This is a genomic window from Sinorhizobium sp. FG01, assembly GCF_002531875.1.
Taxonomy (GTDB): domain Bacteria; phylum Pseudomonadota; class Alphaproteobacteria; order Rhizobiales; family Rhizobiaceae; genus Sinorhizobium; species Sinorhizobium fredii_C.
In genome coordinates this window covers 1-227,739 of sequence record NZ_NWTB01000006.1, presented here as the reverse complement: position 1 = coordinate 227,739, position 227,739 = coordinate 1, and the positions used below count along the sequence as shown (strand labels likewise).

General features: G+C 62.8%; 210 protein-coding genes and 9 pseudogenes (1 of these 219 only partly in view). 116 read left to right on the top strand and 103 right to left on the bottom strand.

The features are described from left to right. Window positions 1–230: the end of an efflux RND transporter permease subunit gene (locus tag CO656_RS11395; RefSeq protein ID WP_097525834.1), read on the top strand. Its footprint begins 2,884 nt before the window's first position; the window shows 230 of its 3,114 coding nt (coding positions 2,885–3,114); its start codon lies beyond the left edge, outside the window; the stop codon is at window positions 228–230. Here CO656_RS11395 and uxuA read toward each other — a convergent pair whose 3' ends face one another. From uxuA to CO656_RS11365, 6 genes are all read right to left on the bottom strand, one after another. Continuing rightward, window positions 231–1,427 carry a mannonate dehydratase gene (gene uxuA / locus CO656_RS11390; protein ID WP_097525833.1) on the bottom strand — a complete coding sequence of 399 codons (1,197 nt, stop codon included), beginning with the start codon at window positions 1,425–1,427 and terminating at the stop codon, window positions 231–233. Window positions 1,428–1,473: 46 nt separating this feature from the next. After that, window positions 1,474–2,535, bottom strand: a complete 1,062-nt coding sequence (locus CO656_RS11385; RefSeq protein ID WP_179864750.1) for an L-idonate 5-dehydrogenase — start codon at window positions 2,533–2,535, stop codon at window positions 1,474–1,476. Then, window positions 2,532–3,938: a TRAP transporter large permease gene (locus CO656_RS11380; RefSeq protein WP_097525832.1), complete on the bottom strand. Its 1,407-nt coding sequence runs from the start codon at window positions 3,936–3,938 to the stop codon at window positions 2,532–2,534. The genes CO656_RS11385 and CO656_RS11380 overlap by 4 nt, the downstream gene beginning before the upstream one ends. Before the next feature lie 3 nt (window positions 3,939–3,941). Then, window positions 3,942–4,514, bottom strand: coding sequence for a TRAP transporter small permease (locus CO656_RS11375; RefSeq protein WP_037419220.1), 573 nt, complete (start codon window positions 4,512–4,514; stop codon window positions 3,942–3,944). A gap of 65 nt (window positions 4,515–4,579) precedes the next feature. After that, on the bottom strand, window positions 4,580–5,554 hold the full coding sequence (locus CO656_RS11370; protein WP_097525831.1) for a sialic acid TRAP transporter substrate-binding protein SiaP: 975 nt from the start codon (window positions 5,552–5,554) through the stop codon (window positions 4,580–4,582). A 36-nt stretch (window positions 5,555–5,590) separates the two neighbouring features. Then, on the bottom strand, window positions 5,591–6,334 hold the full coding sequence (locus tag CO656_RS11365; protein WP_097525830.1) for a FadR/GntR family transcriptional regulator: 744 nt from the start codon (window positions 6,332–6,334) through the stop codon (window positions 5,591–5,593). 282 nt (window positions 6,335–6,616) lie between these two features. On the opposite strand from CO656_RS11365, the gene CO656_RS11360 reads away from it, so the two are divergent. The 4 genes from CO656_RS11360 (at window position 6,617) to CO656_RS11345 (ending at window position 9,450) form a co-directional block, all read left to right on the top strand. After that, on the top strand, window positions 6,617–7,027 hold the full coding sequence (locus tag CO656_RS11360; RefSeq protein WP_037419165.1) for a hypothetical protein: 411 nt from the start codon (window positions 6,617–6,619) through the stop codon (window positions 7,025–7,027). 147 nt (window positions 7,028–7,174) lie between these two features. Further along, a complete protein-coding gene (locus tag CO656_RS11355) occupies window positions 7,175–7,657 on the top strand; it encodes a VOC family protein (RefSeq protein WP_097525829.1) in 483 nt (160 codons plus the stop codon). 184 nt (window positions 7,658–7,841) lie between these two features. Further along, entirely contained in the window at window positions 7,842–8,759 is a 918-nt protein-coding gene (locus CO656_RS11350; RefSeq protein WP_097525828.1) for an aldo/keto reductase, read from the top strand. 34 nt (window positions 8,760–8,793) lie between these two features. Next, window positions 8,794–9,450 (top strand): DUF6064 family protein, encoded by a 657-nt coding sequence (locus tag CO656_RS11345; protein ID WP_097525827.1) that lies wholly within the window; start codon window positions 8,794–8,796, stop codon window positions 9,448–9,450. Between the two features lie 12 nt (window positions 9,451–9,462). Here the strand turns inward: CO656_RS11345 and CO656_RS11340 are convergent, their stop codons facing one another. From CO656_RS11340 to CO656_RS11310, 7 genes are all read right to left on the bottom strand, one after another. Beyond that, window positions 9,463–10,362 (bottom strand): carbohydrate ABC transporter permease, encoded by a 900-nt coding sequence (locus tag CO656_RS11340; protein WP_037419151.1) that lies wholly within the window; start codon window positions 10,360–10,362, stop codon window positions 9,463–9,465. A 10-nt stretch (window positions 10,363–10,372) separates the two neighbouring features. Continuing rightward, complete coding sequence (locus CO656_RS11335) at window positions 10,373–11,305, bottom strand: sugar ABC transporter permease (RefSeq protein WP_037419148.1); 933 nt, start codon at window positions 11,303–11,305, stop codon at window positions 10,373–10,375. A gap of 98 nt (window positions 11,306–11,403) precedes the next feature. Further along, the gene (locus CO656_RS11330; protein ID WP_097525974.1) at window positions 11,404–12,720 is read right to left on the bottom strand and encodes an ABC transporter substrate-binding protein; all 1,317 of its coding nucleotides are present in this window, start codon (window positions 12,718–12,720) and stop codon (window positions 11,404–11,406) included. A 148-nt stretch (window positions 12,721–12,868) separates the two neighbouring features. Next, window positions 12,869–13,936: a sn-glycerol-3-phosphate ABC transporter ATP-binding protein UgpC gene (gene ugpC, locus CO656_RS11325; protein ID WP_097525826.1), complete on the bottom strand. Its 1,068-nt coding sequence runs from the start codon at window positions 13,934–13,936 to the stop codon at window positions 12,869–12,871. A gap of 70 nt (window positions 13,937–14,006) precedes the next feature. Continuing rightward, window positions 14,007–14,783 carry an SDR family oxidoreductase gene (locus CO656_RS11320; protein WP_097525825.1) on the bottom strand — a complete coding sequence of 259 codons (777 nt, stop codon included), beginning with the start codon at window positions 14,781–14,783 and terminating at the stop codon, window positions 14,007–14,009. 1 nt (window position 14,784) lies between these two features. Next, entirely contained in the window at window positions 14,785–15,768 is a 984-nt protein-coding gene (gene denD / locus CO656_RS11315) for a D-erythronate dehydrogenase (RefSeq protein WP_037419141.1), read from the bottom strand. A gap of 33 nt (window positions 15,769–15,801) precedes the next feature. Further along, entirely contained in the window at window positions 15,802–16,578 is a 777-nt protein-coding gene (locus CO656_RS11310; RefSeq protein WP_037419138.1) for a FadR/GntR family transcriptional regulator, read from the bottom strand. A 262-nt stretch (window positions 16,579–16,840) separates the two neighbouring features. On the opposite strand from CO656_RS11310, the gene CO656_RS11305 reads away from it, so the two are divergent. Further along, complete coding sequence (locus CO656_RS11305; RefSeq protein WP_234819751.1) at window positions 16,841–17,776, top strand: DUF817 domain-containing protein; 936 nt, start codon at window positions 16,841–16,843, stop codon at window positions 17,774–17,776. A 102-nt stretch (window positions 17,777–17,878) separates the two neighbouring features. Here the strand turns inward: CO656_RS11305 and CO656_RS11300 are convergent, their stop codons facing one another. Together CO656_RS11300 and CO656_RS11295 are read right to left on the bottom strand one after the other, a co-directional pair. Next, window positions 17,879–18,556: an aldolase gene (locus CO656_RS11300; RefSeq protein ID WP_097525824.1), complete on the bottom strand. Its 678-nt coding sequence runs from the start codon at window positions 18,554–18,556 to the stop codon at window positions 17,879–17,881. 18 nt (window positions 18,557–18,574) lie between these two features. Further along, window positions 18,575–19,576, bottom strand: coding sequence for a LacI family DNA-binding transcriptional regulator (locus CO656_RS11295; RefSeq protein WP_097525823.1), 1,002 nt, complete (start codon window positions 19,574–19,576; stop codon window positions 18,575–18,577). A 223-nt stretch (window positions 19,577–19,799) separates the two neighbouring features. Here CO656_RS11295 and CO656_RS11290 point away from each other — a divergent pair, with 223 nt between their 5' ends. From CO656_RS11290 to otnK, 4 genes are all read left to right on the top strand, one after another. Next, window positions 19,800–21,116: an MFS transporter gene (locus CO656_RS11290; RefSeq protein WP_097525822.1), complete on the top strand. Its 1,317-nt coding sequence runs from the start codon at window positions 19,800–19,802 to the stop codon at window positions 21,114–21,116. Between the two features lie 69 nt (window positions 21,117–21,185). Beyond that, window positions 21,186–22,115: an L-threonate dehydrogenase gene (gene ltnD / locus CO656_RS11285; RefSeq protein WP_097525821.1), complete on the top strand. Its 930-nt coding sequence runs from the start codon at window positions 21,186–21,188 to the stop codon at window positions 22,113–22,115. A gap of 12 nt (window positions 22,116–22,127) precedes the next feature. Then, complete coding sequence (otnI, locus tag CO656_RS11280; protein WP_097525820.1) at window positions 22,128–22,904, top strand: 2-oxo-tetronate isomerase; 777 nt, start codon at window positions 22,128–22,130, stop codon at window positions 22,902–22,904. A gap of 3 nt (window positions 22,905–22,907) precedes the next feature. Then, a complete protein-coding gene (gene otnK, locus CO656_RS11275) occupies window positions 22,908–24,188 on the top strand; it encodes a 3-oxo-tetronate kinase (protein WP_097525819.1) in 1,281 nt (426 codons plus the stop codon). Between the two features lie 147 nt (window positions 24,189–24,335). On the opposite strand, the gene CO656_RS11270 is transcribed toward otnK, so the two are convergent. From CO656_RS11270 to gcl, 6 genes are all read right to left on the bottom strand, one after another. Then, a complete protein-coding gene (locus tag CO656_RS11270; RefSeq protein WP_234820253.1) occupies window positions 24,336–25,253 on the bottom strand; it encodes a DUF930 domain-containing protein in 918 nt (305 codons plus the stop codon). Between the two features lie 101 nt (window positions 25,254–25,354). Further along, window positions 25,355–25,846: an ureidoglycolate lyase gene (locus tag CO656_RS11265; RefSeq protein WP_097525817.1), complete on the bottom strand. Its 492-nt coding sequence runs from the start codon at window positions 25,844–25,846 to the stop codon at window positions 25,355–25,357. 41 nt (window positions 25,847–25,887) lie between these two features. Then, window positions 25,888–27,156: a glycerate kinase gene (locus CO656_RS11260; RefSeq protein ID WP_097525816.1), complete on the bottom strand. Its 1,269-nt coding sequence runs from the start codon at window positions 27,154–27,156 to the stop codon at window positions 25,888–25,890. A gap of 244 nt (window positions 27,157–27,400) precedes the next feature. Next, the gene (locus tag CO656_RS11255; RefSeq protein WP_037419094.1) at window positions 27,401–28,285 is read right to left on the bottom strand and encodes a 2-hydroxy-3-oxopropionate reductase; all 885 of its coding nucleotides are present in this window, start codon (window positions 28,283–28,285) and stop codon (window positions 27,401–27,403) included. 6 nt (window positions 28,286–28,291) lie between these two features. Beyond that, complete coding sequence (gene hyi, locus CO656_RS11250) at window positions 28,292–29,107, bottom strand: hydroxypyruvate isomerase (RefSeq protein WP_097525815.1); 816 nt, start codon at window positions 29,105–29,107, stop codon at window positions 28,292–28,294. Window positions 29,108–29,176: 69 nt separating this feature from the next. Beyond that, window positions 29,177–30,961, bottom strand: a complete 1,785-nt coding sequence (gene gcl, locus CO656_RS11245) for a glyoxylate carboligase (protein ID WP_037419090.1) — start codon at window positions 30,959–30,961, stop codon at window positions 29,177–29,179. A 166-nt stretch (window positions 30,962–31,127) separates the two neighbouring features. On the opposite strand from gcl, the gene CO656_RS11240 reads away from it, so the two are divergent. From CO656_RS11240 to CO656_RS30205, 13 genes are all read left to right on the top strand, one after another. Beyond that, window positions 31,128–31,949, top strand: a complete 822-nt coding sequence (locus tag CO656_RS11240; RefSeq protein WP_097525814.1) for an IclR family transcriptional regulator — start codon at window positions 31,128–31,130, stop codon at window positions 31,947–31,949. A 98-nt stretch (window positions 31,950–32,047) separates the two neighbouring features. Continuing rightward, entirely contained in the window at window positions 32,048–32,884 is an 837-nt protein-coding gene (locus CO656_RS11235; RefSeq protein WP_097525813.1) for a bifunctional allantoicase/(S)-ureidoglycine aminohydrolase, read from the top strand. Between the two features lie 85 nt (window positions 32,885–32,969). Further along, on the top strand, window positions 32,970–35,432 hold the full coding sequence (gene ligD / locus CO656_RS11230; protein ID WP_097525812.1) for a DNA ligase D: 2,463 nt from the start codon (window positions 32,970–32,972) through the stop codon (window positions 35,430–35,432). Window positions 35,433–35,457: 25 nt separating this feature from the next. Continuing rightward, window positions 35,458–36,342, top strand: coding sequence for a Ku protein (locus CO656_RS11225; protein WP_097525811.1), 885 nt, complete (start codon window positions 35,458–35,460; stop codon window positions 36,340–36,342). Then, the gene (locus CO656_RS11220) at window positions 36,342–37,430 is read left to right on the top strand and encodes a tetratricopeptide repeat protein (RefSeq protein ID WP_097525810.1); all 1,089 of its coding nucleotides are present in this window, start codon (window positions 36,342–36,344) and stop codon (window positions 37,428–37,430) included. Before CO656_RS11225 ends, CO656_RS11220 begins: the two co-directional genes overlap by 1 nt. A 90-nt stretch (window positions 37,431–37,520) precedes the next feature. Further along, window positions 37,521–38,159, top strand: a complete 639-nt coding sequence (locus tag CO656_RS11215) for an alpha/beta fold hydrolase (RefSeq protein ID WP_037419076.1) — start codon at window positions 37,521–37,523, stop codon at window positions 38,157–38,159. A gap of 6 nt (window positions 38,160–38,165) precedes the next feature. After that, window positions 38,166–38,939 carry an exodeoxyribonuclease III gene (gene xth / locus CO656_RS11210; RefSeq protein ID WP_097525809.1) on the top strand — a complete coding sequence of 258 codons (774 nt, stop codon included), beginning with the start codon at window positions 38,166–38,168 and terminating at the stop codon, window positions 38,937–38,939. A 78-nt stretch (window positions 38,940–39,017) separates the two neighbouring features. After that, complete coding sequence (locus CO656_RS11205; protein WP_097525808.1) at window positions 39,018–39,905, top strand: NAD(P)-dependent oxidoreductase; 888 nt, start codon at window positions 39,018–39,020, stop codon at window positions 39,903–39,905. 252 nt (window positions 39,906–40,157) lie between these two features. After that, window positions 40,158–40,967, top strand: coding sequence for a TIM barrel protein (locus CO656_RS11200; protein ID WP_097525807.1), 810 nt, complete (start codon window positions 40,158–40,160; stop codon window positions 40,965–40,967). 236 nt (window positions 40,968–41,203) lie between these two features. Then, entirely contained in the window at window positions 41,204–42,133 is a 930-nt protein-coding gene (locus CO656_RS11195) for a sugar ABC transporter substrate-binding protein (protein ID WP_097525806.1), read from the top strand. 143 nt (window positions 42,134–42,276) lie between these two features. Then, window positions 42,277–43,818, top strand: coding sequence for a sugar ABC transporter ATP-binding protein (locus tag CO656_RS11190; RefSeq protein WP_097525972.1), 1,542 nt, complete (start codon window positions 42,277–42,279; stop codon window positions 43,816–43,818). 30 nt (window positions 43,819–43,848) lie between these two features. After that, window positions 43,849–44,874, top strand: a complete 1,026-nt coding sequence (locus tag CO656_RS11185) for an ABC transporter permease (RefSeq protein WP_097525805.1) — start codon at window positions 43,849–43,851, stop codon at window positions 44,872–44,874. 200 nt (window positions 44,875–45,074) lie between these two features. Continuing rightward, a complete protein-coding gene (locus CO656_RS30205; protein WP_162843166.1) occupies window positions 45,075–45,218 on the top strand; it encodes a hypothetical protein in 144 nt (47 codons plus the stop codon). A 21-nt stretch (window positions 45,219–45,239) separates the two neighbouring features. Here the strand turns inward: CO656_RS30205 and CO656_RS11180 are convergent, their stop codons facing one another. Together CO656_RS11180 and CO656_RS11175 are read right to left on the bottom strand one after the other, a co-directional pair. Next, complete coding sequence (locus CO656_RS11180; RefSeq protein WP_097525804.1) at window positions 45,240–46,619, bottom strand: sensor histidine kinase; 1,380 nt, start codon at window positions 46,617–46,619, stop codon at window positions 45,240–45,242. Beyond that, on the bottom strand, window positions 46,616–47,293 hold the full coding sequence (locus CO656_RS11175; RefSeq protein ID WP_097525803.1) for a response regulator transcription factor: 678 nt from the start codon (window positions 47,291–47,293) through the stop codon (window positions 46,616–46,618). The genes CO656_RS11180 and CO656_RS11175 overlap by 4 nt, the downstream gene beginning before the upstream one ends. Window positions 47,294–47,371: 78 nt before the next feature. On the opposite strand from CO656_RS11175, the gene CO656_RS11170 reads away from it, so the two are divergent. The 5 genes from CO656_RS11170 to CO656_RS11150 all read left to right on the top strand — a co-directional run bounded on the left by CO656_RS11170 (window position 47,372) and on the right by CO656_RS11150 (window position 51,984). Next, on the top strand, window positions 47,372–48,439 hold the full coding sequence (locus CO656_RS11170; RefSeq protein ID WP_097525802.1) for an ABC transporter substrate-binding protein: 1,068 nt from the start codon (window positions 47,372–47,374) through the stop codon (window positions 48,437–48,439). Window positions 48,440–48,692: 253 nt separating this feature from the next. Then, a complete protein-coding gene (locus tag CO656_RS11165) occupies window positions 48,693–49,637 on the top strand; it encodes a tripartite tricarboxylate transporter substrate binding protein (RefSeq protein WP_097525971.1) in 945 nt (314 codons plus the stop codon). Next, complete coding sequence (locus CO656_RS11160; RefSeq protein ID WP_037383908.1) at window positions 49,634–50,125, top strand: tripartite tricarboxylate transporter TctB family protein; 492 nt, start codon at window positions 49,634–49,636, stop codon at window positions 50,123–50,125. The genes CO656_RS11165 and CO656_RS11160 overlap by 4 nt, the downstream gene beginning before the upstream one ends. Window positions 50,126–50,139: 14 nt before the next feature. After that, complete coding sequence (locus tag CO656_RS11155) at window positions 50,140–51,657, top strand: tripartite tricarboxylate transporter permease (RefSeq protein ID WP_037383905.1); 1,518 nt, start codon at window positions 50,140–50,142, stop codon at window positions 51,655–51,657. A gap of 162 nt (window positions 51,658–51,819) precedes the next feature. Further along, window positions 51,820–51,984, top strand: coding sequence for a hypothetical protein (locus CO656_RS11150; RefSeq protein WP_097525801.1), 165 nt, complete (start codon window positions 51,820–51,822; stop codon window positions 51,982–51,984). Between the two features lie 56 nt (window positions 51,985–52,040). Here CO656_RS11150 and CO656_RS11145 read toward each other — a convergent pair whose 3' ends face one another. After that, window positions 52,041–55,631 (bottom strand): FecR domain-containing protein, encoded by a 3,591-nt coding sequence (locus CO656_RS11145; RefSeq protein ID WP_097525800.1) that lies wholly within the window; start codon window positions 55,629–55,631, stop codon window positions 52,041–52,043. A gap of 212 nt (window positions 55,632–55,843) precedes the next feature. Between CO656_RS11145 and CO656_RS11140 the strand changes: the two genes are divergently transcribed. Continuing rightward, on the top strand, window positions 55,844–56,623 hold the full coding sequence (locus CO656_RS11140; protein WP_097525799.1) for a TIGR01458 family HAD-type hydrolase: 780 nt from the start codon (window positions 55,844–55,846) through the stop codon (window positions 56,621–56,623). A gap of 68 nt (window positions 56,624–56,691) precedes the next feature. Here CO656_RS11140 and CO656_RS11135 read toward each other — a convergent pair whose 3' ends face one another. Continuing rightward, window positions 56,692–57,726: a glutamine synthetase beta-grasp domain-containing protein gene (locus CO656_RS11135; RefSeq protein ID WP_037383900.1), complete on the bottom strand. Its 1,035-nt coding sequence runs from the start codon at window positions 57,724–57,726 to the stop codon at window positions 56,692–56,694. 508 nt (window positions 57,727–58,234) lie between these two features. Between CO656_RS11135 and CO656_RS11130 the strand changes: the two genes are divergently transcribed. Then, window positions 58,235–58,429: a DUF2735 domain-containing protein gene (locus tag CO656_RS11130; protein ID WP_037383898.1), complete on the top strand. Its 195-nt coding sequence runs from the start codon at window positions 58,235–58,237 to the stop codon at window positions 58,427–58,429. Window positions 58,430–58,443: 14 nt separating this feature from the next. Here the strand turns inward: CO656_RS11130 and CO656_RS11125 are convergent, their stop codons facing one another. From CO656_RS11125 to CO656_RS11085, 9 genes are all read right to left on the bottom strand, one after another. Further along, complete coding sequence (locus CO656_RS11125; RefSeq protein WP_097525798.1) at window positions 58,444–59,118, bottom strand: HAD family hydrolase; 675 nt, start codon at window positions 59,116–59,118, stop codon at window positions 58,444–58,446. 77 nt (window positions 59,119–59,195) lie between these two features. Continuing rightward, window positions 59,196–60,191, bottom strand: coding sequence for a ScyD/ScyE family protein (locus CO656_RS11120; RefSeq protein WP_097525797.1), 996 nt, complete (start codon window positions 60,189–60,191; stop codon window positions 59,196–59,198). After that, window positions 60,170–61,009, bottom strand: a complete 840-nt coding sequence (locus CO656_RS11115) for an SUMF1/EgtB/PvdO family nonheme iron enzyme (RefSeq protein WP_179864749.1) — start codon at window positions 61,007–61,009, stop codon at window positions 60,170–60,172. Before CO656_RS11115 ends, CO656_RS11120 begins: the two co-directional genes overlap by 22 nt. A gap of 163 nt (window positions 61,010–61,172) precedes the next feature. After that, window positions 61,173–62,234 carry a sn-glycerol-3-phosphate ABC transporter ATP-binding protein UgpC gene (gene ugpC / locus CO656_RS11110; protein WP_097525796.1) on the bottom strand — a complete coding sequence of 354 codons (1,062 nt, stop codon included), beginning with the start codon at window positions 62,232–62,234 and terminating at the stop codon, window positions 61,173–61,175. Between the two features lie 5 nt (window positions 62,235–62,239). Beyond that, window positions 62,240–63,100, bottom strand: a complete 861-nt coding sequence (locus CO656_RS11105; RefSeq protein WP_097525795.1) for a carbohydrate ABC transporter permease — start codon at window positions 63,098–63,100, stop codon at window positions 62,240–62,242. Between the two features lie 4 nt (window positions 63,101–63,104). Continuing rightward, the gene (locus tag CO656_RS11100; protein WP_097525794.1) at window positions 63,105–64,019 is read right to left on the bottom strand and encodes a sugar ABC transporter permease; all 915 of its coding nucleotides are present in this window, start codon (window positions 64,017–64,019) and stop codon (window positions 63,105–63,107) included. Between the two features lie 115 nt (window positions 64,020–64,134). Next, entirely contained in the window at window positions 64,135–65,394 is a 1,260-nt protein-coding gene (locus CO656_RS11095) for an ABC transporter substrate-binding protein (RefSeq protein WP_097525793.1), read from the bottom strand. Between the two features lie 237 nt (window positions 65,395–65,631). Beyond that, entirely contained in the window at window positions 65,632–66,696 is a 1,065-nt protein-coding gene (locus tag CO656_RS11090; RefSeq protein WP_097525792.1) for a glycosyltransferase, read from the bottom strand. A gap of 235 nt (window positions 66,697–66,931) precedes the next feature. Next, window positions 66,932–67,645, bottom strand: coding sequence for a GntR family transcriptional regulator (locus tag CO656_RS11085; protein WP_037419018.1), 714 nt, complete (start codon window positions 67,643–67,645; stop codon window positions 66,932–66,934). 68 nt (window positions 67,646–67,713) lie between these two features. On the opposite strand from CO656_RS11085, the gene CO656_RS11080 reads away from it, so the two are divergent. The 4 genes from CO656_RS11080 to CO656_RS11065 all read left to right on the top strand — a co-directional run bounded on the left by CO656_RS11080 (window position 67,714) and on the right by CO656_RS11065 (window position 72,532). Continuing rightward, the gene (locus tag CO656_RS11080) at window positions 67,714–69,174 is read left to right on the top strand and encodes a mannitol dehydrogenase family protein (protein ID WP_097525791.1); all 1,461 of its coding nucleotides are present in this window, start codon (window positions 67,714–67,716) and stop codon (window positions 69,172–69,174) included. A gap of 393 nt (window positions 69,175–69,567) precedes the next feature. Continuing rightward, window positions 69,568–70,245 carry a L,D-transpeptidase gene (locus CO656_RS11075; protein ID WP_037419011.1) on the top strand — a complete coding sequence of 226 codons (678 nt, stop codon included), beginning with the start codon at window positions 69,568–69,570 and terminating at the stop codon, window positions 70,243–70,245. Continuing rightward, window positions 70,242–70,796, top strand: coding sequence for an OmpA family protein (locus CO656_RS11070; RefSeq protein WP_097525790.1), 555 nt, complete (start codon window positions 70,242–70,244; stop codon window positions 70,794–70,796). The genes CO656_RS11075 and CO656_RS11070 overlap by 4 nt, the downstream gene beginning before the upstream one ends. A gap of 341 nt (window positions 70,797–71,137) precedes the next feature. Continuing rightward, window positions 71,138–72,532: a sulfite oxidase gene (locus CO656_RS11065; protein ID WP_179864748.1), complete on the top strand. Its 1,395-nt coding sequence runs from the start codon at window positions 71,138–71,140 to the stop codon at window positions 72,530–72,532. Window positions 72,533–72,562: 30 nt separating this feature from the next. Here the strand turns inward: CO656_RS11065 and CO656_RS11060 are convergent, their stop codons facing one another. From CO656_RS11060 to CO656_RS11050, 3 genes are all read right to left on the bottom strand, one after another. Then, window positions 72,563–73,351 carry an ATP-binding cassette domain-containing protein gene (locus tag CO656_RS11060; protein WP_037419001.1) on the bottom strand — a complete coding sequence of 263 codons (789 nt, stop codon included), beginning with the start codon at window positions 73,349–73,351 and terminating at the stop codon, window positions 72,563–72,565. Further along, window positions 73,344–75,599: a sugar ABC transporter permease gene (locus tag CO656_RS11055; RefSeq protein ID WP_097525789.1), complete on the bottom strand. Its 2,256-nt coding sequence runs from the start codon at window positions 75,597–75,599 to the stop codon at window positions 73,344–73,346. Before CO656_RS11055 ends, CO656_RS11060 begins: the two co-directional genes overlap by 8 nt. Window positions 75,600–75,842: 243 nt before the next feature. Continuing rightward, the gene (locus tag CO656_RS11050; protein ID WP_097525788.1) at window positions 75,843–76,925 is read right to left on the bottom strand and encodes a substrate-binding domain-containing protein; all 1,083 of its coding nucleotides are present in this window, start codon (window positions 76,923–76,925) and stop codon (window positions 75,843–75,845) included. Window positions 76,926–77,357: 432 nt separating this feature from the next. On the opposite strand from CO656_RS11050, the gene CO656_RS11045 reads away from it, so the two are divergent. Both CO656_RS11045 and CO656_RS11040 read left to right on the top strand, forming a co-directional pair. Then, complete coding sequence (locus tag CO656_RS11045; RefSeq protein ID WP_097525787.1) at window positions 77,358–78,107, top strand: carbonic anhydrase; 750 nt, start codon at window positions 77,358–77,360, stop codon at window positions 78,105–78,107. 186 nt (window positions 78,108–78,293) lie between these two features. Next, window positions 78,294–79,043: an SDR family oxidoreductase gene (locus CO656_RS11040; protein ID WP_097525786.1), complete on the top strand. Its 750-nt coding sequence runs from the start codon at window positions 78,294–78,296 to the stop codon at window positions 79,041–79,043. 261 nt (window positions 79,044–79,304) lie between these two features. Here CO656_RS11040 and mmsB read toward each other — a convergent pair whose 3' ends face one another. The 4 genes from mmsB to CO656_RS11020 all read right to left on the bottom strand — a co-directional run bounded on the left by mmsB (window position 79,305) and on the right by CO656_RS11020 (window position 84,027). Then, window positions 79,305–80,201, bottom strand: a complete 897-nt coding sequence (gene mmsB / locus CO656_RS11035) for a 3-hydroxyisobutyrate dehydrogenase (RefSeq protein WP_037418965.1) — start codon at window positions 80,199–80,201, stop codon at window positions 79,305–79,307. Between the two features lie 57 nt (window positions 80,202–80,258). Then, the gene (locus tag CO656_RS11030) at window positions 80,259–81,326 is read right to left on the bottom strand and encodes an enoyl-CoA hydratase/isomerase family protein (protein WP_097525785.1); all 1,068 of its coding nucleotides are present in this window, start codon (window positions 81,324–81,326) and stop codon (window positions 80,259–80,261) included. A gap of 12 nt (window positions 81,327–81,338) precedes the next feature. Next, a complete protein-coding gene (locus CO656_RS11025) occupies window positions 81,339–82,481 on the bottom strand; it encodes an isobutyryl-CoA dehydrogenase (RefSeq protein ID WP_179864747.1) in 1,143 nt (380 codons plus the stop codon). A gap of 127 nt (window positions 82,482–82,608) precedes the next feature. After that, window positions 82,609–84,027 (bottom strand): XRE family transcriptional regulator, encoded by a 1,419-nt coding sequence (locus CO656_RS11020; RefSeq protein ID WP_097525783.1) that lies wholly within the window; start codon window positions 84,025–84,027, stop codon window positions 82,609–82,611. A gap of 240 nt (window positions 84,028–84,267) precedes the next feature. Between CO656_RS11020 and CO656_RS11015 the strand changes: the two genes are divergently transcribed. From CO656_RS11015 to CO656_RS10980, 8 genes are all read left to right on the top strand, one after another. Further along, entirely contained in the window at window positions 84,268–85,800 is a 1,533-nt protein-coding gene (locus CO656_RS11015; protein WP_097525782.1) for an acyl-CoA carboxylase subunit beta, read from the top strand. Between the two features lie 8 nt (window positions 85,801–85,808). Then, window positions 85,809–86,093 (top strand): hypothetical protein, encoded by a 285-nt coding sequence (locus CO656_RS11010; protein WP_037418984.1) that lies wholly within the window; start codon window positions 85,809–85,811, stop codon window positions 86,091–86,093. 29 nt (window positions 86,094–86,122) lie between these two features. After that, entirely contained in the window at window positions 86,123–88,126 is a 2,004-nt protein-coding gene (locus CO656_RS11005) for an acetyl/propionyl/methylcrotonyl-CoA carboxylase subunit alpha (protein WP_179864746.1), read from the top strand. A gap of 251 nt (window positions 88,127–88,377) precedes the next feature. Continuing rightward, on the top strand, window positions 88,378–90,516 hold the full coding sequence (gene scpA, locus CO656_RS11000) for a methylmalonyl-CoA mutase (RefSeq protein WP_097525968.1): 2,139 nt from the start codon (window positions 88,378–88,380) through the stop codon (window positions 90,514–90,516). A gap of 171 nt (window positions 90,517–90,687) precedes the next feature. After that, on the top strand, window positions 90,688–91,479 hold the full coding sequence (locus CO656_RS10995; protein WP_097525780.1) for a citryl-CoA lyase: 792 nt from the start codon (window positions 90,688–90,690) through the stop codon (window positions 91,477–91,479). A gap of 2 nt (window positions 91,480–91,481) precedes the next feature. Next, on the top strand, window positions 91,482–92,789 hold the full coding sequence (locus CO656_RS10990) for an AMP-binding protein (RefSeq protein ID WP_179864745.1): 1,308 nt from the start codon (window positions 91,482–91,484) through the stop codon (window positions 92,787–92,789). A gap of 51 nt (window positions 92,790–92,840) precedes the next feature. After that, window positions 92,841–93,431, top strand: coding sequence for a VOC family protein (locus CO656_RS10985; RefSeq protein ID WP_037418943.1), 591 nt, complete (start codon window positions 92,841–92,843; stop codon window positions 93,429–93,431). 22 nt (window positions 93,432–93,453) lie between these two features. Continuing rightward, entirely contained in the window at window positions 93,454–94,140 is a 687-nt protein-coding gene (locus tag CO656_RS10980) for a glutathione S-transferase family protein (protein ID WP_037418940.1), read from the top strand. A 12-nt stretch (window positions 94,141–94,152) separates the two neighbouring features. Here the strand turns inward: CO656_RS10980 and CO656_RS10975 are convergent, their stop codons facing one another. Further along, window positions 94,153–94,779, bottom strand: a complete 627-nt coding sequence (locus CO656_RS10975; protein WP_097525778.1) for a hypothetical protein — start codon at window positions 94,777–94,779, stop codon at window positions 94,153–94,155. 29 nt (window positions 94,780–94,808) lie between these two features. Then, window positions 94,809–96,203: a selenium-binding family protein gene (locus tag CO656_RS10970; protein WP_097525777.1), complete on the bottom strand. Its 1,395-nt coding sequence runs from the start codon at window positions 96,201–96,203 to the stop codon at window positions 94,809–94,811. Between the two features lie 132 nt (window positions 96,204–96,335). Here CO656_RS10970 and CO656_RS10965 point away from each other — a divergent pair, with 132 nt between their 5' ends. Continuing rightward, on the top strand, window positions 96,336–96,647 hold the full coding sequence (locus tag CO656_RS10965; protein ID WP_097525776.1) for a DUF1905 domain-containing protein: 312 nt from the start codon (window positions 96,336–96,338) through the stop codon (window positions 96,645–96,647). Here the strand turns inward: CO656_RS10965 and phnF are convergent. Next, window positions 96,631–97,377, bottom strand: coding sequence for a phosphonate metabolism transcriptional regulator PhnF (gene phnF, locus CO656_RS10960; RefSeq protein ID WP_097525967.1), 747 nt, complete (start codon window positions 97,375–97,377; stop codon window positions 96,631–96,633). The genes CO656_RS10965 and phnF overlap by 17 nt on opposite strands. A gap of 85 nt (window positions 97,378–97,462) precedes the next feature. Here phnF and phnG point away from each other — a divergent pair, with 85 nt between their 5' ends. From phnG to CO656_RS10925, 7 genes are read left to right on the top strand one after another with little or no spacing between them, the layout of a single operon-like run. Continuing rightward, window positions 97,463–97,930, top strand: a complete 468-nt coding sequence (phnG, locus tag CO656_RS10955; RefSeq protein ID WP_097525775.1) for a phosphonate C-P lyase system protein PhnG — start codon at window positions 97,463–97,465, stop codon at window positions 97,928–97,930. Then, window positions 97,930–98,538, top strand: a complete 609-nt coding sequence (phnH, locus tag CO656_RS10950) for a phosphonate C-P lyase system protein PhnH (RefSeq protein ID WP_097525774.1) — start codon at window positions 97,930–97,932, stop codon at window positions 98,536–98,538. The genes phnG and phnH overlap by 1 nt, the downstream gene beginning before the upstream one ends. A 3-nt stretch (window positions 98,539–98,541) precedes the next feature. Next, on the top strand, window positions 98,542–99,648 hold the full coding sequence (locus CO656_RS10945; protein WP_097525773.1) for a carbon-phosphorus lyase complex subunit PhnI: 1,107 nt from the start codon (window positions 98,542–98,544) through the stop codon (window positions 99,646–99,648). After that, window positions 99,645–100,538, top strand: coding sequence for an alpha-D-ribose 1-methylphosphonate 5-phosphate C-P-lyase PhnJ (locus CO656_RS10940; protein ID WP_097525772.1), 894 nt, complete (start codon window positions 99,645–99,647; stop codon window positions 100,536–100,538). The genes CO656_RS10945 and CO656_RS10940 overlap by 4 nt, the downstream gene beginning before the upstream one ends. Next, window positions 100,535–101,311 (top strand): phosphonate C-P lyase system protein PhnK, encoded by a 777-nt coding sequence (gene phnK, locus CO656_RS10935; RefSeq protein ID WP_095678063.1) that lies wholly within the window; start codon window positions 100,535–100,537, stop codon window positions 101,309–101,311. The genes CO656_RS10940 and phnK overlap by 4 nt, the downstream gene beginning before the upstream one ends. Before the next feature lie 3 nt (window positions 101,312–101,314). Beyond that, window positions 101,315–102,022 (top strand): phosphonate C-P lyase system protein PhnL, encoded by a 708-nt coding sequence (gene phnL / locus CO656_RS10930; RefSeq protein WP_097525771.1) that lies wholly within the window; start codon window positions 101,315–101,317, stop codon window positions 102,020–102,022. After that, entirely contained in the window at window positions 102,019–102,633 is a 615-nt protein-coding gene (locus CO656_RS10925; protein ID WP_097525770.1) for a DapH/DapD/GlmU-related protein, read from the top strand. The genes phnL and CO656_RS10925 overlap by 4 nt, the downstream gene beginning before the upstream one ends. Window positions 102,634–102,789: 156 nt before the next feature. Here the strand turns inward: CO656_RS10925 and CO656_RS10920 are convergent, their stop codons facing one another. The 6 genes from CO656_RS10920 to CO656_RS10895 form a co-directional block, all read right to left on the bottom strand. After that, window positions 102,790–104,508, bottom strand: coding sequence for a dihydroxyacetone kinase family protein (locus tag CO656_RS10920; RefSeq protein ID WP_095678062.1), 1,719 nt, complete (start codon window positions 104,506–104,508; stop codon window positions 102,790–102,792). Between the two features lie 4 nt (window positions 104,509–104,512). Then, window positions 104,513–105,454: a sugar phosphate isomerase/epimerase family protein gene (locus CO656_RS10915; RefSeq protein WP_097525769.1), complete on the bottom strand. Its 942-nt coding sequence runs from the start codon at window positions 105,452–105,454 to the stop codon at window positions 104,513–104,515. Window positions 105,455–105,508: 54 nt separating this feature from the next. Beyond that, on the bottom strand, window positions 105,509–107,044 hold the full coding sequence (locus CO656_RS10910; RefSeq protein ID WP_097525768.1) for a tripartite tricarboxylate transporter permease: 1,536 nt from the start codon (window positions 107,042–107,044) through the stop codon (window positions 105,509–105,511). A 34-nt stretch (window positions 107,045–107,078) separates the two neighbouring features. Further along, the gene (locus CO656_RS10905; RefSeq protein ID WP_097525966.1) at window positions 107,079–107,579 is read right to left on the bottom strand and encodes a tripartite tricarboxylate transporter TctB family protein; all 501 of its coding nucleotides are present in this window, start codon (window positions 107,577–107,579) and stop codon (window positions 107,079–107,081) included. Between the two features lie 77 nt (window positions 107,580–107,656). Continuing rightward, entirely contained in the window at window positions 107,657–108,643 is a 987-nt protein-coding gene (locus tag CO656_RS10900; protein WP_097525767.1) for a tripartite tricarboxylate transporter substrate binding protein, read from the bottom strand. 74 nt (window positions 108,644–108,717) lie between these two features. Then, the gene (locus CO656_RS10895; RefSeq protein WP_097525766.1) at window positions 108,718–109,764 is read right to left on the bottom strand and encodes a 4-hydroxythreonine-4-phosphate dehydrogenase PdxA; all 1,047 of its coding nucleotides are present in this window, start codon (window positions 109,762–109,764) and stop codon (window positions 108,718–108,720) included. A 201-nt stretch (window positions 109,765–109,965) separates the two neighbouring features. Between CO656_RS10895 and CO656_RS10890 the strand changes: the two genes are divergently transcribed. Continuing rightward, entirely contained in the window at window positions 109,966–110,652 is a 687-nt protein-coding gene (locus CO656_RS10890; RefSeq protein ID WP_097525765.1) for a GntR family transcriptional regulator, read from the top strand. 62 nt (window positions 110,653–110,714) lie between these two features. Here CO656_RS10890 and CO656_RS10885 read toward each other — a convergent pair whose 3' ends face one another. Next, on the bottom strand, window positions 110,715–111,260 hold the full coding sequence (locus CO656_RS10885; RefSeq protein ID WP_097525764.1) for a Pycsar system effector family protein: 546 nt from the start codon (window positions 111,258–111,260) through the stop codon (window positions 110,715–110,717). A gap of 130 nt (window positions 111,261–111,390) precedes the next feature. Here CO656_RS10885 and CO656_RS10880 point away from each other — a divergent pair, with 130 nt between their 5' ends. The 3 genes from CO656_RS10880 (at window position 111,391) to CO656_RS10870 (ending at window position 118,137) form a co-directional block, all read left to right on the top strand. Beyond that, a complete protein-coding gene (locus CO656_RS10880; protein ID WP_097525763.1) occupies window positions 111,391–114,987 on the top strand; it encodes a FecR domain-containing protein in 3,597 nt (1,198 codons plus the stop codon). Beyond that, a complete protein-coding gene (locus CO656_RS10875; RefSeq protein ID WP_097525762.1) occupies window positions 114,987–116,960 on the top strand; it encodes an adenylate/guanylate cyclase domain-containing protein in 1,974 nt (657 codons plus the stop codon). The genes CO656_RS10880 and CO656_RS10875 overlap by 1 nt, the downstream gene beginning before the upstream one ends. A 730-nt stretch (window positions 116,961–117,690) precedes the next feature. Further along, window positions 117,691–118,137 carry a hypothetical protein gene (locus CO656_RS10870; RefSeq protein ID WP_097525761.1) on the top strand — a complete coding sequence of 149 codons (447 nt, stop codon included), beginning with the start codon at window positions 117,691–117,693 and terminating at the stop codon, window positions 118,135–118,137. 75 nt (window positions 118,138–118,212) lie between these two features. Here the strand turns inward: CO656_RS10870 and CO656_RS10865 are convergent, their stop codons facing one another. The 5 genes from CO656_RS10865 to pcaD form a co-directional block, all read right to left on the bottom strand. Then, entirely contained in the window at window positions 118,213–119,268 is a 1,056-nt protein-coding gene (locus CO656_RS10865) for a 3-carboxy-cis,cis-muconate cycloisomerase (protein ID WP_097525760.1), read from the bottom strand. Between the two features lie 79 nt (window positions 119,269–119,347). After that, complete coding sequence (pcaG, locus tag CO656_RS10860; RefSeq protein WP_097525759.1) at window positions 119,348–119,962, bottom strand: protocatechuate 3,4-dioxygenase subunit alpha; 615 nt, start codon at window positions 119,960–119,962, stop codon at window positions 119,348–119,350. A gap of 11 nt (window positions 119,963–119,973) precedes the next feature. Continuing rightward, complete coding sequence (pcaH, locus tag CO656_RS10855) at window positions 119,974–120,723, bottom strand: protocatechuate 3,4-dioxygenase subunit beta (protein WP_097525758.1); 750 nt, start codon at window positions 120,721–120,723, stop codon at window positions 119,974–119,976. Window positions 120,724–120,725: 2 nt separating this feature from the next. Further along, on the bottom strand, window positions 120,726–121,133 hold the full coding sequence (gene pcaC / locus CO656_RS10850; protein WP_097525757.1) for a 4-carboxymuconolactone decarboxylase: 408 nt from the start codon (window positions 121,131–121,133) through the stop codon (window positions 120,726–120,728). Beyond that, window positions 121,130–121,948, bottom strand: a complete 819-nt coding sequence (gene pcaD / locus CO656_RS10845; protein WP_097525756.1) for a 3-oxoadipate enol-lactonase — start codon at window positions 121,946–121,948, stop codon at window positions 121,130–121,132. The genes pcaC and pcaD overlap by 4 nt, the downstream gene beginning before the upstream one ends. A 92-nt stretch (window positions 121,949–122,040) precedes the next feature. Between pcaD and pcaQ the strand changes: the two genes are divergently transcribed. Further along, window positions 122,041–122,967 (top strand): pca operon transcription factor PcaQ, encoded by a 927-nt coding sequence (gene pcaQ, locus CO656_RS10840; protein WP_097525755.1) that lies wholly within the window; start codon window positions 122,041–122,043, stop codon window positions 122,965–122,967. Window positions 122,968–123,408: 441 nt separating this feature from the next. Here the strand turns inward: pcaQ and ggt are convergent, their stop codons facing one another. Together ggt and CO656_RS10830 are read right to left on the bottom strand one after the other, a co-directional pair. Beyond that, on the bottom strand, window positions 123,409–125,151 hold the full coding sequence (ggt, locus tag CO656_RS10835; protein WP_097525754.1) for a gamma-glutamyltransferase: 1,743 nt from the start codon (window positions 125,149–125,151) through the stop codon (window positions 123,409–123,411). Window positions 125,152–125,233: 82 nt separating this feature from the next. Beyond that, entirely contained in the window at window positions 125,234–125,896 is a 663-nt protein-coding gene (locus tag CO656_RS10830; RefSeq protein ID WP_037418822.1) for a sulfite oxidase-like oxidoreductase, read from the bottom strand. Window positions 125,897–126,328: 432 nt separating this feature from the next. Between CO656_RS10830 and CO656_RS10825 the strand changes: the two genes are divergently transcribed. From CO656_RS10825 to CO656_RS10815, 3 genes are read left to right on the top strand one after another with little or no spacing between them, the layout of a single operon-like run. After that, window positions 126,329–127,414: a glycosyltransferase gene (locus CO656_RS10825; RefSeq protein WP_037418819.1), complete on the top strand. Its 1,086-nt coding sequence runs from the start codon at window positions 126,329–126,331 to the stop codon at window positions 127,412–127,414. Window positions 127,415–127,425: 11 nt separating this feature from the next. Next, window positions 127,426–128,607: a glycosyltransferase gene (locus CO656_RS10820; protein ID WP_097525753.1), complete on the top strand. Its 1,182-nt coding sequence runs from the start codon at window positions 127,426–127,428 to the stop codon at window positions 128,605–128,607. Continuing rightward, on the top strand, window positions 128,604–130,067 hold the full coding sequence (locus tag CO656_RS10815; RefSeq protein ID WP_097525752.1) for a lipopolysaccharide biosynthesis protein: 1,464 nt from the start codon (window positions 128,604–128,606) through the stop codon (window positions 130,065–130,067). The genes CO656_RS10820 and CO656_RS10815 overlap by 4 nt, the downstream gene beginning before the upstream one ends. Here CO656_RS10815 and CO656_RS10810 read toward each other — a convergent pair. Further along, window positions 130,002–131,345, bottom strand: a complete 1,344-nt coding sequence (locus CO656_RS10810) for a polysaccharide pyruvyl transferase family protein (RefSeq protein WP_037418810.1) — start codon at window positions 131,343–131,345, stop codon at window positions 130,002–130,004. The genes CO656_RS10815 and CO656_RS10810 overlap by 66 nt on opposite strands. Window positions 131,346–131,691: 346 nt before the next feature. Between CO656_RS10810 and CO656_RS10805 the strand changes: the two genes are divergently transcribed. Next, complete coding sequence (locus CO656_RS10805) at window positions 131,692–131,925, top strand: hypothetical protein (RefSeq protein ID WP_103452603.1); 234 nt, start codon at window positions 131,692–131,694, stop codon at window positions 131,923–131,925. A 95-nt stretch (window positions 131,926–132,020) separates the two neighbouring features. On the opposite strand, the gene CO656_RS10800 is transcribed toward CO656_RS10805, so the two are convergent. Continuing rightward, entirely contained in the window at window positions 132,021–132,776 is a 756-nt protein-coding gene (locus tag CO656_RS10800; protein ID WP_097525750.1) for an IclR family transcriptional regulator, read from the bottom strand. Window positions 132,777–132,956: 180 nt separating this feature from the next. Here CO656_RS10800 and CO656_RS10795 point away from each other — a divergent pair, with 180 nt between their 5' ends. From CO656_RS10795 to pcaF, 3 genes are read left to right on the top strand one after another with little or no spacing between them, the layout of a single operon-like run. After that, window positions 132,957–133,817 carry a CoA transferase subunit A gene (locus CO656_RS10795; RefSeq protein WP_037418804.1) on the top strand — a complete coding sequence of 287 codons (861 nt, stop codon included), beginning with the start codon at window positions 132,957–132,959 and terminating at the stop codon, window positions 133,815–133,817. Between the two features lie 10 nt (window positions 133,818–133,827). Next, complete coding sequence (locus tag CO656_RS10790; protein ID WP_097525749.1) at window positions 133,828–134,619, top strand: CoA-transferase subunit beta; 792 nt, start codon at window positions 133,828–133,830, stop codon at window positions 134,617–134,619. After that, a complete protein-coding gene (gene pcaF, locus CO656_RS10785) occupies window positions 134,619–135,821 on the top strand; it encodes a 3-oxoadipyl-CoA thiolase (protein WP_097525748.1) in 1,203 nt (400 codons plus the stop codon). Before CO656_RS10790 ends, pcaF begins: the two co-directional genes overlap by 1 nt. Before the next feature lie 90 nt (window positions 135,822–135,911). Here the strand turns inward: pcaF and CO656_RS10780 are convergent, their stop codons facing one another. Beyond that, window positions 135,912–136,196 carry an acylphosphatase gene (locus tag CO656_RS10780; RefSeq protein WP_179864743.1) on the bottom strand — a complete coding sequence of 95 codons (285 nt, stop codon included), beginning with the start codon at window positions 136,194–136,196 and terminating at the stop codon, window positions 135,912–135,914. A gap of 453 nt (window positions 136,197–136,649) precedes the next feature. Between CO656_RS10780 and CO656_RS10775 the strand changes: the two genes are divergently transcribed. The 3 genes from CO656_RS10775 (at window position 136,650) to CO656_RS10765 (ending at window position 138,248) form a co-directional block, all read left to right on the top strand. Then, window positions 136,650–137,330, top strand: coding sequence for an RNA polymerase sigma factor (locus tag CO656_RS10775; protein WP_097525747.1), 681 nt, complete (start codon window positions 136,650–136,652; stop codon window positions 137,328–137,330). A 79-nt stretch (window positions 137,331–137,409) separates the two neighbouring features. Next, window positions 137,410–137,934 (top strand): DUF4142 domain-containing protein, encoded by a 525-nt coding sequence (locus tag CO656_RS10770; RefSeq protein ID WP_097525746.1) that lies wholly within the window; start codon window positions 137,410–137,412, stop codon window positions 137,932–137,934. Next, window positions 137,931–138,248: a cupredoxin family copper-binding protein gene (locus tag CO656_RS10765; protein ID WP_097525745.1), complete on the top strand. Its 318-nt coding sequence runs from the start codon at window positions 137,931–137,933 to the stop codon at window positions 138,246–138,248. Before CO656_RS10770 ends, CO656_RS10765 begins: the two co-directional genes overlap by 4 nt. A 15-nt stretch (window positions 138,249–138,263) precedes the next feature. On the opposite strand, the gene CO656_RS10760 is transcribed toward CO656_RS10765, so the two are convergent. The 5 genes from CO656_RS10760 to CO656_RS10740 form a co-directional block, all read right to left on the bottom strand. Then, window positions 138,264–138,989 (bottom strand): amino acid ABC transporter ATP-binding protein, encoded by a 726-nt coding sequence (locus tag CO656_RS10760; RefSeq protein WP_097525744.1) that lies wholly within the window; start codon window positions 138,987–138,989, stop codon window positions 138,264–138,266. Further along, window positions 138,967–139,626 (bottom strand): amino acid ABC transporter permease, encoded by a 660-nt coding sequence (locus CO656_RS10755; protein ID WP_097525743.1) that lies wholly within the window; start codon window positions 139,624–139,626, stop codon window positions 138,967–138,969. The genes CO656_RS10760 and CO656_RS10755 overlap by 23 nt, the downstream gene beginning before the upstream one ends. Further along, window positions 139,623–140,294 (bottom strand): amino acid ABC transporter permease, encoded by a 672-nt coding sequence (locus CO656_RS10750; protein ID WP_097525742.1) that lies wholly within the window; start codon window positions 140,292–140,294, stop codon window positions 139,623–139,625. The genes CO656_RS10755 and CO656_RS10750 overlap by 4 nt, the downstream gene beginning before the upstream one ends. Before the next feature lie 64 nt (window positions 140,295–140,358). Beyond that, window positions 140,359–141,144, bottom strand: coding sequence for a transporter substrate-binding domain-containing protein (locus CO656_RS10745; protein WP_097525741.1), 786 nt, complete (start codon window positions 141,142–141,144; stop codon window positions 140,359–140,361). Between the two features lie 4 nt (window positions 141,145–141,148). Then, complete coding sequence (locus CO656_RS10740; RefSeq protein ID WP_037418773.1) at window positions 141,149–141,904, bottom strand: GntR family transcriptional regulator; 756 nt, start codon at window positions 141,902–141,904, stop codon at window positions 141,149–141,151. A gap of 510 nt (window positions 141,905–142,414) precedes the next feature. Here CO656_RS10740 and CO656_RS10735 point away from each other — a divergent pair. The 10 genes and pseudogenes from CO656_RS10735 to CO656_RS10690 all read left to right on the top strand — a co-directional run bounded on the left by CO656_RS10735 (window position 142,415) and on the right by CO656_RS10690 (window position 151,469). After that, window positions 142,415–143,911, top strand: coding sequence for an NAD-dependent succinate-semialdehyde dehydrogenase (locus tag CO656_RS10735; RefSeq protein ID WP_097525740.1), 1,497 nt, complete (start codon window positions 142,415–142,417; stop codon window positions 143,909–143,911). Between the two features lie 23 nt (window positions 143,912–143,934). Beyond that, window positions 143,935–145,311 carry an aspartate aminotransferase family protein gene (locus CO656_RS10730; RefSeq protein WP_097525739.1) on the top strand — a complete coding sequence of 459 codons (1,377 nt, stop codon included), beginning with the start codon at window positions 143,935–143,937 and terminating at the stop codon, window positions 145,309–145,311. Between the two features lie 12 nt (window positions 145,312–145,323). Further along, a complete protein-coding gene (locus CO656_RS10725; RefSeq protein ID WP_097525738.1) occupies window positions 145,324–146,397 on the top strand; it encodes an alcohol dehydrogenase family protein in 1,074 nt (357 codons plus the stop codon). 132 nt (window positions 146,398–146,529) lie between these two features. Further along, window positions 146,530–148,089 (top strand): S8 family serine peptidase, encoded by a 1,560-nt coding sequence (locus CO656_RS10720; protein ID WP_097525737.1) that lies wholly within the window; start codon window positions 146,530–146,532, stop codon window positions 148,087–148,089. Beyond that, entirely contained in the window at window positions 148,086–148,349 is a 264-nt protein-coding gene (locus CO656_RS10715) for a hypothetical protein (RefSeq protein WP_037418762.1), read from the top strand. Before CO656_RS10720 ends, CO656_RS10715 begins: the two co-directional genes overlap by 4 nt. A gap of 102 nt (window positions 148,350–148,451) precedes the next feature. Next, complete coding sequence (locus tag CO656_RS10710) at window positions 148,452–149,759, top strand: hypothetical protein (protein ID WP_097525736.1); 1,308 nt, start codon at window positions 148,452–148,454, stop codon at window positions 149,757–149,759. Then, window positions 149,746–150,537: an ATP-dependent Clp protease proteolytic subunit gene (locus tag CO656_RS10705; protein WP_097525735.1), complete on the top strand. Its 792-nt coding sequence runs from the start codon at window positions 149,746–149,748 to the stop codon at window positions 150,535–150,537. Before CO656_RS10710 ends, CO656_RS10705 begins: the two co-directional genes overlap by 14 nt. Before the next feature lie 79 nt (window positions 150,538–150,616). Further along, window positions 150,617–150,873 (top strand): annotated as a pseudogene (locus CO656_RS10700) (type II toxin-antitoxin system ParD family antitoxin). Window positions 150,874–150,975: 102 nt separating this feature from the next. Further along, window positions 150,976–151,158 (top strand): hypothetical protein, encoded by a 183-nt coding sequence (locus CO656_RS10695; RefSeq protein ID WP_037418750.1) that lies wholly within the window; start codon window positions 150,976–150,978, stop codon window positions 151,156–151,158. 59 nt (window positions 151,159–151,217) lie between these two features. Next, window positions 151,218–151,469, top strand: a complete 252-nt coding sequence (locus tag CO656_RS10690; protein WP_097525733.1) for a hypothetical protein — start codon at window positions 151,218–151,220, stop codon at window positions 151,467–151,469. A 90-nt stretch (window positions 151,470–151,559) separates the two neighbouring features. On the opposite strand, the gene CO656_RS10685 is transcribed toward CO656_RS10690, so the two are convergent. From CO656_RS10685 to CO656_RS10675, 3 genes are all read right to left on the bottom strand, one after another. Then, window positions 151,560–153,041: a Do family serine endopeptidase gene (locus CO656_RS10685; RefSeq protein WP_097525732.1), complete on the bottom strand. Its 1,482-nt coding sequence runs from the start codon at window positions 153,039–153,041 to the stop codon at window positions 151,560–151,562. A gap of 333 nt (window positions 153,042–153,374) precedes the next feature. Next, complete coding sequence (locus tag CO656_RS10680) at window positions 153,375–153,809, bottom strand: OsmC family protein (RefSeq protein WP_097525731.1); 435 nt, start codon at window positions 153,807–153,809, stop codon at window positions 153,375–153,377. A 151-nt stretch (window positions 153,810–153,960) separates the two neighbouring features. Next, window positions 153,961–155,184 (bottom strand): MFS transporter, encoded by a 1,224-nt coding sequence (locus CO656_RS10675; protein ID WP_097525730.1) that lies wholly within the window; start codon window positions 155,182–155,184, stop codon window positions 153,961–153,963. Between the two features lie 117 nt (window positions 155,185–155,301). Between CO656_RS10675 and CO656_RS10670 the strand changes: the two genes are divergently transcribed. After that, on the top strand, window positions 155,302–155,895 hold the full coding sequence (locus CO656_RS10670; RefSeq protein WP_097525729.1) for a TetR/AcrR family transcriptional regulator: 594 nt from the start codon (window positions 155,302–155,304) through the stop codon (window positions 155,893–155,895). 63 nt (window positions 155,896–155,958) lie between these two features. Here CO656_RS10670 and CO656_RS10665 read toward each other — a convergent pair whose 3' ends face one another. Then, complete coding sequence (locus CO656_RS10665; protein WP_037418722.1) at window positions 155,959–156,267, bottom strand: PilZ domain-containing protein; 309 nt, start codon at window positions 156,265–156,267, stop codon at window positions 155,959–155,961. Between the two features lie 232 nt (window positions 156,268–156,499). Next, on the bottom strand, window positions 156,500–157,573 hold the full coding sequence (locus tag CO656_RS10660) for a diguanylate cyclase (RefSeq protein WP_097525728.1): 1,074 nt from the start codon (window positions 157,571–157,573) through the stop codon (window positions 156,500–156,502). Between the two features lie 230 nt (window positions 157,574–157,803). On the opposite strand from CO656_RS10660, the gene CO656_RS30200 reads away from it, so the two are divergent. Further along, window positions 157,804–158,091 carry a hypothetical protein gene (locus tag CO656_RS30200; RefSeq protein WP_162109105.1) on the top strand — a complete coding sequence of 96 codons (288 nt, stop codon included), beginning with the start codon at window positions 157,804–157,806 and terminating at the stop codon, window positions 158,089–158,091. A 99-nt stretch (window positions 158,092–158,190) separates the two neighbouring features. On the opposite strand, the gene CO656_RS10650 is transcribed toward CO656_RS30200, so the two are convergent. Together CO656_RS10650 and CO656_RS10645 are read right to left on the bottom strand one after the other, a co-directional pair. Then, window positions 158,191–158,547 carry a hypothetical protein gene (locus tag CO656_RS10650; protein WP_097525727.1) on the bottom strand — a complete coding sequence of 119 codons (357 nt, stop codon included), beginning with the start codon at window positions 158,545–158,547 and terminating at the stop codon, window positions 158,191–158,193. A 233-nt stretch (window positions 158,548–158,780) separates the two neighbouring features. Beyond that, on the bottom strand, window positions 158,781–160,901 hold the full coding sequence (locus CO656_RS10645) for a hypothetical protein (RefSeq protein ID WP_179864742.1): 2,121 nt from the start codon (window positions 160,899–160,901) through the stop codon (window positions 158,781–158,783). Between the two features lie 323 nt (window positions 160,902–161,224). Between CO656_RS10645 and kdgD the strand changes: the two genes are divergently transcribed. Beyond that, window positions 161,225–162,130, top strand: a complete 906-nt coding sequence (kdgD, locus tag CO656_RS10640; RefSeq protein ID WP_097525726.1) for a 5-dehydro-4-deoxyglucarate dehydratase — start codon at window positions 161,225–161,227, stop codon at window positions 162,128–162,130. A gap of 410 nt (window positions 162,131–162,540) precedes the next feature. Continuing rightward, window positions 162,541–162,846 carry a hypothetical protein gene (locus tag CO656_RS30795; protein WP_234819761.1) on the top strand — a complete coding sequence of 102 codons (306 nt, stop codon included), beginning with the start codon at window positions 162,541–162,543 and terminating at the stop codon, window positions 162,844–162,846. On the opposite strand, the gene CO656_RS30790 is transcribed toward CO656_RS30795, so the two are convergent. Further along, window positions 162,821–162,940, bottom strand: a complete 120-nt coding sequence (locus CO656_RS30790; RefSeq protein WP_234819750.1) for a hypothetical protein — start codon at window positions 162,938–162,940, stop codon at window positions 162,821–162,823. The two genes, CO656_RS30795 and CO656_RS30790, sit on opposite strands and share 26 nt — an antisense overlap. 368 nt (window positions 162,941–163,308) lie before the next feature. On the opposite strand from CO656_RS30790, the gene otsB reads away from it, so the two are divergent. The 3 genes from otsB (at window position 163,309) to CO656_RS30785 (ending at window position 166,220) form a co-directional block, all read left to right on the top strand. Then, complete coding sequence (gene otsB, locus CO656_RS10630; protein ID WP_097525725.1) at window positions 163,309–164,097, top strand: trehalose-phosphatase; 789 nt, start codon at window positions 163,309–163,311, stop codon at window positions 164,095–164,097. 46 nt (window positions 164,098–164,143) lie between these two features. After that, the gene (gene otsA / locus CO656_RS10625) at window positions 164,144–165,532 is read left to right on the top strand and encodes an alpha,alpha-trehalose-phosphate synthase (UDP-forming) (protein ID WP_037418705.1); all 1,389 of its coding nucleotides are present in this window, start codon (window positions 164,144–164,146) and stop codon (window positions 165,530–165,532) included. 178 nt (window positions 165,533–165,710) lie between these two features. Then, window positions 165,711–166,220 carry a DUF2267 domain-containing protein gene (locus CO656_RS30785; protein WP_234819749.1) on the top strand — a complete coding sequence of 170 codons (510 nt, stop codon included), beginning with the start codon at window positions 165,711–165,713 and terminating at the stop codon, window positions 166,218–166,220. A 472-nt stretch (window positions 166,221–166,692) separates the two neighbouring features. Here the strand turns inward: CO656_RS30785 and CO656_RS10605 are convergent, their stop codons facing one another. After that, entirely contained in the window at window positions 166,693–166,869 is a 177-nt protein-coding gene (locus CO656_RS10605; protein WP_097525724.1) for a hypothetical protein, read from the bottom strand. Window positions 166,870–167,152: 283 nt separating this feature from the next. On the opposite strand from CO656_RS10605, the pseudogene CO656_RS30780 reads away from it, so the two are divergent. Together CO656_RS30780 and ligD (CO656_RS10595) are read left to right on the top strand one after the other, a co-directional pair. Further along, window positions 167,153–167,305 (top strand): annotated as a pseudogene (locus CO656_RS30780) (Ku protein); the annotation flags it as partial. Continuing rightward, entirely contained in the window at window positions 167,302–168,339 is a 1,038-nt protein-coding gene (ligD, locus tag CO656_RS10595; protein WP_097525723.1) for a non-homologous end-joining DNA ligase, read from the top strand. The pseudogene CO656_RS30780 and the gene ligD (CO656_RS10595), both read left to right, overlap by 4 nt. Window positions 168,340–168,372: 33 nt before the next feature. Here ligD (CO656_RS10595) and CO656_RS10590 read toward each other — a convergent pair whose 3' ends face one another. The 4 genes from CO656_RS10590 to ligD (CO656_RS10575) all read right to left on the bottom strand — a co-directional run bounded on the left by CO656_RS10590 (window position 168,373) and on the right by ligD (CO656_RS10575) (window position 172,868). Then, window positions 168,373–168,585, bottom strand: a complete 213-nt coding sequence (locus CO656_RS10590; protein WP_037418696.1) for a DUF768 domain-containing protein — start codon at window positions 168,583–168,585, stop codon at window positions 168,373–168,375. 218 nt (window positions 168,586–168,803) lie between these two features. After that, window positions 168,804–169,322: a DUF4334 domain-containing protein gene (locus CO656_RS10585; RefSeq protein WP_097525722.1), complete on the bottom strand. Its 519-nt coding sequence runs from the start codon at window positions 169,320–169,322 to the stop codon at window positions 168,804–168,806. Next, a complete protein-coding gene (locus tag CO656_RS10580; protein WP_097525721.1) occupies window positions 169,310–170,203 on the bottom strand; it encodes a hypothetical protein in 894 nt (297 codons plus the stop codon). Before CO656_RS10580 ends, CO656_RS10585 begins: the two co-directional genes overlap by 13 nt. A gap of 28 nt (window positions 170,204–170,231) precedes the next feature. Then, on the bottom strand, window positions 170,232–172,868 hold the full coding sequence (ligD, locus tag CO656_RS10575) for a DNA ligase D (RefSeq protein ID WP_097525720.1): 2,637 nt from the start codon (window positions 172,866–172,868) through the stop codon (window positions 170,232–170,234). A gap of 228 nt (window positions 172,869–173,096) precedes the next feature. Here ligD (CO656_RS10575) and dinB point away from each other — a divergent pair, with 228 nt between their 5' ends. Further along, window positions 173,097–174,194: a DNA polymerase IV gene (gene dinB, locus CO656_RS10570; RefSeq protein ID WP_097525719.1), complete on the top strand. Its 1,098-nt coding sequence runs from the start codon at window positions 173,097–173,099 to the stop codon at window positions 174,192–174,194. A 285-nt stretch (window positions 174,195–174,479) separates the two neighbouring features. On the opposite strand, the pseudogene CO656_RS10565 reads toward dinB, so the two are convergent. Continuing rightward, window positions 174,480–175,439: pseudogene (locus CO656_RS10565) on the bottom strand (3'-5' exonuclease); the annotation flags it as partial. 269 nt (window positions 175,440–175,708) lie between these two features. On the opposite strand from CO656_RS10565, the gene CO656_RS10560 reads away from it, so the two are divergent. Beyond that, a complete protein-coding gene (locus CO656_RS10560) occupies window positions 175,709–176,305 on the top strand; it encodes a DJ-1/PfpI family protein (protein ID WP_097525718.1) in 597 nt (198 codons plus the stop codon). A gap of 62 nt (window positions 176,306–176,367) precedes the next feature. On the opposite strand, the gene CO656_RS10555 is transcribed toward CO656_RS10560, so the two are convergent. The 4 genes from CO656_RS10555 to CO656_RS10540 are packed head-to-tail and all read right to left on the bottom strand — an operon-like array spanning window position 176,368 to window position 180,081. Further along, on the bottom strand, window positions 176,368–177,555 hold the full coding sequence (locus CO656_RS10555) for a Xaa-Pro peptidase family protein (RefSeq protein WP_097525717.1): 1,188 nt from the start codon (window positions 177,553–177,555) through the stop codon (window positions 176,368–176,370). A 31-nt stretch (window positions 177,556–177,586) separates the two neighbouring features. Next, complete coding sequence (locus CO656_RS10550; RefSeq protein ID WP_097525716.1) at window positions 177,587–178,000, bottom strand: cupin domain-containing protein; 414 nt, start codon at window positions 177,998–178,000, stop codon at window positions 177,587–177,589. Between the two features lie 30 nt (window positions 178,001–178,030). After that, a complete protein-coding gene (locus tag CO656_RS10545; protein WP_097525715.1) occupies window positions 178,031–178,873 on the bottom strand; it encodes a phosphoenolpyruvate hydrolase family protein in 843 nt (280 codons plus the stop codon). An 11-nt stretch (window positions 178,874–178,884) separates the two neighbouring features. Further along, entirely contained in the window at window positions 178,885–180,081 is a 1,197-nt protein-coding gene (locus tag CO656_RS10540) for a Tm-1-like ATP-binding domain-containing protein (protein WP_097525714.1), read from the bottom strand. 101 nt (window positions 180,082–180,182) lie between these two features. Between CO656_RS10540 and CO656_RS10535 the strand changes: the two genes are divergently transcribed. The 7 genes from CO656_RS10535 (at window position 180,183) to CO656_RS10505 (ending at window position 186,858) form a co-directional block, all read left to right on the top strand. After that, window positions 180,183–180,824, top strand: coding sequence for a TetR/AcrR family transcriptional regulator (locus tag CO656_RS10535; protein ID WP_179864741.1), 642 nt, complete (start codon window positions 180,183–180,185; stop codon window positions 180,822–180,824). Window positions 180,825–181,150: 326 nt separating this feature from the next. Further along, window positions 181,151–182,458, top strand: a complete 1,308-nt coding sequence (locus CO656_RS10530) for an extracellular solute-binding protein (RefSeq protein WP_097525712.1) — start codon at window positions 181,151–181,153, stop codon at window positions 182,456–182,458. Window positions 182,459–182,609: 151 nt separating this feature from the next. Beyond that, complete coding sequence (locus CO656_RS10525; RefSeq protein WP_097525711.1) at window positions 182,610–183,515, top strand: sugar ABC transporter permease; 906 nt, start codon at window positions 182,610–182,612, stop codon at window positions 183,513–183,515. Between the two features lies 1 nt (window position 183,516). After that, window positions 183,517–184,476, top strand: a complete 960-nt coding sequence (locus tag CO656_RS10520) for a carbohydrate ABC transporter permease (RefSeq protein WP_097525710.1) — start codon at window positions 183,517–183,519, stop codon at window positions 184,474–184,476. Further along, entirely contained in the window at window positions 184,473–184,676 is a 204-nt protein-coding gene (locus CO656_RS10515) for a hypothetical protein (RefSeq protein WP_097525709.1), read from the top strand. The genes CO656_RS10520 and CO656_RS10515 overlap by 4 nt, the downstream gene beginning before the upstream one ends. Further along, a complete protein-coding gene (locus CO656_RS10510) occupies window positions 184,673–185,782 on the top strand; it encodes an ABC transporter ATP-binding protein (protein ID WP_097525708.1) in 1,110 nt (369 codons plus the stop codon). Before CO656_RS10515 ends, CO656_RS10510 begins: the two co-directional genes overlap by 4 nt. Next, window positions 185,782–186,858: an ABC transporter ATP-binding protein gene (locus CO656_RS10505; protein WP_097525707.1), complete on the top strand. Its 1,077-nt coding sequence runs from the start codon at window positions 185,782–185,784 to the stop codon at window positions 186,856–186,858. The genes CO656_RS10510 and CO656_RS10505 overlap by 1 nt, the downstream gene beginning before the upstream one ends. 117 nt (window positions 186,859–186,975) lie before the next feature. On the opposite strand, the gene CO656_RS10500 is transcribed toward CO656_RS10505, so the two are convergent. From CO656_RS10500 to CO656_RS10485, 4 genes are read right to left on the bottom strand one after another with little or no spacing between them, the layout of a single operon-like run. Further along, window positions 186,976–187,950, bottom strand: coding sequence for an NAD(P)-dependent oxidoreductase (locus tag CO656_RS10500; RefSeq protein WP_097525706.1), 975 nt, complete (start codon window positions 187,948–187,950; stop codon window positions 186,976–186,978). Between the two features lie 25 nt (window positions 187,951–187,975). Next, complete coding sequence (locus CO656_RS10495; protein WP_097525705.1) at window positions 187,976–188,668, bottom strand: FadR/GntR family transcriptional regulator; 693 nt, start codon at window positions 188,666–188,668, stop codon at window positions 187,976–187,978. 2 nt (window positions 188,669–188,670) lie between these two features. After that, window positions 188,671–189,840 (bottom strand): mandelate racemase/muconate lactonizing enzyme family protein, encoded by a 1,170-nt coding sequence (locus CO656_RS10490; protein WP_097525704.1) that lies wholly within the window; start codon window positions 189,838–189,840, stop codon window positions 188,671–188,673. Window positions 189,841–189,894: 54 nt separating this feature from the next. Beyond that, entirely contained in the window at window positions 189,895–190,782 is an 888-nt protein-coding gene (locus CO656_RS10485; protein ID WP_097525703.1) for a sugar phosphate isomerase/epimerase, read from the bottom strand. A gap of 301 nt (window positions 190,783–191,083) precedes the next feature. Here CO656_RS10485 and CO656_RS10480 point away from each other — a divergent pair, with 301 nt between their 5' ends. Further along, window positions 191,084–191,935, top strand: a complete 852-nt coding sequence (locus CO656_RS10480; RefSeq protein WP_097525702.1) for a sugar phosphate isomerase/epimerase — start codon at window positions 191,084–191,086, stop codon at window positions 191,933–191,935. 124 nt (window positions 191,936–192,059) lie between these two features. On the opposite strand, the pseudogene CO656_RS30480 reads toward CO656_RS10480, so the two are convergent. Next, a pseudogene (locus tag CO656_RS30480) lies at window positions 192,060–193,320 on the bottom strand (transposase). Between the two features lie 537 nt (window positions 193,321–193,857). Here CO656_RS30480 and CO656_RS10470 point away from each other — a divergent pair. Continuing rightward, the gene (locus CO656_RS10470; protein ID WP_097525701.1) at window positions 193,858–194,763 is read left to right on the top strand and encodes a transglutaminase-like domain-containing protein; all 906 of its coding nucleotides are present in this window, start codon (window positions 193,858–193,860) and stop codon (window positions 194,761–194,763) included. Between the two features lie 774 nt (window positions 194,764–195,537). Here CO656_RS10470 and CO656_RS10465 read toward each other — a convergent pair. Further along, window positions 195,538–195,909: pseudogene (locus tag CO656_RS10465) on the bottom strand (transposase); the annotation flags it as partial. A 410-nt stretch (window positions 195,910–196,319) separates the two neighbouring features. On the opposite strand from CO656_RS10465, the gene CO656_RS10460 reads away from it, so the two are divergent. From CO656_RS10460 to CO656_RS10450, 3 genes are read left to right on the top strand one after another with little or no spacing between them, the layout of a single operon-like run. Continuing rightward, window positions 196,320–197,336: an ABC transporter substrate-binding protein gene (locus tag CO656_RS10460; protein WP_337441788.1), complete on the top strand. Its 1,017-nt coding sequence runs from the start codon at window positions 196,320–196,322 to the stop codon at window positions 197,334–197,336. Then, the gene (locus tag CO656_RS10455; protein WP_097525700.1) at window positions 197,336–198,373 is read left to right on the top strand and encodes an iron chelate uptake ABC transporter family permease subunit; all 1,038 of its coding nucleotides are present in this window, start codon (window positions 197,336–197,338) and stop codon (window positions 198,371–198,373) included. Before CO656_RS10460 ends, CO656_RS10455 begins: the two co-directional genes overlap by 1 nt. Then, on the top strand, window positions 198,370–199,131 hold the full coding sequence (locus CO656_RS10450) for an ABC transporter ATP-binding protein (protein WP_097525699.1): 762 nt from the start codon (window positions 198,370–198,372) through the stop codon (window positions 199,129–199,131). Before CO656_RS10455 ends, CO656_RS10450 begins: the two co-directional genes overlap by 4 nt. A gap of 556 nt (window positions 199,132–199,687) precedes the next feature. On the opposite strand, the gene CO656_RS10440 is transcribed toward CO656_RS10450, so the two are convergent. Next, window positions 199,688–200,122, bottom strand: a complete 435-nt coding sequence (locus tag CO656_RS10440) for a VOC family protein (protein ID WP_097525698.1) — start codon at window positions 200,120–200,122, stop codon at window positions 199,688–199,690. 338 nt (window positions 200,123–200,460) lie between these two features. Between CO656_RS10440 and CO656_RS10435 the strand changes: the two genes are divergently transcribed. From CO656_RS10435 to CO656_RS10410, 7 genes and pseudogenes are all read left to right on the top strand, one after another. Further along, complete coding sequence (locus CO656_RS10435; protein ID WP_097525697.1) at window positions 200,461–201,207, top strand: ABC transporter substrate-binding protein; 747 nt, start codon at window positions 200,461–200,463, stop codon at window positions 201,205–201,207. Window positions 201,208–201,228: 21 nt separating this feature from the next. Continuing rightward, the gene (locus tag CO656_RS10430) at window positions 201,229–201,885 is read left to right on the top strand and encodes an amino acid ABC transporter permease (protein WP_097525962.1); all 657 of its coding nucleotides are present in this window, start codon (window positions 201,229–201,231) and stop codon (window positions 201,883–201,885) included. Window positions 201,886–201,887: 2 nt separating this feature from the next. After that, complete coding sequence (locus CO656_RS10425) at window positions 201,888–202,610, top strand: amino acid ABC transporter ATP-binding protein (RefSeq protein WP_097525961.1); 723 nt, start codon at window positions 201,888–201,890, stop codon at window positions 202,608–202,610. A 16-nt stretch (window positions 202,611–202,626) separates the two neighbouring features. Then, window positions 202,627–203,937, top strand: a complete 1,311-nt coding sequence (locus CO656_RS10420) for an FAD-binding oxidoreductase (RefSeq protein WP_097525696.1) — start codon at window positions 202,627–202,629, stop codon at window positions 203,935–203,937. A gap of 286 nt (window positions 203,938–204,223) precedes the next feature. Continuing rightward, window positions 204,224–204,700 (top strand): Lrp/AsnC family transcriptional regulator, encoded by a 477-nt coding sequence (locus CO656_RS10415; RefSeq protein ID WP_097525695.1) that lies wholly within the window; start codon window positions 204,224–204,226, stop codon window positions 204,698–204,700. Between the two features lie 277 nt (window positions 204,701–204,977). Next, window positions 204,978–205,151 (top strand): annotated as a pseudogene (locus CO656_RS31390) (LysR family transcriptional regulator); the annotation flags it as partial. Between the two features lie 78 nt (window positions 205,152–205,229). Next, on the top strand, window positions 205,230–205,883 hold the full coding sequence (locus CO656_RS10410) for a LysR substrate-binding domain-containing protein (RefSeq protein ID WP_337441789.1): 654 nt from the start codon (window positions 205,230–205,232) through the stop codon (window positions 205,881–205,883). Window positions 205,884–205,910: 27 nt separating this feature from the next. On the opposite strand, the gene CO656_RS10405 is transcribed toward CO656_RS10410, so the two are convergent. Genes CO656_RS10405 through CO656_RS10390 form a run of 4 tightly spaced genes read right to left on the bottom strand, consistent with a single transcriptional unit; the run spans window position 205,911 to window position 211,665 of the window. Next, window positions 205,911–207,284, bottom strand: a complete 1,374-nt coding sequence (locus CO656_RS10405) for an FAD/NAD(P)-binding oxidoreductase (RefSeq protein WP_097525693.1) — start codon at window positions 207,282–207,284, stop codon at window positions 205,911–205,913. Beyond that, window positions 207,272–207,589, bottom strand: a complete 318-nt coding sequence (locus CO656_RS10400; RefSeq protein WP_097525692.1) for a (2Fe-2S)-binding protein — start codon at window positions 207,587–207,589, stop codon at window positions 207,272–207,274. The genes CO656_RS10405 and CO656_RS10400 overlap by 13 nt, the downstream gene beginning before the upstream one ends. Continuing rightward, window positions 207,586–209,574 carry a hydantoinase B/oxoprolinase family protein gene (locus CO656_RS10395; protein WP_097525691.1) on the bottom strand — a complete coding sequence of 663 codons (1,989 nt, stop codon included), beginning with the start codon at window positions 209,572–209,574 and terminating at the stop codon, window positions 207,586–207,588. Before CO656_RS10395 ends, CO656_RS10400 begins: the two co-directional genes overlap by 4 nt. A 6-nt stretch (window positions 209,575–209,580) precedes the next feature. Further along, a complete protein-coding gene (locus CO656_RS10390; RefSeq protein ID WP_097525690.1) occupies window positions 209,581–211,665 on the bottom strand; it encodes a hydantoinase/oxoprolinase family protein in 2,085 nt (694 codons plus the stop codon). 214 nt (window positions 211,666–211,879) lie between these two features. Here CO656_RS10390 and CO656_RS10385 point away from each other — a divergent pair, with 214 nt between their 5' ends. The 7 genes from CO656_RS10385 to CO656_RS10360 all read left to right on the top strand — a co-directional run bounded on the left by CO656_RS10385 (window position 211,880) and on the right by CO656_RS10360 (window position 219,634). Next, window positions 211,880–213,031 carry an FAD-binding oxidoreductase gene (locus CO656_RS10385; protein ID WP_097525689.1) on the top strand — a complete coding sequence of 384 codons (1,152 nt, stop codon included), beginning with the start codon at window positions 211,880–211,882 and terminating at the stop codon, window positions 213,029–213,031. A 146-nt stretch (window positions 213,032–213,177) separates the two neighbouring features. After that, a complete protein-coding gene (locus tag CO656_RS10380; RefSeq protein ID WP_097525688.1) occupies window positions 213,178–214,788 on the top strand; it encodes an ABC transporter substrate-binding protein in 1,611 nt (536 codons plus the stop codon). 83 nt (window positions 214,789–214,871) lie between these two features. Next, window positions 214,872–215,090: a hypothetical protein gene (locus tag CO656_RS30470; protein WP_202862282.1), complete on the top strand. Its 219-nt coding sequence runs from the start codon at window positions 214,872–214,874 to the stop codon at window positions 215,088–215,090. A 475-nt stretch (window positions 215,091–215,565) separates the two neighbouring features. Beyond that, window positions 215,566–216,192 carry a LysE family translocator gene (locus CO656_RS10375; RefSeq protein ID WP_097525687.1) on the top strand — a complete coding sequence of 209 codons (627 nt, stop codon included), beginning with the start codon at window positions 215,566–215,568 and terminating at the stop codon, window positions 216,190–216,192. A 425-nt stretch (window positions 216,193–216,617) separates the two neighbouring features. After that, window positions 216,618–217,076: a (2Fe-2S)-binding protein gene (locus CO656_RS10370; RefSeq protein WP_097525686.1), complete on the top strand. Its 459-nt coding sequence runs from the start codon at window positions 216,618–216,620 to the stop codon at window positions 217,074–217,076. A 14-nt stretch (window positions 217,077–217,090) separates the two neighbouring features. Beyond that, the gene (locus CO656_RS10365) at window positions 217,091–219,253 is read left to right on the top strand and encodes a molybdopterin cofactor-binding domain-containing protein (RefSeq protein ID WP_097525685.1); all 2,163 of its coding nucleotides are present in this window, start codon (window positions 217,091–217,093) and stop codon (window positions 219,251–219,253) included. A 6-nt stretch (window positions 219,254–219,259) separates the two neighbouring features. Further along, on the top strand, window positions 219,260–219,634 hold the full coding sequence (locus CO656_RS10360; protein WP_097525684.1) for a cytochrome c family protein: 375 nt from the start codon (window positions 219,260–219,262) through the stop codon (window positions 219,632–219,634). Window positions 219,635–219,660: 26 nt separating this feature from the next. On the opposite strand, the gene CO656_RS10355 is transcribed toward CO656_RS10360, so the two are convergent. The 8 genes and pseudogenes from CO656_RS10355 to CO656_RS30775 all read right to left on the bottom strand — a co-directional run. After that, entirely contained in the window at window positions 219,661–220,605 is a 945-nt protein-coding gene (locus CO656_RS10355; RefSeq protein ID WP_097525683.1) for a LysR family transcriptional regulator, read from the bottom strand. Between the two features lie 262 nt (window positions 220,606–220,867). Further along, the gene (locus CO656_RS31235) at window positions 220,868–221,002 is read right to left on the bottom strand and encodes a hypothetical protein (RefSeq protein ID WP_272938895.1); all 135 of its coding nucleotides are present in this window, start codon (window positions 221,000–221,002) and stop codon (window positions 220,868–220,870) included. 44 nt (window positions 221,003–221,046) lie between these two features. Further along, complete coding sequence (locus tag CO656_RS10350) at window positions 221,047–222,159, bottom strand: gluconeogenesis factor YvcK family protein (protein ID WP_097525682.1); 1,113 nt, start codon at window positions 222,157–222,159, stop codon at window positions 221,047–221,049. 330 nt (window positions 222,160–222,489) lie between these two features. After that, complete coding sequence (locus CO656_RS10345) at window positions 222,490–223,284, bottom strand: inositol monophosphatase family protein (RefSeq protein WP_097525681.1); 795 nt, start codon at window positions 223,282–223,284, stop codon at window positions 222,490–222,492. 28 nt (window positions 223,285–223,312) lie between these two features. Beyond that, window positions 223,313–224,374, bottom strand: coding sequence for an ABC transporter ATP-binding protein (locus tag CO656_RS10340; RefSeq protein WP_097525680.1), 1,062 nt, complete (start codon window positions 224,372–224,374; stop codon window positions 223,313–223,315). Continuing rightward, window positions 224,371–224,655, bottom strand: a pseudogene (locus CO656_RS10335) (iron ABC transporter permease); the annotation flags it as partial. The gene CO656_RS10340 and the pseudogene CO656_RS10335, both read right to left, overlap by 4 nt. 288 nt (window positions 224,656–224,943) lie before the next feature. Then, window positions 224,944–225,824 (bottom strand): annotated as a pseudogene (locus tag CO656_RS10330) (AraC family transcriptional regulator). A gap of 322 nt (window positions 225,825–226,146) precedes the next feature. Continuing rightward, window positions 226,147–226,269 (bottom strand): annotated as a pseudogene (locus CO656_RS30775) (short-chain dehydrogenase/reductase); the annotation flags it as partial. Between the two features lie 475 nt (window positions 226,270–226,744). On the opposite strand from CO656_RS30775, the gene CO656_RS30465 reads away from it, so the two are divergent. Then, the gene (locus CO656_RS30465; protein WP_097525679.1) at window positions 226,745–226,924 is read left to right on the top strand and encodes a hypothetical protein; all 180 of its coding nucleotides are present in this window, start codon (window positions 226,745–226,747) and stop codon (window positions 226,922–226,924) included. A 187-nt stretch (window positions 226,925–227,111) separates the two neighbouring features. Beyond that, complete coding sequence (locus tag CO656_RS10315) at window positions 227,112–227,384, top strand: hypothetical protein (protein WP_037418625.1); 273 nt, start codon at window positions 227,112–227,114, stop codon at window positions 227,382–227,384. The last annotated feature ends 355 nt before the right edge of the window (window positions 227,385–227,739 follow it).

Here is a 227,739-nt window from a genome sequence, read left to right as displayed (position 1 = left end):
TGATGACGTCGTTGGCCGCGCTCATGGGCACGCTGCCGATCGCGCTCGGCAGCGGCGCCAGCGCCGAATTGCGCCAGCCGCTGGGCGTTGCCGTCGTCGGCGGCCTGCTCGTCTCGCAGCCGCTGACGCTGTTCGTGACGCCGGTGATCTACCTCTACATGGAGGCTCTTGCCGCAGGTATCAAACGGCTGTTCGCCAGGCAGCCGCCGACCCAGACTGCCATTTCCTGATCATGACAGCCCATAGGTGGCGTGCGACAGGGCCCGTTCGATGCCGCGCAGTTCCGCGAGCCCCTTCAGCCGGCCGATCGCCGGGTAGCCCGGCTGGGCGCCGCGGGTGATGTCGTCGAGAATCTCCTGGCCGTGATCCGGCCGCATCGGGATCTGGTGATCCGCCCGTCCGGCGGCGCGACGGCGTTTCTCCTCGGTGAGCAGTTCGGCGATCACCGCCACCATGTCGGTGTGGCCTTCCAGATGCTCGTCCTCGTAGAAGGAGCACGGCGTCCGCTCCTCCTCCCGGCGAACATTGCGGAGATGAATGAAATGGATGCGCGGAGCGAACTGGCTCACCATGGCCGGCAGGTCGTTGGCGGCGCGAGCCCCGAGCGAGCCGGTGCAGAAGGTGACACCGTTCGCCGGGCTGTCGACCTCCTTGAGCATGAAGGCATAGTCCTCGGCGGTCGAGAGAATGCGCGGCAGGCCGAGCAGCGGCCACGGCGGATCGTCCGGATGGGCGCAGATATTGATGCCGACCCGCTCGGCGACCGGCGTCACTTCGGCAAGGAATTCGACGAGGTGGCGCTGCAGCTTGTCGCGGCCGATACCGGCATAGGTCTGCAAGTGCTCGCGAAGCTGAGGCAGGCTGTAGCCGTCGGCTGAGCCCGGAAGCCCCGCGCCGATGTTGCGGGAGAGGCCAAGCCGGCGCTCCTCGGTCATCGCGCGAAAGCGCCGTTCCGCCGCCTCGCGCGTCTCCGCGTCGTAGTCTTCGGCAGCCCCCGGCCGCTGTAGCAGATAGAGGTCGAAGGCAACGAAGTCGATCCGGTCAAAGCGCATGGCCTTGGCGCCGTGACGGGCGGTCCAGCGCAGATCGGTCCGCGTCCAATCGAGCACCGGCATGAAATTGTAGCAGACGGTCCGGATGCCTGCCGCCGAAAGGCGGCGCAGTGTCTCCTGCCAGTTGGCGAGATGATCGCGCCAGGGCCCCGTCTGCGTCTTGATGCTTTCGGATACCGGAACGCTCTCCACCACCTCCCATTCGAGGCCGCCGTTGCGAACCTCCTGCTGGCGCTTCTGGATCTCGCCCACCGGCCAGACATCCCCGGTCGGGATGTGATGCAGCGCGGTGACAATCCCTTGCGCGCCTGCCTGCGCCGCGTCCTGGACGCTCACCCGGTCCACCGGCCCGAACCAACGCCATGTATGTCGCATTTCCAACTCCTTCCGAGCGGTCTTCCGCCCGCTTCCCGTATTCAATTCAGACCATGAATGTCAGCTGCACCTTGCAGGCGGACGATCGGTCGCCGGCCTGTTCGAAGGCCTGCACCGCCTGATCGACCGGAAAGGCATGCGAGATGATTGGCCGAACATCGATCCTGCGCTCGGCGATGAGCGCGACGGCCCGGGCGAATTCATCGTCGAACCGCTGCGACCCGATCCACCGCAGCTCCTTGCCGACCAGCGCGTTGAGCGGCAGGGTGATGTCGCCGGTCACCCCGACCTGCACGATCAGCCCACGCGGCCTGACCGCAGCGATCGCGCCGCGCAGCGCCGGCTCGGCGGCCGAGCACTCGAAGACGACGTCGAACTGGCCCTTGTCGGTCTCGTACTCGGCCAGACCCGCCGGATCGCGACGAATGTTGACAACCCGCGTCGCGCCCATAGCTTCGGCCCGCGCGAGTGCCGCATCGGCGAGGTCGGTGACTACGATCGTTTCCGCCCCCGAATGACGGGCGGCCGCGGCGACAAGCGCACCGATCGGCCCGGCCCCGGTGACGAGCACCTGCTTGCCGGTGAGATCTCCGGCCTGCCTCACCGCGTGCAGGGAGACCGCCAGCGGCTCGGCACAGGCGGCTTCGCCGGGGCTGACCAGCCTGCCGGCCGGAAAACACTGGCCGGCAGGGACAATGAGCCAGTCGCGAAACATGCCCTGCGCGTGAGGCAAGCGCATGGCGCTGCCCATGAAATGCATGTTCAGGCAATGGATCGCGAGTCCTTCGCGGCAGAAGCGGCAGGTGCCGCATGGCTTACTCGGGTTCACCGCCACCAGTTCGCCTACTGCAAGTCCTGAGATCCCTGCACCGCGCGCCGCGACATGGCCCGACGCCTCGTGCCCGGGAATGATCGGCTCCTGCACCCGGACGGGGCCGAAGCCGCCGTCCTGATAGTAGTGAAGGTCAGAACCGCAAATACCGCCGGCCGCCATCTTCAGGAGGACCTCGCCTTCGCCGGGCTCGGCAACCTCCGCCGTCTCCACCCGAATATCGCGCCGGCCATAAAGCCGGGCGGCTCGCGCATGGCGCACTCCTCCCGCCATCATCGGATCAGTCCGACCGCGCCCGGCAGCCATAGCGTAACCGCCGGGACGAAGGTGATCAGGATGAGCGCGATGAAGAGCGGCAGGAGCCACGGCAGGATCGCCATCGTCGTCCGCTCGACCGAAAGCTTGGCCACCCGAGAGAGCACGAAAAGCACCATGCCGAGCGGTGGATGAAGCAGGCCGATCATCAGGTTGAGGGTCATGATCAGACCGAAATGCACCGGATCGATGCCGAACTGGGCCGTCAGCGGCAAGAGGATCGGCACCAGGATGGTGATCGCCGCGATCGTATCCAGGAAGCAGCCGACGAACAGCATCAGGAGGTTCACGAGGATCAGGAACACCCACTTGTTGTCGGTGATCGTCAGGATCGCGCCCGAGAGCAGTTGGGCCGCCTGGCTGACCGTCAGGAGCCAGGCGAAGATCGAAGCCGCCGTGACGATGAACAGCACCGAAGCGGTCGTCTCGATAGTATCGAATGTCGCCCGCGCCAGCGTCGACATCGTCATCGTCCGGTAGCGGACCAGGCCCAGGAACAGCGACCAGAGGACAGCGGCGACCGCCGCTTCCGTGGGGGTGAACCAGCCCATCGTCATGCCGCCGATCAGGATCACCGGCGTCATCAGCGCCATGACTGCCGAGAAATCGAAATACCAGTCGAGCGCCAGAAGCACGAGAAGCGCCAGGCCGACGGCGACGTTCATCGACAAGCCCACCGACATCAGGAGATAGATGACGATCGGCACCGAAAGCACGACGAGCACTTCGACCGAAGCAGAAAGCAGCCGTCTGATCTCGAAGGGCGTGTCCGATCCCCAGCCGCGCCGATAGGCGAAAACCGCGACCGTCAGCATCATCAGCACCGTCATCACCACGCCCGGCACGATGCCGGCCATGAACAGAGCGCCGATCGAGACATTGGCCATCATGCCGTAGATGACGAAGGGGAGCGACGGCGGGAAAATGGGCCCGAGCGTCGCCGATGCGGCGGTAACACCGACGGCGGTTTCCACCGGATAGCCGTGATCCTTCATCGCCTTGATCTCGATCGTGCCGATGCCGGCGGCATCGGCGAGCGCCGTGCCGGACATGCCCGAAAAGATCACCGAGCCGATGATGTTGACCTGCGCCAGCCCGCCCTTCATCCAGCCCACGAGCGCGACGGCGAAGGAATAGATGCGGCCGGTGACGCCGGCGGAATTCATCAGGTTGCCGGCAAGGATGAAGAACGGCACCGCCAAGAGGGGAAAGCTCTCGACGCCGGCGATCATGCGCTGCGCTGCGATGATGTCGGGCGCGACGTTGTAGAAGACAAGATAGAGGACCGACGCCACGGCCATGGAGATGGCAACCGGGACGCCGACCACCATCAAGACCAGAAACGAACCGACGAGCAGGAGCATGGATCAGTCCTCGACCTTCTGGAATTCCTCGGGCTTCTCGAGAACCGAATAGCCGCGGCGTTGATTGGCGATGAACACCTGAACCGAGCGGACGAACATCATCACGAAGCCGGCCATGACGCTGTAGAAGACGATGTTGCGCGGCAGATCGACGGTCACCATGCGCTCATGGGCGACGATCGCCACATAGCGCCACATCAGCCAGCAGGCATAGGCAAAGAAACCGATGCGCACCAGATCGACGAAGATCGCCATCGCCCGCGCCAGCGGCCGCGGGAAATAGTGGTAGAGCACGTCGACCTGGATGTGGCGGGAGACGCGCACGCACATGACGGAGCCGAGAAACACCACGGCGATCAGGCAGTTTGTGGCGATCTCCTCCGTCCAGGCATAGGAATCGTTGAGGACGTAGCGCGTGAAAAACTGCAGGAACACGCATCCCGTCATTACCCAGAAGACGGCGAGCGTCACCCAGTCCTCGAAGGCATAGCTGGAAATATCCGCGGCGGGCGGAGCCTCGTCGAAGGAATGGGCGATTTCCTCCGGGGTCACTTGCAGATGGACTTCCTGTGACATGGCGATCATCCGACGTTTAAGAAACGGAATGTCGGCCCGCCATGCAGCGAGCCGACAAAGGCGGTTCACTTGACGGCGCGGATGGCCTCCCAGTCCTCCTTCTTGTAGCCGAAGTCCTCAAGCGCGACCTTTTCCATGACGGTCGACTCGAAATCGGCCTTGTCGACTTCGGCCACGTCGAGACCACGCTCCTTGAAGGTCGAGACGAGCGCCTTCTCACGCTCCTCGATGATCTTGGTGGCGCGCTCCGCAGCCTCCTGCATCACCTCGGTGAAAATCTGCTTGTCGGCATCGGAGAGCTGCGACCACAGGTTCTTCGAAACAACTGTGTTCAGATGATCGACGATATGGCCGGTCAGCACGATATGCTTCTGCACTTCGAAGAACTTCTTCGCTTCGATGGTCGTCAGCGGGTTCTCCTGGGCCTCGACCGTGCCATTCTGCAGAGCGAGATAGACCTCGGCGAAGGCGATCGGTGTCGTGTTGGCGCCGCAGGCGCGCGGCATGGCGAGATAAGCCGGGACGTCGGGGACGCGCATCTTCAACCCCTGCATGTCGGCGCATTTGGCGATCGGCTTGTTCGACGTGGTGTGGCGCGTACCGTAATAGGTGACGGCGGTGATGTGGTTGCCGGAGGCTTCCTCATAGCCCGCCGCCAGGCGCTTGAAGACGTCGCTTTTGGTATAGGCGATCAGATGGGCGGGGTCGCGGAACGTGTAGGGGAAATAGGTGACGCCGATCGGCGCATATTCGCGCGCCGCGAAGCTCGAGCCGGAAATAATGATATCGACCGTGCCGAGTTTCAGACCCTGGTTGATATCCGCTTCCTTGCCGAGTTGCGAGGCCGGGAAGACGTCGATCTTGTAGCGTCCCTCGGTGCGCTTGCCGATCTCCTCGGCCGCCCAGACGGATTCAGTGTGAAACGGCTCCGAGGTCTCGTAGACATGCGCCCATTTGAGCGCCGTCTGGGCCTGCGCTCCCAAGGCCGAACCCAGGATGGCCGCGGTTGCGCCGAGTAGCGTTAACAGTCTGACTTTCATCTTCTTACTCCTCCCAAAGTGAAGTCACTGCCTGCTTTACTGTCCTTCGGCACGCCTCCAGGCGGCCGGTATCGTGCTGTCGGACTGCTCCTCGACGAAGCTTGCCGACAGGCGAAGCTGAGATTGATCGAGATGGGCGCGCATCGCGGCCCGTGCGGCGGCCGGATCGCCAGCGGCGATCGCATCGCGAATGACCCGATGCTCCTCCATCGCCGCCCGCCAGGTGTCGGTGTTTTCGAAATAGCTGGCGAGCTTCTCGAAATAGGGCGTCATGCGCATGTCGTGGATACTGCCGACAAAGCGGTTGAGCGTCTGGTTGGCGATGATGCTCGAGACGATCACATGGAACTCGCGATCGATCGCCAGCGCCTCACGCCGGTCCTCGAGGGCGGCGGCCATGCGCGCCAGATTGTCGTCGAGGATTTCTATATGTTCGGGCCGGGCCAGCCGCGCCGCCTCCTCGGCGATCGCGCATTCGACGACCGCCCGGGCCCTCAGCAATTCGAATGGTCCTTCGAAATCTTCAGGCGGCACATCGGCCGCCGGCGCCTTGCGCGCCGTGACGTAGATGCCGGACCCCATGCGGATATCGATGAATCCTTCGACCTCGAGCACGATCAGGGCTTCGCGCACCGTCGGGCGCGAGACGCCCAGCTTCTGCGCGAGCTCCCGCTCGGCCGGAAGCCGCGAGCCCGGGGCCAATTCGCCCCGCTCGATCAGTCCTCGCATCTGGTCCGCCACCTGCCTGTACAGGCGGCGCGATTCCACGGCAGAGAACATCAATATCCTCGCACTGCAAACCCACGCGATCGCTCGCGGCTGGTGGCCAAGTGGTCATACCAATTCGCGTAGAATACGCAACGCCTTTCCGATGTCAACTGCTGTTCGAATTACCCGGCGCTGCGCCCGGGCCGGGCAGCCGCGATTGACCGTTTGCACGTCAAGCCGGCAATAGCCGGCCTCCGCTGCATGCCTGTCGCCTGCCGATCCAAGGAACTCCAACGGCCCGCCGCCGTTTCCTCTGGGGACCACTTGACGGTCCGGATATGGAGGATCAGCAAAATGGCACAAGAAAAACCAATCGGTTCGGCTGTCCCGCGCGGCGTCGTCGATACTAAGTCCGGCACGGTTGGCGTTCCGAACCAAAAGAGCATGGAGGAGGAAGTCCGCTGGCTTCGTGAGCAGGTCAACGCATTGAAAGACACCCTCACCGATCTCGGCATTCCCTCGGGTCGGGCCGTGGCCAACACCGTCAGGGACACCGGCCGCAGGGCCGGAGAGATGGCGAGGGAGCATCCGGCCTGGACCGCCATTGCGCTCGTCGGCCTCGTCGGCCTGATCCTGGCAAGTACCAGCCGCCCATCCTGGTCCATGCGGCGCACTTCACGCGTAGAGGACGTCATTTCCGACATCGAGGATCGCCTGAGCGAATTGAAGGAGCGCTATTGGTCGAGCGGCTGGCGGCCCTGGTAGCAGGGCTCTCCACGCCCATTGACCGCGGAACCGGAGCTTGCCGGCGGAGGCAACGGGCGATCAGACGAAGATTCTTGCGCTCAGTCTGTCGGCTTCCGGCAAACCAGAACGTCCTTCGGCAATCGAACATCTCGAGGAGCTTATTCGATGGCCAAGATCGTCTCACATCTCTGGTTTGCCAAGGAAGCCCGCGACGCCGTCGACTTTTACGTTTCGACAATCCCGAACTCCACCATTTCGGGCGAGACAGCCGTGCCGGCGGAGACCACGAGCGGCCCTCCCGGCAGCCTCAAGGTGATCGAGTTCACGCTGGAGGACCAGAATTTCATCGCGCTCGAAGCCGGGCCGCTCGATCCCTTCAACCACGCCTTCTCGATCCTGGTCGAGTGCGACAGCCAGGATGAAATCGACCGCATCTGGGACGCTTTTCTCGCCAATGGCGGCGAAGCCGAACAATGCGGCTGGCTGAAGGACCGATGGGGCCTTTCCTGGCAGATCGCACCGCGCGTCCTGGGAGAGATGATGTCCAGTCCCGACCGCGACCGGGCCAAACGCGCAACCGAGGCCATGCTCGGCATGGTGAAGCTCGACATCGCCGCGCTCGAACGCGCCTTCAGCGGAAGCGCCTGAGCGTCGGCTCTCTGCACCGATCACGACTTCGTGGCTTCAGCGCCGTGGCAAGCGGGTTCATTATGCGCCCGATGCTACAGTGCCGCGTCTTATCAGCGCACCTTGAATGGCTGCATGCTTTTGTCCTCAAATCGGCTACGATCTAGGGAAGCATGCAGGAGTAGGCTTTGCGAAGGGGCGACCGATGAAGATCACTCGGCGCGCGACCATTCAGGGGCTTGGCATCGGCGCATTGCTGCCGTTCGCGCCGCGACTGGCGGTTGGCCAGCCGGCCGGCATTCTCACGAGGCCGATTCCGTCAAGCGGAGAACCGATCCCGGTGGTCGGTCTCGGCACCTGGATCACCTTCAATGTCGGCGACGACCCGGTGCTCATGGAGGAATGCGCCGCGGTGATGGCCGCCTTCTTCGAGGGCGGCGGCCGCATGATCGATTCCTCGCCGATGTACAGTTCCTCGCAGCCGACGATCGGTTACGGTCTCCGTAAGCTCGGCCATCCGGAGCGCCTGTTTTCCGCCGAGAAGGTCTGGATATCGGATGCGGGACAGGGAAGCGCGCAGATCGCGGCGTCGCGCGCCTATTGGGGCGTCGACAAGTTTGACCTCATGCAGGTGCACAATCTCGTCTCCTGGGAAGACCACCTGCCGGCTCTCCTTGAAATGAAGGCGGCAGGGCAGTTGCGCTATGTCGGCATCACGACATCGGAAGGGCGCAGACACCGCGAGATCGAGAAGGTCATGGCGAGCCAGCCAATCGACTTCGTCCAGGCGACCTACAATATCCTCGATCGCGAGCTCGAGCAGCGCATCCTGCCTCTGGCCCGGGAAAAAGGCCTCGCCGTCATTGCCAACCGGCCGTTCCGGGAGGGTAATTTGATCCGCCAGATCGAGGACGAGCCGCTGCCGGAATGGCTCGCAGAGACGGGCGCACGCAACTGGGCGCAGTTCCTCTTGAAATTCATCATCTCCCATCCGGCGGTCACCTGCGTCATCCCGGCGACCACCCGGATCGATCACGTGCGGGAAAACCTCGAGGCCGCAGGCGGCGTCCTGCCGGACGAGAAGCTGCGCCGGCGCATGATCGACTATGTGGAAGCGCTGTGAGCGGCCGCTCGGCTCCTGACGGGAAGCGTGGCTGATGTCCGAATGGGGGACCTACACGCTCGCCGACTTCCTGATGTTCTCGCCGCGCGTCTATTTCCGCCTCATCGAACGCTACAATCAGGAATTCTGGCCGCTTCAGCTTGTCTTCATCGCAGGCGCGCTCGCCCTGCTCGTTCCGGCAGCCCTGCAGGCGTCCCGCGCCCGGATTGCGGTTCTCCCGCTCTTCGCCCTGGCATGGGCCTTCTGCGCCTGGCAGTTCCTGTGGACGCGCTATGCCAGCATCAACTGGGCGATGTCCTATGCTGCCGCTGCCTTTTTTCTCCAGTCAGGATTGCTGGTTCTGGCCGCCCTCCTGCCGCGCTCGCCCACCAACTCAGGCGGCCTGCGTCATCACGGCGGCATCGCCCTCGCCGTTTGCGGCCTGCTCGCCTATCCCTTCATCGCCCTTGTCGCAGGCCGTCCGCCCGCCACGGCGGAAACCTTCGGGATGATGCCGGATCCGACGGTTGCAACGACCTTCGGCGCCATGCTGATGGTCGGGCAAAAGAAGCTGTGGCTGCTTCTGCCCATCCCGATCCTGTGGTGTCTCTATAGCGGGCTCACCCTTTGGGCCATGGAGGACCTGGGCGCCCTGGCGCCGTTTGCCGCGGTCCTCGCCATCCTTGTCTTCCTCGTTGCGGGCAAGCGATGATAGGTGAGACCGTCACTCCTTGACCGCGCCGGTCATCGACGAGACGTAATAGTCGACGAAGAACGAATAGAGGATGACCACCGGCAGCGAGCCGAACAGCGCGCCGGCCATCAGCGCGCCCCATTCGAACACGTCGCCGCGCACCAGTTCCGTCAGCACGCCGACCGGCACGGTCTTGTTCTCCGACGATTGGATGAATGTCAGCGCATAGATGAACTCGTTCCAGGACAGCGTGAAGGCGAAGATGCCGGCCGATATCAGGCCCGGCACGGCAAGCGGCAGGATGATCCTGACGAGGATCTGCCAGCGCGTCGCCCCGTCCACCAGCGCGCTTTCCTCGAGCTCGAAGGGGATCGAGCGGAAATAGCCCATCAGCAGCCAGGTGCAGAACGGGATGAGGAAGGTCGGATAGGTGAAGATCAGCGCCAGCTTGGAATCATAGATGCCGAACTTGAAGACGATGAAGGCGAGCGGAATAAACAGGATCGACGGCGGCACCAGATAGGCGAGGAAGATCATCAGCCCGACCGGCCGCGAGCCGGTGAAGCGCACCCGCTCGATCGCATAGGCCGCGAAGATCGACGCCGCCAGCGAAAGGATCGTCGAGCCGACGGCGACCAGCATCGTGTTCCATAGCCAGCCGGGATAGGAGGTCTCGAACAGCAGGTATTTGATGTGGTCGAGCGTCGGGCCGACGACCCAGAAGGGACTGTAATTGTTGTAGTCGGTGAGCTGTGAATTCGGTTTCACCGCCGTGATCGCCATCCAGTAGAACGGGAACAGCAGCACGAAGACGAAGACCGCCATCGGCAGGTAGAGAGTAACGATCCGGCGCGGCAGACGGTTGAGATAGCTCATCCCCTCGGCGGTATCGGTGAGGACCTCGTCCGGTATTCTCGTGGTCGTGTTCATCTTTTCCTCCTCAGTCCTGTCCGCCCTGCTGCCACTTGCGACGCTGCAGGCCGAAGAAGCTGAACATGATGGCGGCGAGCAGGAATGGCACCATGGCGACGGCGATCGCCGCGCCCTCGCCGAGCTGGCCGCCCGGAATGCCACGCTGGAAGGAGAGCGTCGCCATAAGATGGGTGGCGTTCACCGGCCCGCCCTTGGTCAGCACGTAGATGAGCTGGAAATCCGTAAAGGTGAAGAGCACCGAGAAGGTCATCACCACGGCGATGATCGGGGTCAGCATCGGCAGCGTGACGTAGCGGAAGCGCTGCCAGCTGGTGGCGCCATCGAGCGAGGCGGCCTCCTGCAGCGAGGCGGGGATTGTCTGCAGCCCGGCAAGCAGCGAGATCGCCACGAAGGGAATGCCGCGCCAGACATTGGCGGCGATGACCGAGGCGCGCGCATTGGTCGGATCGCCGAGGAAGTTGATCGGCCCGTCGATCAACCCGAGCTGCATCAGCGACCAGGAAATGATCGAGAACTGCGAATCGTAGATCCACCAGAAGGCGAGCGCCGAAAGCACCGTCGGCACCACCCAGGGAAGAAGGACGATGGCGCGGAAGAAGGATTTGAACGGCAGGTTTTCGTTGAGCAGCAGCGCCAGCCACAGGCCGAGCGCGAACTTGAGGATCGACGCCACGAAAGTATAGAGCAGCGTATTGAAGACCGAGAGCCAGAAGACCGAATCCCGTGCCAGGAACGCGTAGTTCTCTAGGCCGATGAAGATGCCATCGCGGCCGATGCGGGTGTCGGTGAAGCCGAGCCAGACGCCGAGCCCCAGCGGATAGGTGAGGAAGCAGATGAGAAAGACGGCGGCCGGCAACATGAACAGCAGGCCGAGCACATTGTTGTTCTGCATCAGCGAAGCCATGGCAGATGGCGCCTTTCCGGACGACGTGATGGACATCGAATTTCTCCGACCAGGAAATGGGTTCAGAAGCAGAGCCGGCGGCCTCGCCGCCGGCGTCATCGGTGGTCGCGGCGGCCGACAGCCGCCACGAGGGATCAGACGCGATAGTAGCGGTTCGCCCGTCGTTCGGCCTCGACAACGGCGTCCTCGGGCGTCATTTGGCCGGTCACTGCGGCTGCGAACATGTCGACCAGGACGTAATCCGCCATAACGCCTGCCGAGGCATAGCCGAGCGGACCGGCATAGCCGTTCGGCCGAAGGGTCTCGGAGGCCTTGGCATAGGGCGCATGGATCGGGTCGGAGGTCCAGACCGGGTTGTTGGCGAAGGCCTTCAGCGGCTGGCAGCAATAGGCACTCGAGCCCTGTATCCAGGCATTCATCTGGTCGGCCTCCATCATGAACTTGATATAGGCCTTGGCCGCTTCCGGATATTGGCTGTGGCTGAAGAGCAGGATCGAGCTCGTCTGGTGAAGCTCGACGCTCTGGCCGACCGGGCCGATCGGGAAGTTGGTGGTGCGGATATCCGCCGCCAAGTCGGCGAGCGCCGCGTCCTTCTTGGCAGCATAGTAGAGCGAGACGCCGTTCGCCGTCAGCGATACCTGGCCGGCGAGGAAGGCGCGGTTGTTGTTGATGTCGAGCCAGCTTTCCGTGCCCGGAATGAAGGTCTCGTAGAGCTGCTTGGCGTAGTTGATCGCCGCCAGCGTCTCGGGGCTGTTGATGGTGACCTTGCCGCCTTCGTCGACCATCTTGCCGCCGTGGCTCCAGAGCAGCCAGTGGGCGTAGTTGTTGCCGTCGCCGACCGCCTTACCGTGCGGGAAGCCGGCCGGCGTGCCCTTGGCCTTCATCGCCTTGCAGAGCTCGAGGAAGCCTGCCGTGTCCTTGGGGAATTCACTGAAGCCCGCCGCTTTCATATGACTGTCGCGGTAGCAGACGGCGTTGCCGATCGCCGTCAGCGGCATGGCGATGAACTTGTCGTCACGAGTCGCATAGCCCTTCACGCCGTCGTACCAGCCGCCATATTTGTTGCCGAGGTAATTGGCGAGTTCGGTGACGTCGACGAGCTTGTCCGGATATTGATGCGCATCGTCGAACCAGCACATCACCATGTCCGGGCCGGAGCCGACATTCGCGGCGACGGCCGCCTTCGGGCGAATGTCTTCCCAGCTTTCCTTGTCAATGCGGACCTCGACGCCGGTTGCCTCGGTGAACTTCTTGGTGTTGGCAAGCCAGGCGTCCTCGTCGCCCTTGACGAAGGGCGTCCACCTCAGAAGCCTGAGGCTTGCGCCTTCTTCCGGCTTGTAGCTCGGCTCGGCGGCTTGCGCGAAGGATGGGCGGATCCCGAGCGGCGAAAGCCCCGTTATACCGGCAATCGCCGCGGAACCTGCGAGAAAGTCACGTCTCTTTATCGGCATTTGGTACTCCTCCTTAAAACAGCGGGAGCATTTCTTCCGCCATTCGCCGTCCCGCTTGGCGAATGCGGCGACCCCGATGCCTGGCATTGCCTGGCATCACCCGCGCGGCATCGAGGAAGGCTCCTCCCCTTCCCCGTCCGCTCGGGCATCAGTCGAATAGTCGCCGTCCGGTTTCGGCGTCGAACAGGTGAACATGGGCGCCATCGATCGCCAGGCGGATCGTTTCGCCGGGCTTGGCAGTCACCCGCTCACGAAACACACAGGTCACCTCGTGGCCGCCGAGCCTGGCGATCATCTGAGTTTCGTAACCGGTCGGCTCGATCACCACGACCTCGGCCGGAAGACCGTTCGGGTCGAGCGACATGTATTCGGGCCTAAGGCCATAAACGAGATCGCGGCCGCGGGCGGCCGCAGCAGGCCGGGCGACGGGAAGCGCCGTGCCGTCGGCGGTCATGAAGGCCGTCGGGTCTTCGGAGTGAAGCCGGCCGCGAATCATGTTCATTGCCGGCGAACCGATGAAGCCGGCGACGAAGAGATTGGCCGGATGGTCGTAGAGCTCGAGCGGTGCGCCGATCTGCTCGACGATGCCGTCATGCATGACCACGATCTTGTCGGCCATGGTCATCGCCTCGATCTGGTCATGGGTGACATAGACCGTCGTCGTCTTCAGCCGCTGGTGCAATTCCTTGATCTCGGCGCGCATGGCGACGCGCAGCTTCGCGTCGAGGTTCGAGAGCGGTTCATCGAACAGGAACACCTGCGGATCGCGCACGATCGCCCGGCCCATGGCGACGCGCTGACGCTGGCCGCCGGAAAGCTGGCGCGGAAAGCGGTCGAGCAACTTCGAGAGGCCTAGAATATCCGCCGCCACGCCGACCCGCTTGTCGATCTCGGCCTTCGGCCTGCTTGCCAGCATCAGCGAGAAGGCCATGTTGTCGGCGACCGTCATGTGCGGATAGAGCGCGTAGTTCTGGAACACCATGGCGATGTCGCGATCTTTCGGCGGCAGCCGGTTGACGACGCGGTCGCCGATGCGGATTTCGCCGGCAGTGATGTTCTCGAGGCCCGCCAACATCCGGAGCAAGGTCGATTTTCCGCAGCCGGACGGGCCGACGAGAATGACGAATTCGCCGTCCTCGATCTCGATGTTGACGCCCTTGATGACCGGAAACTGCCCGAAGGATTTCCGGACATCGACAAAATCCACGCCTGCCATTCGCGTTCCTCCCAGAACTCATTCCTGGCTTCGCCACCATCCCTCCTCGTGGACGGGCGAAGGCTTTGATCTATCCGCGGCCGACCAGCGGCATCTTCGTCGCCATCACCGTCATCGTCAGCACGTTTGCCAAAAGCGGCAGGCTCGCCATGTAGACGACCGCATCGGCGACATGTTCAACGGGAATCGTCGGCTCCGCCGCGATCTCGCCATTGGCCTGCAACACGCCGCTGCTCATCTTCTGCGTCATGTCGGTTGCGGCATTGCCGATGTCGATCTGGCCGCAGGCGATGTCGAAGGGCCGCCCATCGAGCGCCGTCGACTTGGTAAGCCCGGTGATGGCGTGCTTCGTCGCTGTATAGGGCGCAGAATTGGGCCGGGGGGTCGTCGCCGAAATCGAGCCGTTGTTGATGATCCGGCCGCCGCGCGGCTCCTGCGCCTTCATCAGCCGGAAAGCCTGCTGGGTGCAGAGGAAGGCGCCGGTGAGGTTCGCGGCAAGAATTCCGCTCCACTGCTCGAAGGTGACCTCCTCGAGCGGCACCGGCGGCACGCTCGAACCGGCATTGTTGACGAGCAGGTCGAGCCGGCCGAACTCGGCCCGGATCGCGTCGAACAGTGCCGCAACCTGACCGGGGTCGCCGACATCGCAGGCGATTGCCCGGACAACGCCGCCGCTTTCCGCGGCGATTTCGGCAGCCGCTTTCTCCAATACGTCCGGACGGCGTCCGGTGATAACGAGGCGATAGCCTTCGCCACTCAGCCGCCGGGCAATACCGAGGCCGATGCCGGACCCTCCGCCCGTCACCAGCGCAATCTTTCCCTCGCCCGATCTGTTGCCTTGTGCCATGTCAGATCTTCCCTCCGAGTTCATCCTCGACATGGATCCTGATGATCTCGTCGAAGCTGCTTTCGGCCGTGAAGCCCAGCTCGCGCGCGCGTCGCGCGTCGAAATTCGTCGGCCAGCCGGCGACGATCGCGGCGGTGACCGGATCCGGTTCGCGGCGGATGAGCCCCGCGGCCTTCGGGCCGGCAATGCGCTTCAGCGCCTCGATCTCCTCGCCGACCAGCGCCGACAATCCCGGCATGGTCAGGTTGCGCCGCGGCCCGATCCGGCTCGTATCGATTCGACCGGCATGGACGAAGAAACCGACCGCCGAGCGCGGGCTTGCGAACCAGTGCCGGACGCTTTCGTCGACCGGCAGAACGGCCTCCTGCCCGGCGAGCGGCTCGCGCAGGATGTTGGAGAAGAAGCCGGAGGCCGCCTTGTTCGGCTTGCCCGGCCGGACGCAGATGGTCGGCAGGCGGATGCCGATGCCGTCGAAGAGGCCGCGGCGCGAATAATCGGCAAGCAGCAATTCGCAGATCGCCTTCTGCGTGCCGTAGCTCGTCAGCGGTGTCGTGAAGAACTCGTCGCCGATCCTCTCCGGGAAGGGCCGGCCGAAGACGGCGATCGAGGAAGCAAAGATAACGCGCGGGACATAGCGCTCGCGCTGACCTTCGCTGCGGATCGCCTCGAAGAGCCCCCGCGTCCCGTCGAGATTGACGCGGTAGCCCTTGTCAAAATCCGCCTCCGCCTCGCCCGAAACGATCGCCGCGAGATGAAAGATAACGTCCGGCCGGGTCGCGACGAGCTGCCCGGCGCAGCCTTCCGTCGAGAGATCGAGCGCCAGCGCCGTCGAGATCGCGGAATAGGCCGCGGGGACCGGCGGCTCGATCACGTCGACCAGGGTCAGCCGGCCAATCTCATAGCCGAGGGCGTCCGGCTCCGCCGCGAGTTTCTCGACAAGTTTCCGGCCGATCATGCCGGCCGCACCGATGATCATGACATGCATTCGCGGCGAACCTCCTCGTTCGGCCACATCCGGTCACTCCGGATTGCGCGTACCCTTCTGTTTCTGTTTCCTGCCGTTTCCGTCGACGAGCAGTTCCTTCGTCGTCCGATAAATGCGCATGAGGTGCTGGTGAAAGGCCGCGACGACCGCTTCGCGGTCGTGCCGCCGCAGCGCCTCGACGATTTCGCTGTGATCCTTGTAGCTGGCCTCGATCGCGCCCGGGCGCGACATGGCGCTGCGCCGGTAGTCCATCATGTAAGTATAAAGGTCCGTCACAAAATCCGAGAGCAGCGGATTGCCGCAGGCCCTGTAGATCGCCACGTGGAACTCGCGGTCGCAGATTAGGAAGCGCATCGCATCGTCGCCGCAGAGTTTTTGTGCCTCGAGCAGGGTTTCGAGCTTCTTCAGCGCCTCTTCGTCGATGTTTTCCGCGGCGTCGCCCACCACCTTCAGCTCGATATGCTGGCGGGCGGCATGGACGTCCTCGAGATCATAGCTGTCGATGGCGTTGGGTGAAGCGATCGTCACGGTGACGTCGCTGAGATCGACATCGGCGACGCGGCTGCGGCTTCCCTGGGAGACCTCGATGATGCCGCGGGCCGCGAGCGTCTGAATGGCACCGCGCACCGTCTCACGGCTGACATGTAGGACGTTGGCAAGTTCCCGCTCGCCCGGCAGTTCGTCACCCGGGCGGAGCATGTTCGTCGCCACCAGCACCATCAGCTTGTCGGCAATCATCTCGCGCGCCGTGCGGCGGTCGAGGCTGCGCCCCACTTTCGGCATCTGCGTGAGTATCGGACTGCCAGTCATCGGCGCCACTCCTCGACTGATCCACTGGTTGGTCCACCGGATCAGTCATATGAATAGAGGCGGGAAGAGAGCGGCGGTCAAGGCCAGTTCGTTGCGGCGACGCATCAAAAGAATAGGTTGCTGTTGTGCAATGCGAAATTGAACAGGCGCCAGAGGGCCCCGAGATGGGGTCTTTAGAAATAGGCGTCCGCTAGCCTCTTGGACACAAAAAAGCGCAAAACTCTCCTCATCGGTTGTAGCGTAGTTCCAGCAACTAGCACGCATGACAGATCAGCCCAAATTCGAACGCTTCGACGATCTCGGCCATGGTCCGACACCGTCCTTGGACGTAGCGCCCGCACGCCGCTTCACTTCGCTTGAGGCGCAGATAGATGCGGCCGCTCACCGAATACTCGACGCCCTGCCCGCGCACGGCTTCGCAGGTGCCTTGGTTGAATTCACCGTCTTCGGGTTGAAGCAGGCATGGGCGTGCCTGTTCGGCGGACTGCTGCTCGCCCTGATCATCGCCTCTCATCAGTTCTGGCCCGAAGATGCTCTCCTGGCCCGCTATGACTTTCTCTTTCTGGCGGCGCTCGGCATCCAATTTGCAATGCTGGCAGCGAGGCTTGAAACCTCGTCCGAGGCGAAGGTCATTCTGATCTTCCACGTCGTCGGCACGGTCATGGAGGTCTTCAAGACCGCGGCAGGCTCATGGATGTATCCTGAGGAAAGCATCTTCCGGATCGGCGCGGTGCCGCTTTTCTCCGGTTTCATGTATGCGGCTGTCGGCTCCTATCTCGCCCGCATCAGCCGCATCTTCGACATGCGCTACACCCATTATCCGCCGGTCTGGTCGACCGCGCTTCTGGCAGTCGCGATCTATGTCAACTTCTTCAGCCACCACTTCACCATAGACGTTCGCTACGGGCTGTTCGCGGCGACTGCGATAATTTATCTGCGCACTGTGGTGCACTATCGCGTCTTCCGCTTTCGCCACCGCATGCCCTTGATGCTCGGCTTCCTGCTGGTGGCGCTGTTCATCTGGTTCGCAGAGAACATTGCCACATGGTCACGTGCGTGGATCTATCCGTCGCAATCGCACGGCTGGACGCCCGTATCCATCAACAAGCTCGGCGCCTGGTACCTGTTGATGATCATTTCCTTCGTGCTCGTCACGCTGGTACATCGGCCACGCAAACTGGACGAGACGCATCGATAAACCCGGGGGCTGCTCAGACGAGCATCGGCGCACTTGCTCGTAGGCGGCAATGGCAGTTTTCGTGTTTCCTACCGACATTCACCGACGTTGGCAGGCGCAAGCTCAGCCGTGGTCATGCCCTTCGTGATCATGGAGGGACGGAAGATCGAGACCGAAGGTCTTGGCGAGGTCGGTCACCTGGTCCGGGCTAAGATAACGCGGGTTGAGGTTGCGCAGCAGCAGATAGAGCTTCGCCGTCTCCTCAAGTTCTTCGGTGGCGAAGACCGCCGCTTCGAGGCTGTCGCCGGCGACGACCGGGCCGTGATTGGCGAGCAGCACGGAGGAATACTTGCCGGCAAGGCCGCGGATCGCGTCGGCGACCGCCGGATCGCCGGGACGGTAGTAGGGCACCAGCGCCGTTTCGCCGGCGCGCATGAGGTAGTAAGGGGTCATCGGCGGCAGCGCGGCGCGCGGATCGATCTCCGGCAGCATGGTGAGCGCAACCGCGTGGGTCGAATGGAGATGGACGATCGCGCGGGCGCTGCTGCGCGACTCGTAGAGGGCCGTATGGAGCGGTATCTCCTTCGTCGGCTTGTCGCCGGAGACGAGCCTACCCTCGGGATCGAGCCGCGAGATGCGGGCCGGGTCGAGAAAGCCGAGCGAGGCGTTGGTGGGCGTCACCAGCCAGCCGCCATCGTCGAGCCTCAGCGAGATATTGCCGGAGGAGCCAGGCGTCAGCCCGCGCTCGAACAGCGATCGCCCGTAACGGCAGATTTCCTCGCGCAGGCGGCTCTCGGACATGGGGCAGATCCTTTCAATTTAGGCGGTTGCGCCTTCGACCAGCTCGAAGCCGAGATCGACCACCTGGGGTGGCGCGTTGGCAACGACAAGCTCGGCCGCCAACTGCCCCGTCCGGACACGGGGCGTGCGAATGGTCGAGAGCGGCTGCGGCGTCACCCTTCCGATATCGAGGCCGTTATAGCCGAAGATCGCCAGTTGCGAAGGAATCGCGATGCCGCGCGCCAGGCAATGGAAGTAGCCGCCGAGCGCCATGTCGTCGTTCGAAAAATAGACGGCATCGAGATCGGCGTGCCGGGCGAGCAGCCGCTCCAGGCCCAGCCGTCCGCTCTCCACCGACGACGCACCCGAACAGATTTCCCGCCCGACCAGCGGCGTGCCGGAAGAGGCGAGCTTTTCGCAGAAGGCGGCGAAGCGCTTGCCGGCGCGGGTATCGCGTTCGAGGTCATGGCCGACATAGCCGATGCGGCGATAGCCCCGCTTCAGCAGGAATTCGGCACTGGCGCACCCCGCTGCACGATTGGAAAAGCCGACTGCCAGATCGACGGCCGTGCCGTCGACATCGAGCACTTCGGCCACCCGGCAGCCGCTGGCGCGCAGCATCTTCAGCGTCCCTTCCGAATGTTCGAAGCCAGCGAGCATCACTGCCGTCGGTCGCCAGGCGAGCATGGCGGCGACAAGCCCCTCCTCGCGCTGCGGATCGTAGTCGGTCACCGAAAAAACGGCCTGATGCCGGTTCGCCTCCAAGACGCCGCTTGCCCCGCGCAGCACGTCGGGGAAGACGATGTTGGAGAGCGACGGAATGACGAAGGCGACGAGCCGCGATCCGGCGGAAGCAAGCGTTCCGGCAATCCGGTTCGGCACATAGCCGAGCCGCTCGACGGCCTCCATCACGCGCTCCCTCGCCTTGCGCGAAAACGAACCCTCGTTTCTGAGGACGCGCGAAACCGTGCTTTCGCCTACGCCGGCGGCCGCGGCGACCTCGGCAAGCGTGACCGTGCTGTGCTTGAAATCGAAATCCACGTCCGACTCCACTCTCCCGCTGCGGCCGCCCCATCGCTCCTCATCGCTGACGGACCGCCTTGTCTTTTTCAGATACGCCATTTGTTTTGGCAGCGCTACCATTTTTAATTTGGCAGCGCTGCCAAATTGCGCTAGGGAAAAGTGGCAGCGCTGCCAATCCTTGGCGCCGTATCGTCGGATTGCCTAGGGGAGGCGCCGGCGAAACTACTGGAGGAGGAAAATCATGACCCTGGAAACCCAGGCGCCGATCGACGGCGCCTATGCAGCTCGATCGGTGGAGGACCGCGCCTATAGCAAGGTCTTTTGGCGCATCATCCCTTTCCTCATGCTCTGCTACGTGGTCGCCTATCTCGATCGCGTCAATGTCGGCTTCGCGAAACTGCAGATGTCGAGCGAGCTCGGCCTTTCGGAAGCGGCCTACGGCATCGGTGCCGGTATCTTCTTCATCGGCTATTTCCTGTTCGAGGTGCCGAGCAACGTCATCCTCAACAGGGTCGGCGCCCGGGTCTGGATCGCCCGCATCATGATCACCTGGGGCGTCATCTCCGCTGCCTTCATATTCACCACCTCGGAAACCGTGTTCTACATCCTGCGCTTCCTGCTGGGTGTCGCCGAAGCAGGGTTTTTCCCTGGGATCATTCTCTACCTGACGACCTGGTATCCGGCGCATCGGCGCGCCAAAATCATCACCACCTTCATGTCGGCGATCCCGATATCCTCCATCTTCGGTAATCCCCTTTCCGGCCTGCTGATGGACAGTTTCCACGGAACGCACGGCCTTTCCGGCTGGCAGTGGATGTTCCTGATCGAGGCCATTCCTGCGGTCGTTTTCGGTGTCGCCACGTTCTTCTATCTCGATGACGCCATCGGCCACGCCAAGTGGCTGACGAAGGAAGAGAAGAAGGTGCTGAGCGCCAATATCGACGCCGAGAACCGGACCAAATTGTCGAGCCCACACAGCATCGCCGGCACGCTGACCGACCGCCGCGTCTGGCTGATGTGCCTCATCTATTTTTGCTTCGTGCTCGGACAATACGGCCTAAATTTCTGGATGCCGACGCTCGTCAAGGCTACCGGCGTCACCGGAAACCTGAACATCGGCCTGATATCCGCCATCCCCTATATCTGCACCTTCATCGCCATGCTGGCGCTCGGGCGCTCGTCCGACCGGTTGCGCGAACGGCGCTGGCACCTCGTCGTTCCGGCCCTCATCGCCGCCGGCGGGTTCGTCGCGGCGACGACGGCGACGAGCACCACGCTCGCGATCGTCTGCCTGTCGCTGGCTGCAGCCGGTGCCATCAGCTGCGCACCGCTTTTCTGGTCCCTGCCGACGGCATTTCTCGCCGGCACCGGAGCAGCGGCCGGCATCGCCTGGATCAACTCGGTCGGCAATCTCGCCGGTTTCCTCGGGCCATTCCTGGTCGGCTATCTCAAGGACTTCACCGGCAGCAACAGCGCCGGCATGTATCTCCTTGCCGCGGCGCTGGTCATCGGTTCGCTGGCTGTGCTGGCGGTTCCCGCAAAGACCGTGAACCGGTAAGCTCCAACCGCGCCGCCGGATTCGGTCCGGCGGTGCCCGCCTGCCACATCAGGGATGGAGAGTCTATTCATGTCATCGCATGCTGAAAGTCCCGAACGCGTCACCGCGGCGGTGATCGGTCTCGGATCGATGGGCTTCGGAATGGCCCAGTCCATGAAGCGCGCCGGCCTCGATGTCGTCGGCTACGACATTGCTGCGGCAGCGGTCGAGCGCTTCGCCGCCAAAGGCGGCCGCGGTGCGAATACGCTGCGCGAAACCGTGGCCGATGCCGATATTGTCGTTTCGGTGGTCGTGAATGCCGCCCAGACCGAGGCCGTCCTGTTCGGCGCAGACGGCATCGCCGCGGCCATGAAGCCCGGCGCGGTCTTCGTCTCGTCGGCGACCATGGATCCGGCAATTGCACGCCGCCTGGCGGAGCAGCTCGAAGCGCTCGGCTTGCACTATCTCGATGCGCCGATCTCCGGCGGCGCCGCCCGCGCCGCGAAGGGCGAGCTGACGATCATGGCGTCGGGCTCGCCGCAAGCCTTCGCTGCAGCCCGCCCCGCGCTCGACGCAATGGCCGCCAAGGTCTACGAGTTGGGAGACGCTGCGGGTACCGGCGCGGCCTTCAAGATGATCAACCAGCTTCTGGCCGGCGTGCATATCGCAGCCGCCTGCGAAGCCATCACCTTTGCCGCCAAGCAGGGCCTCGACCTCGACAAGGTCTACGAGGTGATCACCGCCTCGGCCGGCAATTCCTGGATGTTCGAGAACCGCGTCTCGCATGTGCTCGCCGGCGACTACACGCCGCTCAGCGCCATCGAGATCTTCGTCAAGGACCTCGGCATCGTCCAGGACATGGCGCGCGCCGAGCGCTACCCGGTGCCGCTGGTGGCGGCCGCCCTGCAAATGTATCTCGCCGCTTCCGGCGCCGGCATGGGGCGCGACGACGATTCCTCGCTTGCGCGGCTCTACGCCCAGCTTTCCGGCGCCAAGCTGCCCGGCATGGACAAGGGATAAAGGACGTTCGACATGCCCGTTTTCGCCGCCAATCTGACGATGATGTTCAACGAGTGGTCGTTCCTAGACCGCTTCGACGCCGCCGCGGAAGCGGGTTTTACTGCCGTCGAATATCTCTTCCCCTACGAGGCACCGCCGGAGGCGATCGCCGAACGGTTGACTCGCAACAAGCTTGAGCAGGCACTCTTCAACCTGCCGCCCGGCGACTGGGCGGCGGGCGAGCGCGGCATCGCCGCCCTTCTCGGCCGCTTCGAGGCGCTGAAAGTCGATGTCGAGCGCGCACTCGACTATGCGGCAGCGACGGGCGTCAAGCGGCTGCATCTGATGGCGGGTCTCGCAGATCCCTCCGACGAGGAGGCCGTAGCCTGCTATCAGCGTTCCGTGATCTACGCCGCCGAGCGCCTCGCTGAGAAAGATCTCGACCTGCTGCTCGAACCGATTAACGGCCGCAACATGCCCGGCTATTTCCTCAACGACTTCGGCGCCGCCGAACGGTTGATCACCGAGCTGAACCTCGCCAACCTGAAGCTCCAGTTCGACATCTACCATCGCCAGATCATCCATGGCGATGTCGCGATGGCGCTCCGACGTCTCATACCGATCACCGGCCACATCCAGATCGCCAGCGTGCCGTCGCGGCAGGAGCCGGACGACGAAGAGCTGAACTACCCCTATCTCTTCGCCGAGATCGACCGGCTCGGCTACACCGGCTTCGTCGGCTGCGAATACACCCCGCGCGGCGGAACGCTCGACGGCCTTGCCTGGTTCAAACCCTTTGCACGGAGCTGACCAATGACAATCCTTTTGGGATCGATCGCCGACGACTACACGGGCGCCTCCGACCTCGCCAATACGTTGACGAAGAACGGCCTGCGCACGGTGCAGACGGTCGGCATTCCCGATCCGGCGCTCGCCCTGCCCGACGTCGACGCAGTGGTCGTCTCGCTGAAGATCCGCTCTGTTGCCGCCGACGAGGCTGTCGCTGCGGCAAGCAGGGCGGAACGGTGGCTGCGCGACCGCGGCGCCGCCCATGTTCTCTACAAGATCTGCTCGACCTTCGATTCCACCGATGAGGGCAATATCGGCCCGGTGACCGAGGCGCTGGCGAAAGCCGCGGGCGGCGGCATCGCGCTCGTCACCCCGGCCTTTCCGGAAACCGGCCGGACCGTCTATCTCGGCCATCTTTTCGTCAACGGACAGCCGCTCGACGAAAGCCCCCTCAAGGACCATCCGCTCAATCCGATGCATGACGCCAATCTGGTTCGCGTCATGGGCCGGCAGTCTCAGGGCAAGATCGGCCTCGTCGACCTGGCGACGATCATGGCCGGCCCCGCCGCCGTAACGGCCCGGCTCGATGCCCTGGGCGCGGAAGGAACTTCCGCCGCCCTTGCCGACGCGATCTCGGAGCGCGACCTCGAAACGCTCGGCGAGGTGGCGCTGCGGACGCCCGTATCGACCGGCGCCTCCGGCCTTGGGCTCGGCCTCGCCCGCGCCATCGTGCGCTCCGGTCGCGCTTCTTCGGCAGGCACAGCCACGACGGATGCCGTGCGCCCCGTCGGGGGACTTGCCGCCATTGTCGCCGGCAGCTGCTCGGCAGCAACGCTGCGGCAGCTCGAGATTGCCGAACGCTCCATGCCGGTGCTGCGGCTCGACACGGAGAAGCTGCTCAGAGGGTCCGATGAAATTTCCGCGGCGATCGCCTGGGCCGGCGAGCGGATTTCCGCAGGCCCGATTGTCATTGCCGCAAGCGCCTCGCCCGATGTGGTCTCACGCCTGCAAGCGCATTATGGGCGCGAAGCGTCCGGCCACGCGATCGAAACCGCAACTGCAACCGTCGCCAGCGAACTGGTGGCGCGCGGCGTCAAGCGCCTCGTCGTCGCCGGCGGCGAGACCTCCGGCGCAACGGTCGACAGGCTGGCCATCCCCGCCTTCCTGATGGGCCCCGAGATCGCTCCCGGCGTGCCGGTTCTTCGCACCGTCGGCAATGCCCAGGGCGACATGCTGCTGGCGCTGAAGTCCGGCAATTTCGGCGGCGACGACTTCTTCGCCACGGCGCTGGCGATGATGCGCTGAGGCCCGCAACCACCCGGCAGGCCTTCCTCGATCCTCATTCCTGTGCTCGTCACAGGAATCCTGTGTGTATGATCTGTGGTAGATGGGTGCGGGTGGAAGGAATCCGTCAAGCTCATTTCGCCATTATCTGAAAGACGCACCGCGCTCTCACTCCTTCGGCAGCTGGCGCGTGCTCCACTCGCCCCTGGGAATCGCCTTACCGATCGCAAAGCTGAAGGAGGCGACCGACGTCGTCTCCGAGTTGACCTCGCATTTGAAGTCGATCGTGTACCATTTTCCCCGGCTGCGGAAGGCGCCGCCGCTGGCATTGAGACCCGAAGCCGAAACCATACCGCCGATCGGTCCAAACGGGACAAGCATGTCCGGAAAGGCATCAGGTCTCTCTCGGCGCACCTGTTCGAGCGCCTCGATGGTGCAAAGCTGCACGATCCGCCTCTTCGGCGGCAGCCGTCCCATCGCCTGTTTGACGCGGGGGTCCGACAGGGCATCCTTGGAATAGATTTCCTTCGCCTCGACCAGATTGCTCGACTGGCGCTCGGAGGCGGTCTCTGCCGGCTTTTGCGCCGCATCCGCCTTCGCTTCTTCCGGCAGCGGCTTCTCGCTGAGAACAGGCGCTCCTTGACGCGCTGGAGCAGCCTCGTCCGACTTGTTTACCGCGTCCTTGGCTTCGACGCGCAACTCAGCCAATGCCGTTCTAGTTTCGGATGGCTTGTCGGCGTTGTCCTTCCTGGCAGAGGGAGCACTTGCCTGCTCAGCCGGTGTCTTGGGCCTCTCGATCCTGCTTGGCGCGGTGGGCGGCAATTGCGGCTGCGGCGGCTTTTCCTTGTCAACCTCAGACGAAGCGGATTCGAATACCTGTGGCTGCGCCCGGGATGACTGAGGCCTTGGCTGGTTCGATTTTTCCTGTGGCTTTTCCTCAGGCTTCGGCGGCGGAACAAGCTCGACATTGATGCTTTGCTCTTTTGCAGGCGGCGCATGCTCCGGCAGCCGAACGAGAAGCAGGAAGGCCAGCGCCAGATGCAGGGCGACCGAGGTCGGAATGCCCCACCCGGTTTCTCCCCACATTGTTCTGGCCGTCTGCAGCATTGCTCAATGGATCACGGACTCGATCGCCCGAACCTAAGAGCTTGATGGCCCCGCAACAAGGGCGCAGGCGACAATGTCCGTCACGCGTACTCGACCCGATAGGGCGTATCGAAGAAATGCTCCTCCAGATTGCAACCTTCGCCGCCGCGGTCGACGACGACGAAATCGGAGACGCCGTAGAGCGGCGTCAGAATGCCGTGCCAGACGTTGCGGGCGATGTTGACGCCCTGGCCGGACGCCGTCTCGAAAGCGATTGGTTCGCCCGGCCTGCCTCCCTCATCCGGAGCGACCACGACAAGAAAGGCGTTCTCCGTCAGCGGCACGAAGGCCTGGCTGCCAAGGGGGTGGCGCTCCACCATCCTGAGCGGCAGCGGAATCTCGTAAGGCTCGCCGCGCAGCAGGCTGATCAGGGCGCGCGCCTCCGGGCCGGTCGTCTCGACCGTTGCGAGATCGTGGTAGCGGATGCATTTGCCCGCATTGATGGGGAAGCTCTTTGCCTCGTCGACTTCGATCACGTCGCCGAAGGGGGCGAATTCGGCCCGCGACAGGGGCCGGATCGGCAGGGATTTCATCGCATTTCCTCCCGTTTGTTGTCGTTTGCTCCCGGCCGCGCTCATTGGATCAGCATCGCCCGAAAGTCGTTGATGTTGGTGCCGGTCGGCCCGGGCTTGAAGAGGTCGCCGAGCGCATCGAAGGCCGACCAGCTGTCGTTGCGCTGAAGCAACGCCGCCGCATCGATCCGCTGCTGAAACAGCCGGGCGATCGTCGTGGCGTCGGCGAAAGCGCCGGCATTGTCCTCCGAGCCATCGATCCCGTCGGTGTCGGCCGCCAGCGCCGAAATGCCGCCGACGCCGTCAATGCCGAGAGAGAGCGACAGCAGGAACTCGCTGTTGCGACCGCCTCGGCCGGCGCCTCTCACCGTCACGGTGGTTTCGCCGCCGGAGAGCAGGACAACCGGCTTTTCGAAGGGACGGCTGCGGGTCGCCACCTCGCGCGCAATCGCCGCATGCACCAGCCCGACATCACGGGCCTCGCCCTCGATCGAATCCGAAAGAATAATTGCCTCGACGCCTGAGGCACGCGCTTGGGTCACGGCCGCCTCCAACGAGACGCCGGCCGAGGCGATCAGCCGAACCTCGTTTCGGGCAAAACGCGGATCGTCAGGCCTTGGTGCATCCGCCGCTTCACCCGCCAGCCATGTGTGAACGCGTTCCGGCAGCGCCAAGCGGTAGCGCTCGATGATTTTCAACGCATCGGCACGCGTACTGTTGTCGGCGATCGTCGGACCGGAGGCCACCAATGCCGGATCGTCGCCGGGTATGTCGGAGACGACGAGCGATACGACCCGCGCGGGGTAAGCGGCAGCGGCCAGCCGCCCGCCCTTGATCACCGAGACGTGCTTGCGCACGGCATTCATCGCCCGGATCGGCGCGCCCGAAGCCAGCAAGGCGCGGTTGACGGCAATTTCGTCCTCGAGCGAGAGCCCTGGCGGCGGCAGCGGCAGCAGCGCCGAACCGCCGCCGCAGATCAGCGCCACGACGAGGTCGTCCTTCGTCAGGCCGCCGACCTCGGAAAGCAGTCGTTTCGAGGCCTGGAGCCCGCTTTCATCCGGCAAGGGGTGCGAGGCTTCGAGCACGTCGATGTGTCTGCAAGGAACACCGAAACCGTAGCGCGTTACGACGGCGCCGCTGAACGGCCCTTGCCACAGTGCCTCGAAGGCCTGCGCCATCTGTGCAGCACCCTTTCCGGCGCCAATGACCACGGTGCGGCCCCTAGGCCGTTGCGGCAGATTGGCCGCAAGAACGCGCGCCGGATCGGCGGCGGCGACCGCCGAAGCGAACAACGATTCCAGGAATTGACGCGGATCGGCGATGACGGCCATTTTTCCTCCTGTTCGCAAATGCCCGGGCGGCGGCTCCTCCTTCCGCCGCCCGGATGCATGATTGCCGCAGTGGATGGGGACGCCCGCCGGGCCGATCATGCGCGATTCTAAAGCATGGAGCGGGGTGCGGGCGGAAAACCGCACACACTTTCCTCATCCCGCTCCAGCGCAGCGCCCGAAATCGGCATCGATTTTCGGAAAGCACGATGCCTAGATTCAACGTGTTACAGCGCCGCGCTGTAGTTCAGGCGACCTCGTGGTTCGCCATGCGCTCAAGCGCCCGAACCAGACCCGAATGGTCGAGGCCGCTGTCGCCATTGGCGGCGCAGTTGTTGAAGAGCTCCTGCGTCGCCGCCGTGTTCGGCAGCGAGATGCCAAGGCTCTTCGCCCCCTGCAGCGCCAGGTTCAGATCCTTCTGGTGCAGCGAGATGCGGAAGCCCGGCTCGAAGGTCCGCTTAATCATCCGATCGCCGTGAACCTCGAGAATCCGCGAAGAGGCAAAGCCGCCCATCAACGCCTCGCGGACGCGGGCCGGGTCGGCGCCCGCCTTGGAGGCGAAGACCAGCGCCTCGGAAACCGCCTCGATTGTCAGCGCGACGATGATCTGGTTGGCAACCTTGGTGACCTGGCCGTCCCCGCAATCGCCGACGAGGGTGATGTTCTTGCCCATCAGCTTGAACAGCGGCAAGGCGCGCTCGAAGGAGTCCGGCGTGCCGCCGGCCATGATGCTGAGCGTAGCATTCTTGGCACCGACCTCACCGCCCGAAACCGGCGCGTCTATATATTCCGCCCCGGTTTCGCGGATCCGCCTGGCGAACTCCTTCGTCTCGATCGGCGAAATCGAGCTCATGTCGATGACCAGCTTGCCCTTGCCGAGGCCATAGGAAACGCCGTTCTCGCCGAAGAGAACATCCTTCACTTCCGGCGTGTCCGGCAGCATCAGGATGATCGTGTCGACGGTTTCGGCGAGCGCCTTCGGCGTTTCGGCGAACTGTAGGCCATGATCAAGCAGTTCCTGACGCGGCGGGATCGCGAATTTCGACGTGATGATGGTGTGGCCTGCATCCTGCAGGTGGCGCGCCATCGGCGTGCCCATGATGCCCAGTCCGATAAAGCCGATAGATGCCATTTTTGCTTAGCTCCTGATCTTGATGATGTCTGCGGATCGGTTGCGCTTGCGCTCGGCCCCGAGCCAGCCGAGCCCCTCCGTCGTGGTCGTGCGCGGCTTGTATTCGCAACCGATCCAGCCCTCGTAGCCGGCGGCTTCCAGCGCATCGAAAACGAAGGGGTAGTTAATCTCGCCGGTGCCCGGCTCGTTGCGGCCCGGATTGTCGGCGAGCTGGACATGCGCAATCCGGTCCGAATAGCGCTTATAGGTGCCGATCAGTTCGCCCTCGGTCCGCTGCTGGTGGTAAAGGTCGCACTGTATGAACAGGTTATCGCTGCCGACCTCCTCGATGATCGCGGCCGCCTGCCCAACCGTATTGAGATAAAAGCCGGGAATGTCGAAGCGGTTGATCGGTTCGATCAGCAGGCGGATGCCATGCTTGCCGAGTTCGCTCGCCGCGAGCCTCAGATTGGCAACAAGGGTCGTGCGCAGCACGCGGTCCGGCACTCCGTCCGGCGCGATGCCGACGAGGCAATTGACCTGCTTGCAATCGAGCGCCATCGCATAATCGATGGCGGTTGCGACACCCCTGCGGAATTCGTCGATCCGATCCGGCAGGATGGCGATGCCGCGTTCGCCGCGCGCCCAGTCGCCGGCGGGAAGGTTGTGAAGAACCTGCGTCAGTCCGTAGCGTTCGAGAGCGCTGCGCAAGGCTATTTTCTCGAATTCATAGGGAAACAGATATTCCACGCCTTCGAAGCCAGCCTTGGCGGCAAGTGCGAAGCGGTCGAGGAACGGCGCCTCATTGAACAGCATGGTCAGGTTTGCCGCAAATCTCGGCATGCGGTTACTCCTCTGGAAGGGGAAGCAGGATGCGGCCGGAAGACCTCCCTCATCCTGCTGTTGATGGTTTCAATCGAGCAGGGCGGCGATTGCGGTCGGCGCGTCCTCGCCGCGTTCGGCAAGCTCCTCGAACTCGACGACCGCATTGATGTCGGCGCCCATGGCGATGTTGGTGACGCGCTCGAGGATGAATTCGATGACGACCGGCACCTGGTGTTCCTCCATCAGCGCCTGCGCCCGTTCGAAGGCATCGGCGAACTCATTGGGGTTCCTGACGCGGATCGCCTTGCAGCCGAGGCCTTCGGCGACGGCCACGTGATCGACGCCGTAACCCTTCTCGGCGTCGCCGTTGGCATTGATGTTGTCGAAGGCGAGGCTTACCTCGAAGTCCATGTCGAAGCCGCGCTGGGCCTGACGGATCAGGCCGAGATAGGAGTTGTTGACGACGACATGCAGGTAGGGGAGCTTGTGCTGCGCCCCGACCGCGAGTTCCTCGATCAGAAACTGGAAATCGTAGTCGCCCGAAAGCGCGACGATCGGGCGGTTTGGGTCCGCGGCGCGGACGCCGAGCGCTGCCGGCAGCGTCCAGCCGAGCGGACCCGCCTGACCGCAGTTGATCCAATTGCGCGGTCTGTAGACATGCAGGAACTGCGCCCCGGCGATCTGGCTCAAGCCGATGGTCGAGACGTAGCAGGTGTTACGGCCGAAGGCCTTGTTCATCTCCTCGTAGACGCGCTGGGGCTTCAGTGGCGTCTGGTCGTAATGGGTCTTGCGCAGCATGGTGCGCTTGCGTTCGCGGCATTCGGCCGCCCAGGCAGACCAGTCTCGCAACTTGCCGGCAGTCTTCCATTCGGTCGCAACGTCGAGGAAGAGTTTGAGGGCGGCGCCTGCATCCGAGACGATGCCGAAATCCGGCGCGAAGACGCGGCCGATCTGCGTCGGCTCGATATCGACATGGATAAACTTGCGTCCTTCCGTATAGATCGGGACGTTACCGGTGTGGCGGTTGGCCCAGCGGTTGCCAATGCCGAAGACGAAATCCGAGGCAAGCAGCGTCGCGTTGCCGTAGCGATGCGAGGTCTGCAGACCGCACATGCCGGCCATCAACGGGTGGTCGTCGGGGATCGCGCCCCAACCCATCAGCGTCGGGATGACCGGAACGCCGGTGATCTCGGCAAATTCGGTGAGGAGGTCCGACGCATCCGCATTGATGATGCCGCCGCCGGCGACGATCAGCGGCCGTTCCGCCGCGTTCAGCATGGCAAGCGCTTTTTCGGCCTGGACGCGCGTCGCGGCCGGCTTGTAGGGCGCGAGCGGCTCATAGGTCTCCGGATCGAACTCGATCTCGGCAAGCTGGACGTCGACCGGCAGGTCGATCAGAACCGGACCGGGACGGCCGGAGCGCATCAGATGGAACGCCTTCTGGAAGACGAAGGGAACGAGCGCCGGCTCCATGACCGTGACCGCCCACTTGGCGACGGGCGCCGCGATCTTGGCGATGTCGACTGCCTGGAAATCCTCCTTGTCGAGACGCGCCCGCGGCGCCTGTCCCGTGATGCAGAGGATCGGGATCGAATCGGCCGAGGCCGAGTAGAGGCCGGTAATCATGTCGGTGCCGGCCGGGCCGGACGTGCCAATGCAGACGCCGATATTGCCGTGCTTTGCCCGCGTGTAGCCCTCGGCCATGTGGGAGGCGCCTTCGACGTGACGGGCGAGAATATGGCGGATCGATCCGCGCGCTTTGAGCGCCGAATAGAGCGGATTGATCGCCGCCCCCGGGACCCCGAAGGCACAATCGATCCCCTCCTTTTCCAGAACATGAACCGCTGCATCGACAGCACGCATCTTGGCCATGGGAACTCCTCCTGTTGAGTGGGATGCTAACCCATATGCCGCGGCGATCAACAAATTTATGGAAATCATTCCCATCATGTGGAAATAAACATCTTCAACAAATATGAGAAAATCAGACGCAATCGCGATAGAGCATGATGATGAGAAGCGATTTGGAGTCGGACTGATGGAGTCGACAGTCAAAGGCAAGCGCGGGCGCAAGGCGGCAGAGAATGCCGCCCCCTCCTCCGTCCAGGTTCTGGACCGGAGCCTGTCGCTGCTTGCCATCGTCGCCGAGGGTGACGGCTCGACCCTGACTTCTCTCTCGGAGCGGACCGGCATGGCGCCCTCGACGGTGCACCGGCTGCTCAGTTCGCTTGCCAGTCACGGCATGGTGACGAACGACGGCGACACCGGCACCTGGACCGTCGGCGTCAAGGCCTTCGAGATCGGCAATGCTTTCCTGCGCTTCCGCAAGCTCGGCACGATCAGCCGGCCCTTCCTGAAGCAACTGATGGAGAAGAGCGGCGAGACGGCCAATATCGGCATCGAGGACGACGGCGACGTGGTTTTCATATCCCAGGTCGAGAGCCACGCGCCGATGCGCGCCTTCTTCCGCCCCGGCCGCCGCGGGCCGATCCATGCATCCGGTATCGGCAAGGCGATCCTCGCCACATGGTCGGACACCGAGATCGCCAAGGCACTTAACGGCAGAACGCTTGCGCACTTCACCGAGCGCACACTCGATACGCTCCCGGCGCTCCTCGCCGATATCACGGAGATCCGCTTTCGCGGCTGGTCGATCGACGACGAGGAGCATACGCTTGGCATGCGCTGCATCGCGGCGCCCGTCTTCAACGAATATGGCGAGGCGATCGGCGGCATCTCGATCTCCGGCCCCACGGTCCGCATCGACGACGCCAAGCTCACGATCATCGGGCCTGTCGTCCGCCGGACAGCCGACGCGTTGACGCACGCCATCGGCGGGCACAGACCGGAGGAGCGCTAGTAAAACCCCCTGGCCTGCCGACAAACGGCGCCACAGCGATTTACCACCGCCGGGATCGGCAGAGCCCGGCTCACCAGCCACCCCGATAGGCGAGAAAGATGAAGAGCAACTACTATTTCCCCGAAGGCGGGCATCCGCCGCAAACGAACCTGCTGACGGATCGGGCGGTGTTCACCGAAGCCTATGCGATCATTCCGAAGGGGGTGATGCGCGACATCGTCACCAGCTACCTGCCGCATTGGACGAATACCCGTCTGTGGGTCCTCTCGCGTCCTCTGTCAGGCTTCGCCGAAACATTCTCGCAATACATCATGGAGGTCGGGCCTTCTGGGGGAAGCGACCAACCTGAAAGCGATCCGCGCGCAGAAGCCGTGTTGTTCGTGGTCGACGGCGAGTTCCGGCTGACGATCGGCGGTGAGACCCACCGGATGCAGCCCGGCGGCTACGCCTTCATCCCGCCCGGCGCCGACTGGAGCCTCCACAATGACGGTTCCACGCCGGCCCGATTCCACTGGTTCCGCAAAGCCTACGAAAAGGTCGATGGAATCCCTCTCCCCGAACCGATCGTCACCAACGAACGTGAAATCACCCCGACGCCGATGCCCGATACGGACGGCCGCTGGGCGACGACCCGCTTCGTCGATCCGTCCGACATGCGCCACGACATGCATGTGACGATCGTCACTTTCGAGCCGGGCGGCGTCATTCCCTTCATGGAGACCCATGTGATGGAACACGGCCTCTACGTTCTCGAGGGCAAGGCGGTCTACCGCCTCAACGCCGATTGGGTCGAGGTCGAAGCCGGCGACTATATGTGGCTCAGGGCCTTCTGCCCGCAGGCCTGCTATGCCGGCGGTCCGGGCAAGTTCCGTTATCTGCTCTACAAGGACGTCAACCGCCATATGGCGCTCGGCACGCCGGGTCGGTGCGCTTGAGCTGAGCCACGCGAGCCGGGGCACTTCGTTGCGGCTCGCGTCAGCCGATATTGCGGGTTCGATGGATAAGCCATAGCTTGGTCGCATGGCGACGTCGAAGCTTGAGGCCTACCGCAAGAAGCGCGATTTTTCGAAGACGCCGGAGCCGGCCGGGCGCCCGGCCGGCGGCGGCAACCGTTTCGTCGTGCACAAGCATCATGCGACTGCAGACCATTACGATCTGAGGCTCGAAGTCGGCGGCGTGCTGAAGAGCTGGGCGGTCCCCAAGGGCCCCTCGCTCAACCCGGCCGACAAGCGCCTGGCGGTCGAGACCGAGGACCATCCGATTGACTATATCGACTTCGAAGGCGTCATTCCGGAGGGCCAATATGGCGCCGGGCCGATGATCGTCTGGGACACCGGTGTGTGGGCGCCGATGGACGATGTCGAGGAGAGCCTGCGCAAGGGCGCTTTCAAGTTTCGCCTGGCCGGCGAAAAGCTCAACGGCGGCTGGATGCTGACGCGGCTGAAGGCGAGGCCCGGCGAAGAGGACGATCGCAACTGGCTTCTCTTCAAGGAACGCGATCCGGCCGCCGATCCCTCCATCGATATTCTTGCCGCCCGGCCGGAAAGCGTCAAATCGGGGCGGCGGATCGAGGAGCTCGTTGAAAAGCCGACGCCAGCCGCCAAGACGGTGAAGCTCAAGCCGGGCGTTCTTCCCGGCGCGACGAAGGCGCCGATGCCGACACGCATCGAACCGCAACTCGCAATACCAACCGCCGCACCGCCGGACAGTGCCCCCGGGCGCGAGGTATGGCTGCATGAGATCAAGTTCGACGGCTACCGCACGATGGCGCACTTATCCAGCGGCGAGGTGCGCCTCATCACCCGCGGCGGCCTCGACTGGACGCGACGCTACGGCGATCTGCCCGAGGCGTTTCGCCGGCTGCCATGCCCCGAAGCCGTCATCGATGGCGAAATCGTCGTGCTCGACGAGGAGGGCATCAGCCGTTTTGCGCTCCTTCAGGAGGCGCTCTCCGCCGGCGCAGGCAACCGGCTGGTGTTCTATGCCTTCGATCTTCTGCATCTCGACGGCTGGAACCTCGCCGCTGTCCCGCTCGAGAAGCGCAAGGCTCTGCTCAAGCAGGTGCTCGCGGCGCAACTGTCGAGCCGCTCCGCCATCCAGTTGAGCGATCACGTCATCGGCGACGGGCGCGCCTTTTACCAGCAGGCCTCGGAACTGGGGCTCGAGGGGGTCATTTCCAAACGCGCCTCGGCGCCCTACCAGAGCGGCCGCTCCAAGACCTGGACCAAGACCAAGGCGCTGAAGGCGGAAGATTTCGTCATCGCCGGCTATACCATGTCGGAAGCCGCCGAAGGCCTTGCCGCGCTCGCGCTCGGCGAATGGGTCGACGGCGAACTGCAATATCGCGGCAAGGTCGGAACCGGCTTTGACGCCGAAACGCTGAAACAATTGCTGGCGCGGCTGGAGCCGCTGAGGGCAGGTGCGGCGAAGCTCGAGGGTGCTCCGAAGGAGATCATCTGGGTCCGACCGGTATTGAGGGCGCGCATTCACTACGGGAATCGAACAGCCGACAATATTCTGCGCCATGCGGTGTTCCGGGGCCTCCGTGACGTCGACCTCTCGACGCCAGTTTCACCGCGGCAAAAACGGCTGATTTCCGACGCGGACCTGGCCAGCATCTCGATCACCAATCCGACCCGGCGCCTGTTCGGCAAGTCCGGCCCGACCAAGCTCGACCTCGCCGTCTACTACGCCATGATCGGCGATTTCATGCTGCCGCACATCCTCGGCCGACCCGTCTCTCTGGTGCGCTGCCCGACGGGAAAAACGGCGGACTGCTTCTTTCAGCGCCACCCCTTCACCGGCATGCCGCCTTCGGTCGCGACCTTCCAAACCGCCAACTCGGACGGCGAAACCAAAACTTATCTTTCCGTCGAGGATGCGAAATCCTATCTGGCGCTGGCGCAGTTCGGCGTCGTCGAATTCCACAATTGGGGTACGACGCGCATGCTGCTCGACAAGCCCGATCGCATGGTCTTCGACCTCGACCCCGGCGAAGGTGTCGCCTGGCGGGTAGTGGTCGAAGCGGCCATTCACATCAAGGCCGAACTCGAGGCGGTCGGCCTCGTCCCCTTCGTCAAGACCTCGGGCGGCAACGGCCTCCATGTCGTCCTGCCGGTCAGACCGAAGTTTAACTGGAAGAAGTTCCACCAGGCGGCAAGCGCGATCGCCGCCCGCCTGGCGGCGACCGCGCCGGAGACCTTCACCACCACCATGGGCAAGGGCAATCGCGTAAGGCGCATCTTCATCGACTTCCACCGCAATGCGCGCAGCCATACCTGGGCCGCACCCTATTCGCTGCGCGCCCGTACCAACCTGCCGGCCTCGACGCCGCTCAGTTGGTCCGATCTCGAAGCTATCGACGCTCCGGGGGATTTGAACTATTCTTCGCTGCCAGGCCTTCTGGCCACATCCGGCGATCCCTGGGCCGACATCGGCGACTTCGCCAGGGAACTGCCGCCTCAGTCCGGGACGGAAAAGTAATCGTAGTGCCGCGTAGGAGACCACCATGGCACCCAGGGCAAGTTGGAAGGGATATCTCAGACTCAGTCTCGTGAGCTGCCCGGTTAGGCTTTATCCGGCCACCAGCAGCAGCGAACGCATTACATTCAATCAGTTGCACAAGGATACCCACAACCGGATCAACATGAAGCCGGTCGATCCGGAGCTTGGCCTTGTCGAACGATCCGACCTGGTGAAGGGCTACGAATACGAGGACAAGAAATACATCGTCATCGACGAGGCCGACCTCGACAGCGTCAGGATCGAATCGAACCACACGATGAACATCGAGGCCTTCGTCGAGGAAGGCTCCGTCGACGTGATCTACCAGGATGCGCCCTATTATCTGGCGCCGGACGGGGCGATGGCCGAGGAGACCTTCATCGTCCTGCGGGAGGCCCTGCGGCGGAGCGGCAAGCTCGCCATCGCCCGCCTGGTACTCTCGAGCCGTGAACGAGTGATCACTATCGGCCCACGCGAGACCGGCATGTTCGTCTGCACGCTCAGGAACCCGAACGAGGTGCGCGGCACGGCCGAATATTTCGGCAACATTCCGGTCGGCAGTCCCGACCCGGAAATGCTGCAGCTCGCCGAGGCGCTCATCCAGCAAAAGACCACGACCTTCGATCCGAAGAACTACGAGGATCGCTACGAGATCGCGCTGATGCAGATGATCCGCGAAAAATTGAAGGGCCATAAGCCGATTATCGCGGCGCCGCCTGACCGCGGCAACGTCATCAACCTGATGGATGCGTTGAAGGCGAGCCTGTCGCAGACGAAGCCGCCGGCCAAAAGCAAGAGCAAAATCGAACCAGCTGCCAAGCCCGCATCCAAGAGCGCTGCTGCCAAACCCGCCGCGGCAAAGAAGACGACCACACAGAAGAAGGCCTGATGGCGGTCGCCGGCAAGACATTCGGCATCGTCGGGCCGCTCGCCGCTTATCCGCGGCGGCTGATCGCACGGGAGGTCGAACGCCAGGGCGGACATCTGCGACGCGGCGTCACCCGGCAAACTACCCATGTGGTTTTCGGCCGCGGCTTACTCCTGAAGGCAACCGATGCGGAAATCGAGGCGCGTTTCGAACGGGAGGCCGTCTTCGGACGGCGCCTGCTCAGCGAGAACGGTTTCCTTCGGCTCCTGGGCCTGGCGACCGCGCCGGAAACGTCGGCGCTGCCCCGGCAATCGTTGATCGACCAGGCGAAGATCGCGCCTCGCCTCTTCGACCTGCTGTCGTTGTTCGACGCCTTCGAACACGACAGCGAACCCTACTCGTTCCGCGACGTGATCCTCGCCCGCAAGTATGCCGGACTGATCTCGAGCGGCGCTGGCTGGGGGGCGATCGCGCGCTCCGTCCAGCGCTCCGGCCATGTCGCTTCGCTGACGGCGCTGTCGCTCCATCACGAAGGCCCGAGGACGATCTATGCCCGGCGGGCCGAGGGCCTGAGCGAACTCGATGGGCAGTTGCTGCTCGACCTCGGCGCCGTCGAGGAGGCGGAACTCGAGGAGCTCTTCGCGCAAGCCGAGGCGGCCGAGCACGAAGGCGAATATGACGAAGCAGCCTCCATCTATCAGCGTTACCTCGCCATCGACCGTACCGACTCCGTCGCCGCCTTCAACCGCGCCAACTGCCTTCGGGCTGCCGGCCGCGAACTGGATGCCGCGCATGACTACGCCCGGGCGCTTAAGCTCGACCCCTCCTTTGCCGAGGCATGGTTCAACCTCGCCGGGCTCATGGGCGAGCGCGGCCGCATCGACACCGCCCGCAGATACCTTCAAAAGGCGATCGACGTCGGCGGCAATTACGCTGATGCGATCTTCAACCTGGCTAAACTCGAATTCGATGCCGGCGATCTCGGCGAGGCACGCCGTTGGTGGAAGCGTTATCTCGAATTCGACAGGGATTCCGAATGGGCGCGAACCGCCGAGCGCGGCGTGCAGTTCGTGAACCTTCACCTTCTCCCGACGGCGCCCAGCGCCTGAACAGGTGCGGCCTGTGGCGCTTTGGATCGCCGCATGATCTTATCCTGAGATCGCCTGATAAACGGAATCATCCAGAGGACGGCTGCCTGAATGGTCGGAAAGTTCCTGTTCGACGGACCGGAGGACGCGCCGGTCACAATTCTTCTTGCCCATGGCGCCGGCGCGCCGATGGATTCGGCCTCGATGAGCGCCACGGCCAGGGCGCTCGCGGAGGCAGGCTTCCGCGTCGTCCGGTTCGAATTCGGCTATATGGCGGCGCGGCGCACCGGCGAGCGCAAGCCCCCGCCCCGCGCCGAAACGCTCAATCCGGAATATCGCGCCGCGGTCGCCGAACTCGGCGCGAAGGGCCCGCTAATCATCGGCGGCAAGTCGATGGGCGGACGCGTCGCCAGCATGGTCGCCGACGAGCTTCATGCCGGGGGTAAAGTCGCCGGGCTCATCTGCCTCGGCTATCCTTTCCACCCGCCGGCCAAACCCGAGCAGCTCCGCACCAGGCATCTCGCCGGGCTCCAGACGCCGACGCTGATCTGCCAGGGAACCCGCGACGAGTTCGGCACGCGCGAAGAGGTTCGGGGCTATACGCTGTCCGACCAGATCGAAGTTCTCTGGCTGGAGGACGGCGACCATGACCTGAAACCGCGCAAGAGCATCTCCGGCTTCTCCGCGGCCGATCATCTGAAAACGCTCGCTGACGCTGTCACGCGCTGGGCCGGCGACTTGGTCCGCTGAGCCCGCATGAAGATTGCCACCTTCAACATCAACGGCGTCAACAAGCGGCTGGACAACCTGCTGGCTTGGCTCGCAGCGGCCGAGCCGGATGTCGTCTGCCTGCAGGAGCTCAAGGCAACGGACGGGCAGTTTCCGAAGCAGGCGATCGAGGCCGCCGGCTATGGCGCCGTGTGGCGAGGCCAATCGGCTTGGAACGGCGTGGCAATCCTTGCCCGTGACGGCGAACCGGTCCTGACACGCACGGACCTGCCCGGGGATCGATCCGACACGCAGAGCCGCTATATCGAGGCGGCCGTGAACGGCATCCTGATCGCCTCGCTCTACGCCCCGAACGGCAATCCGCAGCCGGGGCCGAAATTCGACTACAAGCTCGCCTGGCACCAGCGCCTCGCCAGCCACGCCGCCGAGCTGTTCGAGACCGGCCTGCCGGTCGTGCTTGCCGGCGACTACAATGTCGTCCCGGAACCGCGCGACATCTATCCGACCCGCTCCTACGACGACAACGCCCTCGTCCAGCCGCAAAGCCGCGCCGCCTTTCGGCAATTGCTCGAGCAGGGGTGGCTCGATGCGCTGCGCAAGATCTACCCGGACGAGCAGCTTTTCACCTTCTGGGACTATCGCCGCAATCGTTGGCAGCGAAACGCCGGCCTGCGGCTCGATCACATCCTGCTCAGTCGAAAACTCAGGCGCCGGCTGACCGGCGCCGGCATCGACCGGGATGTGCGCGCGTGGGAAAATGCCAGCGACCACGCGCCGGTGTGGGTCACCTTGAGAGATTAGCAGGCGGAGCGGCCAGAATTTCGGTCTGGCGATCCCGCGCCAATCGTGCACCATGGCGTCAGCACCATGGAGGCGAACATGACAAAGGCGAATGTGGGTTTCATCGGGCTCGGGCTGATGGGCCAGGGCATGGCCGCCAACATCCTGAAAAAGGGCTGGCCGCTCTCGGTCATGGCGCACCGCAACCGCGCGCCGGTCGAGACGCTCGTTGCAGAAGGCGCGAAGGAGGTGAGGACGCCGCGCGAGATGGCGGAGCACTGCGAAGTCATCGTGCTCTGTGTGACCGGCTCGCCTGAAGTGCTGGCCGTCGTCGAAGGCGCGGACGGCATTGCCGCCGCCGGGAGGCCGCTGACGATCGTCGATTGCTCGACCTCCGATCCTTCGGTGACGACGAAGCTCGCTGCGGACCTGGCCCCGAGGCGCATTACGCTCGTCGATGCGCCGCTGAGCCGCACCCCGGCGGACGCCGCCGCCGGCACGCTCGATATCATGGTCGGCGGGGCGGACGAAGACGTGCGTCGCGTCTGGCCGGTGCTTGAGTGCTTTGCGGGCCGCATCATTCACACCGGCCCGACGGGGACCGGCCACACGATGAAGCTGCTCAACAACTTCCTGTCGATGGGCTATGCGGCGCTCTATTCCGAAGCGCTGATGCTCGGGCGAAAGGCCGGCCTCGAACCGGAGATCTTCGACAGCGTGATCCGCGGCGGCCGCATGGATTGCCCCTTCTACCAGACCTTCTTCCGCTGGGTGCTGGAGCGCGACCCGAATGCCCACAAGTTCGCCATCCGCAACGGCTTCAAGGACATGAGCTATCTCGCCGCCTTCGCCAATGCCGCCGGCGTCGCCAATCCGATCGGCGCGGCCGTCAGGAACGCCTTCGCCCAGGCAGTCGGGGCCGGGCGGGGCGAGGACTATGTGCCGATGCTCTCGGATTTCGTTGCCGAGGCCAACGGGGTCAAGTGAACCCACGCGGGCGGAATTTGCCTGGTTCGATCTAGGCTTGACTGTCGAATCCTGAAACCGATCGCCGGCGCATCGCTCCGGCGCTTTGACAGATTCCTCTCATCGCCGCGGCGCAATCTTGCAGGAATGCAATGCCGCTGCACGACTAGGACTTTGACTGGACGCGTCTTCACGGTGAATGTGGTCGCCGAAATGGAACAAACGTTCCGAACAACGGCGACAGCCATTCCAAACATTCCTGGAGGACATCCATTGACCGCCCTTCCCTTCGCCCTCAACCATATGGCCGCTCCGGCGCTGCCGCTCGATGCCTTTTTCGCGCTGGCGAGATCGCTCGGAGTCTCGGCGGTGGAAATTCGCAACGACCTTTCGGGCAATGCCATTCTCGACGGCACGACGCCCTCTAAGGTGAAGGCGCTTGCGGAAAGAGACGGACTGACGATCATTTCGATCAACGCCCTGCAGCGCTTCAACGAATGGAACGAGGCACGGGAGGCGGAGGCGCGCGAGCTCATTTCCTATGCGCGCGATTGCGGCGCCGAGGCTCTGGTGCTGGTGCCTGTCAATGACGGCAGCGGCCAGGAGGACGGCGAGCGCCAGGCCAATCTTCGTAGGGCTTTGCGAGCCCTGAAGCCGCTGCTCGATGCGGCCGGCGTCATCGGCCTTGTCGAGCCGCTCGGCTTCGAAATCTGCTCGCTGCGCTCCAAGACCGAGGCCGCAGAGGCGATTCGGGAAATCGGCGGCGAGACCTTCCGGCTCGTCCACGATACCTTCCACCATCACCTCGCCGGCGAGGACGCTTTCTTCCCGGAACTGACCGGCCTCGTCCACATTTCCGGTGTCAGCGACGAGGCTGTTGCGGTCTCCGAAATGCGCGACCCGCACAGGATTCTGGTCGACGCTGCAGACCGGCTGGACAATGCGGGACAGATCCGTCGGCTTCGCGCCGAAGGCTACGAAGGTCCCTTCTCGTTCGAGCCCTTCGCGCCTTCCGTCCATGCCTTGAGCGAGCCGGCCACGGCCGTTCGTAAGAGCATGGATTACCTGCAATCCCGCGCCTGATCGCTTGACGGGAGAGAGGGCGCGGAAATTGGCCCCGGCGCCGCAAGATGCACTTGACGGCGTCCGGATAAAATGGAATACATATTCCGTCTTTGCGAACCACTGGTTTGTTTGTTCCGTTTTCATCAGAAGCGCAACGGGAGTGTTGCTTCTGACAGGAGATGAGCTCGATCAACGAGAATCGAGTTTCCGGCAAGAAAAGGTGTGGCCGGCACCAAAGTGGAGGAGAAGTAGACATGAAGAAATTCATTCTGGGCACTGCGATGGCTGTTATGCTGTCGACGGCTGCGCATGCGGAGACGATCGGCGTCTCGATGGCGCTGTTCGACGACAACTTCCTGACGGTTCTGCGCAACGGCATGCAGGACTATGCCAAGACGCTGAACGGCGTCGAGCTGCAGATCGAAGACGCGCAGAACGACGTCGCCAAGCAGCAGAGCCAGATCCAGAACTTCATCGCTGCCGGCGTCGACGCGATCATCGTCAACCCGGTCGACACGGATGCAACCGCCGCCATGTCGAAGATCGCCGCAGACGCCGGCATTCCGCTCGTCTACGTCAACCGCGAGCCGGTGAACATCGACTCGCTCCCGGAAAAGCAGGCCTTCGTCGCATCGAACGAAGTCGAATCCGGCACGCTGGAGACGCAGGAAGTCTGCAAGATGCTCGGCGGCAAGGGCAAGGCCGTCGTCATGATGGGCGAACTCTCCAACCAGGCCGCCCGCATGCGCACCAAGGACGTTCACGACGTTCTCGCCACCGACGCCTGCAAGGGGATCGAGATCGTCGAAGAGCAGACCGCCAACTGGTCGCGCACCCAGGGCGCCGACCTGATGACCAACTGGCTTTCCGCCGGCGTTGAGTTCGATGCCGTGATTGCCAATAACGACGAAATGGCGATCGGTGCCATCCAGGCGTTGAAAGCTGCCGGCCGGTCGATGGACTCGGTCGTGATCGGCGGCGTCGACGCCACCCAGGACGCGCTCGCCGCCATGGCTGCCGGCGACCTCGACGTGACCGTATTCCAGAACGCCGCCGGCCAGGGCCAGGGCTCGGTCGATGCCGCGCTGAAGCTCGCCAAGGGCGAACCGGTCGAGAAGAAGGTCTACATCCCCTTCGAGCTCGTCACCAAGGAAAACCTAGCCAAGTACCAGGCCAAGAACTGATCGTTCCTCGTGGGGAGCGCGGCTTCAGCCGCGCTCCCACTCTAAGCGAGTCCAGCCTGAAGCCCGCTTGGGCCTAAGAGAGGGCTGTTCCGCCCGCCGCGTGGACGTTCCGGCCGGGGCCGGAGGATCGGGAGGCAATGACCATGACGCTCAGTCCCACAACGATGGCAGCCGTGCGCGCCAGCGGTGCCGTACCCAATGCCGAATATCTCCTGGCCGCCGAAGGCGTGCGCAAGGAATTCCCGGGCGTCGTCGCGCTCGACGACGTTCAGTTCAAGCTGAAGCGCGGCACCGTGCACGCGCTGATGGGCGAGAACGGTGCCGGCAAGTCGACGCTGATGAAGATCCTCGCCGGCATCTATCACCCAGACCGCGGCGAGGTGAAGCTCCGCGGCGCCGACGTCCAGCTGAAATCGCCGCTCGACGCGCTCGAAAACGGCATCGCCATGATCCATCAGGAACTGAACCTGATGCCGTTCATGACGGTCGCCGAGAACATCTGGATCCGCCGCGAGCCGAAGAACCGCTTCGGCTTCGTCGACCACGGCGAAATGCGCCGCATGACTGCCAAGCTCTTCGAGCGGCTGAAGATCGACATCGATCCGGAAATCGAAGTCCGCCACTTGTCGGTCGCCAACCGGCAGATGGTCGAGATCGCCAAGGCGGTCTCCTACGAATCCGACGTCTTGATCATGGACGAGCCGACCTCCGCACTCACAGAACGCGAGGTGGCGCATCTTTTCGAAATCATCCGGGATCTCCGCTCGCAAGGCATCGGCATCGTCTACATCACCCACAAGATGAACGAGCTGTTCGAGATCGCGGATGAATTCTCGGTTTTCCGCGACGGCAAATATATCGGCACGCACGCCTCCAGCCAGGTCACCCGTGACGACATCATCCGCATGATGGTCGGCCGCGAGATCACCCAGATGTTCCCGAAGGAAGAGGTGCCGATCGGCGACGTCGTGCTGTCGGTCAAGAACCTGACGCTCAACGGCGTCTTCCACGACGTCTCCTTCGACGTGCGCGCCGGCGAAATCCTCGGCGTTGCCGGCCTTGTCGGCTCGGGCCGATCGAATGTCGCCGAGACGTTGTTCGGCGTCACCCCGGCAAGCTCGGGCACGATATCGATCGACGGCAAGGACGTGGTGATCGACAGCCCGAATACGGCGATCAAGAACCGCATGGCGTTCCTGACCGAGGACCGCAAGGACACCGGGTGCCTGCTGATCCTCGACATTCTCGAGAACATGCAGATCGCCGTGCTGCAGGACAAGTTCGTCAAGCGCGGCTTCGTCTCCGAGAAGGAAGTCACCGCCGCCTGCGAGGAGATGAGTCGCAAGCTGCGCGTCAAGACGCCGAACCTGCAGGAGCGCATCGAGAACCTCTCGGGCGGCAACCAGCAGAAGGTGCTGATCGGCCGCTGGCTGCTCACCAATCCGCATATTCTGATCCTGGACGAGCCGACCCGCGGCATCGACGTCGGCGCCAAGGCCGAGATTCACCGCCTGGTGACCGAACTCGCCCGCAACGGTGTCGCCGTCATCATGATCTCGTCGGAAATGCCCGAGGTGCTCGGCATGAGCGACCGGATCATGGTCATGCATGAGGGCCGCGTCACCGGCTTCCTCGACAGGGCAGAAGCCACCCAAATCAAGGTCATGGAACTTGCCGCGCGCTAGCGCAGATGCCGACCGCAGGGAGGAAAGACAATGGAAACCAATATCGCTGCACAGGGCGCGGGTTCGCCGCTTGCCGGATCGAGACGGCGCCTACCGCCCGAGTTCAACATCTTCCTGGTGCTGATCGGCATAGCGCTCGTCTATGAAGTTCTCGGCTGGCTGCTCGTCGGCCAGAGCTTCCTGATGAATCCCCAGCGCCTGACGATCATGATCCTGCAGGTATCGGTGATCGGCATCATCGCCGTCGGCGTGACGCAGGTCATCATCACCGGCGGCATCGACCTTTCTTCAGGCTCCGTCGTCGGCATGACGGCGATGATTTCGGCGAGCGTCGCGCAAGCCTCTACCTGGCCGCGAGCGCTCTATCCCTCACTGACCGACCTGCCGGCCATCGTGCCGATCGGACTTGGCGTCGGCATCGGCCTTATCGCCGGCTATATCAACGGGCAATTGATCGCCAAGACCAAGATCCCGCCCTTTATCGCCACCCTCGGCATGATGGTGTCGGCACGCGGCATCTCCAAGTGGTACACGAAGGGCCAGCCGGTCTCCGGGCTCACTGAGCAGTTCAACTTCATCGGCACGGGCATCTGGCCGGTCATCGTCTTTCTCGTGGTCGCGCTGATCTTCCATATTGCGCTTCGCTACACCCGCTACGGCAAGTTCACCTATGCGATCGGCGCCAACGTCCAGGCCGCACGCGTCTCCGGCATTAATGTCGAAGCGCATCTGATCAAGGTCTACGCCATCGCCGGCATGCTGGCCGGCCTTGCGGGCGTCGTCACCGCAGCCCGGGCACAGACCGCCCAGGCCGGCATGGGCGTCATGTACGAACTCGACGCGATCGCCGCGACGGTCATCGGCGGCACGTCGCTGACCGGCGGCGTCGGCCGCATCACCGGCACCGTTATCGGCACGATCATCCTCGGCGTCATGACCTCCGGCTTCACCTTTCTGCGGGTCGACGCGTACTACCAGGAGATCGTCAAGGGCGTGATCATCGTTGCCGCCGTGGTCGTCGACGTCTATCGCCAGAAAGGCCGGAAAAAGACGTAAAGAAACTGCCTCCCAGTGCAGCCGCTCGCCGGGATGAAGAAATTCATCCCGGCATTTTTGTTGTCTGCTACGCGGATCTATCGATATTCTTGCTACTCGACATATGCTTCCCTTGCAAAGCAGCTCGGTAGACTCTGCCGTGGCCATCGGCTCGTCGATAGACTATATGAACGGCATTCCAAACCTATCGGAGATTTGTCATGTCATCGCAGCGCAAGCCTGCGAACCAGGTTCAATCGCGTTTCGCTCGCCAGCTCTGGAACGAGCTGCTGCGGGTTCAAACCCGCGACGCCGCATCTCTTCTCGAAGCCCGCGACCGCGAGGAAAGCGAAGAGCGCTCGTAACGGCTTCGCGGCTGCGGCTCTTCACCCTGCCGGAAAAGTCACGACCACCTTCAGACCGCGACCGCCCTCGCCGTCCTCGAGGCGCATCGTTCCGGCATAAAGCGTGGCGATTTCCTCGACGATCGGCAGGCCGAGCCCGGTGCCGGGCGCCTCATTGCCGCCGCGCCGGAAGCGCTTCAGCACCGCCTCGCGCAGCTCCGGCCTGATACCCGGCCCGTTGTCTTCCACCTCAAGCGCAATCTCGTCATCCGACCTTGAGACGCGCACCGTCACCTCCGCCCCGCGCCCGGCATAGAGCAGCGCATTGCCGATGAGGTTCTTCAGGAGCTCTCCGACAAGCAGCGGTTCGGCGCGGATCCAATGCTCCCCCTCGCCGGCAAAACCGAGATCGATGCCCACCTCGCCGGCCGCCGGCACGTGCTCGGCGGTGACGCTGCGTGCCAGCCGAGCAAGTTCGATCCGCTCCGATCCGCGCGCCTCCTCCTTGGCCGCCGCATCGATCTTCGCCATCAGCAGCAACTGCGCCAGGATGCGCTCGGCGTTCGCAACCGCCTCGTCCGCCTTCGCGGCGGCCGAGAGAGCCTCGTTGACGGTCGCCGCCCGGCGGGCGAGCGCCAGCTGTGTGCGGATAATCGCGAGCGGTGTGCGCAACTGATGGCTGGCATTGCCGGTGAAATGGCGAAGCGCATCGAGCGCCGACTGCAGCCGCACCATGAAGGAATTGACCGTGTCGACCAGCCCCTGCACCTCGCTCGGCACACGCTCGCCGATCGGATGGAGATCGTCTGGACTGCGCTCGGCGATCGCGTCGCCGAGCCGGTAGAGCGGCCGTAAGGAAAAGGTCACCGCCACCCAGACGATCAGGGCGGCACCGGCGATCATCAAGCCGAGGCGGAGCGCCGAGTGCAGCAGGATCGTCTGCGTCAGCTGGCGTCTCGCAATCGTCGTCTCGGCGACGGTGACGACGAAGGGAACGGAATTGACGCCGGTGGAGGCGGAGCGGCGAAGCACCGCCAGCCGTATGGGCTCGCCGCGGAAGACCGCATCGGCAAAGCTCGTCGACTGGCCGGCGGCCTCGGGAAGCGACGGCAGCGTCTGGTAGCCGGTGATGAACTCCCCCGGAGGGCCATCCACCCGGTAAAAGACGCGGTCCTGCGCGGCCGAGGTCAGCATTTCCAGCGCCACATAGGGTATGTCGACCTGAAGCGTGCCGTCCTCGGCGACGACCACACGCTCGGCGATCGCCAGCGCCGAGCCTGCGAGCACGCGGTCCGAAACGACATTCGCCGTCTTGACCGCTTCCCGATAGGTATCCATCAAGGCGATGACCCCGATCACCGCGGTCGAGATCAGCAGCCAGCCGAGCAGCCTTCTTCTCAGCGAATAGACGGCCGTCCTCATTCGGGGCCCGTTGCCTTGTCGAGGTAGTAACCGATGCCGCGGGCCGTGCGCACCGTCAGCCCGTAGGGCGCCAGGCGCTTGCGCAGCCGGCTGACATATTGCTCGATCGCATTGGGGCTGAGATCGTCATCGAGGCCGGTCAGCGACTGAACGATCGCGTCCTTGGCGACCACCTTGCCGGCGCGCATGAAGAGAAGCTCGAGCAGCCCGAGCTCGCGCGCCGGAATCTCGATCGGCACGCCGCCGGCGGAAAAACTGCGGGCGTTCAGATCCAGCGAGACATTGCCGTAGCTGACGATCGAGCTGCGCAGGCCGGCCTGACGGCGGAGCAGGACCCGCACGCGCGCCTCGAACTCGCCGATGTCGAAAGGCTTGATCAGGTAGTCGTCAGCGCCAAGATCGAGGCCCTTGATCCTTTCTTCGGGCGAGCCGCGGGCCGTCAGGATCAGGACGGCCGCCCGGTTCTGCCGGGCCCGCATGGCGCGCAGCACGTCGAGCCCGTCCATCTCCGGCAGGTTCAGGTCCAGGATCACCAGATCGAAGCTCTCGGCGGCGGCGACGGCATGCGCCGAGGCGCCGTCGTTCACCACGTCGACGGCATAGCCGCTGCCGCGCAAAAGCGCCGAGAGACCCTCTGCCAGGGCCTGATTGTCTTCAACAAGCAAGATACGCAAATCGTCACTCTCCCCCGCTTCACCTTATCGGCCGCGACCTTGCTTGTGAACGGCGTGCGGGTGAGGCATTGTGAAATTATGCAGTTCTTGATTTCCTTCGCTTTTTGGTTGTTTTTCGTCGGGTTCGCCTGCGCCGCGCCGGTGCTCTTCCCGGCCTTTTCCGGCGATGCGGCGGCGCCCGTTCTCGTCGTCTATTCCTCGCTCGACGAGCCGCTGGCGCGCCCGATGATCGTCGGCTTCCAGAAGGCCAATCCGGATGTCGCGGTCCGCTACGAGGACATGCTGACCGGCGAGATCTACGACCGGATCGTCAAGGAGACCGATGCCGGCCAGAGGACGGCCGATTTCGCCTTCTCCTCCGCGATGGACCTGCAGGTGAAGCTCAGCAATGACGGTTATGCCCAGCGCAGCGACCTGCCGATGAGCGGCCGCTGGCCGGCCTGGGCGAACTGGCGCAACACGGCCTATGCGCTAACCTTCGAGCCGGCCGTGTTCGTCTATCACAAACCGAGTTTTTCAAAAGAAAAGCCGCCGGCGACGCGCGCCGAATTCGTCGACTATCTGAAGCGTCAGGGAAGCGAGATCTTCGGCCGGATCGGCACCTATGATATCGAGCGATCCGGCGTCGGCTTCCTGTTCATGGCGCGCGACCAGGAACAGTTCGGCGACATCTGGAGCGTCATCCAGGCAATGGGTGCTGCGGGCGTCAAGCTCTATTCGACCAGCCAGGCGATCCTCGAGCGGGTGGCGGACGGGCGCTTCGTGCTCGGCTACAATATCCTCGGCTCCTATGCCGCCGACTGGGCCTCCAGGCATCCGGATGTCGGCATCGTGCTGCCGAAGGACTATACCGTGGTGATGTCGCGAATCGGCCTGGTTCCGCAGGCCGCCGCCTCTCCAGATCTCGGCCGCCGCTATCTCGAATTCTTCATGTCGAAGGAAGGTCAGACGATCATGGCGCGCGAGCTTGAGATCCCGGCCGTGAGTCCCGAGGTCGCCGGCGAGAACACCGCCAACACCATGCAGGAAATGCTCGGCGGCCAGTTGAAGCCGGTGCCGGTCAGTCCGGGACTCATGGTCTATCTCGACCAAGTCAAACGCGCCCGGCTGATCGCCCGCTGGAACGAGGTGCTCAGACTCCAGTGAATATTCTTCCTCCAGTGATATTTGTGGAGCCGAAACAAACCGTTTACGAGCCAGCCGGTTGATGTCAGGTTAATGTCAGCTTTCTATGTTGGTTTAGGGCCGCTGGCGACCCGTGGAGGCGGAATGCCAGCAGCGCATCGGGAGGAAATTGCCAATCCGGTCGGAGGCTGCCGCTTTCAAGGTCAGCCGCCCGTTTCTCCCGTTCGCGACAACGATCAACGCGCGGACGAACCGCGCCTACGGAGGACCGACCTTGAAACACTTCTTCCTCGCATCCATTCTCGCCGGCGCGCTGGCGCTTCCGGCCTATGCCGCCGACTACACGATCATCGCGCCGGCCAATCCCGGCGGCGGCTGGGATCAGACCGCCCGTTCGCTGCAGACCGTCATGCAGCAGGAAGGCATCTCCGGCAATGTCCAGGTGCAGAACGTACCCGGCGCCGGCGGCACGATCGGCCTCGCCCAGTTCGCCAGCCAGCAGAAGGGCAACCCGAACGCGCTGCTCGTCGGCGGTTATGTCATGGTCGGCGCCATCCTCACCAACAACTCGCCGGTCACCCTCAAGGACGTCACGCCGATCGCTCGCCTGACGGGCGAATACGAGGCGATCGTCGTTCCGGCCGCTTCCGAGATCAAGACGATGGCTGATCTCGTCGAAGCCCTGAAGAAGGATCCGGGCGCCGTATCCTGGGGCGGCGGCTCGGCCGGCGGTACCGACCACATCGCCGTAGGCCTCATCGCCAAGGCGGCCGGCGTCGATCCGACCAAGATCAACTACATCGCCTATTCCGGCGGTGGCGAGGCGCTTGCCGCGATCCTCGGCAACCAGGTGACGGCCGGCATCTCCGGCTATGGTGAATTCGAGTCGCAGGTCAAGGCCGGCACGCTCCGCCTCCTCGCGGTGACGAGCGCCGAGCGCATCCCCGGCATCGATGCCCCGACGCTGAAGGAATCCGGCCTCGACGTCGTCGTCGAGAACTGGCGCATGGTCGCCGCCGCTCCGGGCCTCACCGACGAGCAGAAGGCTGCCGTCTCCGCCGATATCGAGAAGCTCGCCAAGTCCGCCGGCTGGCAGGAAGTGCTGAAGACCAAGGGCTGGCAGGACACCTATCTCGCCGGCGACGCCTTCAACGAGCAGCTCGCCAAGGACGTCGCGGCCACGGAAGCCGTCCTCAAGGACATCGGACTGGTCAAATGAGCAGGGGAGATAGTCCTTCCGTCGAAACGCGCCGCCCTGATCGGGCGGCGCTGATCATCGCCGTAGTGCTGGCTGCCATTGCCGGCGTGATCTTCTGGGACGTTTCCCGGCTTACCGGGCTTGCCGGCTACTCGCAGGTCGGCCCGACCACGGTGCCTTATGCGATCGCCTGCTGTCTGATCGTGCTTGCCATCTGGACGGCCGTCGAGGGTTTCAGGGGCGACTTTGCCGAGCGTGAACCGCAGCAGTTCGGACCGGTCGCCTGGGTCGTCGGCGGGCTTGCGGCGCAGATGCTGCTGCTCAACACGCTCGGCTTTTCGATTGCCACCGGCATCCTCTTCGCCATGACGGCGCGCGGCTTCGGGAAACGGCAACTTTGGCTGACAATTCCCTTCGGCATCGTCGCCAGTTTCCTCGTCTGGACGATTTTCGCCAAAGTCCTGCAATTGTCGCTGCCGGCAGGACCGCTTGAACGCCTGCTCTTCTAGAAAGGCCGACAATTATGGGTACTCTTGACTTCCTTTTGCAGGGGCTGCTGGTTGCTGCGCAACCGATGAACCTGCTCTACGCGCTGATCGGCGTCACCCTCGGCACGGCCGTCGGCGTGCTGCCGGGCATCGGCCCGGCGCTCACCGTCGCGCTCCTTTTGCCGGTGACCTATCAGCTCGACCCCGGCGGCTCGCTGATCATGTTCGCCGGCATCTATTACGGCGGCATGTATGGTGGCTCGACGACGTCCATCCTGCTGAACACGCCCGGCGAGAGCTCCTCGATCGTCACCGCGCTCGAAGGTAACAAGATGGCGCGCGCCGGCCGCGGCGGCCCCGCTCTGGCAACGGCAGCGATCGGCTCCTTCGTCGCCGGCCTTATCGCGACCCTCGGGCTCGCCTTCGTCGCCCCCTATATCGTCAAGCTGGCCCTCGTCTTCGGGCCGCGCGAATATTTCGCGCTGATGGTGCTCGCCTTCGTGACCGTCTCCTCCGCCTTCGGCGACTCGACGCTGCGCGGCCTTACCTCGCTCTTCGTTGGCCTGACGCTTGCCTGCATCGGCATCGACCAGCTGACCGGCCAGGCGCGGCTTTCCTTCGGCGTCCCGGACCTGCTCGACGGCATCGAGGTGACGACGCTTGCGGTCGCCATGTTCGCGATCGGCGAGACGCTCTACATCGCCGCCCAGGGCGACAAGGGTCCCGACAAGGTCGAGGCGGTGCGCGGTTCGGTCTGGATGAGCGCCTCGGATTGGGCGCGCTCCTGGAAGGCGTGGCTGCGCGGCACCTTCATCGGCTTCCCGATCGGCGCGATGCCGGCCGGCGGCGCCGAAATCGGCACCTTCCTCTCCTATGCGACCGAAAAGCGGCTGAGCAAGCATCCGGAAGAATTCGGCAATGGCGCGATCGAGGGCGTCGCCGGCCCGGAGGCCGCCAACAACGCCTCGGCAGCCGGTACGCTCGTGCCGCTGCTGACGCTCGGCCTGCCGACGTCGGCAACGGCGGCGATCATGTTGGCCGGCTTCCAGCAATATGGCCTGCAGCCGGGGCCGTTGCTGTTCGCCACCAACCCGCAGCTCGTCTGGGGCCTGATCGCCAGCCTGCTGATCGCCAACTTCATGCTGCTCGTCCTGAACCTGCCCCTGGTCGGCCTCTGGGTGAAGCTGCTGACGATCCCGAAACCCTGGCTCTATGCCGGCATCCTGCTGTTCGCGACGCTCGGCACCATCGGCGCCAACCCCTCGGTGTTCGAACTCGGCATGCTCCTCGCCTTCGGCCTGCTCGGCTACGTCATGCGCGTCTTCGGCTATCCGATCGCGCCTGTCGTCGTCGGCCTGATCCTCGGGCCGCTCGCCGAACAGCAGCTGCGCCGGGCGCTGTCGATCAGCCAAGGTGACGTGACCGTGCTCTTCACCTCGCCGATCGCCGCTGTGCTGCTGGTGATTGCGGCGCTGGCCTTCATCGTGCCGCTGATCCTCAGAGCCCGCGGCCGCGGCGAGGTACTCGCCCAGCTTGCTGCCAGCGAAGATTGATCGCTTTCGCCTCCCAAGGCGCTTTGGCGCGGGCCCGGTTGGCAGACCGCCAGCCGGGCCTGCTTGCGTTGCATGGCTGGGGTGAGGATTTGTGCATTGCAAAAAAGCCCGACGGGCCCCATCTTTTGCTCATCGAATTGAGAAAGAAAGTGAGCAAAGACAATGACTAGCAAGAACCGCATGGGCTTCATCGGTCGCGCCTTCGCCGTCCTCGGCGCAGCGACCGCCGCAGCCGCGGCAGTCGAAGGTCACCGCCGCCCGAACGCCCGCGACCTCCACACCCTCGGCATCAACCCGGCCAGCTTCCCGGACACCCGCCGCGGCTGATGACGCCGAACTACGCTTGATCGACACGCCGTGCGTGACTCCGGGTGATCGAGTCGCTAAAACTTCGCCCTGACGGTGCCCAGGACAGTGCGGCCTGGGCCGGGAATGCCAAAAGCCAGATCGAAGTCGTCATCGAACACATTTAGCAATTGCAGACCGAGTTCCAGGTGTCCGCCCGGCGACTCCCAACTAATCGCAGCATCGCTTGTCGTGTATGATGACAGCTCGATGCCAAAGGGCGCGCCAACCCGTTCCCCGACGAAGGTCTGAGCTATAGTGGCCTTGACGCGCGAAGGGTGAACGATCGTCAGCCCGACCTGCGCCCGATAATCCGGCACAAGTGGCACGCCGAACTCCCCGCCGCTACCGGGCGTCAAGTCGACGCTGTGGTTCCAGGTGAACGATCCGAAGGCACCGAGACCTTCGCCGATCCAGTAGTTGCCGCTGATATTGATGCGGTCGATCTCGCCGGTCGTCGTGTCGAAGCTGCCGAGCAACTCGGGGACATCCAACGAAAGCCCGTCGAAACGCTGGTGCTGGTACTCGACCGACGTGAAGAGCCGCTCCGACCACTCCGCCTCCCAACGCAGCGCCGCTGTCCTTGCGCTGCCGCCGATGAACAACGGCAGTTCCAGTGGCGTCAACCCGACGGTCGACACCGGGGCGAGGGTGTAATTCGATGAAGACTGCGTATCTTCGCGATAAAATGCGCGCAGCCAGTGATTTTCTACCGGCGACCAGGCGACGCCGACACGCGGATCGACGCAGGGACAATCATCGGTTACGTCGTCCAACCAATTGAGGTAAACACCGCCCTGGAATGTGAGATCCTCGGAAATTTCCCAAATGGCGTCGCCATAGCCGCGCGTTGCATTGCCCTTCTCGGAAAGTCGATCGACGAAGAACACGCCTCCCGTGAGCAGATCCGTATAGATTGCGGAGTCGCGCGTATGGAACCGGCCGGTTTCGACGCCGTATCGCAGCGTGACGGGTCCGATCCCGTACAGATGGCTGACGCCGATCGTTGCGGTCTCCTTTTCCGTTTCTTGCTCAACGCGGTATGGTCCGATATCGTCGACCAGATCGATACTCTGGTCCACATGCGTGTCGCCGAGGACGGCGAACGCCTGCAGCAGATTGCGATTGCCGAAGGTATGACTCCACGCGATCCCAAGGTCGGAAAATCGAGTTTCTCTGATGTCGAAGGGCGTCGGAAACCAAGTCTGCCCGGGAAACCCCGTTTCGAGATCGACGAAACCGCCGAACAGGTAAACATTGTCCTCCAAGGTCGGATGTATGCCGACAGAGAAATTTGCGCCGGTGATATCATCGCGATCGTTCGCGCGCGGGCTATCCGGCCGCAGTGCCTCCGCCTGCAGATAATAGCTTATCGGCAGTGGTGCAAAGGTCGTACCTTGGACGAGCATGTCGCTCTTCCAGCCAAGCTCGCCATCCTGCAAGATCAGGCCGCCCCCAATGGCCGTTTCAAAAAAGCTGGTTCGTTCGAGTGAGTTGCGGGTGGTGGCGGACGCCACCGCAAGAGGATCGAGCAATAGCGCCTGCAAGTTCGACGAAGCGCTTGAACTGCCTGCCTCGGTCCGCTGGCTCGGAGAAAGCAGAGGGGAAAATCCCTCAAAAGGACTGATCCGGCCGGACGCTGCCTCGTCGAGATAAGTGGTCGATCTGAAAGGATCATAGGAGCGGTCCGCGTAATACTGGCTCCATTCGTTAAGACTGACATTGTCGAGGGCGATGCCGAGGAAGGACGAGACCTGGCGATTGGCATCGTAACCGCCGTAGTACCCGCCGCGAGCCTGGCGGCGCCGCAGTGCCTCGCGCGCCTCGACGATCGCATCGTCGGCGCGATACTGGTCGAGGGCGATGCCGGAGCGGATCAAGGGAATTGACGGGTTTTCCGGATCAAACCGGTCGGCATTGTCGAGCGCCTGGGCGGCCTCCTCCTCCGCCCCCAGTTGATAGCTGCCGATCGCCAGACCGATGAGGCTGTCCCCGTAGGTCGGGTTGACGGCGGAGGCTTCGAGTAGCGTTTTCTCGCCCTCCTCGGTTTTTCCTATTCGCAAGAGATATCGGCCTTTGGCCGCCAAAACCGCATAGGATTGCGGGTCAAGCGCCTCCGCCCTTTCGACCTCCGCCTTTGCCGCTGCGACCTGATCGTTGTCCATCAGGAAGCGCGCATAGTTTGCGTGCAAGGCGGCATTTTCCGGGTTCAGTTCGACCGCGCGCCGATGGGCGGCATCGGCCTCCACCATAGCATTGCGATCGCTTAGGACGATGCCGCGTTCGTTCCAGATGGCATCGTTGCCAGGAGCGATCTTCGCGGCGTGTTTCAGGTCCCGAAGTGCGCCATCGAGGTCGCTGGAAATGCTTGCGCGGAAGCGCGCATTGGCGAGCAGATAGGCCGGCTCGTTGGGATCGATAGCGCTCGCGCGGGCGAGCGCGTCTTTCACTTCGTCGCGGCGGTCGAGCTGGAAGGCAAGATCCGCACGCATTGCCGGCAGGCGTGCGTCATTCGGAAAACGGCGCTCCGCCGCCTTCAATATATCGATCGCTTCGGCCGCGCCGAGCACATGGGAAGCAGTTGCAGCCCGCATCAGCGCCGACGTCGGATCGTCGCTATAGGCGTTGTCCGGCGGCGGTGGTCGCTCGCGGTCCGGTTCAGCCAAGGATTCCGCGAACCAGCGACCGTAAATCGCAGATGCTCTGCGATTGCGCGGCAGCGCCGGCAAGGCGGCGGCGAACAGCCGGGTTGCATCGCCGTAGCGTTGCTCCAGTCCGGCGATCATCGCCTCGACGAGGTTGGCACGCGCCTCCAACTGGGCCGGCAAGGGCCGCCTCAGTCCAACTAGAGCCTCTCTGGCAGCTGCCCGGCCGTCATGCGATAGCGAGGCCTCGGCAAGTGAGACCCAATCCTCGCTGCTCCGTCGAGCAGGAGGAATGGCCAGAACGCGCGCCCGCTCGGCACGAGTCTGGCGGCCGCTCATCCCGCTTGTCGGCAAACCTGCGAAGACGCCACGCAGCTCCGAATAGAGAAGTACCTGTTCGCGCTCCTTGAGATTGACGAGGACATATTTGCGGGGCGCTTGTCCGATTGCCGCAAACGCGCCCTCCCCCTGATTTACGACGACCGATCCTTGCGCGTTCTTGAGTTCGACGCTTCCCTCAAGCACCGAGAGAGTGGTAGCGCCGTTCTCACCTATGCTAAGCGTCCAATCCGTCCCGCGGATCGCGGCGGCAGCTGAGGGTGTGTCGACGGTGAGGCCGCTGCCCCCACGCTTGGCTCGCGCCCACACGGTCCCGGACTTGAGTTCAAGTTCGCTGTCGGAGCCCTGACCGATTTTCTTGACGAGAAGCGTCGTATTGCGCCCCATACGCATCTGCGTGTCATCGGAGAACAACAGAGCAAGGCTACCGGCGGCGTTCGTGCGCAGTATGTCGCCCGCAAGAAGGTCCTGACTGACCTCCACGCTGCGCCAGCCTTCGATGTCGATGAAGCTAATTTCCTCACCGGACTTGCGGGAAATGACGGAACCCTCGGCAGACGCCGCGCGCGGCAATAGCTCGGCCGCAGTTGGCAGCCCGCTTGCCAGCAACACAAGTGCTGCAACCGCTAGTCTCAGTTTGTGCATTGATGAAGTGTCTGATGAATCCCCGCCGCTAAAATGCTGGGAGATTGGGACGAATGTCAATGTCTCGGTGAGTTGAGGCTCGGAGAAACACAACCAATTTCAGGCGGAAGCAGTCGTCCGGCTGTCACGGCAACTTTCTGGAGCACCGGGACCGTCGCTGGCGGCAAGCCACCAGAGCTTGACCCGCAGCGCACCCATGTCATCCTCATCGGATGATCAGCGCTGTGCTCCTGGATCTTGCCGGCGTCATCTATGATGGCGAAGAGGCCGTGCCTGGCGCCGCCGAGGCCGTCGCCCGGCTGCGCGCGGCCGGGCTCCCCATTCGCTTCGTCAGCAACACGACCCGCTCGAGCAAGCCGGCGATCCTTGCCCGGCTCGCAAAACTTGGACTTCCGGTAACGGGCAGCGAGCTCTTCACGCCGGCCGAGGCTGCCTGCGACTGGCTTCGCAGGCACGAGCGTGCCGTCCATCTTCTCGTCCATCCCGACCTAACGTCCGAATTCCGGGACCTACCGGTGAACGGCCGCATGGCTGTCGTTGTCGGCGATGCCGGCGACGCCTTTGACTATGTGGCCCTCAATGCGGCCTTCCGGCAACTGATCGACGGCGCCGAATTGGTGGCGCTCGCGCCGAACCGCTCCTTCCGGGACGCCGACGGCAGGTTGAGCCTCGATGCTGGCCCATTCGTTACCGCGCTGGAATTCGCCAGCCAGAAGCATGCCATCGTCCTCGGCAAGCCAGCACCCGGCTTTTTCCACGCAGCCCTTGCCACCATACCCTGCGCGGCGACGCAAGCGGTGATGGTCGGGGACGATGCGGAAACAGACGTCGCCGGTGCATTGAGCGCCGGTCTCGCTCACGCGCTGCTCGTGCGTACGGGAAAATATCGCGAGGGCGACGAGACGCGCTTCGCGCCGGCGCCGAGCGCCACGGTGCCCGACGTTGCGGCGGCGGTGGACTGGATCCTTGCGAGGCGCGGCGGAACCGAATGAATCTATCATAGCCAAACGAAAAAAGGCGCCGACCGAGGTCGGCGCCCAAGGTCTTGGGAGTCTTACGCTTAAGCTACTTTCGAGACTTGCGCCGGAACGGACGCTATCGTCTTCAGCACGCGCGAAGCGATCTGGTAGGGGTCGCCCTGGGAGTTCGGGCGGCGATCTTCGAGATAGCCCTTGTAGCCGTTGTTAACGAAGCTGTGCGGAACCCGGATCGACGCGCCGCGGTCGGCAACGCCGTAGCTGAACTTGTTCCACGGCGCCGTCTCATGCTTGCCGGTGAGGCGCAAGTGGTTGTCCGGGCCGTAGACCTCGATGTGTTCCATCAGGTTCTTCTCGAAGGCGGCCATCAGCGCCTCGAAATAGTCCTTGCCGCCAACTTCGCGCATGTAGGCGGTCGAGAAGTTGCAGTGCATGCCCGAGCCGTTCCAGTCGGTGTCGCCAAGCGGCTTGCAGTGGTACTCGACGTCGATGCCGTACTTTTCCGTCAGGCGCTGCAGCAGGTAACGAGCCATCCAGACTTCGTCGGCAGCCTTCTTGGAGCCCTTGCCGAAGACCTGGAATTCCCACTGGCCCTTGGCCACTTCGGCGTTGATGCCTTCATGGTTGATGCCGGCGGCCAGGCAGATGTCGAGGTGTTCTTCGACGATCTGGCGCGCGATGTTGCCGACGTTCTTGTAGCCGACGCCGGTGTAGTACGGGCCCTGCGGTGCCGGGTAGCCCTGCTCCGGGAAGCCGAGCGGACGGCCGTCCTTGTAGAAGAAGTATTCCTGCTCGAAACCGAACCAGGCGCCTTCGTCGTCGAGGATGGTGGCGCGGTTGTTCGACGGATGCGGCGTCTTGCCGTCCGGCATCATGACCTCGCACATGACCAGCACGCCATTGGTGCGGACCGGATCCGGGTAGACGGCGACCGGCTTCAGCACGCAATCGGAGCTGCGGCCCTCGGCCTGGTTCGTCGAGCTGCCGTCGAAGCCCCAGAGCGGCAGTTGCTCGAGCGTCGGGAACGCGTCGAATTCCTTGATCTGCGTCTTGCCGCGGAGATTTGGTACGGGCGTGTAGCCATCGAGCCAGATGTACTCGAGCTTATACTTGGTCATTAGCGAATCTCTCTAACGTGGTGCTGCGAGGTTTGAGCAATTCCTGGCGCGGCCTTGCACGGAAAACGTGCCAGACCACCAGGGATCGACTCCTTCAAGCATCAAGCGTGCCAACTCGGTGGTGGGTGCGAATCTTTTTTTGACCCGCAGGGGACTCAAACTGGATTCCAAGTGGCTGCCGGTCAGGGTCGCGGCGAACGGCAAATCGACCCCCGAGGCGCTGACTTCGTTCCACCGCCTTGATTTTGCTGGATATCCCGCGCCTCTCCTGCGCTTGACGTTCAAGGGTCCGCCATGAGCGGCGAAGGATCACCTGCTCCAAAATGCGTCAGTTGCGCGCAGCTGCCTAAAAAATCGCACTGAATACGCTCCCTCAAGCGCAATGAGGGTGCTGTGCTTGCGATTCCGGCATTCAATTGAACGATTTTTCGGCAATTCGCGTAAATGATGTGCAATTTCTGCCGCGGCGTACTATCTTTTCTCGACAGGACTCACCGGAGACCAGAGCATGGCCACGAGTTTCCACGGCAAGAGTGCGACGATCTATCAGTTCCCGACACGCATCTCGCGCAAGGCCGAAGATCGTCGTTCCGAAGCACAGCGCCAAGCGGATCTCGCTTCGTCGGACGTGTGCGCGGCTGCCATTGACGGCTGCTGGTACCACGAGGAAGCGGTTCGCGAGGAAACGACCACCAAACACTGAGCTCCAGGCGTCGATCACCGACGCCCGCCGACCTCGTCGATATGAATGAGCATGTCGGCGGGATCCTCATAGATGCGGAACGCGCCGGCGTGCCGCAACTCTTCAAGTCCATAGCCGCCGCTCAATAGCCCGACGCCCAAGGCGCGGCAGCGAACCGCCGCCAGCATGTCCCAGATGCTGTCGCCGACGACGACCGCCGTCTCGATCGGGGCGCTGAGCCGCTCGGCGGCCGCAACGAAGAGATCCGGATCGGGCTTGGCGTATTTGACCAGGTCCCGGGTCACAACCGGCACGACGGCCGGGTCGACGCCGAGAGCAGCGAGATTGACGGCAGCCGTCTCCATCCGGCCGCTAGTGGCGATCGCCCAGGGAATCTTTGTGTCAGTGAGCCATTGCAAAAGAGAGAGCGCGCCCGGCAGCGGCCGGATGCGATCCGCCTGCCGCTTGTATGCCTCGGCATGGCGTTGTCGCAGACGCGCCACCCGTTCCGGGCTGATCTCCACGCCCGTCTCGCGCAGCAGTTGGTTGGTGAAGAGGCCGCCGCTCATGCCGATCTTGCGGTGGATGCGCCAGACCGAGAGGTCGATGTCCTCGCCCTCGAGCGCTTCCTTCCAGGCAAGCACATGTTGGTAGACGCTGTCGACGAGCGTGCCGTCGAGATCGAACAGGAAGGCCGGTTCAATGCGCATGTCTTCTCTCCTGCTTTCCTGTGGTGCCGCTGGAGATATGGAGCAGCATCGGGGGGAAGAACAGGGCTGTCGGCGCGCTACTGACGCGCCAGAACGTGCAGGTTGCCGGCAAGATCGGAAACGATAACTTGCCGCTCGTCCAAGACGAGCACCGAGACCGGCCGTGTCAAGCCGTCGAAGATGGTGCTTCTGCTCTTCGTTTCAGCATCGATCCTCAGCAGTCGGCCGCTGCCTTTTGCGAAGCCTTGCTTCTGATCGTAGGTCCCGTGTTCGAGCACGAGCATGCCTCCGTCACCCGCAAAGGCAATCGCCACCGGCGCGTTCAGTCCGTCGGCCTCGAGGCGCGGTTCGGAGGCGCCCACGGTGGGGATCGAAACGACCTTCCCTGCCCCGGCAAGGAAGGGAAAGCCGCCGAAGAGCGCGACATAGAGGCGCCCTCTGTGAAGCGTTATGCCGGTCGGTACGGCATCGACCTCGTAGCCGCTGCCCGCCGCGAATTCCGTCGGCGAAAGGCTCTGCAAGGCTCCTGCCGCCTGAGGCAATCGGCGGAAACTGATAAGCGTCCTCCTTCGACCATCGCGTCTTACATGCTCGACGCTGTTGCGCGCCGCGTCGACGACGTAGAAGCCTTGGTCGACGGCGACGAAATCGAACGGGTTCCAGAAATCATTGCTGATGACCCGCGTCTTGCCTGCGTCATCGATCGCGACCAGGCTGTGATCGAGCGGGTTCTGATCGGCGTTGGTCGGCGTCCATCCCTGGGCCACGATGAACTCGCCACCGACACGAACGGCACGATAGGGCCCCGTCGGGTCGCCTACCACGTCGGGGCCATGGGGAAAGACGGGACCGAAGGCGACAAGGTACCCGTTCGCATCGCGGCGATAAAGGCGGCCCTTCGCAAGATCGGTGACGAGCAACGTATCGCCGTCGCGCGCAAGACCGGCAAAGGCGGCGCCGGGGACATGAACCGTCGCGAAGCGGTAGCCCGCTGCCGCCACAGGCTCGGCACCCGCGCTATGTGCCAGAAGCAGGACCCCGGCAGCGATGATCAGGGCGAGGAGCGGACGCATCGGAAGCCGCCATTGGCTGCGAAACGGAAGTCGGGATCATAGGCGAGCCGGTAAGTGGTTGTCAGGTGGCGTGCGTCGCTGTTCCAGGATCCGCCACGAAGCACGCGATGGCGACCCTCGGCGGTAGTCGATACGCCTACGTAAGGCGCATAAACGTCGCTCGTCCATTCCCAGACATTGCCGACGAGGTTGAGCACGCCTTCCCGGCTGGCGCCCGCGGCGAAGGACTCTGCCGGCGCCGTCATCGGATAGCCATCCCTTTCATCACCGGAGCAGCAGACATCGGCACCGACATTGGCCCGCGCCTCGTCGCGAGGCCCCTCCTGCCAGGGAAAGGCATCACCTTCCACGCCCCGCGCCGCTCTCTCATATTGTTGCTCCGACGGCAGAGCGAGGCCGTAGTGGCGGCAGAAGGCAATCGCATCGCCCCAGCTGACGCCGACGACCGGCCGATCGGGAAGTCCCAGGAGCGGGTGATCGGCATAAAAGGCGCGACGGTGGCCGCTCGCCGCCACGAAGGCTTCATATTGCCGGTTGGTGATCTCGGTGCGGTTGATCGCGAATGGCCGTCCCTGCACCACGCGCCGCGGGCGTTCGTTGTCAGGGCCGTCGTCGCGGCCGAAGACGAAGGGACCAGCCGAAACCGCGATGAGCGGGTTGCCGACGATGGGACCGACGTCGGCGCCAAGCGCGCCGGATGCCAGGAGAGCGATTGCGGCTATCGTTGCACGAGGAGGGTATCCGGGTGTCGGGGCGCACCCCCCTCTGCCCTGCCGGGCATCTCCCCCACAAGGAGGGAGATTCGCAAGGGGCGCCACCTCCGCATCCGTCTCATCTCCTGCTGTTCGGCTGGCGCGGCCGGGGGGCAGTACAGAGTGTACCTCTTGCCGATCTCCCCCCTTGTGGGGGAGATGCCCGGCAGGGCAGAGGGGCGTATCGACACCCGCATTGCGGTGTCGGTACGCTAACTCAACCAATCGGCTATAAGTCGACACGTCGCTCCGTCTCCGCATCGAACAGGAACATCCGGTCCGTCTCGATCCTGGCGCCGACCCGCTGGTCGATCTGGCCGGCGAAGTTTTTGTCGGCGCGCACGGTCATGAGCCGGCCGCCGAGTTGCAGGCTGACAAGCGTGTTTTCGCCGGTGAGTTCCACCGAATAGATCGGCGCTACCAGGTTTGCACCAGGGTCTTCCGGGTTCACCACATGGACATCCTCCGGACGCACCCCGAGCACGGCGCGCGGAATGCTGACGTTTCCAGCACCCCCTACCCGGAGACCCGCACTGGCAAACACGCCGTCCTTCACCTCGCCGGAGATGAGGTTCATCGCCGGCGAGCCGATGAAGCCGGCGACGAAGAGCGTGCGCGGGTCGTTATAGATGTCCCGCGGCGTTCCGAGCTGCTCGATGACGCCGCGGTTCATCACCGCGACGCGTTGGGCGAGCGTCATCGCCTCGATCTGGTCGTGGGTCACGTAGATCGTCGTGACCTGCAGCTCGTGCTGCAGGTGTTTCAGCTCGGCGCGCATCTGGGTGCGGAGCTTCGCATCGAGGTTCGACAGCGGCTCGTCCATGAGGAAGACGCGCGGCGTGCGCACGATGGCGCGGGCGAGCGCCACGCGCTGGCGCTGGCCGCCCGATAGCTCCTTGGGCAGTCGCTTGAGCATCGTATCGAGCTCGACCCGCCGCGCCACCTCGCCGATGCGGCGCTTATATTCCTCCGGCGGCACTTTGCGGATCTTCAACGGATAGCCGATATTGTCCTCGACGGAGAGATGAGGATAGAGCGCATAGGACTGGAAGACCATCGCGACGTCGCGATATTTCGGCAGCACGTCGTTGATCCGGTCCGAGTTGATGTAGATATCCCCGGTTGTCGCCTCCTCGAGGCCCGCGACCATCCGCATCGTCGTCGTCTTGCCGCAGCCCGAGGGTCCGAGCAGCACGAGAAATTCCTTGTCGCGGATCTCGAGGTTGAAATCGTGGACGGCGACGAACTCGCCGAACTTCTTTGTGACATTGTCGAACCGGACGGAGGCCACAGGTCTCAACCCTTGACGGCGCCGAGGGAAAGTCCCCGGACGAGGTGCTTCTGGACGACGAAGGCGAAGATGACGATCGGTACGCAGGCCATGAAGCCCGCGGCGCTGATCTCGCCCCAATAGGTGCTGTACTGCGTCACCCGGCCGGCAATGCCGATCGGCAGCGTCTGTGATTGCTCTGTCAGCGTGATGACGAGTGACAGCAGGAACTCGTTCCACGAGATGATCAGGCAGAAGATAGCAGTCGCCGCAAGTCCGGGCCGGGCGAGCGGCAGGGCGACATGCAGGAAGGCGCCCCAGCGCGTGTCGCCGTCGACGATCGCCGCTTCCTCCAGCTCGACCGGAAGATCCTGGAAATAGCTCTTCATCATCCAGGTCGCAAACGGCAGGTTGAAGGCGGTATAGGCGATGACGAGTGCCGACTTGGTGTTGAGCATGTCGAAATAGTTGAAGAACAGGTAGAGCGGAATGATGCTGACGATCGGCGGCATCATGCGCGTCGAAAGTATCCAGAAGGAAATCTGCTTGCGCCACTGCCAGGGATAGCTGAACCGCGCCAGCGCATAGCCGGCCATGGTGCCAAAGGTCACCGAAATCACGGTCGTGCCTATCGCGACGAGGAAGCTGTTCAGGGCATAGCGCAGGAAGGGGCGTTGGACGAAAGCTTCGTCATAGTGCTTCAGGGTCGGGTTGCGCGGCACCCATTCCGGCGGCACGGCGAAGATGTCGATGTCGAACTTGAAGGAGTTCGCTGCGATCCAGTAGACCGGAAACAGCGTCAGGATTAGCGCGACGAGAATCGCCAGATAGGCCGACAGGCGAAGAAGCATCTCCCGGGTGCGGCTGCGTGTTCTGATCGTCGCCATCCTCTCACTCCGCCAGCCGCATGCGCTTCATGAACCAGGTGCTGAGCACGATAGTGACGAACAGCACGAAGAGCGACATCGCCGCCGCGTAGCCGGGGTCGGCGAAGCGGTAGGCGACCTGGTAGATGTAGAGACTCAGGACCTTGGTGCGGTCTGCCGGGCCGCCCCCCGTCAGGATGAAGACGAGGTCGAAAAGGCGCAGCGCATCCATGACGCGCAGGAGCAGCGCAATGGCGATGACCGGCTTGAGGAACGGCAACGTCAGATCCCAGAACTGCCGCCAGGACGAGGCGCCGTCGAGCGCGGCCGCCTCATAGGGTTCAACCGGCAGGCTTGCGAGCCCCGCCAGCATCAGAAGAAAGATGAACGGCGTCCATTGCCAGACATCCGCGACGATGATCGAGAACATGGCGAGGTTTACGTCGCCGGCCCAGGCCTGAACGGGCAGGCCGAGCAGGAACATGACCTCGTTCAGAACGCCGAACTGCGGCTCGTAGATGAGCTTCCAGGTGATCGCGACCGCGATCGGCGGCAGCATCATCGGGATCATCAGCACCGTTTTCAAGAAGCTGAGCCGGCGGATGAATCTATCGAGAAGGAGAGCGAGCCCGAGGCCGAGAAGGAATTCGAGCGTCACGGCAACAATGGTGAACACTGCGGTGTTGCGGAGCGCCACGTGAAACTGCGGATCGGAAATGAGCCGCGCGAAATTGCCGATGCCGACGAATTCCCAGGGGAGGTCGGGATTGGGGCTGATCCGGTGGACCGCCGCATAGAACATGTAGACGCTCGGAAAGATCGTCAGGGCCAGCAGGATGAGCACCGTCGGCGCGAGCATCAGGTAGCGCAGATGGCGCTCCGTCCATTGCTCCAGCGGCCCTCTCCGTCGAACCGACGCGCTTTTGCCGGTTTGCAACATCGGTCCCTCCGCAGACCTTCTCCCTGCATACCTCGACACCGGCCGCCGCAGCGGTTCTTTTTGCGGCCGCGAGAGCGGGACCGGCGCGAGGCCCCGCTCGATGCAGGCAAACCACCTATTTGAGGCCGGTGATCTGCTCGACCGCCGCCTGCGAGTTCTTCAGCGCCTCCTCCGGCGTGATCGTGCCGGCGACGGCCTTCGAAAGCTCGATGCCGAAGGCATTCTCGATCTCCGGCCATTTCGGGTGGCGCGGCCGCGGCGTCGAGGCCTGGATCGCCTCCATCAGCACCGGGTAATGGCGGAACTTCTCCTGCTTGGTGAGTTCCGGATCGGTGAAGACCGAGGTGCGAACCGGCGGATTGCCGCGTTCGGCGGAGATCTTGATCTGCTCGGCCGTGGTCGCCCACATCATGAAGTCGAAGGCCTCCTGCTTGTTCTTGGACGCCGCCATGATGCCCATCGTCCAGTGGCCGATCTCCGAGCTGCCCGGTTTGGTGCCGGCTGGGATCGGGCTAAAGGAGATCTTGCCGACCATCTTCGACTGGCTCGGGTCCTCGAAGGTCGCTACCCAGTTGGGCCAGTTGATCGACGAGGCGGCAGTGCCGGCCGCAAGGGCCGTGCCGACCTCGTTGGCGTTATAACTCTCAACGCCCTTCGGCGAGACGTCGCGCAGCGCCATGAACATCTTCATGGCGGCGGCGCCCTCGGGCGTGTCGATCGTCACCTTGGTGCGATCCGCATTGAACATGTCGGCACCGTAGGACCAGAAGATCGGCATGAAGTCGGCAACGACGGGATTACCCTGGCCGCCGCGGAAGACATAGCCGAAATAGCGGCCGCCGCCCTGCTCGGTCAGCGCCTTCGCAGCCTTCAGCACATCGTCCCAGGTCTTCGGGGCTTCGACGCCCGCTTCCTTGAATTTGGCGGCGTCATAGAAGAACATCTGGGCGTTGCCCACATAAGGCAGGCACACATAGGGCCCTGAATTATAGGGATTGCGGCAGATCGCCAGCGACTTCGAGAGGAAGTCACTGTCCGGCCCCTCCACCCCGGCGCCCTTGAAATAGGACGTCAAATCTTCGAGATGGCCGTTCTCGGCGAAGAACGGGATCCACGGATCGTCCATCAGGACGATGTCGAAAACGCCGGACTTGGTTGCCCCGGCATTGGCACCCTGTTCGAACACATTGGCATAGGGCGCCTGCACCGTCTCAACCTTCGTATTCTTCATTTTCGCGTAGTCGGCGGCTGCGGCTCTGAGGCCGTCACCCTCGCTGCCGGAAGGCACGAGGATCGTGATGTCGGCCCAGGCTGACGCGCTGATCGCGAGTGCCGATGCCGTGACGGCGAAGGCCAGACAGAATTTGCGCACCATTGAACACCTCCCAATCCGAGCTCTTGACGAGTCCTCCTCATGGAGGTCCCGCCCGATCGGCTGGCGGAGAGGCTGATGCAACGTGCATGAGCTCGGGCAGGCCCGGCGTCATCGGGCTTCTCCACAAGCCGACGTTGCTCCCAGCGCAATCTACCACATTGCGCTCGATTAAGAGAGGGTTGTATTAGCTACTGCTTTTGTTGCAAATCCAGCCTGCGCTCCGCGCTGGGGACCGAACTATCCCATCACATTGCGAATGGTTTTCGACAACCGGGTGAGAAAAGCGGGCCTCGAAGAGGCGACAAGCTTCCAGGAGAGCACCGCCTGCGCCATGCGTCGCGGCAGGAGCCCGACCGACAGGAACCAGGCCGCCAGCATGGCGCGGCGGCGGAGCGAGACATTCATTTCCATGCTGGCGGCGGCACCGGCCGCGGCAAGCGAAAGCCGCGAATCCTCCGCCACCGGATGGCGCCGATGGTCCACGCAGAGCGACGCCAGACGTTCCTCGATGTGCGTCGGATCGCGCAGATTGGCGTCCGGCGGGACTTCCAGGCCAACCTCCTCGGCCTGGTGCGAAAGAGCATGCAAGCGGTGAAAGTCGTGCTGGACGCGCCACCGGGCCCTCTGGCCCAGCTTCTCGGCGAAGGCCGAATGATTGCTTCCATGCATGCGGTAGGCACCAAGGCAGGTATCGATCGACCCGACCTTGCCGTGAAGGGGTGCCAACGTGACCAGGTAGCCGTCCGCACCCTGGCGGAATTCCTGTTCCGGTACCGGCATGATGTTGTCGAGCGCCGACCGGGTGAAGGCCAGTCCGCTGGTCACCGTGGTCTGGTAGCGGGCCCGGCGCAAGAGTTGCGGGGTGACGTCGCCGGAATCGAAGGGCACTTCGGGCGGCGGAAAAACGTCCTGGACGCGCTGCCGCTCGTCGACGATGTGCAGGCGGAACTGCATTTGCACCACGTCGCCATCAAATTGGCCGATGATTTCCGAGACGGCGTTCGGGTAGAGATAGTCGTCCGCATCGAGGAACAGAACGATCGCCCCGCGACTTGCCGCAAAGCCCGTGTTGAACGCTGCGGCGTGACCGCCGTTCGCCTCTCTCAAGCATGCCTTGATGCGGGGGCCGTAAGAAGCGATGACCTCGGCGGAATTGTCGGTGGACGCGTCATCGACGATGATCACCTCCACCTCGCCGTAGTCTTGGCCGAGCGCGCTCTCGATCGCGTGCCGCAGGAAACGGGCATAGTTGTAATTGGCGATGATGATGGAGACTGGAAGACGGTCTTGGATGGAATGCATCGCATAAACCTCGCAGATCTGCTTTGGTCGCGGCGAACCTTCTCATTCAGGTCCTTGGAAAATGCCCGTTCCGAAAGTGCAACCAATATCGGCGCGGCGGAGCGATCGGCGTATTTTGCCAACGGGCGGCTAAGATCGTTCTCGATCCGGTTCCGAGGGTCCCCAGTTTTGTGGCATTTGCATGACCCCAACTGCGCCGCACGTCTCTGCCGGTTCCTCCGCACACTCGGAAATCTTATGCGAAATAGTCCGGATGGTGCTGCCGAAGGGCCGTGACGTCGGGAATGACGGCGCCGAGGTGGCGCATCATCGCCTCGCAGGCGCATTCAACGTCATGCGCCGCGATCGCGTCGCGGATGGCCGCATGTTCCTCAATGGCCGTCTTCATGCGACCGGGCACGGGCAATGTCAGCCGGCGGGCGCGATCGATCTGCAGCTTGACCGTTTTGATGAGAGTCCAGATGCCGGGATAGCCGGCGATTGCGGAAATCGCCTCGTGGAAAGCCTCGTCCTCTGCGTAGAAGAGTGAAGCGTCGTTGAGCATTGCATGAGCCTGCTGGCGGGCAATAATCGCATCGAGGCGTGCGATATCGTCGGCCGCGGCGACCTGCACCGCACGCTCGACGGTCGTGCGCTCCAAGGATTTGCGTATGATCACCGCCTCGGGGATGGCCGACAGCGGAATGCGCGAGACGAAGGTGCCTGATTGCGGGAAAATCTCGACGAGGCCTGCTTCGGCAAGCCGCAGGAGCGCCTCGCGCACCGGCGTCCGGCTGACGCCGAATTCCTCGGCAAGGACCTTTTCCTGCAGCGGCATTCCCGGCGGCAAGTCAAGCGACAGGATTGCAGCATGGAGCTGCTGGTAAATAGCAGCCGCCGTCGTCACCCGGCGCAGCCTTATGCCGCTCGTCCGATCTGAAGGTTGATGCCGCAAGACCCGTGCCGCCATGTTTGACAGTGTTTGTAATACTAGTATATCAATTTCCGTGCACTGCCAATCAACGCGGGAGGAAGGCCATGCGGCTTTCAAGAATGACGCTCGACCGTCTGCCGGAAGCCGTGAAGAAGCCGGGCTACGATCCGGCAAAAATTTCCGTAGGCATCGTCCATCTCGGCATCGGCGCCTTTCACCGCGCCCACCAGGCGGCCTTTACCGACGCAATCCTGGCGGAGGATCCTTCCTGGGGCATCTCTGGCGTCTCGCTCCGCAGCCCCGATACGCGGGACGCCCTTGAGCCTCAGGACGGGCTTTACACGCTCAGGATACAGGACGGCGAAGGCGAGCGGCTGCAGGTCGTCGGCAGCGTCGTCGAGCTACTCTGCGCACCGGAGGATCCGGAAGCCGTTCTCCGCCGGATGGCCGGTCCCGACACCCGGATCGTTTCGCTGACGATCACCGAGAAGGGCTATTGCCACAACCCCGCGACCGGGACGCTGGACGAAGCCCACCCCGATGTCGTCCACGATCTTGCAAATTCGCAGCGGCCACGCTCCGCAATCGGCTTCATCGTCGAGGCGCTTGCCAGACGGGAGGCGGCCGGCATTGCTCCGTTCACCCTACTTTGCTGCGACAACCTTCCGTCCAACGGCCATGTGCTGAAACGCGTGGTCACACGCTTTGCGGAACTCCGCGATCCGGTCCTTGCGGCTCTCGCGCGCCGTCTCTCCTGCCCTTCCACCATGGTCGACCGGATCGTGCCGGCCACCACGGACAGCGATCGGGAGGCCATCGCGACGGCGCTGGGGCTCGAGGACGCCTGGCCGATCATGACCGAACCCTTCCAGCAATGGGTGATCGAGGACGACTTTCCGCTCGGCCGTCCGGCCTGGGAGGATGCGGGCGCCGTCTTCGTCGACGATGTCGCCGTGTTCGAGATGATGAAGCTCCGGCTGCTCAACGGCAGCCATTCGACCCTTGCCTATCTCGGCTATCTGGCGGGCGCCGAAACGGTGGCCGAGGCCATGGCCCTTCCCGGGATGGAGGTGCTCATCGAGGGCTTAATGCGCGAAGAAGCGACGCCGACCTTGCCGCCGCTTCCCGGATTCGACCTCTCCGCCTATCGCGCCGACCTCCTCCGGCGGTTCCGTAATCCACGGCTCCGGCACCGGACCTGGCAGATCGCCATGGACGGCTCGCAGAAACTGCCGCAACGGCTGCTCGGCACCATCCGCGACCGCCTGCAAGCCGGAGCCGGCTACGAGCGCCTGGCGCTCGGCGTCGCTGCCTGGATGCGCTACGCGCGTGGGCTCGACGAACATGGCCGGGAGATCGACGTCCGCGACCCGCATGCCGCCCGGATTGCCGCACTCGTCCGCGACATAGTCGAGCCTGAGCAGATCGTCGACGCCTATCTGACGATGCGGGATGTGTTCGATGCGGATCTCGCCGGGAGTGTTCCGTTCCGCCTTGCCCTTGTCAAGGCTTTGACGAGGCTCTTCGTAGAGGGCTCGGCGGCAACGCTGCGCGCCCATGCGTGAGTCGATACGCCCCTCATCGGCTGCTGCACCTTCTCCCTGACAGACAGAGGGAACGGATGATACCGCACTCTCCGTCCAGCCTATATATGGTGACAGAGTGAACCTGATACATGGTTGCGAAGTGTAGTCGTCGACCTTCATCTCTCGCCGAGTCGTCGTGAAGATCGCACTCGCCCGACACGGCAAGAGGCGCTCGGCGCGGCGCAAATGAGGAAATCCGCGCCATAGGTTCGCGAACATGGAGGCGCGCGAGGGTTGGGCGGGAGCGCATCGGAACCCACGAGAGACCAAAACGCCGTTCTACTTGGAAATCCGGCGAAATTTTATGTTGTGGCAGGTGAAAAATCTGATTTACTGCCACTTCGCTACTTGGCTTTACGGGGGATATTGCCGATGGGGTGGACGCGCAGGGATATTGTGCTTGGCGGTTTAGCGTCATTTGGCACCGTGGCGGTACAGAAACCCACATTGGCAGCGGCGACTTCCTATTTTTCCGGCACCGCCGTCGACGATGGTGTGACATTCCGAAGCACCAACTTTGCCAAGATCGACAAGAAGTGGCGCCGCCAGGTTGTCAGATATTTCAGCAGCGAGCCGATTGGCACCGTCGTTGTCGATACAAGGCACCATTTTCTCTACCTGATCATGGAGAACAAGACTGCCATTCGCTATGGCGTCGGTGTCGGCCGAGAGGGCTTCAAATGGTATGGTCGCGCCACGATCGACCGGAAATCGCACTGGCCACGCTGGACGCCGCCGCCGGAAATGCGTGAGCGCCACCCCGAACTGCCTGAATCGGTCGAGGGAGGTTCGCCAAAGAACCCGCTCGGCCCGCGCGCCATGTACCTGCTTCGCGATGGGGTCGATACCGGCTATCGTTTGCACGGTACGCTGGAGCCGGGCAGCATCGGCAAGGATGCCTCCAGCGGCTGCATCCGCATGTTCAACGAAGACGCAATCGATCTTTATCAGCGTTGCCCCATCGGCACCGCGGTGCAAGTCCTGCCGCATATTGCCGACCAGGCTGAAAGTGCCGCCGCTCAGGTCAGCCAAGCAAGCCCGGTCGAATGAGGAATATCACCCTGATGTCTGCTTTGACCGGATATACGAGGCTGCTTGTTGGCGTGGCCATGCTGCTGACGCTCGCCGCCTGCAACACGACTGAAATCGCGGCGTTGGAAGAGCCGACTGCGTCACCGATGATCGGACAGACCAATGATCCGGCGCCCGGCTTCGAGAATGTCGTGACCGGCAGCGAAGAGGACTTCATCCTGAATGTCGGCCGACGGACCTACTTCACGGAGGACTCGGCCACGCTCGACTCCGTCGCCATGGCAACGTTGGACAAGCAGGCGATCTGGCTCAACAGCAATCCGCGTTGGCTGGTCAAGCTGCAGGGATTTGCAGACGATTCCGGGTCCGGGGCAAATATGGCAACGCTGTCGCAGAGACGCGCCGACGCGGCGATGGCCTATCTCGTCTCGAAGGGCGTAGATGCCAACCGCATGTGGGCCAAGGGTTACGGCAACGAGCGCGAGGTCCGTGACTGCACGGACCGCTCCTGCAAGGTGCAGAACCGGCGCGTCGTCTCCAACTTGCGCACCGAGCGCGACTCCCTCTGATCCAGGATGACTTGCGGATAGGTCCGTCCTGCGTCCAGTCAAGACAGCAGACGACTCGGCCCGTCGGGAGAGATCGCGAAGACGGATCCCTGCCCGCCGGGCCGATGAGGTCGGCCGCATCGGCCACCGTCCGAGAGTAGGCGTTCAACAGCTCGACATCCGGTGCGCGACTGAATGGAATTATCGATATAGCCCGTGACCGGCGTGGAACTGCGTGCCCCGGCTGCGGACAGGCTTCCTCCAAAAGGAGCTTTTCAGCGATACCCGGCGAAAGCGAAGATGCCGCATGATATATTGCCGCGAATGCTCGTCCGGTCTTGCCGAAAGGCGTGGGGGTCCCGATGCCTCTGTTCATTGTGCGACATCAGCACTCGCCCGAAGCCTGCCCCGCGCGCGATCCGGCCATGGGCGGGATGTTGCTGAACCATCTGAGCAGGCCAAGCGCCGCGCGCCACGGGGTCGTTATCAAGGGCGAGGCCGTCGTTCGCGGTGCACACACGCTGTTCTTCATCGCCGAAGCGGCGGATGAGGCCGCCCTCCAGGCGTTCTTAACGCCGTTCCGGCAAGTCGGCGAGGTGGAATTGATGGCCGCGTCGACCTGCGCGGAGGTAGTCGCGAGTGGCGGCTGCGATGCGCCCCCGGCAGACATTTCGGCGGCGCTGCTCGCTCCGGCCAACGCTTGCCAGGAAGCCATCGAGGCGGGACTTCTCGTCCACCGGGCCTACCCGTTGAACGGCGAGACGTCGGTGCCGGACCTCGCCGGCGGGGCCGTCATGCCCAACGGTAGGTTCTACCTGCGCAACCATTTCGATATCCCGCACCTCGATGGCGAGCGCTACCGCCTCTCGGTCGGCGGGTTGGTCGAAAAACCCCTGAGCCTGAGCATGCGGGACCTTCGCAATCTTCATGCCGAGAGCCTTGTGGTCACCCTCGAATGTGCCGGTAACGGCCGCAGCCTGTTCGATCCGGCGGTGCCCGGCGAGGCCTGGGGCATGGGCGCCGTCAGCACCGCCGAATGGACCGGCGTGCCCCTGGTCGAGGTGGTCGAACGGGCCGGGCTGCAACCCGGCGCAACGCAACTCACCTTCCGCGGCGCCGACGGCGGGCTCGTCGAGGGTCACGATGCGCCGATCAGTTTCGAGCGGGGCCTTACCGTCGACCAGATCCGCGAAGCGGGCGCGCTGCTCGCCTACGAGATGAACGGCGAGCCGCTGCCGCCGCCGCACGGCTACCCGTTGCGGCTGGTCGTGCCCGGCTGGTACGCTGTGGCGTCCGTGAAATGGCTGACCGAGATCATCGTCACCGACAAGCCCTGCGAGGCACACTATCAGGTGGAAAAGTACTGGTACGAGTGGATACGCAACGGCCACGACGAGCGCGCGCCGGTGACGCTGATGAATGTGAGGGCGCTGATCGCAACGCCCGCTCAAGGCGAGAGCCTGCCGCGTGGCGAGACGGCGATCCGCGGTGTCGCATGGTCGGGCGCCGGCAGCATAGCGAGGGTCGACGTCAGCCTGGACGGTGGGCCGTGGCGCGAGGCGCGGCTCGTCGGCGAACGGCGGCGCTCTGCGTGGCAATGGTGGGAACTGATCACCCGCCTCGACGAGACGGGGCCGCTCATCGTGCGGGCGCGCGCCACCGACATGGCGGGCCGGACCCAGCCTGAGCACGCCGAGTGGAACCGCCTGGGCTACGGCAACAACTCGATCCACTGCGTGACCGCACAATTGATCTGAAGCCTGGAGCGGTTTCCGTTGTGGTCCATGCTATGACCGGCGGTCTCTTGCCTGGTCTGCCGTCAGCGCCGTGTCCTGGGTGCCGGACACGATGATCTCCAGCACCTCGTGCTCGTCAGTGTTCCTGATAAAGCGGTCGCCGACATATTCGCCGCGCTTCAGCACCATGACGCGATCGCCGACGGCGAAGATGTCGATGAGCCGGTGCGAGATGATGATCTGGGCAACGCCTTGCCTCTTCAGTTCGAGCATGGTCTCGAGCAGCCGCTCAGTCGCCATCACCGACAGATTGGCGGTCGGTTCGTCGAGGATCACTACCCGCGGCTCGAAGGAGATGGCGCGGGCGATCGCCACCGATTGCTGACGACCGCCCGAGAGGCTTTCGACCTTCTGGTAGACCGAGTTGACGTCGACCTTGAGCCGCTTCAGAACGCGATCGGCTTCCGCATACATCGCCCGCCGGTCGACGAAGGGACCTTTCAGCGGCCACCGGCCGAGAAAGATGTTCTGGCCGACATCCATGTTTCCGCAGAGCGCGAAGTCCTGGTAGATCATCTCGATGCCGGCGTCGCGGCTCTCGTGCGGGCTCCTGAACTGCACCGGCTGACCGGCAACGAGGATTTCGCCGGCATCGCGCTGATAGGCCCCGGTGAGGATTTTCATCAACGTCGACTTGCCGGCCGAGTTGTCGCCGACGAGGCCGAGAATTTCTCCGGGATAGAGGACGAGATCGACCTTGCGAAGCGCCTGTACGGCGCCGAAGGCCTTTTCGATGCCGCGCATCTCGACGATCGGCCGGGGCGATTGCGTATCAACCATGACTGCCCGCTCCTGTTGGCGCTCGCCTCGCGAAGCGCGCCCGCAGCGTTCCGAGAATGTTGGCCTGACGCACCCATATGTCGATCAGCACCGCGACGATCAGGATGACGCCGATGAAGACGTTGATCCAGTGCTGCGGCATCGTAAAGCCCTGGACGTTCAGCTGCAGCAGCGCCCGAATCAGCGTGATGACGGCCGCCCCGGCGAGCGCGCCGATCATCGTCCCGTGGCCGCCGAAGATCGACCCTCCGCCGATGATCACCGAAGCGATGGCGTCGAGCTCGCGGAACTGCCCGGCGACCGGATTGAAGCTGCGGAAATAGGCGACGTTGATCAGCCCGGCCATGGTCGCGCAGAGCGCAGCCAGCATCAACGAGAGGAAGCGTATGCGGTTGGTGTTGATGCCGGCGTAGGCGGCGGCCCGCTGATTGCCGCCGGTCGCGCAGACCTTCAGGCCAAACGGTGTATAGGCGAGCACGATGCCGGCGACGATAGCGACGAGGAACATCCAGACGGTCTGGACGCTGACGACCTCCGCGACGGTCCGGATGATGCCCGGTTGCAGCGAGACGCCGAAGTAGAGGAGCACGTCGCTAACCTTGCGGCCGATCAGATTGTAGGCCTCCGTCCAGCCGGTCAATTGCTGCCCAGCGACGAACCAGGCGGCGAGACCACGGGCGATGTAGAACATGCCAAGCGTGGCGATGAAGGAGGGCAGTTTGAGACCGACGGTCAAGGTGGCGTTGACGAGCCCGGCGGCCATGCCGGCGACGAGCCCCATGGCGATCGCCGTCATTGGATCGGCGCCGAGCACCTTCAGGAAATAGGCGGCCGTACTGCCGGCAAGGGCGAGGACCGCGCCGACCGAGAGGTCGATGTCCCCGGCGGCGATCACATAGGTGAGCCCGATGGTGATCAGCGCCAGCTCCGTATAATTGAGCAGGATGGCGAATGTGTTGGAGAGATTCCACCAATAGTCGGGCCGGAGCGCCAGCCCCGTCAGCCACAAGACAGCTGCAAGTATGATGGCGAGCGCATCGCGACGCGCCAGGAACTTGCCGAACCCGATCGCCGACAGCGCCATGTCCCCCGCCATCGCTCCCTTGGTCTGTACGCCTTCGAGCGCGACGCCGCCAATCTCCATGGCCGCGGGCGGCGGCCGTCGGCGCAGCCAGGCCCAGAAGCGGGCAAGCACCTGGCGGCGAATGAGATAGGGTTCGATGAGCACGGCGGCGACGAGTAGCAGGCCGAGAAAGACCAGCACCGCGCCCGCTGGCAGCGTATAGCGGGCGCTGACCGCAATGCTTTCGCCGTCGATGACAACGGTACGGGTGATCGGCCAGCCTTCGCGTAGCACCTTGTCGATGAGCACGACGAGGGCAGCGCCGAGGCAGGAGCCGACGACCCGGCCGCGGCCGCCGAGGATCGAGGCGCCGCCGATGATCACCGAGGCGATCACGGTCAGTTCCCAGCTGACGCCATAGAGCGGCGTGACGCCCTTGTCCTGCGCGGCCGCCAACAGAGCGGCGACGGTCGCCGAGAGCGACGAGATCAGATAGGCGCGAATCCGCACCCAATTCGCCGGGATACCGGCATAGACGGCAGCCTGTTCGTTGCCGCCGGTGGCGAAGGTCTCGTATCCCCACCGCGTTTTGCCAAGCACGATCGCCCCCACCGTTGCGGCGATGGCGAAGATGGCGATCTGGTTGTTGAAGCCAAAACCATTCGTCTCGCCCAGATGAAAGAAAGTCGGATATTCCCTCGCCTTGCCCGAATAGTAAATCGCCTGGCCATGCGTCAGCGCCAGCACGAAGCCGCGGCCGATGAACAGCATCGTCAGCGTGGCGATGAAGGCCGGGACTTTGAGGAGTGTGACGAGCACGCCGTTGAGAAGGCCGATCGCGGCGCCAAGGAGCAGGCAGAGGACGATGGCCGCGACGATGCCGAGATCGAGAAAGCTCGACGCGAAGAGCCTCGCGAAGACGACGGCGATCAGCCCGTAGATCGAGCCGACGGAGAGGTCGAGATCCTTGTTGACGATGACGAAGGTCATCCCGACGGCGATGATCCCGACGCGGGAGGTGTCGCGAAGAAGCGCATGGAGGCCCTCGGTCGAACCGAAAAATGCGGGGTTGACGGCCGCTCCGGCAAGATAGAGCAGTGCGATGAAGATCAGCAGCCCACCCTCCCAGCTACCCGCGAGTTGGGAGGGTGCGCGGCCGAGCGATGTCGTTGCGGTCGGTATCATGGCGGCTTCTTCCGCGTGCTCCTCGCATGCGGGTCAGGCCGCCGCAACCGACGGTCCCCAAGGGGGGAGATCGACTCGCGGCGAGTCAGCCGCACAAACGGCACGGTGCGGCATGGACGGCCCTCTGATGGCGGCACCGGGCGTGCCTCAGGCGTTCTCACCCCTTGTGGGGGAGATGGCCGGCAGGTGAGAGGGGGGTGCAGCGCCGCCATCATCCGCTCTTCATCGCGCCGGACTTCGCGCTCAGTTCTCGAATCGCTTGCCGACCTTGGCGACATTCTCCTTCGTCACGAGCTGGGCGCGCGTGTCGAGATTGGCGGCCGAGATGCCGCGGTCGATCTGCAGATAGAGCTGCATGACCGGCCAGAAGCCCTGGAGGAAGGGCTGCTGGCCGAGCGAGCCGGTCAGGTTGCCGGCGGCGATGCCTTCCTGCTGTGCCGGGCCGAGGTCGAAGCCGAAGGCGCAAAACTTGCTCGTCCAGCCCATCTGCTCCACCGCCTTGACGAGCGGCGGCGTGAAGACGTTGTTGGCTGTGAAGGTGCCGACGACGTCGCCGCGGGATTCGAAGAGCGTCACCAGTGCATTGACCGGATCGTTCGGGTTCGTGTCGATGCCGACATTCTCCGGCCCGGCATCGACCTTGAAGGCCTCGAGCTTGCCGGCGTCCTTCAGCGTCTTGACGATCGCGTTGAAGGCGGCGGTGACGCGGTTGTTCACCTCGATATTGCCCATGGCGGTCGATGACGGCAGCAGGATCGAGCCGCTGGTCTTGCCGCTGTCGAGCACGCATTTGGCAAGCGCCTCGCCGCCGATCGCCGCCGCCGAGGCATCCTGGCCGGTGTGGCTGATGCCGCTGCGGTTGAGGAGCGTTCCATCGAACGAATTGGTGGTGGCGACCGGAATGCCGGCCGCCTCGGCCGCCTTGACGATGTCGTTATAGGCGCCGACCTGCGGCGTCGTCATAATAATGCCGTCGATTTTCGGATCACGGACGATCTGATTAAGAATCTCGATTTCGCGGGCCGGGTCGTCCACCGGCGATTCGGAGCCGAGCAGCAGGATATCGGCGCCGATCATGTTGCCGGCCACCTTTGCACCGACATAGACCGGATCGAAAAAGCCGTTGCCGGCCGTGTGCGTGACGATCGCAAAGGTCAGACGACCGTCGGCGGAATGGAAGTCCTTGGTTTCCGGCGCTTCCTTGGCGGCGTCATCGAAATTGTAGCCGCCGACGGCCTTTTCCACGCTGCCCGATTGCGCGAATGCAGACGTGACGCCAACTGATAACGCCGCGGCCGAGACCGCGGAGAGCAAAACTCGCCTCATGGCTTTCCTCCCTTGGATCACGCCTCGGGCCGGTCTTCGCAACCGAAGCCTGCGTGATCATTTCCCAGTGGCTAGAGCGGGATACAGGTGGAAAACCGCGTACGTTTTGCCCCTTCCCCCTCCATGTGTCAGCGGGCGAAAGCGGTTCGGGCGCGGTTTGCGAGAGGCGCGTCGAAGGCTCCCTCCCATCCGTCTATTTTCTGCGCAGTTGGAGCACAAGTAAATGGCGAACTTTTCGAAGAGTGTCGGCCTGGGCGGCCGCCGGCGGAATGCCAGATCCTCCCCCTCGAACAGGCGAATCCCGCAGGCGATATCCGTTTCGCGCAGCCATTTTGAGCTGCGGCGTTTCGGACAGTTGTTGGACAGGTTTGCAAGCACAACATCCCGTCCCCGCGGGCGCATCCGCTCGCGAATATTCGAAAGGGAATAAGAATGGAAAGGCGTGAATTCCTCCGGGGCCTGGCCTTGCTTGCCGCTTGCCCGCTCTGCGTCAAGACGGCCTACGCCGCCGAAGGCGTGCATTGGGGCTATGAAGGCGAAGAGGGCCCGGAGCATTGGGGCTCCCTGGGCAAGGACAACAGTGCCTGCTCGGCCGGCTCGCAGCAATCGCCGATCGACATCACGGGCGCGATCAAGGCCGATATCCCGGACCTCGCGACCGACTGGAAGAGCGGCGGCACGATCCTCAACAACGGCCATACGATCCAGGTGAAGGCGGCCGGCGGCACGCTCAAGCGCGGCGACAAGACCTACGATCTGGTGCAGTACCACTTCCACGCGCCGAGCGAGCATCTCGTCGACGGCAAGGGCTTCCCGATGGAAGTGCATTTCGTCCACAAGCACGCCGAGACCGGCGAACTCGGTGTCCTAGGCGTGTTCATGGTTCCCGGCGCCCGCAACGAGACCTTCGCCAGCGTCGCCGCCAAATTCCCGCAGAAGGCCGGCGAAGAGGTAGCGCTCGACGCCGTCGACCCGAAGGGCTTACTGCCCACTTCGCTCAAATACTGGGCCTATGAGGGATCGCTCACCACCCCGCCCTGCAGCGAGATCGTCGACTGGATGGTGGCGATGGAACCGATCGAGGTCGATTCGGCCGACATCAAGAAGTTCACGGCGCTCTACTCGATGAATGCGCGGCCGGCGGTTGCCGGCAACCGCCGCTATGTTCTGGGCTCCAGCTGATTGGTGCTTTCGGCAGCGTTTGCTTCTCCTGAGGGCTGACACATCCGGCAAGGCATCGCCTTGCCGGATGTGTGTCGCGACGCGTTCACGGCAACACTTGCGTAAAGAACCCTTCGCTGCAAATGTCCCTCGGGACGAAGGAGCCACCCCATGGATCGATGGCTCCACGAGCGACGAGGGCAAGCGATGTTCGATCTCACCGGCAAGACAGCGCTTGTCACAGGCGGCGGCCGCGGGCTCGGGCTGGAAATGGCGAAAGCGCTGGCAAGGGCGGGCGCCTGGACGGTGATCAACGGCCGCAGCCGGCAAAACCTCGAAGAGGTGTGCGAGCGGCTTGCCGGCGAAGGCATTGCGATCGGTATCGCGCCAGGCGATATCACGCGCAATGTCGGACCCATCCTCGCCCAGGCGATCGCCAAGACCGGCCAGCTTGATATCCTCATTCATGCGGTCGGCGAGCGCGACAGGCGCGGCACCGAGGCAATGGAACCGGAGGACTTTGCGCAGCTCCTGAACACCGACCTCACTGCGGCCTATGCCGTCGCAAGAGCAGCCCTTCCGCTCCTCAAGCGTTCCACGGCCGGCCGGCTGATCTTCGTCACCTCGATCGCCGCCTTTGCCGCCCGCGCCGGCGACCCGGCCTATACGGCGGCAAAGGGCGGGCTTTCGGCGCTCACCCGATCACTTGCGGTCGAGCACGGTCCCGACAATCTCACCGTCAATGCGATCGCGCCGGGCTGGTTCTCGACCGAGACCAATGCCCATCTCGCCGCCGATCCGGCGCTTCAGGCCTTTGTCGAAGTGCGCATTCCGTTGAAACGCTGGGGCCGGCCGGAAGAAATTGCGCCCGCCGCCGTCTTCCTCGCCTCGCCCGCAGCAAGCTTCGTCAACGGCATCACGCTGACGGTCGACGGCGGCATGACGGTGCAGATGTAAAGCCGGCGAAGCGACAGCGACCTTGACTGGATCCACTGGGGAATCTCCCCGCGAAGTAAAGCTCTGAGTCGAGGGCGATACCCCTCTGCCCTGCCGGGCATCTCCCCCAAAAGGGTGGAGATCGGCAAGGATCTGCGCTTTCGCCCGTCGGCCACTCCGCAGATTGGGCAAGGGCTTAAAGTGCCGCCTCTCTCCACGCTAATGCCCGGCAGTGCAGAGGGGGCAACAGCCACCTGTGTGCTCCTAAATGCGTGAGCATTACTACCCGCTCTTCGCCTCCTCCGTCCCACGCAACATGCGGATCAGCCCGGAGAAATCCTCGGCCCCATGGCCGAGCTTCTCGAACAGGCTGTAGAGCTGCGCCGCCTGGGCGCCCAACGGCGTCGTCGCGCCGCTCGCGCTCGCCGCCTGCTGGGCCAGCATCAGGTCTTTCAGCATCAGGCTCGCCATGAAGCCGGGCTTATAGTCGTTGTTGGCCGGCGAGGCCGGCACGGGTCCGGGCACCGGGCAATAGCTGGTCAGGGACCAGCACTGGCCGGAGGAGGTGGAGGCGACGTCGAAGAGCGCCTGGTGCGACAGGCCGAGCCGCTCGGCGAGCACGAAGGCTTCGCAGACCGCCGCCATCGAGACGCCGAGGATCATGTTGTTGCAGATCTTGGCGGCCTGGCCGGCACCGGCATCGCCGCAATGGACGATCTTCTTGCCCATCGCTTCGAGAAGGTGCTTGCCGCGGGAAAAGGCCCCGTCGCTGCCGCCGACCATGAACGTCAGCGTTCCGGCGGCCGCACCGGCGGTGCCGCCGGAAACCGGCGCATCGAGCGATGGGCAACCGGCCTTGTCGGCAAAACCGTGGACCTTGCGGGCGCTTTCGACGTCGATCGTCGAACTGTCGATGATCAGCGTGCCCGGATCGACGAAGCCGAGCAGCTCGTCCCAGACATAGATGACATGCGATCCGGCCGGCAGCATGGTGATGACGCATTCGGTTTCGCGCACCGCCTGGGAGATCGATCCGCCCACGGAAACGCCCGACTTGGCGGCCGCGTTGCGCGAGGCCTCCGACAGGTCGAAGCCGGTGACGGCGTGTCCCGCCTTCACCAGGTTGGCGGCCATCGGGCCGCCCATATTGCCAAGCCCGATAAAGGCGATCTTGGTCATCTTGTCTCTCCTCCTCCTCAACTCACGTCCCATGGCCCAGCGATTGGCGCGGCCGCGTCAGCCACCGGCAAAAAGCGGCGCGCCGTTATAGTTCCCGAAGCGCGCAAGCATCTGCGGCGTGGCCTCCTTGAGCCCGACCGACCACTTCGGATTGCGGTCCTTGTCGATCACCGCGGCGCGCACGCCTTCGTAGAAATCCGGGTTCGACAGCATGGCGACACAGCCCGCATATTCCCGCTCGAGGCAGTCGTTCAGCGTCACGCTCTCGCGGCCGGCCCGCAGCAGCGAAAGGGTGAGTTTCAGGCTGATCGCCGAGCGCGTCTTCAGGAGGGCAAGCGTCTCGCGGGCGAAGTCCGAACCGTCCTTTTCCAGTGCCGCCAAGATTTCCTCGACCGTGTCAAAGGCGAAGCAGCGGTCGATGAGGGCAATGTGCGCGAGCAGCGCCGAGGCTGGCGCCTCGCTTGACACGGCGCGGATCGCGGCCGAAACATCCTCGGCAGTGGCGGACGGCGAAAGCCCGACGAGAGAGCCAATCAGCTGATCGAGCTTCTCCGACGAAACGAAACTGTCGGCAAGCCGCGCGTAGATCGCCGCCGCAGCCCCAACGTCGCGGCCGGTGAGACCGAGATAGGTGCCGAATTCGCCCGGCGCCCGCGGCAGGAGCCATGTCGCCCCGACATCGGTGAAATAGCCGATGCCGGTCTCGGGCATGGCGAAGCGCGTTTTCTCGGTGACGATGCGGTGGCTGCCATGGGAGGAGATGCCGACCCCGCCGCCCATGACGATGCCGTCCATGATGGCGACATAGGGCTTGCCATAGGCGGCAATGCGGCTGTTGACGATGAACTCCTCGCGCCAGAATTGCGCTCCCTCCTGCGGGCGTTCGCGGCCGCTCTCGTAGATCATGCGGATATCGCCGCCAGCACAAAGCCCGCGCTCGCCCTCGCCGGTGACGAGAACGGCGGCGATGGCCGGATCATCCTCGAATTCGGTGAGCGCCGCGTCGATCGCCCGGATCATCGCCAGGTTGAGGCTGTTCAGCGCGCGCGGCCGGTTGAGCCGGAGCCTGCCGATCGCGCCTTGACGTTCGACGATGACCTCCGGTTGAGCGGTCTGCATCTCCATGAAGTGTCCTTCCTATTTCCGTCCCATGACGGCGCGCGACACGATCAGCCGCATGATCTCGTTCGTTCCTTCGAGTATCTGGTGCACCCTTAGGTCCCTGACAATCTTCTCGACGCCGTAATCGGCGAGATAGCCGTAGCCGCCGTGCAGCTGCAGCGCTTCGTTGGCGACAGCAAAGCAGCGATCCGTGACGAAACGTTTGGCCATGGCGCAGAGCTTGGTCGCCTCCGGGTCACCCGAATCGAGGGCCGAGGCCGCACGCCAGAGGAAGGTGCGGGCGATTTCCAGATCGGTCGCCATGTCGGCGAGGCGAAACTGCAGCGCCTGGAATTCGCCGATCGCTCTTCCGAAGGCGCGGCGCTCCTGGACATAGGCGAGCGCCTTGTCGAAGGCGGCCTGTGCACCTCCGAGCGAGGCGGCGGCGATGTTGAGGCGACCGCCATCGAGCCCTGCCATGGCGATCCTGAAGCCCTGGCCCTCGGCGCCCAGGCGGTTCTCGGCCGGAACGCGGACGTTGTCGAGCATCACCGCCCGCGTCGGCTGGGCGTGCCAGCCCATCTTCTTCTCGTTGGCGCCAAAGGTCAGACCGGGCGTCTCCTTGTCGACGACGAAGGCGGAAATGCCCTTCGGCCCCTCTTCGCCGGTGCGCGCCATGACGATGTAGAAGCCGGATTCGCCGGCCCCGGAAATGAACTGCTTCTGCCCGGTGAGCAGGTAGGCGTCGCCGTCACGCACGGCCTTGGTCTTCAGCGCCGCCGCGTCCGAGCCGGAACCGGGCTCGGTCAGGCAATAGCTCGCCAGGATTTCCATGGTGAGCAGCCGCGGCAGCAGCCGCTGACGCTGCTCCTCGGTCCCGTAGCGATCAATCATGCCGGCGCACATATTGTGGATCGATACGAAGGAGGCGATCGCCGGGCAGCCGGTCGCCAGCGCCTCAATGATCATCGCGGCGTCGAGGCGCGTGAGCCCCGTGCCGCCGACGTCGTCGCGGACATAGATGCCCGCCATGCCGAGGGCGGCGGCGGCGCGCAGCGTCTCCACCGGAAAATGCTTCTGCTGGTCCCAGTCGATCGCGTGGGGCGCGAGCTCGTCGCAGGCGAAATCGAGCGCCATCGCGCGGATGGCTTCCTGCTCCTCCGACAGGCGAAAATCCATATGCATGTCCTCCCTGACCGGCATATTGACGATATGGCGCTGTAGTTACATCAAATCTCGCACAGGCACAGACGCAAATTCTCACAGCATCTGTTCAAAATCGAACAGACCTTCGAGACGAGGCAGATCAGCTCTCACTCAAACGATACGGCAGAGAGCCGCGCATGTCATGGTCAACGATCAACTTGCGCTTCAGCGGAGGGACGGCGCGGCTCGCGCATTTGGTGCGGTCGCAGATGCGGCAGGAGATGCCGATCGGATCGAAGGCGGCACGGTTGCCGAGATCGAGGTCGTCCGCATAGACGAAGGCGTCGGCATAGGAGATCTCGCAGCCGAGCGCCAGCGCATAGCGCGGATGGGCGGCGCGGTAGCCGCCGCCGCCCTTGGTGATCTGGGTGGCGAGACACAGGTAGCGCACGCCGTCGGGCGTCTCGGCGAGCTGGCGGATGATCCGGCCGGGCGCCTCAAAGGCCTGATGGACGTTCCAGAGCGGGCAGGCCGCACCGAAACGGGCGAATTGCAGCTTGGCGGCGCTGTGGCGCTTGGTGATGTTGCCGGCCCGGTCGATGCGGGCGAAGAAGATCGGAATGCCCTTCTGGCCCGGCCGCTGCAAGGTCGACAGCCGGTGGCAGACCTGTTCCAGCGAGGCGCCGAACCGGGCGGCGATGAGTTCGATATCATGGCGCAGCTCGCGCGCCGCCTTGAGGAATGTCTGGTAGGGCAGGATCAGCGCGCCTGCGAAATAATTCTGCAGGCCGATGCGACAGATTTCATGGGCCTCCTCGGTGCGGAAGCCGGCGCTTCCCGCCACCCGATCGATCTCCTCGCGGGCGTGAAGCTGGGCGATCTGCAGCGCCAGCTGGAAGTCGCGCGTCGGCGGCGGGGCGTAGGGATTCAAGGTCAGAATACGGGCGCGCGGATCGAAGCGGCGGATCGCCTCGTCGCCGGCGGCGCCCCGCACGACGCGCACGCCGTGCCGCTGTTCGAGATAGCTTGTGAGCGCGGCGTGACTGTCGCCCTCTCCCAGGCGGAGTTCGCCCGCCAGGCGCTCGGCCAGAGTGTCGATCTCGTGGATGTAGTTGTCGACGAAATGGAAGAAGTCGCGCACTTCCTCGTAGGGGGTGGTCTCGACGAAGGAAGCGTTGCGGCCGATCGTGTCGTCGATGCTGGCGAGCTGTTCGCTGTTGCGGCGATAGGCCTGGTGGCACTTGATCAGCGCATGCGCTAGTCCCGGCGCGTTCTGGCTGATCAGCTTGAGTTCCTGGAGGCTCGGCGCATAGGTCTCGAACAGCGGGTCGCTGAGCGCTTCCGTAAGCGCCGATAGCAGCCGGTCACCCTCGCCGGTGGAGAGTTCGGCGATATCGATCTGGAATTTCTCCGCCAGCGCCAGGAGCACCGCCGCCGAGACCGGGCGCTGATTGTTCTCGATCTGGTTGAGGTAGCTCGTCGAGATGCCGATCCGCTCGGCGAACTGGCCCTGGGTGGCGCGGTTTGCTTCCCTGACTTCCCTGACCTTGCGGCCGATATAGAGCTTGCCGATCGCCATTTCGCAACTTCGCAATTTGCGGTTTACAATTTTCTATATTCCACCTTTGCACATCATCGGCCGTTTTACCATCCGACCTTCGGCGCTATTGCCATCCTGCAGCGCCGCGCGTCCGATCAGACGCGTAAGCGTCGCCATAGCACTTTTGAATTGCTGCATGTTTCTTTAAATCCGCTAGGATTTGAGTTGATATGCAGGAGCGAAGCCTCTGCACAATCAGCAAAAAACAGGAGGAGAGCGATGCGCGCCATACTTGAACAGGTCGAGGCCCGGCGGGCCGAGGCACGCGCCGGCGGCGGCGAGAAGCGCATTGCCGCTCAGCACGGCAAGGGCAAGCTGACGGCGCGCGAGCGCATCGACGTGCTGCTCGACGAAGACTCCTTCGAAGAGTACGACATGTATGTGACGCATCGTTGCGTCGATTTCGGCATGGCCAACCAGAAGGTCGCCGGCGACGGCGTCGTCACCGGCTGGGGCACGATCAACGGCCGCCAGGTCTATGTGTTTTCCCAGGACTTCACCGTGCTCGGCGGCTCGCTCTCCGAGACCCACGCCCAGAAGATCTGCAAGGTCATGGACATGGCGGCTCGCAACGGCGCCCCGGTGATCGGTCTCAACGACAGCGGCGGCGCCCGCATCCAGGAAGGCGTCTCCTCGCTCGCCGGCTATGCCGAGGTGTTCCGCCGAAATGCCGAGGTCTCCGGCGTCGTCCCGCAGATCTCGGTGATCATGGGGCCCTGCGCCGGCGGCGCCGTCTATTCGCCGGCGATGACCGACTTCATCTTCATGGTGCGCGACTCATCCTACATGTTCGTGACCGGGCCGGATGTGGTGAAGACGGTGACGAACGAGATCGTCACGGCGGAGGAACTCGGCGGTGCCCGTACCCACACGACCAAATCCTCGGTCGCCGACGGCGCCTATGAGAACGACATCGAGGCGCTCGAACAGGTACGGCTGCTGTTCGATTTCCTGCCATTGAACAACCGCGAGAAGCCGCCGGTGCGGCCCTTCCATGACGACCCTGCACGCCTCGAGATGCGGCTCGACAGCCTCATTCCGGAAAGCGCCGCCAAGCCCTACGACATGAAGGAGCTGATCCTCGCCGTTGCCGACGAGGGTGACTTCTTCGAGCTGCAGGCGGATTTCGCCCGCAACATCATCACCGGCTTCATCCGCCTGGAAGGCCAGACAGTCGGTGTCGTCGCCAACCAGCCGATGGTGCTCGCCGGCTGCCTCGACATCGATTCCTCGCGGAAAGCCGCGCGCTTCGTGCGCTTCTGCGACGCCTTCTCGATCCCGATCCTGACGCTCGTCGACGTGCCCGGCTTCTTGCCCGGCACCGCCCAGGAATATGGCGGCGTCATCAAGCACGGCGCCAAGCTCCTGTTCGCCTACAGCCAGGCGACGGTGCCGATGGTGACGCTGATCACTCGCAAGGCCTATGGCGGCGCCTATGACGTCATGGCCTCGAAGCATATCGGCGCCGACGTCAACTATGCCTGGCCGACGGCCGAGATCGCCGTGATGGGCGCCAAGGGCGCGACCGAGATCCTCTATCGCTCCGAACTCGGCGATTCGGAGAAGATCGCGGCGCGCACGAAGGAGTACGAGGAGCGCTTCGCCAATCCCTTTGTCGCCGCAGAGCGCGGCTTTATCGACGAGGTGATCATGCCGCACTCCTCGCGCCGCCGCATCGCCCGCGCCTTCGCCTCGCTTCGCAACAAGCAGGTGGAGACCCGCTGGCGCAAGCACGATACGATTCCGCTTTGATGGACACCATGGGGCAGAAACTGCAGGTTCGGATGACGCCCAACGCCGCCGGCCGCGGTCACCGCCGCTTGCTGCGGCATCTGGCGATGAGCACCCTCTCCGGGCTCGTCGCCGGGGCGGTCGCTGTCGGCACGCTGATGATGCTCGACATCGGCTCGATCGGCACGCTGGTGGCGCGCTCCACCGACCCGTTGCTTGCCGCAGCGACGGTGCTTGCGCCCTTCGCCCTTGTCGGCGCCGCCGCGGGTGCCGCGATCGGCTTGCTGCCCTATTTCAGAAAATTCAGGCGATGACGCGACCGAAAGAGTTCAAAGGGAAACGGATGTTCAAGAAAATCCTCATCGCCAATCGCGGCGAAATCGCCTGCCGCGTCATCAAGACCGCCAGGAAGCTCGGGATTGCGACCGTCGCCGTCTATTCCGACGCCGACCGCGACGCCATGCATGTGCGCCTGGCGGACGAGGCCGTCCATATCGGCCCGTCCCCGTCGAGCCAGTCCTACATCGTCATCGACAAGATCCTTGAGGCGATCCGCAAGACCGGTGCCGACGCCGTCCATCCAGGCTACGGCTTCCTGTCCGAAAACGCCGCCTTCGCCGAGGCGTTGGAAAAGGAGGGCGTCGCCTTCATCGGCCCGCCGGTCAAGGCGATCGAGGCGATGGGCGACAAGATCACCTCGAAGAAGATCGCGGCCAAGGCCGGCGTTTCCACCGTTCCCGGCCATATGGGCCTGATCGAGGACGCCGACGAGGCGGCGCGGATTGCTTCGTCGATCGGCTTTCCGGTGATGATCAAGGCCTCGGCCGGCGGCGGCGGCAAGGGGATGCGCATTGCCTGGAACGAGCGCGAGGCGCGCGAAGGCTTCCAGTCGTCGAAGAACGAGGCGAAAAGCTCGTTTGGCGACGACCGCATCTTCATCGAGAAATTCGTGACCGAACCGCGCCACATCGAGATCCAGGTGCTCGGCGACAAGCACGGCAACACGCTCTATCTCGGCGAGCGGGAATGCTCGATCCAGCGGCGGAACCAGAAGGTCATCGAGGAGGCCCCCTCGCCATTCCTTGACGAAACGACCCGCCGTGCCATGGGCGAGCAGGCGGTGGCGCTCGCCAGGGCCGTCGGCTATCACTCGGCCGGCACGGTCGAATTCATCGTCGACGGCGAGCGCAACTTCTATTTCCTCGAGATGAACACCCGCCTGCAGGTCGAGCATCCGGTGACGGAGCTCGTCACCGGCCTCGATCTCGTCGAGCAGATGATCCGCGTCGCCGCCGGCGAGAAGCTCGCCTTCGGCCAAGGCGACGTGAAGCTCGAAGGCTGGGCGATCGAGAGCCGGCTCTATGCCGAGGACCCCTATCGCAACTTCCTGCCCTCGATCGGCCGGCTGACGCGCTACCGGCCGCCGGCAGAGGGCCGGCAGGACGATGGCACGGTCATCCGCAACGACACCGGCGTCTTCGAGGGCGGCGAGATCTCGATGTACTACGACCCTATGATCGCCAAGCTCTGCACCTGGGGGCCGGATCGTGCAGCGTCAGTCGCGGCGATGGCGGAGGCGCTCGACGCCTTCGAGGTCGAAGGCATCGGCCACAACCTGCCGTTCCTTTCCGCCGTGATGCAGCAGGACCGCTTCCGCGAGGGACGGCTGACGACCGCCTATATCGCCGAGGAATTCGCCGATGGCTTCCACGGCGTCGTGCCGGACGAGGCATCGGCGATGAAACTCGCCGCCATCGCCGTCACCATCAATCAGGCGCTGCAGGAGCGCGCCAGCCGGGTTTCCGGGACGATCGGCAACCCCCGCCGGGTCGTCGGCCATGAGTGGATGGTGAACCTTGCCGAGCGCGAATTCCAGGCGACTGCGGATCTTTCGGCCGACGGCGGCTACATCCGTTTCGCCGATGGACCGGCCATTTCGGTCGCCAGCGACTGGCTTCCCGGCCGCACGCTCGCCACCTTCGAGCTCGACAATCGGCCGATCAATGTGAAGGTCGACCTCGCCGGCACCGGCTTAAGACTGCGCTGGCGCGGCATCGATGTCGTCGCCCGGGTCAGAAGCCCGCGCGTCGCCGAACTCGCCCGGCTGATGCCGAAGAAGCCGCCGCCGGACACCTCGAAGATGCTGCTCTGCCCGATGCCCGGCGTCGTCACCTCGATTGCAGTGAAGGCCGGCGATGCGGTCGAGGCCGGCCAATCGCTCGCCGTCGTCGAGGCGATGAAGATGGAAAACATCCTGCGGGCCGAAAAGCGCGCGACGGTGAAGCGCGTTGCGATCGCCGCCGGCGCTAGCCTGGCGGTGGATGAGCTGATCATGGAGTTCGAGTGATGGGGATCGTCGCGACGTGGGTACAGGTACCCCCTCTGCCCTGCCGGGCATCTCCCCCTCAAGGGGGGGAGATCGGCAAGACGCGAGCTCGCCACTCACCTCTTCGATGGCCTTAACTGCGCATCACCAGTTGGAGTGGTGCGCAACGGTCCCTCCTCTATCTTCCCCCTTGAGGGGGAGATGCCCGGCAGGGCAGAGGGGGGGGGTGTCCTCAAATGCGGCGAAATACGCATATGCACGGAGTGGCGTCGATGCCTGACAAAAACCTCAAAGACTGGGAAGCCCTCGCCGAGAAGGAGCTGAAGGCCTCCCCCGAAAGCCTCACTTGGCATACGCCGGAGGGCATCGAGGTCAAACCGCTCTACACGCGCGACGACCTCGCGGACATCGGCGTGCTCGACTCGCTCCCAGGCTTCGAGCCCTTCCTGCGCGGCCCGCGTGCCACCATGTATGCCGGCCGCCCCTGGACGATCCGGCAATATGCCGGCTTCTCCACGGCGGAAGCCTCGAACGCCTTCTATCGCAAGGCGCTTGCCGCCGGCCAGCAGGGCGTCTCGGTCGCCTTCGACCTCGCCACCCATCGTGGCTATGACAGCGACCACCCCCGCGTCGTCGGCGACGTCGGCAAGGCGGGGGTGGCAATCGACTCGGTCGAGGACATGAAGATCCTGTTCGACGGCATCCCGCTCGAGAAAATCTCAGTCTCGATGACCATGAACGGCGCGGTGATCCCGATCCTCGCCTCCTTCATCGTTGCCGGCGAGGAACAGGGCGTGTCGCGTGAGAACCTCTCCGGGACCATCCAGAACGACATTCTCAAGGAGTTCATGGTTCGCAACACTTACATCTACCCGCCGGAACCCTCGATGCGGATCGTCGCCGACATCATCGAATATACGGCGAAGGAGATGCCGAAATTCAACTCGATCTCGATCTCCGGCTATCATATGCAGGAGGCCGGCGCGACGCTGGTGCAGGAGCTTGCCTTCACGCTGGCCGACGGGCGCGAATATGTGCGCGCGGCTCTCGCGAAGGGGCTGAACGTCGACGACTTCGCCGGCCGGCTCTCCTTCTTCTTCGCGATCGGTATGAACTTCTTCATGGAGGCCGCGAAGCTGCGCGCCGCGCGCCTTCTCTGGACGCGGATCATGAAGGAGTTCGAGCCGACGAAGGCATCTTCGCTGATGCTCCGGACCCATTGCCAGACCTCCGGCGTCTCGCTCGCCGAGCAGGATCCCTATAACAACATCATCCGCACGGCCTTCGAGGCGATGTCGGCCGTGCTTGGCGGCACGCAGTCGCTGCATACCAATTCCTTCGACGAGGCGATTGCGCTGCCGACCGAGTTTTCCGCCCGTATCGCCCGCAACACGCAACTGATCCTGCAGCACGAGACGGGCGTGACGAAAGTCGTCGACCCGCTCGCCGGCTCCTACTACGTCGAGAGTCTCACGAACGAGCTTGCCGAAAAGGCCTGGGCGCTGATCGAGGAAGTGGAAGCGCTCGGCGGCATGACCAAGGCGGTCAATGCGGGCCTGCCGAAGCGGCTGATCGAAGAGGCGGCAACCCGCCGCCAGGCGGCGGTCGACCGGGGCGACGAGGTCATCGTCGGCGTCAACAAATATCGACTCGAGAACGAAGAACCAATCGACATTCTCCAGATCGACAACGCCGCCGTCCGGACGGCCCAGATCAAACGGATCGAGGAAACCAGGCGGCGCCGCGACTCGCAGAAGGTGAAGCAGATGCTGGAAACGCTGGCCGAAGTGGCAAGAAGCGGCAAGGGCAATCTGCTTGGCGCTGCGGTCGAGGCGGCACGGGCGCGCGCCACCGTCGGCGAAATCTCCGACGCGATGCGGCAGGCCTTCGGCGACCATGCAGCCATTCCCGAGGTCGTCACCGACATCTACGGCAAGGCCTATGAGGGCGACCCGGAGCTCGGCGTGCTGTCCGGACGGCTCGGGGAGGTCACAAAACGGCTTGGTCATAAGCCGAAGATCATGGTCGCCAAGCTCGGCCAGGACGGCCACGACCGCGGCGCCAAGGTGATCGCCTCGGCCTTCGGCGACATCGGCTTCGATGTCGTCGCCGGCCCCTTGTTCCAGACGCCGGACGAGGCGGCCGAACTGGCGCTTGCCGAGGAGGTCACCGTCGTCGGCGTTTCCTCGCTCGCCGCCGGCCACAGGACGCTGATGCCGCAACTCGCCGAAGCGCTGAAGAAGCGCGGCGGAAAGGACATCATCGTCGTCTGCGGCGGCGTCATCCCGCGACAGGACTATCAGTATCTGATTGAGAACGGCGTCTCCGCCGTCTTCGGGCCAGGCACGCATGTGCTCGATGCGGCGCGCGCGGTGCTCGACCTGATCGAAGGCAAGCGGCGCAACGTCTGAAGACCATCGGCAAGGATGCCATTCCGAGGATGGCTCGCGAGGCGAGCCGTCCTTTGCACGCGCCGAGCGCGCAACGTGCGCCGCTTTACCTCGGCTTTTTTTGAACTACTATCATCGCTGTAGCGCGCCCCGCGGACAACAGCGTCCGCAGACACCGCCAGAGGGAACCGCATGCAGATCGGCAAACCTCACGAGGCGATCACCCGCATTTGCCAGGCAAGTGCGGACAGCGTTGAGGTGCGCGGCCGCGATCTCTGCCGCGATCTCATGGGACGGCTGAGCTTTACCGAGTATTTCTACCTGCTGCTGACCGGGCGGGAGCCGACGGATAACCAGCGCTACTTTCTCGACCTGCTGCTCATTGGCATCGCCGAGCACGGCATGATGCCGACGGTACAGGCGGCGCGCATGACGCTCGCCGCCGACCCGGATTCCCTACAGGGCGCCTTGGCGGCGGGTCTTCTCGGCTGCGGCCCTGTGCTGGTCGGAACAGCGGAGCGATGCGGCAAGTTTCTGGCCGAGGCGCAGGCCCGGGTCGCAGCCGGCGAGGAGGCGAAGCTGGTCGCCGTCGCAATGCTGCAGGACGTCCGTAGGGCCGGCGGAAAGCTGCCGGGATTCGGCCACCCGGTGCATCGCCCGACCGATCCCCGCGCCGAACGGATCCTCGAACTCGCGGACGCGCGCGGCGTCAGCGGACCGCATGTCCGCATGGCGCGAAACTTCCGCGCCGCTGCGGCCGAGGCCTGGGGCAAGCCCCTGGTGATGAACGTTTCCATGCCGATCGCCGCCGTGCTTCTCGATCTCGATTTTCCGGTTGCGATGATCAAGGCGGTGCCGCTGCTGGCCCGCGCCGGCGGCCTGCTTGCCCATCTCGCCGAGGAGCAGCAACGCCCGATCGGTTTCACCTTGGCAGCGCATGCGGAAGCGGCTGTCACCTACCAGAACGACAAGGGCGACGGCTGATCATGTTCGAGCCCGATGTCGAGACGCTGCCCTGGCGCGACCAGATCCGGTTGGATGACGCGCTCTACCGAAAGCAGATCGCATACCTGCTGGCGCGTTCGCGTTTTTATCAGCGCAAGCTCGGCGAGGCGGGTTTCGACACAGCCGAAATGATCGGCGGGCTCGATGCGATCGCCGATCTGCCGCTGACCGAGAAGAGCGATATCCGGGCGAGTTGCAGTGACGCAGAGCCGATGGGTGCGCATGTCGCCGCACCTATGGACCAGATTGTCCGCATCTATTCCACCAGCGGGACGACCGGGACGCCGAGCTATATTCCGCTGACGGCGCAGGATCTTGACAATTGGGTGACGGCGTCGGCGCGCAGCTATTCCGCCTCGGGGATCAGGCAAGGCGAGGCGATCGTTTCGACCTACAACGCCGGACCCTTCGCTGCTGGCGCCGCACTCGGCGCCTTCGACCGGCTAGGCATGTGCCACATCCCGGTCGGCACCGGCAACACCGAACGCCTGATGGCCGCCATTCGCCTTTTAAGGCCCTCGGCGGCGGTGATGACGCCGTCCTACGCGGCCCACCTTTGCGAATGGGCCGCCGACCGCGGCTTCGATCTCAAAGGCTCCAGCGTCCGCCGGTTACTCGTCGCCGGCGAACCGGGGGGCGGCGAACCTAAATTTAGGGCGCGCCTTGAGGAGGCCTGGGGCGCAAAGGTCACCGAGGCCATGGGCATCGGTGACATCGGCGTGTCGCTGTGGGGCGAATGCGAGGAACAATGCGGTATGCATCTCGGTGCCCGCGGCTTCGTCCACGCCGAGCTGATCGATCCCGATTCGGCAGCGCCGATAGCCCTTGCCGACGGCGCGAAAGGCGAGCTGGTGCTCACCCATCTTCGCCATCAGGCGGCACCGATGCTGAGGTTCCGCACGCGTGACCATGTGGAGATGTGGACGTCTCCCTGCCGCTGCGGACGGACGGCGCCGCGGCTGCGCTGCATCGGCCGGACAGACGACCTTTTGATCGTCCGCGGCGTCAACGTGTTTCCCTCGGCTATCCGCGACGTCGTGAACGAATTTGCCCCGGCCGTCAGCGGCGCCATCCTGATAACACCGGTGGCCGCGGGTGCCCGGCAGCAGCCGCCCTTGCCGGTTTCGGTGGAACTCGCCAGGGACAGCGAAGGCATCGCGAATCTGGCCGAGAGGATCCAGAAGCGTATTCGTGAGGTGCTCGTCGTTTCAACAAGAATAAAAATGGTGCCCTGGGGCACTCTCCAGCGCAGCGAATACAAGTCGAAACTGGTGCATCAAACGGCATGAGGAAAGCGGCTTTCCGCGCTCACCCGCGGAAGAAGATTAGGGAGGACGGCAATGCGGAAGCTTCAATCGCAGGGGGTCCATCACATAACGCTGGTCGGAGCCGACCGGCAGACGTCGATCGACTTCTGGGAGGGCATTCTCGGCATGCCCTTCATCTTCGAGCAGCCGAATCTCGACCGGGCCTCGGAAAGCCATCTCTATTTCGATCCCGGCGACGGGCGGCTGATCACCGTCTTCACCGACGAGACCCGCAAGCCCGATCCGAAACGGACGTCGACGGATATCGGCTGCGTGCATCACATCGCCTTCGCCGTCTCGCGGGCGACATTCCAGCAGGCGGTCGAGCGCCTCGATGAGCGCAACATCCGCCACAGCGGCGTCAAGGATCGCGGCTTCATGGACTCGATCTATTTCGAAGACCCGCTCGGCCTCCTGGTCGAGCTCGCCTCCTACCGCTTCGAGCCGCCGGCCGGCCACACCCATGCCGACGTGCTGATGGAGGCGCACAACATCCGGCTGGCGCGCGGCGACTACGCCATCGCCGAGGTGCATCTCGCCGATGCGATCGAGGCACTGATCGAAAGTGTACGGCCGACGCTCTCGGCTGACCGCGCGCCGAAGGACCCATATGGATCAATTTAGGGAAGCAGAGGGAGGAAGGCAGATGGCAACGATAAAGCTCAACGTGATCAAGCCCAGCGTCAACAACATGACGGTGCGCGTGTTTCTAAGGGCGGCAAATCTCGATTTTGCCGAGCATGACGTCTACGGACAAACCCGCTCCGCCGAATATCTGGCTCGCGCCCCGTCGCATCTGACGCCGATGATCGAAACGGCGGACCTGCCCAGGGGCGCGCTCTGGGAAAGCTGCGCGATCATGCAGTATCTCTGCAACAAGCATGGACTCGATCGGTTCTATCCGAAGGACCCGGAAGCGCGCGCAATGATCGATAGCGCCATGTTCTACCTGATCGGCACCTTCTATCCTTATCTGGCCCGCGCCACCTACCCGGCTCTCAATTTCCCGCAATATCCGGGCGAAGTCGGCTTCAGCGAGGCGGATGCGGAAACCAAGGAGCGGGCCCGCCAGGCCGCCGCTGAGGCGCTTGCCGAACCGCTCGAGGTCTTCCGCCTTTTCTACATAGGCGACAAGCCGTTCATCGGCGGCGACAGCCCGTCGATCGCGGATATCAGGCTTGCCGCGACACTCGAATTCCTAGCGGCGATCGACTATTCCCTGCCGGACTGGGCCAAGACCTATGTCGCGGCCATGGAGACGTCGCTTGGCGACGCCTATAACGAGCCGGCCGCCGATGTCCGCGGCTACATCGATTATGTGAAGTCGTTGTAGGCAGAATGCGCTTTACCAGACGAGGAGGATGATGCCGGTTGCGCCGAGTGCGGCGATCCAGAGCCGATCGAAATTGATCCATGCGGATCGCAATCCGGCAAGGCCAAGCCAGGTAAAGACCATCAGGGCAATCGCGGCGATCACCGCGAGCATCGCGCCGGTATGGACGGCAATTGCAGCAAGGGAAACCGAGAGCGAGTCGGTGGTGCCGGCCACCCCCGCCTGATCGGAAAGGCAGAGGCTAAGCACCGCGGGCACGAGCATCAGTCCGGCGCCATGGCTCGTGGCCATCAGGAAGGACCAGGCCGCAAGCCCCGCCATGCCGGCTTGCATGCCGACCCTGACGCGATGACGGTGTCCGTAGATGGCAAGATAGCCGGTAAGGCCCAGGATGAAGACGGCGGTAACGAGCTGCAGGCCGCGCAGGTCCATGACCGCCCCGAAGGCGACCATCGCGGCGAGCACGGTCCCAATGGAAACGGCATGCCCGAGGGCGATCGGGACAAGCGAGAGCCAGACGGTGCGGGCGCTTTGCCGATGCAGCCCGAGCGCCACGGCGAAAAGCCAGCCCATCGCCGGATTGGCGCCGTGAAAGGCGCCGAGACCGGCAAGCGAGAGCCAGGGCCAGAAATCCATTATCCGCTCCGGCGAGCATCGTTCTGCTCACTTCAAGAATAGCAATAGGAATCCGACGAACAGTCGCCACCCTCGAGCCGAACCTGATGCGGCCGGTGGCCCTTCGGCCAGTCGACGAAGAATTTTCCGTCGAAGGAAATCCCGCCATTGTCGCCGACATCGAGCTTCACCATCCAGCCGTCGAGACCCTCCGGATAGAATTGCGGGTCGATGGCGCCATAAAGCGAATTGGTGAAGTAGACCCGCTTGCCGTCGCGGCTGATCTCCACCATCTGCGGCCCGCCGTTCAAGCGGCCATTCGATGCCTTCGGATGCGTCGCGCGCGCGACGATTCCGCCGATCCGCACCCGTCCGGCCTCCTTCGGCGCAAGCGGATCAGAAACGTCGTATTGGATCATGTCTCCGGTGCCCCAGCAGGAGACGTAGAGGAAGCGATCATCCATCGAGAGGTCGATATCGGTGACGAGCGGCGGCACGGCCTGGAAGCCCTTGAGCAAGGGCGGCAAGAGGTCCGGATCGGCCGGCTCTGCGGGTATCTCGATCACCTTCTTCACCGCCCACTGGTTGCCTTCGCGATACCAGGTCCAAATCGATGCGGAGAGGTCCTTAAGGCTGATGACGCAGCCGACGAAACCATGGGCCTTGGTCGGATCATGGGCCGGGCGCAATTCGAAGACGAGCTGATGTTCCTCGCCGAAGTCGATCTCCTGCAGGTGCTTGCGCGTATGCAGATCCCAGAAATGCAGCCGGCGGCCATACTGGGAGCCGAGCAGCACTTCCGGAACGAGGCCGTTTTCGAACGTATCGGGCGTTCCCCATTCGCTGGTGATCATCGTGTCGTGGCCGAGATGCCACCAGAAGTCATAGGCGAGCTTCTGCGGGCCGCGGTCCATTTCCCATTGGCCGAGCACGTCGAAACTGTCGTGGTCGAGCAGGAAGATGCCGCCTGGCGCCTTGCCGTCACGGTCGGCGAGCGCGTTGACGTAGATGCCCTCCGGTCCGCAATGGATCGTGTGCAGCCGCGAATAGTTGGCCCGTTCGGCGACTTCCTCGGGCTCGATGACGCGGACGATCTCAGGCTTGCGTGGATCGGGCTTCGTGTCGATGATATGCAGCCGCGATGATCTCAAGCCGGGCACGACGAGGTAGCGGCGCTCGACATGCGGATGCGGCGCATTGGGGCACAAGCAGGATGAGCAGGCGTTCCAGCCGAAATGGTGAAGCTCGTCGCCGACATTCGGCATGTCGACCTGCCCGACGATCTGAGAATAGCTTGCGGATGCCGGGTCGAGGTCGACGACGGCGATTGCGTCCGGCCGCTGCCGGTCCGGGTCGAAGGCCGCCACATAGGCAAGCGTCTCTTTCGGCGCCTTGGCGGCCATGCGTGGGGATGGATAGAAGGAAGGATCGGGTCGCCACGTCGCCATTTCGTTTCTCCCCCAGAGAAGACAATGCGTGGATCCTGATGCAAGCTTAGGTGATGCGGCAAAAACGCGTCGGAAATGCGGCGTTTTGGCCTTATTTAACGGAATGGCGGCAAGCGAGAGTAACTGAGACAGATGGGCGAATTCGAATTCGACGGCGAGCTCTGGCTCTATCCCGGCAAGGGCGGCTGGCACTTCGTCACCCTGCCAGCGGAGATTGCACGGCAGATCAAGTTCCTGGCCGAACGGGGAAAACGCGGCTGGGGTAGCGAGGCTGTGATCGCACGCACGGGCAAGACGGATTGGACCACGTCGATCTTCCCCGACAAGGCCTCGGGTTCGTTCCTGCTGCCGGTGAAGGCGGAGGTTCGGCAGCGAGAAAAACTGGCTGCCGGTCAAACGATGCGCATCAAGCTGTCGTTGGACGGCGCTAAGTCTCGACCCTGAGCTTCATCCGGTCGGCTGCAAAACGCGTCCGCGAGTATTCGACCGGCCGGCCTTCGAGGTCGGCATTGACCGATTGGGCCTCTAGCACGATCGCCCCGGGTGAAAGCTGGAGCAGCGTCAGCTCCTCCGCTTCCGCATGTCGCGCGACGATCTCGGTGGAAGCGCGGACATAATCGTAGACGCCCTGGGCGGCGAAGGCCTTGGTCACGGAGCCGAGACGGGCATATTCCTCCGCCATCCGCGGAAAGCGGTCGGCGGGAAAATAGCTGAGCGACGTGGAGAGCGGCCGGCCGTCGCCACTGCTGACGGTGTGGAGCTCGACGAGCAGCGCACTCGGAGCAAGACCTAGTGCCGTGGCAATCTCGCCGCTCGCCGGCACTTGGCCGTGCGCCAGCAGCCGGGTGCCGATTTCCCTCACCTGTCGGCCGAGCCCCTGCGAGAAGCGGGTACGCCGCGAGATCGGATAGGTGACCCGCTCCTTGCGCTCGATCAGCGTGCCGCGCCCCTGCACGGCGCGCACCAGTCCTTCGTCGGCAAGGGCCGCCAGCGCGCTGCGGACCGTATGGCGGTTGACGCCGAAGTCGTGCGCCAGCGCCGTCTCGGGCGGCACCATTCCGGTCGTGTCGTAGTCGCCATTGCTGATCGCCAGCCGTATGCGGTCGGCAATCTGCCGCCAGAGCGCCACACCGGTCTGCCGCTCGACCGTTTTTTTCACTGCCGTTTTTGCCACCGTCACAAGCCTGTCATTTCCGACCGTTAGAGAATGGTATAGGATGTATAGTTGTCTAGATCAATAGACATTTGGGATGAAGCAAATGGACGCGAAGCAGAGATTTGAAGCCCCAGAGGCGTGGGATCGCAAGGAAGGCATGCGGCTTCTGGCCCGCGCCACCCTTGCGGAACTGACGGCCGCCTGGGAAGCCATAGCCGACAAGCCGGACGTGGCGCCGGTCCGCGGTCCGGAGACCGGACTCGTCATGGTGCGCGGCCGCATCGGCGGCTGCGGCGATCCTTTCAACCTGGGCGAGGCGACAGTGTCACGTGCCACCGTCCGGCTCTCGACCGGCGAGGTCGGCCACGGGCAGATGCTCGGCACCGACAAGGAGCGCGCCCGCTACGCGGCGATCTTCGACGCCCTTTTCCAGCACGATGCGCACCGTCCGGCGGTCGAAGCGCTGCACCGGCTGATCGCCGCCCGCCTCGATAGGCAAGACCAGCGGAAAGCCGAGGAGACGGCGGCGACCCGCGTCGATTTCTTCACCATGGTCCGGGGAGAGGATTGATGGGCACGCAGTCGCAGATCTATGCCGGCGCCTTCGCCGATCCCGTCTTCGCGGCGCAATCCGTGTTCCGCACCCTGATGGACAGTTTTGCCCGCCCGGGCACCATCGGCCGCCTCTCGGCTCAATCGTCACCACGCTCGCCTCTTGGTAACGCCAGCGGCGCCGTGGCACTGACGCTCTGCGATCACGACACCCCCGTCTGGCTCTCACCGGCGCTCGCCAAATCTTCGGTGCCGCAATGGATCGCCTTCCATACCGGCGCCGCCCTGACCGAAGCCAAGGACGAGGCGCGTTTCGCCTTCGTCGAGAAGGGGGCCGCGGTGCCGGGCTTCGATCAGTTCGCCCTCGGCACCCAGGAATATCCCGACCGCTCGACGACGCTGGTGGTCGAGATCGAGGCACTGACCGGCGGTGAGGCGCTCGTCGCTCGCGGGCCGGGCATCAAAACTGAGATCGGCGTCGCACCGAAGGGCCTGCCGGACGTCTTTCTCGACTTCTGGGCGGCCAACTGGGCGGTCTTCCCGCGCGGCATCGATCTGGTGCTGACGTCGGGCGACGCGGTGCTCTGCCTGCCGCGCACGACGAAGCTCTCGGCGAAGGAGTTCTGATCCATGTATGTTGCCGTGAAGGGCGGGGAAGCCGCCATCGCCAATGCGCATCGCCTGCTTGCCGACCGCCGGCGCGGCGACCGCTCGCTGCCCTCGATCACCATCGAGCAGGTGGTCGAGCAGCTCGGTCTGGCCGTCGATCGCGTCATGGCCGAGGCCTCGCTTTACGACCGCTCGCTCGCCGCACTTGCCGTGCGCCAAGCGCGCGGCGACATGATAGAGGCGATCTTCATCCTGCGCGCCTATCGCACCACGCTCCCCCGCTTCGGCTATTCCGAGCCGATCGACACTGCCGGAATGCTGGTCGAACGGCGCGTGTCCGCCACCTACAAGGACCTGCCCGGCGGTCAGCTTCTCGGCCCCACTTTCGACTACACCCACCGCCTGCTCGACCCGTCGCTCATCGGCGACGAACCGGTCGCGGCGCCGGCGATGAAGTCATCGGGCGAACAGGTCATGCGCGTCTCGGACATTCTCGACGGCGAGGGCCTGATCGAAGTCGACGGCCAGATGCCCGATGGTCATGTGGCGGGCGACCTGACGCGAGAGCCGATGGAATTCCCGATGGCCCGCGACCTGCGCCTGCAGGCCCTTGCCCGCGGCGACGAAGGCTTTCTCTTGGCGCTCGCCTATTCCACCCAGCGCGGCTACGGCCGCACCCATCCCTTCGTCGGCGAGGTCCGGATCGGCGAGGTGGAGGTCGAGCTTGATCTGCCGGAGCTCGGCTTCGCCGTCTCGCTCGGCACCATCCGCGTAACCGAATGCCAGATGGTCAACCAGTTCAAGGGCTCGGCCAAACAGCCGCCGCAATTCACCCGTGGCTACGGTCTCGTTTTCGGCCAGAGCGAACGGAAGGCCATGTCGATGTCGCTCGTCGACCGGGCGCTCCGGACCGACGAGTTCAGTGAGGACATCGTCGCCCCGGCCCAGGACCAGGAATTCGTCATCTCGCATGCCGACAACGTCCAGGCGACCGGCTTCGTCGAGCATCTGAAGCTGCCGCACTACGTCGATTTCCAGGCCGAGCTCGACCTGGTGCGGCGCATGCGCCGCGACTACAAGGCCGCCCACGCCGGCCAAGCGGAAGGCATGAAGGAGGCCGCCGAATGAACGACCTTGCCACCTACAATTTCGCCTATCTCGACGAACAGACGAAGCGGATGATCCGGCGGGCGATTCTCAAGGCGATCGCCATTCCCGGCTACCAGGTGCCCTTCGCCTCCCGCGAAATGCCGATGCCCTATGGCTGGGGCACCGGCGGCGTGCAGGTCACCGCCTCAATCCTTGGCCCCGATGACGTTTTGAAGGTCATCGACCAGGGCGCCGACGACACCACCAATGCCGTCTCGATCCGCGCCTTCTTCCAGAAGGTCGCTAACATCGCCGTCACCACCAAGACGACGGATGCGACGATCATCCAAACGCGCCACCGCATTCCCGAGGAGCCGCTTCGAGAAGGCCAGACGCTCGTCTACCAGGTGCCGATCCCGGAACCGTTGCGCTTCCTGGAGCCACGCGAGACCGAGACGCGCAAGATGCATGCGCTCGAAGAATACGGCCTCATGCATGTGAAGCTCTACGAGGACATCGCCCGCAACGGCCACATCGCCACGACCTATGCCTATCCGGTCAAGGTCGAGGGCCGCTACGTCATGGACCCCTCGCCGACGCCGAAATTCGACAATCCGAAGATGCACATGTCGGAGGCGCTGCAGCTCTTCGGCGCCGGCCGCGAGAAACGCATCTATGCGGTGCCGCCCTTCACCGAGGTCGTCAGCCTCGATTTCGAGGACCACCCTTTCGAGATCCAGAAATTCGACAAGCCCTGCGCGCTCTGCGGTGCGGAGAACGTCTATCTTGACGAGGTGGTGCTCGACGACAAGGGTGGGCGCATGTTCGTCTGCTCCGACACCGACCATTGCGAGGAGCGGCAAGCGAATGGGCACGCCGGCGCCATGCTCGGTCGCCCCCAGAACGAACGCAAGGAGCCCGCAGAATGAGCGCCCTGCCGCTTCTCAAGGTCAAGGACGTCTCGAAGTTCTACGGAAGCCGTATCGGCTGCCGCAATGTCTCCTTCGAGCTCTATCCCGGCGAGGTGCTCGCCGTCGTCGGCGAGTCCGGTTCTGGCAAGACGACGCTGCTTTCCTGCCTCTCGACTCGGCTAATGCCGAGCTCCGGCATCATCGAATACCACATGCGCGACGGCCAGTACCGCGATCTGGCCCATATGGGCGAGGCCGAGCGGCGCTTCCTGATGCGCACCGATTGGGGTTTCGTGCACCAGAACCCTGCCGATGGGCTGAGGATGACGGTTTCGGCCGGCGCCAATGTCGGCGAGCGGCTGATGGCGGTCGGCGACCGGCACTACGGCAATATCCGCGCCAGCGCCAGCGACTGGCTACGGCGCGTCGAGATCGGCGAGGACCGGATCGACGACCAGCCGCGCGCCTTTTCCGGCGGCATGCGCCAGCGCCTGCAGATCGCCCGCAATCTAGTCACCTCGCCCCGCCTCGTCTTCATGGACGAGCCAACCGGCGGCCTCGACGTCTCGGTTCAGGCGCGCCTCCTCGATCTGGTGCGCGGCCTCGTCCACGACCTCGGGCTGGCCGCGATCATCGTCACCCACGACCTCGCGGTGGCCCGCCTCCTCTCGCACCGGATGATGGTGATGAAGGACGGCACGGTTATCGAACAGGGGCTGACCGACCGCGTGCTCGACGACCCGCGCGAGCCCTATACGCAGCTTCTCGTCTCTTCGATCCTGCAGGTGTGATCCATGGCTACTCCCCTAGTCGTTTCAGAAGTCGCCAAGAGCTTCACCATGCACCTGCGCGACGGCGTACGCCTGCCGGTCGTCGCCAACGTCTCCTTCTCGGTGAAGACCGGCGAATGCGTCGTGCTCGGCGGCCCTTCCGGCGTCGGCAAGAGCTCGATCCTCAAGATGCTCTACGGCAATTACGGCGTCGACGGTGGCCAGATCCTGATGGAGCATGACGGCCGGCTCGTGAACCTCGCGGATGCGGAACCGCGCACCGTGCTCGAAGTGCGCCGCACCACGCTCGGCTATGTCAGCCAGTTCCTGCGCGTCGTGCCGCGCGTCTCCGCCCTCGACATCGTCGCCGAACCTTTGCAGGCGCGCGGGGGTGCGGCCGCCGAGGCGAGGGAGCGCGCTGCAGAACTGCTTTCGAAGCTCAACCTGCCTCAGGAGCTGTGGGCTCTACCACCCGCCACTTTCTCCGGCGGCGAGCAGCAGCGCGTCAACATCGCCCGCGGCTTCATCACCGATCACAAAATCCTGCTGCTCGACGAGCCAACGGCCTCGCTCGATGCGAAGAACCGCGCCGTTGTGGTCGAGATGATCGCCGAGAAGAAGGCGCAAGGCACGGCGCTGGTCGGCATCTTCCACGACGCCGAAGTCCGCGACGCGGTCGCCGACCGCATCATCGACGTCTCCGAATTCTCGCCGAGGAAGCACGCCGCATGAGCCATAAGCTTGGTCTCGAACCCTTCATCCATCCGACCGCCAGCGTCACAAATTCGAAGCTTGGGTGCTACACGGAGATCCAGGAGCGTTCGCGTCTCGACGAGGTCGAGTTCGGCGACTATTCCTACGTCATGCAGGACGGCTCTATCTGGTGCGCGACGGTCGGCAAGTTCGTCAACATCGCCGCCGCCGTGCGCATCAATGCCACCAACCACCCGACCTGGCGGGCGACGCTGCATCATTTCACCTATCGCGCGCCGATGTACTGGGACGACGCCGAGCCGGATCACGACCTCTTCGCCTGGCGCCGGCAGAACCGGGTGACGATCGGCCACGACGTCTGGATCGGCCATGGCGCCACGATCCTGCCAGGCGTCAAGGTCGGCAACGGCGCCGTCATCGGCGCCGGCGCCGTCGTCTCGAAAGACGTTGCGCCCTACACGATCGTCGGCGGCGTCCCCGCCAAGCTGATCCGCCAGCGCTTCACCGCCGAGATCGGCGAGGCCATGGACCGCCTCGCCTGGTGGGATTGGGACCACGCCAAGCTGCGCCGGGCGTTGGATGATTTTCGCGAACTGACGGCGGATGAGTTTCTGGTGCGGTACGGGTGATGCAGACCCCCCTCATCCGGCCTGCCGCCACCTTCTCCCCGCAATCGGGGCAAAGGGGACTCGCGGTACCGCTCTGCTAAGTCCCCTCGCCCCGCCTGCGAGGAGAGGGTTAGGGTGAGGGGCAAATCCGCCGTCCGGTGCGCGAGGCGATCGAAATCATACGTCGCCAACGCCTCCCAAGAACTCACCCGTAACCCTCGCCACCAGCGCCAGCGAGGTCGCGCCGGCATCCGGATGACCTATGCTCTTCTCCGCCAGCGGCCGCGCCCGCCCGAGCTTTGGCGTCAGGCTGGATGTTCCCTCGGCCGCGTCCTGCGCGGCCTTTGCCGCCGCCTTCCAGGCCTCGACGAGAGGCTTGCCGGCTGCAGCTTCCCTTTCTAGCCTGTCGACGAAAGGCACAAGCGCATCGACAAGCGTCTTATCGCCGACGCGGGCGCGACCGAGCCGGGTGACGCCGTCGAGAGCGAGACGCGCACCCTTGACGACCGCCGCTTCGCCGATCTTCTCGTCATCGCAGAAGGCATTGCTCCAGGACCTGAGCGCCAGCCCCCAGATCGCGCCGGACGTGCCGCCGGCGCGGTCCGCCCAGGCGTCGCCCGCGGCAGCCAGCACGCTCGCCGCGCCGGCGCCCGCCGCAACCGCTGCATTGGCAGCATCTAGCGCGGCGGCCGAGCCGCGCCGCATGCCCTGGCCATGGTCGCCGTCGCCGGCAATGGCGTCGATCCGGCCGAGTTCGTCTTCCGCCGCCTTCAGCGCTTCAGCGACACTGCCGATCAGCCGGGCGATACACCTGCCGCTCTCCTTCGAAGCTTCCGAGGCGGCGCCGAACGACTGCGGCCCTTCCGCATCGACGATGTCGTCCGTCGCAGGTTCGGCAGCGATGATCGTGCCCTTGCGCAGCACTGGCGCATCTGCGGGCGCGCGCCACAGCACTTCCAGCTCCTCGTCGAGCCAGAGAAGCGTCAGCGAGCAGCCCTGCATGTCGAGGCTGGTGACGAATTCGCCGCATTCCGGGTCGACGATTTCCAGCCCCGCCCCCGCCAGTTCCTTGGCAATCGCCGTCCACAACACGAAGAGCTCCTCGTACTTGGTCGAACCGAGGCCGTTCAGCACCGCGGCGACCTTGCGGGTGCCGGCCGGCCGCTCGGCCAGCAGCTTCCCGATCAGCAATTTCGCGAGGTCGCTGGCGGAGGAGATCGTCTCCTCGCTGATGCCGGGCTCGCCGTGAATGCCGAGGCCAAGCGCCATCTGTCCCTTAGGGACGGTGAAGAGCGGTCCGGCGGCGCCCGGCAGGGTGCAGCCGCCGAAGGCGACGCCGAACGACACGGTCCGTTCATTGGCAAGGCGCGCCAGCCGTTCCACCTCGTCGAGCGATTTTCCCGCCTCGGCGGCGGCGCCGGCGATCTTGAAGACGACGAGGTCGCCAGCAATGCCGCGGCGCTTGGCCGGCGTTTCCACCGAAGCGCTCGCCACGTCGTCGGTCACCGGCACGAAGCGCACGTCGATGCCTTCAGCGCGCAGGCGCTCGGCCGCAACCCCGAAGTTCAACACGTCGCCGGCATAGTTGCCGAAGCCGAGCAGCACCCCGCCGCCCTGGTTCGCATGGCGGCAGACCCGGGCGACGGCGGCCGTCGACGGGGAGGCGAAAACGTCGCCGGCAACCGCCGCATCCGCGAGGCCCGGACCGACATAGCCGGCAAAGGCCGGATAGTGGCCGGAGCCGCCGCCGATCACCACGGCCACCTTGCCCTTAGGCACTTTGGTGGAGCGCACCACGCCGCCCTTCACCAGGCGGACATTACGGGCATAGATCGCTGCGAAACCGGCAAGCGCAGTCGTGGCAAAATCTTCCGGAGCGTCAAAGATCGTCGTCATCGCTTTAATGTCCCTGTTCGCGAGGCAGGATGCGCCTCAGATAATCGCGGTTGGCGGCGCTGACGGAAAGCCCGTCGCCGCCATAATGCTCGCAGAGGAAGGGGCTTTCGAAGCCGTGCGCCAGGGCCATGCGGATCGCCGAGCGGTAATTGATGACGCCGAATTCGAGCGGGGCCGGATGGGTGACGATGAGCCCCGAAGCCGCATCCTCCGTGCGGTTGTAGTTCTTGACGTGCCAATATTTAGCAAAGGGCGCAACCTTTGCCATCATCTCCTGCCAATGCTCGACCGGCCGATGCAGGCGGATGAGGTTGCCGAGATCGGCGTTGATGCCGACATTTTGGAGCCCGACCTCCTCGACGAAGCGCACCGAACTGTCGGCCGTGCCGAGATAGGTGTCCTCGTACATTTCCAAGGACACCTCGACGCCGAGCTCTTCCGCATGCCGGCCGAGCTCGCGGACCCGCGAAACCGCCGTCTTCCACGTCGCCGCGTCGTCCGGGTTCTTCAGTCCATCGACGGTCCAGAACCACAGCACTTGTCTCTGCGCCTCCGTCAGCGGACCGAAGAAGCCGAAGGAAACAGAGCCCGCGCCGACTGCCGCCGCAGTCTCGATGACCCGGTGTCCATAGGCGAGATATTCCTCGCCATGCTCGGGATCGATCAGGCTGCGCCGCGAGGTCGAGATCGCCGGGATCGCGAGGCCGAGGGATTGAGTCAAACCGACGAATTCTTCCAGCCGATCACGCGACAGATCCGCGAGCCGGATCCAGCTGTCGGTCGGGTCGAGCTCGGTAAAGCCGGCGTCGACCACATCGTGAAGCGTTGCGGCCCATTCCTCCACCGACTGCTCCTGCACGGATCGGCCGTCCGGCAAAATATTCGGGTACTGGATCATCGCGGCCGCGATCGGCCAGTTGTCACGGTTCCATTTGCGTGGCGCCATGGCGAACTCCTCGAGATTGGAGAGATTTGATCAGGTGTTTCTGCGGCGGCCCATTCAGGCTGCCGCGTTGCCGTCGCCATGCGGAGCGACGTCGTGCCGGCGCTTGCGCAGGCTGCCTATCAGCCAGAAGGCAAGCGGGGAAAGAAGCAGCACCAGGCCGAGCGCCATCAGCGCGGAAACGAGCCCGTTCGACCAGAAAATGTTGAGGCTGCCGCCGGACATCAGCATCGATTGGCGGAATGCATCCTCGGCCTTGTCGCCAAGCACCATGGCGAGAACCAGCGGCGCCAGCGGATAATCGAGCTTCTTGAAAACGTAGCCGAGCAGGCCGAAACCAATAACCAGGAAAATGTCGGAGACGGAATTTGCGACCTGATAGGCCCCCGAGAAGATCACCGCGACGATGATCGGACCGATGATCGAGAAGGGCACGTGCAGGATCGAAGCGTAGAGCGGCACGGTCGCGATCACCAGGAACACGGCGACGACATTGCCGAGATACATCGAGGCGATCAGGCCCCAGACGAAATCCGGCCGGTCGGTGAAGAGCATCGGGCCGGGCGTCAGGCCCCATATCATCAGGCCGCCCATCATCACCGCGGCGGTCGCCGAACCGGGCACGCCAAGCGCCAGCATCGGCAGCAGCGCCGAGGTGCCGGCCGAATGGTCGGCGGTTTCCGGCGCCACGACGCCGCGCGGATCGCCCTTGCCGAACAGGGACTTGTCGCGTGCCGAGCGGCGGGCGACGCCATAGCTCATGAAGGACGCGGCGGTCGGGCCGGCCGGCGTGATGCCCATCCAGATGCCAATGATTGTCGAGCGGGCGATGGTCAGCCAGTAGCGCGGGATCTCGATCAGCGTGCGGCCGATCTCGGCGAGCTTGACGCGCGCCTTGATGCCTTCGAAGCGCAGGCCTTCCTCGGTCGTCAGCAGCAGTTCGCCGATGCCGAAGAGGCCCATGACGGCGATCAAGAAGCTTACGCCTTTTATGAGTTCGGGAATGTCGAAGGTCAGCCGCAGATTGCCGGAGATCGTGTCCATGCCGATCGAGGCGAGCGCGAAGCCGAGCATCATCGAAACGAGGGTCTTGAAGGGCGACTGCGCGCCCATCGAGATGAAGCTCGCAAAGGCGAGGAAATAAACTGCGAAAAATTCGGGCGACGAAAACCGGAGGGCGAAATTCGCGACCCAGCCGGAAAGCAGCGTGATCATCACGACGCCGGCCAGCGCCCCGAGGCCGGCCGAGACGAAGGCGAGCGTCAGCGCCCGGCTTGCCTGTCCGGCCTTGGCCATCGGATAGCCGTCGAAGGTGGTGGCGACGGAGGAGGGTTCGCCCGGGATGTTGAAGAGGATCGACGTCGTCGAGCCGCCGAAGAGCGCGCCCCAATACATGCAGGAGAGCAGGATGATCGCCGAGATCGGTTCCATCGAGAAGGTGAGCGGCAAGAGCAGCGACACGCCGTTCGGTGCCCCGAGCCCCGGCAGCACGCCGACAAGAATGCCGAGCGTCACGCCCACCATCATCAACAGAATGTGGTTCCAGCTCAGGATGTGGCCGAAGCCGTCGATCAGAAGACCGATATTTTCCATGTCATTCCTCCCGCAGGCAATGCATTCGCCCGGGTCAATAGATCCCGAACCAGGCCTCGACCGGTCCCTTCAGCAGCGGAACCTGGAAGCCGATTTCGAAGACGACGAAGAAGACGAGCGAGACGCCGAGCCCTGCCGGCAGGGCGATCCACCATCTGTAGCGCCCTTGGAAGAGCATCGTCGCGGCTATATAGAGAGCCGTCCCGACATAGAGCCCGAGCCAGGCGGAAACGGCGCCGAAGGCAACGAGCGGCAGCAGGAAGGAAGCAACAACCTTGGCGCGCCCGGCATCGAGGAAGATCTCTCCGGTGCCGCGGTGCTTGAGGAACGCGTGGGCGATATTGACGAGGCTGCCGAAGACGATGAGAAGGCCGATATAGAAGGGGAAATAGCCCGCATCCGGCCCCATCTCGGTCCAGCCGGCGCCGATATCGAGCGAACCGTAGCAGACGGCGGCGCCAAAGGCGGCGGTCAGCGCCGCGACGCCAAGCTCGACCGCGAAGCGGGAGATCCCATTCGCACTGTTCTCACTCATGACCGTAACCTTTCGAAAGCGGTGGCAGGCGCCGAAAGCGCCGGAGAGCATGTCCGCTCCCGGCGCCCGCCTGAGTCTTAGTTGGCAAGCCAGCCTTCGCGCTTCAGCACTTCGCTGACGGCGGCGCCGTCCACCTCGACCGCGGACTTGAGTTCGTCACCGCTCAGATAGACCGGCGACTGCGACGTATCGGCGAGATACTTCGCCCATTCCGGCGTCTCGGAAACCTTACGCATCACATCCGCATAGAACTGCACGACATCCGGCTCGACGCCGCCCGGCAGCCAGACGGTGCGCGGCATGGAATAGTTGTCGATCGGAATGCCGGCCTCCTTGCAGGTCGGGATATCGCCCCAGCCCTTGTCGCCGGCGACCTTCGTGTCGCTCGGAAGCTTCACGCTCTTGAAGACGCAGAGCGGCTTCACCATGCCGGCCTGCCACTGGCCGAGATTTTCGCTCGGATTGTTGACATTGGCGTCGATATGCTCGCCGGCAAGCTGCACCGCCGCCTCGCCGCCGCTCTTGAACGGGATGTAGTTGATCTTGGCGCCGGTCGCGTCGTTGATCATCGAGGTCAGGATCTGGTCGACGTCCTTCGACTGGCTGCCACCGATCTTTAAGCCGCCCTCCTTCGCCTTCGCGACGAAATCTGCGGCAGTGGCATAATCCGCCTTGCCGTTGACCCAGAGGACGAATTCATCGGATGCAAGAGCTGCGACCGGCGTCAGGTCCTCGGCCTTGTAGGGCACCTTGGCGCGAACGGGCAGCAGATAGGAGTTGTTGGTGCCGAAGGCGAGCTTGTGGGCGTCGCCCTTGTAGCCGGCCGTGTAGACGAAGCCCTCCGCTCCGCCGGCGCTGCCCTTGTTGGTGACGACCACCGGCGACTTCATCAGTTCGTATTTGGCGATGATCGCCTGGATCGTGCGCGCGAAAATGTCTGTGCCGCCGCCGGGACCGGCGGTGACGACGAATTCCACCGGACGGTTCGGCTCGAAGGCCGCGGCCGGCGCGGCCACGCCGAGCGCGGCGGCGATCATGCATGCGATAGAAACGGATTTCTTCATGTCTGGTCCTCCCGTTGAGTTGGATCCGGCGCAAGACCTCCCCTGGCGCCGGTATGTCTTGAAAGCGTGCGAATTCAGGCGGCGGCGGAGAGCCCCCGGTTTTTCTTCGCCATGCGCGCCGCAAGCAGGATCGCTTCGCGGCTGGCGCCGACATCGGCGATGCCCTTGCCGGCAATGTCGTAGGCCGTGCCATGCGCCGGCGTGCAGAGCGGGAAAGGCAGGCCGCCCATCATCGTCACGCCCTTGTCGAAGCCCATCAGCTTCATGGCGATCTGGCCCTGGTCGTGATACATGGTCAGCACCGCGTGGAAGCCTTCCTTCAGCGCCCGCACGAACACCGTGTCGGCCGGAAACGGCCCCTCGACGTTGAAGCCGAGCGCCTTCGCCTTCGCGACGGCCGGCTCGATGATGTCGATCTCCTCCATGCCGAAGCTGCCGCCGTCGCCGGCATGCGGGTTCAGCCCCGCGACCGCGATCCGCGCCTCGTCATGGCCGGCGTTCGTGAGGCAGGCCCGGGTGAGCTCGAGTTCGGCAACAATTCCTTCCACCGAAAGGCTTCGCGTCACGTCCTTGAGCGGAATGTGCGAGGTGACGCGGGCGTTCCATACTTTTTCAAGCACATTGAACTCGCGGACCTTGCCGGTGAAGGAAAGCACGTCGGCGACGAAGCGTATCTCGTCGTCATAGCCCGGATAGGCAAAGCGCATTGCCTTCTTGTTGAAGGGCGTGAAGCAGACCGCGTCGGCCTTGCCGGCATGCGCCAGCTCCAGCGCCGCGCGAAAATTCCGGGTGGCGAAGGTGCCGCCGGCAAGCGTCGCCTCGCCGCGCACCACATCGGCCGGATCGAGATGCCTGAGATCGACGAAGACGTGACGCGCGGTGCCGGCCCGGTCGAGCGTCTCGAGCGAGGCCGCTTCGAGATCGAGCGTTACGCCGGCCACCTTGACGCCTTCGTCAAGAATGCGGCGATCACCGATGGCAATGACATGCGCCGCTTCTCGGACATCCCCGAGCGCCAGCAGCCGCGCCGTGAGTTCCGGACTGATCCCTGCCGGGTCGCCCATGGCAAGGGCGATGACAGGCCGGCTATCCACCGCTTCGGCCGCTCCGTTGCTCGTCATTCGATGCTCCTCCGTTTTCATGCCTTGGCCCCCGTCATACGTCATCCAATATTCTGCATCAAGTCTTTTGTATTCTGTATGCAGCATTTTTTGTTGACGATGGCGGGGCCTGTCTCCATGCTTGAATGAGGCGCAGCTGATTCAATCGGGGCGACCAAGAGAACTTACGACCGGTTACCGGTCGCAGCGCAGAACGGGAAAATGAACGAAATCACATCATTGGAGCGGCGGCCCGAAGGCGGCCCGGGGCCGATCCGGCGCACTGCGCTGCACGACACGCTGGTCAGCCATCTTCGCGACATGATCATCGAGGGGGATCTGCCGCCCGGCACCCGGCTGCACGAAGGTCAGCTCGGCGAACAACTCGGCGTGTCGCGCACGCCGCTGCGCGAAGCGATCAAATATCTGGCGAGCGAGGGCCTGGTCGAGCTCGTGCCGAGCCGCGGCGCCGTCGTCAAGCGCTTCAGCGCCAAGGACGTCAAGGACATGCTGACCGTCTTGCAGTCGCTCGAGGAGCTTGCCGGCCGACTTGCCTGCGAAGCCGCAAGCGACGCGGAGATTGCGGAAATCAGGGCGCTGCACGACGAAATGGTCGCCCGCTACAAGGCAGGCGACCGGCTGCAATATTACAAGCTCAACCAGCAGATCCACACGGCGATCGCCCAGCTTTCCGGCAACGCGGCGCTCGCCGACATGCACGCCATGCTGCAGACGCGGCTGAAGCGCATCCGCTTCATCGGCCACGAAGGCCCGGAAAAATGGGCTGCCGCCGTCGCCGAGCACGAGGAGATGATCGCGACGCTCGAGGCCCGCGACAAGGGCAAGCTATCGGAGGTGCTGGGGCGGCACCTAACGAAGGCCTGGGAGCGGGTGCGCGACTCGGTGTAGGCGCGGCGAGGTAGCGCCTGCCGCTTTCTCCGTGGCGGAAGTCAGTGACGGCTCAGCCAGGTTCAGGGGATTGCCAGCAGGCAGACATAGGCGAGTACCGTGATCAGCAGGCCGCGGAAAGCGGCGATGACGAAGCGATATTTGCTGCAGGCAATCGCCGAAAGCACGTCGGCGTTGTCCACATACTGCCGAAACAGATAGGTCGAATCACCACGGCCTGCCGCATCGATGAACTCGTCGCGGTGGGCGCGCCACGCACCCCAGAAGAGCGTCGTGGACGTGGCGCCCTTTCTCGGCAGGACAACGAGAATGGCGGCAAGCAACGAGAATATCGAGGCCAGCGCCATGGCAGCCGAGAGTATCATCGGCAGCATCTCCCCTTCCGTATATCGCTGCCAAGTAAACACGCTCCGCCCTTCTTCGGACGAGACCAAGAAGGCAAACATGAAGGTAAAGATATAGGCCGCCTTCTGATCGGACATCTTGATCTGATCGGAGAAGACATCATTGATCTTCTGGATGTGATCGTAATAGGCGGCCGGCGCGATCTCCCGGCCCTCTCCTTCACTTGAGGCTTCGAGCTTGTACAGATTTCCCCCGAGATCCATGTGTGTCCCCTTGCTCCTTGTCTCCTCTTTATTACACCGGGCCGGTAACAATATATGCCCAAAACTGGGCGCTTGACTTTTCCAGCCCGAAAATCCACTGGATTCCGTGTAACGAGGGGCAGTTGCAGGAATGCGGCGAAGAAGAACGGGGGCATTGCTGATCGCAATGGCGCTCTTTGCGCCATCGCTCGCGTTTGCCGAGCCGGTGCCGCGGCATCAGCCCGCGGCAGGATCGGTTATTGCCCGCAAGTCCGGCGAGGAGGTGCGCTTCGTCGATGTATCTAATTGGCGGTTCGTCGACCTCGCCCAGGACCTGATTGCCGGCGACGTGCTACGCACCAACGCCACCGGCGCGCTCGCCGTGCTCTTTCGCGACCACACGCAGATCCGGCTCGGACGGAACACTGCCTTGCGGGTCAAGCAGATCGGCGGAGGCAATACGAACCTCGAACTTCAATCCGGGTCGATCTGGGCTCGCGCCGAACGCGGCGGCGAAGGCCTGGTCATCGACACGCCCGCCGCGGCCGCCGCCATCCGCGGCACCGACTGGACGATGACTGTTGGCGGCGACGGCAAGACGTCGCTCACTGTCCTCGAAGGCGTCGTCGAGCTCAAGAACGTCCATGGCAGCGTCACGGTGAGACAGGGCGAGGGTGCAGTGGCCGCGATCGGCAGCGCACCGACGAGGATCTTCATCGTCACGCCCAAGGATCGCGAGCAGATGCTCATCCATCTGTCGCTTCGTGACGCCTTCGCCTGGATGCCGCCGACCCACCTCAGCGCTCCCGAGATGCGTCGCCAACGCACGCGCATCGAGACCCAACCGGAAATGTCCCGCTCGGCCGAAGACTGGTTGACGCTTGCCGAAATCTATTTGTCTCTCAATGGCCGCCACAAGGCTCAAACAGCGCTTTCAGAGGCAAGCGAGCTTGGCCTGACAAGCGCGCAGACGGCTCGCGCCGACCTCATTAGGGCATTGATCGCAGGCTCCTCGAAACAGTATCAGGAAGCCGCTCGGCTTTTTGAGAAAGCCGAGCGCGGGCTCGACGCCAGCCGCCTTACGATCGCTGCCTATGGCGGCTATTTCGCGCGCGGGCTCGCCGATCCTACGCGCGTGGAGGAGCCGCCACGCCATGCTACCGGCCGGTATGCAGCCATGGCACAGGCCTGGACCGCTGGTTTTCGGGAGGATATTCCCGCAGCGATCGAGGTCATTAAAGGGGCCGAGCGGCGATACCCCGACGATCCGACCCTACCTGCCTTGCGGGCGCAAGCCGCACTCTTGATTGACGATCGCGAAGAGTTTCGCGATAGCGTCGAACGGGCGTTTTCGATCGATCCTGAAGATCCGACCGCGCTTGAGGCCCGCGCCCATTATCGCTACCACATCGAAAATGACCTCGACGGCGCGCTTACTGATCTCGAGGCCGCGCTGAAGACAGCTCCCGGCTCGTCATCCATTCGGAATTCCTTGGGGCTGGTCCAGAGTGTGCGCGGCGACGATCGCGCTGCGGAGGCCTCATTCAAGGAGGCGATTGCACTCGATCCCCTTGATCCCGTCGCCCATGCAAATCTAGCTCTCCAGTATCTAGACGAAATGCGGACGGCGGAGGCGAAACAAGCAATCGATACCGCACTGTCCGTCGATCCCTCTTTCGACCTCGCTCTTTTAGCGCGTGGCCGCTATTACTTGCAGAATGGTGAAGTCGACAAGGCCGTTGAAGACTTGCTCGCCGCCTCGACGGCTAACCCCACCTATTCCAATGCCCAGTTGCTACTTGCAGCAGCGCATTATGAAAAGGGCGACCGGGTACCGGCTGCCCAGGCGCTCGACAATGCCGACAGGCTCGATCCCAACGACCCTGTCGTGCCGACGGTCAGAACCGCCCTTGCCATCGATGCCTACGACGCGGACGCGGCCATCCGCAACGCCCAGGAAGCAATGCGCCGCACACGGGCGCGCGGTGGCGACAACGCGGCGCTCGGAGCCAACCAGGAGGCCGGCTCGACGCTCAACGACGCGTTCCGCCTGCAGGGGCTAGACGCCTGGGGGCAATATTACGGCGATGCCGTGTTCGACCCCTTCACCGGCGCGAGCTACGTGGACCAGGCGGTGCGCGGCAGCGTTAATCCCTTCTTCAACAATTACGATTTCGACGCGAACGCAATTACCAACACGGTCAATCCAACCGGCTACTCCGCTCTCATCCAGGGGCTTCTACTGGAGCCACACATGCTCGCGAGCCGGGAACGAACGGTCAACTTGCTGCAATCACCGTTCTTTGAGATCGAGCTTGGCGGCGGGGTCATCGCCAATGACGATCAAACCGGGTGGGTGGGAGAAGCAGCAGTTCGCGGATTTACGGTGTCCCCATTCCCGATCAGCGTGTTCAGCACGTTCCAATGGGAGGAGCCGAGGGACACCATCGAGTCCGGGGGAGCGCGCATGGAACGGGAACTGCGGATTATCGGAGGCAACGGCTTCATCACGGCCAACCCGACGCCTGACGACCGCTTTGTCGCTTTCGCAAATTATTCGAATGTCGACGATTTCCAGGAACTTCTGCCCAGCCCGCCGGACGTCGAAATAGAGGACAACTCTTCCGCAATACTTTCGGGCGTCGCGTGGAGTCACACATTCGGTTACCGAAACGTCGGAAACGGGGCTCTGTTTTTCAATGAATTTCGTACCGATGATAAGCAAACGCTGCGCGACGGAGGGAGCGAAGGCAGCTTAGACGTCGATAAGAAGGATCGCAGCTACATCGCTGCCTTGAGCCACACATATGGCGACGGAGATCTGACTTGGCGTTATGGTGTTGAGGCCGGTAAAATCCGATCGGATACAAGGACGCACGTCAGGCTCATCGAGCCGCCCGATCCTCTCGAAACCGCGACATTTCTTCAGTCCTCGACGCAGGCAGTCGCCATGGCCTACATCGACGGCCTCTATGAGGTTACGCCTGACCTGAAGCTCGAAGGCGCACTATTTGCCCGCTACATCGAGGGCACCAACAACAACAATATCCGGCTCGAGCCGAAACTGGGTGTCGCCTGGGCACCGGCCGAGGGCCATTGGCTGCGTGCAGCGGTACAGCGCGAAGGCTACAACTTTGACGCGGCCACCTTAGCGCCCGTTGGCATCGTCGGGCTGCAGCCCAATCAGTTTTTGATCGGGACCGAGGGCTATGCCGACACGGTCGCCCTTCGTTGGGATGCCGAATGGAACGATTGGTTCTTCACGGCTGTCGACTATCAGCATCAGGAAATCCACAACGGCTCGATTGATTTCCCGTTCTTGACGACGGACTTTGATTTCGACAAAGGCAGAGTCCACCGGGTCGCACTGACCGCCAACGTAGCGATCGGCCATGGGCTGGGTCTCTCAGCGACGGTGGCCCGCATCGAAAGCGAGAACCTGTCGGCCGGGAGCAGCGGCGATCTGCCCTTCTTGCCGGAAAATTCGGGCCAAGTGGCTTTGACCTGGGTCAGCACTGCAAACGTCAAAACGACGCTGGCAGCAAACTACGTCGGCGAACGGACGGACAGCACGGCCACGCTCGACGACTTCTGGACCCTCGACGCCGCCCTCCAATGGGAACCCTTCGACAAGCGGATCGAGGTCGAACTCGCCGGCTTCAACCTGCTCGACGAAGAATTCGAGGTGCGTGACGGCCTGCCCGGCTGGGGGCCGACCGTCAAGGGCACCGTCAAAGTGCGGTTCTGATGCACGTCCGTGGTCGACTTTCCGCTACCATCGATCGAATCCGTCATTCGCCACGGCGAACCAAGCTTGCCGCCCTCACCGTCTTTGTCGCTGCCCTCGTCTCCCTGGCGTCGCTGACTGGCTCCTGGTCTCTCGCCGACCTAAGGGCTTATGACTACCTCTCGATCATTGGCCGCCCCGCGCTTCCGGAGGACAGCCCCATCATCGTCGCGATCGACGAGCCGTCGATGGCTGAGATCGGCAGCCAATGGCCGTGGCCTCGCGCGCTGCACGCCCGGCTGATCGAGGCGCTGAGAAAGGCCGGCGCACGGGCGATCGCGCTCGACGTCATCTTTGCCGAGTCGGCCGCCGATCCGCGAAACGACGCGGCGCTCGCCGCAGTCCTGGGTCCCGACGTGGTGCTGGCCGGCGACCAGACGCTGATCCAGACGCCGCAAGCCGAACAATTCGTCCGCACCGAACCCCTCGCCCGCTTTACGGACAGAGGCGCCAAGGTCGGCATCGCCTCGGTCAATCTCAGCGGCGACGGTACGCTCAGGCAAATCCCTCCCTATCCGGACGGCTTCGCGGTGACGCTCGCGACGGTCGCCGGAATGACCTCGGAGCCGCCGCGGGGTGAGACCCTGATCCAGACCTTCGGCCCGGCGCGCACCTATCCGACCGTTTCCTATTACCAGGCGCTCGATCCGGAAAATTTCCTGCCGGAAGGCACGTTCCGCGACCGCGTCGTCATCGTCGGCCTGAGCTTGCAAAACGCCCCGTCGATCGCCGAGGGCGGCGTCGATGCCTTCGCCACCTCCGACACGGTGTTTTCGCGCGGCCTCGTCGCCGGCGCGGAGATCCAGGCGACCATCTACGACAATCTCGTTCACCGGCTCGCCATCAAAATGGCGGGCACGCCCGTTTCCATGCCGGCAATCCTCGTCGCCGCGCTGGCCGCAGCGCTTGTCGTCTTGAAATTGACCAGTTGGAGGACGTTCGGCTACGGCGCCTTCGCGCTCGCGCTGATCGTTCTCGCAAGCTACGGCCTGATGCGCTTCGGCCATGTCTTCGTCTCACCGCTCGGCCCCGCCCTCGCCTTCCTCGGCGTTGCCGTCGGCCAGGCGGGCATCGACTATGCCGAGGAGCGCCGCCGCCGCCGCGAGATCACCCGCGCCTTCTCGCAGTATCTCTCGCCGGCGCTGGTCGAACGGCTGGCGCAGGACCCGTCGCAACTGAAGCTCGGTGGCGAAAGACGGACGCTGACGATCCTCTTCTGCGACGTTCGCGGCTTCACGACGATCGCGGAAGACATGAAGGACGACCCGGAGGGGCTGACGACGCTCGTCAATCGGCTGCTGACGCCGCTCTCGGAAGCGGTGCTGAATCAGGGCGGCACGATCGACAAATACATCGGCGACTGCCTGATGGCCTTCTGGAATGCGCCGCTCGACGATCCCGACCACGCCCTTCACGCCGTCGCCGCGGCCCGCGACATGCTCGCCGCGCTCGCCAGCGTCAATGCCGAACTCGAAGCCGAGGCCAAGGCGGCAGGTCGACCGCCGAAGATGCTGCGCATCGGTATCGGCATCAATACCGGCGAATGCGTCGTCGGCAACATGGGCTCCGCCCGCCGCTTCGACTATTCGGCGCTGGGGGATGCGGTCAACCTCGCCTCGCGCCTCGAGGGGGCCTCGAAGGACTATGGCATCCCGCTGTTGCTTGGCGAACGGACGTCCGCACTCGCCGCCGCCAGCTTCCCGGTCGTCGAGATCGACCGCATCACCGTCAAGGGGCGGAACACGGTCTCACCGGTCTTCACGCTGGCCGAGGATGCCTCCGAGGCAGCACTCGGCCGACATCTCGCCTATATCGAAGCGAAGTACCGCGACCCCGGCGGCATCGACGCGGCTGAGTTCGACGCGCTCAAATCGGCGCTGCCCTCGCTCGAGCGCTATTACGAACGCGAACGCGAGCGGCTCCGCTCCGCCTAGAGCATCCTGCTTTCAAGTGGAACCACCGAAAGCAGAAAAGATGCTCTAGATTCAAAGTGCTAGAGCGTCCTTTGCGCGTTCGAATGAACGCGCGGCGCTCTAGAGGCGGAATCCAATCCGATTGGAACGGCGTGATACCCCGCTCTGCCCTGCCGGGCCATCTCCCCCACAAGGGGGGAGATCGGCCAAAACGAATGTCCCGCCCATCGAATATCCATGCATGGAAATTTGCAGGTGCCTTGATTTCGGCAAACGTAGGATGGCGTGGGGCAGAACGCCGTTTCCAGCCAATCTCCCCCTTGTGGGGGAGATGCCGGGGAGGGCAGAGGGGGTGTCTGCGACCGCAGCAACGATTCAACCGGATCGGCGTTTGCTCTAAGAATTTTGGCCGGCGGGCAACGCCTTGAACGGACGGCACGCCTGAAATATTACAGATAGTTCATGAACGCCGGTCGGCACCATAGTTACTGGGGGGACATCGACCTACAGAACATTTATTCCCTTAATAGTTTCTCGCCATTTTACGCTGCACCCGTCCGGAATTGGACAAAACTATGTCAAAGAATGCTAGCAGAACTTTATTTATTGTTAATGTGACTTACGCCGTCTCCTGGCCTATTCCTTTACTCGAGGCTGAATACTGCCGGCGATCGAAAGGGTCGCGACACGACGGTATGAGACAGCCCCGGTCGGAAGCGCTCCGCTTCCTCAAGTTCAAGGAGACGCAAAGATGCGCTCGCTCATCAAGACATCCGCAATCGCCGCCCTCACTCTCTCGCTCGCCATAGGCGGCGCCTTCGCTGCCGGGCGGCAGGAAGGTCCAAACTCAACCGGTCCCGAGAACGGCGACTATTACCGGGGCATATTCGGCAACGACGACGTAGCCCCGCCCGCCTCGGACGCCCGGCCGATGACCTCCGCCATCGTCGTTCAGCAGCCGCGGCTTGCCGCGATCCTCCACGAACTTCGCGCCGCCAATCATCGCATGGATGCGGAGCGCGCCTCCGGCAAGCTGAGTTCCGTCGCCTTCAACAGGCTGCGCCGCGAGGAGAGCAACATCCGCGCCGACGCAACCGAGGTGGCGGCGATGCATAACGGCAGGATACCGGGCCCGTCCTATGCCCAATTGCAGAAGGACGTCCGCCGGCTCGACTGGCAAATTGCCCGGTCGGCGTGACCGTCCGACACCGCTCAAGTCTCGCCACTAGTAGCCGGGCCGCTTCGCAGGAAGCGGCCCGGACCTTTTTGACAATCAGGCGGCGCCGAGGCGCTTGATATTGCCGGCAAGTTCCGCGGCAAGGCTCAGTGCGGCCGCGGTCGCGCCGACGATCTGCGGCAGGAGCAGCCATTCGAGCGTCCAGGCGGAACCGGAACGCTCCTGCTCATGCACCATCGCCTGGTGGATGCCCGAGATTTGCGTGGCATTGAAGCGCGCCAGCGTCACCAGCACTTCGGCGGCGACCGGGTTCTGCTTGTGCGACATGGCAGAGGACGAGCCGCCGCCGGCCAGCACGATCTCGTCGCCCGTTTGCGCCATCAGGGCGATGTCCTGGCCGAACTTGCCGAGACTGCCGGTGATCAGCGAAAGAAGGTGGGCGAAATCGGCGATCGCAGCGCGCTGGCTGTGCCATTGCGGACAGTCGATCAGCGCCAGTTCCTCCGCCAGCGTCGCGCGGACCGCATCCGCCTTGTCCTTGAGTTTGTCGAGCGTGCCGGCGGCACCGCCGAATTGCACGGCGAACAGGTCGATATCCATCGCGTCGAGCCGGTCCTGGTGGTCGAGCAGCGGCTCGATCCAGCTCCGCATCCGGTCCGTTACGGTGATTGGAATGGCCGCCTGCATGCGGGTGCGGCCCATCAGCGGACGCTCGCCCCATTGCTGGACGCCCTCCTCCAGTATCGTGACAATCTCGCCGAGACGGCCGGAGAAGAGCTCGCCGATCGCCTTCAGGCGTAGCATCAGGCTGGTGTCGACGACATCCTGGCTGGTGGCGCCATAGTGCACATATTCCGCTGTCTCTTCGCCGACGGCGCGCCGCAATTGACGGACCAGCTCCGGCACGGCGACGCCGTCGGTAGCCATTCCGCGCCGCAAGGCCGCAACATCCGGGGAGAAGGCGCGGCATGCCTCGGTAATCCGGTCGGCGGCCGCATGCGGGACCACTCCGTGCTGCGCTTCGGCCCGCGCCAGAGCCGCCTCGAAGGCGAGCATGGCGCGGATATCCGCGGCCGCGGAAAACTCAGCCGCTACCGCTTCGTCACCAAGCAGGCCGGACAGATAGGGGTGATCAAAGGCCGAGTAGGTCATTCCACGTCTCCTGGATCTGGCTTCCCCTGAACCAGGGGAGCCGACAAGCGCGCGGCAACGCGGGATGAGTCGCCAATGATCAGATATCCAGGAAGACCGTCTCCTTCTCCCCCTGGAGATGAATGTCGAAAACATAATTAGGCGCCTGGCCGCCGGCGACAAGCGTTTCAGCGCGATGGCGATGCTCGATCCGCTGAAGCAGCGGATCCTCGGCGTTCGCCGCCGCCTCGTCCGGGAAATACATCCGCGTGTGCAGCCCGATATTGATGCCGCGCGCCACGATCCAGACGCTCATGTGCGGCGCCATCAGGCGGCCGTCCCTGAACGGGACGCGGCCGGGCTTGACGGTCTCGAAAATGAAGGTGCCGTCCTCGGCGCTCGTCGGAGAGCGGCCCCAGCCGGTGAAATTTGGGTCGGCGGCGCCGCGCAGTTCCGAAGGAGAATTGTAGAGGCCCGCGGCATCCGCCTGCCAGATTTCGATCAGCGCGTCCTTGAGCGGCGCGCCGGCGCCGTCGATTACCCGCCCGGTCACGGCGATGCGTTGCCCAAGCGTCTTGTCATTGACCATTACCGATCCAAGGTCGCTTTCGAACACACCGGAAATGCCGCCGAAATTGGGCGTGAGGCCGATGTGGACGTAAGGCCCGGCCGTTTGCGAGGCGGTTTCCTTCAGGTAGCCCAGATTCTGAACCATCGTTCCCTCCCTCAATTGCCTTCCGGCCGGTTCTCGAAGAACGTCGAGCGGCGACCGCGCAGCACGATGTCGAATTTATAGGCCCGTGCATCCATCGGGATGGTATTCGCCCAATCGAGCGGCGCGATCAATTGCTCGATCGCCCGCCGGTCGGGGATTGTGCCGACGATCGGACATTTCCAGATCATCGGATCGCCTTCAAAGTACATCTGGGTGATCAGCCGCTGGGCAAAGCCGTGGCCGAAGACCGAAAAATGGATATGGGCCGGACGCCAGTCGTTGACGCCGTTCGGCCAGGGATAGGCTCCCGGCCTGATTGTGCGGAAGCAATAATAGCCGTTCTCGTCGGTGATCGCCCGGCCGCAGCCGCCGAAATTCGGGTCGAGGGGCGCAAGATAGCTTTCCTTCTTGTGCCGGTAGCGCCCGCCAGCATTGGCCTGCCAGAACTCGAGCAGCGCGCCGGGCACCGCCCGGCCGCGCTCGTCCAGCACCCGCCCATGCACGATGATCCGCTCGCCGATGGCGCTTTCGCCGGGTTTGGCGAAGTTGTGGATCAGGTCGTTGTCGAGTTCGCCGAGCATCGAATGGCCGAAGACCGGACCCGTGATCTCGGAGATCGTATTGTCCAGCGAAAGCAGTGGCTTGCGCGGCGACCGCAGCACCGAGGTTTTGTAGCCGGGGGCGAAGGCCGGCGGGTGCCAATCCCGGTCGCGCTGGAAGAAAGCGCCGGTTTCCGGCCTGCGATTTTCTGTCTCGGACATCGTCACTCCCCCCTCGCCCTTGCGGCATCCATCTCGGCGAACACCCGCTTGGCGATCTTGATGGCGTGGTTGGCGGCCGGGACGCCCGCATAGATCGCCACATGCAGCAGCGCCTCGCGGATGTCCTCGCGGGTCGCCCCGGTATTGGCCGTGGCGCGGACATGCATCGCCACCTCCTCGTCCTGGCCGAGCGCGGCGAGCAGCGCGATGGTGACGATCGACCGCTCGCGCTTGGTCAGGGCCGGGCGCGACCAGACATGGCCCCAGGCCGCCTCGGTGATCAGGTCCTGGAACGGCTGGTCGAATTCCGTCGTCGCCGATTGGGCGCGGTCGACATGGCTGTCGCCGAGAACGGCGCGGCGCGTCGCCATGCCCTGGCGATAACGGTCGGAGGCGGAGCTGTCGATCATCGGGCTTTACTCATCGGATTGTCTCCAGGCAGGGAGATGAAAAAGTCACGGAGCGTCGCGGCCAGCGCCTCCGGCTGCTCGACGCAGGGTATATGCCCGGCGTCGCGGATCACCTCGAAGCGCGCCCCGGGGATGAGCCCGGCCGTCGAGCGCACCAGATCGGGCGGCGTCGAACCGTCCTGATCGCCGACGACGCAGAGCACGGGCACGGAAATCTTTCCGGCCGCTTCGGTGTAGTCGGCATCTCGGATTGCCGCGCAGGTGCCGACGTATCCCGGCGCCGGCTGGCGGATCAGCATGTTGCGGTAACAGGCAAAGGAGACGTTTTCAGGCCGGCGGAAGGCCGGCGTGAACCAGCGCTCGAGCACCGCGTCGGCGACCGCCTCGATGCCATGCGCCTCGATCGCCGCGATGCGGGCGTCCCACATCTCGGTCGTGCCGATCTTGTGCGCCGTATCGGCAAGCACGAGCGCCCGCACCAGATCCGGCCGGCGCTGGTAGAGCGATTGCGCGATCAGGCCGCCGACCGAGAGACCGCAGATGATGGCGCGCTTGACTTGGAGGCGGTCGAGCAGACCCGCAAGGTCGGTCGCATGATCCTCGATCGCATAGGGCACCTGGCCGATATCCGAGAGGCCATGGCCGCGCTTGTCGTAGAGGACGACGGCGAACGCATCAGAGAGGCGCGGCACGAGGTCGTCCCAGATGCGAAAATCCGTGCCGAGCGAATTGATGAAGACGAGGACCGGCTTCTCGGCAACGGCGCCGACCAACCGATAGTGGATGGCAATGTCGTTAATACGGGTGAATTGCACGATAAGTCTCCTCCCCACCAAATTGGCGATTTCATCTGGTTAGGTAAAATGATATTTTGCGCCGATCCATTAACTCCTGAGTTATATTTCCGATGATCGACGCGCGCATCAAGTTTCGCCATCTGCAGACTTTTGTCGAGGTCGCGCGCCAGAAGAGCGTCGTGAAGGCCGCCGATCTCTTGAACGTCACGCAGCCGGCGGTCACCAAGACGATCCGCGAGCTGGAGGAGGTGCTGGGCGTCTCGGTTTTCGAGCGCGACGGGCGCGGCATCAAGATCACCCGCTACGGCGAGGTCTTCCTGCGCCATGCCGGCGCGGCGCTGACGGCGCTTCGGCAGGGCCTCGATTCCGTCTCGCAGGAGCGCTCCGGCGACGGACCGCCGATCCGCGTCGGGGCGCTGCCGACGGTATCGACGCGCATCATGCCGCGGGCGATCGCGCTCTTTCTCGAGGAGAAGACCAACGCCCGGCTCAAGATCGTCACCGGCGAGAATGCGGTGCTCCTGGAGCAGCTCCGCGTCGGCGATCTCGACCTCGTCGTCGGCCGGCTCGCCGCGCCCGACCGGATGACCGGTTTCTCCTTCGAGCATCTTTATTCCGAGCAGGTGGTCTTCGCCGTGCGCGCCGGCCATCCGCTGCTGTCTGGCAAGCAGTCGGTCTTCGCGCATCTCGGCGACTATCCAGTGCTAATGCCGACCCGCGCCTCGATCATCCGGCCGTTCGTCGAGCGCTTCCTGATCGCCAACGGCATTGCCGGCCTGCCGAACCAGATCGAAACCGTCTCCGATTCCTTCGGCCGCGCCTTCGTTCGTTCGAGCGACGCCATCTGGATCATTTCGAACGGCGTCGTCGCCACCGACATCGACGACGGGCTGCTGACGGCGCTGCCGATCGACACCAGCGAGACGAAGGGACCGGTGGGCCTCACCATGCGCACCGACGCGATCCCGTCGCTGCCGCTGTCGATCCTGATGCAGACGATCCGCGAGGCCGCCGAGGCGGTGGCCCCGAGGATGTAACGCACTATGGGGCACCACAATCAACGGTGCTTCTCGCAATCTCCAGTCCCTCACTCAGAGAAATGTCTGGTGATTTGGTGCGTCGGACGTTTGGCCTCTCGTCTACTGCACTTAGTCGGGCCTCAATCGCGGGATCCTCGTCTTCCGTCATACGATAAACCGCGACTTTTGCACCGCGCCTGCCGCGGCGGTTCGATTGCGCTTGGAAAAGCGGAATGCCTTGCATTTGAACTTGTTGTTCTCGCCAGGATCCATCTTGTCAATCGCGCTTAGGAACAAGCCGTTATCGCGAGGTGGCGCCCTTGTTCCTCGAATCTTTTGGTCACTCATGATTTCTCTCGTGGCGAAGCGCTCCCGCGAAACACGGAGGGAGCCGCGGGTCGTCTTCCCGTTGTGGCGAGCATGGCGGCCAGAGGGGTTCAGCCCCAATGAGAGCAGGCCCTAATACCCCCTCGCCGCGCCGGCGCCGATGCGGCTGTCGGCGGCGCCGTTGTAGCGCGCGCCGCCGCCAGCGGCGATCTCGGCGAGACTCTCGCCGCCGACGAGTATGCCGGTCGCCTGGCCCCAGATGGTCCAATTCTTGTCGATCTCGACGTCATGGCCCATCGCCGAGAGCAGCTTCAGCGTGTCGGGCGAAAGCGCGTAGGGCTCCATGAACACCTTGTCGGGCAGCCATTGGTGATGAAGGCGCGGCGCGTCGACCGCCTCCTGGATGTTCATGCCGTGGTCGATGACATTGAGGATCGCTTCCAGCGTGATGGTGATGATCCGTGCGCCGCCGGGGCTGCCGATCACCATGAAGGGCTTGCCATCCTTGGAGATGATCGTCGGACTCATCGAGGAGAGCGGCGTCTTGCCGGGAGCGATGGCGTTCGCCTCGCCCTGCACGAGACCGTAGAGATTCGGCGCGCCGGGCTTGGCGGTGAAGTCGTCCATCTCGTTGTTGAGCAGGATGCCGGTTCCGGGCGCGACGACGCCTGCGCCGAACGAGCCGTTCAGCGTATAGGTGACGGCAACCGCATTGCCCTCGACGTCGATGATCGAATAGTGGGTCGTCTCCTTGCTCTCGCCGAAGCCCTCGGGCATCAACGCCTCTGAGGTACCGGCCTTGAACGGATCGATCTTGTCGCGGATTTCCTTCGCATAGGCCTTGTCGGTCAGCTTGGAGATGGGGTTGTCGACGAAGTCCGGATCACCGAGCGCGGTGTTGCGATCGACATAGGCATGGCGCATCGCCTCGATCATCGCATGCACCGTCTCGGCCGAGCCGTAGCCGAGATAGGAGAGCGGATAGCCTTCGAGGATGTTGAGGATTTCGCAGATGATCACGCCGCCCGAGGAAGGCGGCGGCGAGGAGACGATGTCGTAGCCGCGGTAGTTGCACTTCACCGGCTCGAGCTCGCGCACTTGATATTGCTCGAAATCCTTCTTGGCGAGGATGCCGCCCTTTTCCGCGCTCGCCTTGACGATCGCGTCGGCGATCGCACCCTTGTAGAAGGCGTCCGGCCCTTTCTCGGCAATGCTTGTAAGCGAAGTAGCAAGATCAGCCTGGATGAGCTTGTCGCCCATCTCGAACGGTTTTCCCGCTTTCAGAAAGATCGCCGCGGCTGCCGGATCCTTGGCCAGCCTTTCGGTCCTGCCGTCGAAAGTATCGACATCGCCCTGCTCGAGCTGAAAACCTTCGCGCGCCAGCGTAATCGCCGGCTCGATCAGCTCCTTCAGCGGCCGCGTGCCGTAGCGGCTGCGGGCGAATTCGAAGCCGGCCACCGGACCCGGCACGCCGACGGCAAGATAGCCGTCGGTGCTCAGGCCTTTGACAAGCTCGCCCTTGTCATCCTGGTACATGGTCTTGGTGGCGGCGAGCGGCGCGCGCTCGCGGAAATCCAGAAACGTCGTCCTGCCGTCCTTGAAGCGGATCGTCATGAAGCCGCCGCCGCCGATATTGCCGGCGGTCGGATAGACGACGGCGAGCGCATAGCCGACGGCGACCGCCGCATCGACGGCATTGCCGCCCTTCTTCAGGACCTCGACGCCGATGTCGGAGGCAAGATGCTGGGCGGTCACTACCATGCCGTGCTCGGCCTTGACGGGCTCGGGCGAGGCGGCGCCAGCCATCTGCGGCAAGGCCGTACTGCATGCGATGAACAAGGCGAAGGACAGGCTCGTCAAGGCGGAATTGCGCATGCTCTCCTCCTGGGCGGAATTCGCTTCTCGAACCGTGGACTGTAGCATCAAGGATAAAGACGGATAGTCGGGGATTCTCGCCTCAATCGCCGGAATAGCGCTCCTCGCGCCAGGGATCGCCGCGCATATGATAGCCGTTCTTCTCCCAGAAGCCGGCTGTGTCGCGGCTGCGAAAATCGATGCGCGACAGCCATTTGGCGCTTTTCCAGAGATAGAGATGCGGAACGACGAGACGCATCGGCCCGCCATGCGGGCGCGTGATCGGCGCGCCTTGCCAGGTCGTCGCAAGAATAGCATCTTCGGCGGCGAAATCGGCGAGCGGCAGGTTGGTTGAATAGCCGTCGAAGCTCGTCAGCATTACATACTCCGCCTCCGGCTTGGGCATCACCCGGTCTAACAGGTCGCGCGTCGCGACACCCTGCCAGCGATTGTCGTAGCGCGACCACGTCGTCACGCAATGGATGTCGGAGAGACTCTCGCTTTGAGGCATCGACTGGAAGTCCGCCCAGTCGAGCGAAACCGGATTTTCCACCGCACCCGTCACGTCGAGTCGCCAGTTTTCCAGCGCGATGTGCGGCTGCTGCCCAAGGTCCAGGACGGGCCATTCCTTGACGAGATGCTGACCGGGCGGGAGGCGATCGGCCCCGGGTCGAGCAATCCGGCCAGTCAGGAACTTGCCGTCCGCCGCCCAGCGCCGCTTGGTGGATGTCAACTTCGTCTCCGGTACCGGTTCGTCGTCCACCATGATTCACCCGTCTCGTTTTGGTCTTGGAAACTGATTTGAGGCCCGGACAGCCGGCGCGTCAAGCGAGCGGATCCGACCAAAACAAGGCGTACGTCTTTCGGACTAGCCCAGAAGGATGAGGCTCAGTTGACTATCAGAACGCGCCATGACAGTCTTTGTTGCAGTGCAGCAATGCTGCGCGCTTTCACACGGTCACCCTGCTCGGTGGAGGATCACACTCTTGCGGCTGGATGAACACGGATTCGGGCTGCCTCTTCCGGTCTGCCCAGCCGCTTGGGCCAGCCTCATGCGCTCTAAATCGCAGGTTGCGCCGGCCCATGGACGGCCGACCCAACAATTGCCGTCATTCTGGAGTTGATGCGTTCACCCTCACCCGATCGGGTGACGCGCCAATCGGTTACGACGAAACGTCTCTATGAAGGAGAACAGCGTATGAAGGTTCTGTTTGCCGGCGGAAACGGTTACTATCCCGAATTCAGCGGCGGCGTTCAGTCGAGCACCCACCACCTGGTTCAGCAATTGCGCGAGCGCGGCCATGAGGCCGGCGTGCTCGCCGCGTTGTTCGGCGACGGCATGTTTGGCTTCAAGCAGCGCGTCAAGCTTAAGTTGTCCGGCGAACGCGGCGTCATGGACAGCTTTCCCGGCTATCCGGTCGTGCGTGCCTGGCACCCCTGGGAAGCGGCGGCCTTTGCGGTGAAGAAGCTGCAGCCCGACGTCGCCGTTGTGCAGTGCCACAAATCCGTGCCCATCGGCAAGGCGCTGCAGGCGCACAACGTCCCGCTGGTGATCTATCTTAGAAACGTCGAGTTCCACGAGCTCGCCGGCGATCTGCGCGAACTGACCTCCGCCTATTACATCGCCAATTCGGAATTCACCGCCCGGGCCTATAAGCAGAAATTCGGCATCGATTCGGTGGTTATTCCGCCGACGATCAATCCCGAAACCTACACGACCCGCACGACCGGCGAATATGTGACCTTCATCAATCCCTATAAGGAGAAGGGCTTCGAGCTGGCGGTCCGAATCGCCGAGCACTGCCCGGACATTCCCTTCCTGTTCGTCGAAAGCTGGAAGCTTTCCGATGATCATCGGGCGGAAATCGAGAAGATCATCGCGCCCCTGAAGAATGTCCGGCTAGAAAGCCGCACCAGCGACATGAAGACCGTCTATGGCCGGACGAAAATCCTGCTTGCGCCGAGCAAGTGGGAAGAGGCCTGGGGACGGGTTGCGTCCGAGGCCCATTGCAGCGGCATTCCGGTGGTCGGATCGCGGCGCGGCGGCTTGCCGGAGGCGATCGGCGAAGGCGGCATCGTGCTCGACTATGACGCGCCGCTCGAGGATTGGACCGGCGCCATCCGCAGGCTCTGGAGCGACGACAAAGAATATCAGCGCCTGTCGCAGGCCGCATCCGCCTTCGCCAAGCGGCCGCTGATGCAGCCAGACAGGCAATTCGCGGCCTTCCTGGAACTGCTCGAACGCGCCGCCGCGAGCCGCCCTGCCCAGCTCAAGGCCTCCTGAGACCGCCCGGCATGCGCGTCGGATTCGTCGTCGGTCAGTTTCCGATGCTTTCGGAAACGTTTGTCATCGGCCAAATGGCCGGCCTGTTGCGGCGCGGCTTTCAGGTCGAGGTCGTCTGCAACGGTATTTCGGATTACAATTTTGCGGATCGCCGGCAGGAGCCGCTTGCGACGCTCTTGGCTCGCACGCGCGACTGGTGGGGTGCGGCGTCGCGCCTCCGTCCGGCCATCGGGCGACTGCCGCCGAAGCTCCGCGACAAGGCCTCCACCGCGCTCGACATGTCCTCGGTCGCCCGATTGAACGCATGCGACGTGATCGTCGCCCATTTCGGCCACAACGGCGCCCGCGCCGCGCGGCTTAAGAAATGGAAGCGGCTAACGCCGCCGATCGTGACGATTTTCCACGGTTATGACGTCGGCGTTCCTCTCAAGGAGCGGGGCCTCGGCCGCTATGACGACCTGTTTCAGCACGGCGCGCTCAACCTGACGGTAAACGACTATTTTCGCCGCGTGCTGATCGAGGCGGGGGCGCCGGAGGCCAAGGTCGCCGTCCACCATATGGGCATCGACCTCAAGAAGATCCCCTATGAATGGAAATCCTGGTGCGGCGCGACGGTGCAATTGATTTCGGTCTGCCGGCTGGCCGAGAAGAAGGGCATCGAATTCGCGCTCCGGGCGCTCGGCAGGCTGCGCAGCACCGCCCCCGCACTCGACTGGCGCTATACGATCATCGGCGATGGTCCGCTGCGGCCGGAACTCGAGGCGCTCGCCGCCGAACTCGGAATTGCCAGCCAGGTTTCCTTCCTCGGCAGTCTCCCCCATCAGGACGTCAAGCAATGGCTGCGGCGATCGCATGCCTTCGTGCTGCCGAGCGTCACCGCCGAAAACGGCGATGTCGAGGGGATACCGGTGGCACTGATGGAGGCGATGGCGGCCGGGCTGACGGTGGTCAGCTCCACCCATTCGGGTATCCCCGAACTGATCGAGGACGGGAAGACCGGCTTTCTCGCCGCCGAAAGGGGTGTCGAGACGCTGGCGGACCGGCTGCGCTTCATCGCCGAGCACCCGGACGAATGCGAGATCATTGCCCGGGACGCCCGCAGGAAGGTCGAAGCCGAGTTCGACATGCAGGCGCTCGACGATGATTTTGCGCGGATTCTCAGCCGGTTCCCCCAAACGAGGCTTGTCGCTTGAACAAGGAAAACCTTCAGGTCGGCCGCGTCGCCCTTCGCGGCGGGTTGGTGACGGGCGGCGCTCAAATTCTGCGCATGGTCATCCAGTTCGTCTCAGTCGTGGTGCTCGCCCGGCTGCTGGCGCCGGAGGATTTCGGTCTCGTCGCTTCCGTGAGCCCGATTGTCGCCTTCGTCGGGCTGTTCCAGAATCTCGGCCTGCAGCAGGCCGTCATCCAGCGCAAGGAGATCGGCGAGAAAGAGCTCAACCAGGTCTTCTGGATCAGCACCCTCGTCGGCCTTCTCTGCACCCTTGTGGTCGTTGCCCTTTCCCCCGCCATTGCCGCCTTTTATGGCGACCAGCGGATGACGGCGATCGCGATTGCCGCGGCGCTGCCGCTGCTGCTCGGCAGCCTCGCGGCCCTGCCGCTCGCCTTGATGAACCGGCATTTGAAGTTCGGCCAGCTGGCGCTCAACGATGTCTATGCCGCAGTCGTCGGCCTCCTCGTCACCGCCGCTGCGGCCTATTTCGGCATGGGCTACTGGTCGCTGGTGATCGGCCCGGCGGCCTCGGCCGCCGTGGCACTTCTCGCCGCGTGGGGGGCGACGCGATGGATGCCCGCCCGGCCGGCCTTCCGGATCGACCGTGAGATCATCTCCTTCGGCGCCAATCTCACCGGCTTCAACCTCGTCAATTTCTTCTCGCGCAATCTCGACAACATCCTGATCGGCAAGTTCTCCGGACCGGTCGAGCTCGGCTATTACGACCGCGCCTACAAGCTTCTGCTCTTTCCGCTGCAAAACATCACCCAGCCCCTGTCGCGGGTGATGATCCCGCTGATGAGCCGTATACAGGAGGACAAGCCGCAGTTCCGCGACATCTATATGCGGACAAACTGGCTGCTGGCTGCAGTGACCATGCCGGGCATTGCGGCGCTGACCTGCGCCGCCGAGCCGACCGTCAGCCTCCTCTTCGGTGCGCAATGGCTGCCGGTCGCGCCGATCTTCGCCTGGCTCGGGGTCGCCAGCCTGATGCAGCCGGTTTCGAGCACCACCGGCTGGATCTTCATCTGCCAGGGCGAGACGAAGACGATGTTCCGCTGGGGGATCTATTCGTCGCTGACGACCGTTCTTTCTTTCGTCGTCGGTCTGCAATGGGGTGCGATCGGGGTGGCAGCCGCCTATGCGATCAGCGGCTACCTTCTGCGGGTCCCGGTGCTTGCCTGGCTCTTGCAGCGGGTCGGGCCTGTCTCGGCGCGGGATTTCCTTTACGTCCAGGGCCTCTTCGTTCTTTCGGCGCTTATCGCCTGGTTCGGCTACCGGCTGCTGCCGACAGCCCTGACCGGTTCCTCGAACGTCGTCGCGCTGGCTCTGGCGATCTGCCTCAACTACGGGCTGGCGCTGCTCTTCGCGCTTGCCCTACGCGCGCCGCGCCAAGTCCTCTTCGAGATCCTGGCGAAGGGCCTGAACGCCGTTCGCCGATGAACCTGCCACCAGCGGACGGATGAGGTCCGCCGCCGACATCGCCGAGGCGTTCTCCTCGAGTACTGCCTTGAGGCTGACCGCGCGATAGCGGTCGAGGTCGCCGGCGAAGCGGTCGAGCTTGCCGAGTGCCTCCTCCGGGGTCACCGTGTCGATATCGAGCAGGACATCCTCGACGCCAATCCGCTTGGCGACTTCCTTGGTCTTGAACTCGTAGGCGATCGGCAGCACCGGGGTGCCGACGCAAAGCGACATGATCATCATGTGCATGCGCGTCGCCACGACGAAATCGAACTCCCTGGCGGTCGCCATCAGCTGTTCCGGCGTGTGGAACGCCGCGTCGACCGTGACGTGCTCGGCAATCTCGGGCGCGAGGCCGGAGACGATCAGCTTCGCCGTCTTCGAATCGTCATGGGCATATTCCGGCACGCCCTGGCAGGTCGAAATGAAAGTGACTTGCTTGCCGTGGTCGCGCACGAGCCTCGTCGCGATCTCGCGGATCGACTGGATATAGCGGTCCATGCCGCCGCCACCGCCCTGCACGTAGTGCCAGTGCCGCACGGATATGCCGACGCGGCCGGTCGGTGCCGGTCGGCCGATCGTCAAGAGCGCCTTGATCCGCTCCACGTCGGCGAGCGCAAAGACGGAATCGGCCACCACATGGCACTTCGACGGATCGTCGACGAGATCGAGGATGTGATCGCGCGAACGGACGTCGCGCAACAGGATCAGCGGGCTGCGGTTGAAAACCGGCGGCAGGTTGCGGCGGTTATAGGGCTTGGAAAAGGGGCCGAGCGACTGGGTGAAGAAGATCGTCTTCTTGCCGAGCATCTCGGCAAGCTTGAACTGGTTGATGCGCCGTTCGAGCGAATAGTTTTCGACGAGATAGGTGCCGCCGGTGGTGATCACCATATCGGCATCCTTGTAGAGCGCCAGGCTCTTGCGGTCCGCATCGCTGAAGAAACGCCGGTCGAGATAGTTGCCGCTGCCGAGATGGCGCAGCGCCTGAAACACCGCCTGGTTATAGACCTGCTTCAAGGCATTCTTGACGGTGTTGTCGTCGTATTTGTACTTGAAGATCGATTCCGACGGCAGCTTCCTGAGCTCGATGTCTGGATATTGCTCCTTCGGATAAAGCCGCGCCGCGACTTCCGGCTGGCTGTCGAACACCAGGAATTCCAGGTCCTCGTCCGTCACCGATTTCAGGATGTGCCTGATCGCCAGAAGAATGGCCGCGTCGCCGGTGTTCAAGCAGACGGTATTCTCGACTACAACTTTCATGGTCCGTCATCCCCGTGTGTAAAGCCGGCAGACATGGGAGAAATGTCGCCGACTTGCCGCTTGCAAGAGGTGTCGTCCGCATCCCACGGACAACCCGCAATAGCGTTCTGTAGCGAAGTTTTGGTGAATTCATGGCCGCGCGGGGGATTTTTGCCGCACTGCAGCATCGACGCAAATGATTGACGATGAGGCGGCATCGGAGCGCACATTTCGCCGGCAATACAGGGACTTTGGTCCGGCTCCGGGAGGCGCTTCCGCCGCCAAGGTCTGATCCGCTGCGACGTCGTTTGCCGTGCGGTTCGTTCCACACGTATAGCGGCAGTCCATTCGATGGGGATCTTCAGTCATGGCAGCGTTCGACGGCAGTTGGAAAGATCGTATGTCCGATTCCACTTGGAACGTGCTATCCAGTCCTCTCTCGATCGGGATCTATATTGCGGCCGCCATGCTGATTGCTGCCTTTGTCAGCGCAACGACCGGTGTTCCGCCCTACATCCTGGTAGCAGCGGCGGTTGTGCTGGTGTTATTCGTCGACCAGCCGAAAAGAATGGAAAGACTTAGAAAGCAACGCCGTCGATAATCTCAGCCGACGCCTCGCGAACAAAGGTTTCCAGACCCGCATCCATGATGGCCGCTCGCCTCCGGTCCCACTAAATGGACGCGACGCGATGCGATCTATTGCACCAGCGGCCGGAGTGCCGACTGCGTCTCCTTGAGCAGAGGCAAATACCGTTCCGCGAGTTCAGCCACCGCCACATGGGCGGCAGGCGCGCCGATATTGAGCGCGGCAACCACCTGCCCACGCGCGTTCATCAGCGGAACCGCGATCGAACACAGCCCGAGCTCCAGTTCCTGATCGATGATCGCATAGCCCTGCTCGCGAACCCTGCGGAGCTCCGCCATCAATTCCTCCGGATCAGTTTTCGTGCGCGGCGTGTTGGCTTTGAGTTCCGTGCGCGCCAGGATTTCGCGTGCCTCGCTCTCAGGGAGGGCAGCAAGCAGCACCCTTCCCATCGAGGCGCAATAGGCGGGCAGCCGTGAGCCGGGCATCAGGTTGATCGACATTACCCGGCGCTGCGAGGCGCGGGCGATGTAGACCACCTCGGTGCCGTCGAGGACGGAGGCCGAGGCGCTCTGCCCCGCCTTTTCCGCGAGCTGGTCGAGATGAGGCTGGACGATCGCCGGCAGCGGCGTCGCCGAGAGATAGGCGTGGCCGAGCCTTAGGACCCTCGGCGTGAGACCAAAGAATTTGCCGTCGTAATCCGCATAGCCGAGTTCCGATAGCGTCAGCAGCGAGCGCCGGACCGTGGCGCGGTCGAGGCCGGTGAGCTTCGATGCCTCGGCGATCGACAGTCGCGGCTGCGTCTCGCCGAAGGCCTCGATCACCTTCAAGCCGCGCGCAAAACCGCTGACGAAATCCGTTTCCCGCATAATTCTTCCCTCATTCAGATCAGCTGTAGTTTGTGCGATATGCGAACAAATGTCAAATATCGCACAAAATATTTGACGGTTGGCGGAAAGAGGCGCTTATTCCCCGGCAGTCGCCGCTGCCGGGCAACGGAGCTTGCCACTCGCAAGGTATTGCCGGCCGGCTAAGAGAGGAGGAGTTGCATGGCTCGCATAATGTCGCTCGCCGAGGCGGTGGCGGAGAATGTCCGCGACGGTGATACCGTCGCCATGGAGGGATTCACACACTTGATCCCCTATGCCGCCGGGCACGAGGTGATCCGCCAGGGTAGAAAGGATCTGTTCCTCGTCCGCATGACGCCGGACATTCTTTATGACCAGCTCATCGGTGTCGGTGCCGCGCGGGGCATGAAGTTCTCCTGGGGCGGCAATCCGGGCGTCGGCTCGCTGCACCGATTCCGCGATGCGGTCGAGAACCAATGGCCGCGGCCACTCGAGATCGAGGAGCACTCGCATGCGGCGATGGCGAACGCCTATGAGGCGGGCGCCGCAAACCTGCCCTTCGCCATGCTGCGCGGCTATATCGGCGCCGACCTGCCGAAGGTGAACCCGAACATCAAAAGCGTGACCTGCCCCTTCACCGGCGAAGTTCTGGCTGCAGTGCCGGCGATCCGGCCGGACGTGACGATCATCCACGCGCAGCGCGCGGACCGCAAAGGCAACGTCCTGCTCGAAGGCATCGTCGGCGTCCAGAAGGAGGCGGTGCTTGCCGCCAGGCGCTCGATCGTCACCGTCGAGGAGATCGTCGACGAACTTTCGCCGCCCTCTCCCAATTCCGTCGTACTGCCGACCTGGGCGGTGACGGCCGTCACCCATGTGCCGGGCGGCGCCTTCCCCTCCTACGCGCATGGCTACTATCCGCGGTCGAACGCCTTTTACATACGCTGGGACGAGATCGCACGAGACCGGGAGACGTTCACGGCCTGGATTAAGGAAAACGTGCTCGACGCTCGGCCCGAAGACTACGCCCGCCATGCCGCGAAGACTGCGGCCAAGGTCGCTTGAGGAGGCAAGGATGACGGATTTCACCCCCACTGAAATGATGACCATCGCCGCGGCGCGCGAACTTTCCAACGACGACGTCTGCTTCGTCGGCATCGGGGCGCCTTCGGCCGCCTGCAACGTCGCCCGGCTGACGCATGCGCCGGGCATCACGCTGATCTACGAGAGCGGCACCGTCGGCACAAAGCCGGACGTGCTGCCGCTGTCGATCGGCGACGGCGAGCTCTGCGATACCGCGCTCTTCACCGTCTCGGTTCCGGAAATGTTCCGCTATTGGCTACAGGGTGGCCGCATCACGACCGGCTTCCTCGGCGGTGCGCAGATCGACCGCTTCGCCAATCTCAACACCACCGTCGTCGGCCCCTACGACCACCCAAAGGTCCGCCTGCCGGGCGGCGGCGGCGCGCCGGAGATCGCCTCCAATTGCGGCCGCATCTTCATCACCATGGCGCTTTCGAAGCGCGGCTTCGTCGAGAAGCTCCCCTTCGTCACCTCGATGGGCCATGGCGAGGGCGGCAACACCCGCGAAAAACTCGGCCTGAAGACCAAGGGGCCAACGCGCGTCATCACTGATCTGTGCATCCTCGAGCCGGATTCGGAGACGAAGGAACTGACCGTCGTCTCGATCCATCCGGGCGTCAGCCGCGAGCGGATCGTCGAGAATTGCGCCTGGCCGATTAAATTCGCCGAGACCGTTATCGAAACCCCTGCGCCGACCGAGACGGAGCTCTCGGTGCTGCGCGACATCAACGCCCGCACCAAGAAGGCCCATGAGGGCACCGGGCCGGGCAAGGAGGCCGCCTGATGCGCGACACTTATATCTGCGATTACATTCGCACCCCGATCGGCCGCTTCGGCGGTTCGCTCTCCTCTGTGCGCCCCGACGACCTCGGCGCCATCCCGCTGAAGGCGCTTGCCGAGCGCAATGCTTCGGTCGACTGGGAGGCGGTCGATGACGTGATCTTCGGCTGCGCCAACCAGGCGGGCGAAGACAACCGCAATGTCGCGCGCATGTCGTCGCTTCTCGCCGGACTGCCGGTCGCCGTCCCCGGCACGACGATCAACCGGCTCTGCGGCTCCGGCATGGATGCGGTGATCGCAGCCGCCCGCGCCATCAAGGCCGGCGAGGCCGAACTGATGATCGCCGGCGGCGTCGAATCCATGTCGCGGGCGCCCTTCGTCCTGCCAAAGGCCGACAGCGCATTTTCGCGTCACGCCGAAATCCACGACACGACCATCGGCTGGCGCTTCGTCAACCCGCTGATGAAGGCGCAATACGGCGTCGATTCGATGCCGGAGACCGGCGAGAACGTTGCCGAAGATTTTAGAATCTCGCGCGAGGACCAGGACGCCTTTGCCGTGCGCAGCCAGGCAAAGGCTGCGGCCGCCCAGGCGAACGGCCGGCTCACCCGGGAGATCGTCGCCGTCACCATACCTCAGAAGAAGGGCGAGCCGCTCGTCGTCGACAGGGACGAGCATCCGCGCGCCACGACGATCGAAACGCTTGCCAAGCTGAAGGCGCCGTTCCGCGCCGGCGGCTCCGTCACCGCCGGCAATGCCTCCGGCGTCAATGACGGCGCGGCGGCACTGATCATCGCCTCAGAGGCGGCGGCAAGAAAACACGGCCTGAAGCCCATCGCCCGCATTCTCGGCGGCGCCACGGCCGGCGTGCCGCCACGCATCATGGGCATCGGTCCTTTGCCCGCCTCGCAGAAGCTGATGGCGCGGCTCGGCATGACGCAGGACCAGTTCGACGTCATCGAACTCAACGAGGCCTTCGCCAGCCAGGGGCTTGCCGTGCTGCGTGAACTCGGAATCGCCGACGACGACCCGCGCGTCAACCGCAACGGCGGCGCGATCGCGCTCGGCCACCCCCTCGGCATGTCGGGCGCCCGCATCACCGGCACCGCGGCGCTGGAGCTCGCCGAAACGGGCGGACGCTATTCGCTCTCCACCATGTGCATCGGCGTCGGCCAGGGCATCGCGGTAGCGCTGGAGCGGGTGTAGGCGACCTCGCTGCCTTAGCGGCAACGACGACGGGGAGGTTCCAATCGCCAGGGGCGGCGGCCATCAAATGGCATGTCGCGAGAGCACCTGTTAACGCGTAATCCCGAACCCCGCCGGCGTCTCGATTGAGGAAGCGTCCTCGCTCGCAACGTTGGCTACGGAGGCGCCCGGCGGCCCCTTCCAGAACCTGCTTAGCATCGTGTCGACGGCGGCATCGGGCCCGGCAACCAGCGCGGTCACCGAACCGTCGCTTTCATTGCGTACCCAACCCGTCAGACCTAAGCTCTCCGCCTCGTCGCGCGTCCAGATACGGAAGCAAACGCCCTGCACCCTTCCGGTGATGTGGACCAGAGCCGCCTTGCGTTTTTCCGCCATGGCCGCCTCCCTCGTTCGTTCATTCCGAATTTGGCGCACTTTCCGCCCCAAAGGCAAGCGTATTGGCCGGAGATAGGCTTGCAGCCGCCGCCGTCGCAAGGCCAACTCATTTTTTGTCCGCCTAATAAATTTTTGTGTTTTTTTGGCTTGCATTTGCTGCAATGCAACATTATTGTATGACTTATCGATAGAGCACTCCTCCTCCCAGCTCTAGCGAGGGATCGGCAACCCTCCTCCTCCCAGTTGCCGATCAGGATCGAAGGCCCGGCGCACCTCCTCCCGCGCCGGGCCTTCTCTTTTTGATGCGCTTCTCACAATATCTTTGACGACGGCCCGCGCAACGCTCGCATCCGGACATCATCGCGCTAGATTCGTTAATACCGGTCATCGGATTGGGAACGTTTCGCGCGATGCGGCATCCAATCGCGACAACATGACCATGGGGAGCCGATCATGCCCAGCGTTGAGATCCGCCATCGCCTGAAAAGCCCGCCCAGTGCGGAGGATATCGAAAGCTTTCGCGTCGTCATGCAGGCGCATAACCGCAAGCTCTATCGGATCGCGCGGAGCATCGTTCGAAACAACAATGACGCGGAAGACGTGCTGCAGGAGGCCTATGTACGCGCCTTCACGCATTTTGCCGAATTCCGCGGCGACGCCGCAATCACCACCTGGCTTGCCCGCATCGTCATCAACGAGGCGCTCGGCCGCCTGCGCAAGAGCCGGCGCCAGATGGCGCTCGTCGAGAGCATGCGGCAATCGCATCAGGCGGAGATCATCGCCTTCCCGCTGAACACAAACACGAGCGACCCGGAAAAGACCATGGCCCAGCGACAGATTCTCGACCTTGTCGAACGGCTGACGGATCACCTTCCGGACGCCTACCGGACCGTTTTCGTGCTGCGCGTCATCGAAGGCCTCAACAACGAGGAAACTGCCGCCCTGCTCGGGCTCCGCCCCGAGACCGTCCGCACGCGGCTGCATCGGGCGCGCCAGCTGCTGAAGCAGCAACTGGAAAAGCAGATTGGCCCAGTCCTGCTCGATGCCTTCCCCTTCGCCGGAAAACGCTGCGAGCGCCTGACCGAGGCAGTCCTCGCCCGCATCTCCGGCCAAACGATAGAAGCCGACGAATAATCGGGAACGTTTCGCCCGCCGAAGCATCCAAAGCGCGTTAACGAAAACGCCTTTTGGTCTTCGAGGAAAGGAACATCCCATGACCATCCGACTGACGACCGCGGCCGCGGCAATCGCGCTCATCTTCGCCGCCAACGGCGCGCTCGGCGCCGACAAGCCGACCGATCCGCAGATCGCACATATCGCCTATACGGCCGGCGTGCTCGACATTGAAGCGGCGAAACAGGCGATCGCCACCTCCAAGAACAAGGCCGTGGTCGAGTTCGCCGAGACGATGGTGCGCGACCACGAGGCGGTGAACAGCCAAGCCCTCGACCTCGTCAAGAAATTGAACGTCACGCCCGAAGACAACGACACCAGCAAGGCACTGTCGCAGGCGGCCGAAGCGAAGCGCCAGGAACTGGCAAAGCTGACGGGCGCCGAGTTCGACAAGGCCTATGTCGAGCACGAGGTCGCCTACCACAAGCAGGTCAATGGCGCGCTCGAAACAATGCTGATTCCGGCGGCCCAGAACGGCGAGCTCAAGAGCCTGCTCGAAACCGGGCTGAAGCTCTTCCAGGGTCATCAGCAGCACGCCGAACATGTCGCGACGGAGCTGAAATGAGTGCGGTGCGAGTGCGAGCGGCCTTTTTAACTCTGTTGCTGGGAGCGACCGCCGCTCCTTCGCAGGCAGAAACCATAAAGGTGATGATCGACCGTCTCGTCTACGTGCCGGCGGAAATCGAGGCGAAGCCTGGCGACGAGATCGAGTGGATCAACAAAGATGCGCTCGTCCACACCGCCACGGTGAAGGGCGGCGCCGACGTGCTCATTCCGGCAAAGCGATCGGGCCGGCTCCTGCTAAAGGAGCCAGGCAGTTTCGACTATATCTGCCGCTATCACCCGAACATGACGGGCCGCATCACCGTGCGGCCCTGATCCGCGGCGGCTCGCTCAGTGGGCCCCGAGAAACTGCTTTAACTCCGGCGTCCGCGGATTGGCAAAAACCTCCTCCGGCCGACCGATCTCGTGGACGCGGCCCTGATGCATGAAGACGACCCGCGAACAGACGTCGCGGGCGAACTTCATCTCGTGGGTGACCATCAGCAGCGTCATGCCTTCGGCGGCAAGCTCGCGCACCACCGCCAGCACCTCCGCCACCAATTCCGGATCGAGCGCCGAGGTGATCTCGTCGCAGAGCAATGCGATCGGCTGCATCGCAAGCGCGCGAGCGATCGCAACACGCTGCTGCTGGCCGCCGGAGAGCTCGTCCGGATAGGCGTCGAATTTCTGGCTGAGGCCGACCCGGTCCAACATCTTGCGAGCCATCGCCTCCGCCGCCGGCTTCGGCGTCTTCTTCACGACCATCTGCGACAGCATGACATTGCCGCCGACCGTCAGATGCGGAAAGAGGTTAAACTGCTGGAAAATCATCCCGACCTTCAGCCGCAGCGCCTTCAGATGCGCCTCGTCGTCGAGAAGCTGGGTGCCGGCGACCGAGATCGATCCGTCGCTGATCGTCTCGAGCCCGTTGATGCAGCGCAATAGCGTCGACTTGCCCGATCCGCTCTTGCCGATGATGGCGATCACCTCGCCCGGCGCGACATCGAGATCGATGCCCTTCAGCACCTCGTTGTCACCGAAGCTCTTGCGGACGTCAGTGATTTCGATGAGCGACATTGAGCTTCCTTTCGAGGATCTGGCTGCTCTTGGACAGGGGCCAGCAGAGCGCGAAATAAATGAGCGCCACGAGACCGTAGACGGTGAAGGGCCGGAAGGTGGCATTGGTGACGACGGTGCCGGCCTTCGACAGTTCCACGAAGCCGATGATTGAGGTCAGGGCCGTTCCCTTGATCACCTGCACCGAGAATCCGACGGTCGGCGGCACGGCGATCCGCATCGCCTGCGGCAGGATGACGTAGCGCATCTGCTGCAGCCGGCCCATGCCGAGGCTGGCCGAGGCCTCCCATTGTCCCTTGGCGATTGCCTCGACGCAGCCGCGCCAGATCTCGCCGAGGAAAGCGGCGCTCCAGAGGATCAGCGCGACGCCCGCCGCCAGCCAGGCCGGCACGTCGATACCGAACAGGCCGAGCCCGAAGAAGGCGATGAAGAGCTGCATCAGGAGCGGCGTCCCCTGGAACAGCTCGATATAGTATTTCGCCACCGCCCGCGCCCACTTGCGCCGGCTGATCCGCAGGAAGAGCAGCAACAGCCCGACCATGCCGCCGCCGACGAAGGAGACGAGCGAGAGCAGGAGCGTCCAGCGGGTGGCAAGCAACAGGTTGCGCAGGATGTCCCAGATGGTGAACTCGATCATCTGGCCGCCCTCCTCGGGAAGATGAGCCAGCCGACCATGCCGAGGACCTGGCGGAGCAGGATGGCTAGCAGCAGGTAGACGGCGGTCGAGACGAAATAGGCCTCGAAAGCGCGGAAGGTGCGCGACTGGATGAAGTTGGCGGCGAAGGTCAGGTCCTCGGCGGCGATTTGCGAGACGACGGCGGAGCCGAGCATGACGATCACGACCTGCGACGACAGCGCCGGCCAGATGCGCTGAAGCGACGGGATGAGCACCACATGCCGGAAGGTCTCGAAGGGGGTCATGGCAAGGCTGGCGCCCGCCTCGAACTGGCCCTTCGGCGTCGCCTGGATGCCGGCCCGAATGATTTCTGAGCTATAGGCGCCGAGATTGACGACCATGGCGATATTCGCCGCCTGCAGTTCGCTGAGCTGCAGCCCCAGTGACGGCAGGCCGAAGAAAATGAAGAAGAGCTGGATCAGGAACGGCGTGTTGCGGATCAGCTCCACATAGGCGGCGACCACCGGCTTCAGCCACAGGGGTCCGAGCGACCGCACCCAGGCGCAGACGATGCCGAGCGAAATGCCCGCGACGGCGCCGACGGCGATCAGTTGGATCGTGATTGCGATCCCCTTTACGATCTGCGGGTAGTACTCGAAGAGCCAGCCGAATTCGAAGTGATAGTTCAAGGCGCACCCCTGTTTGCAAACGGCGGTGACGCCACCCCGCTCGCGCGGAGTGGCTTGGGGGTAATCAGAGTTCGGCCGGCAGGTCGGCGCCGAGCCACTTCTGCGCAATGGCGTTCAGGCTGCCGTCGGACTTGGCGGCGGCGATGATGCCGTTGACCTTTTCGAGCAGCGCCGGCTGTTCCTTGGAAAGGCCGATATAGCAGGGCGAGTTCTTGATCAGAAATTTGAGTTCCGGGCGCTTCGGCGGGTTCTTGGCAAGGATCGCCGCGGCGACGACGTTGCCGGTCGCGACAGCCTCGACCTGGCCCGAAAGGAAGGCCGAAATCGTGCCGTTATTGTCCTCGTAACGCTTGATGACGGTATCGGACGGCGCGACCTTGGTCAGTTCCAGATCCTCGACGGCGCCGCGGGTGACGCCGATGGTCTTGCCGGCAAGCTCTTCTGGCTTCGTGGCGGCAAAATCGGCCGGGGCGAAGACGCCGTTATAGAAAGGCGCGTACGCCGCCGTGAAGTCGATGACCTTTTCGCGGTCCGGGTTCTTGCCGAGGCTCGAAATGACGAGATCGACCTTGTTGGTCTGCAGATAGGGGATGCGGTTGGCGCTGGTCACCGGCACCAGCTCGACCTTCACGCCGAGTTTCTCGGCAATCAGATTGGCCATGTCGATATCGTAGCCGACCGGCGCCATGTCCGGGCCGACGCTGCCGAAGGGCGGAAAATCCTGCGGCACGGCGACGCGGATCGTGCCGCGGGCGGTGATGTCGCCGAGTGCATCGGCCTGCGCCATGGAGCCGAAGCCGATCGCGGCGACCATTGCCGCCATGGCGACGAAAACTCTTCTTGAAAGCATTGGGTCATTCTCCTCTGTTGATGTCATGGTTTGGCTTTTCGGGGTGTGCATTTGACGACGCGGCCGCATTCTGCGGCGGCAGCGAAAGGGAGTGCCGAAGATCGGCGAGCGGATCGGGGCGACGAGTGAGGTCGAGCCCCGTTTCCACCTCGTCCAGATGCTCGACGGAGAGCTCCGCCGCCTTGGAAAAATTCCCCTCCTCCATCGCCGCGACGATGCGGCAATGGCCGAGATGCGACTGCATGGCGTGGAAATCGGATTGATAGAGCAAGGAGATCAGGATGGTGCGCGCCGTCAGGTCCCGCAGGATCTCGACAAGGATAGTATTGCCGGCAAGTTCGGCGATGCGGATGTGGAAGTCGCCCATCAGGCAGGTGAGACGCTGCCGGTCGCCGGCGGCAATTGCCAGCTTTTCCTCGGCCAGATGCGCACGAAGCTTGTCGCGGCCGCTTTGCGTCAGCGCCTCCATGCTGCGCAGCAGCCCCGCCTCGATGACCCGCCGCGCCGCATAGACCATCATCGCCTCCTCGGCCGAGGGTTCGACGACGAACCAGCCGCGCCGCGGGCTGACCTTGACGATGCCGCGCTGCTCGAGCCGCATCATCGCTTCGCGCACCCTGGTGCGGGAAACACTGAAAAGGCTCGCGACCTCGCTCTCACCGAGCCGCGTTCCGGGGCGAATGCGGGCCGAAAGAATACCGGAGACGATGGCTTCGCCTATCTCGTTTTGATCGTTCTGTTGTGGCGACAAATCTTGCATACAAGACAGGCTTGCAAGCCTTGTGCCAAGAGCGTCACGTGTTCTTTATCAATGGCTTGCGTAGCTGCCGCTGGTCTCAATGGCGATCAAAATCGCCACGTGCTCATTTTTTCATCAAAGCTTTGGTGTTCTCGATAGTGCCGCGAAAGCTAGCGGCGCGTTCGGTGCCTATGGGAGTTCCGACTGGGTCAGCTTCATGAAAGGAGCGGCTACCGCGAGTCGTCTCCCCGCAAGCAAACCCTAGGGAGATTTCGGCTGGAGGATGGACCTGCCCCAAAAGGCAACTTGCGAACGCCGAAGCCACAAGTTTAGCAGTTGATGCGGAGCCCAATCTCCCCCTTATGAGGAAGATGTCCGGCAGGGCAGAGGGGGTGCCTCGGTCGCTGGGGTTAGACAGTCTCTCTCGCGGGGGACGCTCCTTTGGCCAAAGTCTCTATCGGAGAGCGGGGGAATGGACAATCTCTCGCGCTAACGGTGTCAATCTCTTCGTAACGACGAGGAGATTTGCACATGACCGCAATTTTTGCGCGCACCGCCTTCCACGAAGCCTTGAAACACCTGAGCGACCGGCAGTTGCTGCGGGAGCTCGCCTATGTCGGCGGGCGCTGGGTGGCCGCGCGCAACGGAAAGTGCCTCGAAGTGAGCGATCCCGCGAGTGGTGCCGCTCTCGCCTTCGTCGCTTCCTTGGATGCGACGCAGGCCTCCGAAGCGGTCGATGCGGCGGAGAAGGCGTCCAAGTCGTGGCGCGACATGCTCCCGCAGCAACGCGCCACGATCCTGCGCAGGTGGCACGAACTGATGCTCGCGGCCCGCGAAGACCTGGCCCTGTTGATGACGCTCGAGCAGGGCAAGCCGCTTGCCGAGTCGCGCGGCGAGATCGACTACGCCGCTTCCTTCCTCGAGTGGTATGCCGAGGAGGGCAAGCGTCTCAATGCCGAAAGCGTGACGAGCCATCTCGCCGGCGCCGAGATGATCGTCCGCCGTGAGGCACTCGGTGTCGTCGGCATCGTCACGCCCTGGAACTTTCCTTCCGCCATGATCACCCGCAAGGCGGCTGCAGCGCTCGCGGCCGGCTGCACCGTCGTGGCGCATCCCTCTTCCGAGACCCCGCTTTCCGCTCTTGCCCTCGCCGAACTCGGCGAACGCGCCGGCCTGCCCGCCGGTGTCTTCAACGTCGTCACCGGCAATGCGGCGACCGTTGTCGGGCGCCTGTGCGAAGACGCACGCGTCCGTGCCGTGAGCTTCACCGGCTCGACCGAGATCGGCCGGCTGATCGCGGGCCAATGCGCGCCGACGATGAAGCGACTGGTGATGGAGCTCGGCGGTCATGCGCCGCTGATCGTCTTTGCCGATGCGAATGTGGAGAAGGCGGCGGATATCGCCATCGCCGCGAAGTTCGCGACCTCAGGACAGGACTGCCTTGCCGCCAACCGCCTCTATGTCGAGCGGCCGATCCTCAAAGCCTTCCAGGAGGCTTTCGCCGCCCGCATGGCGCGCCTGAAGGTCGGAGCCGGGCTCGAGCCGGGCGCCGAGATCGGCCCGCTGATGCATGAGCGCGCCGTCGCCAAGGTCGAGGAGCAGGTCGCCGACGCGCTAAGACGCGGCGCCGGGCTTGCCGCCGGCGGCAAGCGCCACCCGGCGGGGCCGCTGTTCTTCGAACCGACGCTGCTCACCAATGTGCCGGACGAGGCGCTGATCATGCGCGAGGAAACCTTCGGCCCGGTCGCCGCCGTCACCGCCTTCGATAGCGAGGACGAGGTGACCGCCCGGGCGAACGACACGGAATACGGCCTCGTCGCCTATGTCGTCACCGAAAACGGCGCCCGCCAGATGCGGCTCGCCCGCGCGCTCGAATACGGCATGGTGGCGATCAACCGAGTGAAGATCACCGGCGGGCCGATCCCCTTCGGCGGTTGGAAACAGTCCGGTCTTGGCCGCGAGGGCTCTCGCCACGGGATAGAGGCCTTCACCGAGCTCAAATATCTCTGCATCGACACCGCCGCCTGATCGGATTGACGAAAGGAACGACCATGCTCGAAAGAAGCAACGAACTCAGCGCCTGGGACCGCGATCATTTCTTCCATCCCTCGACCCACATGGGAACGCATGCGCGCGGCGAGAGCCCGACGCGCGTCATCGGTGGCGGCGAAGGAGTTTACATCACCGATATCGGCGGCAAGCGCAGCCTCGACGCCTTCGCCGGACTTTATTGCGTCAATGTCGGCTACGGCCGCCAGAAGATCGCCGAGGCGATCGCGAGCCAAGCAAAGAACCTCGCCTATTACCACGCCTATGTCGGCCACGGCACGGAAGCGTCGATAAGGCTTTCGAAGATGATCATCGATCGCGCGCCGGAAGGCATGAGCCGCGTCTATTTTGGCCTCTCGGGTTCGGATGCCAACGAAACCAACATCAAGCTGATCTGGTACTACAACAACATTCTCGGCCGGACCGAGAAGAAGAAGATCATCTCGCGCTGGCGCGGCTATCACGGCTCGGGTGTGATGACCGGCTCTCTGACCGGTCTGCATCTCTTCCACAATGCCTTCGACCTGCCGCGTGCGCCGATCCTGCACACCGAGGCGCCCTACTACTTCCGCCGCCCCGACCGTTCGATGAGCGAGGAGCAGTTCTCGGACTATTGCGCCGAGAAGCTCGAGGAGATGATCCTCGCCGAAGCGCCCGACACGGTCGCTGCCTTCATCGGCGAACCGATTCTCGGCACCGGCGGCATCGTGCCGCCGCCGAAGGGCTATTGGCAGAAGATTCAGGCGGTGCTTGAGAAATACGACATCCTGCTCGTTGCCGACGAGGTCGTGACCGGTTTCGGCCGTCTCGGCACCATGTTCGGCTCCGACCATTACGGCATCAAGCCGGACCTGATCACCATCGCCAAGGGCCTGACCTCCGCCTATGCGCCGCTTTCCGGCACGATCGTCTCCGACAAGGTCTGGCAGGTGCTGGTGAAGGGCTCGGACGAGCTCGGCGCCATCGGCCATGGCTGGACCTATTCGGCGCATCCGATTTGCGCGGCCGCCGGCATCGCCAATCTTGAACTGATCGACGAGCTCGGCATCGTCGAAAATGCCGGCTCGACGGGCGCCTATTTCCGCGCCGAGCTGCAGAAGGCGGTCGGCGACCATCGCCATGTCGGTGAGGTGCGCGGCGATGGGTTGATGGCGGCGATCGAATTTGTGGAGGACCGCGACGACCGCAAGTTCTTCGATCCGGCCCGCAAGATCGGCCCGCAAGTCGCGGCAGCGCTCCTCGAGCGTGGCGTCATCGGCCGCGCCATGCCACAGGGCGACATTCTCGGCTTTGCCCCGCCGCTCTGCCTGACGCGCGAGGAGGCCGACATCGTCGTCAAGGCGGCGGCCGACGCGATCCAGTCCGTGCTCGGCCGCTGAAGGAGAAGGCCCATGATGCATTCCGTTCCGAAGACCATGGCGGCAGTGCTGCTCACCGGCCACGGCGGGTTGGACAAGCTCGTTTATAGCCGGGACGTCCCAGTCCCGGCTCCAGCTCCTGGAGAGGTGCTGATCAAGGTCAGGGCCTGCGGCATGAACAACACCGACGTCTGGGTGCGCGAGGGCGCCTATGGCACCGAGGACGATCCCGGCGCCGTCTCCACCTGGAGGCGGCACGGCAACACGCTCACCTTCCCGCGCATCCAGGGCACCGACACGGTCGGGCATATCGTCGCCGTCGGCGAGGGCGTCGACAAGGTCCGCATTGGCCAACGCGTCATGGTCGATTTCTCGATCTACAACCGCGACGACGATAGTCTGGCCGACATCGACTATATGGGCCACGGCCGTGACGGCGGCTATGCCGAGTACATGGCGCTGCCGGCCGAGAACGCTCATGTGGTGGCAACCGACCTGACGGATGTCGAACTCGCCACCTTCTGCTGCGCCTATCTGACCGGCGAACGCATGCTGGAACGGGCGCGGCTTGCGGCCGGCGAACGCGTCCTGGTCACCGGCGCCTCCGGCGGCGTCGGCTCGGCGATCATCCAGCTCGCCCGCGCCCGCGGCGCCGTTCCGATCGCGGTTGCCGGTCCGGGCAAGGAAGCCGCCATGCTCGACATCGGCGCCGAGGCGGTCGTCACCCGCGGCAGGGGCGATCTCTTCGAAGCCGTCAACGAAGCCGTGCACGGCGCGCCGATCGACGTCGTCGCGGATCTCGTCGGCGGTCCCCTCTTCAACGATCTGTTGAAAATCCTGCGTCCGGAGGGCCGCTACACGACGGCGGGCGCGATCGCCGGTCCGGTCGTCCAGCTTGATCTGAGAACCATGTATCTGAAGCAACTGGAGCTGCACGGTTCGAGCCAGGGCAGCCGCGCCGATTTCCGGAGGCTGGTCGGCTACATAGAAGAGAAGACGATCCGCCCTCTTGTCGGCGGCGTCTATCCGCTGTCGGAATTTCATCGGGCGCAGAGGGACTTCATGGCGAAGAAATTCGTCGGCAAGCTGGTGGTCGTTCCGGATTGACGGACACCTGCCGGTCGACCCACGCCCAGATATTGCCTGTCAGGTCCCGCGCCACACTTCCGGTGCCGTTGAAATCCACCCTGCATTGCGTCAAAAATAGGCGGCGCCATCCTAAGTAAGTGCGAGGCAATGATGGGACCATTGTTCAGGAACGCCGGGCTCCCGGCCTACCATGAAGCAATGCTGTTCGTCCGCATGAAGCCTCAGCCGCGCCAGCCAAGCTTCGAAGCGACCTTCGAGGCGGCACGCGCATCATTCGGCAGCGGGCTTCAGGCCTTGTCCTTTTACGAGCGAGCGGGACTGGTGAAACGCGTTACGCCCGTATCACGGGAGTCTCCCCATTACGCCAGCCGGATGCTGGTGCGGCCAAGCCGTGACGGCAGCGCCAAGCCGGAACTGCTCGGGGTACCCGAAAACGAGGGGGACGGGTGGTCGGCACCTGCCCTGAACCTGAACGCCGCCATCGATTTGCGAACACCGGGCGGGGCCGCCAGCCTGGTCGAGTTGGTGAGTGACGTCGACTTGCGGCAACTTCAGTTGGCGCTCGCGGGAGATCCGACCGTTGCATCCGTGGCGCGGGTGCCGCTGCGCTATCTGGTGGCAAAATCGCCGCGAAAACCCGCTCGGCGCGCCTCCAAGGCAGCTCAACCCGGGGCTCGCGGGCGCATTGCGACGGAACCGCCGCCTGCCCATACGATGTGGAATCTCCGCAAAGTCCGATGGGACGAGGCCCGCAATCTAAGCGGCTTCGACGACGCAAGCAGGATCAAGGTCGCAGTGCTCGATACCGGTATCGACGCGGATCACCCGGACCTTAAAGACCAGATTGGTGGATATGTATACGAGCACCCCGATCTTCCGGCGGCGAGCTCGGCCCAGGATCTGGTCGGCCACGGCACGCATGTGGCAGGGACGATCGCGGCAACCATCAACAACGATCTCGGGATCAACGGAATATCGCGAGCCCAGATCCACGCCTGGAAGATTTTCGACGATCGCCCCGACCTGCTGACCTATCCTGACGGCACGGCGGAGTTCGCCTATTTCGTCGACCCGGTGATGTATCTGCGGGCGCTGCTCGACTGCGCCGATGCCGGCATTGACGTCGTCAACCTCTCGATCGGCGGCGGCGGCGCGCCCGACCCGACGGAGAGTGCAGCCTTCGAGGCGCTGCTTGCCAATGGAACGACCGTCGTTGCTGCGATGGGGAACGAACGGCGCGACGGTAGTCCGATCTCCTATCCTGCGGCGATACCGGGCGTCATCGCCGTGGGCGCAACAAATCTTCAGGACCGGATCACCAGCTTTTCCAATCGCGGCAACCACATAACGATCACGGCCCCCGGCGACGCGATCTGGTCGACGCTGCCGACCTATCCCGGCCAAATGCGTTGGAGAGCGGAGCGAGGACCCGACGGGCGCTGGAGGCAGGGAAAGCCGGACATACGCGAGACGGACTATGATGCATGGCCCGGAACATCGATGGCGTCTCCGCATGTTGCTGCCGCCGCGGCGCTCTTTATCGCGAACGGCGGCGCGAGGGATCCCGCAGTGATTCGCGACGCCCTGGCTTCGAGCGCCGACAAGGTGCCGGCCATGAGCGGCCAAGACTTCACGCCCGATTTCGGCTATGGTCGTCTGAACTTGGAGCAGCTCATTGGCAGCATAGGCACCAGGGATTTCGGGCAATGACTGACATCATGTTCACGATCCGCGCCGGCGTTAGCGTCGAAGAGCGCGAACGCCTGTTGATCAGGATTCAAGCCATTCCGGGTGTCGAGCTGGCGGCCCCCGTCAAACGAGACAGCCGCAGCGAGGCCTTGCGGCGGATTCATTTCGCTCGTTTGAGAAGACATTCCGAAGCGACCGACTGCTTGTCGGCCATCCGAGACATGCCGGAGGTGGAGGACGCGAGCATACCGGCCCGGCGAGGTGGCGCCAACGGAGCGTAAGGTCCCGCTCCCGTTACGCCATTGGTGGTAGGCGGCGGCCTTTATTCCGCCCGCTTCTTAATTCTCTGTTAAGGAATACATTCCTTCGCGGAGACCTCGCCCATGGCAGTCGGCGCATCCCAACGTTTGCACGACGGCGTCGTGGCTGTCGAAACCATGACGCGCTTTGCGCTTGCGGTGCTGGCGCTCGCCTCCGGCGTCTATACCTATCTCGGCGTGCGCAGCATTCTCGACGGCTCGGCGACCGCTGTCTTCTTCGCGGCGATGATCTATTCGGCTTCGGTGTCCGTCGGAATCTACGCCTTCTGGACCTATATGGCCCGCTTCTATCCGCATGTGATCACCCATACGGGCCGGGCCGCGATGCTTGGCGTCATGGCTTTGGGCGCGGCCATGATCATCGCCATGTCGAGCTGGCTCAATGCGGCGGCACTGGCCGGATCGGCCGCGCTCGAACAGCATCTGGCGCAAACGGTGGAGGACTATACGGCCGACCTCGACCAGGCGCACCAGAACGCCCTTGCCGCCCAGAGCCTGCTGCCCGACATCCAGCGTGCCTCCGAACGCTTCGCCCAGCTTGCCGCCTCGGAGCGGCAGACGGGCGCGCTCACCGGCACGACGGGCTCGGGAAGCGTCGTGCAGCTTCTGTCGCAAATGTCGGCGCAGATGAAGGAACTCGAAAACGGCATCAACGCCTCGCGCGAACAGGTGACGACGCTGTTCAACGAGGGGCAGAAGCGGCTCGAGACGATGCGCATGCTAGTCTCCGCGCCGGGCGCGATCGAACCGCGTGCCGACCAGTTCTCCTCGGAAGTGGTGGCACTCACAGGCGTCATAGCCTCGCTGGGCCAGACCTCGATCGCGCCGTCGATCCGCCGCGCGGCTGACGACCTGTCGCTCGGCTTCATCGCCCCGGTGGCCGATGGCGGCGACGCCGATCTCGTCAACCGTCAGGACCAGGTGATGGAGACGGTGCGGGCTTCGGTGGCGGCGCAGTCCAAGGTGCTCTCCGAGGCGGCCGACGAAATCCTCGCCCGGGCGCCGGTGGCGGAGCGGCGCTTCGTCCCGCTCTCCTCCGCCGAAGCCGTGTTGCGCTATGCGGCCGATTTCATTCCGGCCTGGGCCGGAGCGATTTCCATCGACCTCTTGCCGGGCGTGCTGGTGTTCATTCTCGCTGCCGTGCACGGGGCGATCCGCAAACAGGAGGAGAAGCTGCCCTTTGCCGAGCGCATCACGGCGGCCGAACTTCTGCAGGCGCTGGACGTGCAGCGAGCGGTAACCGCGAACGGCGCCAATCTCGGGGAGATGGTCACGCAAGCGGAGCTCGAAGGGAAAGCGGAGGAGCTGAACAACATCACCAATCTCGACCAGAGAACGCGTACAAAGGATCGGTCGCATGAGGATCGATGACACTTTCAAGGCGCTGATGCGCCTCGACGACGGCGTGCTGATGCGCGGCGCTTTCTACGCACTGCTCTCGGCTGCGGCAATCTTTCTGCTGATCGACGTGCGCGACCTTACGGCGATGAATGCCGAGCTGCCGGCCTTCGATCCGTTCCATGAGAACCGGCCCATCCTGCCGCCGGCGCTGACCGAAGGCGGGCCGACTCCGCACGTACAGCCCGCAAGCCCGGAGGACGTGCTGCGACGGCCGATGACATTCGAACTCGCATCCGGCGGCGTCCTGCTCGCCGAGGGCACGATTGATCCCGGCGCAAGCGGGCGTTTCGCCGAGGAGATTGCGGTGCGCGGCGAATATGTAAAGACGGTGGCGCTCAATTCTCCCGGCGGTTCGGTGGACGACGCCTTGGCGATTTCGAGCCTGATCCGCGAAAGGAAGCTTGGGACCAGGGTGGCGTCGAGAGCGCTCTGCGCCTCCTCCTGTCCCATCATCTTTGCTGGCGGCGTCAGCCGCATCGCCGACAAGGATGCCATCGTCGGCGTGCACCAGGTCTTCAATGGCGGCAGCGGCCGGCAAACGGCGGATGAAGCGATGTCTGCGGCACAATCCACCACGGCCCGGGTGACCCGCCATCTCGACACGATGGGGATCGGCGCCGGCCTTTGGATCACCGCGCTCGAAACCCCGCCGGACCGGCTCTACTATCTGACATCCGCGGAAATGGCCAAGTTCAAGCTGACATCGCAGCCGCTCGCCACCGCCAGGAAGAAGGACGGGGCAGGATAACCTGCCTTTTCCCGAGGGAATTCGGATTTGACAAAGTTTTGCCAAAGAGCGTCATCCTGGCCGTAGTATGGAGACTGACATGGCCACGATGAACGTATCTTTGCCCGACGCCATGAAGGACTGGGTGGAAGTACAAACGCGGACTGGCCGCTATGCGAACGCCAGTGACGATGTGCGCGATCTCATCCGTAGGGATCAAGAGCGGAATGACAAGATGGCCGCCATGCAGCGCTTAGTCGATGACGGGCTGAAAAGCGGCGCAGGAAATTGCTCACACAGGACGAGCTTTTCTCGGCGGCGCTAGCGCGGGCTGAAATTCCGCGCGACCCTAAGTAATTTCGCTTGGTCGCCGACCAGTGCTTCCCGTGTCATTCCGAGGAAAGCAAGGTCAGGAACCATCGTCTCCCACGGTCGTTGTCTCTTCGAAAGGAGACCGCCATGCCGAAGCAAGATCCTATACCCGCACCTGCCGAAACGCCGAGAGAGCCGCAAGGAATCCCCGGCCGGCCGGATCGCGGCCTTGAGAAGTCCCCCGATCCGCCGGTCAAGAAGCCGGAGGACACCAAAGACCCGACCGACCCGGCGCTTCTGCCGATCGGCGACCCGGCCGGAATGGCCTAGCTGATGCCGCCGATCCGATTGCGGGAGATATAGATGCCTCCTTGAGAGGAGAGATCCGCATGCTGATCCGACGGTTGCCTGAAAAGCCGGTGCCGGGCGCAATCATCGTCAAGCTCTACCGCTACCGCGACGAGATCAGGGGTTATGTACGTCAGGCCGTCGACCCGTCGGAGGACGACGTCATCTTCCCAGGCGAGGAAATGGAGCCGGAAGCCGCCTTCCGGCTTGCAAGGACCCATAGCGAGGGTGAGGCGCCGATCTATGTGGAGCTTGTCGAGGACGTTCAATGGGATCCCAGCTGGGCACATTGATAAGCTAACCTGACCCGTTGACGTGAGAGACGAGTATGCTCGTCTCCCCACTCCCGATCCTATCCGGCAAAGCCTTCGCCACCTGCTTCGTCATGCGTGGGCGAGCGGCAAGGCGACGAAGCGCGTCACGCCGCCCGACTGGATGCGGAGCAGCGCGGCGACTTTGCCTTCCTTGCGGAGCGACACGAGATCGCGGCGGAAGTCGCTTGCGTTCGAAACCGCCTTGCCGCCGACGTCGAGAATGACGTCGCCCGCCTCAAGCCCATGTTGCGCCGCCGCTCCCTTCGGATCGATGGCGACGACGACCATGCCTTTTTCCGAGGCACTGACCACCTTGCTTGCCGGCGCAAGCAGCAGCCCGAAGTCCTGTTCGCTGCTAGGGGCAGCACCGCCACCGCTTGCCGCCTCCACCGGCGCCGGGCGGTCCTCCGGCATTGTGGCGAGTGTCAAGGTGACGTCCTTTGCCGCGCCATCGCGAAGGATGCTCACCGTGACGGAGGTGCCCGGAGCCATCGCGCCCACTTTCTGAGCCAGTTCACGCGGGTCATTGATCGTCGCCCCACCGACCGCCATGATGAGATCGCCGGACCGGATACCAGCCCTGCCGGCCGGACCGGCCGGATCCGCCTCGTCGACGAGCGCGCCCTTAGCCTCCTTCAGGCCGAGGCCTTCGGCGATATCGGGAGTGACCTGCTGCTCCTTGATGCCGAGCCAGCCGCGCGTCACATGGCCCTTGTCCTTCAACTCGGCGATGACGGCTTTTGCCGTGTCGGCCGGGATGTCGAAGCCGATGCCGACTGAGCCGCCGGAGGGCGAGAAGATCGCCGTGTTGACGCCGATCACATCGCCGTTGACGTCGAAGGCCGGCCCGCCGGAATTGCCCCGATTGATCGGCGCATCGATCTGGATGAAGTCGTCATAGGGACCGGCGCCGATGTCGCGGCCTTCGGCCGAAACGATCCCGGCGGTAACCGTGCCGCCGAGGCCATAGGGATTGCCGATCGCGATCACCCAGTTGCCGACACGCGGCCGCTGATCGGCAAAGCGCACATGCGGGAGATCGCGGCCGTCGACCTTGATCAAGGCAAGGTCGGTCTTCGGATCGGTGCCGACGACTTTCGCCTCGTAGCTGCGGCCGTCGCTGGTCATCACCTCGAGGGAATGGGCATGGTCGACGACGTGATTGTTGGTCACCGCATAGCCGTCGGCGGAGATGAAGAAGCCCGAGCCCTCGCCCATGAGGGGACCCTGCCCGTCATCGGGATCGGCAGTGCCATCGTCATCCTGCGCTGCGGCCTGTTGCTGCGCCGCGTCGATCTCGACGCGCACCGAGATGACCGCCGGCTTCACCTGGGCGACGATGTCGGCAAAGTCGCCGGGCTCCGCCGCCGATGGCCGCTGCACGGCATTCGGAGCCGCCCGCACGGTCGAGCTCTGGTTGTGCGTTGCGTGCATGGCAACAGGTTCCGCGACGAGAGCGGCGAGGCTGAGCGCGGAAACGGAGGACAGAGCCGCCAGCACGGCGGTCAAGCGGCCCGCGCGCGAGCCCTTTTGTTCTGAAGAGTTGGCCATGGCGTGTCTCCTTCTAAAATCCGGAGGTTTGATACGCGGCGAGGGTGGATTTACATCAGCTTTCCCAGAACAAATACTGGTCTTCCGGCCGATCCACCGCGCCGTCGCCACCAGATAACGCCACGACAAAAGTCAAAATGTGATATTCGCCTCATTCTTCAGATTAAATTTCATTCATGAAATTATGTTCATCTGCACGCGAATGGCAAATGCCAAGTCGCAGCTGAGATAAACAGTTGTTCCCGAAGAATATCTTTGGAGATTTTAGGAAATGGTCCTGGGGACTCCGGTCCGGGCTGCAGGGCTCGGACCCGACCGGCCAGGCCCTGCACATCACTCCGGCGAGGCGGCAGCAGTATCGACGATCTCGAAGTCGTGGGTGATCGTGGCCGTCTTGGCAAGCATTGCCGATGCGGAGCAGTATTTCTCGATCGACAGCGCAATGGCGCGTTCGACCTTGTTTTCCGCAAGCCCGCGCCCCTTGACCACGAAATGCATGTGGATGCGGGTAAACACGCGCGGATCCTGGTCCGCCCGCTCGGCGCTGAGCTCGACGATACAATCCTCGACCGGCTGGCGGCCCTTTTCGAGAATATGGACGACGTCGAAGGCCGAGCATCCGCCGGTGCCGATCAGCACCAGTTCCATCGGGCTCGGCCCGGGCGTGCTCCCTTCCTGCCCAAAAGCCGTGCCGAGCACGACATTGTGGCCGCTGCCGGACTGGCCGACGAAGGTCCGCCCTTCGACCCATTTGATGCGCGCCTTCATGATCGCCTCCCGTCGCAATATGTCGCTCTTCGTCCGACGTTGATAACCTGAATGATCGCACAAGAACATGCCGCGCCGAGGAGAGCGAGGCATGTTCCCACCAAATTCGCCATCCTACGGAGCAGTATGGCGTGCTACGCCTGCGCCCTGGCTACTCGGCCGGTTGGGCAAGCGGACCTACGGCGCATTCCGCCGTGGTTCCGGCCAAACTCCGCTGACCGAGACCGATGATAGCCACGGTCGCCGCGCTTGCGACAACGGACACCCAGAAGCCGTTCTCAGCCCCGAAACTGTCGACCACCCAGCCTGCGACGAAGGCACCGAGCGCCATGCCGATACCGATGCCGGTCGTCACCCACGTCACCCCTTCCGTCAGCATCGAGGCGGGTACGCGGCGCTCGATCAGGCCGAAGGCCGTGATGAAGGTCGGCGAAATGGCGATGCCGCTGACAAAGACGGCGAGCGCCAGGAGGGGGACAGTGCCGGCCATCAGCAGAGGCCAGGAGGTGACGGCAAGGGCGCTCACGGCGATCAGGAGCTGTCGGTGCAACGGCATCGTTGGGTTGAGGGCGCCGAGGATCAGGCCGAGCACGAAGGACCCGATTGCATAGACGCCGATGACGACGGTTGCCCAATTCGGCTGGCCGAGTTCCTTGGTGATTGCAACGGCGCTCACTTCCGCCGTCGCGAAGGTGGAGCCTACGAATACGAGGGCGAGCGTGATGATCTGAACGGCACGCAGGCGGATCGCCGAGCCTTGCGATGCTTCGACATCCGTACGGCGCAGCCTCGGTTCGGTCGAGCGCTGCATGATGAATGCCAGCGTTCCGAGAGCGAGGAAAATCGTGCTCGCCAGCATGCCCGCCTCGGGGAAGAGAGCGACCCCCAATCCGACCGAGAGCGACGCTCCGGCGATATAGACGAGCTCGTCTGCCGATGATTCAAAGGCAAAAGCGGTGTTCAACTCGGGCCGGTCACGGAAGATCTCGGTCCAACGGGCGCGCAGCAATGCCGGCATGCTGGGCATGGCGGCGGCTAGGAAGGCCGAGACGAAGAGCGCCCAATCGGGCCAATTCTGATTGGCCGCCGCAATGAGGGCGAGGAAGGCAAAGATCGAAATCGTCGTGGTCGGGATGACGACGGCTGTCTGGCCGTAGCGATCCACCATCCGGGAAATATGGGGAGAGATCAGCGCGTTGGTCAGCGCGAAAGTGGCCGACACCGCGCCCGCCAACCAGTATTCTCCGTGCGTCTGCGACAGCATCGCGACGATGCCGATCGGCGCCATGGCGATCGGCAGGCGGGCGAGGAAGCCGGCGGCTGAAAAGCCTTTGGCTCCCGGCGCTCTGAATATCTCTGCATAAGGATTGGACATGAGACGTTCCTTGTAAGGACCCGGTTCACCACTTACATACGTGGCGTACGTCCTTAATTAGTTGCATACGCATCGTATGTCAAATAAAATACGAGACGTATGTAAATAGGAGAGCGCATGCGCAGACCGCGCCACGACATGATTGCCGAAACCCGGGCGAAGCTGATTGCGGCCGCCCGACAGGCCTTTGGGACGGTCGGATATGCCGAGGCCTCCATGGACGATTTCACCGCCGGGGCGGGGCTGACGCGAGGCGCCCTCTATCACCATTTCGGCGACAAGAAGGGGCTGCTGCAAGCCGTCATCGAGGAAATCGACGCCGAGATGACCGCCCGGCTGAATAGCATCTCGGCTGCCGCGCCGAGCCGCTGGCAGGGGTTCATGGACGAGTGTGTCGCGTATATCCAGATGGCGCTCGAGCCGGAAATCCAACGCATCATGTTCCGCGACGGACCGGCGGTCCTCGGAGACATCTCGCAATGGCCAAGCAACAACGGCTGCATCGCCGCTCTCAGCGAAAGCCTGCGCCAACTCAAGGCAGAGGGCGCCATCATCAACATCGACGAGGAGGTGGCGGCACGCCTGATCAATGGCGCCAGCAGCCATGCGGCCCTGTGGATCGCGAATTCCGATGCGCCCGAGGAAACATCTCAAAGAGCTGTGGACGGCTTCCGGGCGCTGCTCGAGGGGCTACGGGTGACTAGGCCGTGAGCGGACCGGCGGCAGTGCCACGCGACCTCTGCGCGTCTGCTAAGATGCGGCACCGGCAGGCGCTCAGCCCTGGAAGAACTTGTAGTATGAGGCGATCTGGGCGGCCGTGTTGGATGAGAGCTTGAGCTTGATGCCGATGCGGTCTCCCCGGCTCCACCGGACAATGCCGGTCAGGAGACCAAGCTCTTGGCTGCGGATCGTAACCTCCTGTCCGGTGCGCGCGCCGATGTCGAAAAAGAGCTGAAAGCATATCCCCTCTTCGGAAAGATCCTTGACGACCCCGTTGCTCGATCCTGTCTTGCAACTGACGTTTCCGGTTATCTGGGTCTGCGTTCTCGCAGAAACACGCTGAACACTGTCCTTGTACGGCATAGCTTCCTCGCGACGTTGTCTTGACTGTTTATCTGTACCTGAAAAACATGAATCAATTTATAATTACAGCAAGGTACTGTATACGTTGGATAGCATCATCCTATACAACACCAGGAATTTGTCAGTATATACTTCCGTCTACGTCCACTCCTGGCTCGGAGACGTCCCGCTACCCTCGCCAATCCTCTCGCCCTCGGCGCTTTTGCAATATAGCGGCAACATAGCCTGCTGGTCAGCGGCGATAGAGCATCCAATCCTTGCGGGCGCTGGTGCCGCCCGTTGAAAAGAAAACGACCTTCTCGCCTGTCGTGTCTGTGGCAGCCTGCAGCGCTTTTTCCGCCTGCCCCACAAGTTCCGCGGCCGTGCTTGCATCATAGGTGGTGCTGCAGCCGAACCGGGCGACGACGGCAGGCATCTTCGCCTGGCGGCTGTCGAAGGCCGCAAGGCAGCTCTTTCGAAGCTGGTCAGCCATCTTCTGGATCTCCGCCTCCGCCGTCGTCCAAACGAGCATGCCGATCTGCGGCCGCTCCAGCCAGGCGGCAAAGTCGGTCGCCTGGACGGCCCGCGTTACGGCAAGGCCGAGGCGCTCCAGAATGGCTTCCTTGATCTTGATGAGTTCCTTGGCTTCGAACGGGTCGAGGACCAGCAGGTTACAGAGAAGAAGCGACACGCCATCAGGACAGGTTTCGCCGCCATAGAGTTCAGCCAGCCTCTTGTTGAAGCCGCGCCGGTTGGCGAGATTGGTGACGAGGTGCGTGAACTTTGTCCGCTCGAACGCCTCCACGTCGCCGGTAATCGCCGCGACGGACGATAACTGGTCCGATACGCGCTCGAGAATCTGCGTGCTCGCCGAGTGCTGCACTTCCGTCATCTGGCGGATCGCCCGAAGCTGCGACCGGATCGTGTTCATGTCGCGCGGATCGGCCGAGGATATCTTGCCGGTCGCCTGGCCAAGCATGCTGGTGTAGTTGGACAGCGAGTTCTGACCAGACAGCAGCGACTCCTTCAGCGTCGTCAATTCGCCCTGCAGGCGATTTGCGGACTGGTCATGGATCGACGTGCCGAAGTGATGCGGCAGGTAGGTCCGTGCCAGCGCATCGAGCTCCTCTTCTGAGATCGGCTTTGCAAGCCGCGCAAATTTTTCGCGAAGTTCCGGGTTGTTGCCGCTGACGATCTCGTACATGAGCTCGTAGTTCACCGGAGATGCGTCGATCTCCAGGCGGTTCAGGGTCGCAAATACATTGTAGAAAAGTTCCTTGCGATTTTGTAGTGCAAGCTGTTTGGACGAACTCACAATTGCCATCATGCAGCGCCTTTCAAAGAAAACGTCGCAGGCGATGCGGCCGTGACGACGTCGAATAGTGAGGCGTGAGGTCAGGACCTTAGAATTTGCGGCGGCAGAATTGTCGTGTCCGACCTCGCATGCATGCGGTTGTATTTGGCGCCAGTGCACCCGGTCGGACAACTCAGAGTAATATTAGCCGATTAAGAATCCGTGAAAGACAGCCCCTCTCGGAGTCTCCTGTCGAGCGTGTTATGGGCGGCTTGCATGATGTCCAGGTCATACAGGTGACCGATGGCCGCGAGTTCGCCCATCAGATCGCCTATGACCAAATCGACGCGCCGAGGCGTTTCCTGCTCATCGCCCATGATGAGCGCCTCGAGCTGATCAAAGGACCCGCCGAGGGCGCGGTAGAGTTCCAGGGACGTAAGCAGGAGTATTCTCTGGCGCTCTTCGAGATCACTCAGCGAGTCTTCTCCAAAGGCAGCCATCAGCCGAACAGCTTTGTTTTGAAATTCGCTCATCAAAATCAACTCGGGTAGAAATCGACAATACCCGCACGAATAACTCCGAAAGTTGAACGCTGATTTAATTTCAGCCAGTCCAGTTCTTGGCTCTGGTGCAGCTGATGCAGGACCTCGTCAAACGGTGTCCGGTGGCGCGAAGAAGCAGTTTAAGTCGTCTTCGGTCGGATGAAGACAGATGTGATAGTCGCCGTCTCCTGACGGGATTTCATCTCCATAGGGGATGAAGAACCAGTGGCTTCTGGTGGCGAGGGGGTGGTCTCCAGGACGGAGCGTGACGGAGAATCCGCGTCTGGCCTTGCTTACATCGGAAGCCGGTATGGCGGCGCAGTCTCCTCCGAGATCGTTGGCCTTGCAACAGGCCGGAGGATAGGCCCAGCCGCCGCCCGCCTGATGGGCGTCGCTCGGCAAGACAAGAACCACCGATAAAAGAGCAATGGCGATGACCGGCACTGATACTGACGTGAAAGGCATCGACGCCGCCCCTTCCACGAAGCTGCTCGGCCTACAGCGGCGAGCATGGGCAGGAATTTCCATAAGCAATGCCTAATTTACCACTCTTTCAGCCTTTAGGCAGCCATGCATTTCCGAGCACGCTCTCCAAGTGGGGCTCCAGGGCACTGCGGCCCGAGGAGCGGCGCTTCTTATCGGGAACTATGCGCCTTGACCTGCGGGCCCTGCGCGGCGGCGGGGCCCGAAGAGGCGGCCTATTGCGCGGCCGCCTCGAGCTCGACCTTGTCGAGAAGAAGCAGCGGGTTCTCGGAAGCCGCGACGAGATCGAACGCGCCAACGCCGTTTTCGGCCTTGGACCTGACCGTCAGGCTGAAGATCCCGGGCTTGGCGATGAAGCGCGACAGCGCGTCGACGGTGCCCTTGAGCTTCGGCTGGTCGGCAGCGAACTGCTGCAACACCGCCGCTGCCATCATCGTGAACATGCCGCGCGCCTGGTCCTCTGTCATGCCGTTTTGCCCGGCATAAAATTTGATGCCTTTGGCCATGCCGCCCTTGTCCTCGAGCTTGAGCTTCACTTCCCGCGCCGTGAGGCCGAAGAGCGCCACCTGGGCCATGACCGGATTGCCAGAGAAGAAGTCCTTGGTGAAGCCCCCCATCAGGCCGGAAAGGGAGAGGCTGCCCACATCCTTGCCGCTGACCGAAATGTCTTCGATCACCAGCGCCTGATTGGGCTCATCCCAGGCCGCTTGTATGTTCGAGGAGAGGACCAGTTCTTCGAAACCCAATTTGCGGAGTTCCGCTAAGGTCTCGTCCTTCGCGTCCTCCGAGAGCGGCACGCTCAGATCCTCGTAGCTGACGCGGACATTGGTCGGAATGCCGTTATAGGGCTTGGTGAGCGCTAGCTCATAATTCTTCAGCGTGAAGCGGATGCGTTCGAGAACGGCGGCGGCAGGCTTATTCGTCTGCTGATCCGCCCCGTCGGCCTGCTCCGTATCAGGCACGAGCCCCTCTTCGGCAAGCGCGTCCGGGTCATCGGTTTCGGCGTAGCCTTCCGCATCGGCGTTGTCCGTGCTCGTCTCGGGGTTGGGCAGGTCGACGTCAATTCCTGCGACGCGGAACGTGCCGAACTCCGGCAAGAGCGTGGTGAAGGGGAAGGTATTGAGCTGTTGCTCGTCCAGCGCAGCCATCTTCTGCAGCGCTTTGAGCGTCGAATCCCACGAAAAGCCGGTAATGCTCGCTTCGGAGAACTTGACGTAGTCGCCGCCCTCGCGCATCGACAGGCCGTTAAGCGCCGCATCGAACGTCCGGCCGTCGAGCCGGACTGCCAGGCGATCGATTGCAAGCTTGATTCTCTCGCCCTTGGTTTCGGCGTTCTCTTCCGGCGCGTCGATCTTGAGTCCAAGCATCTCCATGTCGCCCTTGCCGACCACGTCGGCCAGCGACAGGAGCCGGGCAAAGAAGGCTCGCCGCTCCTCCGGAGCAACCTCATCGGGCTTTGAGACCGATGACAACTTCTCCAGCAATTCAAGAAGCGGCTCGGCCGGCATGCGCATGCTGAACCCGTTGCTGCGCATTTCGTCATAGGCGAAACGCGTCTGGCTGTTCGAGAAGGCGATGGCCTTGACCGAAAGGGGACCGTAGAGCGGCTTTGCCTCCTTGTCCTCTGGCCCCGCCTTTTCCGTATAGAGGCGCGCCATATAGGCCGCGTCGAAGTCCTGTCCCGCCATTGCACCGATCGAACCGGTCATGCGCTCCTGCTTCGTACCTCCAAGCCCGTCGGGGATTTCCATGGCAAATTCAAAGCTGGCGCCGTCGGCTAAGTAGCGCGCGACCCGGCCATTTGCGATGTCGGCGAGGGCCACGTTCCTGTAGACCGTCTTCTGCTCGCTGCCGGCAATCGCCTGGCTGACGGTGACCTCGGGCGCCGAAACGCGTCTCACCGCAAGACCTTCGATGCGCCTCGACAGCGGGGCAGTGCTTTTCCCGCTGACGAGTTCGGCCAGCAATCCAGGATCGAGATTGGCGTCCTCGACGCTTGCATGCGGCACGGAGATCTTGCCCGTTGACGACTGGACGCTGAGGTCGCTTACCTCGAGCATCCCGTTCAGGAAGAGGATCTTGGGTCGTCCGTCGATCGCCGTGACACGGACATTCACGCCGTTGGTGAGCGGCAGCGTCACGTCGCGCAGATGAATGCGTCCCAGGAGATCCACATCGACGGAGGCCGCCGTGCCGCCGCGCGCTGCGACCAGTGCGTTGACCTTCCTCTCGAGCGCGATCTTGCCGCCGATTGCACCCGCCGCAACGATCGCGACAATCGCAACCGCCGCCCAAAGCGCCCTCCGGCGGCCGGTTTCCTTCCCTGCCTGCTCCACGGTTCTTCGTCCTTTCCCGACGCAATCTGATCGACTCCGCTGAGTAGACAGCCGGCGATGGCTTCGCAAGTTTTGCGGTAGTTATATTCACCAGTTTCTTCTATCGGCTGCAGCATTTCGCGCCCCGGAAATACATATTATGACTTTCGCAAAAAGTCCCTTCAGCGACCGATATGAAAGACCGCCGCTCTGGATTCGACGCTATCCTGCGCCGTCGGGTACGGGCGGGGCGCCGATCGACGGTTAGGGTTGGGCGGTTGACTCCCTCTCGATGTCATCATATGACTGCAAATGACATAATATCATTTCATGGAGAAGGTCCTTTGTCGCCAGATGAGATCAAGTCTCGCATCGCTTCGGGGCTATTGTCGTTTCCAGTCACCCACTTCCGAGAAGACTTCAGCCTCAATCTCGAAAGCTATCGCGGCCACGTCGAGTGGCTTGCCGGCTTCGGCGCGGCGGCCCTCTTCGCCGCCGGCGGCACCGGCGAGTTCTTTTCCCTCTCGCCGGAAGAGGTCGGCGATGTCACACGCGCGGCGAAGGAGGCCTCGGGAAACGTGCCGATCATTACCGGCTGCGGCTACGGCACGGCGCTTGCCAGGGAGACGGCCCGCCGTGCCGAAGCGGCGGGAGCCGACGGCCTTCTGCTGCTGCCCCACTATCTCATGGAAGCGCCGCAGGAGGGTATCTACCGGCATGTGAAGGCGGTCTGCGAATCGACCGGGCTGGGGGTGATCATCTACAACCGGGCGAACTCGGTGGCCAATGCCGAAACCGTCGCCCGTCTCGCCGAGGCATGCCCCAATCTCATCGGCTTTAAGGACGGCACCGGCAAGGTCGATCTCGTCCGCCACGTTACCGCCAAGCTCGGCAATCGGCTCTGCTATATCGGCGGCATGCCGACGCACGAGCTCTTTGCCGAAGGCTTCAACGGCGTCGGGGTGACGACCTATTCCTCGGCCGTTTTCAACTTCGTGCCCAAACTGGCACAGCGCTTCTACAAGGCCATGCGTGCCGGCGATCGCGCGACGATGGAAGAGATCCTGCACAGCTTCTTCTTCCCCTTCGCGGCCTTGCGCGACCGCGAGCAGGGCTATCCGGTATCGATCATCAAGGCGGGCGTCGAACTCATCGGCCGGACACCGGGCCCGGTGCGTCCGCCGCTGACCGATCTGAAGCCGAAGGAAAAGGAACTGCTCTGGACGCTGATCGAAAGGGCTGCAGCGTAGAAGCCACGGGTCCTCCGCAGCCGGCGACATGCACCGCCGGCGTGTCCCGCCCGACTCCGTTCGGGTGGGCAACCGTCACTGAAGCGAAGTTTTCGCAGACTTTGCGTTACCGGGCGATCTCAGCACTTCATCGAGGATGAAAGGCAGGAGACCGCCGGCCGCCGCGTCTGCCCCGAACGAGAAACTGCTGCCGTCTTTCCTCAAGATCGTCACCGGCACCGGGCAGCGCGGAGAAATCGTCGCCGGATCCGCCGCAACTTCGACAACGTCTCCCAGCTGGAGCTTCAGCCGGTCGGGACAGAACTCCGCGGGCAATCGCAACGGCAGGATGCCCATGCCGATCAGGTTGAGTCGCGCGGACTTGAAGCCTGCGCCAGGGCTCGTCGATCTCGGCGCCGGTCGGCCAAAGCATGGAGAGGGTGATCTTCCGGCCGTCGGCGGTCGTTCCGATCGGATCGGTCAGAATATCGAGCTTCACCGTACCGGCGCGCGCGAAGGCGACGACCAGCGGCGGAGAGGCAAGAGCGGCTATATCGAATACGCGGTTCATCAACTTCATCGCGCGGAGAGCTCAGCGCGTGCCGGGCCCGCGCACCGGCCATCGCGAAGGGGTATTGCGCACCGACAAGATTATTCAGGCGACAGCTAAAAGCAGCAAGGCGTCCGCCATGTTCACCGTCGAAACATCGATCACCGTGGGCAAAATGGACACATAAATAGGACGGACTTTGGATTGCCCAGCGTAATGAGAATGCCGGACATGAACGCGCTCCGGCCGCTTTGTCGTGGGATTGCGCGCCAGCACTGCACGGCAAGCCAGCTTAGGTAGGCAACCCCGGCTCACTTGATAACGATCAATAGGGTCGTAAACGTTTCAGCGATGCAAGCAAGGCCAGCGAGCGCCGCTGCCAGATAGATGATGTCGCCTATCACCATGCGGGCCGTCATCCAGCCGGCCAGGCGATATCCGGAGCGCAATGACTGCTAACAGCCTCGACCTTCTTCAGGTCTAGAGGCGCTTGCAGCGACAATGCCGTCCTTCGAGGTCAGTCGTCGGTCAAATTGGGCGATTGCGCCAAAGACAAGGAAAACGAGCTCGCCGGCAGTCGCAAGTATCGCCGGTCATTGATGAAAGTTGGGGTTGGCCGGCAATAGCGATCTGAGGTAGACATAGCGTCATGTCATGCCAGACGCAGCTTCTCAGCGCCTCGGAGGCCGCCTTAGGGGAGGACTTTCTCTCCGCTCTCTCGACGGATCTGGACAACTGGGCTCTGTTCCTCGATATCGATGGCACTTTGCTGGACCTCGCCGCAACGCCGGATGCCGTGATCGTTCCGCCTTCGCTGCCAGCGAATCTGGATGCCTTGTCAAGAAAACTCGGCGGTGCCTTGGCGCTCGTGACCGGTCGCGCTCTTGATTATGTCGACCAGCTTTTCTCACTGTCCCATTTTCCCGTCGCCGGGCTTCACGGTGCCGAGCGTCGCGATCCGGACGGCTTCGTACATAAGGCCGCAGCGACGGCGGAGTTCGAGCGGCTGAAGGCCGATCTTGTCGCCGAGACTGCCAACTGGGCGGGAGTTCTAATCGAGGACAAGGGAGCGGCAGTCGCGGCCCATTACCGGCTGGAGCCGGCCAGAAAACTCGAAGTTGAACTGCTGATGGAGCGGGCGTTGATCCGGGCAGGGCCAAACTGGACGATCCAGCACGGCAAGATGGTAATCGAGATCCGTCCGGCCCGCGCCGATAAGGGCCACGCGGTCGCGGCGTTTCTCGGGCAGCGAGCCTTCGCCGGCAGACGCGCGCTGGCGATCGGGGATGATGTGACAGACGAAGCGATGTTTCGAACGGCCAATCGGCTCGGCGGCTATTCGATCCGCATCGGATCGCATTTGCCCGCAAGCGAAGCCCTTGGCTCCATTCGCTCTGCCAATACCCTGCGCGACATCATCGCCGAATTGGCCTCCTAAAATATTTAAGCACCTGACATATTTTCATGCATGAAAGGAATCCGGCATGAGCCGTCTCGTCATTGTGTCCAATCGCGTGCCCGTTCCGGACAAAGGCGGCATTGCCCCGGCGGGCGGGCTGGCGGTCGCGCTGAAAGCCGCCCTCGAAGAGCAAGGCGGCATATGGATGGGCTGGTCGGGAAAATCGGGCGGCGAGCAAGAGCCGGAGCCGCTTGCGCAACTGCAGGAGGGCAATATCAACTATGCTCTGACGGATCTGACCGACACCGATGTCGAGGAATACTACCACGGCTTCGCCAACCGGGTTCTTTGGCCGATCTGCCACTACCGGCTTGATCTTGCCGAATATGGCCGCAAGGAAATGGCCGGATATTTCCGCGTCAACCGCTTCTTCGCACGGCGGTTGGCGCCCCTTGTCAAACCCGATGACGTCATCTGGGTGCACGACTATCACTTGATCCCTCTGGCAGCGGAACTGCGGCAGATGGGCCTGAAGAACCGCATCGGTTTCTTCCTTCACATCCCCTGGCCGCCCGCGGACGTGCTCTTCACCATGCCTGTTCACGAGGAGATCATGCGTGGCCTGTCGCACTATGATGTCGTCGGCTTTCAGACCGATCATGACCTTGAGAACTTCGCCGGCTGTCTTAGGCGGGAAGGCAGTGGCGACGAACTTGGCGGAGGCCGCTTCACTGCCTATGGCCGCTTATTCAAGGGCGGCACTTATGCAATCGGCATCGAGACCGCGGCCTTTGCCGAGTTGGCCGAAAAGGCATCGACCAACAAGACCGTCAGGAAAGCGCGTGAAAGCATCGAACACCGCAGCCTGATCATCGGTGTCGATCGCCTCGATTATTCCAAGGGGATCACGCAGCGCATCGACGCGTTTGAGCGGTTCATCCTGGCCAATCCGGCACAGCAGGGTCGTGTCACCTATCTACAGATCACGCCGAAGTCCCGCTCCGAAGTTCCCGAGTATGAAGCCATGCAGCGTACTGTTGCCGAACAGGCCGGCAGGGTGAACGGTGCTCTCGGCGCCGTTGATTGGGTGCCCATACGCTATATCAACCGCTCGGTGGGCCGGCATATTCTGGCCGGACTTTACCGGCTTGGCAAAGTCGGGCTGGTGACGCCCCTTCGGGACGGGATGAACCTCGTTGCCAAGGAATATGTGGCCGCGCAGGATCTCGACGATCCTGGCGTCCTTGTACTTTCGCGTTTCGCCGGAGCTGCCCGCGAGCTAAGGGGAGCGTTGCTCGTCAACCCATACGACATAGAGGGCACCGCCAACGCCATCGCGCGCGCGCTCAGCATGCCGCTAGAAGAGCGGAAGGAGCGCTGGAAGACGATGATGGATCACCTGCTGGAGCACGACGTCTCGCGCTGGTGCCGGGATTTTCTCAATGATCTGACCACCCTGGATCAGTCCGGTTGAGGCTCCTTTGCCAAACACCATCGATGCGCCCCATGGTGTCAGGTGGATCCGGCGACCGGCTATGTGATCTCGCCCGTGCATACCGCGGCAGTCCACCTGAAGCGGCGGAAGATAGCGGCCGGAACGTCGATGCTATTCTTGTGGTTCGGCGATCATCACATGAAAGCAGGAGGGGACCATGAGCGCTTCCGGCGTTGCCGTCTTCGATAAGACGCTTCAGATCACCAATGTCCGGCTCTATGAAATCATGGAACATCAGGGGCCGGACCGTCAGCGTGCATGGCATATCTTGAGTGCCGTTCTTCACAGCGTGCGCGATCGCCTGCCCGCCGACCTTGCAGCCCGTCTTTCGGCACAGTTGCCGTCACTGGTACGGGGTGCCTATTACGATCAATGCGAGCCTTCCAAACGGCCGGCGCACCAGCGTCGGGTCGAGAATGTGGCGGCGATGGCCTTGTTGTGGGCGGGCAGAGCTCAGCTGCAAATACGAAGTCACACGTGGGCTGAAGAAGGGCCTCGGTTTGGGCATGTAGGTCACCTGCGAGGAGAACAGGGGGAGGGCGTCGGAGCGTTTCAACTATGCAGGCATGGTGGAGACGACCCATCGACACACCTCGCGCGATCAGATCAATCTGTGTTGAAGCGATTTTTTGCCCATCCGCCACACGATGATTTCGAGGCGTACTGACGAAAGCGATTTTCGGTAAGGCCGGCGTACGCGAAGCCGCCTCTGCCGGATCTACACAGAGTCCGAGTTTGAAAGCGACCGCGCCGCGGACCGCCTCCAGTCGAGCAAGGACGGCGGCATTGCCATCGATTTCCGGCTTGAGTTCCGTGCCGCTGAGCCCGACATCCGCTGCTCGCACGAACGCCATCACCATCGCTGCATCGATTATGCTGGTTTCGATCGGCCCTGGCGGCCGACCGGTCACCGATCGACTAAGCGGCCGCCGTCAATGGCAATCTGGTTCTGACACCGTCCGAAGATGGTCTCCGCGCGCTCAGTGAGGACTCCGCAAAAATGGTCGATGACGGCCTTCTGCTTGGAGATTCTGAATAGATTGATCAACTGATCGAGCGATGCGCGCTCATTCAGGAGCGCGCGAACAAGCACGGCACGACAAAGTAGCCGATGGCCAGCCGAGAGGCTTCACCTGGGCTCAATGCTTGCGATCGCCTTTGTCACCCTGGCCCGGTTTGGTTTCATGTTTGGCATCGTGCCGGGCGTCGGCCGCCAGCGACCGCGAGACGTCGTCGCTCTCCTTGAACTTGCCCTCCTTGTCGCGACGGACATAGCGTTTGTCGGTTCCGGTATCGATCAGTTTGCGCTTGCTCACGACGAGACTCCCTTGCGGTTGTTCCTCCAAGAAAACGCGCGTGGCCCCGAAAAGATGCACCGAATCAGGACTCTAGTGGGACTCGCAAAACGAGCACGCGATCGCAGCCAAGTTATTGAAAAATGATTCGTTTCGACTCGGAACGATTCGCCGCTGATTCGCTTGAATCGCTTGAGTTGCGTCGGGATTATCAGGGTCATGGTTGGTCCAAGAGCGAATTGGAAAGGCTATATCAAGTTCGGAGAAGTGACCTGTCCGGTGGCGCTTTATACGGCCGCATGCGCGCCTGCTGGAGATAATCGCGGCCGAGAAGAAGGCGTCGAAGCCGCAGAAGGGCAAGAGCAAGGTGGCACCTTCGTCGTCGCCGAGCAATGTCGTCAACATCATGGACGCTTTGCGGAAGTCAGTCGCGACTGAGAAACGGGTGACCAAATGAGCCGTCGTGCCAAACCTTTGCTGCAGGACGATTCCGTCGCTAAGTCCAAACCGGCCCGGCCGCGCAATCCGGCACAACCCAATCTTCCGTTCGACCCGATGCCCCAGCGCATCGAGCCCTGCCTGGCGCTCCTGAAGCCGGTCCCGCCGAAAGGCCCGGATTGGGTGTTCGAGGTGAAGTGGGACGGCTATCGCCTGGCAATCCATATCGAGCCGAAAGGTGTCAGGATCATCACTCGCGGCGGCCACGACTGGACGCATCGTTTCCCGGCAATCGCCGAGGCCGCCAGCAAGCTCGGTGTCGGGACCGCCATCCTCGATGGCGAGGCCGTCGTGCTCGATGAGGAAGGACGGTCCGATTTCGGGGCGCTGCAGCGCTCGCTCGGCGGACGCGGCGGCAAGCGTTCATCGACGGAGTCGGTGTGTTTTGCTTTCGACCTTCTCTATTTCGATGGCCACGACCTGACAGGAACAGAACTCTCCGTGCGCCGGCATCTGCTCGAAGACTTTCTTGACGGCTCCGCCGGCGCGATCCAGTTGTCCGAGGAAGTGTTCGGGGATGGCGCCGCACTTCTCGAGAAGGCTTGCTCCATGGGCCTCGAGGGCATCATCGCCAAGCATCGGGATCGGCCCTATCGCTCCGGTCGCACCGGCGACTGGTTGAAGATCAAATGCGTCCAGAGCGAAAGCTTCATGATCGTCGGCTACGAGCAGTCGCTGACTGCCCGCGGCGGGCTTGGCAGCCTTCTTCTCGCCGGCCGCAAAGGTCATGACTGGGTTTATGTCGGCTCGGTCGGAACCGGGTTTAATACGAAGGACGCAGCATACCTGCGCGCCACTCTCGACAGGCTCAAGACCAAACGGCCGGCGGTGCCGCTCAAGGGCAAGAACCTGATCTTCGCGCAGCCGACCTTGATTGCGGAGATCGAGTTTCGCGGCTGGACCCATGACGGGAGCCTGCGCCACGCATCCTACAAGGGCCTTCGCGAGGTTCAGGACAATGCCGCGGTGTTTGACATGAGCGAGCGAGTCTGAAAGGCAGGGTGGCGAGCCGACCGCGGATGACCGCTACCAGAGCTCCTCCTCGACCGCCTCTTTGATAGCGCCGACGATATAATTGACGAGCCCGCCGCCGGCCGCTTCCACCAGCATGTCGCGACTGATGCCCTCCTTCTCCGCATCAGCGAGAAGATCCTCGACCAGCCTCGACGCGTCGCTCTGCTGCGTGCCGCTGTCGATATGCTCCGATTTCCAGCGTTCAAGGAATTGTTCAGGCTTCATAGCTTGGACCTCCTGACGAAGCGAACCCTTACGGAGGAAAATGGTTCTACGTATGACGTCATCGAGATTTGAAAAGCGGCCCGATGAAAGAACAGGGCGCTCGACCCTTTCGGGGAGCGCCCTGTCGGACCCGGACGACCGCGCGGCAGAACAGTTGCTCGCAAAAGCGGTCATCGATACGGGTGGTGAGCGATAGATGATCACCGGCTGCCCGCATTTCAAGGTCCGTCGACGCGCTGGAGTTCGAAGAAGTAGATCCGATCGTCACCATTGATCGTCATCGCGCCAATGATCCTGTCCACATCTATCCGTCGGAAATGATCGACAATGGGTTGATGGTCATAGACCAAGGCCGCGCTCTCGACGCCGCCAAACACCATCGTCTTCAAGGAGGCGACCGGGGCCCTCGCCCGCAGCCGGCGCTGGAGATAGGAAAACAGGTTGCTTGCCACGCGCATTCTGCCGACCTCGTGAAAACGTAACGCCAGCCGAAGCGGGATCCATTTCGGATCAATCGCGACCGGTCGCCGGTCTCCCGATCGAAACAGCAAGGCATCGGCGCGCATGTCCGGCGTGAACCGTTTGCCGAACCAGCCGAGATTTTCGAGCACACCGTCGAATGGATGCCCCGTCGGGATGCCGTGTCCTTTCCAAAGCCCGGCCAGTTCGCGCGTCTCGACGGGAGGCAGGCTCCGGAAGACCTCAAGCGCGGTTTGCTGATTTTTCACCGGGAGCATTCCTTCTTGTCGTTGCGCTCTCTGGCCCGTCGCCTTGATTTGGCGTTGCGCCGCGCCACGCGCAGTTCCTCCAGATCAGGCATCCACCAACCCCGTTCGAGCTCGCGCTCGTTCGGCGGCGTTCGTGCGGGCCAGGTCGTCACCAGTTCTTCGAGCGAGCCCGATCGCCACGACGTCCACACATATTCCTCGCCATCTTCGGCGGGGAAGTAGAACGTGCTGATCGTCGCCGGGTCGGCCAGCTCGCCGTCAGTGCCGATGAAGAAAACGACGCCGACATGCGTGCCGACGGCGCGGTCAAAGGGCGGAGCATAATCGGCAGGAACGGGATAGCGTTTCCGACGGCGCTCCTTCATCCTCGCCTTGGATGCCTCGTCTTCTTGCGTTCCCTTGATCGTTTCGCGCCGTGCCTGCCGTGCTTCCGGCTCACTGCGCTCCGCCGCCGCCTCGATCGTGGGCCATCGCTTCCGGAGTTCATTGAACGAGCGGTAAGGGACGGTCCATAGCCGGCGATCGGCGTCCCAGCGTGCATACGGAATTTCCCGGATCTCGTTGACGACCGTCCGTGAATAGGGCGTCTGGATCTGTAACGTGGCGGTCGTCGCCTCGAGATAGCGGCTTTCGATCGGATCGAAGGCGAACGCGTCCCTGCCCTTCTCATCAGCGAATCTATCGGCCTCCGCCTCCATCTCGGCCAGCCAGCGGCTGATGCGCTTTTCGGCGGTGCGGCCCGGAACGAACCAGGCATTCAGCCTGTCGCTCCAGCGCGCCCGCGGGAACGCCTCCCGAAACCGTGCCACCGTTATTCGGTCATGCGGCAGGTCGGTCGTCGCACCCACACGGGCGGGCCTGGAAGGCTGGTCTTTCGTTTCTTCATCCATCGGTCATGACCCGGGCGGCACCTAGTGCTCACGCGGCCCGTCTGGATTTTCCAAGGCGCTTGATCGCCTGTTCGAGCGGCCGCTCGCCATCACAATAGTCCTGCCAGGCAGTGGTTTTCGCAAGCAGCGCAGGCACGGTGCGAACGGTAAAGCGCTTCGGGTCGAGATCGGACTTCACCTGTGTCCAGTTGAGCGGCATCGAGACAGTGGCGCCGGGCCGCGCGCGCGGCGACAGCGGCGCCACGGCGGTCGCCATGCGATCGTTGCGGAGATAGTCGAGAAAGATCCTCCCACTCCTGAGGCTCTTGCTCATCTTGATGAGATAAAGATCGGGATTATCGCGCGCCATTTGCTCGCAAACGTCATGCGCGAAACCCTTGGCCTCCGTCCACGACAGAGGCTTGCGCTTATTCACAGTGAATGGCGTGACGACATGCAATCCCTTGCCGCCTGTGGTTTTGCAGAAGCTGACGAGGCCGAGCGCGTCGAGGCGAACGCGCATCTCGCGCGCGGCCGCGGTCACAGCAGCAAACGGGACGTCGGGACCAGGATCGAGATCGAACACCAGACGACCAGGCACTTCCGGCTTGCCGGGCTCGCAGTTCCACGGATGCAATTCGATACCGCCGATCTGGGCGATCGCCGCGAGCCCCTCGATCCGGTCGATCTGAAGGTAGGGCTTCTTGTCGCCGAAGACTTTCACCAGCTCGAGCAGGTTGGACGTGCCGGGCATCGCATGTCGCTGAAAAAATTGCTCGCCGCCAATGCCGTCCGGCGCCCGAATGATCGAGCAGGGCCTGCCCCTGATATGCTCGATGAGCCAGGTGCCGACAGCTTCATGATAGCGGGCAAGGTCCTCCTTTGTGACCGGTTCGCCATCGCCGGCGTCCGACCAGAGCGCCTTGTCGGGACTGGAGATGAGGACGCCCATCACCTCTGCCTTCGCGCCTTTGCGGCGGACAGCCCTCGTCTTTGCGCTCGGCGCCGGCTCGGGTGTGTCTGTCTTGGTGGGTGTTGCCGGCCGTTCGGTGTCGACCTCCGCGGCTGGCTTGTCTTCGCGCAGACCCTTGAAGGCTGCCTGACGAACTAGGCCGTCGGCCGTCCAGTCGGCGAACTCGATCTCGGCAACGAGCTCCGGTTTCAGCCAGGTGACTTCCTTCTCCTTTTTCGGCGCACCGATCCCGGTGAAGGGTGACTTCGATGTTTCCAACGCCTTCAGCTTGGGGACGAACCGCTCGACCTTCGCGGCGCCGAAGCCCGTGCCGACCCGGCCGACGTAGACGAAGTGATCGCCGCGGTGAACGCCGACCAGAAGAGATCGAAACTTGCCGTTGGTCCTGGCATAGCCACCGATCACCACCTCATGACCAGCCCGGCATTTCGACTTTGCCCAGGTATCGGTGCGGCCCGACTGATAGGGCGCATCCATCTGCTTGGAGACGATACCTTCGAGCGACAGCTTGCAGGCGGAGCGCAGCACCGCGTCACCGCCGGATTCGAAGTGTTCGACGTAGCGGATATGCGGATCATCGCTCCCGGCAGCGAGGAAGTCTTCGAGCCGCTTCTTCCGCTCGATCAATCGCATCGACCTCAAGTCCTCGCCGCCACCGAAGAGCAGGTCGAAGGCGAAGTAGACAAGGTTAGCGGTCTTGCCTTCCGAGAGCGCGGCCTGGAGTGCTGCGAAATCGGGTGCACCATTGTCGTCCAGGGCGCAGATTTCGCCATCGATGATGCAATCGGGCAATTCGGATGCAGCATCGGCGATCTCTGGATATTTCGCGGTCCAGTCGAGACCCTTGCGCGTCTTCAGCGTCACCTTGCCCTGGGCGACGCGCATCTGGATCCGATAACCGTCGAACTTGATCTCATGCAGCCAGTCGTCGCCGGCCGGCGGCCGCGCAAGCGTCTCGCAGAGCTGCGGCGCGACGAAGCCCGGCAGGTCGACTGTCGTGGAAGTCGCGATATTCTTGCGCGATCTCTTCTTGCGCTCGTCAGCCGCCAGACCGTGCTTGCTGTCCCAGACGGCATCCGCTTCTACATCCGCATTCGCCATCATGAACGGTCGTGGCTTGCGGCCCTTGCCTTCCGCGATCTGCTCCATGCCGCGGCCGGAGGCGACGGAAGTCGCGTTCTCCTCGAGGATCGCCGCGCCGTTCTCCTCAACCGAATGTTCGTCACGATGCTTGATCAGCAGCCAGTTGGTCCGTTTGCCGCCATCGCGATCGTTGCGCATCCGAACTAGGACGAAGCTGCCATGCAGCCGCTTGCCAAGAAGCGTGAACTTGAAGTCGCCCTTCCTCAGGGCCTCTTCAGGTGACTTCCTACCCTCCGGCTCCCAGTAGCCGCGATCCCATAGCATGACCGTGCCGCCGCCATATTGACCCTTGGGGATCGTGCCTTCGAAGTCGCCGTAGTCGAGCGGGTGATCCTCGATCTCGACAGCGAGCCGCTTGTCACTAGGATCGAGCGATGGCCCCCTGGTCACTGCCCAGGATTTGAACACGCCGTCGAGCTCGAGCCTGAGGTCATAGTGAAGCCGCGTGGCGTCGTGCTTCTGGATCACGAAGCGGCGGCGGTTCGATGGCTTGACCTGCGCCTTACCGCTCGGTTCGCTGGTCTTCTTGAAATCGCGTTTGGCGCGGTATTTCGAAAGATTGTCAGCCATTGGTTTCGCGGACCCTTCCAGTCGTACGAGGAGCGGCGCCGGCGTCTGCCTCCCGATCGTCGATGTTCACAGATGACAACGCGGCCGGCGGTCCGTAGTTTCGCGGGGCGCGCGTGGGTCAGGTCGGTCGAACAGTTGATATCGCGGTAAAGGCTGGTATGTTCCCTATTTGTTTCGGCGCAGATCCTCCGGTAATGCGCCGATCCCCTCGCCATCGCTGAAGCCGTCATGAACGACATAAGCCCCACCCCCATTCGCAAAATCGTCCATGTGGACCTGGATGCTTTTTATGCGTCGGTCGAGCAGCGCGATAACCCCGATTTACGCGGAAAGCCTATAGCCGTCGGAGGCTCCGCCGCGCGTGGCGTGGTCGCTGCGGCGAGCTACGAGGCGCGCGCCTATGGCGTTCATTCGGCAATGCCGTCGGTCACCGCCAAGCGAAAGTGCCCGGACCTGATTTTCGTGCCGCCGCGCTTCGACGTCTACAAGGCGGTGTCCCAGCAGATACGGGAGATCTTTGCGGAATACACGCCGATGATCGAGCCGCTATCGCTTGACGAGGCTTATCTTGATGTTACCGAGAACCTGAAAGGCATGGACATCGCCACCGAGATCGCGCTGGAGATCCGTGCCAAGATCAAGGCCGTCACCGGCCTCAACGCGTCGGCCGGCATCTCCTACAACAAGTTCCTCGCCAAGATGGCAAGCGACCTCAACAAACCCAACGGCCAGGCAGTGATCACGCCGAAGAACGGACCGGCCTTCGTCGAGGCCCTCCCCGTCAAGAAATTCCATGGGGTCGGGCCGGCGACTGCGGAGCGCATGCGGAAATATGGCATCGAGACCGGACTCGATCTCAAGGAGAAGACGCTTGAATTCCTGGTGGAGCATTTCGGGAAGTCGGGTCCGTATTTCTATGGCATCGCCCGCGGCATCGATGAGCGCCAGGTGAAGCCCAACCGGATCCGCAAGTCCGTGGGCGCGGAGGATACCTTCGTCGAGGACATCAATGATCTCGATCTGGCGACCGCGGAACTGAAACCGCTCGCAGAGAAGGTCTGGCGCTATTGCGAGGCGCAAGGCATCAGCGGCAAGACGGTCACCGTGAAAATCAAATACTCGGACTTCACCTTGGCGACGCGGAGCCGGACCGGGTCAGTAGCGTTTGCGGGCATTCCTGAAATCCTTGCTGCGGCGTCGGACCTCTTGGCAACCGTCTATCCATTCAAGCGACCTGTGAGGCTGCTCGGTGTCGCGCTTTCAACGCTGACGGCCTCCGAAATCAGTGATGCGCAATCACAGTCCCAACTTGACCTCGGACTCTGACGGGCATCGGCCCGAAATAAAAAAGCCTGCCGCGGGAGGAGGTGCGGCAGGCTTTCCTAAAAGAACCGAGCAGCGACTTGGGAGGAGGAGTGCCGCTGTTCCAACAGACGTCCTACTGGGAGGAGGAGTGGGCCGTCTGAAATTCGAAGCGTTGCGGGAGGGAGCATCGCTTCGATGAAAATGATCATACTGCGACAAGCGCCGTCCGCCAGAGTTTATGCCGTGCAGGTATGCATCAGCCGCAACAGTCTTTGGGACACATGCGTTACAGCCATCAGGCCCTAACCGATCGAAAGCAGTGAGGTACTTGGTTGGTGGGTCTGCCTCAGGGTATCGATAGATTTCGGACCTGAGATACCGCAGTTCGCCTTCCAGTTCCGGTTCATTGACCTCGATCCACCAGGATTTCGGGCGCACGTCGCTCCCGTCCGACCACCGGTAACCGCGGGCCTTGAGGTGATCCTTCATGTCGAAGGGGCTGTTCTCGGCAAAAATGCGCACCCGTGAGCGCTGACTTGTGCTGTAGAGCTCCGCAAATGCTGTCGTGGAGTGGGAAGCTGTTTCCCGAGCGAGTGCTTCCAGCGGAGCAAAGCAGTCGTCGACCGCTCCATGGCCATCATGAAAGAAGCGAGCCTGGCCAAGCAGTTAGCCGAGTTTCGCTCCCTCGAATCCACGTGAGGACCAGTCGATCTCGGAGTTGGAACAGGCCTATGCCTTGCCTGAAAAAGTCGACGAAAAAGCATCGCAAAACGGGCGGTCAAACCCGCGTTATGAGCGATGACCAGGTCGGCGGGGCGATTAGCGTTCCCAATGCCCTCATGTCGATGAGCTGTCCGGCCACCATCTCATCGGTGATGCCTGTCAGCCTGGTGATTTCGCCAGGAATGGAAATGCTCGGCTGCCGCAAACCACCATAGAGGCCAGTGACGTCGCCGATGTTGCCACGCTCGTCAAACGTGAAGGCAATTGCCCCTATTTCGATGATCTCATCCTTGCGATGGTTGAGCCGGGTTGTTTCGGTGTCGAGGATGACGCCCTTCAGCGGAAATTCAGGCCGAACGCTTGTGATGACCGGGCGGGGTTCGAGTTCCTCAGAATGCGATACCGCCCTGTAGAGATCAAATGGGCTGCCATTGCCTCTTCAACCGCTGCCGGCGGTGTGGATCGCTTATGATGCAGCGCCCGCGCAGCCTTCTCGGGTCGAGCGACAACATCGTCGGAAAACATATCGATTTGTGCAGTCATTCTTGCAGTCTTGAGCGCCGAAAGGTACGGACGTATCACGCACGCGCACTCAAGTCATGTTCAGCTCGACAGCGCCGAATCCAATCCAGCACTCTAGATCGGAAACGCATAGGACTCTTCTGATGTCTCCATGATATACGCAGAGGGCAAAGAAGCCCAGAGGGAGGGGTCCCCGATAGCTGGAGAGAAGCGGTTAACGCCGCTCTGAAACAAGAGACCAACCCATCCAGTCGAATGAGAAGTTCGTCCGCGGCAGAGGAGGAGAAAACATGCCAGGCAAGAAAATTCTCATGCTTACCGGTGATTTCACCGAAGAATACGAAATCTTCGTCTTCCAGCAGGCCATGGAGGCCGTCGGTCATACCGTCCATATCGTCTGCCCGGACAAGAAGGCCGGCGACATCCTGCGCACGTCCCTGCACGACTTCGAAGGCGACCAGACCTACACCGAGAAACTCGGCCATAATGTCGTCATTAACAAAACATTCGCGGAAGCAGAAACTCAACTCGACGAGTATCACGCCGTTTACTGCGCCGGCGGCCGTGGTCCGGAATACATCCGCACAGACAAACGCGTGCAGGCGATCGTGCGGCACTTCCACGAAAAGCAGAAGCCGATCTTTACGATCTGCCACGGCGTGCAAATTCTGATTGCCGTCGACGGTGTCGTGCGCGGCAGGAAGGTCGGCGCTCTCGGCGCCTGCGAGCCGGAAGTTACGCTGGCCGGCGGCACCTATATCGACCTCTCCCCCACCGAAGCCTATGTCGACGGCACGATGGTATCGGCAAAGGGCTGGACGGCCCTTGCTGCCTTCATGCGGGAGTGCCTTAAGGTTCTCGGCACCGAAATCTACCACAATAAATAAGACTGCGAGCCCGGCACACGATCGTGCCGGGCTTCGTCTTGCCGCGGGAGGTTGCCCGCCCGCTATGCCGCCCCGTGATTCCAGCCGCGCCCTCTGTTGCCGAACATCTCGTATCCGTCACTCGTGACGGCGAGCGTATCCTCGAGCTTGATGAAACCGCGCTTCGGGTGAAGCATCGTCGTCTCGACGGAAATGACCATGCCTGCCTCCAGAGGCCGATCCGCGTCCACGCCTTCATAGGCGACCGGGTGGTTGGTCATCAGGAAGGGTGCTTCGTGGCTGATGAGACCCATGCCGTGGCAGAAGAAGTCGGTAAAAGAGGCCGAAGGCAAGCTTTTCAAAACCGCTTCGGCCGCAGCGATCATCTCGCGGCCGAAAGCGCCGGCCCTGATCCTGGCGAAGGCGGCCTGCTGGATCGCCTCCACTTCAGCCAGCAGGTCCTCAAGCTCTGAATCGGGCTCGCCGAGAACGCCCATGCGGCAAAGGTCACCGATATAGCCGTGATAGTTGCCACCGGAATCGATTGAAAGCACCTCGCCCTTCGCCCACGCCTGCGGCGAGGCGGCGCGGTTGTGACTGGCGCCGAGGGTCAGCAGGCAATATTCGAAGTGGAGCCCGCGATTGGTCTCCTCCCGCCTGAGGCGTTCGATGATCTCGCCCTTCGTGGATCCCTCCCGTGCCGCCGCGATGGTAGCGAGCATGGAATCGGTTATCAGTTCGGAGGCAAGCTTGAGTTTTTGAAGCTCCTGCGGTGTCTTGATTGCGCGTAGTCGCTCCAGCGTATACGTCGCATCCACGAAGCGCGCTTCTTCTAGGCGAGAAGCCAACAGGTCCCGCGCATCGGAAGGCAGGAACGGCGGCTCGATGCCGATGCGAGCACCCGCCTTGCCGATCTTCTCCAGGTGCTCGACGGCAAGTTCTGCCGCATCGAGCGTGCCCCAGGTCGCCGTAAGCACGTTGGGTGTCCAGAAGGGCTTGTTCTGGTGTTCTCCCCCTTCCATGCGGTTGCCAACATAGGCTGAGTGGTCGGGTGAGCCCTTCTCATAAACGACGATCGGCAGATAACGGCTGTGGCCGATCGCATCCATTGCGGCGAAGAAGATGAACTTGTAGCCACCGAGCAGGTACTGCGTATTGTGCTTGGAGGTGGCGAGCAGCACGTCGATGCCCGCCTCCTCCATAAGCCTGTCGAGTTTAGCCGCATCGAAAGGCGGTTCCACCGCCCGCGCTTCGCTTGGACTGATGTTCACGGTTTTCTCCTAAAAGCCGTTGCCGCGCGCCTCAGGCACCAGCCGGGATTAATCGGAAATCCGGCAGGCCGCGAAGCGCACGCTCGGGGCCGGCCGGCGAATAGACGACAAACAGTTGCATCGGCCCGGGTCCCGTGTTCTTCGTCGAGTGGTACCGGCTTTCCGGTACATAGACCGTGCAACCCGGCCCGACCTTCTGCGTCACCGGATTGCCGTTCTCGTCCTCCACCATTTGTTCGCCCTCGCCCGAGATGACGAAGATGATCTCCTCAGAGCCGGGATGATTGTGACGCGCATGCCCCTCACCGCTCGGCAAGTCCACCACACCACCCGAGAAGCGCTCGGCCCCGTTCACCTCCGGCGCGACCGTCAGTGCGAGGCGGCCCCAGTCGAAGCCGAAGCTGTCGACATCCTTCGGATAGAGAAAATATTTGTCCTTCGCCATGCCGCGGCCTCCTCCCGCATCTTGCTCGCTTCAGACCACCGTACTGATGGCAAGCGCCTTGAAGTCTTCCGTCTGCTTGCGGATCGCCACCTCGGCCGGCAGGCGTTCCATGGAACTTGCGCCATAAAAGCCATTGCAGGCTGGGCAACGATCCAGGATGTAGCGTGCATCCTCCGGCATCGAAATCGGTCCCCCGTGGCAAAGCACGATGACGTCCTTCCGTACCGAACGTGCGGCCGCCGCTATCGCGTCGATTTCGCTCACGCAGTCGTCGAGCGACACCGCGGACGTGGCGCCGATCGCGCCTCCCGTAGTAACGCCCATATGAGCGACGATGATGTCTGCACCGGCCTTGGTCATCGCAATCGCTTCTTCCTCGTTGAAGACATAGGGCGTCGTCAGCAGGTCGAGCCGGTGGGCTTCGGCGATCATGTCCACCTCGAGACCGTAGCCCATGCCGGTCTCCTCGAAGCTCTGCCGGATCCGCCCGTCGAAGAGGCCAATGGTCGGGAAATTCTGTACGCCGGAAAAGCCCATAGCTTTTAGGTTCGCGAGAAACTGCGGCATGAACACGAATGGGTCGGTGCCATTTACGCCGGCGAGTACCGGTGTCGCCTTCACGACCGGCAGCACCTCCAGGGCCATATCCTTGACGATCTCATTGGCGTTTCCATAGGCGAGCAGACCGGCCGCCGAACCGCGGCCCGCCATGCGGTAACGGCCGGAGTTATAGATGATGATGAGGTCGATGCCGCCCGCCTCCTCGGCCTTGGCCGAAATCCCTGTGCCGGCCCCGCCGCCGATGATCGGCTTGCCGGCGGCGATCATGCCGTGGAACTTTTCAAGAATGGTCTTGCGGGGGATTGCTGGCATCGGCGTCTCTTTCAGGGGTTGGCGATGTCTCGGTAGGCGGCGACTGCGGCCTCGGCGAACTGCGGATCGTTGATGTGGAGCGGAAGCCATTCGATGCGGCGCGCGTCGGTTGTTTCGACGGTGGCTTCCAGTGCCTCGAAAAGCGCCGCATCCGCCGCAGGATCGAAGAAGGCGCCGCCCTCAATATCGAGCGCCGACACGCCTCTCTCCGGGATCAGGAACCGGAGTGGGCCCTTGCAGAGGTTCAGCTTTGCGCCAATCCACCTTCCGATCGCGGCGCACTCCTCCGCCGTTGTGCGCATGAGCGTGACGTTGGGGTTGTGGCGGTAGAAGATCCGGCCGGCATAACGCTTCGGCACCGTGTCGGGTGCCCAGAAATTCACCATATCCAATGCTCCGACCGAACCGACATAGGGCAATTCGGTGCGCGCAATTGCGCCGAAACGATCCTCCGTAGCCGGCAGCACGCCACCGAAGAGAAGATCGCAGACCTCCGTGGTGGTGATGTCGAGCACACCCGAAAGAAGACCGCTGTCTGCAAGCTTCTCCATCGCGCGTCCGCCGGTGCCAGTGGCGTGAAAGACAACACAGTCATGGTCGGCCCTCAGTCGTTCGACCATGGCAGTCACACAGGGCGTCGTCACACCGAACATGGTAAGGCCGAGAGCTGGCTTCGAGGCCGTTTCCTTTGCTGGCCGGTTAGCCATGGCGGTAATCGCTTCGGCCGCGTTGTGCAGGATCGTGCGGCTCACACGGTTGAGCCCAGCCATATCGGTAATCGACGGCATCATGATGATGTCAGAGACGTCGACATAAGGTGCCACGTTACCGGAAGCGAGCGTCGAAACCATGACCTTCGGCAGCCCGAGCGGCAACCTGCGCATGCCGGCAGCAATGATCGACGTCCCGCCGCCGCCACCGATCCCCACCACGCCGGCGACGTCGCCCCGCGTGGGAAGAAAACGCGCGAACGCCTCGCTCATCGCGGCGACCGCGGTCCCGCGGTCGTCGCCCGAAAGCACCGCGGCGGGACCGTCCGGATGCACGGACGCCACGGTTTCGGCGGAGATATCGACCGCAATCGTGGGACGACGCGTGCCGACATCGACCAGAACAGGCCGCCCGCCCGCCGCCTCGATGCAGGAAGCAAGATAACCGAGCTCCTCCCCCTTCGTATCGGCCGTGCCGACGACGTAGATTTGCTTCATCTCTCCTCCCCGGCGGCCCTGGCCCTCCCTAGCACTTGCCGCCTCATGCCGGCCGGTTCGCCGGCTCTTGCAAATTTATGAGATGCGCGTATCATAAAGACATGGATATCTCACGTCAACAGAGTGAATCCCCCTTGCGCAGCGAGCGCGGTCCCCGGGCCCGCACACGCAAACTCATGCTGGAAACCGCGACGCGGCTGATGCAGTCCGGCATCACGCCCTCGGTGAGCGAGGTCGCGGAAGCCGCCGAAGTTTCGCGCGCCACCGCGTATCGTTATTTTCCGAGCCAGGCGGCGCTGGTTCATGCGGTGGTGGACGAGGCGCTCGGCCCGATCCTCGACTGGCGCTCCGAAGCGCCCGATGCGCGCACTCGCATTGCCGATCTTCTCGCGACCGCCATGCCGCGCATCGACGAGTTCGAGGCAACCTTCAAGGCGGCACTGAAGCTTACGCTTGACCAATGGGCGCAGCGCCAGGCCGGCACGCTTGGTAACGAACCGCAGCTGATGCGCGGCCACCGCGTCGAACTCCTGCGACAGGTCACCGCCCCTCTCGAGGGCAAGGTGTCCTCCGAAGCCCGCGAGCACCTCGCTCAGGCGCTCTCGCTGGTGTTCGGTGTCGAGGTGCTGGTCGTGCTGAAGGACATCTGGGGGCTCTCAGCCGAACGCGCGCAAGCCGTTGCCGAATGGGCGGCGGCGGCCTTGGTCGAGGCGGCGATTCAGGAGGCGCAAACCGCGGCATGACACCGCGCACTCTCCTCGCAACTGGTTTAACCAATTTAGCTTATGCACATGTATGGCTGCTGATGGGGAAGATGGGTAAATTGAACTGCTTGGCAGGCATGGCAGGCTGCGCACCATCGAATTGAGATCTAGACAACGAGACAGGGACCTTGACGCTCGCTAGCTTTGGTAATACCAGATTGGTGCTGCGACCCGTTAGGCGTGAAATCTGGCACGACGCACGTTGGGTCGAGGAGGACCCCGCCCGCAGAAGCGCCAATCAGGAGGATTTGACAGACGGACCGCCGCGGGAAGGCGGCGGCGTGTACAAAAGGGGAGGAAGTATCATGCGCAAGACAGTGGCCGGCTTGTTGGCCGGTATCAGTTTAATGTTTGCCAGCGGGACATCCGCGCAATCGCAAGAACTGACGATTTTCTGGGCCGAATGGGATCCGGCCAATTATCTCCAGGAGCTCGTCAACGAATACGAGGCCGAGACGGGCGTGAAGGTCACGGTCGAAACGACCCCTTGGGCGGATTTCCAGACGAAGGCGTTCACCGAATTCAACGCCAAGGGCTCGGCCTATGACATGGTCGTCGGCGACTCGCAGTGGATCGGCGCCGCATCGGAGGCCGGCCACTACGTCGACCTCACCGAGTTCTTCAATAAGCACAAGCTGAACGAGGTGATGGCTCCTGCCACGGTGAAGTACTACTCGGAGTATCCTGCGAACTCCGGCAAGTACTGGTCGATTCCGGCTGAGGGCGACGCGGTCGGTTGGTCCTATCGCAAGGACTGGTTCGAAGACCCGAAGGAGATGGAAGCCTTCAAGGCGAAGTATGGCTATGACCTCGCCCCGCCGAAGGATTGGAAGCAGTTGCGCGACATCGCCGAGTTCTTCCATCGTCCGGACCAGAAGCGCTACGGCATCGCGATCTACACCGACAACTCCTATGACGGTCTCGTAATGGGCGTAGAGAACGCCATCTTCTCTTTCGGCGGAGAACTCGGCGACTACAGCACCTACAAGGTCGACGGGATCATCAACTCGGAAAAGAACGTCAAGGCTCTGGAAACCTACCGCGAGCTTTACGGCTTCACCCCTCCTGGCTGGGCCAAGTCCTTCTTCGTCGAGAACAACCAGGCGATCACCGAAAACCTGGCAGCGATGAGCATGAACTACTTCGCCTTCTTCCCGGCGCTGGTCAATGAAGCATCGAACCCGAACGCGAAGGTCACCGGCTTCTTCGCCAACCCGGCCGGCCCGAATGGCGACCAGTATGCCGCGCTCGGCGGCCAGGGCGTTTCCATCGTCTCCTATTCCGAAAACAAGGAAGAGGCGATGAAATTCCTCGAGTGGTTCATCAAGGACGAGACGCAGAAGCGCTGGGCCGAACTCGGCGGTTACACGGCAAGCGCCAAGGTGCTGGAGTCGGAAGAGTTCCAAAACGCGACGCCCTACAACAGGGCCTTCTATGAGACCATGTTCAAGGTGAAGGACTTCTGGGCAACGCCCGAATATGCCGAGCTGCTGATTCAGATGAATCAACGCATCTATCCTTATGTGACGGCGGGCCAGGGCACGGCAAAGGAGGCGCTCGACGCTCTCGCCAAGGACTGGAACGCGACCTTCAAGAAGTACGGCCGCCACTAACGAGTAAGACATCGCGGGAGGGGCCTGGCTCCCTCCCGCTTCTTCAACTTGGCACCGAACGATACTCGCGCGGACGCGGCGTCGCGCTCCTGAAATGCGCAACAGAATGGCGCAAGTGCGCCCGGCGCTGGGCTCTCGGAGGAGGAGCACATTGGCCACCGTGGTTATGACATCGCTGGATTCGAAGTCGCGCGCGGCTTCGCGGGGCTTGAGCGACATCAAGATTCGCAATCTCTTCATCATTCCGACGATCCTTTTCCTGATCGTCTTCAACATCTTCCCGTTGATCTACTCTCTCGGCTACTCTTTCACCGACTTTCGTGCTTCGACGAACGCTCCGGCCGCCTTCGTCGGCCTGCAGAACTACCGGGAACTGCTGAACGACCCATTCATCTGGGCGAACTTCGCCATTACGGCGAAATACGTGATCGTGTCGGTTACCGGTCAGGTTGTCGTCGGTTTCGGCACGGCGATGCTGCTCAACCGCGAGATTCCGTTCAAGGGTCTGATCACAACACTGCTTCTGCTGCCGATGATGCTGTCAATGGCGGTGGTTGGGCTCTTCTGGAAGCTGCTCTATGATCCATCGTTCGGCATCATCAACTACGCGCTCGGCCTCGGCTCTTTCGAATGGCTGGCGAATCCCGACATGGCACTCTACGCTGTCGCCATCACCGACATCTGGATGTGGTCCCCCTTCGTGATGCTGCTCTCGCTCGCCGGTCTCTCGGCCGTACCGAGGCACCTTTACGAGGCGGCGGCGATTGATCGGGCGGGACCGTTCTACACCTTCTTCCGCATTACCCTGCCGCTCGTGGCACCGATCCTCATGATCGCGATCATCTTCCGCACGATGGAGGCGTTCAAGACTTTCGACCTCGCCTATATCCTCACGAGCCAGCCGACCACGGAAGTGATCTCGATTCGCCTCTACAAGATGGCGTTTCAGGAATGGCAGACCGGCCGATCCTGCGCGCTCGCCTACATAGTGCTGATCATGGTGCTCGCGATCACCAACATTTATGTCAAATACCTCAACAGGGTGAAGGAGCGCTGAGATGGCGGCCGTCCAAACTCGCTCCGAGCGCGCGCTAAATCGGCTGGCGATTGCCGCCGTACTTGTCATCACGCTGCTCTTCCTCGCACCCATCTACTGGATCACGTCTACGGCCTTCAAACCGCGCAACCTCGCGACGACGATCCCGCCGACCGTCATTTTCGAGCCGGAGATCTCGCCCTTCGTCAAGCTCTTCACCAAGCGCTCTCAACTGCGTGCAGCACCGGAGCCAGAAGACTATGCCGCCGCACCATGGTGGGAACGGCTGGTCTTCGACGGGGGTGAAAAGGTGGTGCGCTCGGGGCGCGGAGAGGTGCAGCTATCCGGTTACCCCAACCGCTTCATGAATTCGCTGATCGTCGCGATCACCTCTACGGTGCTCGCCGTCAGCATGGGTACCTTCACAGCCTACGGTTTCTCGCGGTTCAAGATGAAGGGCGAAGCGGACCTGTTGTTCTTCATCTTATCGACACGCATGCTGCCGCCCGTGGTCGTGGCAATCCCAATGTTCCTGATGTACCGGGCTGTCGGGCTGAACGACACCCATTGGGGTCTCATCATCCTCTACACCGCCTTCAATCTCTCCTTCTCGGTCTGGTTGATGAAAGGCTTCATCGACGAGATTCCGAAGGAGTATGAGGAAGCGGCGCTCGTCGACGGCTACACGCGTCTGCAAGCCTTTTTCAAGATCGTGCTGCCTGAGGCCGCCACGGGCATCGCCGCGACCGCCGTCTTTTGCTTCATCACAGCGTGGAACGAGTATGCTTTTGCGCTGATCATGACGAACCGGCGCGCGCAAACGGCACCGCCCTTCATCCCGAGCCAGGTCGGCTCTGGCCTTCCGGATTGGACCGTCATTGCCGCAGGTACCTTCTTGTTCCTGCTACCGGTCGCCATCTTCACCTTCCTGCTCAGGAACCATCTCCTGCGCGGCATGAGTTTCGGAGCGATCCGCAAATGACCTTTCGTGCCATAAACCGGACGTATCTCGAGCCAGGCTCACAGTTCCTGATGATATTCGGCATTATCGCGCTATGCCAGCCGTGGAACCTGTTCCTCCATCGCTACGGGCTGACGATGACGTTAGTCGGGCTGATTGCCTTCATGATCACGTCCAAGATCCCGCCGGAACAGAAAACTGACGAGAGCAGGAATCCATGACGCAGATTGAATTGCGCGGCATCGAAAAGCACTTTGGTGCCGTTCAGGTCATCAAGAACCTCAATCTCGCCATAGCCGATAACGAATTCATCGTTCTACTCGGCCAGTCCGGCTGCGGCAAGACGACGACACTGCGCGCGATCGCCGGGCTCGAAACGGTCGATGAAGGCGACATCCTCATCGACGGTCGGCCGGTGCAGCACTTGAAGGCATCGCACCGGGACATCGCCTTTGTGTTCCAGTCCTTCTCGCTCTACCCGCACATGACGGTGTTCGAGAATATCGCCTTCCCGCTCCGCGCCACGCGCGGCAACCCTGCGGATATCGAGCGCGAGGTCCGGGCGGTTGCAAAAACACTGCAGATCACCCACCTGCTCGCAAAAAGGCCCTCCGCTCTTTCAGGCGGCGACATGCAGCGCGTGGCGATCGGCCGGGCACTCGTCCGGCGCCCCAAGGCGATGCTCATGGATGAGCCGATCGGCGCGCTTGACGCGAAGCTCCGCGAAGAGATGCGCGCCGAAATCAAGCGGCTCCATATCAAACAGGGCTCGACCACGATCTACGTGACGCATGACCAGGTCGAAGCCATGTCACTCGCCGACCGTATTGTCGTCATGCACGAAGGAGTTCTGCAGCAAGTCGGCACTCCCCATGAGGTTTACGCTCGTCCGGCCAACATGTTTGTCGCGCAATTCGTGGGGAGTCCGGTCATGAACATGGCTGAGGTGACGATTTCCGCGGATGCGGGGCATGCACGCGTCCAGGTCGGAGGTGCTTCAACCGCCTTCGATCTTCCATCCAGTCTCACCGCCCAACTCGCTGCCGCCGGGGTCAAAAACGGCAATATCACCCTCGGGGTGCGACCTGAAGGGGTTCTCGTCTCACGGGAAGCACGCGAGGGCTTCGTGCCCGTGGAGGCCCATATCATCGAACCGCTCGGCTCGCATGACATCGTAGACCTGCAGGTTGGTGCCCAGATGCTGCGGGCAAGGACGAAAAGCGGCTTCGTAGCCAGGCCAGGCGAGGCCGTCTGGGCCCGAATTAATCCCACTCAGGCGCATTTCTTTGACAGCACGACCGGCACATCTTTTGGGATCAGGCTCTGATGGCGCATATCGAACTCAAAGGCATAACCAAGACCTTCGGAGGCCATACCGCCCTGAAGGATCTCAGTTTCGAAATTGCCGACGGAGAGTTTTTCGTGCTGCTCGGCGAGACGGGAGCCGGCAAGACAACCACCCTCAGGCTGATTGCCGGGCTTGATAAGCCGACGGGCGGACAGATCTTCATCGATGGCGAGGATGTCGCCGACTGGGGCGCCGCCGAACGCGACGTGGCACTTGTGCTGCAGCAGTATTCGCTTTACCCCCGCTACACGGTCCGCGAGAACCTCGAATTCCCGCTCAAGTCTCGCATCCGGTGTGTCGAACCGGCCGAAATCAAGGAGCGTGTCGCCCGCGTCGCAAAGACTCTCCGCATCGAGCATCTGCTCGACCGCAAGACGGATCGCCTGTCGGGTGGCGAGATGCAGCGCGTTTCCATCGGGCGGGCGATCGTGCGCAAGCCGCGCGTCTTTCTGATGGACGAGCCCCTCTCCGCCCTCGATGCCAAACTTCGCGAGGCGCTCCGCACCGAGCTCAAGAACCTGCAGATGAACCTCGGGGCAACCTTTCTCTTCGTGACCCACGATCAGATCGAAGCCATGTCGATGGGCGACAAGATCGGCGTACTCAACAACGGCCATCTCGTTCAGACCGGCACGCCGCAGGAGATCTATCGCAATCCGGTCAACACTTTCGTTGCACGCGCCGTTGGCTCGCCGCCGATGAACCTGATCTCCGGCAGGGTTGCGGGCAATGAGGCCATCGCGGACCAAGGCTACCGATTGCCTTTTGACACGGCGCTCGACACCGCGGTTGACGGACGGCCACTCACCTTCGGCATCCGCCCCGAGGATCTCTTCCTCGAAAGCGGCGCCCCCGGCGAGGCCCGCGTGCACGACGTCGAAAATCATGGCGTCGAGAAGATCGTCACCCTTCGCACAGGCAACCACTTCTTGCATGCGACGGTGCCGGCTCAGACCGACCTCGAGATCGAGGAGTCTGTTCGCTTCTCCTGGGATCCGGAAAAGGTCGTGCTCTTCGACGGGGGAAGCGGGATGAGCCTGCGCCACGCCCGTTGACCGGCCATCGGCGACAACGAGATCGGCTCCATTTACTAGTGGCTCCCGCCCATTTGCCCGTCATTCACGCGACCATGGAGTGCGTGTCCCATCTGGAACGGGCGCAGTCCCATTGCTCTACGCCGGAAACCGTCGCCGATAGTGTTCGACGACCTCAGGGTTGCGAAGGCTGACAGGCAACTCGCCTCTCAAAATGCGGATCGCTTCGGCCGCAGCGCCTGTTCCCATGCGCATCATGCTTTCGTCAGTGATGCCGGCGAGGTGAGGCGTGACGATCACATTGTCCAGCCGGAAGTAGGGATGCTCGAGCGGCAGGGGCTGAGCAGAGAACACGTCAAGGGCAGCGCCGCCGATACGGCCCAACTCCAGCGCCTCAATCAATGCTGCGTCATCCACGACCGGACCGCGCGCCACGTTGACGAGGATCGCGCCCGGCTTCATGCGCGCAATCCGCTCGCGGCTCAAAAGCCCCGTCGTCTCGGGCGTGAGCGGGCAACAGAGAACGACGATGTCCGCCGTCGAAACCAGATCGTCGACCGAAAGAAATCGCACACCGCCAGGCAGGCTTTCGGGCGAGCGGCTGTTGGCGACGATCTCCAGCCCAAACCCGTGTTTCGCGACCCGGAAGACCGCCTTTCCCACGTTGCCCATGCCGATAATGCCCATGGTTCGGCCGGCGAGGTCGAGTGCTCGGTCCGCGTGGACTCGCCCGGCACCCCACCCCCTGCTTCTGAGATCTCGGTCCAGGGGACGGAACCGGCGCAGCAACGCCAGCGTCACCATGAAGACATGCTCCGCCACAGTCGGCGCATTGACGGCCGGCACGTTGGCGATAAGCACACCGGCCGCCGTGGCCGCGTCATAGGGTATCATGTCGAGCCCCGCGCCGTGCCGGACTGCCGCGCGCAGGGCCGCTGTTTCTTCGAAGAAGGCCGGCGGAATCGGCGCGCGCACGATGACGATCGCCGCACCCTCGCCTTCACGCAGCAGCGTCTCGGGATCGGGAGCGGACGCGACGCGAAGATCGCCCGCCGCCTTCAGCATGGCCTCGGCGTCGCGGTGCAGGGGATGGGTCGAGAAAATGAAACTCATCGGCCTCCTCATTACCGATCGGGGACTATTCCGCGGCTGTCGCTGGTCCTCCGATGAGGCCCTTCCAGTAGCTTTCCGCGCCCTGTAGATGCGCATTCATCAAAGCCTGGGCGAGATTGCCGTCGCGTGCGAGCAGCGCCTCGTAGATACGGATATGTTCTTCATGCGAGCGGCGACTGCGGGCGATATCTGCGAAGTAGATGGGAAGTCGCTGTTCGCCCATTGTGTAGTAAACGCTGCAGACGCGGTGAAACACGCTGTTCTTCGTCGCCCGAACGATCTCCAGGTGAAAATCCCGGTCCTCGCGCGCGAGGCCCTCGCCTGCAGCGATCTTCGCCTCGGAGGCGGCGAGAATCTCGCGCAGGCGTTCGTAATTCTCCTCCGTCGCCCGCGCGCAGGCGAGTTCCGCCGCCTTGATCTCGTGGATCTTGCGAAGCTCCACCGTTTCGTAGATCACGATTGGGTCCAGTGGCACGCCGGCAACTGCAAAGAGTGCGATTGCCTCGACGCTCGCCTCGGTCGTCGTCAGGTAGATGCCCGATTTCGCCCGTCGCTCCACAATGCGCATGGCTTCCAGGATTGCCAAAGCCTCCCGAAGCTGCCCGCGGCTGACGGCGAAGTGCTCGGCGAGCTCTCGCTCCGACGGCGTTCGCCCGCTGCTGCTAGAAGTCGTAAATAGATGGGCTGCCAGATCGGAAAGCAGATTGTTTTTTTTCATGGCTACAGTCTTTGCGCGTAAGTCTCCAGGACGCGCTCGTTGATCGTAAATCCCAAACCGGGTTTATCAGGGATCTCTATCATACCGTCCCTCACAACCACAGTCTCCTCGACGAGATCGTGGATCATCGGGTTCGCGCCAACCGAATATTCGATGACAAAGCTTGCCGGAGAGGCAGCGCAGATGTGTAGGCCCGAGAAGAAGCAAGGGGCACCGGCCCACAAATGGGGGGCAAAACGGAGGTTGAAGGCACTGGCGATCACACCAATGCGCATCGCCTCCGTGATGCCGCCGCAGAATGCCGGGTCGGGCTGGAAGATATCAGCCGCGCGCAGCACCGCCAGATCGCGGAAGGCGAAACGGGTGGCCTCGCTCTCGCCCGCCGCGATCGGCACCCTTGAAGCGGCGCGCACTTCCGCCATGCCGGCCTTGTCATCCGCGATCACCGGCTCCTCGAACCAAGCGAGGTCGCAATCCTGGACGAGTTGGATGAAGCGTTTCGCGTCGGCAACCGTATAGGTGCCATGCGCATCGACCATGATATCCACCGAGGGGCCCAGCGCCTTGCGGGCAGCACGCACGCGGGCGGCCGAGACATGCGGCGCGCGGTCCATTGCGCCGACCCTCATCTTGACCGCCTTGAAACCGCCATTGGCGATATAGGACTGCAGCTGGCTGCCGATCTTTTCGGCGTTCTCCCAGCCGCCGGATGCATAGGCAGGCAACCGGCTCGCCTTGCGCCCGCCGAGAAGCTTCCACACCGGCACGCCCAGCGACTTGCCGAGAATGTCCCACAATGCGATGTCGACGGCACTGATGGCGGCAATGGAGAGGCCCCGGCGCGAGAGTTCCGGCATCGCATGACCCGACATCGCCGCTGTTTCGTGACGCACCCCGTTGTAAAGCATCTCCCAGGTCGCGGAGATGTCGGCGGCGTCGCGGCCGACGAGCCGCGGGCCCACCTCATGGTTGAGCATGTGCACCAGCGTGCCGTAAGTACCGGCGCTGCCTGCAGCATTCTTGCCTTCACCCCACCCTACGATCCCGTCATCTGTTTCTATGCGCAGGATCGCCGCGTCGAAGGTTGTCAGGCGTCCAAAATCGCTGCGGTGCTGCCGGCTCGCTTCGATCGGTATGCGAACCCACCAGGCTTGGACGGTCTTGATACGCATTTCGCCTCCCCAACCTCGCGGCGCGCCGGCCGCAGGGCATGCTCGGACCGGGCCTCACTTGATCAGCGGCAGGATGGTCTCGGCGGTGATCCGCATCTGGTCATCGTAGAACCTCTCTGTCAGCAGGCTCGATCCATGATCCTGGATGAACTTCAGCTGCGCCGGCGGGATATCGACCGGATTGCGTTCGACCATGTCGGGATATTTCGCCGCCGGTGTGCGGTCGACCGGCGCCACGAACTCATTGGTGAGTGCGCCGTCGTAACCGATCTCCTTCAGAGTTGCGACGATCTTCGGCCAGTCGAGATGGCCAAGACCTGCCGCAAAGCGGTTGTTATCAGCCACATGGAAATCGAAAAGCCGGTTCCCGGCGAGCCTGATCGCCTCATACATGTCCTCCTCTTCGATGTTGAGGTGAAAGGCATCGAGGCAAACGCCGCAATCGGGATCGACCGCCTCGGCTAGCGCAAGCGCTTGGGCTGCACGGTTGAAGAGATAAGTCTCGAACCGGTTGAGCGGCTCGATTGCCAAGCGGACGCCCTTCTTTTGGGCATGGGCGAAGCATTCCTTCGTCGCATCCACGACCCACTTCCATTCATCCTCCTCGGTGCCATCCGGAACGACCTTGCCGACGGTCGCCGGTACGAGGGTGACAATTTGGCCCTCGAGTTCGCTCACCATCGTTATGACGCTCTTCACGTAGTCCACCGACTTTGCGCGCTGGCCCTCGTCCTTGGCTGCGAGGTTGCGCTCGCCGAGCGTCAGCGTCACCGCACCCCAGCAGCGAATGCCGTGTTCCTTGAGCAGCGCGCGAGTGTCGTTGACGTCGTACTGGGCCGGCTCGCCTGAAATCTCGATGCTCTCGTAGCCGTATTTCTTGATGCGTTTCAGCGTGACGGCGAGAGGCTCCGCCCGCATCCAGTTGTGCGTCGAAAGGTGCATTCACGTCCTCCCAAATTGTCGTTGCCCCCGCACCGACGGGGGACCTTTTCCTTGCGGTTAGCCCGATCTGGTTTGGCCAATTTCTCCCGTAAGAAGCTCTATCGCAATTTAACGTCACCCGCAAGCGATCCACAAAGCCCCCACCTCATCCCGTTTTTCCTTGCTTCTCCGGATTCCGGGCGTCTTTGTCGATCGGCGCCTCCTGGATATATTAACTGTCGGCTTGACCAAGTCTGCACTTTTGGTATGACCAGACTACTACGGGAGACGCACGAACACTCGCGAAAATCTGGAGGGGACGATGAAGGTCGGCATGTGCATGTTTCTCTGGACGACGAGCGTCGGGCGGAAACATGAGGCGCTACTCCGCGACATCAAGGCGACGGGATTCGACGGCGTCGAGATTCCAATCTTCGAGGGCACGCCCGACGACTACCGTCGGCTCGGCGCCCTGCTCGATAGGATAGGGCTGGAGCGCACGGCCGTCTCCGCCATGAGCAACCCTTCCATGAACCTGATCTCGCCTGATGCGGCGACGCGCAGGCGCGGCATCACCTACATGCAATGGGTCATCGACTGCGCGGCCGCCCTCGGCGCTGACACGTTGAGCGGCCCGCTACATTCCACGCTCGGCCAGTTCTCCGGCACAGGGCCGACCGCCGCGGAGCTGAAGCGGTCCGTTTCCTCGCAGCGCACGGTCGGCGACCATGCTGCCAAACGCGGCATCACCGTAGCGCTCGAGGCGCTGAACCGCTTCGAATGCTATCTCGTCAATACGATGGACGACCTGGCCGACCATATCGATGCAATTGGGCACCCCAACATTCGTGCCATGTACGACACTTTTCACAGCAATATCGAGGAAGCTGATCCCATCGGAGCCTTTACCCGCAACAAGGACCATATCGTACACGTCCATATTTCGGAGAACGACCGTGGCGTGCCGGGCCGCGGGAACATCCCATGGTCCGAGACTTTCAAGGCGATACGCGCGAGCGGCTATGACGGCTGGCTGACGATCGAGGCTTTCGGTCGTGCATTAAAGGACCTTGCGGCCGCAACGAAGGTCTGGCGCGATTTCTCCGAGACGCCCGAAGCGGTCTATCGCGATGGATATCGTCACATTCGCAACGGATGGCGGGCAGCGGCATGACGGGCGCCCTGCCGATGGAAGAGATCATAGAGGCTCTAGTCGGAATGGCCCTGCGCGGCATCTTCCCGCATGAGATCAGGAACGGCGAAAGGAGACATTCGGGCGAATTCAGCTGAGCCGCCACTTACCACAGCAAAGCCGCTGTCCGGTCGCTTCGCATCCCTGAAGGTTTTTCGATGCGGGCCGGAGTTTGACGTCTGCCGCTGGCGTTGGCGGCCCGCGTTGACAAACCTTGGGAGGGAGAAGCCGCGGAGGCTGGGTGAGACCTAGGGGGAAAGCAAGGGGCCGCGGCGTGTGTTGTGGACTTCGGCGCTGACGTCAGAAGCAAAAGGGCGGGGCATGGCTCTCTCAGAGTGAGCGGGATCGCCTCAGCGCCTGGCGGATCATCTTGTTTGCCCGTTTCCGCTCCAAGCAGAGCGCGGATCTTTGCGACATTGGTCTTGCGCCCCCCGCTGGCCAGCAGGCCGTAGTGGCGGATGCGGCGGGAACCGTCGGGCAGCACATGGAGCAGGAAGCGACGGATGAACTCGTCGGTGGCCAGCCGCATGACCTTTTGTCGGTCGGCGGTCGTGACCCGGTAGTCCTTCCAGCGGAAAGTGACCGCCTCGGCATCGGCGCTGATCAAGCGGCTGTTGGAGATCGCCACCCGGTGGGTACAGCGGCTGAGATAGGCCAGTACGGCCTCGGGACCGCCGAAAGGGGGCTTGCCGTAGACGACCCATTCGGATTTGCGGACGGGGGCCAGCCAGGCGGCGAAGCCAATCTCTGCAAGCCCGGCCAGATCACCGTAGAACATCAGATCGCAGCAGCCGACAGAACCCGCACGGGCAGGAAGAACCCGGGGGCGGCATGAGATCCAGCGCCTGCCATCCGGCGACAGCCCGCCGCCGGGCACGATGATGTGCACATGCGGGTGATGGGTCAGCGCCGATCCCCAGGTGTGCAGCACGCCGGTTGTGCCGATGCGCGCGCCAAGGTGCCGGGTATCGGCGGCGATGGTGCTCAGCGTCTCGGCCGATACCCGAAGCAGCAGGTCATAGACAGCCTTCTTGTTCCAGTAAGCGATCTGGGCGCTCGGCCCGCAGGGCGAAAACCACGTGGAAATACTCGACCGGCAGAAGGTCTTCGGCACGGGCCAACCAGTCCCGCGCCGCGGGTGCTTGGCACTTCGGGCAGTGGCGGTTCTTGCAGGAATTATAGGCGATGTGGTTATGCCCGCACTTGGTGCAAGCAGCCACATGCCCGCCGAGCGCCTCGGTTCGGCAGGCTTCGATCGCCGCCATGACCTTGAGCTGGGTCAGGCTGACATGCCCGGCATTGGCTCGCCGCCACGCAGGACCATAGGCTCGGAAGATGTCAGCGACCTCCAGCTTTTGCCGGGACACCCCGGCGCGCGCTTCATTCCAGCCGACGCCTCAGGGTCAGATCCCCCATAAGTCGCCACCCGGTCGTTATTTGGAGACAGGGCGAAGGTCCGTTCCATCGGCATGCTGGTCATTCTGGCACCGAAGCTCCTATGGCGACAATCCACCCGTCTTCGACGGTGTTGAACGCGAAGAGTCGACCAACAGCAGTCGTACGGCCAGACCCCGATCAGCGGCCACAATCGGCCCTGAGGAGACCTTGCTGTCTTCAAGGTTGAATGACCGCTTCGCGCCCTATATCGGTCATCGGGGCCGCAGTGGCTTCTTTCCGAAAGCAGACGTCACTCACTCTGGCCCCCGAGGGCCATTACGGCGCGCGTAATGCATCCTTGAGATCGATACACAGCAATCCGGCAAGCCTCGCATCGCTGACGCCGATCGAGACGGCCAATGGCCAGCCGCGCCGACCCGCGAATGCGACCTGAGCCCACCGATTGACAATTTTTGAAAATTTGCCCTTCTTGTCGTGTCTCAATCCTCAACTGGAAAGGGACGACAATGCGCAGAACCTTTTATGCTTCTCAAAGCATCTATTCGGAACCCGGCCCGTATCGCGAAACGTTGATGGGCGGTGGTGGCGAACCGAACCTGATCGCCGGGTGGATTAGCTCATTCATGCAGCATCCTCGCGGGTTTGAATCCAAAAAACGGGGCTTGAAACCTCAACAAATAGCCGATCTGGAGCTTCGCTCCGTGGCCGAAATTCTGTCGGTCGCCGTGGAACGCAAGCTGCTTGAAAGCGATGCCGCGCAGCCTAAGGTGGGCGGCGTATGCCGGGATTTTGCCATGATGGCGGTGAGTAGTTTTCGGGAGCGCGGCACCCCGGCTCGCCTTCGTGTCGGGTTTGCGGACTATCTGGTGCCTGACCATTGGGAAGATCATTGGCTTTGCGAATGGCACGACGGCAGGCGTTGGAAACGGCTTGATGTGGAGTTTGAGGCTATCGGGGGAGTTTCTTTCGACACCCTGGATGTGCCGAGCGAGCGGTTCATTACAGCAAGCGAGGCATGGTTTCGGATCATGGGCGATCCGGAGTTGGCCTCGCGATTTGGCGTATCGAGCCTCAACCTTGCGGGGGAGTGGTTCGTCGCGGGAAGCCTGCTGCGAGAAGTGGCAGCCCTGCGTAAGCTAGAGCTGAAACCATGGGACTACTGGGGTCTCTCGAAGGACCTCTCCCCCAATTTAACCGAGTTGTCTTCCCAGGCGAGAGCAACATTAGACCATCTCGCTTCACGGCTCAGGACCGCTGCTGTTGATGGGGATGACGAGCCGGAAACTATCGCCGACTGGCCTTTGCCAGACGAGGTTATCAGCTTCCCTCGCGGCGAACCTATGACTGTTAGGTTGCATAACTCCCAAATTCGCGACAGTAACTTTTTGGCCCTTAGGCTATGCCAGTCGTAGCAGGTAGCCGGATGTCCGCAGCAGGTATGCGGTTCGTCACCCAAGGCAACTAGCCTTAACGTTCGTGGAAGTGTCTCGCGCGCGTATTCTGTGACATCCTAACTGACGTAAGGCCGTTATGCATCGCGGCCTTTCTTGATAAAGCGCTTTGCTAACGCCCACGCCAAGATGCTTCGGGGGCAGAAACAATTCAGCAAGGATCGGAGCCTTCGACTTGATTGCTATGAATCCCATGACCTCTGCACCAGCCTCAATCATCGTAATGGTCCAACGCTAACCATTTCCTCATCACCGGCCTTCGCGGTCATCATAGCTAGGCATCACTAGCGGCCAACATTTGGCAGGCTTGCGTTGTGCACTTCAGCGCTCATCCATCACCGAAGCTCACGGCAACCACACCTCGTGATCAAAATCGAAAAGTGTAACCCATGTCTCCGGTGGGTGATGTCACCTATCTCTCAGGCCGGGCACAGAACAGCTTTCCGAAGGGCAGCTATTCGATAGACGAGGCTTTTAGCCGCCGTTCCGCTGCCGGCCGCCAACTCGACGTTAGAATATTCGATTGGCAATAGTCGCTCGTGGCGCTTGTTTCGCATTCCTCGAAAGGCAACGTAAGGCAGAGAACAGCCGGTCACTCAGGCCGGGCCGAACTCTATGTCAGCCATCAATCAGCACACCATCGACATCAAAGAAGACTTCACTTGACCTCCATTCGGCCGCGCCTGTTAGAATTCCCGATGCTCACCTTAGCCTACCCTGGCAGCGAACTCGTCTTCAAGCGGGGTCATAATCGACCAGCATGTTGACGTTGCGCTTAAACCCCAGCATCGCGGACGCTTCCCATCGCAGGATGCGCTTGAGGTGAGCGAAGAGCATCTCGACCTTCTTGCGACGATGCCGCGAACGCTCGTAATCGGGCGTGCCGGCAATGGCTCTGGCGACATCACAGGTATCCTCATTGAGATCACGGGGTACCTTGCGAGCAACTGCATTCGGGCAGCAGCGCTGTTTGAGTTCGCAAGCGTCGCAGTCCTTCTTGCTGGCCCGATAGAGCCTGGTGCCCGCACTGGTGATGCCGGATCGGGGTGTCGCGTAGGTACGGCGGAACTGAACCAGCTCCTTGCCCGCCGGGCAGATGTAGCGATCGCGTTTCGACCCATTGCAGAAATTCAGCAGGTTACAATTCAACGCCTGCTCGCGTAGCCAGAAGCCGACTTTCACGGCCGACGAACCCGTCAGTGACAGCGACCGGCGATGGCGGACAGCCATCGTCGGTATCGTCCGCCCGAGCCGACTCAATGGTGGGATTGAGCGAAAAGAGTTTGTCTGAAGGGCTAGATGGTCGATCCCCTTCCCAGGGTTCATGGGGTGGTCCTATTGCCGCATTATGCGCGTCGGCGATAAGCGGCTGAGCCAGAGGATTCTGCTTATATGGTCTCGAAAGCAGAACTTAATTGCGAACGTCAATTCGTGGCGAAAACATGATTGTTGAAGTCTTGTTTCTCAAGGTCTGTATGGATATAGGGCCCCAAGGCAAAAAACTCGCTGGAAACACCATGAAGTCACTTTTGATTGCTTCCTGTATACTCGCCCCGCTCGCCCTATCGGCAAAGACCGCGGCTGCGGCCCCGACGCAGTACCCCCTAACAATCGAGAACTGCGGTGCACAGGTCACCTTTGAGAAGGCGCCAGAACGCGCGATCGGCCTCGGCCAGAACAGCGCGGAAATCATGCTGCTGCTCGGTCTCCAGGACAAGATGGCCGGCACCGCCTTCTGGCCGAGTAAGGTGCTGCCTCAGCTCGCCGGGGCCAATGAGAAGGTGAAACTCCTGACGGTCGAGTTTCCCACCTTCGAATCGATCCTTGCAGAAGATCCGGACTTCGTAGCCGCGGCCTTGCCGAGCCTTCTCGGGCCGGACAGCAAGGTGGCAAAGCGCGAGGACTTCGAGAAAGTTGGCGTGCCGACCTATCTTTCGCCCAGCACCTGCCTCAGCACGATCAGCAGCAAGGACGTCTACGGCAGCCGCGACCGCCTCTGGAACATGGACCTTCTCTACAAGGAGATCGACGAGCTTGCACGCATCTTCAACGTTGCCGAGCGAGGGGATGATGTGATCGCCGATCTCAAGACGCGCGAAGCGGCGCTCCGCTCCACCGTCTCGGCGGACGGCAAGAAGCTATCCTATGTTTTCTGGTTCTCTAGTCAGTCCCCGTCCGCAGACGCCTATCTTGGAGGAAAAAATAGTTCTTCCGGCTTCATCGCCAGCCTGTTGGGTGGTGTGAATGCTGTCTCGGCGGAAGCCGAATGGCCAACGCTCGGCTGGGAAAGCATTATCGCCGCCAATCCGGACGTCATCGTCGTCGCCAGCCTCGACCGTAACCGCTGGGAGCTCGACAAGCCGGAGGCCAAAATCAAGTTCCTGACGACCGACCCGGCCGCCAGCCAGATGCCGGCTGTCAAAAACAACGCGATCGTCGTCATGGACGGCCAGGCCATGAACCCGACCGTCCGTACGATCTACGGCGCCGAACAGGTTGCGGAACAGCTGAAGGCCCGCGGTCTGCTGAAGTGATGTCGCACGCTGGCAACATCCGACAATACCTGGTGTTCTGCGCCGCCTTGGCGCTGTCGCTTGCGGCAGTGCTGTTTGTCGTGGCGATCAGCGTCGGGATCGGCGACCTGCCGATCCCCATCACGACAACGTTTTTCGCGATCACGAACAAGCTCGGCTGGACTGCGGCGGAGCTCACCCGCATCCATGAGACCGTGATCTGGGACTACCGCCTCAGCCGTGCACTCGTCGCAGCCTTCTGCGGCGCAGGGCTTGCGCTGTCGGGCGCGATCATGCAGTCGCTGCTGCGCAATCCGCTCGCCGAACCTTATGTACTCGGTATCTCGGCCGGCGCATCGACTGGCGCCGTCGGAATTGTCATTCTGGGGCTCGGCTCGGGGGTTGTGTCGCTGTCGGCCGGCGCCTTTGCGGGCGCCTTCGCCGCCTTCCTTTTCGTCGCCCTCCTCTCGAACGGGACACGTGGCGGCGCTGACCGCACGATTCTTGCAGGAGTTGCCGCCTCCCAGCTTTTCAACGCCACGACCTCTTACGTCGTGACTACGGCAGGTAACGCCCAGCAGGCGCGCGACGTCATGTTCTGGCTTCTGGGAAGCTTCGGTGGGGTGCGCTGGCCCGAATTCATGCTCGTCTCAGTCGTGGTGGGGCTCGGCCTACTCGCCTGTCTTGCCTATGCCCGCGTGCTCGACGCATTTGCCTTTGGCGACGAGTCTGCAGCAGCGCTCGGCGTCAGTGTCGGCCGGGCGCGCATCACGCTCTTCTGCATTACCGCCCTGCTCACCGCCACGATTGTCAGCATGGTCGGATCCGTTGGCTTTGTCGGCTTGGTAATGCCGCATGCGGCCCGCTTCCTCGTCGGACCGCTGCACATCAGGCTGCTTCCGGCCTGCGCGATCGGCGGGGCGATCTTCATGGTGCTCGCCGACATCGCCTCGCGCGTGCTGATCCCGCAGCAGGTGCTGCCGATCGGCGTCGTCACGGCCCTCGTCGGCGTACCGTTCTTTTCCGTCATCCTCTACCGCTTCCAGCGTGCGTCATGAGTATCAGGGCCGAAAACATCACCTGGAAGATCGGTTCGAAGACCGTGCTGGACGGGGTGTCGTTCGAGGCACAACCGGGTGAGATGCTCGGCCTGCTCGGCCCGAACGGTTCCGGCAAGACCTCCCTGCTGCGTCTGCTGGCGGGCCTTAAACAGCCGCAATCAGGACGGATCAGCCTCGAGCGGCAGGACATCAAGGCCATCCCCCGGCGCATGATGGCGCAGCGCGTCGCCTTCGTGGAACAGCATGCGACGACCAACGCAAATCTCACGGTCGTGGATGTGGTCAAGCTCGGCCGCTTTCCGCACCGCTCAATGTTTTCCGGCTGGACGGGCGCCGACGAAGAGGCCGTAGAGGAGGCGCTGCTACGCTCCGGCATGGCGGGAAAGCGTAACGAGCGGTGGCAGAGCTTGTCGGGGGGCGAAAAGCAGCGCGCCCATATCGCAAGGGCCCTGGCGCAAAGTCCTAAGGAGCTCATTCTCGACGAGCCGACGAACCATCTCGATATCCAGCACCAGATCGGTCTCCTTGGCCTCGTCGCCAGTCTTCCGATCACAAGCGTCATAGCCCTGCACGACCTCAACCATGCCGCGATGTTCTGCGATAGGCTAATCGTGCTCCAGCAGGGAAAAGTCGTCGCGGCGGGCGCTCCAAAAGACGTTCTGACCGAGGACCTGCTCCGGTCCGTATTCTGCATCAAAGCGCGCGTAGAGCCTTCGGACTGTCATGATGGACCACACATACAATTTCTCCGATAGCGGCGAAGCCTCAAGAGCTGTTCCGTGGCGAAGAGAGCGCTGATGAGCGCATGTGGACTGTGCACAAACGCGCGCTTTCGGCCCCGACCATTTGCCGATCACCGGCCAAGTGAGATCCCCTGGCGGCGGAGTTGATCGGGATTTCGAGATGGAGCGGTCGACGGCCGGATAATCAGCGGCCATTCCTCTTACATCGGCATGTGCAAAGCCAAAGCCCGGCCACTAGCATGGAAAGCACCGTGATCGGCACTCCAGCTTTGGCGTGCTTGCGAGATGTCAGGTGAATGCCTGCGCCGACGTGCGTCCAGCAACGATCAGATTAGCGAGGCTACCGACGAAGCAGTTCCGGGCCAGCGTCGTAAGGATGGCGGGCCCATTAATGTGTCTTCCGGAATCCCATGCCAGACTTTCAAGATCATCACGACAGCAGCAACCTTGCCGATCGTATTGCTCCGCTTATTTATCGAGACCGGACCCGAACTACGAATATCGCTCCGTGACGGCGTTCGGGTCCCGCTGCCGGACGAGCGCGAAATCGAGATTGTCGTGCGACCGATCACTCACCTCGACCTTCGGGCGGCTGATTGGCCGGGTTCCACACGACCTCCCACAGATGCCCGTCCGGATCAGTGAAGTATCCGGCATATCCACCGTAGAATGTCTTTCCTGCAGGTTTCACGATCCGCGCGCCGGCACCGGCTGCCTCATCCATGACCTCGTCCACTTCGCTTCGGCGGGAGACATTATGGCCTATCGAGAACGAAGTCGCGCTGGTTGGTGTCTTCGACAAGCCGCTGTCATGCGCCAAGTCATCCTGCGCCCAAATTGCCAGTTTCATGTCACTCGCGAGATCGAAAAATGCCACGGCGCCATGTTCGAATTCCCTGCCAACGATCCCTTGCGTGGACAGTTTCAGACCATCGCGATAAAACGCGAGCGACCGTTCAAGGTCGGCGACGCCAAGCGTCAGGACAGATATTCGTGCCTGCATTGTCATTCCTCCGTCCGATTGAAGTAAGTCAATGTCGAGGCATTAACTCACTGCCAGCCTAGTGTTGGAAGCAGATTTTCCTCGGGCTCGGAATGGCCAGTTCTTTCACCGGTCGGCGACAAGCCACAAGACCCCTCAAGCCGGTTATCTCGTCATTTGCCTGAGACGCATCGGGCCGCGGATTTATTGCGTAACGGGTGGAACATGCGGCTTACCGGTCTCATAAGCTCGCCTTATGGGCTCGGCAGGAATCCGTATTGTTCCGAATTGACAGGGACTCATATCCTGCATTGGCCGGCTCAGAAGGCCGGGGACAAGTTCAACGGAAGGGGAATGGGATGATCAATTTTCGAACTGCTCTTGCTGTGCTCGCCATGACGGCCGCGGCCGCCGCCGCCCAGGCGCAGACCGTCTACAAGGTCGGCTCGACGCCGACAGGTACCCCCTTCACATTCCTCGATGCCAAGACCAACACCATTCAGGGTCTGATGGTCGACGTGATCGAGGAGATCGGCAAGGATGCCGGGTTCAAGGTCGAAATCCAGCCGATGCAGTTTTCCGCCCTGATCGCAGCGCTGTCGTCCGGCAAGATCGACATTATCTCAGCCGCCATGTACGGCTCGCCGGAGCGGGCCAAGGTCGTCGACTTCAGCGATGACGTCTACGCTTACGGCGAAGGGCTTGTGGTTCCGGCTGGTGATACCAAGGAATATGGCGGCTTCGACGACCTCAAGGGCAAGAGGGTCGGCGGTCAGATCGGCACGCGCTATATCGACGCCCTCAAGGCTTCCGGCGCTCCAGCCGAGGTTGGCGCCTATGACGGCCTGCCCGATATCCTGCGCGACGTCTCCAATTCGCGGATCGACGCCGGCATCGGCGACTATCCTATCCTGGCCTACAACCTCGCCCAGGGCCGCTTTCCGCAGCTGCGCCTCGTCAACTCCTACAAGCCGTCGGTGGTGGGGCCGATCAACATCGCCGTTAAGCAGGGTAACGTCGAGCTTCTGGCGAAGATAAACGCCAGCCTCGCCAGGATGAAAGAGGACGGGCGCTTCGATGCGATCCTGAAGAAGTGGGGCCTCTAGGCCCCCCTAGTGGATCGAACCATGACTCATTTCCTCAGCCAGGTTCCAACCTTCCTTCCGGTTCTGATGCAGGGCGCCTACTTAACAGTACTGGTGACGCTCGGCGCTTTTGTGCTCGCGACCGTGCTCGGCCTGACACTCGCTTTCATGCGGGTGAGCGGTATTGCCCCGCTCGCCTGGACGGCACGCACGATGATCGTCGTCGTGCGCGGCATCCCCGGCATGGTGACGCTGTTCTACATCTATTTCGTGATGCCGGATCTGGGCTTGTCTCTGACAGCCCTCCAGGCGGCGGTCATTGGCCTCGGCATCGCCTACTCGCCCTACATGGCGGAGCTCTTCCGCGCCGGGATCGAGGCGATCGACCGGGGGCAGACGGAGGCCGCGCTGTCGATCGGCATGGGCTGGAGTTTGCTGATGCGGCGCGTCATCCTGCCTCAGGCGATCCGCGTCGCGCTGCCGCCCTATGGCAGTACTATGGTCATGCTGCTCAAGGATTCGTCATTGGCTTCGACCATCACGGTCGCGGAGCTGTCACTGCAGGGCAAGCTTCTCGCTTCCTCGACCTTCGAGAACACGACGATCTTCACCCTCGTGGCGCTGACTTATCTCGCCATGAGCCTGCCACTCACGGCCCTCAACGGCTGGCTCGAACGACGGATGGGACAAGGCCGATGAGCATCATCGAACTGCGCAACGTCCGCAAGGCGTTCGGCACGCACGAAGTCATCCACGACGTCTCGTTCTCGGTAAAGAAGGGCGAAGTCGTCTGCATCATCGGCCCCTCCGGCTCCGGCAAGTCGACGCTACTGCGCTGCATCAACGGTCTCGAGACCTATCAAGGCGGCGAGATCATTGTGCATGGAGAACGGGTAGACACGGCCCGGCGCAGCATCCGTCAGGTGCGCAGCCGCGTCGCCATGGTATTCCAGCGCTTCAACCTGTTCCCCCACCGCACGGCGCTGGAGAATGTCGCCGAGGGCCCGACCTACGTGAAGAGGGAGCCGCGTGAGGAGGTCCTTGCTCGTTCGCGCGACCTGCTGACGCGCGTCGGCCTCGCCCCTAAGATGAACGCCTATCCGAGCCAGATGTCCGGCGGACAGCAGCAGCGTGTCGCGATCGCCCGTGCGCTTGGCATGAAGCCTGACGCGATCCTCTTCGACGAGCCAACATCGGCGCTCGACCCGGAACTCGTCGGCGAAGTGCTCTCGGTAATGCGCACCCTCGCCGACGAGGGCATGACCATGGTGGTCGTCACCCACGAGATGGGCTTCGCACGCGATGTCGCCGACCGCGTCCTGTTCCTCGATGAAGGAGTCCTGGTCGAAGAGGGGCCACCCTCGGAGCTGCTCACCCGGCCCAGGAACATGCGCACCCAGGACTTCCTGCGGCGCATCCTGTAGTCATAAAGATACGCGCATGGCTCATCTGACTGGTCCATTCTTTAGCGACGACGCGGTCGAGAGCCCTTATTGGTGGGAAGTTGCCAAGCCAATCACGGAGGACCGGACCGAGCTTCCGACAAGGAGCGAGGTTGCGATCGTCGGCGCGGGTTTCACCGGGCTCAATGCCGCACTCACGCTGGCGCGGGCCGGCAAAGAGGTCACCGTTCTGGATGCGGAGGCGCCGGGCTGGGGTGCCTCCTCCCGCAACGGCGGCATGTTGGGGCCGGGCTGGGCCACCTTCGATGCGGCGATGGCCTACGGTGCCGAAAAGGCCCGCTCCATCGTCGCGGAAAGCTTCCTCGCGCTCCAGCACGTCAAGGACATCGTCGCCCGCGAGGCCATCGCCTGCGATCTCGCGGTGGTCGGCTATTTCCGCGGTGCGATGACGCCGCGCCTCTACGATGCCATGGGTCGCAATCTCGACCGTATCCGCAAGGCAATGCCCTGCGATGCCTATCTCGTGCCCCGCGCGGAGCAGCAAGGCGAGATCGGCACAGACCTCTATCATGGCGGCCTCGCCATGCCCGGCTATGCGGGGCTGCATCCCGCGCGCTACGTCACGGGCCTGGCAGACGCGGCGCGGCGCGCCGGCGTCCGCATCTTCGGCGGGGCGAGGGTGTCGGCCATCGAGACCCAGGCCGGAGGATTCAGACTGTCCGTCGGCCGGGAGCGGATCGCCACAAGGCAGCTCCTCGTCGCCACCAACGGCTACACTGGTTCGCTCTTGCCTTTTCTGCAACGGCGGATCATCCCGATACGCAGCGCGATGATCGCGACCGAGCCGCTGCCAACCGCGGTAATGGACCGTCTCATCCCGAAACGGCGTATGCTGGCAGGAAGCCAGCGCGTCGTCACCTATTTCCGCCCCTCTCCCGACGGTACCCGCATCCTCTTCGGCGGACGAGTGCTCAAGCTGGCGGGCAACAACGTCGCGGCGGCCAACGCTGGCCATCTGCGCAAGCAGATGCTTCAGGTCTTCCCGGAACTGCGCGGGGGGAAGATCGCCCACTACTGGCACGGCCAAACCGGCTTCACCTTCGACAAGTTGCCGCATCTCGGCGAGCACGAGGGCATCTTCTATGCTTGCGGCTACAACGGCACCGGTATTGCCCGCGCGAGCTGGTTTGGCCACAAGATAGCGCAGCGCATGCTCGGCGAGGCTGAACATGCGAGCGCTTATGCCGACCTGCCGTTCCGCACAAGACCGCTTTACCGCGGCAGGCCCTGGTTCCTGCCGCTGGCAGTCGTCTTCTATGAGATACTGGATCGCTGGGACCAGCGCTGAGGCTGTTGCGGTGGGCCGCTCCAAACCTCGCTGCCCTGCGATCGCCGCGTCCTATTCGCTCGAGGACGGTTACGGCAACCCGCGGCTTATCGCTCCGGCCTTCGCACGCGCGATCCGAAGCTCACAAGCATGGTCAACTGATAGCGATACAGCGAATGAATTAGCTTGCGCTTTGCTTGTAAGCCTCTAAGCATCTATGTCTCCGCGCTTCCGAGTGGGGGTCAGCTGTGGAGGAAGCCGGGAGGCACTAACTTTGCTTGTCAGCACCCGCCCTGGGAGAGCGCCCATGAAACTGGACCGGATCGATATCAAGATCCTCTACGAACTACAGAAGAACGGGCGGATCACCAATGTCGAGCTTGCCGAGTTGGTCCATCTTTCGCCGAGCCCCTGCCTTATGCGGGTCAAGAAGCTGCAGGAAGAGGGTTACATCCAAGGATACTCCGCGCAGGTCAATATAGGCAAGCTCGGACAGACACTGACGGTCTTTACCGAGATTACCTTGAAGAACCACCGGCAGATTGATTTTGCCCGCTTCATCGCTGTAGTCGAAAAACTTGACCAAGTGGTCGAATGCCACCTCGTCTCGGGCGGTTATGACTATCTCGTTAAATTCATCACCGCTGGCATCGGCGAATATCAGCTCATCATGGAGCGCCTGACCGATATGGACATCGGCATCGACAAATACTTCAGCTACGTCGTGCTGAAGTCACCAGTCATCAAAGCGCACATGCCGCTGACCAGCCTGTTTCCCGTTTGAATTTCTTCTGCAGTGTCAGCGCGAGATCCTATCTCGCGGCTACCTTGGGACGCATCCCGCCCGGTAGGCATTAAAGCCGACAATACCCTTGACCAATTGTAAAATGGTGTTGTTTGCCTTTCAGGCAAGCTCTAGCCCAGTTGGCGTATCAAACCTTGCCCCACCTAACGACGCGACACTGATCTAGCCACTTGGTTGATAACGAAGCTCTCTGACAGTATGCAAAACGAAGAAGATGTGTGGCTCGACTTATCGTCGATCGTGAAGGTTTGGACAAATGCAGGCCCGTCAGCTCGAAGTTTTTTGTATGCTCATGCGGTGCGGGACAGTGACGAGCGCGGCCTCGATGCTCAACATCTCGCAACCTGCTCTCAGCCAAATCCTCCTCCACGCCGAAGACCAGCTCGGTTTCAAGCTTTTCAGCCGCATCCGAGGCAAACTCGTGCCGACAAGGGAGGCCGAGGAGCTCTATCCAGAATGTGAGCGGATTTTTGCCGAGCTTGGTGCGCTTCGAAGGCGGACAACGGATATGCGATTTGGTCGCACCGGTCTTATCCGGGTCGCTGCTTCGGCACCACCCGCCATGTCGATCGTTCCGAAGGCACTTCTCGCGTTCCGTGCCGCGCATCCCGATGTGGTGGTGCGATCGCTGATCGCACCACTCACAAACATCGTCGACATGATCCAGAACGGCGATGCACCGCTAGGTGTCGTGATGAACGACGGAGCGAGGCCGGGTATCGAGGTGGAAACGCTCGGCCATGCCGTTCTGGTCTGTATCGTGCCGGAAAACCACCGGCTGTCGGAGAGCGCTGAGATCGGCTTCGCCGATCTGCAGAACGAGACGCTGATTTCCTATCGTGCCGGGACGCTTCCTGGGCGCCTTCTTCTAAGCGCTGCGGCCGCCGAAAAGCAGATGTTCAATCCCGCTATCGAGATCGATATATCGATCACAGCTCTCCCCTTCGTCCGAGATGGCTTCGGCGTTGCTATCGTTGATGGACTGCTTCCATGGGAACAGTTTCCCGGCCTGGTGCGCCGGCCCTTGAAGCAGCGCACCACCGTTCCGATTGCGCTGCTGACCAGCAAGGACCGGCCCCTGACAGGTAGCCACAGCGACATGCGCGACAATCTTCGCGATGCCTGTGCCGCCGTGCTGAATGCAGACGGCCACAAGACCTGAGTGCTATTTTTGGCATCGACCGCCGCGTCAGGCGTCCCGTATCCACGCCGCGACCGGCAAGGGGCGCGCGGGCGCTTGATCGCGCAAACGCCCCGCCTCGGCGGGATCGATCGCTGCGGATTCGGCAATGATTTCTGCGGCCGCAAGCTGGCAACAGCGTCCCTGGCACCGGCCCATGCCCACCCGGGCAAGCGATTTCACGCGATTGGCGTCTGCCCCTCCCAGTGTGACGCCCTCCCTCAGTTGCGCTGCGGTCACACCCTCACACCGACATACTATCGTTTCATCGTCGAGGTGCCGGATCATCTGCGCCGGCCAGGGAAAGGCCCGCGTCATGGCCCGCGCGAAACGCTCGTAGCGGGCCAAACGGCGAAGATCGCCCGCGCTGTCCGCTCGGGTCAATCCCATGTCCGAAAGGCAGGCGTTTGCCGCGAGGCGACCGGCCAATTCGGCCCCGTCGGCTCCAAGGATGCGAAGGCCGTCCCCAGCAAGGTATACGCTGTCGCCCGCACGCCCCATGCGGTCGGCGCGCGGTAGCCATTGCGCCCAATCGCGATCGTAATCGAACTGGCAACCTGCCAAGGCGGCAAGCTGTGTCTCGGCCCGAAGGTGCCAGCCTAAGCCGACCATGTCGCAGGCGGTTCTGTGAAATTTGCCGCCCGCGTCGCGCCACCGAAGACCGACCGGGCCGCTGTCATCCGAATCGATGCCGGTGACGGTAACCCCGGCATGATAGAGCCGACCGAGCCTTGCTCGCATTGTCAGTCCGCGCAAGACGAGCCCCGGCCGGCTCATCATCCCCGGGAGGCCGGCAAGTTGATTTCGTATTCCGGACGTATCGAGAACGGCAGCCACGCCCGCGCCGGCCCTGAGGAGCTGGTAGGCCACAAGCGTCAGAAGGGGTCCGGACCCCACAAGGACGATGTTCCTGCCGAGCGCCACGCCCTGAGCCTTCAGCGCGATCTGGGTCGCACCAAGACTATAGACACCGGGCGCTTGCCAGCCGGGAATGGGCGCCACGCGGTCCATCGCCCCCGTCGCGAGGATCAGCCGGTCGTAGCCGATTTCACGGCGACCCATCGGCGTGAGCACATAAAGTACCCGTCCGGCACAGGAGAGAACGGAGCTCTGCGCTAGGAATTCGAGCTCATCGGAGGCGACCATGCTATCGAAAACACCGTGAAGGCCGACCGCCTTCCTTGCCTCGGACCCGTAGAGCTCCGCGGGCTTGCGCACGAAGCCCTCCGTGGGACGGCGATAGATCTGGCCACCGGCCCGAACGCCTTCATCGATCACGACAGGCCGTAAGCCTGCCGCAACCAGCGTCTCCGCTGCCCGGATGCCAGCAGGACCGGCGCCAACGATGACGACGCGTTCGTTAAGTCCCGTCACGACAGCCATCCTTCAGGCTCCGACGTCATCAGCCGCATTCCTTCGGTCAGAAGGGTGGAGCAAGCCCGGAGACGCGCACCATCCTCCTGCCAGAGCCAGCAATCCTGACAGGCACCCATGAGACAGAACCCGGCCCGCTTCTCCGGACCGAATTCCGATTGCCTGACTGCCTCCTTGACGGAGAGAACGGCCGTTAGGACCGTATCGCCCGCCAGAGCCTCGCAGTCGACTCCGTCGAGGCGGAAGCCGATGCGCGGCCTTCCCTGCTCGGCGAGCCGGACAAGCCGCCCGCCACCCTGTCGCGCCGAGATCATTCGGCCGCCTCTTTCACGATGGCCACGGGCTCAGGCATTTCCCTGAATCGCGCCCTCACATCGGAGAAAGCTGCCGCCACGCCGTCGGGTCCGGAGCGGCCGCCCATGCGGCGGAAAATTTCCGTCTTCGTGAAAAAACGCCAATGGATGGGAAGGCCCGCCAGTATCTCGGTCAACAGATCGTAGGCGGCGCGCGTCCACTGCGCTTCATAGTCGTCGCGCTCGGGACCATAATGGAACTGACTTATCGGCTGACGCATCTTCTTCCTGAGCGCCTGCGTCGCCGCTTCGTCGGCCACACCATCCTGAATCACGACGCCATAGTCCCGTTCGGCCGCCTCCTGCGAGACATAGCCGCGCGCCACATCCTGGACGACGCGCCAGACTTCCCGCTCGAGCGGATCACCTCGACCACCACCACCGGCAGAGCGGATTTCGAGCACGTCGCCGGGCTGCAGGATCGCCGTATCGATATTGCCGAGCCGGCGATAGTCGTCACGCCCCGGGTTGACCACCATGTCGGAAAGCCCTGCGGCCCGACCGCCGAGAAAGCCCCAGGGGCGAAAGACGCTGCGATCACGGTTGCGCGCCGTGATGCGGCTGCCGGGTGAAAAGACGCGGAACGCCATTTCGGTCGCGAGTCCGCCGCGCCAGCGCCCCGCCCCGCCGCTATCCCTTGCAAGGCCATACTTGACGAATTCGATCGGGACTTCGGTCTCGGTGATCTCGATCGGCGTGTTCTTCAGATAGGCCGCGTCGGCACCGGATCCATTCGTGCCGTCGCGATGCGGCATGCCGCCTCCGCCGCCCACAACCGGATTGACGGCGGCGATCACGGTCCGTCCGGTCCGTTCGTCCGTCGTCATCACGTTCACGATGCAATTGTTGCCGGCCGGCGCTGCCGGCAGCTTGTCCGGCACTGCCTGGCAGAAGGCGCCGAAGACGACCGAGCGTAGACGCGCGCATGTCAGCGAGCGCATGCCAACGGCGGCGGGGGAGACCGGATTGAGGACGCTGCCCTTCGGCGCGATGCAGGTAAAGGGTCGTGTCAGCCCGGTGTTGAGCAGGATCTTCGGATTGAGCGTGTAGAGAACGTAATAGACGCCGACGAGCAAAATCGTGTGCCGGGGATCGCCGCCGGACGGCACGTTGAGCGACGAACCAAGCTGTGGATCCGAGCCGGTGAAATCGAGGATCGCCTCGTCACCCTTTATCGTCAGGGTGAGTTTCAGTCGGCATGGATTGGCTTCGACAGAGTCCTCGTCGGCATAATCCACGAATTCCCAGGTGCCATCGGGCATCGAGCGGAGCAACGCGCGAGCCTGGGCCTCGGCATGGTCGAGCAGCCTTTCGGTCCCGGCGAGGAAGGCCTCCTTGCCGAACTTGTCGACCATCGCGAGGATCTTGCGCTCGCCGGTATTGAGAGCGCCGACCAGCGCCTTGATGTCACCGATATTAAGGTCGGGCTTCCGGACATTGGTCGTGATGATCTTGAGGATGTCCTCGTCAAAGACGCCCTCGTTCACCAGCTTCATCGGCGGGAAGCGAATGCCCTCCTGGTGGATTTCGGTAAGCGCCCGCGACAGCGATGCCGGGACGGCCCCCCCCATATCGGTGTTGTGGATGTGTCCGCCTGTCCAGGCGATGATCTCGCCGTCGTGGAAGACGGGCTTCCAGAGATGGGTATCGGGCGCATGGGTCGCCACGAAGCATGAATAGGGATCGTTGGTGAAGGCGACATCGCCCGGCTTGTAGCCATCGACCATGTCGATCGCGCGGGTATAGGTAAGGCCCGGATACCAGGTCGCGCCTAGCCCCATCGGGATGCCGAACGTATCGCCACGATGGTTGATCAGCATGACAGTAAAGTCTTCGGTCTCCTTGACGAAGGCCGAATGGGCGGTCCTTTGAAGGGTGTAGGCCATGTTCTCGGCCGCCGCTCGGGTGTGGTTGGCGAACACCTGAAGGTTCATAGGGTCGAACATGGACGGTTACTCCGGAAAGGTCAGTTGCAGGTTGAGGTGCCTGTCGACTTTGACCTCAGTGCCTGGGGGTATAGCGAACGTCGTGTCTTCCTGCGCCACGATGGCCGGACCCGAAAAGTGCCCGCCCGGACGAAGACGATCGCGCCGGTAGAGCCCGATGTCCGCGATGGCCTTGCCTATGAAGACTGGAATGTGCCTCTCCGGCTTCATCTCCGCTTCTTCGACCTGAGCCTCGACCGCAAGCTCCAGCATCGGTCCGGCACCGATCGCGGCAAGGCGCAGGTTGACGATTTCGATTTCGCCGTCCGCATCGTGGAAGTCATAAAGCCTTGCATGCATTGCGTGGAATGCCTGTTCGATGGCGTCGATATCCCCCTCTTCAAGCCAGCTAGCCAGGATGGGCACTTCGATCTCGAAGCTCTGCCCGACGTAACGCATGTCGGCGGCCAGATTGAGCGTCGCCGATCCGACATGCCCCTGCTTGGCCAGCCAGCTCCGTCCCTCGACCGACAGGTAATCGAGCGAACCTTGCAGGAGCGGCAGGGCGTCGCGCGTGAGTTCTGTAAAGACGGTCCGGATGAAATCGCCGCGCAGATCAGCCACCAGACCACCAAGCGCGGAAACGACGCCCGGCCGCGGCGGGCCGATGACTTTCGCCATTCGGAACTCCCGGGCAAGGAAAGCGCCGAGCATCGGACCTCCGCCGCCGAAGGGCATCAGGGTGAACTCTCTGAGATCGACGCCCGCACGCGAGGCGAGCTTTTCCACCTCGACAAACATTTCGGAGATCGCCACGTCGAGGATTGCCTGGGCCGCCTGCTCGGGCGTTCGGCCGATCTGTTCGGCGAGCGACGCAACGGCAGCCCTAGCGAGCGAAACGTCGATCTGCAGCTGTCCATAGGCCATCTGACTATGCCCCAGCCAACCGCAGACCGCCATGGCGTCTGTGACGGTCGCATGTTGGCCTCCCCGCCCGTAACAGGCGGGCCCGGGCGTCGATCCGGCCGATTCCGGCCCGACGCGCAGCACGCCATGGGCATCGACACTGGCGATCGAGCCGCCGCCGATCCCGATGGAGCTGACGGAAACCGATGGGATGTGCAGCGGGAATTCGCCGATCAACTCGCCCGTACCGAATTGGGGTTCGCCGTCGATGATGAGCGCAAAGTCGGCGGACGTCCCGCCGATGTCCAGTGTCAGGATATGTCTTTCTCCCGCGCGGCGGGCAAGCCAGGCGGCGCCGATCACGCCGGAAGCCGTTCCCGACAGAAGCATCTGAACGCAGGAGCGCTTGCCCTCGGCCGCATCCATCACGCCGCCGTTTGACTTGGTCAGCAGTGCCGGCGCCGTCACGCCGCGCGAGGCGAGCTTGTGTTCAAGCGCAGTCAGGTAGCCCGCCACGCGCGGATGGACATAACCGTTGAGAATGGCCGTCGTGGTTCGCTCATACTCACGGATGACCGGCCAGACCTCCGAGGAGGTGAAGACGAAGAGCTCGGGCGCAACCCTCTCAATTTCCGCTCGGACGGCCTCTTCCTGGGCGTCGTTGCGCCAGGAATGGAGAAGGGAAACGATCACACCTGCCGCGCCCTTGGACTTGGCACGGGCGGCAGCGCGAGCGACGGCCGAAAGATCCGGCGCCAGCGCCTCGGTTCCATCCGCCCGCAGACGGGCGGGAATTCCGAAGATCATGTCACGCGCGATCAATTGATCCGGACGTGAGCAGAAAAGTGAATACACGTCGGGCATGCGGAGCCGTGCGAGTTCCAGCACATCTTCGAAACCGGCATTCGTAAGGAGGGCGAGCGACACGCCCCGCCGTTGGATCACCGTATTGATGCCCACGGTCGTGCCGTGCACGAACCGACTTATCGCAGCAGGGTCGAGCTCCTCGCGATCGGCGAGGAGGGAGAGCCCGGTCATCAATTCCGCGCCAGGATCGTCCGGCGTCGTGAGAACCTTGAGGGACGCGACGCGCCCGCTTTGCGTTTCTAGTGCACAGAAGTCGATAAACGTTCCACCGATATCGACGCCAATCTTCCAGTCTTGCTGTTTGCGCTCATGCTCTTTGAGCGCCGCCTCACGTCCCATGTCGTATCCTCTCATTAAATTGACACAAGGCTGGCACGGATGCGGCTGTGAGGTCCAAGAGCGAAAAAACCGCCCCCCATAAGGTTTGCTTATACCCCTGGACGGCGGCGATCCCATAGGCCGGACTTATGGGAATGCGTCGAACTCGACTTTGACCCCGGCCCTTAAATCGTGAAGGCTCGGCTACTGACAAGCGCAGGACTGGACAGATCGAATGGATGCAATTGTTCTGGGCGGTGGGCTCATGGGAGCCGCGTCGACATTTTTTCTGGCCCGGCGCGGCATCCGGGTGACCCTGATCGAGCGCAACCGAGTCGGAACGGGTGCGACGATCGCTTCCTTCGGGAACATCCGCCGCAGCGGCCGCTACCTTCCGCAGCTTCCCCTCGCCTATCGTTCTCTGCAACTGTGGGGACAGGCGGCGAGTCTGCTCGGCCGCGATGTCGAATTCCGCGCGACGGGTCACCTGCGCTTCGCATTCACGGAAAAAGCCGTGAACGAAATGCGGACATTCGCAAAGGCCGCGAAGCCCTGGGGCCTGGATCTCGAAGAACTGGAGCCGAAAGACTTCAAGTCGCGCTTCCCCGGCCTCGGGAGCAGGGCCGTCGCGGCATCCTTCTCCCCCCAGGATGGCAGCGCAAATCCCCGCCTTGTTGCTCCTGCCTTTGCCGAAGCGGCTCGCCGCCTCGGTGTCACGATCGTGGAGGAGGCCGGCGTCGGCGCCATTACGAAGACAGCTTCCGGCTTCGAAGTCACGACGTCGAAAGGTCGCCACGCGGCGCAGGTCCTGCTCAATGCGGCCGGCGCGTGGGGCGCCAGGATCGCCGCACAGTTCGGCGAAAGCGTCCCCATCGCCGCCAAGGGTCCGCAGATGGGGGTGACCGAACCGCTACCCCATCGCATCTCTCCCGTCGTGGGCGTCTGGGGGCACGACCATGGCGGCGGCTATCTGCGACAGGTGGAGCGCGGCAACATCGTCTTTGGCGGCGGCGCGGAGCGCACGGACGTTTCGCTGGAGGCCGGTCATGCCAAGGCTGACCCGGCCCGCCTGCCGGGGCAGCTCCTGTCCCTGTTGCCGATCCTTCCGGCGCTCGCGAATCTTACCGTGATACGCACCTGGTCGGGCTGCGAGGGCTATGTCGGCGATGGTCTACCGGTGATGAGCCCATCGGCCACAACGCCGGGGCTTTTTCACGCTTTTGGCTTCTCCGGCCATGGGTTTCAGCTCGGACCGGGCGTCGGAGACGTCATGGCGGAGATGATCGCCACAGGAAAAACCGACACACCGCTGAACGATTTCCGGATCGAACGATTTGCCGGCGCCGAAGCTCGGGCCGGCGATCGCACACAGAGCATGGAGCAATAGGATGAGGCGATGAGTGAGTGTTTCTATGTTTTGCGCGTTGCCGGCTCTTCCGGTGCTACCGGCGCCGCACTCAACTGACTTCAACACCGGACGGGGAAAGCCCGCTAGCAGACGGGCACCCCGCCAACAACAGAAAGGGGAACGACATGAACGACAAGATCACCAATTGGACCCGCTCCGACGACGCCATGGTCGAAAACGCCATTCGTCGCGGCGCGACCCGCCGCGAACTGCTGCAGCTGCTGCTCGCGGGCGGGGTAGCGATGTCGGCAGGCAGCCTCGTGCTCGGCCGAGCCGATAACGCGGTTGCGGCAACACCGGTCTCCGGCGGCGCGCTCAAGGCGGCCGGTTGGTCATCCTCGACCGCCGATACGCTCGATCCGGCGAAGGCCTCGCTTTCAACTGATTACGTCCGCTGCTGCTCCTTCTACAACCGCCTCACCTTCCTCGACAGAAGCGGCACGCCGCAGATGGAACTCGCCGAGGCGATCGAGTCCAAGGATGCCCAGACCTGGACGATCAAGCTGAAGAGCGGCATCACCTTCCACGACGGCAAGCCGCTGACGGCCGAAGACGTGATCTTCTCGCTAAAGCGCCATCTCGATCCATCCGTCGGCTCGAAGGTCGCGAAGATCGCGGCCCAGATGACCGGCTTCAAGGCGGTCGACAAGCAGACCGTCGAGATTACCCTTGCCGACGCGAATGCCGACCTGCCGACCATCTTGTCGCTGCACCACTTCATGATCGTCGCCGACGGCACCACCGACTTCTCCAAGGGGAACGGCACCGGCGCCTTCATGCGAGAAGTCTTCGAGCCGGGCGTGCGCTCGGTCGCCGTCAAGAACAAGAACTACTGGAAGTCCGGCCCGCATGTCGATTCCTTCGAGTATTTCGCGATCAGCGACGACAGCTCACGCGTCAATGCACTGCTCTCCGGCGACATCCACCTGGCCGCCAACATCAATCCGCGCTCCATGCGCCTTGTCGAGAGCCAGGGCGACGGCTTCGTGTTGTCGAAGACCACCTCCGGCAACTACACGAACCTCAACATGCGCCTGGACATGGAGCCCGGCAGCAAGCGTGACTTCGTCGAGGGCATGAAGTACCTCGTCAACCGCGAGCAAATCGTCAAGTCGGCGCTCCGCGGCCTCGGCGAACTCGGCAACGACCAGCCGGTCTCGCCGGCCAACTTCTATCATAATGCCGACCTGAAGCCGCGGACCTTCGATCCCGAGAAGGCGAAGTTCCACTTCGAGAAGGCGGGCGTCCTCGGGCAATCGATTCCGGTGATCGCCTCGGAGGCAGCAACCTCATCGATCGACATGGCGATGATCATCCAGGCCTCCGCCGCCGAGATCGGCCTGAAGCTCGATGTCGAGCGCGTGCCCTCTGACGGCTATTGGGACAATTACTGGCTCAAGGCGCCGGTTCATTTCGGCAACATCAATCCGCGCCCGACGCCCGACATCCTGTTCTCGCTGCTCTACACGTCGGAAGCACCCTGGAACGAAAGCCATTACAAATCGGAGAAATTCGACAAGATGCTGATCGAGGCACGCGGCTCGCTCGACGAGCAGAAGCGCAAGTCGATCTATAACGAGATGCAGGTGATGGTCGCCAACGAAGCCGGCACTATCATCCCGGCCTATATCTCCAACGTCGATGCGAGCACCGCCAAGCTCAAGGGGCTCGAACCCAACCCGCTCGGCGGCCAGATGGGCTATGCCTTTGCGGAATATGTCTGGCTCGAGGCCTGATGAAGCGAAAAGGGGCTGGGGCTGCAGCCGCGCCGCCGCAGCCCGACCCGAACGATTTTAGCTTTATGCGAAAGGGAGCACGCGTGAACAACCGGCTCTTCCCTTGTCGCGAGCAGATTGCTCATTGCCTTGATCACGCTGGTGATCTTCGCCGTATTTTTCGGCGGGCGGCGCGTCTTGCCGCGAGATCGGCGGCCCGATACAAACCGGATGATGTTGAAGTGCTTGCCTTGCAAACAGCCCTGGAAAGCGCCGGGGCCGTCTTCATCCTTGACACGGCGGGGGCATCGGCGTGCGGCTGAAATTCTCAAAATCTGTCGCTAAAGGTATCGACATACTTGAGAATGAAGGCGGTATCGTTGCACCTGACCGGGTACCGTAGGTGCTCGTCCAAGCGGAGGATCAAGATAGCTCAAGGCTCTTGAGACGAGTGGACAGCGCCGCCTGCAATCATAGAAGCCTACAGGGGACTGCGATTAAATCATACTTTACCGAGCGAGATGAATAAGCATTGAGCCACATTGTCGAGGCTCCTCAAGCCCTGTCTAGGGCCTTTTTTCGAGGGCACATCGTTGCCTTCCAAGCTAACGGCGCGGGAGCAGCCATCCGAGATAGAGAAAGTCGAGGCTGCCATGAAGCTGATCGGGGCCAGAACACATCCAAGCGGCAAAACAGCTCGGCCCTGGGCGCTCCACCATTCATCAGGAAATGTGAAGCAGACACACTGTTCAATGTTTGAGAACTTGCTATTCCGCTGAACTCATGTGAAGGGGAGACATGTTATCGCTCGAGACACTCCTCACCTTCGTAGGTGCTGCCACTCTCCTGGCTTGGGTGCCGGGTCCCGATAATCTCTTTGTGCTGACCCAATCCGCTCTCTCTGGCAGGGCCGTAGGAATATACGTCACGCTTGGTCTCTGCGCTGGCCTAATCGTTCACACCGTAGCTGTCTCGCTCGGAGTAGCGGCGATTTTCCAAACCTCTCAGACAGCTTTCGATGCCCTCAAGATTGTAGGCGCGATCTATTTGCTCTACCTTTCCTACAAGGCCTTCACCTCGAAGCCCGATGAACCGGAGGGCATCAAAGGGCGAGCTAAGCCCGCTTGGCAGATGTTCGCCCGCGGCGTTATGATGAACGTCACCAATCCTAAGGTGGCGATTTTCTTCCTTGCTTTCCTACCGCAATTCACCGCGCCAGAGCGAGGTAGCGTTGTCCTCCAGATGCTGGCGCTCGGAGGTGTGTTCATCGTTTGCGCGTTCGCTTCCTTTGCGCTCATTTCCGTTCTCTCCGGGTCCCTCAGCAGCTGGCTACGGCGATCTTCAAAAAGTCGACTGTGGCTCGACCGCGCGGCTGGCGTGGTATTCGTGGGGATAGCGGTCAAAATTGCCACGTCAAATCGGTAGCGTCGCCTCTGGAATCCCAACTCTAAAATCGCCGCTGTCACCGGAAACCGAGGGTTCCTGCGACCTTTTCTAAGTGGCCCAATCGGATCACCCATGCTCCGCGCCCCCGCGGCGTTCCAGCTTCGATGGACCGAATGGTTGGCAAGCACGCCAACTCTCCCGCGCAGGGACCCAGAAATAGCGGCGGTCGTTTCTGATAACAAACGCACCTGCACGGGTTCGAGCCTGTCTCCACTGCAGCTTCTCTTCCAGGAGAGGTCCCCACAAAATTGGTGAATGCAAATTTCGCTGCCTCGTCGACGTTCGGGCATCCCAACGGATTGTTCAGTGTAGCTATACATTCAGTAAAGTGATTGCACGTTTATTTTGGCCAATAAGTTTATAATCTTCGCAGAGCGCTCGAGGTCAAAACCCGGAGTAGACGAATGACATTTTCGCTCCAAGTCAACGGCCGCAGTTACACTGCTGATGTAGACGGCGACACCCCGCTCCTTTGGGTGATTCGCGACGTGCTTGGTATGACAGGTACCAAGTTCGGGTGTGGACAAGCACTTTGTGGAGCCTGCACCGTCCACGTCGATGGCGTGGCCGCTCGTTCTTGCGTCACTTCCATAGAAAGCGTCGGAGAAAGCCAGGTCACGACGATCGAAGCCTTACATACTGTCGCGCATGGGAAGGCACTGCAGGATGCGTGGACCGAGCTTGAAGTCCCCCAATGCGGTTACTGTCAGTCAGGGCAGTTGATGTCTGCCGCAGCATTACTCAACGAAACCCCGAAGCCCACCGACGACGACATCGACAACGCAATGTCAGGCAACGTCTGTCGCTGCGGAACGTATCAGCGCGTCCGCGCCGCCATCAAGCGTGCAAGTGCAAGCGCCTAACGGGAGACAAGATCATGTCAAACAGTGCTCCCGGTCCAGAGTTGAACCGCCGCCTTTTCCTGAAAGCGACCGCTGCGGCTGGAGGTGGTCTCATCGTCAATCTCGCTCTCGGCCCCGGTATCTCTGCCAATGCCGCCGCGGATTTTGCTCCCAATGCTTTCATTCGCATTGACCGGAACGGCCTTGTTACGTTGGTCATGCCGCAAGTGGAAATGGGCCAGGGCATCTACACCGCCCAAGCAATGCTGCTCGCTGAAGAGCTGGAAATTGCACTTGATGATGTAAAGCTCGAGCATGCGCCCCTTAACGAGGCCCTGTACGCCCATCCAATGCTCGGGCGTCAGATGACGGGTGGTTCCACGTCAATACGCGCTTTCTGGACGCCCTTGCGTAGGGCCGGTGCGATGGCCCGTACCCTGCTCATTCGGGCCGCAGCAAAGGAGTGGGATGTCGATCCCGCAACCACGCGCGCCGAGGATGGCTTTGTTCTCAACGAGAACGGCACGAAGAAGCTAGCCTATGGCGTGTTGGTCGACATTGCTGCGTCGCTTCCTGCTCCTGATCCGGAAGATGTTGTGCTCAAGTCTCCGGAGCATTTCAAGCTCCTGGGTAGGTCCGCAAAGCGGTTGGATACGCCAGGCAAGGTCAACGGGTCGCTCAAGTATGGCATCGACGCATTTCCTGTTGGCACCAAGATCGCAGCGATCGCAATCGCGCCGGTTCTTGGCGGGAAGCCGAAGTCGGCCAATGAGCAGGCCGCACTCGCGATCAAGGGCGTTCGCCAGGTCGTGCTGACGGACAGCGCCGTGGCGGTCGTCGCGGATCATACCGGGGCGGCCAAGAAGGGGCTCGAGGCGGCGGCTATTGAGTGGGACGACGGTCCTAATGCACACGTGTCAAGCGCCGAAATCGTACGACATCTGGACCAGGAATCAGTAAAGCCAGGCGCCATAGCACGCAGCGAAGGCGACGTGGAGAAGGCGCTGGCGAGCGCAGCGCAGCGGATCGATGCCGTTTATCAATTGCCTTTCCTTTCCCACGCCGCGATGGAGCCGATGAACTGCACGGTGCACGTGCGCAAAGATGCTTGCGAACTTTGGGTCGGAACCCAGAACCTCTCCGCAGCCAAGCTCGCGACCGCGGCAGTTACCGGACTGCCGCCGGAGAAGATCACCATCAACAATCACATCGTCGGCGGCGGTTTTGGCCGCCGCCTCGAAGTCGACGGGATCATCCACGCCGTCAAGGTCGCGATGCAGGTCGACGGCCCGGTCAAGGTGATCTGGAGCCGCGAGGAAGATATTCAGCACGGATACTACCGCCCCTACTATTACGATCGAATGTCAGGGGGGATTGATGAGCAGGGAAACCCCGTCGCGTGGAGGCACCGTATCTCCGGATCTTCGATTTTTGCCCGCATCGCACCAGCCGCAATGAAGAACGGTGTGGATCCCGATGGCGTCGAGGGGGCGGTCCATCCACCATACAGGCTTCCGGCAATACAGGTCGAGTTCAACCAGGTCGAGCCACAAGGTGTGCTCACCAGTTGGTGGCGCGGTGTCGGGCCCGCCCACAACGTCTTTATGGTCGAGAGCTTCATCGATGAACTGGCCGCTGCAGCGAAAGTCGATCCGGTCGGATACCGCACGCGACTTTTGACGGATAATCCTCGTGCGTTGAAGGTGCTGGAACTGGCAGCAGAGAAGGCGGAGTGGGGCAAGCCGCTCCCCGCCAGGCAGGGCAGGGGTGTCGCCGTGCAGTTCGCATTCGGCACTTATCTCGCAATGATTGCCGACGCCACTGTCGGCGGCGACGGCGCGGTCAGGGTTACACGTATCGTCACGGCTGTAGACTGCGGATTGACAGTAAATCCCGATACGATTGCGGCCCAAATGGAAGGCGGCGCCTTGTACGGCCTCACGGCTGCTCTTTATGGCGCGATTACCCTCAAGGACGGCCGCGTCGAGCAAAGCAATTTTGACAATTACCTGCCGCTTCGCATCGATGAGGCACCCCACGTTGAAACCCATATTGTCCCGAGTGCCGAGCCGCCAGGAGGAATAGGTGAAGCGGCGACCGCAGCTGTGTTTCCAGCCGTCACCAACGCGATCTTTTCGGCAACTGGGAAACGTGTGCGAACGCTACCGGTCAATACCGATTACCTGAGGAAGGCCTAGAGCACGATGCAGATCCTGCCTATCCTTACCATAACGCCGCTCGTGCTTGTCATCTCTTCCGCCTCCGTGTTTGCAGAGGGAGACGCCATTCGCGGCAAACAGCTCTTCAATCGATGTGCAGCATGCCACTCGATCGAGGGCCAAAACAGGTCCGGACCGACTTTGAATGGCGTGTTCGGGCGGAAAGCCGGAGCGATAGAGAGCTACCGTTATTCCACGGCCATCCTGAATTCGAACATAATCTGGACCGACGACACGCTCGATGCATACTTGTCTGATCCAGCCAGGATGTTGCAGGGCACGCGCATGACCTTAACCGTTGTGAGACCTGACGATCGGGCGGACATTATCACGTATCTCAAAACGCTTGCTTACCCATAAGACCGCCTCGCCGCGCAGAACTTACATCATTTGGGCTTGTGGGCAGTTGAGCTGCCGCTGGCTAAGGCCAATGAGCGCCTCAGTTGGGAACAGGTCTCTATGAACGCACGCAGCTTTGGCTGGTTTTGCGTTGTCCTGGTGAAGTACAGAAAGAGACCATCGCTGCCTGGTGAATAGTCGAGCAGGACCGGTTCAAGCTGGCCGTTTGCAAGCTCTCTTGATGCGTGAAATGTCGACGAATAGATCAGGCCCAAGCCTTGCGATGCAATTTTCCGCATAAGCTCCCCGTCATTCACCGTCAGAGGGCCGTTCGGCTCTATGCGGACATTTTGTCCGTCCTCGAGGAATTCCCACCGATAGATGTCGCCCTTCTCCGGCCGGCGAAACCGGACGCATTGATGTTTCGTAAGATCGCCCGGCACCCGAGGGCGCCCATTTTCCCTGAAGTAGTCAGGTGATCCGAAGACCGCCCATTTGAAGGGCGGCGAAAGCCGCACCGCTATCATCTCCTTGGCGATATATGATCCGATGAGGATGCCCGCATCGTAACCGTCGGCGATAAAGTCACCATGCGTGTTGCTTACAGTTATATCGACCTTCACGTTCGGCCAGGCTTCGCGAAAAGCCGGTAGTATCGGCTCTATGACATGGGGCAACGCAAGGCGCTCGACAATAAGTTTTAAGGTGCCGGACGGTTCGTTTGAATGCTGGAGCGTCTCCCCCAGGCTCGTCTCGATGAGTTGCGCTGCAGGGGCAATTTTCGCAAGCAGGGTCTCCCCTGCCTCCGTCAATGATATCCGCCGTGTCGTGCGGTGGAAGAGCGGGGCTCCAAGACGCCGCTCAAGCTTCTGCAGCGCTTGGCTGATCGCGCCCGGCGTCACTTCAAGGTCAAGCGCAGCTTTTCGGACGCTCTGCCGCTTTGCAATAGCCAAAAACTCGGACAAACCATCGAATGTGTTTTGGCGGCCCATTTCATTCCTTTTCAAAGCACTTCGTCTTTACGACAGGTTCTGTTTAATACTGTGGGATAACGATGTAAATTTGAACCATACGTCCTGCCGTTCCGGTCGCGTTGCTCTGAGGAAGAAACTGGGCATCGTTGAACACTTCTCCGGCCTGAGCATGCTAATGGCAAGCTTCCGGGGACAGCCACCGCCGAGTGCTTTCCCTTTGCCTGAGATGGGTGGAGAAGGGATCGTCTGCTTTTGCCTGAAAAGGCACAGTCGCCGACATTCATCGGCTTGAAGGTCCGCTACCATAGGCTTTCAGAAATACCCGCACCGCCTCCTTGGCATAGCGACGCGTATCCGCGTCGCTATGCAGGTTCACCGGCTCGCTGAGCGCCCGCTTCGGCGTCCTGCTGGTCATGTTCCTCGGGTCCTCATCTTGTCGACCATGTAACGATGCCTGTTTTATCCGCCGACGAGGTCGAGCAACACGCTTGCAACGGCCTCGCCGTCATGCTGGCCCCGGGTCCAGGCGTCCTCATACTCGCCCGTGATCACCTTGTATTGATCGGATGAGTTCATCGCATGCGAGAGATAGGGGAACAACCCGACGGTCTTCTCAAATGGAAAGAAAACGCGGTTGGCCATGACATGCGTCAAGAGGGGGCGGCAGGACGTTTGCTCTTTGTGCCATTGGTCGGAAACGGCATTCAGGAGATCGCCCAGTGTCCTATCCGTTGTCTCTTTGCATTGCAGGATATTCCCGATCCAGACACGGGGGCAGTCCACATGCGAAAGGGCCTTGGCGATTCCTGCGATTTGCAGGTGCGGTAGTAAACTCGTGTAAAAGCTACCCGGTCCAAAGGCAACGAGGTCTGCGTTGGCGAGGGCTTCGAGCACCACTGGATTTGCCCGCGGTTGCGCCCCAGATTTTGTCGAGAGTTGCACATCGGCAATGCCTATCTTCGCATCTTCGTCAGCGAGCCTGGTGATCGCATCCTGACGCTCAATTATCTTGCCGTCTTTGAGCGTAGCGCTGAGCACCAGGTCGCTGTCCAAAGACGAGGTCCAGACGTCGCCCACGATGCTGCAGAGTTTGCGAAACACAAAAACGGCCGTGTTTACGTCGCCGTTGTGCGCTAAGCATGCGCCCGCGAGAATGAAGTTGCCGATACTTCCATTTCTAAAGTCAAAATCCCTTCCGACCGTGGAGGCGAATGTCTTTAGATAATTGAGAATAGCGCCTCTCAACCCGGGTTCCACACGCTCGAGAAGCGGATGCCTGCCCTCCGAATAGTAGAGGAATTCCGATAACGCACCTTCCTGGCCAAGATTGCTTGAGAGGCGAGCGTTGCAGATCTTTACGACGTCTCCCGCGCGGCCTTCGCCGTGCGCCATCGTCATTAGCGCCTGGCGCAGATCCCCCACGGCTAGGAGTCCAATCCTCTCACGAATCACCTTGGAGCTTCCGCCGCTATCCCAGGCGGGTACAATGCGGGTCACGTGAGCCTTACCGCAGAGCGCAATGTTGATGGCACGACAGGCGCTGCCACCGGAAAACAGGACTATGTGTTTCACGCAATGCTCCGGCGAATGTTCCGCGCTTCAGTTGTTGGAACCGTCGCGTTCCATCCAGGGACCCGACGGTTCCCGCTGCCTATTAGAGCCGCTGTAAGGCGCCCACCGCAAGAGGCGCGCTTCTCGCATGCGCCGAGCGCCCCGATCGGTGCACCACGCGATCTCTTGCGCAGAAGGGAGCATCCCGCGATGAGGAACGGCTAACCTCTACCAACTGGAGTCATCCAGGCCTTTTTCCGGGGTGGACGACCGCTCCGCAGGGTGATCGGGGTTTGATTTTGTCACCTGATCCGTGAGGTGGCTGGTAACCGTTCGAGCGACAGGCGTACTTCAGCCATGAAGCGCCAGCAGATCGGCATAGACACTCAGATTGCTGGCGAGCACCGGATGACCTTCCAGCAACGATTCGCGCTCGGTTGGAAAGGACAGGTAGGCGCCGCCGGCTTCTTTGACGAGGCACAAACCGGCCATGCAGTCCCAGGCGCGGGTGTGGGGCTCGTAGCAGCCGACGAGTCGCCCCGCCGCGACATAGGCGAGCATCAGTGCTCCTGAGCCATTGCGGATGAAATTGCCGCCCATGCCGAGGAGCGCGGCAATAACCTGGCCGACTCGCTCTGGTGCGACATAGCTGTTGCAACTAACTCCGATGATGGCGTTCTGGATCGTACGAGACGGATCAAGGCTCAATTTGCTCCCGTTGAGGCTCGCGCCTCTACCGGCAGCCGAAGCATAGACTTCGCCATCGCAGGGCACATGGATCACCCCGATGACCGGTATGCCGTCATGCAACACCGCGATCGACACGCACCAGATCGACATGCCGTTGACGAAGGGTGCAGTGCCGTCAATCGGGTCGACAATCCAGGTATAGCCGGATTCGCCCTCTGCATGACCGGATTCCTCTCCGAGGAAGCCATCTTCAGGAAGCTCCGCGGCAACGCGATTCCGGATCATCGTCTCGACATCGCGGTCAGCTATCGAAACGACATCCTGCGGATCGCGCTTGGTCTCGATCACCAGCGTCTCACGCTTGTTGAAGTAGTCGAGCGCGAGCGCTCCCGCTTCCTCGGCGATTGATTGCGCCAGTGCAAAGCGCCGATCAAGCCCCGCTTCATCCATGCTCATGCTATTTTTCCTTCCGAATGGGAGAAGTTTACGCAGTGATCAGCGCAACGCCACGGTTTTTGAAGCCGAGCGTGACATCGGCGTAGGGCGAAAAGCCACGATCGACGGCATGGTCGACGATGAACAAGGACCCGACATCGGTTTCCACCTCGTATTCGATATGATCGCCGAGATAGGCCGAATGCAACACGCGCCCCTTGATGCCCGTCCCGTTCTGGGTGTCCAGCGTGATTGCGCCCGGCCGTTTGGCGAGCTTGGCTGCGCCTGGCTTTGCGTTGCGTCCCTGCAGGCGGTGTTCGAGACCGCCGACTCGCACGATCGTCTGTTCGCCGTCGGTACCGACAATCTCGCAGGCAACGACATTCGCCTCGCCCATGAAATCGGCGATGAACGGCGAGGCCGGGGCTTCGTAAAGCTGACGCGGCGTACCGGATTGACTGATCTCTCCATCCTTCATCACGATGATCCGGTCGGACACGGCGAGTGCCTCATCCTGGTCATGCGTGACATAGACGGCGGTGAAGCCGAGCCGCTGCTGCAATTCGCGGATGTCGGTCCTGACCTTGCGACGCAGCCGCGCATCGAGATTGGAGAGCGGTTCGTCGAGGAGTAGCACCTGCGGTTCAAGAACCAGCGCGCGGGCAACCGCCACGCGTTGCTGCTGACCGCCGGAAAGCTCGGCTGGCAGGCGCTCGCCCATGCCGGCAAGGCCGACGAGCTTCAGGCCGTCATCCGCTTTCAATCGCGCCTGCCTCTTCCTCAGGCCGGAGGACTCAAGACCATAGGCGACGTTGTCGAGCGCGCTCATGTGCGGGAAGAGCGCGTAGGACTGGAAGACCATCGAGACGTCGCGGGCATTGGCCGGCAGCATCGTCACGTCCTTGCCGCCGATCAGGATGCGGCCCGAGGTCGGGTGTTCGAGGCCGGCGAGCATGCGCAGCGTCGTGGTCTTGCCGCAGCCCGAGGGGCCTAGCAGGGTGACCAGCGTGCCGGGCTCGATGATGAGCGACAGATCGGGAATGGCGGTGAAGGTGCCGAAGCTCTTGCGGACGTTCTCGAAAACGACGGAGCCGGGTTTGACGATGGTCATGCGGTTTTCTCCTGACCGACGGAAATGGGTGAAGCTTGAGAGAGGCCGGCGACCCGGTTTTCGCGGCGCAGCCGCCGCTCGCCGACGAGAAACTGGAAGCCGGTGATGACGATGATCATCACGACGATCAGCATGGAGGAATAGGCGATCGCCACGCCGTATTCGCCGTTCTCGACGAGGCCGACGATGTAGGACGTCGCCATGTTGTACTCGGCGCTGACGAGGAAGATGACGGCGCTGATCGAGGTAATTGCGCGTACGAAGGAATAGACGAGCGCGGCGGCGACATCCCTGTCGCGCCTATCCCAGAGGCACAACGTAAGCCGGGCGCGCGGTGACCGCTTTCGGCGCGTGGCCGTTGTCGCCGCCTAGCTGGCTGGGTGACCACATTCCACCCTGCAAGTTTCGATGGCAACCGGAAAGATCGACCCACTGCGGATATGGGGCCACGGCTCCCAACAGCCCACGCAATACAAGCCGGACCGCTGGATAGGTAAGGTGCGGCTCGTGACGCAAAGCGGCATGTCGACTTCCGGCTATCGGAAGGGACGAGCCGCCGTCTAGGATCACTATTTCAATGGCAGGAACAGTTCCGCTACCGTTTCATTCTCCGGCACTTCCGGGAAGAAGCTGAGCCTTTGGCAGTAGATCGGGAAATCTCGCGCCTCTTCCCCGCTTGCCGGCAGCCAGTCGCGATAGAGGTAGAGCACCGCCGGCTCCAGATTGTCGGTATTGCCGACGACACGCAAGACTGCGCAACGTCCCCCTGGGATCACGCCGACCTTGATCTGCTCGTCGTTTGGATCGATCGGCTGGTCGGTCCCGGCACATAAATCCACGCTATAATCGGCGGGCGACGCAGGACGCCGCTCGGAACGCCAGACGTTGAAGGTCGGGCTTGTCTTGGGCTGAAGGCCAGCGGTCTTGCGCCAGGCGATGAACCGCTGGATAGTGGCGGCGAGCGTCGCTGGGTCGCCCCGATGCTCCATGATCGCCACCGGCGTCGGGGCCACATCGCGGATCGTCACGTCCTCAGTCGTAAAAGTCTTCTGCATGAGCTTGCTCCTTGCGTTGTCGAGAGGCCCGAGGGCCGCAAGCCACGGCTCCCACTCGGGAGATTTCCGAAACGACGAAGGCGATTGCCCGAACCGTTGCCGAAAACGCGGGCGAAGGCGTCCGGTGCGTCGTAACCGGCATCCATCGCTATGTCTGTGACGCTTTGGGCGTCCCTGTATGCCAGTTGATATGAAGCGCGCTTCATCCGAGCGAGTTGGACATAGCGATGCACAGACAGTCCGAAGGTCGCCATGAACTGCCGGTGGAAATGATATTTCGAGAAGGCCGCGACATAACTCATGGTTTCCAGGTCGAGTTCGTCGTTCAGATGCTGGTCTATATGGTCTAGCACCCGCTGCATCCGGGCATGGTAGTTGCCTAGCGCTATCTTCATCGTCCTGTCCTCCATGGCCACAATTAGACGACCGCGCTGTGCTGCGCTCGACCGATCTTGCGGTTTGGCACGAAAAGGAGGATCACGAACGGACGCTTGCGGGCAACCTCAGTTTCAAGATGAAAGCCGGCCTGCGACGTCGGCAGTCGACAAGATCACTACCGCCGAGAGCTATCCTCGTGGCGCTGCCGAAGCCGCCTGTCCGGAAACCGGCCAAGTCGGCAAAATGTGCAGGTGTATAGAATGACCGCAATTGGGGAGCGAAGCGGACTTTGCAAAAGAGTTTGTCGCGACTATCCGGACTTCCAGAGTTCGACCACGCTTATGCAGGCAGGCCATTGAACGTGCGCAGAATTCTGTCGAGCAGCCTCTCCGACATAAAACGCCGCAGCGAGCGCACCTGGCTCGACTGCTTGCCCGCCGAATAGCGCAGCTTCGGCTTTTGGCATTGGCGGCCTGTTTTTCGTCAGTCGCCAGTTGGAATTGCTTCGGCGGGCCGGGATCGTGAACCGCGAGATCACGGCCTTTGTCGCCCAAGGACGCGCCTGCGACGAGTAACGGCAATGAACGCCACAGAGAGGAGGGTAGTGCATATCGGAAGCCAGTGGAGGGACTTCGCTCTGGACGCCGATAATGATAATCGTCTCTGCCGGACATCACGACATCCTTTTACAAGGCGAGTCGGACAAGAACTTGAGGTCCCAGAGTTGCCCAGAAGGGACTTAAAGGCGCTGCTCTCGGACTCTCAAAGGGGTCATCGCGGTAGCGACGGCTACCGGTGCTCGCCCCCGCGAACCGTTACAGCGTCAGACCGCCGCTGGGCTGCTGAAGACAGCGGGCTTGATCGACGTCGACGTTCTCTAAATCTCGCTAGCCGCTCGGGCGGGTCGACGAATATCACCAGCAAAAACGCCGCGGCCATGAATATGTACGTCGGAATACCCGTTTTGGCGCTCGCAAGAAAAGCAATCCAGATCGCAACCGCCATATACACGCCGATCGTGAAGGGGCTTGAAATTGCGCGCCAAGCGGTTTCTAAAACGCGTTCTTTCCATCCGGTGTTTGATGCCATAGCGGAAGACCCGATAGACCCGAGTTGATCGACAGCCGTCGTTCGCGGCCTTGCTCCTGACAGTATCTGGAACAAGCAGCAACACTCGCAATGGGCGCAGGACCTTTGCCCCTGGGAGTCGGACTAAGGTCCTATGGATGTGAGTTGGCAGACTGATTTAGAAACCAACTCACCACATGAGCGTTGACCCGGCACCTGGCGCAAGGAGACTGAACATGAAAATCGCGACCATGTTAGCCGCCGCCGGCATAGCATTGACCGCCTGTGCGGGGACCGCACTGGCCGATCCTTGGAAAGATGAGAGCGGTCATGGCCGCTGGCGTTGGCGCGGCTATTATGACGAACCCCGATACGAGCGGAGAGCCTACAAGGAAGAGTATCGTCGCGGCCGCTGCAAGATCGAGCGCAAGTGGGACGACGACGGGTACAAGGAAGAAATCAAGTGCAAAGGCCGCGCGCGGCCGATCTACGGTTATTACCACTATTAAGCCGTGCCGCAGAGTACTTGGAAAAGAGAGCGGTATCCTCTGCCCCCTCGGAGAGATGCTGCTCTATTTTGGCGACGTCAGTAGCGGTCACACCCCAGGGGCCGGCGTCACTAATTTTTGCCTGCAATCTGATTTATGCGACCCTTCAAGCTCCCAGACCCGGGAAGCAGCTCGCGAGCTGATCCTTACGGGTCGCTGGGAGACGTGACGCCCGCCTTTACCCAACTGCCAAACCACCCCCGTGCCTACTACCAGGCTGACGATCGACGGCGCGTGAAGGCGCTCAACCCCACCTGAAAACCGCACCTGCTCACGGCCGTGCTCTGATTGTGAACGAGCAATCCGGAACCAATCT

Coding starts and splice junctions, on each gene's coding strand:
- CO656_RS11065 (WP_179864748.1), top strand. CDS start 71,138: ATGCCTCTGTTCATTGTGCGACATCAGCACTCGCCCGAAGCCTGCCCC.
- CO656_RS11185 (WP_097525805.1), top strand. CDS start 43,849: ATGGAAACCAATATCGCTGCACAGGGCGCGGGTTCGCCGCTTGCCGGA.
- CO656_RS10920 (WP_095678062.1), bottom strand. CDS start 104,508: ATGACGACGATCTTTGACGCTCCGGAAGATTTTGCCACGACTGCGCTT.
- CO656_RS11375 (WP_037419220.1), bottom strand. CDS start 4,514: ATGTCACAGGAAGTCCATCTGCAAGTGACCCCGGAGGAAATCGCCCAT.
- CO656_RS10680 (WP_097525731.1), bottom strand. CDS start 153,809: ATGAAGGCGCGCATCAAATGGGTCGAAGGGCGGACCTTCGTCGGCCAG.
- CO656_RS10965 (WP_097525776.1), top strand. CDS start 96,336: ATGGGCGAATTCGAATTCGACGGCGAGCTCTGGCTCTATCCCGGCAAG.
- CO656_RS10470 (WP_097525701.1), top strand. CDS start 193,858: ATGCGCAGAACCTTTTATGCTTCTCAAAGCATCTATTCGGAACCCGGC.
- CO656_RS10770 (WP_097525746.1), top strand. CDS start 137,410: ATGACCATCCGACTGACGACCGCGGCCGCGGCAATCGCGCTCATCTTC.
- CO656_RS11145 (WP_097525800.1), bottom strand. CDS start 55,631: ATGCACAAACTGAGACTAGCGGTTGCAGCACTTGTGTTGCTGGCAAGC.
- CO656_RS10795 (WP_037418804.1), top strand. CDS start 132,957: ATGGCTCGCATAATGTCGCTCGCCGAGGCGGTGGCGGAGAATGTCCGC.
- CO656_RS11040 (WP_097525786.1), top strand. CDS start 78,294: ATGTTCGATCTCACCGGCAAGACAGCGCTTGTCACAGGCGGCGGCCGC.
- CO656_RS10800 (WP_097525750.1), bottom strand. CDS start 132,776: ATGCGGGAAACGGATTTCGTCAGCGGTTTTGCGCGCGGCTTGAAGGTG.
- CO656_RS10735 (WP_097525740.1), top strand. CDS start 142,415: ATGACCGCAATTTTTGCGCGCACCGCCTTCCACGAAGCCTTGAAACAC.
- CO656_RS11215 (WP_037419076.1), top strand. CDS start 37,521: ATGGTCGGAAAGTTCCTGTTCGACGGACCGGAGGACGCGCCGGTCACA.
- CO656_RS10375 (WP_097525687.1), top strand. CDS start 215,566: ATGTTATCGCTCGAGACACTCCTCACCTTCGTAGGTGCTGCCACTCTC.
- CO656_RS11160 (WP_037383908.1), top strand. CDS start 49,634: ATGAGCAGGGGAGATAGTCCTTCCGTCGAAACGCGCCGCCCTGATCGG.
- ligD (WP_097525812.1), top strand. CDS start 32,970: ATGGCGACGTCGAAGCTTGAGGCCTACCGCAAGAAGCGCGATTTTTCG.
- CO656_RS11235 (WP_097525813.1), top strand. CDS start 32,048: ATGAAGAGCAACTACTATTTCCCCGAAGGCGGGCATCCGCCGCAAACG.
- CO656_RS10990 (WP_179864745.1), top strand. CDS start 91,482: ATGTTCGAGCCCGATGTCGAGACGCTGCCCTGGCGCGACCAGATCCGG.
- pcaF (WP_097525748.1), top strand. CDS start 134,619: ATGCGCGACACTTATATCTGCGATTACATTCGCACCCCGATCGGCCGC.
- CO656_RS11225 (WP_097525811.1), top strand. CDS start 35,458: ATGGCACCCAGGGCAAGTTGGAAGGGATATCTCAGACTCAGTCTCGTG.
- CO656_RS10450 (WP_097525699.1), top strand. CDS start 198,370: ATGAGTATCAGGGCCGAAAACATCACCTGGAAGATCGGTTCGAAGACC.
- CO656_RS10760 (WP_097525744.1), bottom strand. CDS start 138,989: ATGTCGCTCATCGAAATCACTGACGTCCGCAAGAGCTTCGGTGACAAC.
- CO656_RS11380 (WP_097525832.1), bottom strand. CDS start 3,938: ATGCTCCTGCTCGTCGGTTCGTTTCTGGTCTTGATGGTGGTCGGCGTC.
- CO656_RS10360 (WP_097525684.1), top strand. CDS start 219,260: ATGCAGATCCTGCCTATCCTTACCATAACGCCGCTCGTGCTTGTCATC.
- ligD (WP_097525720.1), bottom strand. CDS start 172,868: ATGGCTGACAATCTTTCGAAATACCGCGCCAAACGCGATTTCAAGAAG.
- phnL (WP_097525771.1), top strand. CDS start 101,315: ATGGCTACTCCCCTAGTCGTTTCAGAAGTCGCCAAGAGCTTCACCATG.
- CO656_RS30200 (WP_162109105.1), top strand. CDS start 157,804: ATGGGCGGCTTGCATGATGTCCAGGTCATACAGGTGACCGATGGCCGC.
- CO656_RS11080 (WP_097525791.1), top strand. CDS start 67,714: ATGCGGCTTTCAAGAATGACGCTCGACCGTCTGCCGGAAGCCGTGAAG.
- CO656_RS11105 (WP_097525795.1), bottom strand. CDS start 63,100: ATGGCGACGATCAGAACACGCAGCCGCACCCGGGAGATGCTTCTTCGC.
- CO656_RS10400 (WP_097525692.1), bottom strand. CDS start 207,589: ATGATCTCGGCGCGACAGGGTGGCGGGCGGCTTGTCCGGCTCGCCGAG.
- CO656_RS10420 (WP_097525696.1), top strand. CDS start 202,627: ATGGCTCATCTGACTGGTCCATTCTTTAGCGACGACGCGGTCGAGAGC.
- CO656_RS10790 (WP_097525749.1), top strand. CDS start 133,828: ATGACGGATTTCACCCCCACTGAAATGATGACCATCGCCGCGGCGCGC.
- CO656_RS11305 (WP_234819751.1), top strand. CDS start 16,841: ATGACAGATCAGCCCAAATTCGAACGCTTCGACGATCTCGGCCATGGT.
- CO656_RS10550 (WP_097525716.1), bottom strand. CDS start 178,000: ATGGCGAAGGACAAATATTTTCTCTATCCGAAGGATGTCGACAGCTTC.
- CO656_RS10895 (WP_097525766.1), bottom strand. CDS start 109,764: ATGACGAGCAACGGAGCGGCCGAAGCGGTGGATAGCCGGCCTGTCATC.
- otsB (WP_097525725.1), top strand. CDS start 163,309: ATGTCATGCCAGACGCAGCTTCTCAGCGCCTCGGAGGCCGCCTTAGGG.
- CO656_RS11130 (WP_037383898.1), top strand. CDS start 58,235: ATGGCCACGAGTTTCCACGGCAAGAGTGCGACGATCTATCAGTTCCCG.
- CO656_RS10315 (WP_037418625.1), top strand. CDS start 227,112: ATGAAAATCGCGACCATGTTAGCCGCCGCCGGCATAGCATTGACCGCC.
- CO656_RS11195 (WP_097525806.1), top strand. CDS start 41,204: ATGAAGAAATTCATTCTGGGCACTGCGATGGCTGTTATGCTGTCGACG.
- CO656_RS10880 (WP_097525763.1), top strand. CDS start 111,391: ATGCGGCGAAGAAGAACGGGGGCATTGCTGATCGCAATGGCGCTCTTT.
- ligD (WP_097525723.1), top strand. CDS start 167,302: ATGAGCCGTCGTGCCAAACCTTTGCTGCAGGACGATTCCGTCGCTAAG.
- otnI (WP_097525820.1), top strand. CDS start 22,128: ATGCCCGTTTTCGCCGCCAATCTGACGATGATGTTCAACGAGTGGTCG.
- CO656_RS30795 (WP_234819761.1), top strand. CDS start 162,541: ATGGAGAGGGTGATCTTCCGGCCGTCGGCGGTCGTTCCGATCGGATCG.
- CO656_RS11120 (WP_097525797.1), bottom strand. CDS start 60,191: ATGCGTCCGCTCCTCGCCCTGATCATCGCTGCCGGGGTCCTGCTTCTG.
- CO656_RS10410 (WP_337441789.1), top strand. CDS start 205,230: ATGCGATTTGGTCGCACCGGTCTTATCCGGGTCGCTGCTTCGGCACCA.
- CO656_RS10690 (WP_097525733.1), top strand. CDS start 151,218: ATGCTGATCCGACGGTTGCCTGAAAAGCCGGTGCCGGGCGCAATCATC.
- CO656_RS10725 (WP_097525738.1), top strand. CDS start 145,324: ATGATGCATTCCGTTCCGAAGACCATGGCGGCAGTGCTGCTCACCGGC.
- CO656_RS10345 (WP_097525681.1), bottom strand. CDS start 223,284: ATGAGCATGGATGAAGCGGGGCTTGATCGGCGCTTTGCACTGGCGCAA.
- CO656_RS11350 (WP_097525828.1), top strand. CDS start 7,842: ATGAAGATCACTCGGCGCGCGACCATTCAGGGGCTTGGCATCGGCGCA.
- CO656_RS10515 (WP_097525709.1), top strand. CDS start 184,473: ATGACCTTTCGTGCCATAAACCGGACGTATCTCGAGCCAGGCTCACAG.
- CO656_RS10900 (WP_097525767.1), bottom strand. CDS start 108,643: ATGAAGAAATCCGTTTCTATCGCATGCATGATCGCCGCCGCGCTCGGC.
- CO656_RS10370 (WP_097525686.1), top strand. CDS start 216,618: ATGACATTTTCGCTCCAAGTCAACGGCCGCAGTTACACTGCTGATGTA.
- CO656_RS10405 (WP_097525693.1), bottom strand. CDS start 207,284: ATGGCTGTCGTGACGGGACTTAACGAACGCGTCGTCATCGTTGGCGCC.
- CO656_RS11260 (WP_097525816.1), bottom strand. CDS start 27,156: ATGGCCGTCATCGCCGATCCGCGTCAATTCCTGGAATCGTTGTTCGCT.
- CO656_RS11355 (WP_097525829.1), top strand. CDS start 7,175: ATGGCCAAGATCGTCTCACATCTCTGGTTTGCCAAGGAAGCCCGCGAC.
- CO656_RS10395 (WP_097525691.1), bottom strand. CDS start 209,574: ATGTTCGACCCTATGAACCTTCAGGTGTTCGCCAACCACACCCGAGCG.
- CO656_RS11085 (WP_037419018.1), bottom strand. CDS start 67,645: ATGGCGGCACGGGTCTTGCGGCATCAACCTTCAGATCGGACGAGCGGC.
- CO656_RS11095 (WP_097525793.1), bottom strand. CDS start 65,394: ATGGTGCGCAAATTCTGTCTGGCCTTCGCCGTCACGGCATCGGCACTC.
- CO656_RS10870 (WP_097525761.1), top strand. CDS start 117,691: ATGCGCTCGCTCATCAAGACATCCGCAATCGCCGCCCTCACTCTCTCG.
- CO656_RS11290 (WP_097525822.1), top strand. CDS start 19,800: ATGACCCTGGAAACCCAGGCGCCGATCGACGGCGCCTATGCAGCTCGA.
- CO656_RS11140 (WP_097525799.1), top strand. CDS start 55,844: ATGATCAGCGCTGTGCTCCTGGATCTTGCCGGCGTCATCTATGATGGC.
- CO656_RS11330 (WP_097525974.1), bottom strand. CDS start 12,720: ATGCCGATAAAGAGACGTGACTTTCTCGCAGGTTCCGCGGCGATTGCC.
- CO656_RS10435 (WP_097525697.1), top strand. CDS start 200,461: ATGATCAATTTTCGAACTGCTCTTGCTGTGCTCGCCATGACGGCCGCG.
- xth (WP_097525809.1), top strand. CDS start 38,166: ATGAAGATTGCCACCTTCAACATCAACGGCGTCAACAAGCGGCTGGAC.
- CO656_RS10780 (WP_179864743.1), bottom strand. CDS start 136,196: ATGGCGGAAAAACGCAAGGCGGCTCTGGTCCACATCACCGGAAGGGTG.
- CO656_RS11100 (WP_097525794.1), bottom strand. CDS start 64,019: ATGTTGCAAACCGGCAAAAGCGCGTCGGTTCGACGGAGAGGGCCGCTG.
- CO656_RS11055 (WP_097525789.1), bottom strand. CDS start 75,599: ATGATACCGACCGCAACGACATCGCTCGGCCGCGCACCCTCCCAACTC.
- CO656_RS11075 (WP_037419011.1), top strand. CDS start 69,568: ATGGGGTGGACGCGCAGGGATATTGTGCTTGGCGGTTTAGCGTCATTT.
- CO656_RS11005 (WP_179864746.1), top strand. CDS start 86,123: ATGTTCAAGAAAATCCTCATCGCCAATCGCGGCGAAATCGCCTGCCGC.
- phnK (WP_095678063.1), top strand. CDS start 100,535: ATGAGCGCCCTGCCGCTTCTCAAGGTCAAGGACGTCTCGAAGTTCTAC.
- CO656_RS10560 (WP_097525718.1), top strand. CDS start 175,709: ATGCCAGGCAAGAAAATTCTCATGCTTACCGGTGATTTCACCGAAGAA.
- CO656_RS11090 (WP_097525792.1), bottom strand. CDS start 66,696: ATGCATTCCATCCAAGACCGTCTTCCAGTCTCCATCATCATCGCCAAT.
- CO656_RS31235 (WP_272938895.1), bottom strand. CDS start 221,002: ATGACCAGCAGGACGCCGAAGCGGGCGCTCAGCGAGCCGGTGAACCTG.
- dinB (WP_097525719.1), top strand. CDS start 173,097: ATGAACGACATAAGCCCCACCCCCATTCGCAAAATCGTCCATGTGGAC.
- CO656_RS10520 (WP_097525710.1), top strand. CDS start 183,517: ATGGCGGCCGTCCAAACTCGCTCCGAGCGCGCGCTAAATCGGCTGGCG.
- scpA (WP_097525968.1), top strand. CDS start 88,378: ATGCCTGACAAAAACCTCAAAGACTGGGAAGCCCTCGCCGAGAAGGAG.
- CO656_RS10415 (WP_097525695.1), top strand. CDS start 204,224: ATGAAACTGGACCGGATCGATATCAAGATCCTCTACGAACTACAGAAG.
- CO656_RS11025 (WP_179864747.1), bottom strand. CDS start 82,481: ATGGATTTTCGCCTGTCGGAGGAGCAGGAAGCCATCCGCGCGATGGCG.
- pcaH (WP_097525758.1), bottom strand. CDS start 120,723: ATGTCCGAGACAGAAAATCGCAGGCCGGAAACCGGCGCTTTCTTCCAG.
- CO656_RS10485 (WP_097525703.1), bottom strand. CDS start 190,782: ATGCACCTTTCGACGCACAACTGGATGCGGGCGGAGCCTCTCGCCGTC.
- CO656_RS10705 (WP_097525735.1), top strand. CDS start 149,746: ATGAGGATCGATGACACTTTCAAGGCGCTGATGCGCCTCGACGACGGC.
- CO656_RS11345 (WP_097525827.1), top strand. CDS start 8,794: ATGTCCGAATGGGGGACCTACACGCTCGCCGACTTCCTGATGTTCTCG.
- CO656_RS10740 (WP_037418773.1), bottom strand. CDS start 141,904: ATGCAAGATTTGTCGCCACAACAGAACGATCAAAACGAGATAGGCGAA.
- CO656_RS10380 (WP_097525688.1), top strand. CDS start 213,178: ATGAACGACAAGATCACCAATTGGACCCGCTCCGACGACGCCATGGTC.
- CO656_RS11335 (WP_037419148.1), bottom strand. CDS start 11,305: ATGTCCATCACGTCGTCCGGAAAGGCGCCATCTGCCATGGCTTCGCTG.
- CO656_RS30465 (WP_097525679.1), top strand. CDS start 226,745: ATGAATATGTACGTCGGAATACCCGTTTTGGCGCTCGCAAGAAAAGCA.
- CO656_RS10490 (WP_097525704.1), bottom strand. CDS start 189,840: ATGCGTATCAAGACCGTCCAAGCCTGGTGGGTTCGCATACCGATCGAA.
- CO656_RS10580 (WP_097525721.1), bottom strand. CDS start 170,203: ATGGATGAAGAAACGAAAGACCAGCCTTCCAGGCCCGCCCGTGTGGGT.
- CO656_RS10530 (WP_097525712.1), top strand. CDS start 181,151: ATGCGCAAGACAGTGGCCGGCTTGTTGGCCGGTATCAGTTTAATGTTT.
- CO656_RS11190 (WP_097525972.1), top strand. CDS start 42,277: ATGACGCTCAGTCCCACAACGATGGCAGCCGTGCGCGCCAGCGGTGCC.
- CO656_RS30205 (WP_162843166.1), top strand. CDS start 45,075: ATGTCATCGCAGCGCAAGCCTGCGAACCAGGTTCAATCGCGTTTCGCT.
- CO656_RS10890 (WP_097525765.1), top strand. CDS start 109,966: ATGAACGAAATCACATCATTGGAGCGGCGGCCCGAAGGCGGCCCGGGG.
- CO656_RS11300 (WP_097525824.1), bottom strand. CDS start 18,556: ATGTCCGAGAGCCGCCTGCGCGAGGAAATCTGCCGTTACGGGCGATCG.
- CO656_RS11220 (WP_097525810.1), top strand. CDS start 36,342: ATGGCGGTCGCCGGCAAGACATTCGGCATCGTCGGGCCGCTCGCCGCT.
- CO656_RS10500 (WP_097525706.1), bottom strand. CDS start 187,950: ATGAGTTTCATTTTCTCGACCCATCCCCTGCACCGCGACGCCGAGGCC.
- CO656_RS11125 (WP_097525798.1), bottom strand. CDS start 59,118: ATGCGCATTGAACCGGCCTTCCTGTTCGATCTCGACGGCACGCTCGTC.
- CO656_RS11010 (WP_037418984.1), top strand. CDS start 85,809: ATGGGGCAGAAACTGCAGGTTCGGATGACGCCCAACGCCGCCGGCCGC.
- CO656_RS10810 (WP_037418810.1), bottom strand. CDS start 131,345: ATGAAAGTTGTAGTCGAGAATACCGTCTGCTTGAACACCGGCGACGCG.
- CO656_RS11180 (WP_097525804.1), bottom strand. CDS start 46,619: ATGAGGACGGCCGTCTATTCGCTGAGAAGAAGGCTGCTCGGCTGGCTG.
- pcaC (WP_097525757.1), bottom strand. CDS start 121,133: ATGATCGACAGCTCCGCCTCCGACCGTTATCGCCAGGGCATGGCGACG.
- otnK (WP_097525819.1), top strand. CDS start 22,908: ATGACAATCCTTTTGGGATCGATCGCCGACGACTACACGGGCGCCTCC.
- CO656_RS10805 (WP_103452603.1), top strand. CDS start 131,692: ATGGCAGCGTTCGACGGCAGTTGGAAAGATCGTATGTCCGATTCCACT.
- CO656_RS10995 (WP_097525780.1), top strand. CDS start 90,688: ATGCAGATCGGCAAACCTCACGAGGCGATCACCCGCATTTGCCAGGCA.
- CO656_RS10480 (WP_097525702.1), top strand. CDS start 191,084: ATGAAGGTCGGCATGTGCATGTTTCTCTGGACGACGAGCGTCGGGCGG.
- CO656_RS10985 (WP_037418943.1), top strand. CDS start 92,841: ATGCGGAAGCTTCAATCGCAGGGGGTCCATCACATAACGCTGGTCGGA.
- CO656_RS11310 (WP_037419138.1), bottom strand. CDS start 16,578: ATGACTGGCAGTCCGATACTCACGCAGATGCCGAAAGTGGGGCGCAGC.
- CO656_RS10970 (WP_097525777.1), bottom strand. CDS start 96,203: ATGGCGACGTGGCGACCCGATCCTTCCTTCTATCCATCCCCACGCATG.
- CO656_RS11255 (WP_037419094.1), bottom strand. CDS start 28,285: ATGGCATCTATCGGCTTTATCGGACTGGGCATCATGGGCACGCCGATG.
- CO656_RS10440 (WP_097525698.1), bottom strand. CDS start 200,122: ATGCAGGCACGAATATCTGTCCTGACGCTTGGCGTCGCCGACCTTGAA.
- pcaG (WP_097525759.1), bottom strand. CDS start 119,962: ATGGTTCAGAATCTGGGCTACCTGAAGGAAACCGCCTCGCAAACGGCC.
- CO656_RS10390 (WP_097525690.1), bottom strand. CDS start 211,665: ATGGGACGTGAGGCGGCGCTCAAAGAGCATGAGCGCAAACAGCAAGAC.
- CO656_RS10660 (WP_097525728.1), bottom strand. CDS start 157,573: ATGATGGCAATTGTGAGTTCGTCCAAACAGCTTGCACTACAAAATCGC.
- CO656_RS10730 (WP_097525739.1), top strand. CDS start 143,935: ATGCTCGAAAGAAGCAACGAACTCAGCGCCTGGGACCGCGATCATTTC.
- CO656_RS10650 (WP_097525727.1), bottom strand. CDS start 158,547: ATGCCTTTCACGTCAGTATCAGTGCCGGTCATCGCCATTGCTCTTTTA.
- CO656_RS10495 (WP_097525705.1), bottom strand. CDS start 188,668: ATGAAAAAAAACAATCTGCTTTCCGATCTGGCAGCCCATCTATTTACG.
- CO656_RS11170 (WP_097525802.1), top strand. CDS start 47,372: ATGCAGTTCTTGATTTCCTTCGCTTTTTGGTTGTTTTTCGTCGGGTTC.
- CO656_RS11320 (WP_097525825.1), bottom strand. CDS start 14,783: ATGGCACAAGGCAACAGATCGGGCGAGGGAAAGATTGCGCTGGTGACG.
- otsA (WP_037418705.1), top strand. CDS start 164,144: ATGAGCCGTCTCGTCATTGTGTCCAATCGCGTGCCCGTTCCGGACAAA.
- CO656_RS11135 (WP_037383900.1), bottom strand. CDS start 57,726: ATGACCAAGTATAAGCTCGAGTACATCTGGCTCGATGGCTACACGCCC.
- CO656_RS11360 (WP_037419165.1), top strand. CDS start 6,617: ATGGCACAAGAAAAACCAATCGGTTCGGCTGTCCCGCGCGGCGTCGTC.
- CO656_RS10885 (WP_097525764.1), bottom strand. CDS start 111,260: ATGGATCTCGGGGGAAATCTGTACAAGCTCGAAGCCTCAAGTGAAGGA.
- CO656_RS10905 (WP_097525966.1), bottom strand. CDS start 107,579: ATGAGTGAGAACAGTGCGAATGGGATCTCCCGCTTCGCGGTCGAGCTT.
- CO656_RS10545 (WP_097525715.1), bottom strand. CDS start 178,873: ATGCCAGCAATCCCCCGCAAGACCATTCTTGAAAAGTTCCACGGCATG.
- CO656_RS11060 (WP_037419001.1), bottom strand. CDS start 73,351: ATGGTTGATACGCAATCGCCCCGGCCGATCGTCGAGATGCGCGGCATC.
- CO656_RS10340 (WP_097525680.1), bottom strand. CDS start 224,374: ATGACCATCGTCAAACCCGGCTCCGTCGTTTTCGAGAACGTCCGCAAG.
- CO656_RS11265 (WP_097525817.1), bottom strand. CDS start 25,846: ATGAAATCCCTGCCGATCCGGCCCCTGTCGCGGGCCGAATTCGCCCCC.
- CO656_RS10875 (WP_097525762.1), top strand. CDS start 114,987: ATGCACGTCCGTGGTCGACTTTCCGCTACCATCGATCGAATCCGTCAT.
- CO656_RS10455 (WP_097525700.1), top strand. CDS start 197,336: ATGTCGCACGCTGGCAACATCCGACAATACCTGGTGTTCTGCGCCGCC.
- CO656_RS10685 (WP_097525732.1), bottom strand. CDS start 153,041: ATGGCCAACTCTTCAGAACAAAAGGGCTCGCGCGCGGGCCGCTTGACC.
- CO656_RS10590 (WP_037418696.1), bottom strand. CDS start 168,585: ATGAAGCCTGAACAATTCCTTGAACGCTGGAAATCGGAGCATATCGAC.
- denD (WP_037419141.1), bottom strand. CDS start 15,768: ATGCATGTCATGATCATCGGTGCGGCCGGCATGATCGGCCGGAAACTT.
- CO656_RS11385 (WP_179864750.1), bottom strand. CDS start 2,535: ATGATGGCGGGAGGAGTGCGCCATGCGCGAGCCGCCCGGCTTTATGGC.
- CO656_RS10980 (WP_037418940.1), top strand. CDS start 93,454: ATGGCAACGATAAAGCTCAACGTGATCAAGCCCAGCGTCAACAACATG.
- CO656_RS11240 (WP_097525814.1), top strand. CDS start 31,128: ATGGAGTCGACAGTCAAAGGCAAGCGCGGGCGCAAGGCGGCAGAGAAT.
- CO656_RS10365 (WP_097525685.1), top strand. CDS start 217,091: ATGTCAAACAGTGCTCCCGGTCCAGAGTTGAACCGCCGCCTTTTCCTG.
- CO656_RS10695 (WP_037418750.1), top strand. CDS start 150,976: ATGCCGAAGCAAGATCCTATACCCGCACCTGCCGAAACGCCGAGAGAG.
- CO656_RS11270 (WP_234820253.1), bottom strand. CDS start 25,253: ATGTGGGGAGAAACCGGGTGGGGCATTCCGACCTCGGTCGCCCTGCAT.
- CO656_RS11155 (WP_037383905.1), top strand. CDS start 50,140: ATGGGTACTCTTGACTTCCTTTTGCAGGGGCTGCTGGTTGCTGCGCAA.
- CO656_RS11020 (WP_097525783.1), bottom strand. CDS start 84,027: ATGGCGATCGGCAAGCTCTATATCGGCCGCAAGGTCAGGGAAGTCAGG.
- mmsB (WP_037418965.1), bottom strand. CDS start 80,201: ATGACCAAGATCGCCTTTATCGGGCTTGGCAATATGGGCGGCCCGATG.
- CO656_RS11150 (WP_097525801.1), top strand. CDS start 51,820: ATGACTAGCAAGAACCGCATGGGCTTCATCGGTCGCGCCTTCGCCGTC.
- uxuA (WP_097525833.1), bottom strand. CDS start 1,427: ATGCGACATACATGGCGTTGGTTCGGGCCGGTGGACCGGGTGAGCGTC.
- CO656_RS10830 (WP_037418822.1), bottom strand. CDS start 125,896: ATGGTGGACGACGAACCGGTACCGGAGACGAAGTTGACATCCACCAAG.
- CO656_RS11370 (WP_097525831.1), bottom strand. CDS start 5,554: ATGAAAGTCAGACTGTTAACGCTACTCGGCGCAACCGCGGCCATCCTG.
- CO656_RS10355 (WP_097525683.1), bottom strand. CDS start 220,605: ATGGGCCGCCAAAACACATTCGATGGTTTGTCCGAGTTTTTGGCTATT.
- CO656_RS10825 (WP_037418819.1), top strand. CDS start 126,329: ATGAAGGTTCTGTTTGCCGGCGGAAACGGTTACTATCCCGAATTCAGC.
- CO656_RS11015 (WP_097525782.1), top strand. CDS start 84,268: ATGCGCGCCATACTTGAACAGGTCGAGGCCCGGCGGGCCGAGGCACGC.
- CO656_RS30785 (WP_234819749.1), top strand. CDS start 165,711: ATGAGCGCTTCCGGCGTTGCCGTCTTCGATAAGACGCTTCAGATCACC.
- CO656_RS10675 (WP_097525730.1), bottom strand. CDS start 155,184: ATGTCCAATCCTTATGCAGAGATATTCAGAGCGCCGGGAGCCAAAGGC.
- CO656_RS10665 (WP_037418722.1), bottom strand. CDS start 156,267: ATGCCGTACAAGGACAGTGTTCAGCGTGTTTCTGCGAGAACGCAGACC.
- CO656_RS10460 (WP_337441788.1), top strand. CDS start 196,320: ATGAAGTCACTTTTGATTGCTTCCTGTATACTCGCCCCGCTCGCCCTA.
- ltnD (WP_097525821.1), top strand. CDS start 21,186: ATGTCATCGCATGCTGAAAGTCCCGAACGCGTCACCGCGGCGGTGATC.
- CO656_RS10945 (WP_097525773.1), top strand. CDS start 98,542: ATGTATGTTGCCGTGAAGGGCGGGGAAGCCGCCATCGCCAATGCGCAT.
- CO656_RS11365 (WP_097525830.1), bottom strand. CDS start 6,334: ATGTTCTCTGCCGTGGAATCGCGCCGCCTGTACAGGCAGGTGGCGGAC.
- CO656_RS10745 (WP_097525741.1), bottom strand. CDS start 141,144: ATGCTTTCAAGAAGAGTTTTCGTCGCCATGGCGGCAATGGTCGCCGCG.
- CO656_RS10915 (WP_097525769.1), bottom strand. CDS start 105,454: ATGGCGCCACGCAAATGGAACCGTGACAACTGGCCGATCGCGGCCGCG.
- CO656_RS10940 (WP_097525772.1), top strand. CDS start 99,645: ATGAACGACCTTGCCACCTACAATTTCGCCTATCTCGACGAACAGACG.
- CO656_RS10430 (WP_097525962.1), top strand. CDS start 201,229: ATGACTCATTTCCTCAGCCAGGTTCCAACCTTCCTTCCGGTTCTGATG.
- CO656_RS10710 (WP_097525736.1), top strand. CDS start 148,452: ATGGCAGTCGGCGCATCCCAACGTTTGCACGACGGCGTCGTGGCTGTC.
- CO656_RS10775 (WP_097525747.1), top strand. CDS start 136,650: ATGCCCAGCGTTGAGATCCGCCATCGCCTGAAAAGCCCGCCCAGTGCG.
- CO656_RS11340 (WP_037419151.1), bottom strand. CDS start 10,362: ATGAACACGACCACGAGAATACCGGACGAGGTCCTCACCGATACCGCC.
- CO656_RS10765 (WP_097525745.1), top strand. CDS start 137,931: ATGAGTGCGGTGCGAGTGCGAGCGGCCTTTTTAACTCTGTTGCTGGGA.
- ggt (WP_097525754.1), bottom strand. CDS start 125,151: ATGCGCAATTCCGCCTTGACGAGCCTGTCCTTCGCCTTGTTCATCGCA.
- phnG (WP_097525775.1), top strand. CDS start 97,463: ATGGACGCGAAGCAGAGATTTGAAGCCCCAGAGGCGTGGGATCGCAAG.
- CO656_RS10670 (WP_097525729.1), top strand. CDS start 155,302: ATGCGCAGACCGCGCCACGACATGATTGCCGAAACCCGGGCGAAGCTG.
- CO656_RS10820 (WP_097525753.1), top strand. CDS start 127,426: ATGCGCGTCGGATTCGTCGTCGGTCAGTTTCCGATGCTTTCGGAAACG.
- CO656_RS11070 (WP_097525790.1), top strand. CDS start 70,242: ATGAGGAATATCACCCTGATGTCTGCTTTGACCGGATATACGAGGCTG.
- CO656_RS11050 (WP_097525788.1), bottom strand. CDS start 76,925: ATGAGGCGAGTTTTGCTCTCCGCGGTCTCGGCCGCGGCGTTATCAGTT.
- CO656_RS10535 (WP_179864741.1), top strand. CDS start 180,183: ATGGATATCTCACGTCAACAGAGTGAATCCCCCTTGCGCAGCGAGCGC.
- CO656_RS10585 (WP_097525722.1), bottom strand. CDS start 169,322: ATGCTCCCGGTGAAAAATCAGCAAACCGCGCTTGAGGTCTTCCGGAGC.
- CO656_RS10540 (WP_097525714.1), bottom strand. CDS start 180,081: ATGAAGCAAATCTACGTCGTCGGCACGGCCGATACGAAGGGGGAGGAG.
- CO656_RS10505 (WP_097525707.1), top strand. CDS start 185,782: ATGGCGCATATCGAACTCAAAGGCATAACCAAGACCTTCGGAGGCCAT.
- CO656_RS10720 (WP_097525737.1), top strand. CDS start 146,530: ATGGGACCATTGTTCAGGAACGCCGGGCTCCCGGCCTACCATGAAGCA.
- CO656_RS10510 (WP_097525708.1), top strand. CDS start 184,673: ATGACGCAGATTGAATTGCGCGGCATCGAAAAGCACTTTGGTGCCGTT.
- CO656_RS11045 (WP_097525787.1), top strand. CDS start 77,358: ATGGAAAGGCGTGAATTCCTCCGGGGCCTGGCCTTGCTTGCCGCTTGC.
- ugpC (WP_097525826.1), bottom strand. CDS start 13,936: ATGGCAGGCGTGGATTTTGTCGATGTCCGGAAATCCTTCGGGCAGTTT.
- CO656_RS10865 (WP_097525760.1), bottom strand. CDS start 119,268: ATGACCTACTCGGCCTTTGATCACCCCTATCTGTCCGGCCTGCTTGGT.
- CO656_RS10755 (WP_097525743.1), bottom strand. CDS start 139,626: ATGATCGAGTTCACCATCTGGGACATCCTGCGCAACCTGTTGCTTGCC.
- gcl (WP_037419090.1), bottom strand. CDS start 30,961: ATGGCCAAGATGCGTGCTGTCGATGCAGCGGTTCATGTTCTGGAAAAG.
- CO656_RS10715 (WP_037418762.1), top strand. CDS start 148,086: ATGACTGACATCATGTTCACGATCCGCGCCGGCGTTAGCGTCGAAGAG.
- hyi (WP_097525815.1), bottom strand. CDS start 29,107: ATGCCGAGATTTGCGGCAAACCTGACCATGCTGTTCAATGAGGCGCCG.
- pcaQ (WP_097525755.1), top strand. CDS start 122,041: ATGATCGACGCGCGCATCAAGTTTCGCCATCTGCAGACTTTTGTCGAG.
- CO656_RS10925 (WP_097525770.1), top strand. CDS start 102,019: ATGAGCCATAAGCTTGGTCTCGAACCCTTCATCCATCCGACCGCCAGC.
- CO656_RS10385 (WP_097525689.1), top strand. CDS start 211,880: ATGGATGCAATTGTTCTGGGCGGTGGGCTCATGGGAGCCGCGTCGACA.
- CO656_RS10910 (WP_097525768.1), bottom strand. CDS start 107,044: ATGGAAAATATCGGTCTTCTGATCGACGGCTTCGGCCACATCCTGAGC.
- CO656_RS11205 (WP_097525808.1), top strand. CDS start 39,018: ATGACAAAGGCGAATGTGGGTTTCATCGGGCTCGGGCTGATGGGCCAG.
- phnH (WP_097525774.1), top strand. CDS start 97,930: ATGGGCACGCAGTCGCAGATCTATGCCGGCGCCTTCGCCGATCCCGTC.
- CO656_RS11030 (WP_097525785.1), bottom strand. CDS start 81,326: ATGGAGATGCAGACCGCTCAACCGGAGGTCATCGTCGAACGTCAAGGC.